The following is a 230,686-nucleotide window of genomic DNA, read 5'->3' as shown; positions in this document are numbered from 1 at the left end:
CGGTTGCCAGGTGGGTACGGCGCAAGGGATTACAGCCGGTAAACGCCTGTCGGCACTCGAAGGCCTGCGCATTGAGCCGCCAGATGCTGTGTTATGTGCCCTAATAGGCAGATTGAGGGGAAATCCCGTTTGGCCAGGGCCATTAAGCTTCCAGCTTCTTGGCATACAACAAGGTGCTTACCGCTCTAAAATGAGTCGGGTATTTGAAGCTATGCTCTCTGGTACAGATTAAGACTTTGGCAAACGCTAAGTACCAAAGTACTGTATTATTTAAACTTTAGAGTCAAAATCCTATCGTCTGCCAGGCGGGGGGTTACAATCTGGGTTTTGACACAGCCCATCTTCAACGAGGAAACCTCCATGACAGAGCTGTTTGCAGCCAATTTGCAAATCATCCAGTCCAGATGGCCACTGGCGGGGGCAATACTCAAACAACAAGCGCCCGGCAGCCTGGATGCGGCCTTGGTGACAGGGCAAAATCAGACCATCAGTGTCGATGGCATTCAGCTCAGCAGCCGTCACAACCGTTTGGCAGAAGCCAGACTGTATATTGATACCCTGCCAGCCGGCGCGACCGAGGTCAGCCTTTATGGCGTAGGAATGGGCGATGTACCCAGCGTATTGTTGGATAATCCGGCCATCTGCAAACTAACCGTGAACATTCTCAACCCGGCCATTTTCGCTCTGGTACTCAGCTACACAGAGCAATCCGAATGGTTGAGCCATCCGGCCGTCACCCTGGAGCTGCAGCCGGAACAACTTAAAGTGACCCAGCCTTATATCGCCCTGATAGCCGACCTTGAACTCTGCAGTGATGAAAATGCCAGGCTCAGGGATCTCTTGGTGCTCGAGCAAAATCTGCCTTATATCAACCGCCGCCATCAGGCGACCGACCCTGCGATAATCAAGCGTCTGCAGGACAATCGCCCTTTTCTGCTGCACGACCCCGATGTAATTGAGCTTAAGCGGCAGGTTCACAGCCATAAGGCCCTGGTCATAGGCGCCGGGCCTTCGCTGGAAGAACATTACGATTACCTGGCCAAGTTGCAAACGCAGCGGCAAAGGCCGCTGATTATCTGCGCCGACACCGCCATGAAGGGCTTGCTGCACCACAATATCCGCCCCGACATAGTGGTTTGCATCGACGGACTTATCGGCGAATACCACCTGCCTTTGGCTCTCAGCGAAGGCATTGCACTGGCTTATTATCCCAGGGTAGCTCCCGAAATCCTCAATGGTTGGAGAGGCCCCAGGTTTAACGCCTATGGCAATAGCGCGCTTTATGATGCGCTGGGCAAAGAGATACCCAAGACTCGCCTTTATACCAATGGCAGCGTGATCCACCCGGCGATAGATCTGGCAGTACTACTGGGCGGACGTGAAATTAGCCTGCTGGGCTGCGACTTTTGCTATTGCCACAACAAGAGCCACGCCTTTTGGGATGACTTTGCCAAGACTTCTCAGGATGAGATGACCCAAACCTGGGTAAAATGCACCACCCAAAAAGTGCAAAATGCCAGCCACTGGGTACTGGATGGCCATGGTCAAAGGGTGGCAACCGATCTCAACCTCAGGGCTTACTTGCGAAACCTGGAAACCTACATAGCCAAGCGGCCCCATGTCAGGTTTTATCAAACCAGCCTCTCAGGCGCCCGAATTAAAGGTTGCCAATACAAGGAGTTGAAACCATGATCCAAGATTCGTTGGCACAACAGCTGCTCGACACTGCCACCGCGTTCAGGCTCGGCAAAGAAGCAGAGGCCTCCGGGCGGCTGAAAGATTGCATAGAGCAGATGCAAGCACGACTGGAACAGCAACAGCTGCCAAGCGAAGCGTTGCAACTGGTCCCCGGCATGTTGGCCTCGCAACAACGCCATGACTGGCTGGGGCTGGCCGACACCCTGGAATATGAACTCGTGCCTTTATTGGCCTAAGCACTCAGGAATACTCTTTCAGTGCCGATAAAGCACTTGAATCACCCAAGCGGAAGAAACTGATGAAACATACGCTTTTTATTGCCGAAGTCTCCAGCAATCATCACAGGGATCTGGAACGCTGCTTTGATTTTATTGCATCTGCGGCGGCCATCGGCTGTGACGCCGTCAAGTTTCAGCTCTTTAAAATTGATCAGCTGTTCGCCCCCGAGATCCTCGAAAAGAGCGAAATGCACAGAAAACGCAAGGATTGGGAACTGCCGGTCAGTTTTCTGCCACAGTTGAAACGCTGCTGCGATAGCCACGGCATTGCGTTTTCCTGCACGCCTTTTTATCTCGATGCCGTCAAAGAGCTTGAACCCTATGTCGATTTCTACAAAATCGCCTCTTACGAACTGCTGTGGGATGAACTGCTGATAGCCTGTGCCAAGACAGGAAAACCCGTGGTCATTTCTGCCGGCATGGCCAACTTCGACGAAGTTGATCACGCTATCTCTGTGTTGAAAGACTCAGGTTGCCGCGATATCACCCTGCTGCACTGCGTATCTGCCTACCCGACGCCTAAATCCGATTGTAACCTGGCGGTAATTGGCGCTTTTCGCGAGCGCTATGGGGTTAAAGTGGGTTGGTCTGATCACAGCGTATCAGCGGCAGTGATTCGCCGCGCCGTTGGCCGCTGGCAGGCCGATTGCGTGGAATTTCATATCGACCTGGATGAACAGGGCGCCGAATACGCCGCAGGGCACTGCTGGCTACCCCAGCAGATGCAGCCCGTGATAGCCGAGTGCCGCGAGGCGGCCCTCATCGACGGCCAGAGCGACAAATTGCTGGCCCCCAGCGAAGCACCGGATCGCGACTGGCGCGCCGACCCCAGCGATGGTTTGCGGCCGCTGAAGCATATGCGGCAAAGCTATCAAGGCAATTGATAAAAAACGGGGGGCATAAGCCCCCTGTCTATTCATGTCCAAGTCGCGTTTCAGCATGCCGTAGTAAAACGGATCTGCTCATAAACCCAAGTGACCCTCTGTTCCAGCTCTTGCATATTATCGGCCACGACAATAAACACCCCGGCGCGATCGGCATGACTGGTAACAGGTTTAATCTGCTCTCCTGGCTTGACAAAAAACTCCAGCTTTTTGACAAACTCTTGTTTGCTAACTTCAGCAACACCTTCAATGGCCAACAATTTTCCAGGCTCAGGAAAGAAGTATCGATTGGCAACCATCTGGTTAACCCTGGGGGTTAACGCCTCGAAGTCAGGTTTCTGCCCCAAGGCGATTTCCAGTGCCGTTTTCACATAGTTGATCCCCAGCCCGAGTGGTACCAGACTCTCGGAAAAATCCCCCCCGCTGAGGCGGGTGGCCACTTCTATCACCTTGGGACCATTCTGGGTATAGACGATATCGCCTTTAATCACCCCGGATGTTACACCCAAGGCATCAGCAACCTGATCTATCAAAGTCTCAACTTTGGTCCTTTGGCTTTGCGACAATCGGCTGGGTTGCCAACCGCCATTTTCAATGATGTAGGGCGAGAACCTCTGCAGCATTTCGTAATTGCGGTCCACAAACCCGGGAGTAACGCTTTTTCCCTGATAAAACAAAGTTTCGGTGCTGATTTGTGGACCAGGCAAATACTCCTCAACCATGACTTGACCGCTAAAGGATTCATTGACCGAACGCTCATAGAGCATCTCGATATCCATTCCCTCTGTAAGAAGGAAAACCCCTCTCGCACCCGAGCGGTCAACCGGCTTAATGATCAGCGGAAGGCCACGTTCAGCAATCACTTCCAAGAGCTGTTTCAAGCTATCTACGGCGCTGAACCAGGGGATAGGCAATCCATGAGCAGCGAAACACTGCTTCATTTTCAATTTGTCTGTTGCTATCTCTGCCGCCTGCAAGGGAATACAGGGCAAAGACAGATGTTCAGCCAGGGCCGACACATATTGGGAAATATCACTGCCCATCACGGCGACACCGTGGACAGGATAGGTCAACCCATCCACAAATTGCTTTAACGCCGGCAAGTCTCTGGTACTGACAACCGCATATTCATCGGCCAACGCAAACCCGGGGGAGCTGGGATTGCCATCCACAACAACGACCTTGAGCCCCATGCTCTTTGCGGTTTTGATTGCATACAGCTGATCTGCACTGCCGCCGAGCAACAAGATAGTTTTGCGCTCAGTTATCAAGAATGGCTCCTCCACTCACCGCCAGGATCTGACCGGTCATATACTGTTGCTCGTCCGATGCGAGCATAATGCAAGCGCTGGCAATATCTTCAATCCGCCCGGCCTTCTTCAACAACGTCATATCCAACACCCGGGCGCCTGCCGGAGAGTCAATTTCATCTGCAGTTTGATCTGTTCTAACCAAACCTGGCGCTACGGCATTCACCAGGATATTGTGCTCGGCACCGTACCGGGCCAGGATTTTGGTCAGGCTATTCAGTCCGGCCTTGGATACCGCGTAATGCACGGTTTTAGGCCCGTGATACTGTCCAGCCACCGAAGAGATATTGATGATGCGGCCACCACCGTTTGCCTTCATCAGGGGAAAGATTTCCTGGCAACAGATAAAAGGCCCTTTGAGATTGGTTCCCAAAATAAGATCCCAGGCCTCATCTGTGACTTCTTCAAACCAGCCCCTTTGATTAATACCGGCATTGTTGACCAGGATATCTACCCGACCGAAAACCTTTTTGCTCTCTTCAAGCATCGCCTTGATATCATCACGCTGCGAAACATCGGCCTTGACCTTCAGTACCTTGCGGCCCATAGCCTGGATCTGTTCCGCAACAGAATTGGCGGCAGCATCATTGGCACGATAGTTAAGAATGATGTCGGCTCCTTCGCTGGCAAACGCCAGAGCTAGCCCGGATCCAATGCCTCTGGAGGCTCCGGTTATCAGAGCCACTTTTCCCGCCAATCTACCCATGAGTGGTCTCCAGATACTCAGGCCAGCGTTGCCCAATTTGCTCATGAATTTGTGCCACACTGATCCCGGCTTCCTGGCTGCATTCCTGTTTACTGCCAGGGCGAACAAAGGCATCATTGACCCCGGTGCGCAATATTCTGACTCGAATATCTGCATCGCTGAGCGTTTCCAGTACCGCGGTGCCCAATCCGCCCGCCAGAACACTCTCCTCCAATGTCACTATATCCATGCCCGGCAACAGCAGCTCTTTGAGCCTTGCCTCAGGGAAAGGCTTGATACTCTGAATGCAAATAATGCCGAAGTCTTTACCAGACTGTTGCAGCTTGGATTTCAACTCCCAGGCACTGGCCAGGGTGTTGCCTAAAGCTATCAAATAGCCATCCCGCCCTTCGGCGGCCACCGACAGACCACAAGGCTCCATCTGCCCGGTAGCGGGTTCGGTTGCCAAGATGGGTTCATAAGGATGCAGGATCACCATAGGCCCCTTGGGCGCCGTAAGCCTCTGCGCCAGTACCTGCTCCGCTTCAGCAGAGTTGGCCGGATAGATAATCTGCATATTGGGGAAAGAGCGCAGATAGGGAATATCATATAGACCATGGTGGGTTGAACCATCATAACCGGCGAACCCGGCCCTGACTCCCAGCACTGTGACCGGCAGGTCCATGTAACAGGCATCGTGCAACAATTGGTCAAATGCTCTTTGCATAAATGTGGTTTGCATGCACACAACCGGCTTTTTCCCTTCCAGGGCCAGGCCACAGGCCATACCCACGGCATGCTGCTCTGCCATCCCCACATCTATGACTCGGTCCGGATAGGTTAAAAATAATTTGTCCAAAGACGATGCATAGGGCGTTGCCGGTGTGATGACCTCAATATCACCATCTTTTTGCATCAAGCTCTCAAGCTTTTCAGCAAGCACTACGGCATACGTTTTGCCCGCAACGGTAGGCGCAGCCCCTTGCCCTGTGACAGGATCAAACGGCATGGAAAAGTGCAACTTGTATGGATGCCCGGCAGCACATGCCAGACCGCGGCCTTTTTCGGTTTTCAGATGAACGACACAAGGTCGAGCCAATTGCTTGGCGGCCTCAAGAGCTTTCACTACAGCTTCAACATCATGGCCGTCAGCCACAGCGATATACTGATAACCCAAGCCTTCAAAGAAATGCCGCGACTTTTGCTGCCAATCTTTTCCCGTGGTGACGTTTCTCACGCCACCGACCGATGGCGCTATCGCCATTTCATTATCATTCAGCACCAAAACCAGTTTGAGGTCTTGCGCGCTTCCCGCGAAGTTCAATGCTTCAAATGCCATCCCTTCCACAAGGGAGCCATCGCCAATAACCGCAACCGTGGAAGCCGTTTCATCCCGAGAGCGCAGCGCCGAGGCGATACCGCTTGATAATGAGATAGATGTACCGGCATGAGACGCATCTATGGTGTCGTGTTCACTCTCTTCTCTGGCAATAAATCGGCTCATGCCACGATAGGTATTCAAGGAGTCAAAAGCCGGCATTCGGCCGGTCACCAGCTTATGGGTATATCCTTGGTGGCCGGTATCGAATATGATTTTGTCTCTTGGTGAATCAAACACATAGTGAATAGCCAGCGTCATTTCCACCACAGAGAGGTTGGCGCCAATATGCCCACCAGTGGCAGATATTTTCTCGATAAGAAAATGGCGAATAGCGTCAGCCTGAGAGGCCAAGGCAGCTACAGGTAACGCCTTGAGTTCGGTTGGAGAGGTTGCAAACGGTTTGCAGGCATTATTTGCCATAGAAGTTAATCCTCAGCAATTATCGAATAGGATTGATACAGACCAACACAGTGTTTGTACCGTAAGGATCGGCATTATCGTAGATAATCCCGGCCTTGATCCCTATAACCTTGACGATATGAAAATATTCGCCGACCAGCTTCAGGAGATAGTCCAAGTCATATTCCACCAAATGACAGGCATTAACGGGAATATGTCCCAGACTATTTTGAGGCGTACTCAACACCAGCATGCCCCCGGGGCGAATAATACGCTTGAGCTCACTGAGACACTCACGTTCAGGTACATGTTCCAGTGTTTCAAAGCTGGTGACCGCATCATAGCTGTTATCCGCAAAAGACATGGCGGTGATATCTTCAACAAAGAAATCCACGTTCTTTTGTGGTGAGTGTGCTTTGGCAAAGGCAACACTTTCCGGATCCAAATCGGCTCCGTGCACTTGCGCCAGACTCTCGGACATCATCCTCACGCCATACCCATCGGCACAGGCGATATCCAATACTTTCATATTGGGTTTCAAATAACGGAGCGCCAGTTCGTAATGAAAGCCCAACCTGTCTCCCGAGGCTATCCGCTTACCATTGACCTCCTGGCGGGGGATCTCGTAAATAGCATTGGCCAGACGTCGACACTCAGACAGGTATTCATCCGAATAACTCGGGGTTGAAAGCAGGTACTCAAAACTGAATTCATGCCTGTTGAGGGCAAAATAACATTTGGGATGGACGTGAAACTTGGCATCTTCCGGAGCCTGCAATTGAGTGACAAGTTTTCTCAGCGCGCCGACTCTAAACACTTCGGAACTGAAATGGACCGGAAAATCATCGGGTAACTTAACGCAATCCAACTGACGGCTTTGAGCCAGCGCCAACATTTCCTTGCTGAGTTCCGTATCAAAACAGAAGTGGATGCCATCTGCCCTTAAAATGTAATCCTCATCATCGAGATCTTCTGCGGCCGCCAGCATTCGCTTTAGCGGGCTTTCATCATAGCCATAAAATGCAGTTAATCTGGGATCATTCAAGTCACTGACAATCTGATCCAAGGCGCCACTTCGATCAAATTCCGGCGCAGCAAGATGTACCTCATACTCAGGGAAAGCACTCAGGGCACGCTTAACGGTTCTGACAACGGCGATTTCGCCATCAACCAGTCCCATACATATATCGGTTCCCCCGGCCCAAGAGCGGGAGCTGGCCTGAATCAGTACTCTGACCTTATTCATTGTTATCTCCTTGTTTTGTCGCGTCTGACTAGACCTTTCTGGCAAATAAAACTACTTCTCTTCCCAAGCCGGCATTGGCCAAGGCTTGATAGAAGGCCCGTTTACTAGAGTTACGACCTGCTTTGTTCAATTGTGTATCGAATCTGATCCGTTTTTGATGACACGCCCGCCCCAACTGGCCGTCATCAACATAGTTGTCACCCATGAGTAAAAACATATCCATCGGAAATGTGGTTTCTTTCAGGAAGACGTCGAACCCCATCTTTTCAAGTAAGTTACCGAGTGAGTCAAAATCAAAGAAATTCAGATGATGGGGCGGAGCAACCCACCAGGGGCGATATCCCTCAATCTCTCTCAGTGTCTCTTGAAAGGGGTTATAGTCGTTGGGGACAACAACGCATAGCACTCCCCCGGAAACCAAAGCCTCCCTCATTAAGGCTAACATTTCGATGGGATTGGGAATGTGTTCCAGCACGGCGTTCGCGTGGATAGCGTTAAACTTACCCAGTTTGGCAGCGCTACTTTCGGTGAAGAAGTCCTCAACAACCTCTGTACCCAAGCTGCGGGCATGTTCACAAGCCCTAACAGAGGGTTCTATGCCGATGGCTGACCAACCGCGTTGCTGGCCGTGTTGGATGAAAAACCCCGGACCGGAACCCACATCCAGTATTCTGCGCTCATTCTCCGGCAAGCAATCTTCCAAAGTATCAAATCTATCAGAATACACTTGCTGCCACCATTGGCTATCTGCAGTACCTTCCTTGATAAACAATGGCTTATCACTGACATAGTATTCGTGCCGGTATACGGTTTCCAGCTCGGCTGCTGTGGGTAGCGGGTGCACATGTTTAAAACCACACACTTGGCAATCTATGACCTGAAACCCGTCGACCTCGTCGAGTAATGGGCCAGAGTGCTTATCACAACCAATTGATACCATGTGCTTTCCTCAATGCAATATGTGTCACTAATCCAACGCTGTCCGTATTGAATGCAAGTTATAAGCCAGGACTTATATATTCCTGGTTATCGGCCTCATTCACTCGGAATTGAATAATCTGTATCTAGTTTAGCGAGTTAAAGCGGGTAAAAGCGACTACTAACCTCGGATGGGCTTATCAAGTTGTTACTGGTCATCTCCATCGCATTTGTTATTATTCAAACATATACAGCTTTGACATCGACAAATGACCAGCCAAGCATCCATGCCAGCTTCAAACATACGGGTAGCCCTATACACGGTTTTTCACCTCAACCTGGCGTTTTCCTCCGTTGAAACAGAGCAGCACTCTGAGGTGGTAAAACGCTGCTACTGGCCATTGTTGCAATTGGCTGAGCGGGGCATACCCGTGGGACTGGAACTGACCGCTTATACACTCGAGTGTATCAACGCGGTAGACCCGGCCTGGGTAATTCGCTTTAAACAACTGTTGGAGCAACAAAAATGCGAGCTGGTTGCCAGCGGCGACAGTCAAATCATAGGGCCGCTGATCCCGGCCGAGGTCAATTGTGCCAACTTGAGGCTGGGTCAAGAGGCTTATCAGCGCCTGTTGGGCATAAGCCCCAGACTCGCCTATCTCAATGAACAAGCGGTTTCAGCCGGCTTGCTTGATATCTACATAGATGAAGGCTTCGAAGCCGTGGTGGTGGAGTGGGACAATCCCTTTTCCCATAACCCAGAGTGGCAACGAGAGCGGCTAATGCGGCCACAATCGTTAAAGAGCGCCAGCGGCCGACAGATCAAGGTCATCTGGAACCATGCCATCGCCTTTCAAAAATTCCAGCGCTATGTTCACGGCGAGCTAACTCTGGAAGATTATCTGCAATATCTGCGCAAGGTGTTGAAACCCGGCACTATGGCATTTCCGGTTTATGGCAGCGACGCCGAAGTGTTTGACTTCCGTCCCGGGCGCTACCATACCGAAGCCGAGCCAATAAGCGGCGAATGGCAGCGCATAGCGCAGTTGTTCATGGCCCTCAATGACCTGGACGGCTACCAGTGGAGCCTCCCCTCCAAGCTGCTGCAACATTGGCAAGGCTTAGAACCCCTGGCACTCACCAATGCCCAGCACCCGGTTTCGGTCAAGAAACAGGCCAAATACAACATTACCCGTTGGGGACTGAGCGGCCGCAATGATCTCCACCTCAATAGCCTTTGTTACCAAAGGCTGGCCGAGCTTAAGGCGCAGCCCAATACAGACGATACGAGTTGGCGGGACTTGTGCCGCCTCTGGGCCAGCGATCTCAGAACCCACCTGACCCAAGCGCGCTACGAGGCGCTGGCATTGACCCAGATGGCTTCGGCCGCGCCAACATTTAGGCCCTGGCAAACCCGTAAAGACATCCACATTCATTATGATGAGGCCAGACGCAGGCTGGAGGTGCAAACCCCGGACATCAGGCTGACACTCAACGGCAACCGCGGTCTGGCAATTGATACGCTGGCCTTTGCCAGCCATGACTTTGAAGCGGTTGTAGGTACCCTATCACACGGCTACTTCGACCATATTAGCTATGGCGTCGATTTTTACAGCAATCATCTCCTGCTGGAGCGTTTTCGCGACCGCGACAGAGTGGCCGATCTCAATCGGGTGGAATACCAGCTAGGGGAGCAAGACGGCTGCCTGGTCATCTATTGCCGCCAAGCACTCAAGAGCGGCGCGATATTAAAATGGTATCGGCTCGAAGGTGAGCGCCTCTTTAGCGGCTTTCATTTCGAAGAGAGCAGCCGCCCGGAAGCCTCGGTACGCTTGGGCTTTATGACCCTGCTCGATTGTGAGCAGCGAGCCTGGTATCAGACCCGTCTCGGTGGCCACAGGGATGAATATTTCCAGATAACCAGTGACATGGATCAGGGCGCGCCAATCTCCTCGATTGTCTCCTCATCCAGCGCTTTGGGGGCAACCTCAGGCTCCATCTGTTTTGGCACCCGGGCAAGAGGCATTCGCATTGACTGGAACCCCGCGCTTTGTGCCGCCTTGCCGATGATTTCCAGCAAAAAAATCGATGAACAGTATCTGAATCGGCTGTGGTTCTCGCTGGCTGAGGCCGATGAAACCCTCAAACCCGGCGGGCAACTGTTGAGCCTTGAGCTGTGCATCAGTCCAGATAACCAAACCTCTCACCCTTCGGCAACAGAAACACCCAAAACAGAGGAACAGCCGCTATGACCAAGACACTTGCCATTGTCGGGGCCAGGCTCAACTCCAGTCGCCTGGCGGGGAAGCACTTATTGCCACTGGCCGGCGAACCCATGATTAGCCATATTTGGCGCAGGCTGATGCAATGCCAAGAAGTAAATGACTGTGAACTGGCCACAACCGCAGATGACTTTAACCGCCCGCTGCTGGATTGGGCTGCTGAACATAGCGTCGAATGTCATCCCTATGAAGGCGATGTCAACGACCTGATGGCAAGGCTTGATAGCATAATCCAAAGGCAAGATCCGGATTATATTCTCTACGTCTGCGGTGATTGTCCGCTGATAGATCCCGGCTTTATCGACCATGGGCTGAAAGCGCTCAAGGCATCGGGGAAAGACAGCATTGAACTGAACCCAGGCGTTGTTTCAATACATGAAGGGATGGCCTTCTATAGCCGCCGAGGCTGGGACAAATTGATGTCGGTCAGTCAATGCGCCATGTCCAGAGAACACGTAGGCTATGGGGATAAGTTAACCCCGATACTCGAACGTTTGAGCATTCCCGACAGCGGTGACTATTCAAAAGTCCAGCAGCGAATCTCTGTCGATACCCAGGCCGATTACCGCTTCATGACTGAGGTCTACCGCCGCTGGTACGCCGAGCATCCGGCAGACTCCATCGTTAGCCTCGCCTGGGTTCAGGAGCAACTGCTCATCGACCCGGCCTTGAGCGCCATCAACGCCCATGTGCAGCAAAAAGCCGCCGATCGTCAATACGCCAAGGCCAGCATCTATTGTCACTTGGGAGCGGATATCGGCCTGGGACACTTCAAGCGCGCCGAGTTGATCGCCGATGCCTTGCAGGAGTATCTGGCCATAGGTGCCCAAGTTCATGCGCTCTACGAAGGCTCGACACCTAACCCACTCGCCCAGACATCATCGGCAAAAGTCACTTGGTATCAAACAGAAGCGGAATGGCTTACCGCGTTAAAGGCCGATGCCAACCCGCTGATCATACTGGATCTCCACCCGGATTTTATCGCTCTACCTGCCATCAAGCAGGCGCTGCAAAACTTAAGACACAAGGGACGCAAACTTGTCGGCATAGACAAACTGGCGCCGCTGTTATCTGAGTTGGATTGGCTGTTCATTCCCAGCTTCAATACCTCACTGCAACATCCCAAGGTATCTTCCGGCTGGCAAAACTACCTGTTCAGTCCCCTTCCCCAAAGGCCGAAGAAGCCTCAAATTTTGGTATTGACCGGCGGCAGCGATGCCCTGGGCTATGGCCAAGCGTTGCCAGGGTTACTGAGTCAACTGCATACCGATTGGCCGATAGTCTGGATCCAGGGGCCATTGGCACCTAGGCCACTATTGCCCGCCGGGTGCAATATCCGGGTGTTTAAAAATCCGGAAAATCTCAAGCAATGGATTGCCGAATCCGAAGTGGTGCTGAGCTGTTATGGCTTGTCGCTGTTTGAATCCATCTATGCGAGGGCGGCGACTTTGCTGCTGCCGCCAAGGCATCTGTGCGATGACGCCGAGCTGGCACTGCTGGAAAAAACGCAATCTTGCCTTATCAGCGACTCGCTCTCGGATGCCATTCACAAACTGGAACTGTTGCTCAGTGATGCCAAAGTGCGCGAAAATTTGCAAACAGAGGCCGCCAGGGTATTTGCCAACCATGGCGGCATCAAGCAGTTGATGGCTGAAATAAGCTCGCTACTAAAATAGTGACAAAGCTAGTTGTAAAGAGCGCGGCAAAGAGAGCGACAAAGCTAGTCGCAAAAAGAGTCGCAAAGGGTAAAGCAAACGGCAGCACGACAGTCTGCCAGTCCCAAGCTGACATTTTCGAGTTTACATTCAGGAGCTTAAGACGCCGCCCTGGTATTTAGGCTGGCGGTCAACTCATCAAGCACCTTTTGCTGGGCGGTTTCATCCAGAGCCGGATACAAAGGCAGAGTCAATATCTCATGATAAAACTGCTCTGCTGCCGGGAAATCGCCTTCTTTGAAGCCAAGAGAGAGGTAATAGGGTTGCAAGTGCACCGGGAAGTAATGCACGTGCACCTGAACGCCCCGCTCTCGCATGGTATCGAACACCTCCCGGCGCCGCCCGGCCTCCTTGAGGCGTATCATATAAAGATGACGAGCACTCACGCTACCTAGTAAAGGCTCCACGCTCACAACCGGCAACTTTGCCAGCGCTTGGCTGTAATAAGTAGCCAGTAGGTTGCGCTTGCAGACAAATTCATCCAAGCGCTTAAGTTGCGAAAGCCCCAGCGCCGCCTGCAGATCTGTCATACGGTAATTGAAGCCCAGGGTATGCTGCTCGTAGTACCAGTCGCCTTCGTCTGAACGCAGCATTTTGAGCGGTTCTTTAGTAATCCCATGGCTTCGATATAACCCAAGCCTAAACGCCAATTCGGGATCATTCGTCTGTGCGATGCCCCCCTCGGCACAAGTAATAATCTTGACCGGATGAAAGCTGAAAACCGTGATGTCCGAAAACTCACAGCTGCCAAGCTTCTGCCCCCGATAACTGCCACCGATACCATGGGAGGCGTCTTCGATGATCTTGAATCCATACGCTTTACCCAGTTCGGCGATAGCAGCCATATCACAGCAGTGACCACAGAGGTGAACCGGAATAACCACCTTGGGTAGAGTGCCTTCTCGTTTAGCCTGCTCCAGCTTGGCCTTTAACGCTTCAGGGCACATGTTCCCGGATTCGGGATTGACATCAACAAAGTCCACTTTCGCGCCACAGTACAAGGCACAATTGGCAGAAGCTACGAAGGTAATGGGGGATGTCCACACTCTGTCGCCTGGCCCGACATCGAGTGCCAGGCAAGCAATATGTAGAGCCGATGTGGCGCTGTTTACCGCAACGGCGAATTTGCCACCAGTATAGTCACACAACGCCTGTTCAAACGCCGGCACCTTGGGGCCTTGAGTCAGCCAGTCGGATTGCAAAACTTCAACGACAGCGTCAATATCGTCTTGGCTGATATTCTGTTTGCCATATGGGATCATACATCGGCATCCAGCTTGACTATTTCATCGCCGACCAGAAAATGAGGGTTGGTTCCCGAGTTATATTCAAATCCCATTGCTACCGGCTGCCCTGTCTCCCCAAGCGCATTGGTACAGAAATCGATTTCACGGCCAAAGAACCGGATGCTCGGCGTGATAACAAAGTGATCATCAAACTCCAGGGTATGGTGAGAGTCATCTGCAGGGCACATGATTTCGTGCATTTTCTCGCCGGGACGGATACCGATAACATCATGCTCCAGGTGCGGAGCATAAGCCTTGGCCAGATCGGTAATACGCACAGAAGGAATTTTTGGCACAAAGATCTCCCCGCCCTGCATCCGCGCAAAGTTCTTCAGCACAAAATCCACCCCTTGCTGCAGGGTGATCCAAAAGCGGGTCATCTCCGGATGGGTTATCGGTAAGGACTCGGCGCCATCGGCAACAAGCTTCTTGAAAAACGGCACCACAGAGCCCCGGGACCCCACCACATTGCCATAACGCACCGCCGCAAAACGTGTTTTGCTGCTGCCGACTATGTTATTGGCAGCAATAAACAGCTTATCGGAGGCCAGCTTGGTAGCACCATAAAGGTTGATCGGACTGGCCGCCTTATCGGTCGAGAGCGCGATCACTTTCTTCACTTTATTGCTGATCGCCGCCTTAATTACATTCTCGGCGCCATGGATATTGGTCTTGATACATTCCATCGGATTGTATTCAGCAGCCGGCACCTGTTTCATCGCCGCAGCGTGGATAACATAGTCCACATCCTGCATCGCCTGCATCAAGCGGTCACTATCGCGCACATCGCCTATAAAGTATCGCATGCAGGGATCATTAAACTGCTGCTGCATCTCGAACTGCTTGAGCTCATCACGGGAAAAGATAATTAAACGCTTGGGTTTGTAGCGAGCCAGCAGAGTTCTGGTGTATTTCTGTCCGAAGGAACCTGTCCCACCAGTAATGAGTATTGTTTGGTTGTTGAACATATATTATCCAGCCCTCTGCTTTTACGCTGACGATAAACCTGAATGGCTTTACGTCATCCTCTTATCCCGGTCAATATACAAAATCTGAGCCAAACCAGGCTATTAACCAACAACTTAAAGTATGCACAGTATAGGTTTCATTGTATAACAAAAACTTAGGAGACAAAGTCAAAAGCCGATTTTCAATACAGAGATCACTTCACCTCTTTGAAAACTGGCACATATCTTGAGATTATGGACTCAAGCACAGTAAAACGTCAGACAATTGGCGTCCAAGCCATCAGGGGCCCAGATGCAAAGCACTCCATCAGCCATGCTCAATACCTTTGCCGTTAGCCGTTTCAACGAAACCTATCTGCCTGCGATCAACCGGCAGATGTTTGAACAATTCGACTCGGCAAGCCAATATCGCAATAAATTCGCCAAGCAATTAACGGCTGAAGACACCCTTTATATCTTCACCGGCATGGATTCCGGCTTGTTGGCCAACTATATACTGTCTATGGAGCTTCCAGCCGGAAGCCGCTTTATCTTCGTCGAGCTTGCCGAAGTGTTGAGCCTACTCAATATTGACCTTCCAGATTCACTCAAGAGTAAGTTATGGATCACCACAGAAGCCGAATTGCCCGAGATACTCAAACAAGCCGGTAATGATATTTGTATCGCCAAAGGGCAATACCGCCATTACCACTCTATGGCCGCAGCAGCCGAGACGCTTCCCGAGTATATTTTGCTAAAAAGTGCTATTGCACAGGCATTGGATCACGAACGTTTCAATCAAGGTGTCAACTACAACCAGAAAGAGTTTGTACAGCGCCAACTGGAAAATGTCTGCGATAATCACTCTCCGGCAGAAATACTGCGAGGGCATTTTGAAGGGGAAACCGCCATTATAGTCGCCGGCGGCCCTTCAATGGACTTACAGCTCGATTGGCTCAAGGCCAATCAACAGAGAATGACCATATTCGCGGTTTCCCGCATTGCTGCCAAGCTCATCAATCACGGGATAAAACCTGACATAGTCGTGACAGTGGATCCACAGGCATTCAGCTTTGATGTCAGTAGAGAGATGATGCAATATCCCGAAGATTTTCTCCTGGTTCATTCTTACCACGCCCACCCTTGGATAGTGGGCCAATGGGCCGGGGAAAATCTCTATCTGGGTGACCGCTTCCCCTGGCAAACCCATCACAGCAATATCATCACCAAAGGCCCAACTGTTACCAACAGTTCATTATTGCTGGCAATAGAGATGGGCTTTAGCCAAATACTGTTTACCGGCATGGATCTGTGTTACTCAAGGCATGGCGTTTCCCACGCATCCGGCACTCAGGAAGCGAAATTGGGTCCCAGCCTTGGGCATATGTGTGAATGGGTGGAGACCTACAGCGGCTATCTGGCAGAGACCCCTCTTCAGTTACTCCATGCCAGGCAGGCGATTGAAGATGAAATCGCCGCCCATCCCCAGCATGAATATATAAACCTTTCCGAGGACGCCGCCAGAATAGCGGGCATTGGTTTTTGCTCTCACGAGAACATAAAACTACAACAGCGCAAAAAACCCTTGTCAGAGCGACTTTCAAGCTCAAACTTGGAACAAGTAAATAAGAAAGCCGATCTGCAACTGTGTTTTCAACAACTCGAACAGGCAAAGCAAAAGTTGACCCGAATTGAAAACCTTACCCATAAGGCATTCAAAGCCTGTCAGGCTGAAATCAATTCAAAAGCCCCTTCGAACAAACTGTTAAAGCAACTGCAGACCACAGAGGCCAAACTCAACAAAGACTTCAGTGACATGGCTCAACTGATCAAGTTTTATGGTTACCGGGAATTTTCAGCATTTCTAACCGCTCGCTGCAGCGACGAGTGGACTCAAACCCAAATGCAGCAAATGAACCTGGACTACTACCAGGCTTATTGTGTCATTGCCAAGCACTTGGGCGGGCTTGTTGACAGCGCCTTAACCCGAGTGAAATCCCGCCAAGAAGAACTCAGCCCGGATGCCAAACTCGAGTCACTGGCCAAGCAGTGGCAGCAGGATAACACCCCAGGCAGAGTGCATATTTGGCGGCAAAACCATCAAATACGGCCTCAGGAACAAACTCTGGCCGATGAACTCGATAAGAACTTCCACAGGATGTTGACTACTGCGCGCCAAGTTTATCGCGACGTCTTGGCCGACAGTAATACTCAGGACAGAATATTTGACAAGATAATGCTGTTTAAGAGTCAACGGCATCAACACGGTCTGCAGCAAATGGTGAATAACCTCGAATTCGTACTGCCGGAAAAACCCGAGCTCAAACGCCTCTATTGGCTGGCCAAGGCCAATTTGGAAGTACTTAAACAAGCCCCCGAACAAGCGCTGCATGCACTGCAACAGATAGATCAGCAACAAATAACCGAAACCGAGCTCAGAATGATTTCAGTGCTGGCGCTGCAGCTCAACCTGCTGCCTATGGCCGAAACCACTCTGGCGGAATTAAGCCACTTGAATGACAGTTTTCTGCCGCAATATGCCCACATTTTACGTCTCAGTGGTAAAGGGCAACAGGCACTGGAAACCTATCTGGATTATCTAGGTAAATATCCGCAGGATCTGCAGGTATGGCTGAAGTTAGCGCAGTTCATGCAGGCAGTGCAGCAGGATGAAGCCGCAGTCACGGCATTTCATAAAGTACTGGAGCTTGACCCGGATAATCTCAGCGCCAAGCAGGGATTAACCGAACTGCAAAACAGAAACTAAACGCCAAAGGCCGTTTCCTGCGGCCTTTCTTTTCCCCTTTAGCCACCGTTATAATGCCCCGGCAAATAAGCGCAGTTCCGGAGAACAAAACTTGAATCACAGCTATATTCCACTCGATCAGTATCGCCGCAAATGGATCTTCAACCATAAGGATCTGCCGGTCAGCGACCAGGACAAGGCGGCCATATTGCCACTGGATCAGAAGAGTGCCATGGAAGTGTGGAATCGCTGGATAAGCAATAAGAGCAGCTGCGCCGAGGATTTTACCAAGGGCGACTGGGCCAGCCGCAGTTCCACCTGGCATCAAACGGAATACTGGCAAAGCCATTGGGACAGCGAAGACAACAGCCTGCCGGAACCTCTGGCCGAATTCATCGACTGGCCGGCGGATGCCCCTGTATATTTCTGTTATGAAAAGTATCAGGTGATCCAAACACGTTGGGAAGTCTTCGCCCGGAACTGGAAATGCTTTCTGTTTTTCGACGATGGTCCCATACTGATAAGCCCCAAACACAAGCAAGCCGTCTGGTTCAGTCAGGATGGCAACTTCAAAATGGGCCTACGCGGATAGTTTTGACAAGCGTTCAATCAACAGTAAAACCTTGTCAGTTCATTAAGATACAAGCGACCAAGAGAGCAAGAGAACAAAATGAAAAAAATAGCCTTAACCGCCCTGCTGTTGGGATTGTCTCTATCCACCACAATCAATGCCCGCGAAATTGCCGGTGAAAATATCCCGGAAACCCTCAGCATTCAGGCAGCAACCCCGCTTAAGCTCAATGGTGCCGGGGTACGCAGCAAGTTCTTTATGGATCTCTACATAGGCGGTCTCTATCTGCCTGCCAAGGCGACTACCACAGCCGATGTATTGGAGCAGCCACAGGCAGCAGTCAGCTTAAAGATAGTCTCGGGTCTTATCACCGCAGATAAGATGCGCTCGGCGATTACTGAAGGCTTCGATGACGCAACAGGCGGTAAAACTGAGGCCATACAGGCCGATATCGACCGTTTCATGAGCCTGTTTCAGGAAGAGATCAAAGAAGGCGATACCTTTCTCCTGTATACCAGCCAGGAAAGTGGTGTCAGTGCCTATAAGAACGGTGAATTGCAGGACACCATCGCCGGAGAAAACTTTCGCCGCGCGCTACTGAACATTTGGCTCGGCGATGAACCGGCCCAGAGCAGCCTGAAAAAGGCGATGCTGGCCAACTGAGCCTCTGAATGAATTTCCCGGGCCAATAGCTTATCAATGACCCGGTTGAATCGATGAAACTTGCCCGCTCCTGCGGGCAAGTCAATCAAAAACGATAGCTGAGATGGACAGCGCCGGCCAGATAGTTATCCAGCTCCCGCTTGATCTCCGGCTCGCTCAACTCAAGCTCGGGGTTGATGAAGTAACCCACATAGGCGTTGAGATTGAACCCTTGTCCCAGCTGCCAGCCCAAACGGGCGAAGCTGCTGATTTCCGTCAGCTCCAGTGTCTGTTCGTTTTCCCCCACCAAAATCCGCTCAGTCCGATGAGATGACCCCAACCCCAATTCCATCTCAGGCGAAATCCGATAACTGAACTCTATCCCGGCCGGACCGGTAAAACCTGCCTGAAAGGGGTTGCCCACCCGCCATCTGTCACTGAGTTGCCAATCGATAAGCAAGTAAGGAACTGTTCTTACCTCACTGATATCATTGAGATAAGCAACCCCAAAACCCAACATGTTACCCGAATCAAACCTGTGAACAGCACCGACGATGACACCATAGCTTCGGGCATCAGAAGAGGAAACCTCATCACTGTAAGCATACTGCAACTGAGGCGCCAACATCAGACTCCAATGCCGGTTCAGGGTATATCTCAGGCTGACAGAAGCCGAGTAACGCTGGGCCGAGTCAAACTGACTGGCGGCAAAAGCCATATCACTGGCGCCATTGGTTGGCAAAGCAGAGAAATCCCAATCCAGTTTGTCATAGCCAAGGCTGACACCCAGCCCCCAACGCTCATCCAGTTGCCAATCTCCGCGCGCGCCCAGAAGATAGCTGCGGCGTCCCAGCTCTCCACCACCATCAATATCCGTATCGGCATTTTCAATGGCCGCCAGGCTCAGGGTATAGCGGGAGGCTGGAGCCTCTGCGGCCAATAAGCCGGTGCTGGCACTGATAGCGCCCAGTAAGATAAATGCGGCCGTTTTTTTCATTTCATGTCCTTTTGCCGTTCAAAGAAAAGCCAATTATAACAGTACGCTATTCCAACCTATGCGCTTTGAGAAACAATCCCGCCGTTTCAATGCAATAATCCCTGTGTTGCGCCTCGAGTTGCCCTGTATCCAGCCCCAACTCTTTTCTGAGCCGCAGCTCACCAAACAACATTAGGCTCAGCCTCACCGCGGCCTGACGCTTGTTGCCGAAGTGGTACCCGCCATGACGCTCAACCTGGGTAAAGAAATCCACCAACAGACCCAACATGTACTCGGGTCCGGCATCGAAATAAAGCTGCGCCGGTTCTGGATGAGTATCCACCTGGGAAACACAGGCGCGATAAACCGTAATGGCATCCTCACTGACGATCAGCTCGCCGAAATACTCAGCAAACACCGCCAGTGCCTGCTCCGGCCGGGCAGCGTCGGCCAACAGCACTTCCGCAATCTGACGAACCACGCACTTGGATTCAATAGCCGCCACAAACAGCTCATCCTTACAACCAAAATGAGCGTAAACCGTTTGCTTCGACACCCCGGCAGTTTTAGCCACTTCATCCATGCTGGTATTGGGAAACCCTTGAGCGCAGAAGAGCTCGATTGCGGCTTCCAGTATCTGAGCCCTCTTCTGTTCACTACGACTTAATTGCTGAGTATTCATATCGTTATAACTAGTACCTAATTCGGCAACGCCTTGGAATGCATTAGACCACAAAATAGACTAGACAGTCCAGTTCTACCAAACTAGACTAGTAAGTCCAGTTTAACCTATCAATAACAATTGTCAGTCAAAGCAGGGAGAGGACGTTGCAACAGACCATCAAGGACGCCGGAAAAACCAAGGTACCCCGGCCTGAAACCAAATACGTCAGCCACAGGAGCCTGGGCAGCGGTGCACTGGTTGTCACCCTCACTTTGTTATTATCCCTATCCGCCTGCCAACCACAGCCATCTGAGCACAGTGAAACCAAACCCCCAGTGGTCAACAGTGCCAATCTTGTGTTAAAGCCAGGTTACACCAAACTGCAGCAATTCAGTGGCAGCATACGAGCCGGCAATACCACAGGCATAGGTTTCGAACTCGCAGGCAAGTTGCAAAAACTCCTGGTCGATACAGGTGACAGAGTTAAACCAGGACAATTGTTGGCACAGTTGGATACCAGCTTGCTGGAAGCAGAGCAGACCGAATTACAGGCGGCACTGGATCAGAATCAGGCCGATATCTCGCTGGCCCGGGCAACGTTGAAACGCTCACTGGAGCTCAGTGCCAAGCAATATCTTTCCGAGCAGCAACTCGACGAGCTCAAAGGCAAGCTGGCCAGCCTGGAAGCCGGGCACGCCAGGCTGGAAGCCTCACTAAAGGCCAATGAGCTTAAGCGGCAGAAATCGCTTCTCATCGCCCCCTTTGCCGGTGTGATAGCCGCAAGAGAGCATAATCTCGGCGAAGTCATCGCCCTGGGCAGCCCGGTCTTTACCCTGGTGCAGAGCGACAATCTGCAGGCACTGATAGGTGTGCCGCTGAATATTGCCGAGCAGTTGCAACCGGGAGCCATTCTCAGTCTCAGAGTCGCCGAACACTACTATCAGGCCCAACTGCAAGGGATCAGCGGCCAAATCAATCCGGTCACCCGCACAGTGCAGCTCAGGTTCAGCATCACCCCCACATCGGAAACGACACCTATCAATGGCGAACTGGCTTATTTGCAATACCGCCGTGAAGTTCCCCGTGAAGGTTACTGGGTTCCGGTATCGGCGCTCACCGACGGTATTCGCGGTCTGTGGAATCTGTACGTGCTCAAGCAAGATGTCGAAGGGTTTAAACTGCAGCGCCGCGATGTGGAAATTCTCTATACCGAGGGCGACAACGCCTTTATTACCGGTGCCATCAGCCCGGGAGAGCAGTTTGTCACCACAGGCCTGCATAAACTGGTTGCCGGGCAAAGAGTCTCACCGGGAGCGGCATTGACCGCAAGAGGTGGACAATGAACGCTGTTATCAAGGCTTTTGTCGAGAATGGCCGCCTCGCCAGCCTGTTGATAGCCCTATTGCTGGTTGCCGGGCTCGGCGCCATTTCCAGCCTGCCACGCACCGAAGACCCCCATATCACCAACCGCTTTGCCTCTGTGATCACCAGCTATCCGGGCGCTTCCGCCGAGCGGGTCGAGGCACTGGTGACTGAAGTACTGGAAAATGAGCTTAGGCGACTTGAGGAACTCAAGCTTATCCAGTCCACCTCAAGACCCGGGGTCTCGGTGATTCAACTCGAGCTCAAAGATAACGTCATAGAAACCGAGCCGGTCTGGTCGAGAGCCAGAGATCTGCTGGCCGACAGCAGCGGCCGCCTGCCACAGAGTGTCAATCCGCCGGTACTGGACGATCAACTGGGTTACGCCTACACCGCCATCATAGGCCTGGGATGGAACGGCGGCGGAGAAGCGCGCCCCGACATTCTCAGCCGTTACGCCAAAGAGTTGCAAAGCAAACTGCGGCTCTTGAGCGGTACAGACTTTGTCAAACTCTATGGCGCGCCGACGGAGGAAATTCTGGTCACGCTGGATGGCGAGCGTATCAATCGTCTCGGACTGACACCGGGAGCCGTTGCCGGAATTCTCAATCAGGCCGATACCAAGGTGTCGGCCGGTGAAATCAACAACCAGAGCTTCCGGGCGTTGGTGGAAGTTTCCGGTGAACTGGACTCGCTGGAGCGTATCCGCCAGGTGCCGCTGAAGACCGACAGTTTCGGGCAACTGATCCGCCTTGGCGATATCGCCGTTATCAGCCGCCAGCCCAAGGATCCGCCGGATAATCTGGCGCGGCTGGACGGTGAGCCCGGCATCATGGTGGCCGCCCGCATGCTCAACAATACTCGGGTGGATATCTGGAGTGAACAAGTCCGCCAGGTTGCGGCCGAGCTGGAACAAGACTTCCCTGCCAATATCCGCATGCAATGGCTGTTTGAGCAAGAGGGGTATACCAATGAGCGTCTGCAGGAGTTGCTCGTCAACCTGCTGCAGGGGTTTGTGCTCATTCTCCTGGTGCTGCTGGTGACTGTCGGCATGCGCAATGCGCTTATCGTCGCCTTGTCACTGCCACTGACGGCACTATTTACCCTGGCCTGCATGAAGTTTACCGGCCTGCCCATTCATCAGATGTCAGTCACCGGCTTGGTGGTGGCACTGGGGATCATGGTGGATAACGCCATTGTGATTGTCGATGCCATTGCCCAGCGCCGCCGCGAGGGCATGAGTAAGCTGCAGGCGGTCAACACCACCATCAGGCACCTGTGGCTGCCGCTTGCCGGCTCCACCATCACCACCATGCTGGCATTCGCGCCGATAGTGCTGATGCCTGGCGCCGCCGGCGAGTTTGTCAGTGGTATCGCTATTTCAGTGATCTTTGCCCTGCTCGGCTCCTACCTCATCTCCCACACCCTGATAGCCGGTCTCGCCGGGCGTTTCAGCCGCGCCAAGGACGACAATCGCTGGTATCACCACGGGGTAAACCTGCCAAGGTTGGCCAGAGCCTATAGTCAGACTCTGCAACTGGCGCTCAACTACCCGAAAACTGCTGCGCTGCTGATCGGTATCTTGCCACTGACAGGCTTTGTGGCCTCCGGGCAGATGACAGAGCAGTTTTTCCCGCCATCGGACAGAAACATGTTCCAGCTGGAGCTCTATCTTTCGCCCCATGCCAGCCTGGCGAGGACAGAGCAGAGAGTCAAACAACTCGATAGAGAGCTGCGCAGCACTGACGGCATAGAAAGCGTCAATTGGGTCATAGGCGGGAACGTGCCATCCTTTTACTACAACCTGACTCAAAAACAGCAGGGCGCCAGCCAATACGCCCAGGCGATGATAACAACCCGCGACTTTCGCACCGCCAATCGCTTAATCCCCGAGTTGCAACAGCAACTGGATAGAGACTATCCGGATGCGCAGATCCTGGTGCGTAAACTGGAACAGGGCCCGCCCTTCAACGCCCCGGTGGAGCTGAGACTCTATGGCCCCAACCTCGACCGCCTGGCCGAGCTTGGAGATGAGGTGCGGCGACTACTGGCCGAGACCCGGGATGTGATCCACACCCGGGCGACCCTGAGCCCGGGGGCGCCCAAGGTGTGGCTGCAGCTCGATGAAGATGCCAGCCTGATGGCCGGCCTGAGTTTGAGTGAGATCGCCTCACAGATCCAGATGTCCACCACAGGCATCACAGGTGGCAGTTTGCTGGAGCAAACTGAATCGCTGCCGGTGAGAGTCAAGCTCGGCGCCGGTGTCGGCGAACAGCAATCCAAACTGTCGCAAATAAGCTTGCTGGCGCCCAATAGTGAGTCGATTCCGCTTTCGGCCGTGAGTCAAAGCCATGTCAATGCCAGCCGCGGCGCTATTCCTCACTACAACGGCCAGCGGGTTAATATACTCGAAGCCTATATCGCCTCAGGAGTGTTGCCGCAAAAAGTACTGGAGCGAGTCAAACCCAAACTGGCCGAGCTTAAACTGCCCGCCTCCTACCGAATAGAGATAGGCGGTGAGAGTGCCAAACGTGATGAAGCCGTGGGTAATCTGCTCTCCAATATCGTCTTGGTGATCGCCGCATTGCTGACAGTGCTGGTACTCTCTTTCAACTCCTTCAGGCTGACGGGAATCATTCTGCTCAGCGCCCTGCAATCGGCGGGGCTCGGGCTGCTGGCGGTCTGGGCTCTGGGTTATCCCTTTGGCTTTACCGTGATAATAGGTCTGCTGGGCTTGATGGGCCTGGCTATCAATGCCGCCATAGTGATCCTGGCCGAACTCGAGTCCGAGCCTATGGCACGTGCCGGCGACACCGACGTCATTCTCGCCGGGGTGATGAGTTGCAGTCGTCATATAGGTTCAACCACCATCACTACAGTAGGTGGCTTTCTGCCACTTATTCTGGGTGGCGGCGGTTTTTGGCCCCCCTTTGCCATAGCCATTGCCGGAGGCACGGCACTGACCACCCTTTTGTCTTTGGTTTGGGTACCTGTGGTCTACTCTCTATGGCTGAAACCTCGGCCCGAATGCTCCCGCGATTTGGCGATGGCGAACCAATATTGATCAAAAAAGGCACACCCAAACGGGTGTGCCTGAAGATCCAACGAGGATCAAGGGAGCGGCGTTAAAACGCCTGACGGAAGCCGGCCCAGTAGGTTCGACCGCGGATATCGTACAGGTTGGAGTTATAGCTGCCGTCGTAGGCCAGCACTGGGTCCTCATCGGTGAGGTTGGTTACCCCCAGCGACAAGCTGTTGTTCCAGGGTAAGGTATAGGTGTAACTGAGGTTGTGATACCAGATACTGTCGAGTTCATAGAGCTTGCTGTCATCAATAGTTTGCCCGACCGCCGGATCCCAACTGTCATCAAGAACATCCCAGCTGGTTTGACTACCGATAAAATTACTGAAATAGCTGACGGCATGGTCGCCATAGTTCCAGTCCAGTGTCAGATTCAATCTATCCTCCGGGGTGCCCTCTCGCCCGGCGACATCATCCCCCAGCACCTGTTCTCCGGCGCTGGCATAGGTATAGGTATACTTGAAGTAGTGTGACCAGCCGAGGCCCAGCTTCCAGTCACCAAATTCTGTTTCCAGGGTGCCACTGAAGCTGAGATCCAGCCCCTCACGCTCACTGCGGCCGAGATTGAGTTTCTGACTCTGCACATAATCGATACGGCCATTACCCAAACGAGAAATCGCAGTGCCAGGATAGATATCGCTGACATCGGGTTTGGGCTGCCCTTGGGCATCTGCCGCCTGCCAGAGTCTTGCCTGGGTGCGGACGATTTCACTGGCCGACAACTCTTCGATCATATTGGTGATCTCCAGCGACCAATAATCTACCGAGACATTGAAATTGTCATTGATATCCCATACCAGCCCCAGGTTGTAGGATTCAGACTCTTCGGCTTCGAGCTCCAGATTGCCGCCGGTCAGGGTCGGTGCATTGTCGGTGCGGCTGCAAGAGTCGATATCTTCCTGATTATCGTAACAACTCAGGTAGTTGGTAATATCGCCATAGCTTTCGCTGGTGCCCTGATAGAGATCCGACAGAGTCGGCGCTCTGAATCCTGTGCCCCAGGATGCCCTCAACATCAAGGACTCCAACGGCCGATAACGCAGCGACAACTGGGGGTTGAAGGTGCCGCCGAAATCCGAGTAGTCATCGTAGCGCCCGGCCAGATTCAACTCCAGCGAGTCAAACAGTGGCAGCATAAACTCGAAGTAGGTAGCCCAAACTTCACGCTCGCCCTCGCCGCCACTGCCACCGTTGCCGCCGGTTATCATGCCGGCCTCGGCCAAGGCATCCACCTTGGAATCCAGTGATTCTTCACGATAGGAAGCGCCGATATACAAGGCACTGAAGCCACCGGGCAACTCAAACAAATCCATGGAAGCGCCGCCATTGATATCCAGATAGGTGGCCGTCATGCGCTTATCATAGTTGGCGGTAGCGCCCCCGGGCATGGGGGAATTCGGGTCTCTGGGGTCCCAGCCGACAAAGTTGTTGCTGTTTGTGTCCCAATGGCCGATAAGATCTGAGCTGGCGCCCTTGAGTTGATAGCCAGTCCCCCAAGTGAAGTTGCTGTATTTATTGTAGTTGAATGCAAGATCCCAACTGATAAAGTCGGCAGTGCCGTTGAGCGCCAGCAGATAGTCAAAGATGTTGTCATGATGCTCGGCGACCCTGTCACCCGCGGTATCGAAGCGAAAGTTCATTCCGGCAGAAGGGTCGGCCATCAGCTCAACCAACTCGAGCCCCTCGGCCGTGGTATAGGCGGGTAAACCATTGGGAATGCTGATCCAGGCCGGGACCGGCGCCGAAATATCCCGGGTCTCATTGGCGGCCCAATAGGCTCTGGCAGTCAGTTGCAGCGAATCACTCAGCTCATAGGTATAGTGCAACAGGGTATTGTTGCGGCTCTGATCCACTGTAGTGGCTGCGGCCTTGGTATAGTCATAGGCGCACAGGGTATCGCCGGGATAATCGCTGTCGTTCAGCACACCGACAAACTTATCACCATAAACATCGGCGCAGTCTCTGTCACTGTTGGCAAAGGGAGCCGAATAAACCCAGTTTCCTGCCGCCCCTTGGGTCAGCACCCTGCCGGTGGGCGAAATATTGACCCAATCCTGATAGTCGGATGCATCGCCCCCCGGTACCACAAAGGGTTGGGTAAACCAGCGCTGCGACTGCATGATAGGTTTCTGCTCATAGTGTTCAAAGGTGAACACCAGGTGGCCCTTATCGGAATTGAGTCCACCGGTGAACGACAGATTGGAGGAATCACCGCCTTCATTGCTGGGCCTGTCCATACGACCGTCGAGCTGGATACCCTCGAAGTCCTTTTTGAGAATAATATTGACCACACCGGCAATGGCGTCTGTACCGTAAATCGCCGAGGCGCCGTCTGTCAGTATCTCAATCCGCTCGACCGCCGCCATCGGAATAGTATTGATGTTGGCGGCGCCGCCATCCAGCACAGGGGACTTGGCCATACGTTTGCCATCCAGCAGCGTCAACGTATTGAAGGCCGAAGCCCCTTTGAGTTGTACCGTAGCCTGGGAACCCCAACCATTGTTGGAACCACCGCCCCAGGAACCGAAGGCGTTGAGGTTGGAGGAACGCAAGGCATCGCCGACCGTGGCAAACCCGGACTTGGCCAGCTCATCGGCGGTAATAGTGGTGATCGGGGTCGCGCCTTCCATATCGACACGCTTAATCCTCGACCCTGTGACTTCAATCCGTTCCACCTGTTCTGCCGCGCTCTGTTCGGCCCAAGCCGATGCCGAAGCCCCCAACAGGCAGGAAATGGCGATAGCCAATGGCTGCATTCTCATACTCGTTCTCCCTTCCTCTAATATTAATCAATCAGTTAGCTCTATTTATCTTTCTACTCCCTGGCTTGCCCCACTTTTGTTTTAACCCGTAGCGGTAACAAAACCGCAACTTTTATATCACATATTTTATTTTGTATACAATATAAAGGGTTAAAAACTTGCCCAAACTGTACTGCTGTAATCAAGCTTCCTCTAAAATAAAGGGGCGAGCCCATAGTTAGATTCAGGTCAAAACTTGTTTAACGTGAATGAGATAAAGTTCAACAAACCGGTCATACAGGAATAACGATAATGAATTACCGCAACTGGCCTATCGCCAAACAGATCGGCACACTGGCTTTTGTGCTGACGATTTTGGTGTTTGGCATCCTGAGTAGCATCTCCTACCTGACAGCCTCATCGACCTTGAAAGAGAAAGCGATAACCGCCATGGAGCAACAGATCCATGGGGTCGATGATCTGCTGGCATTGCAATACGAGAGCCTGTTGTCCCTGGCCCGTCGCAATGCCGATGTATTCAGGGCCATGTATCCAGGCCAATTCCATAAACCGGAAAACAAAACTGTCAGAGTCCTGGGGATAGATACCCCGGCATTGATGCATGAAAAGGAACAGCTCAACTCCTCCCGCAGTAAAGTCGACAGATATGCCAACCTCACAGGCGGGAATGCCACTGTGTTCGTTCGTGACGGCGATGACTTTCTACGTATTGCCACCTCACTGAAAAAGGCCGATGGCAGCCGCGCTCTGGGGACTTATTTGGGAACAAAACACCCGGGCTATCAAAAACTTATTCAGGGCCAAGTCTATGAGGGTTATGCCAAGTTGTTCGGCCGCGACTATATGACGGTTTACCGTCCGGTCAAGGATGCTCAAGGGTCAGTGATAGGTATTCTCTATATAGGCTTCGACATCAGTGACTCTCTGGTGCAGTTGCAGCAGTCGGTCAAACAGCTGCGCCTGGAAGAAAGCGGCAACTACCTGCTGCTGCGCCGCGCCGACAAAGTGGTGGTGGCTCATCCCAGCCTGGTTCAGGGACAAACCGTGACAGAGGCAGAGCTCGATGGCTTGCCACTCGATGAGCTGATGAACAGTGAAGGGGTCAAGAGCTATCACAACAGCAAAGGCGTGGAGATGATTGCCTACAGCGCTACCATTCCCGGCTGGAACTGGGAGCTTATCGGTCAGGTCAAAGCCGCCGAGTTGAATGAGGAAAGCCAGACTCTTTTACTGATCAACGCCCTGGTTGCCGTGATTGGTATTCTGGTGATCACCGCCCTGCTCTCTGTCGTGCTGGTACGCACTGTCAGACCACTGCAAACCTTGCAGCGCCACATGGAAAACCTGGGCAAAGGCGACTTCAGCCAAGCACTGCCAAAACTCGACAGCCGCAGCGAAAACGAAGTGGTACGGATAAGCAACAGCGTCACCGAAATGACCCAGGGACTGAAACAGCTGATCCAGGCATTGCAGGGCTCAGTACAAACTCTGGAATACCAGGCCGAACAGGCCCAGGAAGTTGCCCGTCTCAACGGCGATGAAGCCCAAGCTCTAATGGCTCAAACCGATCAAATAGCGACCGCCATTGAGGAGATGTCCACTTCGATACGCGATGTGGCCAACCACGCCGGTGAAAGCGCCAACCAGAGCCAACAGGTAGACGAAGCCTCCCGCGCCGGACACCAGCAACTGACCCAGGTGGTGCAAGGGCTGGAAACCCTCAGCAGACAGTTGAGCGAGAGCCATACCGCCGTCGAAGGGGTAGCCAAAGAGAGTGAAGCCATCAACACCATCACTGAAGTTATCAATGGCATCGCCGAGCAAACCAACCTGCTGGCACTGAACGCCGCCATCGAAGCCGCCCGCGCCGGCGAACAAGGGCGCGGTTTTGCAGTAGTGGCCGATGAAGTGCGCACTCTGGCAAGCCGCACTCAGGCATCGATTTCGGAAATCGGCCAGACCATCACCTCACTGCAGGCCAAGGTCAAGGACACGGCTACACGCATGGATCAGAGTCATCAGTTGGGTAATCGCTCCGCCGAGCAGGGAGAGGAAGCCAACAATCAGTTGACCGCCATTGCCCAGCGAATTGCCGATCTGGCGGTATCTGTCAGCAGTATTGCCAGTGCCACAGAGCAGCAAAGCGCGGTGGCCGATGAAGTCACCCGTAATCTGCACCAGATAACAGATCTGGCCCGCGAAGGCGATATCCGCGCCACAGAAACCGTCAACTCCGCCAGAGAGTTGACCGAGCTGGCCGCCGCCTTGAAGAAACAGATAAGTATTTTCAGAGTGTAACAAGTAAAAAGGCGCCCAAGTGGCGCCTTTTCATATCCTGCTGCAACGCTTAACGCTGATCCAATTGCGGTAAAGGCACCGCCTTCATCAGCACTTCGGTGGTAAATTTGTCATTGTTGATCACAGGGTATCTGTCATAGGTCTGGAATATCACTCGCCCCTGATACTGGATCATGGCCACCACACCATAGTTGACATTGGACTCAACGGTTTCCGCCGGCAAAATGAATTTGAACGGCACCGGTGCCCTGGCAATATCAAAGCTCTTTTGTGCCACGATTACCCCGGGGGTATCCAAATCTATGATGGCAATTGTGATACTCGAACCTTGAGGCAAGGCCACTCTTTCCAGGTAGCCCGCCGCCCCGTTGACGATAACCGGTGCCTTGGGGTCAACCGTAACACAGGCAGCGAGAAAGACTATCCCGGCGGCAACGACCAGCCCTTTTACATATTTAATCATCTTTCATTCCCTTATTTGGCAGTCATACGTATCAGGCCTTCCTGAGTGGCCGAAGCCACCAGTTCTCCCTGTTGGTTGAAGAACTGCCCTCTCACATAACCCCGGCCACCACTGGCATTGGGGCTCTCTATGGCATACAGCAACCACTCGCCCATATTGACCGGACGATGGAACCAGAGTGAATGATCTATGGTGGCCATCCGCATCCCTGGGGTCAGAAATGACACCCCATGAGGCTGAGCTGCCGTCACCAAAAAGTTGAAATCCGAAGCGTACGCCAGCAGGTAATCGTGCATTTCATGCTCAGGCGGCAAGGCGCCATTGGCCCGCAGCCAAACATGGCGTACAGGTTCAGTCGCCGCAGGTGCCACAGGGTTGAGCGGATTGACCAGGCGCATCTCTATGGGGGCATCGGCCATGAACTTCTCCAGCATTCTGGCGGGCACCTTGTCCCTCATGGTCATCGCCAATTCCTGCTGATTGAGTATCCCTTCAGGGCCGGGAACCTCCGGCATTTCTGCCTGGTGGCTGAAACCCTCCTCCGGCTCCTGGAAGGAACAGGTCATGTAGAAAATCGGCCGCCCTTTCTGAATCGCCTTCACCTGACAGGCGCTGAAACTACCGCCGTCACGCATGTTTTCGACTTCGTAGACTATCGGCAACTTTTCATCGCCTGCCCGTAAAAAATAGGAATGCAGTGAATGCACCTGGCGCTCTTGCGGCACAGTGCGACGGGCAGCGCTGAGGGCCTGGCCCATGACCTGACCGCCAAACACATGACCAAAACCCAGATCCTGGCTCTGGCCCCGATAAAGTCCAATTTCTATCTGTTCAAGCGCGAGCAGTGACAAGAGATCATCTAAAACCTGGCTCATAAAATTCTGTTAACTGGCTGACATATACCGCAAAGATTAACCCAGAACCGCCCTTCGTGACCAGAAGCCTTTATTCTATCTCTATATCATGCTCGGCAGCGGCCTGCCTGGCCCATTTGACGATTTGTGCCTCTCCGCTGTCGCTGAATCCCAATGGAGTGGCCACACTCAGCTCCGGCCATGCTCTGGCCAAAAGCTCAGGCGTACAGGCGCCGGCATGGAAATAGCCCGGCTCGGTTTCAGCCATTCTCACTCGGCTGATACTGCCGGCCGCCGCCAAAAGATGCTGGCCATTAGGCGCCTGCTCACTGAGCAGAAACAACCCGGCCGCCAAAGGTGCATTCACCCCAAACAGGGGTTGCACCGGCAGTGCCAAATGTTTTTCCGTCATGGGAGTGGTGACCATGGGGCAGAGGCTGTTCACGCGGATATTGTGAATACTGCCTTCACGACTGAGACTATTGGTTAATCCAAGCAAAGCCATCTTGGCACTGGCCCAGGCACTTTCGAACAGATCGCCGAAAACACCGCTGACACCGCCGAGCAGCAGGATCCGGCCATACTCCTGTGCCTTCATTCGTGACCAGAGGCCGTGACAAAGGAAGAAACTGCCATCGAGATCCACCTGCAACTGCCGTCGCCACTGTTTGGCAGTCAACTTTTCAAATGAGCAGGGATGGTGGATCCCGGCGCAGGCCACCAGCAGCTCTATGGTGCCAAAGTGGTCGCAGGCTTCCTGCAACACCTTGGCGACCCGCTGTTCGTCGGCAACATCACATTGCCAGGCTTTGGCATCGGCCCCCAAAGCAGAAAGCGCATTCAAGGTATCTTTACAGCTGTCGATATCCAGCAGCGCCAGGCTGGCGCCCCTTTGTGCCAATCCTATGGCAAAAGCCCGCCCCAAGCCCGAGGCGGCACCGCTGATAAGGGCTGTCCTGCCCCCAAACCCCATCATATTAACCTCTGCATTAGCATTAAGCCCATGAAATACCGGGTATTCTTTAACAATAAGAACACATAAAACCCAAGGGTAATTTGATTATGGCTGCATTTTTTTAATCCGCACGGGTACAAATGTGCGCTGACTCAAACTCTGTTAAATGCATTTATCCGATTGTGCTAACTTTCAAGTGGAAAATTGGTATCCTTAGCTTGTTTTTCCGTCTTTAACTCTGAAGAAAGGACAAGATGAACCCCTGGATTTTAGCCTCACGGCCGCGCACCTTGCCTGCGGCGATAGGACCCTTGCTGATAGGCAACATACTGGCTCTGCAACTGGAGAGCTTCAGTTGGGCCATTGCAGTGGCGTCCATGGTCTGTGCCCTGTTGCTGCAGATTGCAGTTAATCTGGCCAATGACTACTTTGATTTTAAAAACGGTATAGATACCGAGGAGCGACTGGGGCCGATAAGGGTCACCCAGAGTGGCTTGCTCGATCCGCAGAAAGTACGCAACGCGATGATTTTTTGCCTCTTGCTGGCATTGGTAGTGGGGTCTTTCCTCATTTGGCACGGAGGCTGGCCGATTGCCATCCTGGCGGCGGCTTCCATTATGGGTGCCCTGGGTTACAGCGGCGGCCCATACCCGCTGGCCTCACACGGCCTTGGCGAAGTGGCGGCCTTTATCTTCTTTGGCTTGGTAGCCGTTGTCGGCAGTTACTACCTGCAGGCCGGTGATACCAGCACCGCAGCCTGGATTTTGGGTAGCGCTGTGGGCCTACTCAATGCCGCCATCTGCCTGGTTAACAACACTCGCGATATCTATACCGACGAGAAAGCCGGCAAGCGCACTTTGGCGGTACGCATAGGTGAGGCCCAGTCCAAGGTGCTGTACCAGGCGTTGGTTTACTTACCCTTCGGCCTGATTATCGCAGGTTTCCTACTGGGCTTGCTGCCTGGGCTGCCTGTGCTGCTGACAGGCCTCGCACTGCTGATGGCCCGCAGGCTGTCCAGCGATTTCACGCAAGTATCGGGCGCGGCGCTGAATCCCCTGCTGGGACGTACAGCCAAACTGACCATGATGTTCAGTGCCCTGTTCAGCTTAGGCTTGGTATTTACCATTTAACCCAGGGAAGCAATAACAAAGGGATAGTAATAACAAAGGCTTCCACTGCCATGCAGTTGGAAGCCTTTTTGTTGTTCGGCGATTATGTTCTGCCCGACTCGGCTTTCCCTCAATCCAGCTTAATCAGCGGCCGCTTGGGGTCACTCCAATCCAGGTGATAACGCTCGTTGGCAGCTTGGTCTATGCGCTCAAAACTATGCGCTCCGAAAAAGTCCCGTTGCCCCTGCAACAGATTGGCCGGCAGCGTCTCACTGCGATAACTGTCGTAGTAAGAAAGCGCCGATGAGATGCAAGGCACAGGCACACCTGCAAGCACCGCCTTGGCAACCGTTTGCCGCCATGCCTGCTGGCGCGCCGAAAGCGTTGAAGCAAAGCCATCGGCCAACAGCAAATTGGCTAATTCCGGCTCACTGTCGTAGGCTGCGGCTATGGATTGCAGGAATCTGGCGCGAATAATACAGCCGGCGCGCCAGATCCTGGCGATGGCGGCAAAATCCAGCCGCCATCCCTGCTCCTGAGCCTGCATCGCCATCAACTGGAACCCTTGGGCATAACAGCTCACCTTGGCGCAATAGAGTGCACTCTCCAGGCCATCAATAAAGCTTTGTTGCTCCTCCGAGGCCGCCGATTGAGTGTCTCGCGCTTCGGGACCGGCCAACTTGCTGGCCAAACTCTGGCGCAGAACCTTTTGAGTGCTGATGGCGCGGGCATAAACCGCTTCTGCGATAGTGGGCGCCGGGCAACCTATCTGCAGGCTGCTGACAGCCGTCCACAGGCCTGTGCCCTTCTGCCCCGCCTTATCGAGGATCATCTCAACCAGAGGCTTGCCGCTCAATGGGTCCTGTTGCCGCAAGACCTCGGCGCTGATTTCCATCAGATAACTGGAGAGCACACCTGTATTCCAGCGCTCGAATACCTGGGCAATGGCGTAGGCATCAAGGCCCAGCACTTGGCTTAGCAAATGATAAGCCTCGCAAATCAACTGCATGTCGGCATATTCAATGCCGTTGTGCACCATCTTCACATAGTGACCGCTACCGGCCGGGCCAATGTAAGCCGTGCAGGGCTCCCCTTGGGTAACCGGGTTGCCGGGCTCGAATCTCTCCAGCGGCAATCCGGTGTCACCATCCACCTTGGCAGCTATCGCCCGCCAAATGGGAGCAACCCGCTCCCAGGCCTTGATATCACCGCTTGGCATCAGCGAGGGCCCGAATCTGGCCCCCACCTCACCGCCGGATACGGCTGAGCTGAAGAAGATAAACTGATCGCGATAGCGCTGCTCCCGCGCTATGGTGTCTGTCCACAGGCTATTGCCCGTGTCTATGACTATATCCTCGTGCTCAATTCCGGCATCGAGCAGGGATTGGCATACGGCATCGACTGCCGTACCGGCCGGGATGGACAACAGCAGGATGCGCGGTGTTGCTAAATTTGCCATCAAATCAGTAAGATTATTACAGCCAAACAGCAATTGTTCCCTCTCGGTCACTTCCACCTTGGCCTGGTTTTCGGCAGCTGTCACTTTGCGACTGTCCAGATCGAACGCCGCGACCCGATAGCCGTTATCTATGATATTGAGAGCGAGATTCTTGCCCATAACACCCAGGCCTATGACCCCGATGTCAGAAAGATGCTTGTGGGTTTGCATTGTTATTAATTCCACGGGTAGCAGAGGAGCCGGCCATTTTGTGAGCACACAGCCGGCCTTGAGTGGATTAATTATACTGATTAACGAAAGTTAATTACCAGTCACCCTTGGCGATAACCTTGTTTGAAAAACACGATTAACAGGCAAACCTCCGGGTTCAGCTGGCCAGTTTCAGCCCCAAAACACCGATAAAAATCAACAGCAAACTGCCGATTTTCATCAGGCTGGCGCTCTCGCCGAATAGCCAGATACCCACCAATGCCGTGCCCATGGCACCTATGCCAACCCAAACACCGTAAGCCGTGCCTATGGGCAATGACTTGGTCGCCAGCCCAAGCAAACCGACACTGATGGCCATGGCGCCCAAGGTCAACAGACTCGGAGTTAACTTGGTAAAGCCCTGGGTATATTTAAGGCCTATGGCCCAACCGATTTCGAACAAACCTGCGAGGATTAAGAGTATCCAGTTCATGGAACCTTCCCTTTTTAAAAAGGGGTCGTCCCCGGTAATAGATAAGGCGCTTGCAGGGTCGTCCCTGCGGCCGGAATGATAAGGCTACATAGTGTAGCTTAAGTTACAAGCCTGAATGTAAAACTTGGATGCAACTACTTTGTATGTAACTACTTGTTGTTGCCCCGAACGGAGCAGCGGCATCTTAGCAAAGGCCGACTAAAAGGGCAAAGTGTAAAAGGCGCGCCTTTGCAACATGAAAAACAGCTAAAAAAACGCCTGCCGACGGCAGGCGCAAAAGGAGAAAGTCAGCCTCAGGCGTGCTCTTTCACCAGAGAATCGGCATAGCCCATGCGGGTCAGTGCGGTGCGTACCAGATCCAGAGTAGCGGGATCCTCTATGGTTGCCGGCGCCTTGAACTCCTGGTTGTCGGCAATTTTACGCATGGTGCCACGCAGTATCTTGCCTGAGCGGGTCTTGGGCAACTTGGGCACGGCGCTCACCAAACGGAATGCCGCCACCGGGCCTATTTCCTGGCGCACCAGAGCCACCAGCTCCTTGTGTAGCTGCTCTTCGCTCAGGGTATTGCCCATCTTGAGCACCACCAACCCCAGCGGCACCTGACCCTTGAGCTTATCTTCCACACCGATAACCGCTGCTTCAGCCACTGCCGGATGCTGACATAGCACCTCTTCAAAACGTCCGGTCGATAATCTGTGACCGGCCACATTAATGATGTCATCGATGCGACTCATGATGTAAAGATAGCCCTCTTCATCCATATAGCCGGCATCTCCTGTGAGATAGTAACCGGGATACATGGCCAGATAGCTGTCATGGTAGCGCTTATCGTTTTGCCACAGCGTGGTCAGGGTTCCGGGCGGCAGAGGCAGCTTGATCACCACATTGCCCGACTGCCCGGGAGCCACCTGCTCCCCCATTTCGTCCAATACTTCCACCTGATAACCGGGCACGGCTCTGGCCGGTGACCCGGCTTTGACCTGAATAGGGGCTACCCCCATCAAGTTGGCGGCAATCGCCCATCCTGTTTCGGTTTGCCACCAGTGATCTATCACTGGCTTGGCCAACTTCTCCGCCGCCCAGTTGAGAGTATCCGGGTCACAACGCTCGCCGGCCAGAAACACGTTTTTCAGGCAAGAGAGATCGCTTTGAGCCACATAGCTTGCCTCAGGGTCCTCACGCTTGATGGCGCGAATCGCAGTCGGTGCGGTAAAGAAACTCTTGACCTTGTACTTGGCTATGGTGCGCCAGAAAGTGCCGGGATCCGGGGTGCCCACAGGTTTACCTTCAAACAGCAAGGTGGTGGCGCCTACCAGCAGCGGTGCGTAGACAATATAGGAGTGACCCACCACCCACCCCACATCCGAGGCGGCCCAGAAGACATCGCCTGCGTCTATGTCGTAAATAGCCTTCATCGACCAGGCCAGTGCCACGGCGTGGCCGCCATTGTCGCGCACCACACCTTTTGGCTGCCCTGTGGTACCGGAGGTGTAGAGAATGTACAGGGGATGAGTGGCTTCGACCGCCACACAATCTGCCGGGCTCGCCTGACAGATGGCATTCTGCCAGTCATGATCCCGCCCGGGCTGCAACTCGGCCTGATACTGACTGCGGCCGAGAATAAGGCAGTTTTCCACCTTGTGCTCGGACAGTTCCAGCGCCTTGTCCAGCAAAGGCTTATAAGGCACAACGCCTGAGGGTTCTATACCGCAGGAGGCAGACAACACCAGTCTGGGTTTGGCATCGTTGATCCGGGTTGCCAGCTCATTGGCGGCAAAGCCGCCGAACACCACTGAATGTATGGCGCCTATGCGGGCACAGGCCAGCATGGCAAACACGGTTTCCGGCACCATGGGCATATAGATAACGACTCTATCGCCCTTATTGATACCGACAGATTGCATCCAGCCCGCCAGGCGGCTCACCTGCTGCTGCAATTCGTTATAGCTGATGCCGTACTCGGTATCGGTTACCGGGCTGACATATTGAATGGCGGTCTGTTCGCCGCGCCCTGCGGCCACATGCCTATCCACCGCGTTGTAGCAAGTGTTGAGCATGCCACCGCTAAACCAGCGGTAAAATGGCGCCTCACTCTCATCCAGCACCTGCTCCCAGGGCTGTTGCCAATCTATGGCACGGGCACACTCGCCCCAAAACTGTGTCTTGTCCTCGAGTGACGCCTTATACAGGGCTAAACCCGGATCTATCATTATCTGTCCTCCCAAAGGACGCCGTTCTGCGACGGCACTGCGTTCCCTTCCTTCCTGGGACAATTAATAGTCTTTTTTGGCCCTGTCCCCAATTAGACGTTAGCCTAAAACCCTGCTCGAACTGCGCCTTTTGGTTTCAGGGCATTTTGCTGTTCACCCGCTCCGGCCTTCAAAATGATTGGAATGCAAACATAGGCATAGCGAAGGGCAGCATGTATCGCTATCCGCTGCTGTGAGATAAATGAACAGCCAACTGAAACGAGTGTTTCAATACGGGCAAAGGCCGATGGCAGCGGGGATTGACACCTCACAGTTCGCAAAATGCCACAACAAACTTTACCTTTACGTAAACTTCATATATCTTGCCAAACAAGTTCCATTTTATGGTGTTATCGATGAGCGCAAACCACAATCCACAAACCACTTACTCCATCAGTGATCTGTCAAAAGAATTTGATATCACCACCCGCAGCATCCGCTTCTATGAAGATCAGGGGCTGCTCAAACCCAGGCGTCGTGGTCAGACTCGTATCTACAGTCTCAAGGACAGAGTCAGACTGAAACTGATCCTGCGCGGCAAGCGTCTGGGCTTTTCCCTGGCGGAAACCCGCCGACTGTTTGAACTCTACGATGCCGACAAGAGCAGCCATGCACAGCTCAATACCATGTTGGCCCTGATCGAAGAGAAAAAAACCTCACTGCAACAGCAGATGGACGATATCAAGGTGGTGTTGATGGAACTCAATTCTGCCGAACTTCAGTGCCGTCAGGCGCTGGATGACATGGAGCAGGAAAAAGCCTGAGCCATTGACCAAACACCATAATAATAAAATAAAAATATTAACTTACAGGACATCAAGCCAATGAACTCTCTCTACTCAAGCCTCAACTTTGGACTCGGTGAAGAAATCGATATGCTGCGGGATGCAGTCAACGGTTTCGCCGCCAATGAAATCGCCCCCATTGCCGCCAAGGTGGATCAGGACAACGCCTTCCCCAACGAGCTTTGGCCTCAGTTCGGCGACATGGGGCTGCTTGGGATAACAGTCCCCGAAGAGTTCGGCGGTGCCAACATGGGTTATCTGGCGCACGTCGTCGCCATGGAAGAGATCTCCCGCGCTTCGGCGTCCATAGGTTTGTCCTACGGCGCCCACTCCAACCTGTGCGTCAACCAGATCAACCGCAACGGCAATCAGGCCCAGAAGGAAAAATACCTGCCCAAACTGGTCAGCGGCGAGCATATAGGCGCACTGGCGATGAGTGAACCCAACGCAGGTTCAGACGTAGTTTCCATGAAGCTGCATGCCCGCAAGGAAGGCGACCGTTACATTCTCAACGGCAATAAAATGTGGATCACCAATGGCCCGGATGCCCACACCTATGTGATTTACGCCAAAACCGACTTGGACAAGGGTCCGCACGGGATTACCGCCTTTATCGTCGAGCGCGGCTTCAAAGGCTTCTCCCAGGCGCAGAAGCTCGACAAGCTGGGAATGCGCGGCTCCAACACCTGTGAACTGGTATTCGAAGACTGCGAAGTCCCGGAAGAAAATATTCTCGGCGGCCTCAACCAGGGTGTAAAGGTACTGATGAGCGGCCTCGACTACGAGCGGGTGGTGCTCAGCGGCGGCCCCCTTGGGATAATGACCGCCTGCATGGACATAGTGATGCCCTATATGCACGAGCGGGTGCAGTTCGGCAAATCCATCGGCGAATTCCAACTGGTGCAGGGCAAACTGGCCGACATGTATACAGGCATGAATGCCGCCAAATCCTATATCTATAACGTCGCCAAGTCCTGCGATCGCGGCGAAACCACACGTAAAGATGCCGCCGGTGCCATTCTCTACAGCGCCGAGCTCGCCACCAAGATGGCACTGGACGCCATTCAGTTGCTGGGCGGCAACGGCTATATCAACGAATACGCTACAGGTCGCCTGCTGCGCGATGCCAAGCTCTATGAAATCGGCGCCGGCACTTCGGAAATCCGCCGCATGCTCATCGGCCGCGAGCTGTTCAACGAAACCAAGTAATGGCGAATGCCGGGGCCGTTCAAGCGGTCCTTCACGCTCCCCCATTCAGTCGAAAAGGATGACAAGCCGTGCCTCAAATCAGCAGTAGAATCAACGCCCGCAGCGATGAATTCAGGGAAAAACAAGCCGCCATGTCCCACCTGGTGGCCGATGTCCAACAAAAGCTCAACAAGATAGTCGAAGGCGGTGGCCCTGTGGCCATGGAGCGCCATCTGTCCCGCGGTAAACTGGCGCCGCGCACCCGGGTAGAGAAACTTCTGGATCCCGGCTCGCCATTTCTGGAACTGAGCCAGTTTGCCGCCTTCGAAGTCTATGACGAAGAAGTGCCCGCCGCCGGCATCATAGCCGGGATCGGCCGGGTCAGCGGAGTCGAGTGCATGATTATCGCCAACGACGCCACGGTCAAAGGCGGCACTTACTACCCGTTGACGGTGAAAAAACACCTGCGGGCTCAGGAGATAGCCGATCGCTGTCACCTGCCCTGCATCTATCTGGTGGACTCGGGCGGTGCCAACCTGCCGCGCCAGGATGAAGTGTTTCCGGACAGGGATCACTTCGGCCGTATCTTCTTCAACCAAGCCCGCATGTCCTCCAAAGGGATCCCGCAAATCGCCGTGGTCATGGGCCTGTGCACCGCAGGTGGCGCCTATGTGCCGGCGATGGCCGATGAATCGATTATTGTCCGTGAACAGGGCACCATCTTTTTGGCCGGCCCGCCGCTGGTGAAAGCCGCCACAGGTGAAGAGGTCAGTGCCGAAGAGCTCGGCGGCGCCGAGGTACACACCAAGATAAGCGGTGTGGCCGATCATCTGGCGCAAAACGACGACCACGCGCTGGAGCTGGCCCGCAATGCCGTCTCCCGCCTCAATCACCAAAAGCAGATTGCCCAGACACTGAGCCAGGTAAAGCCGCCCAAGTACGATATTCATGAGCTCTACGGCATAGTCGGCACCGACTTGAAAAAGCCCTTCGATGTCAAAGAAGTGATTGCCCGCATCGTCGATGACTCAGACTTCGACGAGTTCAAGGCCGGTTATGGTGCCACTCTGGTATGCGGTTTTGCCCGTATTCATGGCTACCCGGTTGGCATAGTGGCCAACAACGGCATTCTGTTTTCCGAGTCGGCGCAAAAAGGCGCTCACTTCATCGAGCTGTGCTGCCAGCGCAAGATCCCGCTGCTGTTTTTGCAAAACATTACCGGCTTTATGGTCGGCAAGAAATATGAGCATGAAGGCATAGCTAAACACGGCGCCAAGATGGTGACCGCAGTATCCTGCGCCACTGTGCCCAAGTTTACCGTGATCATCGGCGGCTCCTACGGCGCCGGTAACTACGGTATGTGCGGCCGCGCCTTTGAACCCACCATGATGTGGATGTGGCCCAACGCCCGCATCTCAGTAATGGGAGGCGAACAGGCCGCCGGAGTGCTGGCCACAGTGCGTAAAGACGGCCTGGCCCGCAAGGGGCAGACCATGAGCGCCGAGGAAGAAGCCGCCTTCAAGGCCCCGGTGATAGCCCAGTACGATAAAGAGGGTCACCCCTACCATGCCAGCGCCCGTTTGTGGGACGATGGCATTATCGACCCGGCCCAGACCCGTGATGTGGTTGGCCTGGCATTGTCGGCGGCGCTGAATGCGCCCATAGAGGACACACGTTTCGGCGTGTTCCGCATGTAATGGAGGCCGGTATGGATTATCAATATCTGACAGTAACCACCGACTCCCGCGGCGTTTCATCCCTGGTGATGAATCGCCCGCAGCTGGCCAACGCCTTCGATGAGGTGATGATTGCCGAGCTCATTGATGCGCTGGAGTCCCTGGCCCGGGATCCTGCCTGCCGGGTGCTGCTGCTGAAAGCCAACGGCAAACATTTCAGCGCCGGCGCCGACCTGAACTGGATGCGCAAACAGGCGGCGATGGACTTTGATGACAACCTCAAAGACGCCGCCGAGCTGGCCCGGTTGATGGCCGCTCTGGATCAATTCCCCAAACCGTCATTGGCACTGGTGCAAGGCGCGGCCTTTGGCGGGGCGCTGGGGCTGGTGTGTTGCTGCGATATCGCCATAGCGACGCCCAAGGCCAGCTTTTGCCTGTCCGAGGTGAAGCTTGGCCTGATCCCGGCGGTTATCAGCCCCTATGTGCGCCGCGCCATGGGCGAGCGTCAGGCGAGACGCTATATGTTGACCGCAGAGCGTTTCGATGCCGAAGCCGCCAAGACTTTACAACTGGTGCATCAGGTAGCAGACGATCTCGAGGCCGCCGCGGCGCCCCTTATCGAGTCGCTGCTGGGCAACAGTCCGCAGGCGCTCAACTGGTGCAAACAGCTGATAAGCGATATCCGCCACGGACTGATAGATGAACAGACGCTGGCGCTCACCGGCGAGGCCATCGCCCGAATCCGGGTGTCTGCTGAAGGCCAGGAAGGGCTGAACGCCTTTTTCGAAAAACGCCCGCCGAACTGGCAAGGCACAAGTAACAATCCGGGCAGCAACTCCAGTTGCAATCCAGGCAATAGCTCGAACCCGCCAGAGCGCCGTGACTAAGGAAGGATGTAAGATGTTCAACAAGATTCTGATTGCCAACCGCGGCGAAATTGCCTGTCGCATCATACGTACCGCCAGGTCATTGGGTGTGCGCACTGTCGCACTGTTCTCGGATGCCGACCGCCATGCCGCCCACGTGGCTATGGCCGATGAAGCCTTTTATCTGGGGGGCTCGGCGCCGGCCGACTCCTACCTCAAGGGCGATGCCATTATCGATATCGCCAAGGCCTGTGGCGCCGAGGCGATCCACCCGGGTTATGGTTTTCTGTCGGAAAACGCCGGTTTTGCCGCTGCCTGTGAACGGGCCAATATCGCCTTTATCGGTCCCAAGGCCGATTCCATAGAAGCCATGGGCAGCAAGAGCGCCGCCAAACTCATCATGGGCCGCGCCGGAGTGCCGCTGGTGCCCGGCTATCACGGTGATGACCAGAGCGATGAAGTGCTGCTCAGTGAAGCCGAAAAAATCGGTTTCCCGCTGCTGATCAAGGCCGCCTTCGGTGGTGGCGGCAAGGGAATGCGGATTGTCCGCAGCCTGACGGAAGTCAAATCGGCCATCGACTCGGCCCGCCGTGAAGCCGCCTCCAGTTTTGGCAATGACAAGCTGTTGATGGAGCGTTACCTGGAGCAGCCGCGCCATGTGGAAGTGCAGGTATTTGCCGACACCCAGGGCAATGCCATTTATCTGTCAGACAGGGACTGCTCGATTCAGCGCCGCCACCAGAAAGTGGTGGAAGAAGCGCCGGCCCCCGGCCTCAGCGACGCCCTGCGCCGCCGCATGGGTGAAGCCGCCGTAGCGGCCGCCCGCGCCATCGACTATGTGGGCGCAGGCACGGTCGAGTTTTTGCTGGATACCCATGCCACAGAGGAAGACGGCAGCTTCTTCTTTATGGAGATGAATACCCGTTTACAGGTAGAGCATCCGGTTACCGAGCTGGTGACAGAGACAGATCTGGTGCACTGGCAGTTGCTGGTCGCCGCCGGAGAGCCTCTGCCCCTGACTCAGGAACAAGTTGCCATTAAGGGCCATGCCTTTGAAGTGCGAATTTATGCCGAAGATCCGGATAACGACTTCCTGCCCGCCAGCGGCAAGCTCAACTTCCTGCGCGAGCCCAAGCCATCGAGCCATGTGCGTATCGACTCGGGTGTCCGTGAAGGCGATGAAATCTCCAACTTCTACGACCCCATGATAGCCAAGCTGATTGTCTGGGATGAGTCACGCCCAAGAGCGCTGCAGCGCCTGCAAAGGGCTCTGGATGACTTCCAGCTCACCGGCCTGAAACACAATATCGGTTTCCTGGGTAAAATCGCCGCTCACCCGGCCTTTGCCGGCGCCGACTTCAGCACAGATTTTATTGAGCGCTATCAAGCACAGCTGCTGCCTCAAGCGAAAGACAGCGCCCTGCCCTTGCCGCTGCTGGCCAAAGCCGCACTGTATGAAATGCTGTGGCGCAAACGCGACTCCCGGGCCAAACAGGCAAACAGTCAGGACCCTTCCTCGCCCTGGGGCAGCGCCAGTGGCTTTAGACTCAACAGCGCCAAGCGCCACGATATTGCCCTGATGGACGATGAACACCATATTCATCACCTGCAGCTGACTGAGCTGGCCAAGGCCGATAGCTGGCAACTGACACTGGATGGTCAAACCCTGGTTATCGAAGGCGAGTTGAGCACAGATGAGGCCGGTGGTGACACGCTTCGCTGTGTGGTCGATGGGCATATCAGCAGCCAGCGAATCAGCCGCCAGGGCATGGACTTTACCCTGCTTGGCCGCTCCGGCGAGCTTAGCGCCTACCATTTCCGCGCCATTCAGAATGAGCTGGAAGAGGAGCAGGCCAACCACGCCGATCTGCTCAAGGCGCCGATGAACGGCACCATAGTCACCCATCTGGTGGCTGTAGGCGACAGTGTTAAGGCCGGCCAGGGGCTGATGGTGATGGAAGCGATGAAGATGGAATACACCATAGCCGCGCCTTTCGATGGCACTGTGAGTGAGTTTTTCTTCCAGCCCGGCGAACTGGTCAGCGATGGCGCCCAGTTGCTGGAGCTCAGCGAACAACTTAAGGAGGCTTAAAAATGCTGCCTCCCAAGGTAAGCCTGTTTGAAGTGGGCCCAAGAGACGGCCTGCAAAATGAAACCTCGGTCAGCACTCAGGCCAAGATAACCTTGATTGAAGCCTTGGCCGATGCCGGGGTGAAGCGCATCGAAGCCGCCAGCTTTGTGTCGCCCAAGTGGGTGCCGCAAATGGCAGACTCGGGCGAGGTGCTGCGCGGCATTTCACGCCGCGCCGGCGTCTGCTACAGCGCCCTGACTCCCAATCTCAAGGGCCTGGAGTTGGCGCTGGCTGCCGGCGCCGATGAAGTGGCGGTATTTGCCGCCGCCTCCGAAGGCTTCAGCCAGAAGAACATCAACTGCTCCATCGAAGAGTCCATCGCCCGCTTCGAGCCCCTGCTGAGCCGGGCCAAGGAGCAAGGCATTCGGGTTCGCGGCTATGTTTCCTGCGTATTGGGTTGCCCCTATGATGGTGAAATCGCCCCGGCAGAAGTGGCTCGGGTCGCCGACATTCTGCATCAATTGGGCTGCTATGAAATATCCCTCGGCGACACCATAGGCGTAGGTACACCGCTCAAGGCCCGCAAAATGGTGGAAACCGTGGCCGATCGCGTACCGGTAGAGCGCTTGGCGCTACACTTCCATGATACCTACGGTCAGGCGCTGGCCAACATTCTCGCCTGCCTGGAAACCGGCGTCAGTGTAATAGATACCTCGGTCGCCGGACTAGGTGGCTGCCCCTATGCCAAAGGCGCATCCGGTAATCTGGCCAGTGAAGATCTTGTCTATATGCTGCATGGTATGGGTATAGACACAGGCATAGATCTCAACAAACTGGCCCGGGCCGGACGACAGATAAGCCAGCAGCTTGGCCGGCAAACCGGTTCAAAAGTAGCCAGAGCCCTGGGAGCTTAAGGCCTCCAGGTGGCACAACAGATAAGCAGTATAACGACAGATAATAAACAGCAAGGACATCACTATGGCAGGACTCAATAAAGTCGTCGGCAGCTACGACGAAGCGCTCGCAGGTCTCACCAATGATATGACAGTCATGGTGGGCGGTTTTGGCCTTTGCGGCATTCCCGAAGGCCTTATCAATCAAATGGTCAAACTGGGTGTCAGCGGCCTGACCGCCATCTCCAACAACGCCGGGGTGGACGACTTCGGGCTGGGGCTGCTGCTGCAACATAAGCAGATAAGCACAATGATCGCCTCCTATGTGGGTGAAAACGCCACCTTTGAGCGGCAGATGCTCAGTGGCGAGCTCAATGTGATCCTCACTCCGCAAGGCACACTGGCGGAGAAGATCCGCGCCGGCGGCGCCGGGATCCCCGCCTTCTTTACCGCCACCGGCTACGGCACCCCGGTGGCCGATGGCAAAGAGACCCGCGAAATCAATGGCCGCCACTATGTGCTGGAAGAGGCACTGACCGCCGACTTCGCGCTGATCCGCGCCTGGAAGGCCGATACCATGGGTAACCTGGTATTTCGCAAGACAGCCGCCAACTTCAACCCCATGATGGCCACCGCCGGCAAGATAACAGTGGTGGAAGTGGAAGAGATAGTCGAGCCGGGTGAGCTGGACCCGGATCATATCCACACCCCGGGCATCTATGTGGATCGCGTCATCAAGGGTGTGTTCGAGAAGCGTATCGAACAGCGCACAGTCAAACAGGCATAAGGGCAGGAGAGCAAAATGGCACTTTCAAGAGAACAACTGGCCCAACGCGTCGCCAAGGAACTCAAAGACGGTTACTACGTCAACCTGGGGATAGGTATCCCGACTCTGGTGGCCAACTATATCCCCGAGGGCATGCAGGTGATGCTGCAATCGGAAAACGGCCTCTTGGGGATGGGTGAATTCCCCACCGAAGACACTATAGATCCGGATCTGATCAACGCCGGCAAGCAAACCGTTACCGCCGTCAAGGGCGCGTCTTTCTTCTCCAGCGCCGAGAGCTTCGCCATGATCCGTGGCGGGCATGTGGATCTCACGGTACTGGGCGCGTTCGAGGTGGATGTCGAAGGCTCTATCGCCTCATGGATGATCCCCGGCAAGCTGGTTAAAGGCATGGGCGGTGCCATGGACTTGGTGGCCGGCGCCGACAATATCATAGTTACCATGATGCACGCCGACAAACACGGCAACTCCAAACTACTGAGCAAATGCGAGTTGCCGCTCACGGGTTACGGCTGCATCAAGCGGGTACTGACAGACCTGGCCTTTATCGAAATCAAGGACGGCGCCTTCCACCTGCTGGAGCGGGCACCAGGTGTGAGTGTCGAAGAGATAGTTGCCAAAACCGCTGGCAAGCTTATCGTCCCCGAACATGTGCCAGAGATGGCACTGTAAATCAGACCGGTGGCTCCCACAGAGAAGTGATATCCCAAACACCCGCCGTTGCGGGTGTTTTTGTATTCAGTCAACAGGGACAATTCCCCCACCAACACTTGCAGGGCTTACAGCGGCGGATTTTCCTATTACCTGCCGCAAATTTTCGCACAGGCACATCTGTGACGCGGCGCGAGTTGCATAGCGAGTTGCGTAGCAAGGTGCTTTCGAGCGTGAACCAAGGAGGGGAAGCTGACTCATTATCACTCAAGGCTCTGCCTCGGCCATACACTTCCCCGGGTATGAGCCAGCTCGGCGTCCATGCCTCTCGTTCGTAGCCAACGCAATGCGTTACTAACCATGCTCCGGAAGGTCAAAGTTCCACCTGCGCTTAGAAAATAAATGCACTAACTGAGTCTTATAGGTTCACTGTTTTGTCCCACCAGCATCCACAGTTTCGATAGCCACTGTGTATCCCCTCTTGTATACACAGTGGCTATCTATTAACCTGAAACGGCATTGGCAATGGATGGCTTGATGCGAATCTGACGCCAGTCAAGAGCGGCTAACGCTTTCATGCTTTAGAGCTTGGATGCTCACGACTATGGCTCGATTTTATGCCTGCTATATCAGGCAGTTGCATGTGACAGGGAAAGTCGGGCTCTCTCCCCGCTTAGTGAAACCCCAAAATACTGCCCAGCCGATGTTGCAAAGCCCCTTAGTTCGATGTCGGTCGTATCCAACAAGGATATAGGGTAAAAAACAATCATAATTTGGAGACTCAATTTGGCCACCAAAGTACTGCTTCTTCTTGCCTGCCTGGCGGCATCGAGTATTGCCCAAGTTCATGCAACCGCCACAGAAGCTGCCGCTTTAAGCGCAGAGAGTACAAAGAGTGCACTGCAACAACTCAGTGTCAAGAGTAAGCTGCAAACCCAGGTGATGGTGCTTGGCAGCCTGCACCTGAGCAATATCAAACAGCAATTGGACAGCCGCTCTCTATCCTCGATCCTTGAGCCACTCTCCCGTTACCAGCCTACGGCCATAGCTGTAGAGTCACTGCGGCCACAGGATATCGCCACCATGATCAACGGCTCAGGCGAGTATCAAACTGTGTTGGATCATTTTGTGGGACAAAGATTTCTGGCGCTGGCGATAAAGGAGCAGCAGGAATTGCGGCTCTCGGCGCAAAAGGCGCTTGAGAGTCTGGAGCCCTTATTGGACGAGACCAGGCTTGAACCTGTGCAACGAGCAAGGCTCATCAAGTTGGCCGTTGCCGCCTATCACAAAGAGATAGCCCTGCTGCACTGGCATTATTTGGACAAAACCGCGGCGGGCCCAACGATTTCCACCGAGTTGCAGCACTATCTGGAGCAACTTGCCGCGAGCAATAACGAGAAAAACACCCTTGGCAATAACCTGGCCATGGCACTGAAGCTCAAGCGCATTTATCCGATAGATGATCATCTGGATAAAGATCTCTACCGCCCCATCGAAGCGCGGCTGCTTGAGTCTTACAATCAGTCGCCTCATGCCGCCGCTTTGGCCAAAAGCGACTATATCAACAAACCGCAAAGGCTAAAGACAGAGGCACTTGAGACAGGCAACTGGTTGCCGCTCTTTTCCTGGCTAAACAGCCAGGAGTACCAGAGGGCCGTCATTGACCAGGAGTGGAGCCTGTTTATCGATAAAGATTTAACCCAGGATGCGGCGCTCTCCCGGGTTGCCCTTTGGGAGATACGCAATCTCAACATGAGCTCCCACATCATGCGCGTGGTGGCAGCTAACCCTGGAGGCCGGGTGCTGGTGATAGTCGGTGCCAGTCACAAGGTGTTTCTGGAGCAGTATTTGGCCAATATGTTGGGGGTTAAACTGATCCAACCGCAGCAGTATTTTGCCGCCCCAAAGACATCAAAGGGGCAATCACCACAGCACTTGTTCTCATATAAAGAGCAAAGATAAAGAACAAAGATAGAGAGCATGAACTGTCCATAACACACGATCAATAAAGCATCGCCCATGAAACATAGCTCACGAAATAGAAACAGCGGCAAAGGGTCATCAACTGCGCACAGCAAGACCCAATCCGGTTGGCTTGTTGGCCTGCTCATGGGGCAACTGGCCGCTCTGGTGTTTGCCGTGCCGACCGCGGCGCTGCTTTGGTTGGCAACCAATAAACATCTGGCCCTGTGGAGCAACGGCCAAGCCTTTATCGGCAGCCAGGGTTGGTGGCTGACACTGGCAGTATTTGCCCTGACGGCGCTGTTACTGCCGCGACTCTTCCCGAGTCTGCTGAGGAAAGTCTGGCAGTTATTGATTTGGTTTTAGTTGTAAACAAGGAACCCCATGAAACAATTGCAAAGTGTCGCCTGGCTATATGAAAAAGACGGTAAAGTCTTGTGTGTCAAATCCAAGGGCAAAGATAAGTACTTTATTCCCGGCGGCAAACCTGAACCGGGTGAAACCCTTGAACAAGCCCTGACTCGGGAGTTGAAGGAAGAGCTCAGCATAAATCTGCAGCAAGACACCATTTGCCACAGGTTCAGCATTACGGATAAGGCCTTCGGCTTCGAGAACACTGAGCTGACCATGCATTGTTTCAGCGCGGGCTTTAGTGGCGACATCATTACCGCCGCCGAGATAGAAAGCCTGGACTGGATAGACATGGCAGGTATCATCAAGTGTGCACCGGCGGCGCAGCAGGCGATTGCAAGACTGCTTGACTGTGACCATTGAGTTGACGTTCGCTGGAGCAGCTTTGTCCATCTTGGTCTATCCTGCTGCCAGATAACACGGAGTCAGGCTCGCACTCGCAAGCGAGCCAGGGAGAACACAAATGGACAAAAAATTGCAGCAAACCTATGGTAGTGTTTCTATCGACCACAAGATTGCCGCCCTGGGCGGCTGGCGCGCCGAGATGCTTGGCCATATCCGCGAACTTATCAAGGCAGCTATTCCCGAGGTGGTTGAAGAGTGCAAATGGGTAAAGCCAACGAACCCGTCCGGCGTACCTGTATGGTCAAGCCAAGGCATACTCTGTACCGGCGAGTCATACAAAGCCAAATTGAAACTGACATTTGCCAATGGCGCTTCGCTGCCGGATCCCCACAAGCTGTTTAATGCAGGTCTTGAGGGCAAACAGCGTAGAGCCATAGATATTACCGAGGGCCAATCCTTGGATGAAACGGCTTTCAAGGCACTGATAAGCGCCGCTGCCGACTTCAACCACAACAAGGCCCTGAAACAATCAAAGCGGTAAGTGGGCTGCTAGAGCGGCAGCAAAGATGCACCAAGCTATAGCTATAGATATACAAATCTAAGGAAGGTCAATGAATAACCCGTTTATTCGCCGTTTGGCACTATTGTTTTTCCCCTTGTTTTCCCTCTGCCTGGCGCCTGCGGCATTTGCCGAAGTAGATGAGCTTTTTATGCAGTATCTGCAGGGCCATTATCAGCTGGTTGGCAAAGCCATTGACTCAGATGCCAGCTACACGGGCAAGATGAGCATTTATGAGCAGGACGGCGAACTTAAGGTGCGCCGGGAGATAGAAGGCTTAAGCATTCAAGGAACAGCAGCCATAGAGCCGGTGCTGAACGGCGATACCAAGGTGCTTAGGATCCGTTTTCAGCAACAAGAGCGGGATATTGAAGCCAGCTGCCTGTGGCGCGGCGATCTGGATAACTATGCCCGCATCAGCTGCTACCTGTATCATCCGGGGGAAGACACAGAAAACCCAGGTTTGGAGGCGCTGTTTCACTTGAGATAATTGCCAGGATTAACAACCCGGCTTGCCATTACGCGTTCAACACCTTTAACTCTCTTTAGCAATCAAACAGGGAAGTCACTATGAATCGGAAACTCATCACCTTAATCAGCAGCGCCTTCATGCTGGTTATCGGCACGACGGCGCAGGCCTGCACCCGCGCCGTCTATCACGGCGAAGAGCAGTTGGTGATCACCGCCCGCTCCATGGACTGGCGCGACGAAATCCCGGCGAGCCTGTGGCTGTTTCCCCGCGGCATGCAGCGCCATGGGGCGGTCGGCGACAACTCAGTCACCTGGACCTCACGCTACGGCAGCCTGGTCACCAGCGCCTTTGATATCTCCAGCACCGACGGCATGAACGAGAAGGGCCTGGTGGCCAATCTGTTATGGCTGGCAGAGTCGAGTTATCCCGAGTACCAGGGTAAACGAAAAGGCTTGTCGGTCGCTGCCTGGGTGCAATATGTGCTGGATAACTTTGCCACTGTCGCCGAAGCCGTCGATGCACTGAGAGCCGAGCCTTTTGTAGTGGTTTCCGCCAATATTCCCGGTACCCAACGCTTTGCCACCCTGCATCTGTCGATTTCCGATGCCGCCGGTGACAGTGCCATATTCGAGTACATAGACGGCAAGCTGGTGATCCATCACGACCAAAAGTACCGGGTCATGACCAACTCCCCCATCTTCGAGCAGCAACTGGCACTGAACCAGTATTGGCAACAGATTGGCGGCTTTACCATGTTGCCGGGAACCAACCGCGCCGCCGACCGGTTTGTCAGGGCCTCTTTCTATATGGATGCCATTCCCAAGACAGCCAATACCCGGGTGGCGGTTGCCGGCGCCTTCAGCGTCATTCGTAACGCCTCTGTGCCTTTCGGTATAGCTTCCGAGACTGAACCGAATATCTCTTCGACCCGTTGGCGCTCGGTCTCGGATCATAAAAATCGGGTGTATTACTTTGAAACCGCCTTAACCCCCAACACCTTCTGGGTCGATATGAAGGGCATCGACTTCAATAAACAGCAAGATGTGAAAAAGCTGACCATCAACAACAACAGCATTTACTCAGGTAACGCGCTGTCGGACTTTGTCACGGCCAAGCCCTTTACGTTCGCCGGGCTTTAATCTTTAAGGCAGGGAGCCAAGGCTCCCTGTCTATCTTTTTGACCTCACTGCCGAGCCTGCGTTCGCGCAAACCGTATCAAGGACTCAAAGCTGTTCAGCCCGGCTTAAGGCTGATGGCGGATACTGTGAACTCTGAGAATCTTTGCAGGAGTCCTGTGAATGAAGCTAGCCAACACCTTAGGCAAGTATTTCCCTAACCCCAAAACCGCTCTCTGGATGTTTTCGGCCCTGGCCCTTGGCACACTCTCCGGCTGCGGCTGGTTTGCCGCAGATGAAAAGGCGCAACTGGAGCAGCAGTGGCTCGCCAAAGATCAAGAGTTGCAACAAGCCATTGAGCAGATCCGCTCTCAAGGTCTGGAGGCCATCAATCGCAGCGCCGAGGTCAGCTCGGTAACCGCCTGCGTCGCTGAAAAGCTCAGCCGCGATCCGCTTGGTGAGCTGATCCAGGTCGATGGCGTATTGGCCGAGCCCGCCAGGGTCAGCGAGCTGCTCGGCCAAATTCAGCAATTACTTGAGCAGGGCTTTAGTTTTGAAAATGCAGCCGCACTGCTGAATAAGGGCGCAGATCTCGCCGCCTATGTCAGCACACTTATCGAATCCCAGGGAATAGACAAGGCTTTGGCAGATGTCGAACAGCTACTGAAAAACGGCACTGATATCAAGGATCAGCAGCTCGGTGGCCACTTGCAAACCCTGCTGAACCAATGCCGTCAATCCCCTCCTAAAGGAAATGGATAGCGGCCGAACATCATTCCTGCAAAAGACGGTGGCTGCAAACAACTTGCCGCCGCTCTCCCCTTGCCCGCCAAGGACTTGACCACTGGCGCCACAGACTCACCAGATAAAAGAAAAATCCCAGTTATTCAATTAGCCATTCAAACCAAAAGCCAGTTTTTATTGCCACCAACACAACAAAAACCAGACAGTTGCGCCATAGCTTTAAATCTTGGCTGTGATAGAGTCTCTTTGAACAAGGATCCGAGTCTGAATGTAATGGAGGCCATATGAGCACAGCAGTTCCACGTACCGTCACATCTCCCAAAAAGTTCATTATTGGCAAAGGGTTATTGTCGCAAATGCACGAATATGTGCATGACTTCGGCGACAATGCTTTTATTATTGCCGATGAGTTTATTCTCGGCAGGCTTGAGGATGAAGCCCTGACGGGTCTTGAGCAAAATGGCATCAGCAACCAACTGGAAAAATTCAACTACGAGTGCAGTGAAGCCGAGATCCAGCGGCTTGCCGCCCTGGCTGAGCAGGCTCATTCCAACGTAATAGTGGGTGTCGGCGGCGGTAAGACCCTGGATGCCGCCAAGGCCGTTGCCTTTCACCTTAAGCACCCCGTCGTTCTCTACCCCACCATAGCGTCAACCGATGCTCCCTGTACGGCTCTGTCAGTGATTTATACCGAAGCGGGTGAGTTTGAACGCTATCTATTCCTGCCACAGAATCCGGATGCCGTGATTGCCGACACCAGCATCATCGCCGCCGCACCGGCGCATTTCTTTGCCGCGGGTATAGGTGATGCCCTGGCCACCTACTTTGAAGCCAGGGCCTGTTATCAGGCCGATGGCGTTAACCTGGTGTTGAAAAAGCCCTCGCGTACCGGCCTTGGACTGGCGCAGCTGTGCTATCAACTACTGAGTGAAAACGTTGCCGCCGCCATGGATGCGGTAAACAACAAGATAGTCACCCCGGCGCTAGAGCAAACCATAGAGGCAACCATCTATTTAAGCGGTGTCGGCGCCGAAGCCGGTGGCCTGGCGGCAGCGCATGCGGTCAACAATGGTATGTCGGCGGTTGCCGAGCTGCATGGCGCCCAACATGGCGAGAAGGTGGTCTTTGGCCTCTTGACCCAACTGGTGCTGGAAAACGCTCCACAGAGTGAAATAGACAATGTTGTCCGCATCATTAAAACCGCTGGATTGCCGCTGACTCTGGCAGATATGGGGCTGAAGCACTTTTGCGAAGAAGAGTGGCGCAAGGTCGCCGAAATCGCCTGCGCCGAAGGCGATACCATGGGCAATATGCCGATGGCTATCAGCGTCGATGATGTCTATCAGGCGATGATAGCTGCCAACGCCATGGCCGAGCGCTATCGCCGCCAGGACTGACAACAGCCAGAGCTGCAAACCCTCTCCGCGAGTTGGTTTGCAGCCTTCTTTAAATAACAGCAAGGCCCAAGGTTACATTTTTGTTAGTCAAAGATGTTTTTAAGTTTTTTAAAAACAAAGACCTAACAAAAAAGGATTAAAAATCACCGGCCGGCAGAACCCCGGGGATTTGCGTGACACTCATCACACAACTATCGCCATTTAAGGAGTAGAAAGGTTTGAGCTTTATTTCCAGCCACTCGCCTCTGAGGGCCGGAATCCACGATAAATCCAAACATTTTCACCCGATGCCAGGAGTTGGCATCAATACCCTATTACTTGCAACGCTGGGAGGAACACATGGCATATGCAACGATCAATCCCTTCACGGGAGAGCTCATCAAAGAATTCCCCAACGCCACTGACGCCCAAGTCACCGAGGCGATTGAATCGGCCCACCAGGCCTTCTTGAGCTGGCGCAATACGCCCTTTGCCACCAAGGCTGAAATACTCAATCGGGCTGCAGCCCTGCTCAGAGATAGCAAGCGCCGCTATGCAGAGCTGCTGACTCTGGAGATGGGTAAAGTCATTGGAGAGGCGGAGGCCGAAGTAGAATTGTCGGCACAAATCCTCGAATACTATGCCCAGCATGCCGAGAGACTGCTGGCACCGCAGAAACTGCCGGTGGCCGATCCCGCCGAAGGGGAAGCCCTTTTAGTCAATGAACCTCTGGGGGTATTGTTGGCCATTGAGCCATGGAACTTCCCCTACTACCAGATTGCCAGGATCCTGGCACCACAGCTTTCAGCCGGTAATACCCTGTTGTTGAAACACGCCTCCAATGTGCCTCAGTGCGCCGCCGCTTTTGAGAGCCTGATGCGTGATGCCGGGCTGCCGCAGGGCGCCTTCCAAAACCTGTATGCCACCCGGGATCAAATCGAACAGATCATTAACTCACCCAAGGTGCATGGCGTGGCCCTGACCGGCTCTGAAGGTGCCGGCGCCGTTATCGCATCCCAGGCCGGCAAGGCGCTGAAAAAATCCACCCTGGAGCTGGGCGGCTCTGATGCCTTTATCGTGCTGGAAGATGCCGAACTCGAGAAAACCATAGATTGGGCGGTGTTCGGCCGTCACTGGAATGCGGGTCAGGTTTGTGTTTCATCCAAGCGAATGATCCTGGTGGAAGCCATCTATGACAAGTTTATGGAAGGCTATACCCAAGGTGTGGCCAAGCTTAAAGCCGGCGACCCCATGGATCCGAATACTACCCTGGCCCCACTGTCATCCCAGGGCGCAGCAGATGAAGTGAAGCAGAAAATTCGTGAAGCGGTTGAGCATGGTGCCACGGCTACCGAAGTCGGCCCCAAAGTGCCGGAGCAAGGCGCCTTTGTGCAGCCGACCATACTCACCAATGTCACCCCGGACAACCCGGCTTACTACTGGGAGTTCTTTGGCCCTGTCTCCATGATCCTCAAGGCCAAAGATGAACAGGAAGCGATTGCCATTGCCAACGACTCTCCCTTCGGCCTCGGTGGTTCGGTATTCACCGCCGACAAACAACGCGGTCTGGCGGTAGCCAAACAAGTCTCTACCGGGATGATGTTTGTCAACCACCCCACCATGGTCAAGGCCGATCTGCCCTTTGGCGGTATCCGCCGCTCCGGCTATGGCCGCGAATTGATCGACTTAGGACTGAAAGAGTTCGTCAACCACAAGCTGATCAATGTGGTGGATATCGACGCCCCCTTCTGATCTCACTTGAATCACGCAGCAATCAATGACAGACCCGGCCATTTGGCCGGGTCTTTTTGTGTAAGTCCATTAACTGACACAGATACTGACAAGCAAGGCTTACAGGCTGGACCAGATTGCTTAAATGGGCAGCATCGACTATAGATTTGTGACCCGGCATATCCCCGGCAACCGGCAGTACCACAAAGACAAGGAAGCCTAAGGTTATCGCCACTTCAGCAATGTCATGGAGGACATCCTATGAACTCACAAATAAGCCAAGGTTTTGAAATCGCTACCTGGTACGATACCTGGAATCCTGTTGGCCTGAATAATCTGGTCAACAACCTGGTCCCGTTGCACCTTGCCAGTCGCTACAGCCTGGCATTCGGCCAGTTGTCGGCTATTCACTCTGGTGGTTACTGTATTGAAATGAGTGGCAAATATGCCGATGCCATCAAAGATCAGCTGCTCTCTCAAGCGCCGGGTATCGAGCTTTATGCCGGAATTGGCAGTGAAGGCATACAGGCAAGCGTTGCCAGTAACAAGAGTGACAACAATCTCTCTACCCGCAATATTGTCTCCTGGCTCAAGGACAATCACTACACAGGGATAAACATAGACGCCGAAGAAAGAGAGGCGATGAAGCAAGTGGCCGAATTCGTCACTCAGTTGGGGCCTGAATTTCGTGCTGCCGGTCTCGGAATTGCCGTTTCAGTCCCCTGGCCCGGGGAAGGGCCGAGCTATCTCTACGGAGAGGGAGCTATCCAGGCCTTTAACGATAATGTCGATGCGGTGGAAATGCAGGACTACTCCTCCATCAATACCGCCCGCGATGCTGCGGTTTGGCTCGATGCCGGTTTAAAAGCCGAGATATTGATGGGCGGAGTCTGCAGTGAAAACTCCCGGGTACAAACCCCGCTCGAACAAGTTGAGCAGTGGACTGAGTTCGCCATTCACAATGGCTTGCGGGGCATGTTCAGTTGGCGTCTGGATAACGATCACGGCTCAGACGGCACCCGGGAAGACGTAGGCCCCAACTTTGCCTGCGCCAAGCACCTCTACGATACCCTGATGAAAAACAGATAGGCAGCACCTATCCCGGCTGGCTCACCAAGCCAATGCTTGCCAGCATTGTTGCCTGAACGGCTTCAGAGCCGCTGCCGGGAAATCTATGTCACGCGGCCCGGCCGCTGCTGGCACTCTGGCATGTAAATTTAGGCAAATCCCTTATCCTTGAGAGCTCCCTGACAGTTAAAGTGTTTATTCGCTGCGCTTTTGCAATGCTGTCCCGGTTCATATCCACGCCGCTGCCGCGCGGCGGCCTCTAGTCAATGGAGTCCTCAATGAAACAACACAAATACAGTATCAGTGTCGAACATCTCGAAGATCAAAACGGTATGCCATCAAACTATCAACAGGCACTCAAATTCGAAGTCGGCAATCACGACGATATCTTTGCCATAGTGGACAAAATCAAACAGCGACAGGACTTCGATGAAGATCAGGCTGCCGCCTTTGCCGTTGGCCTTAAACTCTTCAGTGAGGTGATGCTGGAGCAACGTAAAAATCCACTCTTCGATGAGTTTCAGCCTCACTTTATGCAGTTTATGAAACAGCTCAAGCAAGGAAACCGCAGCGCCTAAATAGCTTCATGGCAAGGAATGCAGTGTTATCACCCTGGCAAGAGCCCCAGGCGTTAACAACTTGTATTTAGTGCTTGTATTCACAGCTTGGGCCGTGTCATCTTAAGCGGCACCTGATACTCACAGCTGCATCATTCATGTCTGGATTGGAAAAGAAACTGCCGCCCCTGGCTCTCTTGTTGCTGTTTGCTCTTTTGCTGCAACTGACGTCCTATTGGCTGCCCTCTTCCGGCCTGCCTTCCAGCCTGAGCCTCGCTTTTTCTCTGTTGGCGGCCGGGCTGATTATCCCATTGGCAGGAGTGCTCAGCTTCAAACGCCATGGGACGACACCGGATCCCAGGGTGCCGGAGCAAAGTTCAACGCTGGTAACCTCGGGGATTTATCGCTGCTCACGCAATCCCATGTATCTGGGATTTGTGTTCTTGCTGCTGGCGCAGACATTTTTCCTCAACTCACTCTGGCTGCTGCTCTTGGTCGCCCTGTTTATTGCCTATTTACAGCGCTTTCAGATCCTTCCCGAAGAGCGGGCGATGCAGCAACTCTTTGGTGATCCCTACCGCACCTATTGTCAGAGAGTCAGACGCTGGATTTAACCCGGGCCTCCTCTTGTAAACCTGCCCCAGGCAAAAAACCACATTCGAATGATGCCACAAGGGGACAAGCTGTGATCCAGCGCATAAAGGCCTTGCCTTCAGGCAATTGTGGCTCCCAGTTTGCACCTTTCCCGGCCACCGCCGACTCCATCGCGATTCATCTCTGTCATAATTGCCCTTGACGGTCAACCCATACGCTTTTTGAGACACTGCCATGCCCCTGTTTGCCAGAGCCTCCGCCTTCGCCGATTTCATCTATCGCCATTCCCGCGCCGTACACACGGTAAAACTGGCCTTGGCACTGTTTATTGCCGCCGCCATCAACGCCATCTGGTCTTTGCCTCACTTTGTCTGGAGCATGGTCACCATAGTGATCATCATGATGGGCCTGCCACAAGTGGGCGGCGCTATCGAAAAATCGCTGCAGCGGGCCATAGGCACCTGCTTGGGCTCGGCTTATGGGGTCTTGTTGGTGATCACCATGGGCGGCTATTGGGACTTGATGGGCTTACTGATCCTCGGGGTCAGCATAGTCTGCTATATCAATGCCGGCCGCTACAGCTATGCCTACCTGGTGGCTGGGTTCACCATGATCATAGTGATAGGTGACGCCAACCACGACACCTCGGAAGCCTTATGGCGCACCGCCAATATTCTCATCGGCTGCGTGATTGCCGTGCTGGTATCCCTGTTTGTGCTGCCAATCAAGGCCAAACAGGACTGGCGGGCCCAGCTGGCAAGCTCACTGAAAATCATGACCCAAGTGCTGGAGCAGCATCTCAATGCCGGCCAGGAAGAGCCGGAAAATGCCCGTAAGTCGCTGGAAACGGCGATGAAGGCTGTGCTGGCGCAGAAAAAACTGCTGTTTTCGCTGGAATGGGAAAGCCAAACCTTGAAGAAAGAGGCCGCTACTCTGACCGAGCTGGCCAACAAACAGATAAGGGTGATCACGCTTTTGGAGCTACTGCTGCTCACCCGCTGGAAGGCCGAAGAGGATGAGGCCTATGCCAGAGTCAAACAGGTAGCCAGCGGGCTACAGCGAGAGTTTGCCTATCTGGCGGACTATGTGGCCGGCAACACACCCGACTGCCCCAAACTCCCCCTGGGACTCGGCTATCAATTGCAGCAACAGCTACTTAAGCAACTGCCATCTGAGCCGAGCGACGACTCGCCGGAATCGGCCCATCAAGGTTTCGCACTCAGCGGTTACAGTTGGCTTATCTATCAACTGGCCCAGGCGCTGTTGGCCATTCATGGCGAGCTGGCCAGCCTGGATCTGGCTTATAAGCGCAAAGCATCTTCCCAGCGCCAGTTGGATATTCCCGAGTAACTGGCCGCCGGCGTTACAGCCGCAACAGGTCCTGCTGATGAAAGTGGATCACCACTTCAGGGTCAAGCTCGAGTGCCAGATCCAGTATATGGCTGATGCTGATGGGCGCCTCGCCAATCTGGCTTAAGCTGTTGTAATAGCCCAGTAAGGGTAAGGCCCAGTCCCGGCGCCTTTCAATCAGCTGCTGGTACAACAGGGCGGCCTCTTGGTATTGTTTCTGCTCATAGCTCAGCATGGCTTTGAGATAGACAAGCTGAAAATACGCACGGCCCTGACGCTTTAATCCCTTATCGAGCTGCGCCATAGCCTCATCGGATCGTCCCAACGCCCGCAAGCTGACGGCCTGATAAAACTGCAGCTTATCCAGATAGTCATACTGTCTCGCGGCTCGTTGATAACTCTTGAGCGCTGCCTCATGCTGGCCCATTTGTGCCAGGATATTGCCTTTGAGCATCTGGCCATCGGCCCAAAGCTGAGGCTTGTTATTGAGATAGCGGTTTATCTGCTCCAGCGCGGCCGGATAGTCCCGGGTTTCATAGAGTGTCCTGGCAATATCCAACCTGAGATCACGCTCCGATCCCAAAGCCTCGGCTTTGCGGTAATCGGCCAGTGCGCCGGCATAGTCCGGACGCAGGCGCTGGGAATAAGCGGACAGCACCTGAGCCTTGGCCGCGGCGCGGAAAAAATACAGCTCAGAGTCCTTGGACAGCATGGGCTCAGCCTTGTCATAGGCCGCCACCGCCTTGGGGTAATTGGGGATACTGCTGAAGTAATAAAGCTGCCCAAGCAAAAATGCCAGCCGCCCGGAGTCCGGGTAATTTGCCATGGCCGCATCCAGTCTAGGCGCCGCCTCTGCCATCTTCCTTTCAAAAATAAGCTTTTGAATCACTTTAATTTCTGAGGCGGGAACGGCTTTATCTGCGACGGCCTGCAATGGCAAAACTGAGCCCAGCAGCAACAGCAACAAACCCGGTAACCGCTTCCTGGATATACGGCTTCCAGCAGGGGAAATAGACGACATAAGCTTCCTTTCTTTATCTCTTTATTTATATCTTTGGCTGTTCGCCTGGGCTTTACTATTGAACTTGTCGCTTTGGGCTTGCAACCGCGACGCCTCGCATCAGTCCCAAATCAATTCGCGGTAGTGCTTACGACAGACAGACTCATAACTCTCATTGCCGCCTATCGCCACCTGCTCACCCTCGCGCACCGGGTTACCCGCCCCATCACGACGGATCACCATATTGGCCTTGCGACCACAGTGACAGATGGTTTTCAGTTCTACCAGCTTGTCGGCCCAGGCCAACAGGTACTGACTGCCAACAAACAGCTCGCCCTGGAAGTCGGTACGCAAACCGTAACAAAGTACAGGAATATCCAGGATGTCGACCACATAGGCCAGCTGTTTGACCTGCTCTTTACTGAGAAACTGGGATTCATCAAACAGCACACAATTCAGGTGCTGACGCTCATGTTCGGCGCGGATCATCTCGAGCAGATTGTCATCATGGGCAAAAATACGTGCATCACATTCAATACCGATCCTGGAGGCGACCTTTCCCACTCCAAAACGGTCATCTATCGCCGGGGTCATCACCAGGGTGTGCATGCCGCGCTCGCGATAGTTATAGGATGACTGCAGTAAAGAGGTGGATTTCCCGGCATTCATCGCCGAATAGTAGAAATAAAGTTGCGCCAAAACGGCTCTCCCCTGAGAAAAATTCCGGCCGCAATTTTACACTTTTTACCACATAAATACAGGATGCATGCCCCATGCAGCCAAACTTGAGCATTGATTCAGCATTCGCTGAATCTGCCCATTAAAATCAATTTGTTACACTTCTTTATTAATAAGCTGCTGGCCTGCAAACATCGCGATTATGTAGGCTATAAACATTAAATTCAGCCACTTTTAAGCAACAAGTGCTAAGTTGCGCTAAAAAACTCATAACTAAAGATGGAAGTCATAACAATGCGAAAATCTCTTCTGGCGCTGGCCGTTGGCGCCACACTGGCTATTTCAGGCTGCAGCACCCACAATCCTCAGGACACAAATCTGGCAAGTGCGGAAGCCACTCAAAGCAATCCACTTTTTGCCAAGAGTACCTTGCAATATCAGGCCCCGGATTTTCGCCTGATCAAAGATGAACACTTCAAGCCTGCACTCGAAGCCGGTATTGCCGAGCACTACCAGGAAGTACTGGCCATTGCCAACAACCCAGAGAAACCCACTTTTGCCAACACCATAGTCGCCCTGGAAAAATCCGGTGAACTGCTAAGCCGCGCCTCAAGCGTTTTCTATAATCTGACCGGCTCCAACTCCAACCCTGAACTGCGTAAAATTCAGGGTGAAATGGCGCCCAAGATGGCGGCCCACTCAGACAACGTCAATCTCAACCCGGAGCTGTTTGCCCGCATCGACAGCCTCTACTCTCAGCGCCACCAACTGGGCCTGAGCAGCGAGGAAGTACGCCTTATTGAGGTGTATCACCAGCGCTTTGTGCTCGCCGGCGCCAAGCTGACCGAGAACGAAAAAGCCCAGATCCGCGCCTTGAACGAAGAGCAGTCCAAGCTGGTGAACGAATTCCAGCAACGACTGATGCGGATGAACAAAGAAATCGCCGTAACTGTGGCTGACGTTGCTCAATTGGAGGGTCTGTCCGACTCGGCCATTCGCAATGCCGCGGCCGATGCCAAGGCCGCCGGTCTCGATGGCCAATACCTGATCAGCATCACCAACACCACTCGCCAGCCTGTGCTGGCTCAGCTGAAAAACCGAGAGCTGAGAAAACAGATTTGGGAAGCCTCAGCCTATCGCGGCCTTGAAGGTGAAAACGAAACTGCCTCTCTGGTAGCCCGCCTGGCGCAACTGCGCGCCGAACGCGCCGCTCTGCTGGGATTTGATAACTGGGCCAGTTACCGCCTGAGCCCACAGATGGCCAAGACACCCGAGGCCGTCTATGAGATGTTCGGCTCCATGGTGCCGGCCGTTGTCGCCAACACCCAGAAAGAAGCCGCCGATATCCAGGTGATGATCGACAAGACTGGTGGCAAGTTCCAGCTCAAGCCTTGGGACTGGGCCTTCTATGCCGAGCTGGTGCGCCAGGAGAAATATGATCTGGATGAAGCTAGCCTCAAGCCTTACTTCGAATTCAATCGAGTGTTGGAAGACGGCGTCTTCTTTACCCTCAACCAACTCTATGGGGTAACCTTTAAGCCACGGCCGGATCTGCCGGTTTATCACCCTGATGTCAAAGCCTGGGAAATGTTTGATGCCGACGGCAGCAGCATGGCCATCTTCTACGGCGACTATTTCGCCCGTGAAGGCAAGCGCGGCGGTGCCTGGATGAGCTCTTTCGTCAACCAGAACCTGCTCAAGGGCGACAAGCCTGTGGTGGTCAATGTGATGAACATCAAGAAGGCACCGGAAGGCGAAGCCACCTTCGTCAGCTATGACGAAGTAACCACCATGTTCCACGAGTTGGGCCACGGCACGCATGGCATGTTCTCCAAAGTAACCTACCCCAGCCTGTCCGGTACTGCAGTATCCCGTGACTTTGTCGAGTTTCCATCCACCTTCGAAGAGGACTGGGCCGGTCATCCACAAGTGTTGGCCAACTATGCCAAGCACTACCAAACCGGCGAGCCTTTACCCAAGGCGATGCTGGACAAGTTGCTGAAGTCCCGCAGCTTCAACCAGGGCTTCGACACCCTGGAGTATATGGCTGCTGCATTGGTCGACATGGAATGGCATTCGCTGGACAAAAACGCACCGCTGCAGAATGTCGCCGAGTTTGAAGCCAAGGCGCTTGAAAAGCACGGCCTGAACATTGAAGCCGTGCCACCACGTTACAAGTCGACCTACTTTGCCCATGCCTTCCCGGGTGGCTACAGTGCCAGCTACTACGCCTATATGTGGAGCGAAATCCTCGCGGCCGATGCCTTTGCCTATGTACAGACCCAAGGCGGCCTGAAACGGGATATCGGCATGAAGTATCGCAAGACTATCCGCGAAGTGGGTAACAGCGTGCCACCTATGGAAGCTTACAAAAACTTCCGTGGCCAAGAGCCGACAACCGATGCCCTGCTCAAGCGTCGTGGTCTGCTCTGATAAGTGAGCGCTGACAACAGTTTAAGTCCGAGGGGCGAGATTACACCTCGGACTTAAGCAGAAAAACACCTGAGTCTTCCGGCTCAGGTGTTTTTTTATGACAAGCCATTCGACTTCCAGCACCGGCACTCATTCTCCCCGTAATCAGGGCCGGGTCTATTTTGCAACCCCTTGAAAATGGACACGTGATACCTAAGGAAGGTGCGAATAAGTCCTCGTGGCGTTCTCTTTTGTAGAGAGTGGCTTGCACAGCAACTTGCCGTTCAAGGCATCTGACTGAAGGCATGCCGGGGCCTGTCGAAGTCGGATTGAATCGTTAATGTTTCTTTAAAGAATTTTTAGTGGCTTATTCCTGTGAGTGGAGAAAATGTTGAAATACGCACTATCCACTATTTAAGGCTTGCCAGGTTCCAAGAGATAGGTTTATAAGGGATCCACGCAGGGAGGAGCCTCCTCCCGTATTTTCTGTCAGCCTGGATTTTGTATGTCATTGGTCACTTCCACAAGTTGTTTGCAGCCTAGTCGCCAACAAGTGACCGTCGCCAATCTCCTCCTGCTCTCTCTGGAACTCAACCGGGGCTGACAGGCTATTATCTTTTATTTTCTGTCAGTGAGAGTCGCTGGCAGAGTCATCAAAACGCTCACTTGCTGGTTACTTCAAAGCTGACATATTTGAGGAAGACTATGTTAAGTGCACGCAATATAGCCGCTTTGGGGTTTATGACCTTTGCCTTGTATTTAGGCGCCGGCAACCTTATTTTCCCATCATTTTTGGGTTATCAGGCAGGCGAAAACCTGTTTCAGGGCATGGCGGGCTTTCTACTGGCCGGTGTGGGCTTACCCGCCTTTGCTTTGGTCATTGTGGCCCTGGTGGGGGGCTCCGATAACCTGACTTCAGTACTTCCCCGCCCTCTGGCTACCACGTTCTGGATTATGGTATTTATCGTGATTGGCCCGGCATTTGTCATTCCTCGCGCCATCACAGTCGCTTACCAATTCGGTTTTAGCCCGTTTTTCGGTGACAACGCTCTGGGTCCTTTTTCAATTATCTTCTGCATTATCGCTGTGCTGTTTTCCCTGTATCCGGGCAAACTGGTCGACAACCTGGGGAAGTGGTTGACGCCGGCGCTAATGGCTATCCTACTGGCAATGGCTATCGCCGCACTGTTGTTTCCGAGTCAAGGCATTTCCCAGGCGACCGGCGCCTATGTAACCAGCGCATTTGCCGAAGGTGTGACTCAAGGATATATGACCATGGACGCCTTGGGCTCTATCGGTTTTGGATGGGTTATCTTCCGCGCGATTAAAAGTATGGGTGTCACTCAGCCAAAGGCGATTACCAGGTATACCCTGATTGCCGCCTTGATGTACGCTGTGGCTATGGCACTGGTATACATCTCCCTGGCTTATATCGGCGCCAGCAGCGTCGGTGAATACAGTAACGGCGGGGATATTCTGACCACCTTTACCACAACACATTTTGGTATTTTAGGTACCTTGCTGTTGGGGGCAGTGATGATATTGGCTTGCCTGACGACGATAATCGGCGTGACGACTGCCGGCAGTGAGTTTTATAGCCGCACATTCAGTAACGTGTCTTACCGTAACAGTGTGCTGGTCACCATGATAATTGGAGCATTGGTTGCCAATATTGGTCTGGAGCAACTTTTACAGATCACCCAACCCGTCGTGGTAGCCCTGCATCCGATTGCGATTGCCTTGTTGTTGATTGCGCCGCTACGGCGCCTTGTGTCCATGTCTGGCGTACTTGCAACCTTAGCGGCAGCGTTGATCTTTGGCGCTCTGGACGCCTTGCATATTCTCGGCAGTATGCCTGCCAACCTGGATGCAATTTTGAACCAATATCTACCCTTATACGCTTGCTATGCAGCTTGGATTGTCCCGACGGTTATTGTTCTGGCCATAGCGACGAGTTTGACTCTGTTTGCCCGCTCGGCATCGGCTCGCGTCATCACGGAAAACTCAATAGAGCTGCCACAAAAATAATTGGCGAGGCCAGTTTGAATCAATAGGTATTTAGCCTGAATATCCAAGACGAGAGTACGCCTCCAACTCCAATGGCCCTGAAATATAGGTAACAAAAAACGCTGCCGAGGCAGCGTTTTTTAATTGGCCGGTTAGGCAGCACTGTTTTTGGGCTGCTGCCACTTGAGCCACACCAGCCCCAGCATAAACAGCACACAACTGCTGGCAAGCCCAAGCCATACCGACTCGGTAAAGCCGAGTACTATATAGCCGCCGAGGGAAATAACTGCTACCAAGACCGCATAGGGCAACTGAGTCAGCACATGGTCGATATGATGGCAGCTGGCACCTGTGGATGACAGAATCGTGGTGTCCGATATCGGCGAGCAGTGATCGCCAAACACAGCCCCGGAAAGCACGGCGGCCAGCATAGGCAACATCATGCCACTGTGGCTGCCCATGGCCATATCGGCGGCAATCGGCAACATGATACCAAAGGTGCCCCAGCTGGTGCCGGTAGAAAAGGCGGTAAGCCCAGCCAAAATAAACAGCACGGCCGGCAACAAGGCAAAGGGAATATTGCCACTGGCGAGGCTGGCCATAAACTTGCCGGTTTCCAGTGAGCCTATGATCCCGGCTATGGTCCAGGCAAACATCAGAATATAGATGGCCGGCAACATGGAACGGGCACCCGAGGTGAGTGCCTTGAGGATCATCTTGGCTTCAATCTTCTGGATAAAGGCCAGCAGCAGCGTCACCACCAGACCGATGGAAGCACCAAAGAACAGAGATGAGCCCACATCGGTTTTCTCGAAGGCACCTATGATACTGAAAGGCAGGCTTTCTGCCGCCAGGGCATCGGCACCACTGGAAACCATAAAATAGAAGGTCGCCACCACCAAGACACCTATGGGCAGGAACAGGCCGTGCACCTGGCCGGTTTCCGCCTCGGGCAGATCGGCATTGGCGCCGGGTGGCAGCCCCTTGGACTCATCATAGAGATTGCCCTTGCGGGCGTTGAGCTCGTGTTTGCGCATGGCGCCGATATCCAGCTCCATAAAGGTGACGCACAGCAAGAGCGCCAGGGCAAACAGGGCATAGAAGTTCATCGGGATCATCTGCACGAAAGCGCTCAGATGTCCGGTCTCGGTAAACCCGTGGGCGGTGAGAATGCCGCCGATAAGGGCGATAATATAGGCGCCCCAACTGGACACCGGCGAGATAACGCACACGGGCGCCGCGGTAGAATCCAAAAGATACGCCAGTTTGGAGCGGGAGATATAATATCTGTCGGTCAGAGGCCTAGCGATACTGCCCACCACCAGGCTGTTGAAGTAGTCATCGATAAACACCGCACAGCCGAGAAACATGGTCAGCAGCTTGGCATCACGGCGATTACGGATATGCTGTCTGGCCCAGTTGGCAAAGGCTCTGGCCGAGCCACTGACGGTGATCAGCGCAGTGATCATCCCCAGCAGCACCAGGAACCCCAGAATATACAGGTTCCAGGCATTGAAAGCGCCATCGTCCCATACCAGGGAAAGCACCCTTTGCCCCAGATAAACCCCGGTGTCCAATACCGACCATTGATTGAGCAACAGGGCTCCAATCAATATCCCCAGTCCCAGCGATAACAGCACCCGACGGGTGAGGATCGCCAATAAAATTGCCACAACCGGCGGCAACAAAGAGAGTGCCGAATCGGCATAACTTGTTAGTGTCATTGAGTCTTGTTCTTCGTTAAATACGAATGGAGGGCAACTGAACTGGTGGGAAAAGGCAATGGCATACCGAGTAGCACCTGTCCTTTCAGTAGCGCTCCATAGTAACGTCAATCTGTCATCCCGACAGAATATACTATGGCAGTGCTGCCCCTATTTGGTAACAGCCCCAGCGGTGGACCTTGATAAGTCGCAACCACTTCGGCACCAAATCCTTTCGCGATACATAAACGGAATCACCCTGCTTACCGCTACTGATATTTAGTGCGCCTCTACTTCTCAGGACGCCTGATGTCAGGCGTGAGGCACATAAAAACATAGGCGGCTTTGAGGATGCTACCCCAAAGCCGCCTATCGTGACCTAGATCACAGATTAAATCAACTCGTTCAATTTAGGCACAACATCAAACAGGTCAGCTTCCAAGCCATAATCGGCAACCTGGAAGATAGGCGCTTCAGGATCTTTATTGATGGCCACAATGACTTTTGAGTCCTTCATACCGGCCAGATGTTGAATCGCCCCGGAGATACCCACAGCGATATAAAGCTCTGGCGCCACGATTTTACCCGTCTGGCCAACCTGCAGGTCGTTGGGAACAAAGCCGGCATCCACTGCTGCCCGCGATGCACCTACGGCGGCGCCAAGCTTATCGGCCAATGCTTCCAGCATGGCAAAGTTTTCGCCACTACCCATACCGCGACCACCGGAAACAATGACTCTGGCGCTGCCAAGCTCCGGACGAGCCGACTCGGTCAGGCTCTGGGATACAAAGCTGCTCTTGGCGTCGAAGACACTATCGAGCTGATTGATTTCAGCTGAACCTGTCTCGGCAACGGCGTCGAAGGCGCTGGCGCGCACTGTGGCCACTTTCTTATCGTCCAGACTCTTAACGGTTGCCATGGCGTTACCGGCATAAACGGGACGGACGAAAGTATCGGCATCAATCACCTTGGTGATCTCAGAAAGTTGAGCCACATCCAGCAAAGCCGCCACTCTTGGCAGTATGTCCTTACCCTGGCTTGAAGCTGCAGCCAGAATGTGGCTGTAGTCGCCACTCAGAGACAAGATGAGTTCACCAATATTGTCGGCAAGATGAGCACCATAGGCAGGGTTATCGGCCAGCAGTACTTTACTGACGCCTTCAAGCTTGGCGGCAGCATCGGCGGCGGCCTTACAATCCTGACCGGCAACCAAGAGGTGAATATCTCCCCCTATGGCTTTGGCTGCGACGACAACTTTGGCTGTGTCCTGTTTCAGGCTGGCATTATCGTGTTCTGCTATTACTAATACGGCCATTTAGATTACCTTCGCTTCGTTTTTCAACTTGTCCACCAGCTCCTCAACGGAAGCCACCATCACACCCGCCTGACGGCTGGCCGGTGCAGCTACCTCCAACACCTGTACGTGCTGCTTGAGCGCCACTCCCAGGTCATCAATGCTCATGGTCTCCAGCGGCTTGCGCTTGGCTTTCATGATATTGGGCAAAGAAGCATAGCGAGGCTCATTCAGACGCAGATCTGCGGTGACCACGGCAGGCAGAGGCATGGACAGAGTCTGTAAGCCGCCATCCACTTCACGGGTGACCAGCAGAGTTTCGCCTTCCAGCTTCACTTCAGATGCAAAGGTTGCCTGAGGCATACCAGCGAGCGCCGCCAGCATCTGTCCTGTCTGATTGTTATCGCCGTCGATGGACTGCTTACCGAGCAGAATAAGTTGCGCCTGTTCTTTGTCCTGCACCGCCTTGAGAAGTTTGGCAATAGAAAGGGGCACCAGCTCTTCATCGGTTTCGATGTGAATGGCACGGTCGGCACCCAGAGCCAGTGCGGTACGCAGCTGTTCCTGTGCCGCCTTGGGACCTATGCTGACAACGACGACTTCAGAAGCACTGCCGGCTTCTTTCAGACGCACGGCTTCTTCTACCGCAATCTCACAAAATGGATTCAACGCCATTTTCAGGTTGGCTGTTTCAACGCCTGTGTTGTCGGCCTTGACCCTGACCTTCACATTGGCATCGACCACACGTTTTACTGGCACCAATACTTTCATAGGGTTTCCTTCCTACACCTTGTATCTAATGTGGGTTGCGTACCGATGATACCAGGGCCATCAGTACAGGATGGCTCAACTTTACGTGCTGTTGACGTTAACGTCAACAGCAACTTAAACGCTCGTTTGTCACTTCTGTCACACTTTAAGGCCAGTTTTTTGAACACTTGGCAACTTTAATGGTCATAGAATTGAGTTAAATAAAGAAATTAATGTCAATTGGCGTAAAAATATTTGATCCAGACTCTTATAGTTTCTATTATTTATAGCGATGTTCACCATAACCCAATTTATAAATTAGCGTGGGACCAAAATACTTATGAGCGATTTTCTTGATATATTGACTCACGGTCGTCGTTTTAAGGCCGCAGTAAAAGAGTTGAGCGTTGCAGATCTGCGCGATCTGGCTGCCAAATTGGATAAGATCATTATTGATCGTGAAGAGGAAGCCAAGGAAGAAGAAAAGGCACAAGCTGAACGTCTTTCTAAAATAGAAGATATCCGTAAGCAGATGGAAGCCGTTGGCCTGTCTGTTGAAGATCTGGGTAATGTTGCTGCCGCCAAGGCTGCTCCCAAGAAGCGTGCTCCTCGCCCACCAAAATACAAAATCGTTGTAGATGGTGAAACTATTACTTGGACCGGCCAAGGCCGTATGCCAACTGTATTCAAGAACGAAGTAGACAAAGGTCGTTCAATGGATGATTTCCTGATCTAATCAAGCATCTATTTACTTAAGCCTCGACAGTGTCGGGGCTTTTTTATGTCTGATAGACGTCTGGCATCTGTTAAAAAGCCTTACAATTAGGCCTTGGCATTTACATTTTGACTGGGTTAACTTTTATGGATATCAGCACACAGCCATGTATCCCGTCGGCCTCAGATACCTTTTTGTATTATGGATATCTGTAACTCTTTGGTAAAAAAGTAGTGAATATATACTGATATTCATATCTTTTTACTGATAGCTGTGACTTTTCCCCAAAAGAATAATGACAAGGTAGCCACAACAGATGAAACCCTCTTTCCCCGCCGCAAAACTGCTGTTTATCAGCCTTGTGGCCTGTAGCGCCTACGCCGATGAAACGCAACTGACAGACAATACTCCGAGATTGACCGCCTTAACCCACGCCAAACTCATGCTCTCCCCGGGTAAGCAATTGGATAACGCTACCCTGCTTATTGAAAATAACCGGATAAAGCAAGTTATTTCCAATAATGAAATTCCACAAAATGCTTATAAGATAGATCTCAATGGTTACACCATCTATCCGGGGTTTATCGATCCCTTTGCCGAATATGGCTTGGAGTATTCAGAATCGCCAGCAACTATTGAAGGCCCTGTCTATCGGATAACCCCCAAAGGGGCTGTGGCTGCAAATGGGGCTATTCACGCAGAGAAAGAATGGTTTTCCTATGTATTGGCAGATAAAGAAGCCGCGTCAAATTGGATAAGCAATGGCTTTACCAGCGTTCAGAGTGCTCATCTTAACGGAATATTCAGGGGAATTGGTGTTTCACTGTCTTTGGCGGACAAGAATAGCAATCAACTGATATATAGTCCCAAAAGTCGACATTTTATGGCTTTTGATAAAGGCAATTCACCACAGGACTACCCCAACTCCCTGATGGGAAGCATAGCGTTAATAAGACAGACTCTCAGTGATGCCAACTGGTATAACCAGAATAAAATGAAAGCAGCCGGCCGCGAGGATTTATTGTCACCGGAATTTAATATCGCCCTTGAGCGCTTGCACGATATAAAAACTCGTGGTGCGATATTTGACACCCGAAACCTCAATAACCAGTTGCGTGCAGCCAAGCTCTTGAGCCAAGAAGATATCCAGCCAATCTTACTGGGAAATGGTCAGGAGTATGCAAGAGTGAGAGAACTGCAGGAATATCGACCCGTGTTGATATTGCCGTTGAACTTCCCCGCTGCCCCTCAGGTCAGTGATGAAGACAATGCCAGGGAAGTACCACTCAGAACCTTGAGACACTGGGAGCGAGCACCGAGCAATCCTGCTGTGATGGCCGCCAACAATATCCCCTTCTCCTTCACCCAATACGGCATGGACGGTAAAGCTTTTTGGCCCAGGTTGAGAATGGCGCTGCAAGCCGGTCTCGACGAAGAAACCGCATTGGCAGCGCTGACCACAGAAGCCGCTGCAGCCGCCGGCATAGATAATTTGGTCGGTAAACTGGCGCCCGGCTATATGGCCGATCTGGTGATAGCCAAAGGCAATCTGTTTCAGGATGGCGAAATAGTCAGCGTTTGGCTACAAGGTGAAGAGCAAAAACAGCTGGCTCCGGAATTCCAGTGGCAAGGCAGTTATCGCCTACATTGGGCTGAACTGGAATTGGATCTTGAGCTGCAACTGACCCAGCAAACGCCCCGAAAACTCAGGGGCAACCTCAGCAGTGGCGATCAACAGATAGCGCTTGCTCACCTGAAAGCCGACAGCAAACGCCTGAGTTTCAGCGTCAATTTGCAGGGTGCTGGCATAAATGGCATCAGTAGATTGACTCTATGGCAAGATGATGAAGGATTGAGAGGAAGACTCTTGAGTGCCGATGGCGCCGTGACTCAACTGGCCGGCTCAAGATTACCGCAAGCGCTTTTAATGCAAGAGACAGAAGAGGATACGCGGACAAATACTCAGGCAACAAGCCCCAAAACTGTGTCAAAGACCGGGCCAAAGACTGAACCCGAGTATCTCAGTCGTTTGACGAGCCCACTGCAAGCCTATGGCCGCAGTGAGCTGCCAGGTACGGAAAAACTGCATATCCGCAATGTCACCCTCTGGACCTCAAGTGAGGCCGGCATTATTGGCAACAGCGACCTGCTTATGGCCAACGGCAAGATTGAAAAGATTGGCACAGATCTCAGCACTCCGGTAGGTTATCAGGTCATAGAGGGAGCTGGCATGCACCTGACTGCCGGGATCATAGATGAGCATTCCCACATTGCCGTCAACGGCGGCCTCAATGAGATGTCCGATGCCATCACCTCAGAAGTACAAATAGCCGATGTGCTTAACCCGGATGATATTGCCATCTATCGCTCCTTGGCCGGTGGCGTCACCACCGCCAATCTGCTACACGGCAGCGCCAACCCCATAGGTGGCCAGTCGCAGGTCATTCAACTGCGCTGGGGTGAGTCGGCCGAGGGACTCAAATTCACCCAGGCCCATCAGGGGATTAAGTTTGCTTTGGGGGAAAACGTCAAACAGAGCAATTGGGGCGAGCGTTATACCCGCAGATTCCCGCAAAGCCGCATGGGGGTGAAAGCCCTGATGAGCGATGCTTTCAATGCCGCCAGAGACTATAAAGACGCCCAGGCCCAATATGCCGAGCTGCGCTCACGGGAGAAACGTAAGCAGCTCTCCCCTCGCCCCGATTATCGTTTACAGGCGATTGCCCAAGTGCTGAACGGCGAGCGCGATGTGCATATTCACTCCTATGTCCAGTCTGAAATCCTGATGTTCTTGCGCCTCGCCGAGGCCTACGATTTCAAGGTCACCGCCTTCACCCATGTACTGGAAGGCTACAAGCTGGCCCCCGAGTTGGCGGCTCATGGAGCCGGTGCTTCCACCTTTGCCGACTGGTGGGCCTATAAATTTGAGGTCTATGATGCCATTCCGCAAAACGCCTGTTTGATGATGAATGCCGGCGTGCTCACCTCGATTAACTCAGATGACTTTGAGATGCAGCGGCGCCTGAATCAGGAAGCCGCCAAGTCGGTGAAATACTGCGACATGTCCCAGGAAGATGCCTGGAAGATGGTAACCATCAATCCCGCCAAGCAGCTCGGGATAGACGCCATAACAGGTTCAGTTGAAGAGGGGAAACAAGCAGATTTGGTGCTCTGGGATGCCAACCCCCTATCGGTTTATGCCAAGAGCCAGGCAGTGTGGATTGGCGGCAAACGCTACTTCGACCGCGCTGAGGATAAGCAAATGACCCAGGCTATTGCCGGCGAGCGCCAAGCGCTGATCCAGAAAATTCTTGGCAGTGACCCGGCGCGGCTTCAAGGCGACACAACGTCTGAAATCATAGAGCCCTTGTGGCAATGCGATACCCAATTCAACGCCTGGGGCCAGAATAAGGAGAGCCGCCTGTGACCAAGTTTCCTCTATTGCTACGCATTGCATCTATGCTGGTATATCTGCTGCTGGGTGGTTCGCTATTGATGTTCGCACCGGCAAAGGCCCATAACCTGATCCCGGCCGAGCGCCAGCAGCAAGCCATATTATTGAAAAACGCCACGGTTCACACCGTCAGCCAAGGCACACTCGAAAATACCGATGTGCTGCTCGAGCAAGGTGTTATCAGCGCCGTAGGCCCAGGATTAACGGCTGAAAATGCCCGGGAATTTGATCTCAGTGGCAAACACCTTTATCCCGGCCTCATAGCACTGGATACCACCCTGGGCTTAGTAGAGATAGCCATGGCCAGGCCAACAGTCGACAGCCGCGATGTGGGCAGTGCCAATCCGCAGCTTGAAGCCGCCAGCGCCTTCAACCCGGATTCGGAATTGTTGCCCAGTGTGCGGGCCAACGGTATCACCCACGCGCAAATAGTGCCGAGAGGCTCGGGCATTGCCGGGCAATCGGTACTGGTCTCACTGGATGCCTGGACCATAGAAGATGCCCAGGTCCCATCTAGACCACAGTTCCACCTCTATTGGCCAACTGCGCCGCAAAAACAAGGTACCAGCGAGGCAGATAAGCAGGCGCAAATGGCCTATCACAGCGCTCTGTCACAGATACACAAACACTTTGAAGCGGGTAAACGCTACGCCTTGAGTCAGCAAGGCAGTGAAGGCGCCCTTGAAGACAGCCGCTGGCAAGCGCTCTTGCCTCTGTATCGCCAGGAGGCGCGGCTATTTGTTCATGCCGACAGGCAGCAGCAGATAGAGGCTGCCATTGCCCTGGCCCGTCAGTATGGGTTCAAGTTAACCCTGGTCGGTGGCTATGATGCCTGGCGCCTGGGCGCAGCGCTCAATGAAATAGAGGCAAGTGTCATCTATACCCATACGCTTGACTTGCCGCTACGAGAAGATGAGCCCATAGGTCAGGCATTTAGAGTACCGGCATTGCTCAAGCGCGCCGGTATTCCCTTCGCCCTCGGCTTCAGCTCCGATTGGGACAGCCGTAACCTGCCGCTGGCCGCGGGCCAAACCGTGGCTTGGGGGCTCAGTAAAGAGCAGGCGCTCAAGGCCATTACACAAGATGCCGCCAAGATACTGGGCGTAGACAACCTGGGGGCGGTAGCGCCCGGGTTTCAGGCCAATATTGTGGTCAGCAGCGGCGATATTCTCGACCCCATGAGCAGCCGGATAGAGCTGATGTTTATCGACGGCAGACAGGTGGATCTCAACAATCGTCATCGGCAGCTTTATCAAAAGTATTTGAAGCGATAGAATTTCCCATACAGCTCCCGGGATGGCCGGGAGCATGGACGAATAACTATAAGGCCGGGCCATGAAACCGATTTTTCTCTCCACTCTGGTACTGCTGCTTGGCGGCTGCGCCGGGGAATACAGCTTCAATTCCAACTTGGACAGCCAGGCTATCCAGGAGTATTTCAAACCCTCGGAAGTACAGCTGTTCGATGGCAGCCGGCCAACAGGCCAATATGAAGTGCTGGGATTGGTTGAAGGCAATGCCTGTCAGTCTGAGCTCGATGGTGTACCGGCTTCCATGGCCGATGCCCGCACCGAGGCGCGCCGGGCGGCCGCCGATATGAAGGCCAATGGTCTTATCATTAAAAACTGTGTCGAAACCCAGGAAGCCGCAGCCGGTTGCTACACCAGCGCCATGTGTGTCGGCCAGGCTATTCGCCTGGCAACCCCGAAGGAGTAAGCCTGACGTTATGGGGTTTTCGACTCAGATAGAAGCGGTTGCCTATTGCCGGACACCATATAAACAGAAGTTTGGTATTCCTCGTCAGCCGGGCTTGGTGGATTTTGTTCGCGGTTTTGTCGAACTGACAGCGCCCTACAATCATATTGATGCGGTGCGTGGGCTGGAGCAGTATTCCCACCTCTGGTTACTGTTCTGCTTTCATGAAAATCTGGCCCAGGGCTGGAAAACCACGGTGCGCCCTCCCCGGCTCGGCGGCAATGAAAAGCTTGGGGTGTTTGCCACCCGCTCCACCTTCAGGCCCAATGGCATTGGCCAATCTGTGGTGAAGCTGCATCAGATCCACCAAGGCAAAGGCAAGGTGGTCCTGGAGATCTCCGGCATGGACCTGCTCGATGGCACTCCGATAATCGACATCAAGCCCTATATCCCCTTCTCGGACGCGATACCGGAAGCGATAGGCGGCATAGCGCAGCAAGCTCCCGAACAGGTTGAGGTCAGCTTCAGCAATCTCGCAGTAGAACAACTGAACCGACTCGAGAAACGCTATCCCGAGCTGGATAAGCTTATTCAGGCGGTGCTGGCCCAAGACCCGAGACCCGCCTACAAGAAAGGCAAGCCGGACCCCAAACGCTATCAGGTGGCTCTGTATGATCTGGATATCTTCTGGCATGCCCAAGAGCAAGGCATTGAAGTCGAAACCATACAACCCTTTTGTGCCAAAGCGCCCGGCGCCGGTAAATGAGTGATTTTAACCCTTCTGCGGATGACTATCAGGCGCAACACAAGAGGCGCCTCTCCTGGATGCCCTGGCTCTGGTATCGCCTCAAACCCAAACATCTCGAGTGGGCCCTTCCCTGGCAACAGGCGATTCAGGCCAGGCTCCAAGCCCTTGAAACCATCAGCATAGGGCAAAACTGCTTTATCGCCCCCGAGGCAGAGCTGTTTGCCGAACCCGGCAGGCCGATAACCCTGGGCGATGAGTGCATGATAGCCGCCAACTGCTTTCTGCATGGGCCGATACAGATAGGCAGGGAGGTCAGCATCAACCACGGCTGTTCGCTGGATGGCGGCAGTCGCGGCATAGTGATAGGTGACAAGACCCGTATTGCCAACAATGTCACCATCTACGCCTTCAATCATGGCATGGCGCCGGATATGCCCATCTATCGTCAGAGCAGCCAATCCAAGGGGATTGTGATTGGCGAGGATGTCTGGATTGGCGCCCAGGCCGGTATCGTCGATGGTGTTACCATAGGCGACTGCGCCGTCATTGCCATGGGCGCCATTGTCACAAAGTCGGTACCCGCGTTTGCCATAATGGCGGGAAATCCTGCTAGAGTAGTGGGAGATAGACGCGATAAGCCACTGACGGGCAGTGAAAAAAATCAATAAGAGGAAGTTGAGCGCCATGGATTGCCAAACCCGCCAAACCCGCCAAAACCCAAAACCGCCAAGAAGCATGTCACTTGGCTTGCCGGGGATCCGCAGCCGGTTACTGCTGAGTTTTTTTCTGCTTGCCGGGCTGATAGTGTTTTTTGGCGGAGCCAGCCTCTGGGTGATGGAGCGTACAAGCAAGGCCCATATCGCCGAGCTCCAGGATCAGAAACTGCTGCTGCAAACCATCAAAGCCAACCAGATGCAGCATCTGGCACTGCTGAAACTCAAAAACAACTGGCCTACCTATCCCTCCAACGAGCGGGAGGCGATCCTCGACGAAACCAGGCAGAGACAACAACAGATAATAACCACCCTGAGTCAGTTTACCCTGGCGGCCAAAGAATATGACGAAGCCCTGGCTCTTGGACAACAGCTGTCAGTGATGAGTGGTCAGCCTTTGAGAGCACCACATATGACCGGCATGATAAGTGCGATAGATAATCTTTCTCTGCGCCTGTCCGGCATAGGGCTGACCCACCTGGATGCCCAGGCACAAAAGAACAGCAAATCGCTGATGCAAACCCTGCTATGGCTGGTGCTCGGGTCACTGGCGCTGATAGTTCTGAGTCAAACTGTGGCCTGGACTGTACTTGGCCGCCACCTGCTCAAACCCTTGTTGCAGACCAGCCACAAGCTCAGCGAATTGGCGGAACAAAACTTCGGTGGCAACTCCCCAAATGCCGTGAATCGGGAAACACTCAAGATAAACCATGCGCTGTTGTCCCTTGAGGCCCAAATGAGTGCCTTGACCAGCGAGCAACAACAGGACGAACTCACAGGGCTCTATAACCGCCGCAGCTTCAACCAACTGTTGAAGCAGGCCTGGCACAAAGCGGTAGTGAAACAGCACAGGATAGGCCTGTTGCTCATTCAGAGCGATCAGGCCATTGCCAGCGAAACCCTGTTGCATTTGGCCCAAAGGCTGCTGGACTTTGAAATTAGCGGTGAACATTTTCTGGCGCGATTACAACAATCTCAATTGGCACTGTTACTGCCAGACCGGGATCCGGAAGCCTGTATCCGCATTGCCCAGAGCCTCAATCAATTTGTGCTGGCGGCCAATCTGAGAGCCAAGGCCCAAAGCCCAAGACTGACAGTCTCTATCGGTGTGGCCAACATCCAACCGGCCAGGCAACTCGGTTGGGACACCCTGGTATTTCAGGCTGAAGAAGCCCTGCTCAGCGCCCAAAACCGCGGCGGCAATTGCAGCGCCGGCGCCAATCAGTAGCCGACAGGCTAAATTCGAGCAAGGAAAGGGGAATTTATCCGCCCTGGCCGCGTGACATCATCAAAGCAAGTGATAAAATGGCGGCCATTCAATTCATTTCGGACCCAAGGTAATGCGAGTCAGTCAATACCTGTTATCAACACAGAAAGAAAACCCTGCCAATGCAGAGATAGTCAGTCATCAGCTTATGCTGCGCGCCGGTATGATACGTCGCAACGCCTCAGGCCTCTATAGCTGGCTGCCGTCCGGCCTGCGCGTACTGCGCAAGGTCGAAGCCATTGTGCGTGAAGAGATGAACAAGGCCGGTGCCATCGAAATTCTGATGCCCATGGTACAGCCGGGGGATCTCTGGGTGGAAACAGGTCGCTGGGACAAGTTTGGCCCGGAACTGCTGCGCTTTGTAGACCGTCACAATCGTGACTTCGTTCTGGGCCCGACCCATGAAGAAGTGATTACCGATCTGGTGCGCAAAGAAGTTAGCTCCTACAAGCAACTGCCGCTGACCCTGTATCAAATCCAGACCAAATTCCGTGATGAAGTCCGCCCACGCTTCGGTGTCATGCGCTCACGTGAGTTCCTGATGAAAGATGCCTACTCTTTCCATCTGGATCAGCAAACCATGGATGATACCTATCAGGCCATGTACACGGCTTACAGCAACATCTTGTCGCGCATGGGCCTGGCCTTCCGCCCTGTACTGGCAGATACCGGCTCTATCGGTGGCAGCATGTCACACGAGTTCCATGTTCTGGCCAACAGCGGTGAAGATCTGATTGCCTACTCCAATGGCAGCGACTATGCCGCCAATATCGAGAAAGCCGAAGCGCCGCTGCCAACCACAGAGCGCGCCGCGCCTACTCAAGAAATGACCTTGGTAGACACACCCAATGCCAAGACCATAGACGAACTGGTTGAGCAGTTTGACCTGGATATCACCAAGACGGTTAAGACACTGATAGTCAAAGGCGCCACCGAAGAAGCCCCGCTGGTAGCCCTGATTGTCCGTGGCGACCATGAGCTGAACGAAGTCAAAGCCGACAAACTGGAACTGGTTGCCGCGCCGCTGGAATTTGCCTCTGAAGCGGAAATTCGTGACGCGCTGGGAGCCGGCCCAGGCTCTCTCGGTCCAGTCGGTCTGACTATTCCTGTGGTCATAGATCACAGTGTTGCCGTGATGAGCGACTTTGCCGCCGGCGCCAACCTAGACGACAAACATTATTTCGGTATCAACTGGGAGCGGGATCTGCCGCTGGCCAGCGCCGCCGATATCCGTAACGTAGTGGAAGGCGAAACCACCCCTGACGGCAAAGGCACTTACGCCTTCGCCCGCGGTATTGAAGTTGGCCATATCTTCCAGCTGGGCACCAACTACTCTGCCGCCATGAACGCCACTGTGCTGGACGAGAATGGCAAGTCTCAGACCCTGCTGATGGGCTGTTATGGTGTCGGCGTCAGCCGCATCGTTGCTGCCGCCATCGAGCAGAATCACGATGACCGCGGTATCATCTGGCCGGAAGCGATTGCCCCATTCACAGTGGGTATTCTGCCGATGAACATGCACAAGTCACACAGAGTGACTGATACTGCCGAGCAGCTTTACAAAGAGCTGACCGATGCAGGTATCGAAGTGCTGTTTGACGACCGTAAAGAGCGCCCTGGCGTGATGTTTGCCGATATGGAGCTCCTGGGTCTGCCTCACACCATAGTGATTGGCGATCGCAATCTGGATGCCGGTGTTTATGAATATAAGAACCGCCGCACCGGAGAAAAGCAGGAAGTGCCTATGGCGGAGATAGTGGACTTTATCAAAAAGGCCGCTGGCCAGAAGTAAGCTCCTGAATTCAAGAGCCCCCAGGCTCCAGAAAACCCAGGAACAAGAAAGCCGAGCTTAGCTCGGCTTTTTCATGGCTGGAAACCTGCTTGCAAATAAAAAACCGCAGATAAGTCTGCGGTTTTTTAGTCTCGCCGCTATGGGCGTTTTAGTGCGCTATCAGGCTTGGGTATCGACACCTTCACCACCCTTGGACACCATTACCATGGCAGGACGCAGCAGACGCTCATTGAGCTGATAGCCCTTTTGCATCACCAGCATTACAGTATTGGCCGGGAACTCGGCGCTTGGCTGCATGCCAATGGCTTGATGCTGCTCAGGGTTAAAGGCTTCACCCATAGGATCTATCTGCTTGACCCCGAACTTCTCCACCGCGGACAGGAAGCTTTTCAGTGTCAGCTCAACCCCTTCAAACAAAGGCTTGGTGGCTTCATCGGCCTTATCGGCACCCACCAGAGCACGCTCCATGTTATCGATCACAGGCAGCAGCTCATTGCTGAACTTTTCCAGGGCAAACTTATGCGCCTTCTCCACATCCTGCGCCGCCCGGCGACGGATGTTGTCAACTTCAGCTGCGGCACGGATGACAGAATCTTTCTGCTCCTCAACTGTCGCCTGTGCGTCAGATAAAGCCTGCTCCAGCTCCTCAATACGGAAGTTCGCCTGAGTCAGCTCGTCGATAATGCCGCCTTCCTCAGCTATGCCCTCGGTGGTTTCAACCTGGTCAACCACTTCTTCGACCTGTTCCTGCTCTGCTTTAAATGACTCTTTGTTCATTTCTACTCCAGCTAAAAATGCTTTGTTTCTGCATACTCTGGGCATATTATGGGGATCAAATTGACCGTTTCAACCCCCAGAGTTCCCAAAATCTATGTCCACTGAGTTTCATACTATAGGCCTGATAGGAAAACCCCACCATCAGGGGACCAACCTGACCCTCAAGCGCCTGCATCATTGGCTGAAAATGCAGGGCTATGATGTGCTGGTGGAAGAGAGAGTCGCGGCCGAACTCGGGAAAGATGTGCGCGCGGTAGACCTACTGGATATCGGCGAACACTGTGATCTGGCGATAGTCGTCGGGGGGGATGGCAATATGCTGGGCGCGGCCCGGGTTCTGGCACGCTTCGATCTCGGCGTTATCGGTGTCAACCGCGGCAATCTGGGGTTTTTAACCGATCTGCCGCCGGATGCCTTTGAGGAATCTCTGGCCAAGGTGCTGGATGGTGAATATGCCACAGAACACAGATTCCTGCTGGAAGCCGAGGTTTATCGCCACGGTGAAGTCAAAGCCAGCAATACCGCCGTCAATGAGGCCGTACTGCATCCGGGCAAGATAGCCCACATGATCGAGTTTGAGGTCTATATCGACAACCAGTTCATGTACAGCCAACGGGCCGATGGCATGATAGTGTCTACACCGACCGGCTCAACCGCCTATTCGCTGTCGGCCGGCGGCGCAATATTGACCCCCAATCTCGAGGCGCTGATCCTGGTGCCCATGTTTCCCCATACCCTCTCCTGCCGCCCTATAGTGGTCGACGCTTCCAGCACCATCAAACTGGTGGTGTCACCGGAAAACGGCGAAAACCTGGAAGTGAGCTGTGACGGCCATGTCACCTTATCTGTAATGCCGGGCGATGAAATTATTCTGAGGCGCAGCAAGGAGCGGCTCAAACTCATCCACCCAAAGGGGCACAACTACTTTCACGTCTTGCGCAACAAATTGGGCTGGGGCAGTAAACTCTTTTGAAGCCGGCGCTTGGGCGATGTCAGCTTGCCACTCAATCCAACTTAGTTAAAGCACCTGAGAATAAAGGTGCTTTTTTGTTATTTATTTTCAAAAAATGTAAAACACCATTCACGTGACCAAGATCACAATTTACTACGCTCGATAAAACAGTGATCTGCATCACTCATAAACAAAAGTCAGAACAATCACAACCTGTTGATTATTAACAATATAAGCAACACCACATAAAACCCAACTTCACCAAACACTCAATTAGTGTGACATGAATCACATTCAAATTTTACGATATAAGCCTGCGTTTCCATCATAAATGAAATAACAGGATCACTTTATTACCGTTTTGAGCAAAACAAAGCCATAATTCCAAGGGTTTTGGGTCATTTCCAAGATTTCTATTCCCCAAAGTTATATAAGAGCCCAACAAAAGGCGATCTTGATCACATTTAGCCATTTTGTGGCGGAGATACTGCTCCCATAACCAAAAACTTAAGCCACATACGAAAGGCAAGATGATCCAGATCATTTTGGTTCCGGGTAAATTAACCATGATAAGCACGCACAACAACAAAAGGGAAAGGCGATAGCACTTTCTCAACACCACAATAAGCACAAGCAACATATGAAATGATGAGGCAACCATGACATTTCTACAGTTACTCGCAAGCCTGACACCCGTGATCAGCGTCATGCTGTTCCTGGTGTTGCTCCGGATGCCCGCATCCAGAGCTATGCCAATCTCCATGGTGATCACCGCCCTGGCCGCCGTTTTTATCTGGCAGATGGACACTACCCTGCTGGCCGCCTCCGTGGTTGAAGGCCTGCTGTCGGCGATTACTCCTTTGACCATCATCTTCGGTGCGGTCTTCCTGCTCAACACCCTGAAATATTCAGGCGCCATGGATACCATTCGTGCCGGTTTTACCAATATCAGCGCAGATGCCAGGGTCCAGGTGATCATCATCTGTTGGCTGTTCGGCTCCTTTATTGAAGGCTCTGCCGGTTTTGGTACCCCTGCCGCTATCGGCGCACCTCTGTTGGTACTCTTGGGTATCCCACCGGTTGCGGCCGCCGTGGTTGCCTTGATTGCCGACTCAACTTCAGTGTCTTTCGGCGCTATCGGTCTACCGGTGCTCTTTGGTATGGAGCAGGGTCTGCTCGAAGGCGGTACCAGCATGGCTGCGGCACAAATTGCCGAACATGGCGGTCACTTCAGCGATTATGCCCAGTTCATTGCCATGCATATGATCACCATAGATCTGATAACAGGTACGCTGATCCCCTTGGTAATGGTGTCTGTGCTGACAGGCTTCTTTGGTCGCAATAAGTCCTTCAAGGAAGGCTTTGCCATCTGGAAATTCGCCCTGTTCGCCGGTTTGGCCTTTACCATTCCTGCCTGGCTGATCAACTTCTTCGCCGGCCCAGAGTTCCCTTCAGTGATTGGTGCCCTGGTCGGTATGTCACTGGTTATCCCGGTTGCCCGCAAAGGCTGGTTACTGCCGAAAACCCCTTGGAATGACTTTGCCGAAAACGACAAGGAAGCAGAAACAGCTAAAGTGGAAACCAAGGCACGCTTCTCTCAGTTGGCCGCCTGGACTCCGTACCTGATCATGGCCGCTCTCTTGGTGCTTTCACGTGTGGTACAGCCACTGAAAGCCTGGCTGAACGGTTTCAACATCAGTTGGACCGGCCTGTTGGGCACTGAGCTCAAGGCCAGCTTCGCCACCTTCTTTGCACCGGGCGCCTTCTTTGTTGCCGTGTGTATTCTGGGCTTCTTCCTGTTCAGAATGAACTCCAAGGCCATTAAAGAATCGGTCACGGTTTCCTGCAAGTCCATGGTGCCAACCATTATCTCTCTCGGTGCCTCTGTGCCCATGGTGAAAATCTTCCTTAACTCAGGCACTAACAGTGCCGGTCTGCAGTCAATGCCGGTAGCACTGGCGGATATGCTGGCCGGAAGCCTCGGCAGTGTCTGGGCCTGGATTTCACCTATAGTCGGTATTTTCGGTGCCTTCCTATCGGGTTCGGCTACCTTCTCCAACATGATGTTCTCCGGCCTGCAATACAGCGTGGCCGATAATATAGGAGCCAACCACGCGCTGATCCTGGCACTGCAGGGTATTGGCGCCAACGCCGGTAACATGATGTGCGTGATGAACGTGGTCGCGGCAGCAACTGTGGTCGGTATGGCCGGTCGCGAATCTGAAATCATCCGCAAGACTATGCCCGTGGCGCTTGGCTATGCTTTACTGGCCGGTACCCTGGCGGTGATCTGGGGCGGATTCTAAAAACGATAATAATCCTTCGATAAGGCAGCCGCCTTTAGCGCTGCCTTTATTATCAAATTTAATGTGTAGAGAAATGTCTTATGTCTATCAACTATGAAGCCGTGATCCGCGACCTGCGTAAACAGTTGGGAGAAGCCGCCGTCAGTGATGATCCTGTGCGCCGCTTTGCCTGGTCAACCGATGCCAGCTATTTCCGAATAGTGCCCGAGGTGGTGGTACATGCCGAAGAGCTGGAGCAGGTAAAACGTACTCTGGCGGTGGCCAGAAGCTACGGCGCTCCGGTAACTTTCCGCGCCGCAGGTACCAGTCTGTCGGGTCAGGCCATAGGTGAAGGCATCTTGCTTATCCTGGGATTCGATGGTTTCCGCACTCTGGATATCAGTAAAGACAGCAACAAGGTCACCCTGGGTGCGGCTGTTATTGGCGCCGATGCCAACGCCGCCCTCAAACCTTTGAATAAGAAAATCGGCCCGGATCCGGCAACTCTGGCTTCGGCCATGGTAGGCGGTATCGTCTCCAACAACGCTTCCGGTATGTGCTGCGGCACGGCCCAAAACAGCTACCAAACCATCTCCTCAGTAAAACTGCTGCTGGCCGATGGCACAGAGCTGGATACCGGCAGCGAAGAATCCAAAGAAGCCTTCCGTCAGTCACACCCCGAACTGCTCAAGGCACTGGCAGATTTGGGTGCCATGGCTCGCGGTAATGAGACCCTGGCAGCGCGAATTCGTAAAAAGTTCGCCATTAAAAACACTACAGGTTACAGCCTCAACGCCCTGGTGGATTTTGAAGATCCCTTCGATATCATCAACCACATCATAGTCGGCGCCGAAGGCACTCTGGCGTTTGTTAACGAAGTCACCTATCACACAGTGGACGAAGCTAAATTCAAGGCCTCGGCCATGGCGGTATTCTTCAATATGGAAGATGCAGCCCGGGCAATCCCCCCTATTCAGGGCGAAAGCGTGGCTGCGGCCGAGCTGCTGGACTGGGCCTCCATCAAGGCGGTAACAGGCAAAAAGGGTATGCCGGATTGGCTGGCCGAACTGCCGGAAGGCGCTGCGATTTTGCTGATAGAATCCCGCGCCAATGATGATGAGACTCTGGAACGTTATACCCAGGACGTTATCGCCAAGCTGGCGCATATTGAAACCGAGCGCCCCATCAGCTTCAGCCGTGACCCGGCCGTTTACGGTAAATATTGGGCCATGCGCTCCGGCCTATTCCCCATTATCGGTGGTGAGCGTCCCAAGGGCACTTCGGTAATCATCGAAGACGTGGCCTTCCGGGTTGAAAACCTGGCCAGTGCCGCTCACGATCTGACCGAGCTGTTCCATAAGCACGGCTATCCTGAAGGGGTGATCTACGGCCACGCGCTGGCCGGTAACTTCCACTTTATCATTACCCCTAAATTCGGCTCCCAGGCCGATATCGAACAGTTCCATCAATTTATGGAAGCGGTCGCCGATATGGTGATCAACAAGTACGACGGTTCGATGAAGGCCGAGCACGGCACAGGCCGCGCCGTGGCACCTTTTGTAGAAATGGAATGGGGTAGTGACGCCTACACCCTGATGAAAAACATCAAGCAGATCTTCGATCCCGAAGGACTGCTGAACCCTGGGGTGATCCTCAACGACGACAAGCAGGTGCACATCAAGAATATCAAGCCCTGTCCCGAAGTGGACGACCTGGTAGATAAGTGTATCGAGTGCGGTTTCTGTGAAAAGACCTGCCCCACCTCGGCGCTGAACCTGTCACCCAGACAGCGGATAGCCACCTTGCGTGAAATCGAGCGTCTGGAACAGAGCGGCGACAAGGAAGCAGCCGAGAAGATGCGTGCCGCCGCCAAGTATGATGTGGTGGATACCTGCGCCGCCTGTCAGCTGTGTACCATTGCCTGCCCGGTAGACAACAGCATGGGCCAACTGGTCCGCAAGCTGCGTACTCCCTACATAACCACCACAGAGCAGAAGGTTCTGGACTTCCAGGCCAAGCACTGGGGCGCCGTCAACCAGGTGCTAAGCACAGGCTTTGATGCCCTGGGCACAATACACAAACTCACGGGCACGGGTATCACCTCAGGGCTGATGAACATGGGCCGGGCGATTTCCAAAGAAGTGCCTTACTGGAACCCTGACTTCCCCAAAGGCGGTAAGCTGCCCAAGCCTTCGGCTCCCAAAGCCAACCAGGAAACCGTGGTCTACTTCGCTGCTTGCGGCGGCCGCACCTTCGGCCCAACGCCGCTGGATCCCGATGACCGCACCCTACCTGAAGTGGTAGTGACCTTGCTGGAGCGTGCCGGCTATAACGTGATTACGCCGGCCAAGACCCGCAATCTGTGCTGCGGCCAGATGTGGGAATCCAAAGGGGATTTCAAAAATGCCGACATGAAGCGTGATGAGCTTATCGATACACTTAGTGCCATGACAGAAGGCGGCAAGCTGCCCGTGGTCGTCGATGCCCTCTCCTGTACCTACCGTGCCCTTTCCGGTAATCCCAAGGTTGAACTATTGGATCTGGTCGAATTCCTGCACGACAAGGTATTGCCGAAACTCACCCTCACCAAGAAGGTCAATGTGGCACTGCACCTGGGGTGCTCGGCGCGCAAAATGAAGCTGGAACCCAAGATGCAAGCCATTGCCGATGCCTGCTCCGACAAGGTACTGCGCCCTGCCGGCGTCGATTGTTGTGGTTATGCCGGTGAGAAAGGTCTCTACAAACCTGAGATCAACGCTTCGGCACTGCGGAACATCAAGAAACTCATCCCCACAGACTTCAAGGAAGGCTACTATGCCAACCGTATGTGTGAGGTGGGCCTGAGCCACCACAGTGGCATCTCATACCGCCACCTGGCCTATCTGCTGGAAGAATGCAGCCGCTGATAACCGAGAGAGGGAGCACTAAGCTCCCTCTTTTTTCATCTGTGTCAAATAATGGATTTCCGTTCGGATTACGAAACAAAAACCAAGACATTTAATCAATAATAATCAGCTAGTTACAATATTCTCATTTTTGCAAAAAAGATTTTACTCATTTACTGAATTAGCACTATTTATTGTGTGGTTATAGGCTTATATTCAAGCATATTTACCCTGTGTCAGGTGATGTTCAAATACAGAGTCAGAAAGCATCTGGCCACACCGGACATAGATGATGTCGGTTAACGCAAGCAACATCCAATTAGGAAACACCAAATGAAGATAGCCTTGTTTATTCCCTGTCTGGTCAACCAGATGCTGCCGGATGTGGCCATCGCCACCTTGGAACTGCTGGAGAAACTGGGGCACCAGGTGATCCTGCCTGAAGGCCAAACCTGTTGTGGTCAGCCCATGACCAACTCGGGTTGTTTTAACGAAGCCCGCAACACCACTATGAAGCTGCTCAACGCCTTCAAGGGAGTCGAATGCGACGCTATCGTCTGTCCTGCCGCCTCTTGCCTGGTGGCAGCCAAGGAAAACTTCCATGAGTTTGACGACAGCCCGGAAGCCGCAGCCGTTATCGCCAAGCTGTACGAACTGACCGAGTTCCTGCACGATGTCGCCCCGGTAGAGAGCTTCCCCAAGGCCTTCCCTCACAAGGTGAGCCTGCAGTTGAGCTGTCACGGTATCCGTATGCTGGATCTCGCCAGCCCCAGCGAATATATGGGCCCACGTTACAACAAGATGGAAGCCCTGCTGGAACGCATTCCCGGCATAGAGATCACCTATCCGGATCGCCGCGACGAATGCTGTGGCTTCGGCGGTACCTTTGCGGTGGATGAAGGTGCAGTGTCGGCCAAGATGGGTAAAGACAAGGCTCAGGCCCATGCGGCTACGGGAGCAGACTTTGCCGTCGGTTTCGACCCATCCTGTCTGATGCATCTGGATGGCATGATCCGCCGCCAGAAGCTGCCGATTGAAACCCGCCATCTGGCGCAGATCCTCAACGCTGCCATTTAGGGAGATAGCCATGTCACAGACACAAGGGGCCAACGCCCACGCCAGCCAGGCAGAGATCTTCTGCCGTGATGAGTCCAGAGTCGATTGGCATTCCAAAGCCCTGTGGGTGCTGCGGGAAAAACGCGACCGCGCCGCCGGCAGCCTGCCCGAGTGGGAACAGCTAAGGGATCTGGGTTCGGCTATCAAGCTGCATACCCTGACCAATCTGGCCAAGTATCTGGAAGAGTTCGAAGCCAACTGTATCCAGAACGGTATTCAAGTGCATTGGGCCAAAGACGGCGCCGAGCATAACCGTATAGTGCATGAGATTCTGGCCAACCATCAGGTGAAGAAACTGGTGAAGTCCAAGTCCATGCTCACCGAAGAGTGTCACCTCAATCCCTTCCTCGAGAGCAAGGGCATAGAGGTTATAGACACTGACCTGGGTGAACGTATCATTCAGCTAAAAAAGCAGCCACCATCACATATTGTGGTTCCCGCCATTCACCTCAAGAAAGAGGAAGTGGGCGAGTTGTTCCATGAAAAACTGGGCACAGAGGCCGGCGCCAGCGACCCAACTTACCTGACCCGCGCCGCCCGAGCCCATCTGCGTGAGCAATTCCTCAGTGCAGATGCCGCCATGACAGGGGTGAACATGGCTATCGCCGACAAAGGTGCGGTAGTGGTCTGCACCAACGAAGGCAACGCAGATATGGGCTGTAACCTGCCCAAGCTGCAACTCCACTCCATGGGGATAGACAAGCTGGTACCTTCAGTGGAAAGTGCCTCGGTTTATCTGCGCACCTTGGCCCGTAACGCCACGGGGCAACCGGTAACCACCTACTCCAGCTTCTACCGCGGCCCACAGGCCGGTGGCGAGATGCATGTCATCATAGTGGATAACGGCCGCACCGAGATGCTCAAGGACAAGATCCTGGCCGAATCTCTCAAGTGTATTCGCTGTGGTGGCTGTCTGAACACCTGCCCTGTATATCGTCGCAGTGGTGGCTACAGCTACAACTACACCATCCCGGGCCCGATTGGCATCGCCGTCGGCGCCCAGCACGATGACACCAACTCCATCGCCTGGGCCTGTACCCTGTGCGGCTCTTGCTCCTATGTGTGCCCCACCAAGGTGCCATTGGACAAGATCATCTTCCGTCAGCGTCGCCTCAAGGCCGAGTCGGGTCAACTGCCATATGGCAAAGGCAGTTATATGCCTTTGGTCGGTAAGTTTATGGCCAGCACCACTATGCTGAACTGCTCCATGAGTATGGCAAGACTGGGCTTGAGAATACTGCCCGGCAGCCTGCTCAAGCCGTTCTCCGGCGCCTGGGGTAAATATCGTGAACTGCCCAAGGCACCCGCCTCCAGTTTCGAGGCCTGGTTCAAGAAAAACAGGAGCTAACCAGATGTCCAGCAAATCTTTTATTTTGGATGCCCTCAAGTCCTGTGCACTTGAAGGACACAATATGCCGACCATAGATGTAGCCCCCCGACTGGATGACCTGATTGGTCAGTTTGAAACCAATCTGGGAACCGTTGCCGGCAAGCTGCATAAGCGTGGTGGTTTTACCGAGCTGCAGCAGCAGGTCGATGCCTTGATTGCCGAAGGCAAGCAAGTGATTTCTCAGGTGGAAGGGGTAACAGGTAACCGTGAAGTGCCCGCTGACAGTCATGATCTGCGTGATATCGATTATGCCGTGATCAAGGGTCAAGTGGGTGTTGCCGAAAATGGTGCCATCTGGGTCAGTCAGAAATCTCTGTCCCACAGGATCACGCCCTTTATCTGTGAGAACCTGTTTCTGGTACTGGAAGCCGATGCCATTGTCGCCAACATGCATGAAGCGGCCGACAAGATAATCCTGGACTCGGGTGAGTTTGGGGTGTTTATTGCCGGCCCATCCAAGACGGCTGACATTGAGCAGGCCCTGGTGGTTGGTGCCCACGGCGCCTGTAGCCTGAATGTCTTCCTTATCTAACTCAGGATGAGGATGACAAAAACGCCGGCAACTGCCGGCGTTTTTATTGGGCCACAATCAGCTCTGCAGCCTTAAAGCGTGAAGGAAATCTTTGACCACGTCTTGGCGCTAACGGGCTTACCATCGACAAACTTGGGTGCATAGCGCCACTTTGACACGGCTTTGACGGTTTCAGTTTCAAACTGCTTGCCCCCTTTGGAATCCAGCACTTCCACATGGCTGACAAAGCCCTGTTCGTTTACAGTCACTTCCACGTTGACCCAACCTTCTCGACTCATCCTGGCATACTGAATTGGATAACCGGGCACGGCACGAAACAAGGGCCGCTGCTCCTGATCCACACTCCAGGGGCGCATATTGCCTATCGCCTGACAGTGTTGAGTCGCTTTGTCTTCTTCTCCATTGCGGGAATAGAGTTCGACCAGATAGGCATGAGCCGACAGCGCGACAGGCGCATCAAAGGGTAATACCTTGAGCTGCTCTATCACTTCCAGCAACAGAGGTTCGGCCTTGGCGTACTTTTGCTCCGCCAGATAGATGGCGGCTACAGCTGTATCGGCATTGACCCTCTGCAATGAATCCTTTGGTGCAAGTTCGTGGTAAATCTTCTGGGCATCGAGGGCATAGGCCCGAGCCTCACGGTCATAAACCTCAGTCACAACGAGATCGTTAAAAGCTTCGAGACGCACTGCGGCGGACAGCAGCCGGTCATTTTTGCCATCAGCCAAGGCTATGGCCTGCTGGTAAAGCTTAGCCGCCTCTTTGGGATTGCTGCTGTGCGCAAGCCCCATCATAGGGTCGAGCACTTCCAAGGCCTGTTCGCCATACAGCGCTTGATAGCTTTGCAACGCTTGCTGATATAAGACTTTGCTCCTTTGCTGATTGGCAATTCCCTGCTCATCCAACATCAGATTACGCGGCTGTTGCAGCGCCTTGGCCAGATTCATCGACAACGCCAAAGTCGTCCTATCGGTTGCACCCAATTTGGCTTTACCGTCGGCATAGGCCTGCTCGGCAGCACTAATTATCTGAGCCTTGTCACCCTTTTCCAACGCTTGTTGATAGGCCTGATAACTTTCATCCAACCCGGCTTGGGCAGTACCAAATATAAGAGGCAGGAGCAACAGCGACAGTTTGGATACTGAAACAGGGATAGATTTAGTAGATTGCGAGAAGTTGAACATGGCGCGTCTTCCTTAACACTGAGTATCTAGCACTTTTATGGATAATCGGCGCTTGGTGACTTCAAGTCACTGACTCGGCGGGCCTACTGCCGAGCAAATCACAAACGCCAATAACTGCTCAAAGTAACAATATATAAACCTATTGTAAATAGCTGGTATTTTAAACAGCTCTCGGGCTAGTTTTTTGATTTTTCGGTTAAATCTTTAAATGCACCATTTAATTTGCTCAGTAACTCAAGCGGCAGCGGAAACAGGATAGTCGAATTGTTTTCTGCCGCCACTTCCGTCAGGGTATGCAGATAGCGCAGCATGATGGCATTGGGTTCTTTCCCCAGCGTCTGCGCCGCTTCCACCAGTTTTTCCGAGGCTTCCATCTCCCCCAGAGCATGGATCACCTTGGCCCGCCGCTCACGCTCCGCCTCGGCCTGACGGGCAATAGCGCGGATCATACTTTCATTGAGATCCACGTGCTTGATTTCCACATTGGCCACCTTGATGCCCCAGGCATCTGTGTGGGAGTCGAGGATCCTTTGAATGTCGGCATTGAGCATCTCCCTGTTGGCCAACATCTCGTCCAGCTCATGCTGACCGAGCACAGATCTCAGGGTGGTCTGTGCCAGTTGACTGGTGGCTGCGAGGAAGTTCTCCACATTGATAATCGCCTTTTGCGGGTCGACTACCCGAAAATAGAGCACGGCATTGACCCGCACCGAGACATTATCACGGCTGATCACATCCTGAGAGGGCACATCCATCACTATGGTTCGAAGATCCACCCGCACCATCTGCTGCACCACAGGGATCAGTATGATAAGCCCAGGCCCCTTGACCCGGTAAAAACGCCCGAGAAAGAAAATCACCCCACGTTCATACTCCCTGAGGATGCGGAACATGCTGATAAGCAAGGCCGCAAACAGCACCAATAACACCCCAAAGGAAATATTCAAACTACTGCTGATAGCTTCGCCCATGTCAGTCTCCTCTGCGTTGATTTTCAGTCGGCTCGATATCACCGCTTTTCACCTCAGCCAGCTTGAGTACCAGCCCCTTAAGGCCCAAAACCCGCACCCGTTGCCCTGGGTTCAAGGCCTGTTCGCTGTCACCTTGCCAGTTTTCCCCCATAAAATGCACCCGGCCGCGCCCGGGAAAGCCGTCTATCACCCTGGCATATTCTCCTACCATCCCCTCGGCGCCGGCCACTCCGGACAATTTGCGGGTCTTGAACACAAAGCTGATCAGTAGCAGGAAAAACAGCAGGCTCACGACACTGACCAGAGCTATCACAGGCCAGGCGATACGAAAGGCTTCCACTTCACTGTCCACCAAAAATACCGACCCCAGCACAAAGGCTACCAGGCCGCCGAAACCTAAAATCCCAAAGCTCGGCAACATGGCCTCGGCGAGCAGCAAAGTAATTCCCAAGAGCAATAAACCACCACCGGCATAGCTGATGGGGAGCAGCTGGAAGGCATACAAGGCCAACAGCAGACAGATCCCCCCTACTACGCCGGGCAACATGGCGCCAGGACTGTAAAACTCCAGCAGCAAACCGTAGATCCCCAATAACATCAGTATGTAAGCGATATTGGGGTTGGTGAGCAGATTGATGAAACGGGCACGCCAATCCGGGCTGCGATCCAGCACTATGGCGTTTTCGGTTTTGAGTATCCGAGCACCACCTTGCATGGCTACCGACTTGCCATCAAGTATGGCCAGGAGTTGCTGCGGCGTATCGGCGATATAGTCGATAACATTGGCCTCCAGCGCTTCCGAGGCCGTCAGGGTTGCCGCATCACGTACCGCCTTCTCGGCCCACTCGACATTACGCTGACGCAGCTCCGCCAGTGCCCGAATATAAGCAATGGCATCATTGAGCTGCTTGCGCTCAAGTTTTTGACTGTTGCTGTCACCCACAGGTTTTTCGGCTTCATTATCGGACGGCTTGGGCTCCGGTGGTTCATTTCCCATGGGACCCAGTTGCACAGGGGTTGCCGCCCCAAGACTGGTGGCACTCGCCATGGCGGCGATATGACAGGCATATAAGATGTAAGTCCCGGCGCTGGCTGCGCGGGCACCGGATGGATAGACCAGACAGGCAACCGGCACCCTGGAACCGAGAATCGCTTGATTGATATCCCGTAGGCTGGATACCAGGCCTCCGGGGGTATCCAGAGTGATCAACACCAACTGACTGTCTGGGGTTGCAGCACTCTCTATCCCCCGGATCAGATAGTCGCTGACACCGGGCCCTATGGCTCCTTTGACACTGAGCAGGGTAATAGTCGGCGCTGCGGCCGGGGAGTAAGGCTTTGGCCGGACGTGGTCTGCACCTAAGCCAGGCAAGATCCACAACAGAGCCAAGAGTCCTACACAGCCGCAGCGCCGGAACAAAGTATTGGCCGGCCAGCCTTTCATAACGCCCCCGGGTGGGTTTCCCCATACATTAAGGATAGTCGGCTTTGGGGATTAGGCATAAAGCGCCCAAGTAACGGCCTTAAACCGAGCCGGTAGATATGAGCAGAAGGAGAGACCAATGAAAAAGGCGCCGAATCGATGGCGCCTGGTATTCAATGAGGGTTAGCGGACTATGCTGAGTCAACGGCAGGAATCAAGAGATTGAAACCCGCCACAAGGCTTATACATTTCAGCTCAAGGCTTATATATTTCAGCTCAGGGCTTATACGTTTCAGCTCAAGGCTGTTTCAGCCTACCGCCCAAACAATCGCCTGCAGTGATAGCATTGAGAAGATGCCGGCCAGAATATCATCGGCCATGATGCCAAGGCCGCCATGCACCTTGGCATCCAGCACCCGAATGGGCCAGGGCTTGAAGATATCGAAAATGCGGAACAACACAAAGCCCAGCAGCAACCAGAGTACACCGGCGGGCGCGGCAATCATGGTGATCAGTAACCCTGCGACTTCATCCCAAACTATGGCGCCGTGATCGTGCACCCCCATATCTTTGGAAGTCTTGCCGCACAGATAGATGCCACCGATACAGGCCAGCAGCGTCACGGCAATATACACCCCCAAACTGAACTGGGACAGCAACAGATATACAGGCACGGCTGCCAAGGTTCCAAAGGTCCCCGGCGCCTTGACCGCGAGGCCGGAGCCAAAACCGAGTGCCAGAAAATGCACCGGGTTCTTGAGGCTTACCCTTGCGAGCGCCTCGTCATGAGCAAACCACTTCATTTAAAAATGCTCAAATCCTGTCTGTTTCGGCTCGAATACCTCGCCATGATATTGCAGCCTGAGTTGATTACCGGCGAGGATCTGGCCGACTTGATAGAACTTGACTCCGGCATGGCCCAAGGCGGTTTCCAGTGCGCCGCGCTGCGCTTCCGGCACAGTGAACAGCAGCTCATAGTCTTCGCCTCCACAAAGGGCATAGTCGAGTGCCGCATCCGCTGTGACAGTATCTTTCATCGCCTGGGACAGCGGCAACTTATCCACTTCGATAACCGCACCGACGGCCGATGCCTTGAGGATATGCTTGATATCCGACAGCAAGCCATCTGAGAGATCTATGGCGCTCGATGCCAAGCCTCTGAGGGATTGACCGGCCAGAACTCTGGGGGAGGGATGATAATGGCGGTTAACCAGATATTCCTTGTGCTCTGCCCTCGCCTTCAATTCACCGCGGATAATATCCAGCCCAAGGGCAGAATCCCCCAGAGAACCTGTGACATAAATCCAATCACCGGCGCGGGCACCGCTACGGGTGAGCGCCTTACCTTCCGGCACTTGGCCATGAACCGTGATATTGATGGCTCTCGGGCCGCGGGTGGTATCGCCTCCGACCAGAGAAATACCATAGTAATCAGCCGCTTCAAATAAACCTGCACTGAATTGCTCCAGCCAGGTTTCATCGACACTGGGCATGGTCAGCGCCAGGGTCATCCATGCGGGCTCGGCCCCCATGGCAGCAAGATCGGATAGGTTGACCGCCAACGCCTTGTAGCCCAATGCCTGGGCCGGCATGTCCGGCAAGAAGTGGACATTTTCCACCAAGGTATCGCAGGAGATGGCAATGGATTTGTGTTCGGCGGGGTGCACCAGGGCACAATCGTCACCTATGCCGAGGCGGACATCTTTGCGCGCTTGGCCACGACCATGAAAATAGCGCTCGATAAGTTGAAATTCTTTCACTGTTGACTTGGCCACAGGTTCGCAGCCTCCCGGTTTTCCAATGAAAAAACGGTATCTTACGATACCGTTTGTCTAATTTCTTTCTGGTTCAGCGACGAGCTACCAGCTTGTCCAATATGCCATTGACAAACTTGTGGCTGTCCTCGGCGCCGAACGCCTTGGCCAACTCGATAGCCTCGTTGATCACCACTTTGTAAGGCGTATCCTTGCGGAAAGTCAGCTCGTAAGCCGCCAAACGCAAAATGGCCTTCTCCACAGGATCGACCTCCTCCATGGGACGCTGATCCAGATGGGGGGCAATTAACTCGTCCAGTTGAGCCTTTTGGGTTGCCGCTCCGGTGAACAGTTCACGGAAGTAGGCGACATCCACGCCGTCTATGTTTTGCTCGGTCAGAAACTCGTGCTCCACATCGGCAATATTGTTCCCGCTCAGTTGCCATGAATAGATGGCTTGAACCGCTAAACGGCGGGCTCTGCGGCGCTCTGAAGGCTTCATGCTTTTTCCTGTATTACAGCTGTTGCTCAAGTTGTTGCAGCACGTTCACCATTTCCAGCAGACCCAGGGCAGCTTCGCCGCCTTTGTTGCCAGCCTTGGTGCCGGAACGCTCAATGGCCTGTTCGATAGTGTCTGTAGTTAATACCCCGAAAGATACCGGGATGTCGAATTCCAGACCCACTTGAGCCAGACCCTTGTTGCATTCACCTGCAACGAAATCAAAGTGTGGTGTACCACCACGGATCACAGCCCCCAGGGCGATGATACCGTCGAACTTGCCACTGGCGGCAACACGACGGGCGGCCAAAGGCAGCTCGAAAGCACCTGGTACGCGTACCACAGTGATGTTGTCTTCACTTACCTGACCGAAACGCTTAAGAGTGTCTACGGCACCCTCCAGCAGACTTTCAACCACAAAGCTGTTGAAACGGGATACAACGATCGCGACTTTGGCGTTTTTTGCTTCGATATTACCTTGAACTATGTTCATTATCTTACCTAACTTAGCTAAAGCACCCGGCCGGGGGCAAAAAGTGGCGCTATGATAGCACGCAATTTACCCCTCCGCCCTATGCAATTATTCGGAAATGGTTAATTAATTCTGTTGGCTCATTCGCCGGGAATATACTCAGTGACTTCCAGGCCAAAGCCCCCCAAAGAGTGATAACGCTTGGGCGAGCTGAGCAGGCGCATTTTGTTGACACCAAGCGTCGCCAGAATCTGTGAGCCTACGCCAACCCTTTGGGAGGTTCCCTGCCATTTGGCGGTCACCGGCACTTCGCCCTTGTCTTCGGCTTCGAAAGCCTTGACCTTGGCGATAATGCTCTCGTTAGGCTCCTGGTTACCCAGCAGCAACAGCACGCCACCATCGGCAGCAATCCTCGCCATGGCTTGCTCAAGCGGCCAGCTGCGCACTTCATCGCGCTCAGAGAACAGCAGGTCATTAATGGTGTTTTGCAGGTGCACCCGCACCAGAATATTGTCGACAATCTCGCCCTTGACCATGGCAAAGTGCAGTTGATTATCTATGGTGTCGCGGAAGGTATGCAGCTCAAACTCACCGAAACGGGTAGGCAGTTTGCACTTGGCCTCACGCACCACTGTGGTTTCTGTGTTATTGCGGTAGTTGATCAGATCGGCAATGGTGCCCATCTTAACGCCGTGCTCCTTGGCGAACACTTCCAGATCCGGACGGCGCGCCATGGTGCCATCCTCGTTGAGGATCTCCACTATCACAGCCGAAGGTTCCAAACCGGCCAAACGCGCCAGATCGCAACCGGCTTCGGTATGACCGGCGCGCACCAGCACCCCGCCATCCTGTGCCATCAAAGGGAAAATATGCCCCGGCTGAACTATGTCGGACGGCTTGGCATTTTTAGCCACAGCCGCCTGCACTGTCACGGCGCGGTCATGGGCACTAATACCTGTGGTCACCCCTTCAGCGGCCTCGATGGAGACGGTGAAGTTGGTCGAAAACTGGGCGTTGTTATTGCTGACCATCAGCGGCAGATTCAGCTGCTGGCAGCGAGCCTTGGTCATGGTTTGGCAGATAAGACCACGGCCGAAGCGAGCCATGAAGTTGATCGCTTCCGGGGTGACTTTCTCCGCCGCCATGATGAGGTCGCCCTCATTTTCTCTGTCCTCATCGTCCATCAGGATAACCATTTTGCCCTGACGAATATCCTCGATGATCTCTTCGATACTGTGTAGCGCCATTGTAAGACCTTTATCTCTTGTTCTGTGTAATCAATGAATTCTAACCTGTTAGCGCGCGATAACCAGTGGGCTGGCGCACATCTAGCGCATGAAGCCGGCCTTGGCGAGCATAGCCAGGGTGACACCTTCGCTCGGCTGCGCTTCCTCTTTGTGCTGCATCAGACGCTCAAGATAGCGGGCTATCTGATCCACCTCCAGGTTGACCTTATCGCCGGGGCGCAGCTCAAGCAGAGTGGTTTCACTGGCGGTATGCGGCACTATGGTGAGACGGAAATTGCGGCCATCCACTTCGTTAACCGTGAGGCTGACGCCATCGACGGTAATGGAGCCTTTATGGGCGATGTAACGGGCCAGCTCAACGGGCGCCTCGAGCCAAAACTCCAGCGCCTTGCCCCTTGGGGTCACGCTGATGACCCGCGCCATACCATCCACATGGCCACTGACCAAGTGCCCGCCCAAGCGGGTGTTTGGCGTGACCGCCTTTTCCAGGTTGACTTTGGTGCCGACACTGTAGCGGTCAAAGCCGGTGAGGCTGACAGTTTCGGCCGAAACATCGGCCACATAACCATCCGCCAGGCGTTCAACCACGGTCAGACACACACCGTTGGTGGCAATGCTATCGCCCAGACGCACATCACTGAGATCCAACTTGCCGCTGGCCACAGTCAGACGAATATCATCACCACGGCGCTCCAGTGCCCGTATTGTACCGACAGCTTCAATTATTCCGGTAAACATTCAATCACCTATCTTGAGAGTAAGCCGGGTATCATTGCCAAGCTTACGTTGATCTGTTACCCGTATCGCCGGGGTATCGGCTATCTGCTGATAGTTTGGCAAGGCCAGCAGGTTTCGGCCAGCGGCGCCAAGCAGTTTCGGGGCTTGATAAAGCAGCAGTTCATCGGCCAACCCGGCACTAATAAAGGCGCCGCAAAGCGTTGCCCCGGCCTCGACCAACACCGCATTGCAGCCCTGGTTCAGGTGTTGCAGCAGCGCCGCGATATCGACTCTGTTGTCTTCACCGGCCAGCACCAATGTGGTGACATAAGGCGGCAAAGCGGCTAGGAATTCATCCTCATAGGGACGGCAGCTGACCAAGAGCACTGGGCTCACAATCTTCAATAACCTGGCATCGAGCGGCATACGGCAGTTGCTGTCGAGTATCACCCGCAGCGGTTGAATAAGCTGTTGCTCGCTGAGGGTTTCACCCAGGCTGCCAAGCTCAGAGTGCCGGACATTCAGGGAGGGGTCATCGGCCAATACGGTTTCAATGCCGGTGAGCAAAGCGCAGCTGCGGGCCCTGAGCCTTTGCACGTCGCGGCGCGCCTCGGGGCCGGTTATCCACTTGGACTCGCCGTTGGCCAGTGCCGTCTTACCATCGAGACTCGCCGCCAGCTTGAGCGTGACCCAAGGGCGATTTCGCTCCATCCGCGATAAAAAGCCCGGATTCAACTCTCTGGCCTGCTCGGCCAAGAGACCGCTCTGCACCTGAACCCCGGCCTCCTGCAGCATGCCGATACCTCGGCCGGCCACCTGAGGGTTGGGATCTGTCATTGCCACCACCACCCGCTTGAGGCCATGTTTAATTAAGGCTTCGGCACAGGGCGGCGTGCGACCATAGTGACTGCAGGGTTCGAGGGTGACATAGGCAGTAGCGCCGCGGGCCTTATCAGCGGCCATTTTCAGGGCATGTACTTCGGCATGGGGCTCGCCGGCACGCTGATGCCAGCCTTCGCCGACAATCTTGCCATCGGCATCTATGATGACGCAGCCGACATTGGGGTTGGGGCGGGTTGTATAACGGCCACGGCGAGCCAGCATTATGGCGCGGCTCATCATGGTGATATCAGTATTGGACCACATGGGGGTTTCCGTTACTTAACAGTTGGCTGTGACTGACAGCCTATTTTTTCTCCAGCTTGGCAATCGCTTCACCAAACTCTGACACATCTTCAAAGGCACGATACACAGAGGCAAAGCGAATATAGGCCACCTTATCCAGCTCAATAAGATGATCCATCATCAGATTGCCGATCATTTCCGAGGTCACTTCCCGCTCGCCTGTGGCTCTGAGGGTGGACTTGATCTTGCTGATCGCCTCTTCAATCTTATCCATGGAAACCGGACGTTTCTCGGCGGCGCGCAGCATACCGCCGCGCAGCTTGTCCTCATCGAACGGTTGCCTGCTGCCATCGCGCTTGATCACTCTGGGCATGACAAGCTCGGCACCTTCAAAGGTGGTAAAGCGTTCATGACACAGAGTACATTCCCGGCGACGGCGCACCTGATGACCGTCAGCCACCAGCCTGGAATCTATCACCTTGGTATCCGTCGCACTGCAAAATGGACAATGCATTATGCCTCCTGGTGCTCAGTTGCCAGCAGCGGCTGCTGCTAAATGGCAGAAACAAAAATGGCCGCTGAATTCAGCGGCCATCGAAGTTTATCCTATTCCCTTGAAAAGGTTAACCGTAAACAGGGAAGCGAGCGCACAGTTCCAGCACCTGGCCCTTCACGCGCTCGATAACGGCGTCATCGTGAGCATTGTCGAGCACATCACAGATCCAGCCGGTCAGTTCACGTGCTTCGGCTTCCTTGAAACCGCGGCGAGTGATGGCCGGTGTACCGATACGCACCCCGGAGGTCACAAAGGGTGAGCGGGGATCGTTAGGCACAGAGTTCTTGTTGACTGTGATATTGGCACGGCCCAGAGCGGCGTCGGCTTCTTTACCGGTCAGCTCACGGCCAATCAGGTCCACCAGCATCAGATGGTTGCTGGTACCGCCGGAAACTATCTTGTAACCGCGTTCGAGGAACACCTCAACCATGGCCTTGGCGTTATTGACCACCTGCTGCTGATAGGTTTTGAATTCCGGCTCCAGTGCTTCTTTGAAGGCCACGGCTTTACCGGCGATAACGTGCATCAGAGGACCACCCTGACCGCCCGGGAATACCGCGGAATTCAGCTTCTTGTACAGATCTTCATCGTCGGCAGCCGACAGAATCACACCACCGCGGGGACCGGCCAGTGTCTTGTGAGTGGTCGAAGTCACCACGTGGGCGTGCGGCACAGGGTTAGGATAAACACCGGCAGCGATAAGACCGGCCACGTGTGCCATATCGACAAACAGGTAAGCACCAATCTTGTCGGCGATTTCGCGCAGCTTGGCCCAGTCAACTATGCCTGAGTAGGCCGAGAAGCCGCCGATGATCATCTTGGGCTTGTGTTCCAGCGCCAGCGTTTCGAGTTCGCTGTAGTCAATCTTGCCGGACTCATCGATACCGTAAGGAATGATGTTGTACAGCTTGCCGGAAAAGTTAACCGGAGAGCCGTGGGTCAGGTGACCACCGTGAGCCAGGTTCATCCCCAGTACGGTATCGCCGGGTTGCAGCAACGCCATATAAACCGCGCTGTTGGCCTGTGAACCAGAGTGTGGCTGAACGTTGGCGTAAGTAGCGCCAAACAGCTGCTTGGCACGCTCAATTGCCAGAGTCTCCACCACATCGACATACTCACAACCACCGTAGTAACGCTTGCCTGGATAACCTTCGGCATACTTGTTGGTCAGTTGTGAGCCCTGGGCTTCCATGACTCTGGGGCTGGTGTAGTTTTCGGAGGCGATCAGCTCAATGTGCTCTTCCTGACGACGGGTTTCATCCTCAATCGCCTTGAACAGCTCAGGATCATAGTCGGCAATGTTCATACTTTTCTTCAGCATCTGTCACTCCAGCTGGCAAATCTTATTGGTAGGGTTGCGCGGTATTCTACTCTGAGTGTGACAAATATCCCAGTCGCCGGATGATGAAAATCCTTGTGTCAGCAGATGACTATGTTTCATTTGCTGAACAATGGTGCCGCTATCCGGCCGCATCTGGCAGGAGACCTGGCAAATTGGTAAACTGCCGCCAGTTTAGGAAAACTCAGTTCAGGACAACAGAGAAACAATATGGCTCAGTTTGTATACAGCATGCTGAGGGTCGGCAAAATAGTGCCGCCCAAAAAGCAGATCCTCAAAGATATTTCATTGAGTTTCTTCCCCGGCGCCAAAATTGGTGTTCTGGGTCTCAACGGCTCGGGTAAATCCACCCTGTTGAAAATCATGGCAGGTCTGGACACTGAAATTGAAGGTGAAGCCCGTCCCATGCCGGGACTCAAGATAGGTTACCTGCCCCAGGAGCCCCAGCTTGATCCCAACAAGACAGTACGGGAAACCATAGAAGAAGCCGTCAGCGAAGCCAAAAACGCCCTCAAGCGTCTGGATGAAGTCTATGCGGCCTATGCCGAGCCGGATGCCGACTTCGACGCCCTGGCCAAGGAGCAAGGCGAGCTGGAAGCCATCATTCAAGCCCAGGATGCCCACAATCTGGACAACATTCTCGAGCGCGCCGCCAACGCCCTGCGTCTGCCGGAATGGGACGCCAAGGTGGAGGTGCTCTCCGGGGGTGAACGTCGCCGGGTGGCCATCTGTCGTCTGCTGCTGGAAAAGCCGGAGATGCTGCTGCTGGACGAACCGACCAACCACCTGGATGCCGAATCCGTTGCCTGGCTGGAGCATTTCCTGCAGGAATACTCAGGCACTGTAGTCGCCATTACCCACGACCGTTACTTCCTCGACAATGCCGCCGGCTGGATCCTGGAACTGGACCGGGGTGAAGGTATCCCATGGCAGGGCAACTACTCCTCCTGGCTGGAACAGAAAGATGCCCGTCTGAAGCAGGAAGCCGCCAGCGAAAGCGCCCGTCAGAAGACGATTGCCAAGGAATTGGAGTGGGTGCGTCAGGGAGCCAAGGGACGTCAGTCCAAGGGCAAGGCCCGTATGGCCCGCTTCGAAGAGCTGAACAGCTCAGATTATCAGCGCCGCAACGAGACCAATGAGCTGTTTATTCCGCCCGGTCCTCGCCTGGGTGACAAGGTGATTGAGGTGCGTAATCTCACCAAGAGCTATGGTGACCGCGTTCTGATAGACAACTTAAGCTTCAGCGTTCCCAAGGGCGCCATAGTCGGTATTATCGGTGCCAACGGTGCCGGTAAGTCGACCCTGTTCAGAATGCTCAGCGGCGCCGAGCAGCCGGACAGCGGTGAAATCGAGATCGGTGATACGGTACAAATCGCCTCTGTGGAACAGTTCCGTGACTCGATGAACGACAAGAACACAGTTTGGGAAGAGATTTCCGGCGGTCAGGACATAATGCGGATCAACAATCTGGAGATCCCGAGCCGCGCCTATGTCGGTCGCTTCAACTTCCGTGGTGGCGATCAGCAGAAGATCATCGGCTCACTTTCCGGCGGTGAACGTAACCGGGTGCATCTGGCCAAGCTGCTGCAGGCCGGTGGCAACGTGTTGCTGCTCGACGAACCGACCAACGATCTGGACGTGGAAACTCTGCGGGCACTGGAAGAAGCGCTGTTGGAATTCCCTGGCTGCGCCATGGTGATCTCGCACGACCGTTGGTTCCTCGACCGTATCTGTACTCACATCCTCGACTACCGTGACGAAGGTCAGGTTAACTTCTACGAAGGTAACTACACAGAATACTCGGCCTGGCTGAAAAACCAATTCGGTGCCGACGTGATTGAGCCGCACAGACTCAAGTACAAGCGGATGACCAAGTAATAGAAAACCGTACAAAAAACGGAGGCAAACGCCTCCGTTTTTTATTTCCTTTAACCCAGGCCGGCTTCAGAATCGTCCAACTGCCTGCCACTGTCCGAGCGAAACGCCTGCTCTCTGGGCACACACTCAAATACTTCACGCACATAATGGCGTTTGCCGCGGTTACCTATCCGCTCCAGCTTCATTCCCGGCATCTGCCGCTGGTAGAGCTCGGCCTTGGCCGGATCCCAGGAGACCCGAATAATCTCCTGTGCCGCTCTTGTAGTTTCCACCAGGCACTTGTAGTCCTGACGTTGCCCCTTGGGCTGTGCGGCAGCCAGGGGCAGACTCAAGAGTATGGCCAAAGACAGTATCAGCTTGTTCATCATCCGCTCCTCAGTTGGCCTGATAGTAATAGATCTTGTTGGTAGACGGTCCGCCGCCGACACACTTGTGATCGCCGGGTGGGCAGCCTGGATCCGACTTCACCTTCTCCATATCTTCGCCGGCATTGCCAATGCCTATCAAATACATATAGCTATCGGCCACAGTGCCATCACTCCTGATATTGGGCGGCACAACCAACTGCGGTGTATCCGGGACACTCTCTCCCATCTCCAGATAGGTTTTTGTGTAACTGCGGGTGCCCTTGTGCAGATCAAAGCCATAGAGGTAGCCCTGCCCGGCAACCAAACACTGGTTGGTGGAGGTCTGCGAGCCGGGCACATAGGAGGTAAAGAAAACCCGCCCTTTGATGATACTGGCATCGGAAAGGCTTTTTTCACCATTGCGGGTAAAGTCGTAATACCAACCACGCTTACGGCCAAAAGCAATATGTTCTTTCTCTGAAGTCGGCGCCTTGGCAGTCACATCGTAAAGATCCGCCAACGTCAGTGCCTGAGGCACTGCCTTGCCCTTGAAACTCTGACTGAGGGTATTTCTGTCCTGCAGAACAAAGAACATGTCCGAGCGACTGGTATTCGATGGAGATGGCCTGAGTCCGGAGCCGACCACCACGGCATCGTAAGGGATCTGCTGCGCCGAAATCACCGTCTTTGACTGGCCGTTGACCGTGACACGGTTCTCGCTCAGATTGCCAAACATGGTTTGCGCCACCACAGGGGCGGCAAAGAAGCGCCTATCGGTATTCTCTGTGCTGCCGCCAAGAGAAGCAAACTTGAAGGCACTCCATTGTTTGGTGTCGGCACCAGCCATATCCAGCCGCCAAACATTGGCCCCGGTATCTGTGGCATAGATACGGTCAGTAACGCCATCACCATTGCTGTCAAGAATCGCGACCGAATTAGGAATGCTGTCCCTCAGCCCCGGCATTGGAGTATCACCGCCGGGGCCAAATCTGTGCAGTAACTTGCCGGTTTCGGCATCCAGAATGAACACCCCGCGGCCCTGGCTATCGGCGCCACCGACCTCCAGAGTATCCTTGGCCGGAGAGTACCCTGCCCCAAAGATGAGTACCGGCTTATCACCCTGACCTGGAATGGTGGTCACCACAGGCTTGGCCCAGCTTTGCCCCAACTCACTCATGCCGGCCGAGTCTGCGCTGATATGCCACATCAGGCTAGGCTTATCCGGATTGGTCACATTCATGGCGTAGTAACCACGGCCACCACGCCGCAGCCCCATAAATACCCAGGCCTTCTCCATCTTGTTGCCGCTGCGCTTGATATAAGCCACGGGTGAACCATCAAAACCATAAACCGAATGCACACCAGAAGGTACATTGGCCCTGAGCGTTGCCAGATTGGGCAAAAATTCCCAAGGCATAAAGGCCCAGCTCTCATTGACCGAGTCCCCTTTGTCCTGAAACATATGCAGCATGCCGTGGTTACTGCCCACCAGAATACGGATATCCGGGTTCTTTGCGGACGAACCGAAATCTATGGCCAAAGGTTTGGAATGCAAGGGGTCGCCCAGAAGGTCATGGCGCTTATCGCTGCGGCTGTTGTTTTGGTTGTCATCGTCAATATCCTTGCCGATAACCCAGTCGAACAGATCCTGCAGTTGGCTTTTGTCTACTCCCATATGCTGCGCCAGCTTGGCCTCGCCACCGGCGTAACTGCTGGCCGCGGCCTTGGTCAGGGGCGACAAACCGCCTTTGGAAGCAAAATTGCCGTAGAAAGTGCGCTGCTTTTGGTTATAGAGGGCCTCGGCCACCCCACCTTTGGTGACATCGTCGCCATCACCACCGGCGTTGCAAGCCGCCTGAGAGCTCCAGAAGGAGCAGGCCGAGGTATTGATATTGCCATTGTCGGCAATGGCCGGATTGCCGTTTTTGTCTACCACATCCCCTGTGCCTGTCACCCTGAATTTCTTGATATTGCCACGCCAACGGGGGCCCTTGTTGGGCAGAAACATGGAGTAGTACACAGAGTCAAAGGTCTGCACCTTGTTAAAGTTGTTGCTGGCCACTGAGGGCGAGGTGAAACTGGCATTCTTCTCCAGAATTTGATTGACCACCAACTGGATTGCCGACTGCAGCTTGCTGGCATTTTGGGCATCAAAGTAACGGCCGCCGCCTTTTTCAGCAGTCTTTCTCAGCAAGGCTTCCGCCCTGGCCGCCCCCTCACTGAAACCTATGGTAAAAGTATTGACCGTCTGTTTGCCGGCCATATTGGGGTTGACATCATTGCTGGCCATCCAGCTGCTCAGGGCACTGAGATAACTGTTGCCATTACGGCTCACATAGGCATCCTTGCCCCCGGTCATCCCCTGCACCAAGCCGTCAGCGGCGCTATCCAGCGTCGGCTCACCGTCTGTGATATAGATTATATAGGCTTGGTTCTGACATTTTTTAAACGGTGAATCATAGATGCCATTCTTGATAATGCTCGGATCCGCTTGCGGCGTATTTTCCGTAAGGTAGGTGCGGGTGACTATGGGACGGCCCCAACGATCAGTGACAACCCGCCCCCAATAGTCCCTCTTGTAGAAAGTGTAATCGCTGTCATCGTCTCCAAAATACACCCCTTGGCCACTAAAGTAACGATAGGCCTCGTAGAGGGTTTCACACAAGGGTGTATTCTGGGCGTAAGCGATTTCCTTGACACTCTCGATAAGCGCTATCTTACTGGCAGCACTCTGCTGTTTTATCCCGGAGATGATCCGCCCGCCGTCACGCACTCCTTCCCTGTCATGGTTGAGGTTGAATATGGCCAGCCCCAAATCCACCCCGGGAGTCGTCACAATCACGTTCTGAATCGCTTCCTGGGCGAGTTGCAGGCGAGTCTTGGTGACCTTTTTCTTGTCGCTGTGGTACCAGCGTAGATAATCTTCTGTGTAGAGGGTCACCACACGACCTGTGCCAAAACCTGTGCGCTCGGCCGCGTCCTTAGCCGCCTTCTTCTGCGCCTCGGTCGAGCCATTGCTGACCTGGGTGTAGCTGATCACTTGATTGCGGTTACCGGCACTATCCAGCGGCAAACCATCGGGTATCCCTGCGGCATTGCCATAACGCTCATCCTGAATATCCTCGAAACAATCTACCAGGGTAACATTGGCACCATTGTTTTCGGGCAACTCTTTCCAGGTGCCATTTTGTCCGGAGAAACTGTATTCACGGACAAAGCCGGTATAAATCCCATACTTGTTCAGATATTCCCAGGACGTTTGGCAGCCGTTATTGCTGCGCAAAAAACGCCAGGTCTTATCCTGCTTGCCCGGAACCGGCATATTGTCTGAATCAGGAGCACCTTTGGTGAAGTAAATAAATTCTTTCTTTGGCTCAAGAGCGCCACCACCTGCGCCGGGAGAATAACTCTCATCCACATCGTATACATAATTACCCATACTGGCTGAGTTATCGAAAATGATCAGCATTTGCGGCCGGGCACCGCTGCGCGATGAGGACTCATAAACATAGAGTTCAGTGTCATCGGCCAATAATGGGCTGGCCAATATAAAACTGCCAATACAGGAGAGCAACAAGGCCAGGAATCGCCTGCTGATTTGCCGCCAACAAGGGCCGATACATCCGTGATTTGTCATGGTAGTTACGTCGTGTTTTACCGGTGTTTATTCCACTGTTTTGATAGAGATAAACAAAACACCGGACTGTAAAATAAGGCTTTTATCTCTTCGAGCCTCTATTTACCACGACAGGAACACCCAAACAACAAATTAATCAAATTATTTACATTAATATCAAAATGTGTCGATTTGGCCTCAGGTTAATCAAACAGATTTGACCTTAGCCAAATATCTGACTCGACTTCAACATTTAACCGAACACCCGCACAATATCAACCAGTTCATTTTAGAAGATCCGGTATTCACTACTATTATGGTGTTTTTAAAATGACCTTTATTCAAAACAGGAGTGGCACACCTCTTGGCTGCGCCGAATTAAATGTAAAACATTTGTATAGAAATGTTTGGTGATGGTTTACGCGACATTTGCTGATATCCTAAAAATTCGGAATAAGGCACCGGAGTGGAAAGTTATCAATAGGAGAGACTTGGCCACGAAAGAAACCTCTTGTTCGGGCATTTACCTATTTGATGCAAACAGAGCGATGAAGCCAACCCTGGGTTTCTCAGTGCAGATTTTTGCCGGCCCGGTCGATTTTTCTTCCTGTGGCAGAGTAAAATTCCTCATTCCTTGATACGCACTCAAACACTTCGCGTATGTAATGGCGCTGCCCACGATTGCCAATCCGCTCCAGCACCATTCCCGGCATCTGTCGCTGATAGAGTTCCGCCTTGGACGGATCCCAGGAGACCCGGATGATCTCATGCGACGCTCTTGTTGTTTCCACCAGGCACTTATAATCCTGTCGCGTTTGCCCCTCACTCGCCATCAGGGGGAAACATACGCTCAAAGACAAGCTAAGGATCACCTTGTTCACTGGACACCTCTGCGCTTCAATCGGCCTGGAAGTAATAGAGTTTGTGAGTCGCCGGGCCTTCACCGACACACTGATCGTCCCCCGCAGGGCACCCCATATCATCAACCAGCTTGTCCATGAGTGCTGCGGCATTCCCAATACCAATCAGATAGAGATAGCTGTCCCCGGCGGTTCCGTCGGCATTGGTGCCTGGCTGCACCACCAACTGCGGGGTGTCGGGGAGACTTTCCCCCGTCTCCAGATAAGTCTGGGTATAGCTGCGCGCCCCCTTATGCAGATCAAAGCCGTAGAGGTACCCCTTGCCCGAGACCAAACATTGCTCCGCAGAGGCTTTACTGCCCGGGACATAGGAAGTGAAAAACACCCGCCCTTTGATAATACTGGCATCGGACAGACTCTTCTCACCACTGCGGGTAAAGTCATAATACCAGCCGAGTTTGCGGCCAAAATCGATATGTTCCTGGGCGGAATTCGGCGCCTTGGCCGTCACATCGTAGAGTTCGGCCAGGGTCAGTGGTTGTGGGGGATCTATTTCATTGAAATTTTGGCTGGCAGTGTTTCTGTCCTGCAGCACAAAAAACATATCCGAACGACTGGTATCCGAAGGCGATGGCCTGAGTCCAGAGCCAACCACTACGGCATCATAGGGGATCTCCATGGATGAATTGACTGTCTTTGACTCGCCGTTGGTCGTGACCCGGTTCTCGGTCTGATTACTTAACATGGTTTGCGCCACTACAGGCGCGGCAAAGAAGCGCCTGTCCGTACTCTCAGTGCTGCCGCCAAGAGAAGCAAACTTGAAGGCGCTCCAATTATTGCGGTCGGCATCGGGCAGGTCCAGACGCCAGATATTGGCCCCTGTGTCTGTAGCATAGATGCGGTCGCTGACACCATCACTATTGTCATCAAGCACGGCCACCGTATTGGGGATACTGTCTCTGAGTTCAGGCATTTCGGTATCACCGCCGGGGCCGAACCTGTGCAGCAACTTACCGGTTTCAGCATCCAGGATAAATACCCCGCGCCCCTGGCTGTCGGCGCTGCCCACCCTCAGAGTATCCTTGGCCGGAGAGTACCCTGCCCCAAAGATGAGTACCGGCTTATCCCCATAACCAGGAATACTGGTCACCACAGGTTTGGCCCAGCTTTGCCCCAACTCGCTCATCCCGGCCGTATCGGCATTAACATGCCACATCAGCTTGGGATTATCCGGGTTGGTGACATCCAGAGCATAGTAACCACGGCCGCCGCGCCGCAGCCCCATAAACACCCAGGCTTTCTCAAGCCTGTTGCCCACACGTTTGGTAAAGGCCACAGGTGAACCATCGAAACCATAAACCGAATGCACACCCGACGGTGCATTGGCCTTAAGTTCAGCCAGATTGGGCAGAAATGCCCAGGGCATAAAGGCCCAACTCTCACTGACCGAAGCTCCCTTGTCCTGAAACATATGCAGCATGCCATGATTGCTGCCCACCAGGATACGGATATCCGGGTCGGTTGCCGACGAACCAAAATCTATAGCCAGAGGCTTGGAATGCAGGGGGTCACCCAAAAGATCGCGGCGATTGCTGTTGCGGTTGTCGTCATCGACATCCTCACCGCGTGCCCAATCAAACAGCTCCTGCAACTGGCTGCTGTCTACCCCCATATGCTGCGCCAGCTTGGCTTCACCACCGGCATAACCGCTGGCGGCATCTAAGGTCAGCGGTGACAAGTCGCCCCCGGCGGCAAAATTGCCATACAAAGTGCGCTGCTTTTGGTTATAGAGGGCTTCGGCCACCCCACCCTTGGTCACATCATCGCCGTCGCCTCCTTGACTGCAAGCCCCGCTGGAACTCCAGAAAGAACAGCTCTTGGCACTGATATTACCATTCTCGGCAATGGCCGGCTCACCTTTGCTGTCGACCACTTTGCCTTTATCCGTCACTTGGAACTTCTTGATATTGCCACGCCAGCGAGGCCCCTTGTTGGGCAAAAACATCGAGTAATACACTGAATCCAAGGTTTGTAGCTTGTTGAAGTTGTTACTGGCCACCGAAGGTGAAGTGAAGCTGGCACTCTTTTCCAGAATTTGGTTGACCACAGACTGAATTGCCGACTGCAGTTTAGTGGCATCTTTGGCATCAAAGTAGCGACCACCGCCCTTTTCAGCAGTCTTTTTCAGCAAAGCTTCTGCTCTGGCGGCCCCCTCACTGAAGCCTATAGTAAAAATACTGACCGTCTGTTTGCCGGCCAAGTTTGGATTGACATCATTACGGGTCATCCAGCTACTCAGAGCACTGAGGTAACTATTATCATAGGCGTCCTCACCACCAGTCATGTTTTGGATCAACTGATCGGCCGCACTGTCACGCGTAGGTGCACCATCGGTAATATAGACAATATAAGCTTGGTTCTGACACTTTTTGAATGGAGGAATATAGCCGCTATTAGCGTTGATGATCGACATATCTCTCTGCGGGGTTTCTCGTACCCTGTATTGACGGTTCACCTTTCCCGAGTCGTCATAGAATGTGTAGTCACTATCATCATCACCGAAATACACTCCTTGACCGCCAAAGTAACGGTAAGCTTCGTAGAGGGTTTCACATAAGGGAGTATTCAGGGCATATGAGATACTATTGACACTATCGATGAGCTCAATCTTACTATCAGCGCTCATCTGTTTGATCCCCGAGATGATCCGCCCACCATCCCGCTCCCCTTCTCCCTTAAAGTTCAAATTGAATATCGCCAAACCCAAATCTACTCCAGGAGTGGTCACTATCACATTCTGAATCGCGTCCTTGGCAAGCTGCAACCGGGTCTTGGTTACTTTCTTTTTGTCGCTGTGATACCAGCGCAGATAATCTTCCGTGTAGAAAGTAACCGGCCGCCCCGTGCCGAAACCGGTTCGCTCTGCGGCTTCCTTGGCGGTTTTTTTCAGCTCAGCGCTGGAGCCGTCATTCACCTCTGTGTAACCAACCACTTCTTTGCGATTGCCGGCGCCATCGAGCGGCAAGCCATCTACAATTCCTGAGGCGTTACCATAGCGTTCATCCTGAATATCTTCGAAACAATCGACCAGGGTAATATTGGCACCATTGTTTTCCGGCAGCTCTTTCCAAGTGCCGTTTTGTCCGGAAAAGCTATATTCACGAACAAACCCGGTATAGACACCATATTTATTCAAATACTCTCTGGATGTTTGGCAACCATTATTACTACGCAGAAACCGCAAGGTCTTATCCGATTTACCAGGAACCGGCATATTGTCTGAATCCGGCGCACCTTTGGTGAAATAAAGAAACTCTTCATTGGAGTCTTGAGCGTTTCTATTTGCACTACCTGGGTAACTCTCATCCACATCGTAGACATACTCCTCCATACTGGTGGAGTTATCAAAAATGATCAGCAATTGCGGCCGGGCGCCGGTTCGCGATGAGGATTCATAAACATAAAGTTCAGTATCATCGGCTGGTACCGGCCGCGCCATCATAAAAAAAATGACCAGCAGAATTAAATTACGAGCTTGCTTTCCGCCATAACAATAACGTGAAAGCTTTATACCCCTGTAAATATTCATTGTGTTTCACCATATTTATACAGGCACCAATACAGTATTCCATGAATAAACAGAACACCAAACCAAATAACAACACCAATATAAATAACTCAGTTAGCACATATAAAAACAGGCGCACAAGCGCCGAAGGAAATAATTTAATATGACTTATGAATATGATGACCAAGTCTCATTAAAACCAAAGTAAAATGACTCCTGACAAATATCTGACTCGGCAAGAATTTACAACTTCACATCTTACAACTCATTTTATTAAAAACTGTTGCAGGTGAGGAACAGTTTGAGAGAACAGATTCAGACATTCGCCATTGGTCACATTTTCACACTGGAATTTGCGCTTTTTTACACTGATTTACCAGTTTTATGCTCGAGGCTCCCGTAAAATAGGCGGCAATCAGATCCTAGCGGATCTCTACCGGCATCAGATGGGACACAATGAAAAAACCTTATATCGGACTCCTGGTCCTTGGCCTTTGTGTGGCCACCTATCTCCTATTAACTCCAACGGCAGAAAATACCGTCAAAAAGCCCGGCTCAGGCATGGGGATGGGCAAAGCCGCCGTTCCCGTAATTACCGCCACAGTCACAGAGCAATCCCTGGCGCAATCCCTGACTCTGATCGGCAAGCTGGAAGCTGAACGCTCGGTCACCATAGCGCCTCAAGTCGCCGGCAAGATAGACGCTATCGCGGTGCGCTCCAATCAAGAGGTGAAGGCGGGTGATCTCTTGCTGGTTTTGGAAGAATCCAAGGCCAAAGCGGCGGTGATGGAAGCCGAATCTTATCTGGCCGATGAGCGGCGTAAGTTGGGCGAATATGAAAAACTGATCGGCCGCAACGCCATTACCCAGACAGAAATTGATGCCCAACGCGCCAGCGTCAGCATCGCCGAAGCCAGACTGGCCTCGGCCAGGGCCGAACTTTCCTACCATCATCTGCGGGCTCCCTTTTCCGGTACAGTGGGCCTGGTGGATTTCAGTAAGGGCAAGCTGGTGAGCCAGGGAACCGAACTCTTGAGTCTCGATGATCTGAGCTTGTTGCGGCTCGATCTGCAGGTACCAGAGTCTTATCTGTCGCAACTGAGTGTCGGCATGCAGGTTCAAGGCAGCAGCAGTGCCTGGAACGGCCAACTGTTTCAGGGCAAGGTGATTGCCATAGATCCCAGAGTCAACCCGGATACCCTCAATGTCAGGGTGCGGGTAGAATTCAACAACCCAAACAAACGCTTGAGACCTGGCATGATGCTGTCGGCCACCCTGACCTTCCCACCACTGCACCAGGCGGTAGTGCCGGTGCAGGCGTTGGAGTATTCCGGCACCAAGCGCTATGTCTATCGCATAGATGAAAACAACATAGCCCACCGCACCGAAGTGCATCTGGGCGCCCGGGTCGAACATCTGGTGCTTATCACAGATGGCGTCAGCCTGGGAGATCGCATTGTGGTGCAGGGGCTGGTGAATATTCGTGATGGCGCCAGCGTCAAACCCTTGACCGCCGAAGCAGTACAGCAGACCGGGGAGCTTCACTGATGTTGTTATCCGATGTCTCGGTCAAACGGCCGATCAGTGCCATAGTGCTGAGCCTGCTTTTGTGTGTCTTTGGTCTGGTGTCTTTCAGCAAGCTGTCGGTGCGGGAAATGCCGGATGTGGAGAGCCCGGTCGTCACTGTGATGACCACCTATGAAGGGGCCAGCGCCTCTATCATGGAGAGTCAGGTCACCAAAAACCTTGAGGATGAGCTGACAGGCATCAGCGGTATCGATGAAATCACCTCGGTGAGCCGCAACGGCATGTCGCGGATCACAGTGACCTTCAAATTGGGCTGGAACCTCACCGAAGGGGTGAGCGATGTCCGTGATGCGGTGGCCAGGGCGCAGCGCCGGCTGCCGGAAGAGGCCAACGACCCGATAGTCTCCAAAGACAACGGCTCGGGCGAGCCCTCCATCTATGTCAACTTGAGCTCCAGCGAGATGGATCGTACCCAGCTCACTGACTATTCCCGCCGGGTACTGGAAGATAAGTTCAACCTGATCACAGGGGTCAGCTCGGTGGATATCTCAGGTGGCCTCTACAAGGTGATGTATGTGCGCCTCAAGCCTGAGCAGATGGCCGGTCGCAATGTCACTGTGCAGGATATCCTTGCAGCCCTGAAGGCGGAGAATATGGAATCCCCCGGCGGCGAGCTGCGTAACGACACCACAGTGATGACGGTGCGCACCGCCCGCCTCTATCTAAGTCCTGAACAATTCAACTATCTGCAGGTCAGCAGCGCAAACGGCTCGCCGGTTTATCTCAAGGATGTGGCCGAAGTGTTTGTCGGCGCCGAAAATGAGAACTCCACCTTCAAGAGCAACGGCATAGTCAACCTCAGCCTGGGGATAGTGCCGCAATCGGATGCCAACCCGCTGGATGTCGCCAAAGATGTTTACAAGCAGGTGGACGCACTGCAAAAGTTTCTGCCGGCCGGTACCGAGCTGTATGTGGACTACGACTCGACCGTGTTTATCGATCAGGCCATAGACGAGGTGTATTACACCCTCTATATCACGGCGGCGCTGGTACTGCTGGTGCTGTATATTTTTATCGGCCAGCTGCGGGCAACGCTTATTCCTGCAGTGACTGTGCCGGTATCGCTGATCTCGGCCTTTATGGCCGCCTACTTCATGGGCTTTTCCATCAACCTGCTGACCCTGATGGCACTGATCCTGGCCATAGGCCTGGTGGTGGATGACGCCATTGTGGTGGTAGAAAATATCTTTCACCACATAGAGCGCGGGGAAGATCCGCTGCTGGCCGCCTACAAGGGCACCCGCGAAGTGGGCTTTGCCGTTATTGCCACCACGGCGGTATTGGTGATGGTATTTCTGCCCATCTCCTTTATGGAAGGCATGGTCGGCTTACTGTTCACCGAGTTTTCCGTGCTACTGGCGGTATCAGTACTGTTCTCATCCCTGGTCGCGCTGACACTGACACCTGTACTCAGCAGCCAGTTGCTCAAGGCCAATGTCAAACCCAACGCCTTCAACCGCGCCTTGAATCGCTTCTTTGCGGCGCTCGAGCTTAAGTATCGCGCCATGGTGGCCATTGCCATACGTCACAAGGTTGCGGCGCCCTTGGTGATCCTCGCCTGTATCGGCGGCAGTGCCTTGCTGGTAAACCATATTCCAGCTCAGTTGGCACCACAGGAAGACCGCGGGGTGATCTTCGCCTTTATCAAGGGCGCCGAAGGCACCAGCTATAACCGCATGACAGCCAACATGGATATAGTACAGGACAGGCTGATGCCGCTGCTGGGCCAGGGCGTGCTCAAGTCCTTCAGTGTGCAGGCGCCGGCCTTTGGTGGCCGCGCCGGTGATCAGACAGGTTTTGTGATCATGCAGCTCGAGGATTGGAAAGACAGGGATATCAACGCCGAGCAGGCGCTGGTGATGATAGCCCAGGTATTGAAAGATATTCCCGATGTGATGGTGCGTCCCATGTTACCCGGCTTCCGTGGCCGCTCCAGTGAGCCGGTGCAGTTTGTGATCGGCGGATCCGACTATAAAGAGCTGTTCAAATGGGCACAACTGCTGCAACAGGAGGCCAACAGCAGCGGCCTGATGCGCGGCGCCGATCTCGATTATGCCGAAACCACCCCTGAGCTTCTGGTCACGGTTGACAGACAAAGGGCGGCAGAGCTTGGTGTCAGTGTTGCCGATGTTTCGGAAACCCTGGAGGTGATGCTCGGCGGCCGCAAACAAACCACTTATGTGGACAGAGGTGAAGAGTATGATGTCTACGTACGCGGAGATGAAAAACAGTTCAGCAACATGAGCGACCTCAGTCAGATCTATATGCGTACCAGCAAGGGCGAGCTGGTTACCCTCGACAGCCTGGCGCATATCGAAGAAGTCGCCTCGCCGCAGCGACTGAGCCATACCAATAAACAAAAATCCATCACCATCAAGGCTAACCTCATGGATGGCGCCACTCTGGGGGAAGCACTGGATTTCCTCGACGCCAAGGCGATTGAATCCCTCCCCGGTGATATCAGTATCAGCTACACAGGTGAGTCGAAAGACTTCAAGGAAAACCAGAGCAGCATGCTGCTGGTATTCGGTTTGGCCCTCTTGGTGGTTTATCTGGTACTGGCGGCTCAGTTCGAAAGCTTTATCAACCCACTGGTGGTGATGTTGACCGTCCCCATGGGGGTATTCGGCGGCTTCCTTGGTCTGTGGCTGACACAACAAGGGCTCAACCTCTATAGCCAGATAGGGATGATCATGTTGATAGGCATGGTAACCAAGAACGGTATTCTGATAGTCGAATTTGCCAACCAACTGCGAGACAAGGGGCTGGCCTTCGAACAGGCGGTTATCGATGCCTCGGCGCGGCGTTTGCGGCCTATCCTGATGACCTCCTTCACCGCGATTGTCGGCGCGATTCCGCTGATCTTCTCCACCGGTGCCGGCTCTGAGAGCCGTATTGCCGTGGGAACCGTGGTGTTCTTCGGTATGGCGTTTGCGACCTTTGTCACCCTGTTGGTGATCCCGGCCATGTATCGACTCTTGTCCTATAACACCAAGTCGCCCGGCCATGTCAAAGACAGGCTCAATGCCGCTATCGCCCGGCAGCAGGCGCAGATAAACATAGGCTCAGGTTCAGATTGATTCTGCCTGGCTCATATAGAAAGCGTCAATAAAACACGGGATGCCAAGCGGCATCCCGTGTTTTATTGAGGAGTCAAAGAAAGGTTACTCCTTGAGCAGCATCTCAAAGCCACCCCAGATCATCCTCTTGCCATCGAACGGCATATCGCCGAGAGTCTCGGGAACAGAAGGATCTGTCATGATAAACTGCATACCTTTATCGCGCGTGGCCTTGTCCGGCCAAACGATCCAGGAAACCACCACAGTCTCGTCGTCCTGGCGCTTTATCGCCATAGGCATGGAAGTAAGCTTACCTTCCGGGACATCATCCCCCCAGCATTCTACCAGCTCCAAAGCCCCCTGAGACTTGAACAGACCCGCCGCCCGGCGTGCATGCTCAAGATACTGCTGTTTCTTGGCGCTGGGAACCGGAGCGACCATCACATCGATATAACTCATTCTCGCCTCCTTTGCTATGTTATCCCTGAACTTGCATCTTCCCTTGCAAGTGTAGGAGGCGAAACGGCATTTTGCCGTCTGATTCAATGGTTATCTGTCCGCCTGTCAATATTCACAGCAGCAGTCCTGGTTCAGCGCTTTACTTTATTTAGCCCAGGTTTAGCAAGGACTGACAGCGCTCAAGCCAAGAGCATTTGAAGCTTCAGGCATCAGATACTTTGATGCTCTACTCTGGAGGCGCTCAACAGGTTGTCATGCACGGGACAACGATGGCAGACAGTATCGAGAAACTGCTGCTTTTGTTCTGCAGTCATGTCGGCGTCAATATCGGCATCCAGGGTAATACGGCGAAACCCGACAGGATCCTCGCTGACTTTCCCCAGCAAACCGTCGGAATTCATCTCACCACGCACCTTGATATTCATCCCCCGGAGATCGATTTTCTGCTCTCTGGCTACCATTCTGGCAATGGCAGAAATACAGCCCCCCAGAGAAAACAGGAAGGTCTCAAGCGGATTGGCTCCTTCGTTACCGGCCGTCGGTTGGTCAATGACCAAGGTATGCTCACGCACCTGCGCTGTCATTTTCCAGCCTTTACCCATTTTGGTTTCAAGTTCAATAATCTTTTCTGGCATGGTACACCCCTATCCATTAGAAAAATTTCATTGAGAATAATCTAATGATACATAGAATGCAAACCACCACAATAATAAACGCCAACTGGTTCACAATCGAAAACCCGGGCTTTGCGGCACTCGCTATGAGGGGATGCAATTTAAGCAAAACACACACCCTTTGCGAAAGGTGTGGCCCGGGTATTTGCTGATTTCAGTGGCCTGTGATTCGACTCAGGGCACAGATGGGACTTGCTCGCATCTTCCCTAAGACTCAGGTACTATTTTTAACCTTTCCAAACCAGGCGACTCAATCAAAGGATGAGAATGAGATCTGGAATAATAGCTGTATTAACTTGTTTTATTTACATGTTTTCTTCAACACTGGCTTGGGCCGAAGCAGAGACAAAAGTCTTACTCGCCGCCGAAGACAGCTGGCCACCTTTTGCCGACAGAACCGGGCAAGGCTTATCCCACCAACTGATAACCGCCGCTTTCTCTATTGAGCATATTCAAGTGGAAAGCTTGGTAGTGCCCTATTCCAGAGCCTTGATGATGGCCCGTAAGGGACAGGTGCAAGGGGTGTTCAATGTGACCCGTGAGCGCAGTACCGAGCCGGATTTTCTGTTTGGTGAAGAGCCGCTGTTTGTTGCCAATGCCTCCTTCTACTACAACAGAAATCGGCCACTGAATGCCCAAAACAAATGGCAGCTACCCAAGGACAGCGTCGTTGGGATAATCAAGGGTTACGAATACGGCGATGAATTTGCCAAACTGAGCCAACAGTTACACTTGGTACCGGTAGCCAGCCAGGAGCAATTACTCAACCTCTTACTGCTCAACCGCATAGATGCAGCCATTATGTTCGACAAGGTGGCCGAAGGTTTTATCAAACGTATGGGGGTTGAAGAGGAGATCCTACCGGCATTTTCCAACCACCAGAGCCGAATATTTCTGGCGTTTTCGCTGCAAAATGCCTCTTCTCCAAAGCTGGCCAAGGCACTGGATGAAGGACTGAGACAGATGAAACAAAGCGGTCAATACCAACAGATCATCAGCAGCAGCCGCCTCTGAGCTGACCTTTGCCGACGCGAGTGCTAAACTGCCGGGCGCGACTCAATTACAGGTATTTGCATGCAACTCAGCTTCAGCCCTTGGTTTCATTTTCAATTGCAGATCTACTACGAAGATACGGACTTTTCCGGTGTGGTGTATCACCCCAATTTTCTGAAGTACTTCGAGCGCGCCCGTGAACAGGTTATAGGGGCCAACGAACTGAAACGCCTGTGGCATTCAGATGGAATAGGTTTTGCTGTCTATCGCTCCGAACTCACCTGTCAGGAAGGGGTCGAGTTTGCCGATATCCTGGATGTCCGTACCCGCTTTGCTTTCGAAAGCAAATACCGCACAGTGTGGGAACAGGAGATCTGGCGCGAAAACGCCGCCAGGGCGGCAGTCAGTGGCCGGGTTGAAATGGTGTGCATGAATAATCAGCGCCAGCTTTGCCCTATGCCGGCGACACTACTCGAACAGTTGGGGACACAGTTAAGGGCATAGCAGCAACAAGATTGGACCTATAGCCAATAGTTCAGCTCACCGTCTTGGTTTGCATGCTGTGCTTGGCGTACCAGTATTCAAGCTCAGGTGCCGTCTTGGGTTTGGCGACAATATCACCCTGCAGCTGATCGGCCCCCAGGGAGATCAGCATCTGTTTCAGCGCCATAGATTCGACCCCCTCGACAGTAACCTCAAAACCCAGAGACTTGGCCATCTGGATGCTGGCACGCATAATGTGCTTGGCATTGCTGTTGCTGAGCAACTCTTCATTGAACGCCTTATCGATTTTGACTTCATCTACCGGCAGATTTTTCAAATAGGCCAACGACGAGTGCCCGGTACCAAAATCATCTATCGCCAGACGAATGTCCAGTTGCCGCAGCCGCTCCAGGATTTTTATCGCCTGCTCAAGATCGGCCATCAGGCTGCTCTCGGTGATCTCTATCGCCAGTACCTCACCCGGCAACTGATACTCCTGCAGTTGGCGTTCAATCTCCTGCAGCATGCAGCCGTTGTTGAGATCCTGCGCCGAAAGGTTAAGCGCTATCCGCACCTTGAAACCACCGCTGCGCCACTTGCGCTGCTGCACCATCACCTGCTCCAGCGCCCACTGACTCACCAAGCCTATCATGCCGGAATACTCGGCCAGTGGAATAAACTCGGCCGGAGAAATGGTGCCGAATTTGGGATGTTCCCAACGGATGAGCGCTTCAACCTGGCGACAAAGGCCGCTGCTCACTTCTTCTTTGGCCTGATAAACCAGATACAACTGACCTGTCTTCAACGCCTTGGGCAGGCTGTTGATGATCTCCAGCTCGCGCATTTGGATACTGTCTTCACCCGTCTGATAACCGGCCAGCAGATCACGACTATTGCGGGCTTTTTTCAGCGCCAGATCCAGGCGGCGCAACATCAGGCTGAGATCGGTATGATGGGCATGCAAATCCAGATAGCCCATCTGAATGCGGATACTCACAGGCGTACCTTCAATATCAAAAGGCACCTGTAACCTGCCCCGCAGCCGATGCAGATCTTCTTCTGTCTGTTGCTGCTCAAAGTACAACAGAAACTCATCTTCATTCATCCGCGCCAGTAACCTGGGCGCCTGCTGCAATCCCAGCAGACGGTCTGCCATCTGCTTGAGCAGCTGATCGCCAAAGGCAAAGCCAAACAGGTCATTGACGTAACGGAAACGGTAGATGTCCAGCAGCACCATGGTGCCCTGTTGCAGCGGCATCAAGGCGGTAACGCTGCGCTTGAGCCCTACCCTATTGGCAAGACCTGTGAGTTTATCTTTCCCCACAGGTGGCGGAAGGGCCTGCAGCAATTTCTCCAGGCTATTGACCAGCTCATAGAAGGCGTCCGGCACCCAAGGCAATTCAAGTGGTGCGCGCGCTTTTATCTGATTGTCGAGTTGTTTGCCGAGCAGCTTGATAAAGCGCCGCTCTTTTTGACGTTGGCGGCGCCACAAAAGGAGAATAAACACTGTGATTAACGCGATAGAAAGCAACCATGGGCCTATCATCAAAGCGGTATTCTCCCGTGAACGACAAAGATGGGTTAATTCAATACTTACTCATAGCTTTGCTTGATTGAATGGTACTTGTCCAGAAACTCATCACTGCCTAGCAGTTCGGCACTGACGGGCAAGCCCCTGTCGACAAAGACTTCCAGACGCTGTTCAAGCTCGGCGCCGGCTCGTAACTCCCCGGCATAGAAGGCCGCCGAGCGAATGAAGTCCAGGTAAGTCACATGATCCGGCAGATAGGGCAAATCAGCCCAGCGCTCGACCACTTCCATCACATCCGGGGCAAAGTCCCAGCTCTTGAGTACCGCCCGCCCTATGGGCCCTTGCATCTTGCGCACCAAGGCTCTTAGCTGATCTATGCTGCCAAAGAGCTCCGGGTGAGCCTCGGCCTCGGTCAGTACCGGCAAGGCACCGATATTATGCACCAGCCCCGCCAGGGTCAAAGTATCATAATTCAGGCCGCTACCCGGATGGGTCTTGTTATAGATAAGCAACATGGCGCCGGCCGCGGCGGTTACATCTATGGAAGTGCGCCACACCTCATCCATGACTTCCCACACCATCTCGTTGGTGGAGATGAACAACTGCTCCATGGCGATGGAGGTGGCGATGGATTTGATCTGCGCCAAGCCTATACGGGTTACGGCACTGTTGATGTTTTCCGCAGGAATACCCCGGCTGTAGAAAGCACTGTTGGCTACCTTGATCAAACGCGCCGATATGGCGGCATCCTGACCTATGATATCGGCAACTTCCCTAAGGCTTGAGTCGGGACGACTGACCACCTCCTGCACCCGCATGGCCACTTCCGGCAAGGTTGGCAGCACCAGGGTATCGTTCTTGAGTTTCCGCAACAAACCAACCAAGAGTTGATGTTCGGTAGACATGCACTCTCCAATGTAAAAAAACTGTTCAGATACTGTGACTCAGTATATCAGCAACCCCGGCAGCCGTGAGCGTAAAAAAACGCCAAGTGATATCAAGTTGCCGTAGTTGGCTACTGAAATCGACTGCCGGTCACTGTTTAATCGCCACCTTGTCCCAAATGGTACCAGAAGTCGCACCTTCCTTTGATAAGGCAAGGTTTCTTGTTGTTATGCCCGTTGTGATTGACAGCCAATGTTTGGGATATTTGCATACCCCTACTTTAATTAAGTAAAATGCCGCCCCTGCTGCCAAGTCGTGCAACCGCCGGACTGCCGTTAATTGAGAGTAAATTATGTTTAAACCAGAGCTTCTGTCTCCCGCCGGGACCCTGAAAAATATGCGTTATGCCTTTGCCTATGGTGCAGATGCCGTATATGCGGGCCAACCCAGATACAGCTTAAGGGTACGTAACAACGACTTTAAGATGGAAAACCTGGCTACGGGTATTCAGGAAGCCCATGCTCTGGGCAAGAAACTCTATGTGGTCAGCAATATCGCTCCCCACAATGCCAAGCTCAAGACCTATATCAAGGACATGGAGCCTGTGGTCGCCATGCAGCCGGATGCCCTTATCATGTCAGATCCCGGTCTCATCATGATGGTTCGTGAAGCCTTTCCCGAGCAGGTAGTGCACCTGTCGGTACAGGCCAACGCCATCAACTGGGCCTCGGTTAAATTCTGGCAGTCCCAGGGGATCAAGCGCGTGATCCTCTCCCGCGAGCTGTCACTGGATGAAATCGAAGAGATCCGCCAGCGTTGTTCGGACATAGAGCTGGAAGTGTTTGTTCACGGCGCACTTTGCATGGCCTATTCCGGCCGTTGCCTGTTGTCCGGCTATATCAATAAACGCGATCCCAACCAAGGCACCTGCACCAATGCCTGCCGCTGGAAGTATGATGCTCACGAGGCCAAGGAAAATGAAACCGGCGACATAGTCGCAGTCAATCCGGTGCAGATAGAGCAGCCGACTTTGGGCCAGGGCCCAAGCAGCGATCAGATTTTCCTGCTGCAGGAAGCCAACCGTCCCGGCGAATATATGCCGGCCTTCGAAGACGAGCACGGCACCTACATAATGAATTCCAAAGATCTGCGCGCCATTCAGCACGTAGAGCGCCTGAGCCGTATCGGCGTGGATTCATTGAAGATTGAAGGCCGCACCAAGTCATTCTACTACGTGGCGCGCACAGCGCAGCTTTACCGTCAGGCCATAGATGATGCCGCAGCCGGAAAAGACTTCGACCGTAGCCTGATGAACCGCCTGGAAGGCTTGGCCCACAGAGGTTACACCGAAGGCTTCCTGCGCCGTCATGTTCACGATGAGTACCAGAACTATGAATACGGCCACTCTATCAGTGACAACCAGCAGTTTGTCGGTGAGTTTACCGGTCAGCGTAACGCCGAAGGTCTGGCCGAAATCGAAGTGAAGAACAAGTTTTTGCTGGGCGACAGCCTGGAGATGATGACGCCACAAGGCAACATCAACCTGACATTGGAAAGCCTGCAAAACCGTAAGGGTGAAGCCATTGAGGCAGGTTTAGGTTCGGGCCATACCGTCTATATGCCGGTACCGGCCGATTTGGAACTGGACTCAGCCATCTTGCTGCGTAACTTGCCGGAGGGGACGGACACCCGTAATCCCCACGCCGAAACAAAAGCCGTAACAAAATAAACCAGGCTTGATTGAAAACAGAGAAAGGCTGCCTTAGCAGCCTTTTTTGTATGTTTTTCGCAAGCATTCACATTACCGAATACCACTGTGTTCTATATCGAATAGTCTCCAGCTACGGGGCGAAGCTTATCAGGAGATCTCGGCAGCCGGTATACGGGCATTTTCACGGCGATTGGTCGCTGTGATAAACAGCAGGCCAATCACGGGAACCAGAATGGCAGCGAATGGGATCATATCGGCACCCACTTGGCTATCGAGCACCATGCCGCCGAGAAATCCGCCGAAGGCATTGGCCAAATTAAATGCCGAGATATTGGCGGTCGCTGCTAGCTCCTGACCATCGCCACCGTGATTCATGACCCTTAGCTGCATGGCGGGCACGTTGGCAAAAGAGGCTATACCGAAGATGAAAGCCGTCACGATAAACATCAGTTTGCTCTCGACCGTCAGGCCAACCAGCAGCAGAGAAACTATCATCGCCAAGGTCCAGAACACAGATGCCTTCTGCAGATCCTTGTCAGAGGAGCGCCCACCCAAGGTATTGCCCACAATCAAGCCGACACCCACCACAACCAGGATCCAGGTCACCGCGCTTTCACCAAAACCGGTAACATGCATGGCAATGGGAGCCAGATAGCCGTAGAGGGTCATGAATCCGGACCAGGCAAAGACGGTTATCGCCAGGCTGAGCAGCAGCATGGGATTTTTAAAAGCCGCCAGTTGCGCCCTGACATCTTTGGCCTGACTGCTACCTGTGGACTGGATCACTGTCAGGATGGAAAACAAGGCAACCAGACCCAATGCGGCAACGGTCAGGAAAGTGGTATGCCAACCAAATTGTAAACCAATCCATGTTCCTCCTGGGACGCCAAGCACATTGGCCAGAGTCAGGCCGGCGAACATCTGCCCCACGGCTCGGCCGGCCATTTTTTCGGACACCAGATTAGTGGCCACCACAGCCCCTATGCCGTAAAAAGGACCTTGCACCAGGCCGCTAACAATGCGGCTTATCATCAAGACTTGATAGTCAGGGGCAAACGCCGACAACAGGTTGCCGGCAATGAACAACACCATCAAACCGGCCAGAACTTTCTTTTTGTTGAAACGTGCCAGGTAGATGGTGAGTATCGGCCCACCAAATACTATGGCCAGGGCATAAGCACTGATGAGATAGCCCGCCTGCCCTTCGGTAATTGACAATGAAGCGGCCACTTGGGGAAGTATACCGGCAATAACAAACTCGGCTGTGCCTATGGCAAATGCTGCAAGTGTCAAGATCCAGACCTGCAGCGGCATTTTTTGCTTGTTCATAATGAAATTTCCTGAGCTTTGAACGATGTCGGCTTGGCGCAGACACCGCACTATTGTTGTTGGGAATCGCTTTGGTAAAAGACGCTTAGTTGAGCAGCGCCCCGCCGTCGACATCGATAACCACGCCCGTCATATAGGGGTTTTGCAGCAATAACAGGTAGGCCAGGGCGATATCAGCAGTCTGGCCAATCCTCCTTACCGGCATGGCCGCTTCGGCGCGCTGATACATGGTGTTTCTGGCTTCGTCTGACATGCCATGGTGCGCTTGTGTGTCAGTTAACCCGGGACTGACGGCATTGACACGAATCGGAGCCAACTCCTTGGCAAGCACCCGGGTTACGGCTTCTAAAGCGGCATTGATTGCCGTTTTCACATAAGTCGCGGCAACCACTTTGCGCGCCAACATTCCGGAAGTCAGAGTGATGGAACCACCGTGTTTGATGTAACGTGCAGCCTGTTTGGCAGCATTTATTGCGCCCCAAAACTTGGTATCGAAGGCAGCTTTGGCCTGAGCCAGTTCAACATCAACCACCCTGCCTGCCGGAGCGAAGGAACCTGCGGTAATGATCAGGTGATCGAAGGCACCTACTGATTCAAAGAAGTGATAAACAGATTGCTCATCGCTGATATCCAGCCCGGTTCTACGACTCGCAACATGAACCTGTGCTCCTTCGGCCTTCAATAGCCCTGCGAGTTCGGCGCCTATGCCAGATGTTCCGCCTATAACCACATAAATTTGGTTGTCTGTTTGCATTGTGTCTGTCTCCAATTACTAAGATGGAGCCAGTATATTTGTTGGATAAATTTTGATAATTGGTTAGCATTTGAATTGATTATTCAGCTCAACCAAATAATAAGCGGGGCAAGTGGACAAATTTGCAGACATGACCTTGTTTGTCAGTATCGTCAAGAATCAGGGCCTGGCCGCCGCCGGTCGGGAATTGGGCCTGTCGCCGGCGACAGTCACCGCCAGATTGCAATCCCTTGAGGAGCGCTATGGTGTCAAGCTGCTGAATCGCAGCACTCGTCATATCTCCCTCACAGATGCCGGCGCCCTCTATCACCAGGCCAGCCTTGAAATAATCAACAGTGTCAAAGAGACGGAAAACCTGTTGCAAACCGGTACCAAAGAAGTACGGGGGCCATTGAAAATCTCGGCGCCGCGGGACATAGGCAAACAATATGTGTCGCCGATACTGACGGCCTTTACTGAGCTTTACCCGGATGTCATCCCCTACCTCTATCTGAACGACAATCTCACCAACCTGGCCGAATCCGGATTGGATATAGTGATACGTTATGGTGAACTGGCCGACAGCAATCTGATTTCCCGCAAACTGGCTTCCAGCAGAAGGGTTTTGTGCGCCTCGCCCGACTATCTGGCCAAAAAAGGCACACCCATTACGCCGCAGGATTTGGTCGGCCATGATTGCCTGGCCATGATCCGCAGTAATGAAGAGCTGAAAACCTGGCATTTTCAGGATGATGAAGGCTACAAGGCCATCACGGTTGTGCCCAAACGTTTCTCGGACGATGGTGAAGTGATCCGCCAGTGGGCGCTGCAAGGTGCCGGCATTGCCCTGAAATCAATTCTCGATGTACAGCAAGATATCAAGCAGCAACGTCTGGTTCCTGTGCTGAATGGCTATATGAAAAACTTCAGTGCTTCCTCCTCGGCAACTGGGGCTGATTTGAATGTTATTTACTTGAGTCGACAATACCAACCCAAGCGTATTCGCCTGTTTGTGAGTTTTTTGATTGAAAGATTTCGCGCCCAAACCCAAGGAAGTTCGCTGTCGAATTGAGACTTCAGGCAGGCAAAGCCTAACACCAATCTTTGCTGTGCCGCCCGGCTCACACTAATAGTGTTGCTCACAGGCACAGGCCCTGTGATAAAATCTGTGCTATGACTTAGTTTGGGCAGCACCTGCTACTGTTTTGTGCACCAAGCGTTGACCGAAAACCTGCTCGGCAGGATAAGTAATTCCGAGGTAATACAAGGCAATGGCCTTAATCATTGATGACAGCTGCATTAACTGCGACATGTGTGAGCCAGAGTGCCCCAATCAAGCCATCACTATGGGTGAAGAGATCTATGAGATAGATCCTGCGCGCTGCACCGAATGTGTTGGCCACTACGACAACCCAACCTGTGTTTCTGTCTGCCCTATAGACTGTATCGACAAGGATCCCGAACATCAGGAAACCCAAGACGAATTGCTGGTTAAATACGCTCAACTGACCGGCAAGCTATAAGGATAAAATGATGAAAACATTACTGCTTCTTGCTGCATTACTCAGTCTTGGCGCCTGTGCCGAGCTCAAGGAAACCGGCCGTACCATAGGCCATACCACCAGAGACGTGACCAAGGAGATAGGCCACACCACCCGGGATGTGACCCGTGAAATCGGCCACGCCTCCCGTGATGCCGCCAAATCGGTCAAGGAAGAATTGAAAGACTGAGCGCGCCAGCCAACCGGGCAAAGCTCAGCCTGGTCGGCAAGCGCATTCAAACATCAGAGTTATCAGGCGGCATTGGCCCGCATACCGTGAGGCACGGGCAAGCCGGCTTCATTCACATTGACGAAGACCATCTTGTCAATGCTGACAATAGGCGCCAAATTCAGTTTATTGCGCACTTCGCAGCGAATGGTGATGGAAGTATGCCCCAGGCTGATAAGCTCAAGGCCAAATTCAATCACATCCCCAAGCTTGGCCGGGGTCATAAAGTTGATTTCCGAGATAAGCTTGGTCACATGGCTGACACTCTTCATCTGGCATGCGGCGAAGATGGCCGCTTCCTCATCGATCCAGCTCATCAACTGTCCACCGAACAAGGCTCCCGCCGGGTTGAGATGTTCGTGTTTAACCAAACGCCGACTGTAGTATTTCATGTTTGCGTCCTCGCATTCGCCTGTGATTGGAATTCTCACTTGAACTAAAGCAAATTGGACGCCAAACATTCAATCAATATAATTCAATAAGTTACACCACACTTGTGTTCATAAATGCCATTGCGATGCACCAGGATCACTCCTGCTGCACCGTAATGGACCGTGTTCAAACCTGGCTGAGCACCCGCTTGAAAGCCTGCAAAGTCTTATCGATATCGGCAGCGCTGATATCTTTGTGAGTCACCAGGCGTAGTTGCCGAGCGCCGCTGATACGAACTCCTTCCTGCAACAAGCCTTTGACCAGAGCTTCAATATCCACTGCATCGGCCAAAGTGGCAAACACCATATTGGTTTGTACCTGGCTCATATCCAGTGCCAGCTCATCCAACTGACTCAAACCTTCGGCTAAAGCCTTGGCATTAGCGTGATCTTCCGCCAAACGCGCCACCTGCTCAGTCAAGGCCAGCTCAGCTGCAGCAGCCAGGATCCCGGCCTGGCGCATCCCGCCACCCAACATCTTCCGCCAGCGACGCGCCTTATGAATAAGCCGCTCATCCCCGAGTAATAAAGAGCCAACCGGCGCCGCCAACCCCTTGGAGAGACAGATGGATACCGAGTCGAAATATTGGGTTATATCGGCTATCTCCAGTCCTTGCGCCACGGCGGCATTGGCCACCCTGGCACCATCGAGATGGATTTTCAAACCGTGATTGAAGGCCAGCTGCTGCGCCCTGGCCAGATATTCCTGTGGCAATACCTTTCCGCCTATGGTGTTTTCCAGGCTTAATAGACGAGTGCGGGCAAAGTGAAAATCATCGGGTTTGATGGCAGCACGAATATCTTCGAGCGCTATGCTGCCGTCGGCCTGATTATTCAGTGGTTGAGGCTGAACACTGCCTAACACGGCCGCGCCACCGCCTTCAAACTTGTAATTGTGGGCGTGTTGGCCACACAGGTATTCATCACCCCGCTCGCAATGGGACATGAGTGCCAACAGGTTGGCCTGAGTGCCCGAGCTGGTAAACAAGGCACTGTCAAAGCCGAACATCTCGGCGGCCATGGCTTCCAGGCGGTTAACCGTCGGGTCATCGCCGTAGACGTCATCGCCCACCTGCGCGGCCGCCATGGCCTGGCGCATTGCGGCAGTAGGTTGGGTCACGGTATCGCTTCTGAAATCTATCATCTCTCCCCCATATCACATCCAGTTGCCCCGCATTAAGATACATGGGGCCAAAACACTCTAGCGCCGCTCGGCTTGACTGTACAGCACCAAGAGGGCAAAGCTAAATAACTGGACTTTTTACCAAACTGACACATCCAAACAGCCCAAACAAAACGAGAGAAAGACAAGCACACATATCAATCAGTAATCCTCATGCCAGATAAATAACAAAACCATTTAAAATCATAAAAATACACAAGTAATGCACAAAAAACACCAATCAACCATAAATATAACTAATCCAAAAATTTAAATAAAATCACTATTAAACTGCGGTATTTTCCGGCAGAATTCTGATCCTTTGTTATTTTGATGCGAATATTATGCAAGAAGCTCAGTTTATCGCCATACTTTGGCTGATTGGTGTACTGGCCGAAGCAATGACCGGCGCATTGGCGGCGGGTAAAAAACAGATGGATCTCTTTGGCGTGGTAATTGTGGGGTGCGCCACCGCCATAGGCGGCGGCACGCTCAGAGACATGCTATTGGGTAACTACCCGCTGATCTGGGTAGAAAACTGGCATTATCTGGTGGCTATCGGCTTTGCTTCTCTGCTGACTGTGATAATTGCCCCTGTAATGCGTTACCTGTCAAAGCTGTTTCTGGCAATCGATGCCCTTGGCCTGGCTGTGTTTTCCATTGTCGGAGCCCAAAAGACCCTGCTGCTGGGTTTCAGTCCCGTAGTGGCTGTGGTAATGGGGGTGGTTACCGGGGTTTTCGGCGGTATTATTCGCGACATTCTCTGTAATCAGATGCCGCTGATCTTTCGCAAGGAGCTGTACGCAGTGATCTCCATCATCACTGCCGGGCTCTATGTATTTTTGTCACAGTGGCAACTGGCCGAATGGATCAATCTCAGCCTGTGTCTCACTCTGGGTTTCAGTTTGCGGATGCTGGCCATCAAGTATCACTGGGCCATGCCAACCTTCGACTACCAAACCGGCTCAGATCCACATCTGGACTAAGTGAGCAGAGTCACCCTCTAAAACTGAAAACGCCGGCACACAAGCAGGCGTTTTCACATTCAGCCCTTGCTGATTTCGCTCAAGGCCTTGAGCGCCGCGTCGTAATCAGGATGGTGAGACACATCTGCCACCAGCTCACGGTACTTGAGCTGGCCATTGGCATCTATAATAAATATCGCTCTGGCCAGCAAGCCTCGGTTAGGGATCAACAAACCATATTTATTACCAAAATCACGCCAGACTGAGTCTGATAATACCTTGATTTTATCGACATTCTCCACCTTGCAGAAACGTTTCTGGGCAAAGGGTAAGTCCTCACTGACGGTCAACATGATCACTGAATCATCAAACTTGCTGAACTCCTTATTGAATCTCTTGGTCTGCAGGGCACAGACGCCGGTATCCAGACTGGGAACCGCGCTGATAAGTACAGTCTTACCCTTGAAGTCACTTAAAGTCACTGGGGCAAACTTGTCATCCACCACCTTAAACCCTGGTGCAAGCTGGTTAAGCTCGGGCAACCTACCCATCAAGGTGACACTCTGGCCGCCCATTTTGACTTCGGCTGCCACTTTCCCTTCTGTCGCCATAGCCGAGGCGCTCGCCAAGGCCAATACACACACGGCGCTCCACTTTGTCAGTTTCAACATAGTTTTCTCCATCAATTCTGGTTCAAATTCATCCTGGCTAATATAACCCATTGTCAGAATACAGGTAAAAAAAGACCGGCATCTGCCGGTCTTTGTCCAAAGCTGAACTTACTTGGAAGGCAGCTCTTTGACATGCAGATCCATCTGAGGATATGGAATGCCAATGCCGTTTTCGTCCAGAGACTGTTTAATCTGCTCCATCAGTTCGAAGTAGACCCCCCAGTAATCAGCGGACTTCACCCAAGGGCGAACCACATAGTTAACCGAAGAGTCAGCCAAGGTGTGCAGACCGACTGTATAACCAGGCTCTTTCAGTACTTTTTCATGGTTATCGAGAATGCTAGTCAGTATCTGCTTGGTATGACGGATATCTGCATCGTAAGAAACCCCGATCACCAGATCGATGCGGCGCTTGTCCATAGCCGAGTAGTTGGTGATGCTACCGTTCATGATAGTGGAGTTGGGCACTATGATGACCTTGTTATCCGGGGTTTTCAGACGAGTTGAAAAGATAGTGATTTCATCGACAGTACCGGCAACACCAGCAGCTTCAATATAATCTCCCACGCGGCAAGGGCGGAACAGAACCATCAAGACCCCGGCGGCAAAGTTAGATAGTGAGCCTTGCAGCGCTAAACCCACGGCCAAACCAGCGGCACCGAGAACCGCAACCAGAGACGCGGTCTGAATTCCAATCTGCCCCAAAGTAGCGATAACCGTGAACACAAACACCACTGCCCAAGCCATATTGGCCACAAAAGAAACCACGGTTTGGTCTATCTTGCGTTTGCTCAATACTTTAGCCGTAACCTTCTTGGCCACATTAGACAGATATTTACCGACAAAGAAAATAACAATGGCAAGCAATATCTTGATGCCGTAGGCTGCTATTAACTCAGGCGCCTGTTGCAATAGCCCTTCGAGATTTTCCATCATAAAACTCCCTTTAACACCTTGTTTAAATTACTTAGGTAAATCGACCACAAACTCAACCCTGCGGTTAAGGCTGCGGCCTGAGACATTGGTATTATCAGCGGCAGGCTGCTTACTGCCATATCCACGAGTACTGAATCGCGCCGCCGGAAAACCATAATCCTTAATCAATATTGCTTTAGCACTTTCGGCCCGGGCTGCAGATAAAGGTTGATTTATGGCATCCGAACCGCTGATATCGGCATGCCCTTCAATACTCAGGTTTACATTGTATTGCTCTAGAAAAACTTTCATTTTGGCCAGTTGCGGCCACTGCGCCAGAGGTATCTGCGCCGAGCCCAAGTCGAAATATAGCCTGACAGGTTCAGCGATGCCGCAACCTGCAGGATAGGCACCGGCAGCAGTTGTTGGCAGACAGATATCCGTCAGAGAAAAGGCCTTGTCCAAGACACAACCATTGGCACTCACTGGTATCAGTGTCTGAGTTCCGGGACAGGCATCTTTGTTATCAGGGACGCCATCACCGTCTGAGTCACCCCAGGCAAACACGCCCCAACTCAACAACAATAATGCCAAGCCTAAAGTCACTCGCCAACCACTTATCACTCGGCTCTCCCCGCTCATTTAAGCCATAGTATCGACTGTGTCACTGCAGAGAATAATCCACAATCAACATTGAAGCTTTGATGACTCAAGTCACAGTTTTTCAGAGACACATTGTATAGATATCCGTATTTTTAACCAAGACAAACCATTATTGGTTGATGACAATTAGTGAATGAATTAACGGAACAGCATTTTATTGTTTAACACCTTGCTGATATGGGCCGACATACTTGAGCCACAAACTGTCATAGAACCAGTTAAACAAGGGGTTGTAGCAAAAGAAGAACACCAGAATACCGGCTTCGATAAAGAAAGCGTTGAGCAAGCTGGTTTCCAGCGCCCAGGCAATAGCGGGAACCGTCACCAGAATGAGTCCACCTTCAAATCCCAGGGTATGCAATAACCTGAGCCCAATACCACGGGCATCACGGTTATTGCCATAAAGCCGGTCAAACCCCAGGTTGTACAAGTAGTTCCACACAATGGCACACAAACTTAAGAAAACACTCACGCCTGCCATGGTGCCCACTGCGCTGCCTGTGGCCCAGGAGGCAACCGGGATTAATAGAATAAGGGCTATGGCTTCGAATAGCAGTGCCTGAAAAATACGTTCTTGAGTAGTCATGCTTATTTCCATTCTGATTAACAGGCCGCGGATTATCATCTATCATCAAGATACTTAAAAGTTAGATACCATCACCAATAGTGATATGTTAACCACAGAACAATTGGAAGCTTTTGTCGCCAGTGTCGAGACGGGCTCCTTTTCAGCCGCCGCCAGACAACTGGGTAAAGTGCAATCCGGTATTAGCCAGCAGATAATGAATCTGGAGCTGGATACCGGGCTGCAACTCTTTGACCGCAGCGGTCGTTATCCCCAATTGACCGCGGCTGGGCATCACCTGTTGCCCTACGCCAAAGCCGTGTTGGCGCAGCACCGCAGATTGGCTCAACAGGTATCCGGTTTGGGCAGTGACACATCAATGGAAGTGATTTTGGCGGTTGATGAAGGGATCCCCTACAACCGCCTCGGCGATCTGCTCAGGCAACTGGAACAGGAGTTTCCGCAAATTTGCCTGAGTTTGCTGTGCGCCTCTAGCAAAGATGTGATTGCTCTGGTCAAGGAAGGCAAAGCCACTGTGGGCCTGCTGTTTAGTGAACCGGTTTACCCCGAAACCCTGGACTTTGAAACCATAGGCACTGTGACTTTTGAGTTACTGGTCAGCCCCAAACACCCCTTGGCCGAGATACGTGCCATGCATACGGATATTCTCAAACTGCACAGACAACTGGTCATAGGCAGCAAATACTCGAGTAATTTCTGGTTCGATCAGGTGCACTCGCCGGATGTTTGGTTTGCCGACAACTATTACGTCCTGTTGGAGCTGGCCAAACAAGGGTTTGGTTGGGCACTGCTGCCAAGGCCTTTGGCTCAGGAAGCAATGAGTAAGGGGGAATTACAGGCCGTAAAGCTGGATTTTGAAGTAGGCGGCTGGCAGGCCAATGTGGATGTACTCCAGTCATCGGCCAGTCAGGTGTCCAGAGTCAATGTCAGAATGCGGCAACTACTGCGTGAACTGCTTAAAAAACAATAAAGCGGCTTTATGCCGCTTTATTCCAATGTTGAATTCCCACAATGTGCCCGCGTGGATCAGAGGTTATTTTTCCACCTTGGGCGGGAAGTTGCTCATTACACTGGCTACCGCCTCGTTAACCTTGGCAATACGCTTTTGCGGAGTATCGCTATCGCGAATAGTGTCAGCCACTGAGCCACGCCAGATGAGCTTGCCGGACTTGGCGTCGACCAGATCCACAATCAAGGTACCGACTTCATATTCGCGTACTGTGGTTTGGGTCTGCATATTGCCACCCCAGCCCCAACCCGGCCCCCAATATGGGTTGTAACCATAGTTGGTGTTGAAAGTGTCGACATTGATTTTCTTGTCTACCTTGGTCAGATAGTTAACCAGGATATCGGCGTTTTCCTTGGTAGCAATCTGCAGGCCCTTTTGTGCCAACTGCCGATCCAAGGCATCACGTACTCGCTGATCCATCAAACCATCCAGATGATAGCTGGTGTCTTCGGATTGCTTTTCCACCCAGGCATAACTCTTGTACTGGCTGAAGTTCACACCCGGGTCATAATCCCAGCCAGTATTCAGTGTACTGCAAGCACTTAGCATCAGTGCCATTGCGGCTGTTATCAGATACTTCATCGAAATTTCCTCGTTTACCCAGGCCAGGAAACGGCCATAAAAACCCATGAAATCAGCTTACATTTCAATCTTCTGCTCTACAACCGAATTTAACAAAATTTAGTTTACCGATTCAGCTTGACTTCAGTATAGCACCAAATGATAATGATTATCATATAGATTAAATGGTGAATGACTCATGCTTTGGTATCTCGCATTCTTTATTATTGCCAGTGGCGTTTTGCTGACTCGAAATTCTCTGCTGCAACAGGCGCAGGAACTGGCCGGAATAGGCAGCATCAATCAAGCCAGGCGTTTGCTTATCCTGCCGCTGCTCATTCTCGGTTGGCTCGGTGCCAGATTGGTCGAGCAACAGATTTCACCTTTTGATCTGGCCGCTTTCGGCTTCGTCCTGACGACACTGACACTACTGTTGCCCAAGCTAAGAATACTGATGCTGCCCTGCGCCTTTTTATCTGTGGTGGCAGTGCTTGGCGGAATACTGCTTTCCTGACATCTTCTTGTGATTGCCGGCGTCCAAGCCGGTGGCTGATATTGTTCCCTGCACAATTTCAGTTTTTTACCAGCCACCTTAATGGTGGCTTTTTTTTGATTTCAGCGGCTTGGAGCAAGCCATTGGGCGCTTAGGCTAAATCTGCTAGACTGCGCCCATAAGCCATAGATCAGCATCAACAATGAAAACAGATCCCAATGTCAGTTTGGTATACAGTACCGACAAAGGCCGTATTAGCCAGCCCAAGGAACAAGCTACAGTCCCGACATCCGATGGTATCGTCCGGATCCACAAGGACAGCAAGGGCCGCAAAGGCAAAGGTGTTTCAGTAATCAAGGGGCTGGGACTGGACGCCAAGGCGCTGAAAGATCTGGCGCAAAAACTCAAGAAGCAGTGCGGTTGCGGCGGCACGGTAAAAGCGTTCGACATCGAGATTCAGACCGACAATCGTGAGCAACTCCAGGGCCTGCTGGAGAAGCTGGGCTACAAGGTGAAGCTGGCCGGCGGCTGACAGGCAACAAGTACCAGGAGCAGTATGATGGACAGTTTGCAAAATCATTTTCTTATCGCCATGCCTTCGCTCGATGATACTTTCTTCGAGCGTTCGCTCATCTATGTGTGCGAGCACGACAGCCAGGGCGCCATGGGACTCATGGTCAATCGTCCCATAGGCATTGAGGTCGATGAGTTACTGCTGCAGATGGAGCTGGCAGAAGAGGTATCTCTCAAGCCTTCAATAGACAACAGCGTTCTGGTAGGCGGTCCGGTCAACCCGGAGCGGGGCTTTGTGCTGCACAGCAGTCAACCCTATTGGGCCAACAGCACTGCCATAAATGACGAGATAATGTTGACCAGCTCACGGGATATTCTCACCTCTCTTGGCACCTCAAAGGCGCCGGAGCATTTTCTGGTGGCGCTGGGATACGCTGGTTGGAGCCGCCACCAGCTGGAGCAGGAACTGGCGGAAAACAGCTGGCTGACCATTCCCGCCACACCCGAGATACTGTTCAATACTCCCCATGAGCATCGTTGGCTCAAGGCCACCCAATCACTGGGATTCGATATCTGGCAAATGTCCAGCCAGATGGGACACGCTTGATTACAGAGGCAAAATGACAGCAAAAACCGTACTGGGCTTCGATTTCGGCACCAAGAGCATAGGCATAGCCATAGGTCAGCAGTTGACCGGCAGTGCCAGCCCACTGACATCCATCAAGGCAATGGATGGTATTCCCGATTGGCAGCAGATAGCGGCTTTAATCGAAGAATGGCAACCGGATCTCGTGGTGGTGGGACTGCCACTCAATATGGATGGCACAGAGCAAGAGATGACCCAGAGAGCCCGTAAGTTTGCCAACCGTATTGCCGGGCGTTTCGGTGTCAAGGTAGCCACCCAGGATGAACGCCTGACCACGGCCGATGCCAAGGCCAGATTATTTGAACTCGGTGGCTTCAAGGCGCTGACCAAGGGCCAGATCGATGCCGTCTCTGCTGTGCTGATCATCGAAAGCTATTTCGAGAACCAGTACTGAAACCTCTGCGGCTTAAAGACCCCCGGGGAGTTTAAGCCGCAGCTGGTCCAATCTTATTTCGGCTTCCTCAGGAATGAGTCTCATCTGAATCGGCCCTAGATCCTGCCCCCAAGCTATCAGGGCCTTTTGCCGGCCAACTGTCTGAGCCCCTGCAGTAAAACCTCCATATCCTCACCATCGGTATAGATATGCGGCGAAAAGCGAAAGCCAAATCTTGGGCGCAAGTCTGTCTTGATCCCCAGTCTGTTGAACACTTGCTGCGCCGCCTGCCTATCGGCGAAATCGACTACCACAGTGCCACTGCGCTCGCCGCTGATATTGGGCGTTACCACCTTGAGTTCATGACTCAGGGCACAATCCAGGATCCCCTGCCCCAGACGCTGGTTGTGTTGATAAATTTGACTATCGCCGAAAGCGCGGAGCTGCTGTAGTGACGCCGCTGCCAGCATGTAAGGCAATATGGAAGGTGTGCCCCCCCAAAACCTTTTTGCTCCCTTGGCATAGCGAAAATCATGGATATCGAACTCAAACGGCGCCTCATGGGAGAACCATCCCAGATCCACAGGCTCCAGCGTCTGGGCCAACTTATCGCTGAGCCATAAAAAGGCCGCCCCCGGGCCAGCACAACACCATTTAACGCAGGAACCCAAGACAGCATCAGCCTGCCACTGCCCCAAATCTATCGGTATAACTCCGAGAGACTGGGCAATGTCCACCACAGTCATTACTCCTAAGCTTCGGGCCAGAGCGCAAATTTCACTCACAGACTGTAACTGACCGGTTTCAGAAATGGCATGGGTGATAAAGGCCAGCGCCACATCCTCTCCCAAGGCCTGTTGCCACTGACTCAAAGACACCAGCCCGGCTTGCGGCTCAAGCAGCTGCAGGCGGTAGCCCTTCTTCTCGGCCTGTTGCAGTACAAACCCCATGGAGGGGAAATCCAGTTCGGTGGCCAAGATCCGCTGACCGGGCTTGGCATTCGGCAGGGCGCCGACCAGCTTGGATAAAGCCGAAGAGAGATTCAGCTGCGGGCAAAAGCCACTGGCGGGAACTCGGGTCAAAGCCGCAAGTTGCTGCAAAAACAGCTCAACCCCCTCGAGCCACACAGGCCAGGCGTCACCGCCTTGATGTTTCCAGGCGCCGAGAAACTCGCTGACCGCAACTTCGCAGCCCTTTGGCATGGCGCCCACAGAGTGGGACAAAAAATAGTGCCCTTCGGGCAGATGAAAACGCGATTTCAACGACATTCCAGGCTCCTCAGTCGGCAATCGAGTCGCGTTTGACACCGTAAACACCGCCCCAGATATCTGTCATCTGACCGCGAATTTGCCATAGTTTAGGGAAAAACTGCATCTTCATACCTGAGTTGAGGATTTCAGTGCTGCGCCCCTTCAGTGACATGCTGTCTATGCCTATGCTTCTGTGGATGAGTTTGATGTGATGGTAACGGAAGTGCTGAAACAGCTGGTCGTACTCTATCATGGCCTCGGCCACCATATAGCTTTCATCGTGACTGTATTCACTGTTGTATATCTGCTCGACCGTCAGCCCCTTTTGCTCAAGGTAGACTCGCTCAAAGGTGAGCCACAGCGGCTTATAAAGCTGCAACAGGGTTTTGAATCCCGGTGATTCCTGACCGCTGCCGTTGCCCAGTTGCAGCCGAATGGCCTGATAATCCTTGATAGACATAGTGTCGAGAATACTCAGTTGCTCGATAAGAAACCCCATCGCCTTATGTACCCTGGAAAACAGGGTCAACACCTTGAAGGTCTCCCCTGCGGCCATACGCTCATCAATCTCCAGCAGGGTGTAACAGATGAGCTTCATCCACAACTCCTCCGACTGATGCACTATTTGAAACTGCAACTCATCGGCGTTACACAGTTGCTCATAGGGCTTCTGGCAGCTGAGCAATTTGGGAGTATTGAGGTACTTTTCATAATCCAGTCGACCCTCTCCGGCCATGCTGGCATATATCTGCTCGCGATCCATGATGCCTTATCCTTATTCTTGTATTGTTAACCATAAATTAACATTCAACTTGCCAAGCTAAGGCATAGCGTGGCAGGCAACAAGGGCAGCGAAGCGATCCGCAAACAGCGGCAGTGTCAAATATTGTTGGCAGGGCTGCCGGACTGCAGCCCTGGATAGGGGGACGAGCGCTTACAGATAGGGACGAACCAACTCCGCCATCATCTCTATATGGCGCGGTCTGTCGTTGAGCGCCGCTATATAGCGGAATGACTTACCACCGGCCTGTTCGAAAAACTCACGGTTCTGCCCGGCAATCTCCTCCAGAGTTTCCAGGCAGTCGGCGCTGAATGCAGGACAGGCAACGGCTACATCTGTGATCCCCTGCTTTGGCAGAGCCATCATGGTTTCATCCGTGTAAGGGCCCAGCCATTTGGCCTTGCCGAAACGGGACTGGAAGCTACTGATCACATCATCCTCTGCCAGCCCAAGACGCTCGACCAACAATCTTGAGGTCTTGATACAGAAGCAGTAGTAAGGGTCGCCCAGCTTGAGATTCCGCTCCGGCATACCATGGTACGACAGCACCAATTTCTGCGGTTTGCCGTGTTGGGCAAAGTCTACTTCGATGGACTCGGCCAGCGCCTCGATAAACAGCGGATTATCGTGGTAGGTATGGATAAAGTGCAGCGACGGCAGGTAACGCCATTGAGTCAACTCTTTGGCTATGGCATCAAATGCAGAGCCCGTGGTAGGGCCGGCATATTGAGGATAGAGCGGCAGCACAACCAGTTTATCGACCCCTTGATTGTGCAGGCGTTTGAGCACATCGCCCACCGCCGGGTTGCCGTAACGCATCGCCAAGGCAACTTCGGCTTCAACGCCTTCGGCCTTGAGTTTTTCTGCCAAGGCCTGGGTCTGGCGCTCACTGATATCCATCAGTGGCGAGCCCTTATCAGTCCACACCTCACGGTAAAGGGCCGCCGATTTGGCCGGCCTGACCCTGAGAATAATGCCATGGAGAATAAGCTTCCACAGCGCCTTGGGGATCTCCACCACCCTGGGATCGGAGAGAAATTCGGCCAGATAACGCCGCACCGCCGCGGGTGTCGGTGCGTCCGGCGTCCCCAGATTCAACAGCAATATCCCGGTTTTACCACGCCCGGCGTGGCCCTTGTCTTTATCAAGACCGATAAACTTAGCCAAAATCACCTCAGATAGAAAACGAATAAGTCAGATATTAAAGCACAGATTCAATCGCTTTGATCAATTCATCACTATCGGGTTTGACTCTGGAGTTAAAGCTCTGCACCTGTTTACCGTCGCCACTGACCAGGTACTTGTAGAAGTTCCACTTGGGCGCGCCGGCCTGCTGCCCCAGATAGGCAAATACCGGGTTCACATCACTGCCACGAACCGCAGAGGTAGCCACCATGGTAAAGGTCACGCCATAGTTGATGTAGCACACCTTGGCGGTATCTTTCTCTTCGTTTTCTTCCTGGAAGAAGTCATCGGATGGGAAACCTATCACCACCAGCCCGCGCTCGCGGTAGTCCTTATGCAGGGCTTCAAGCGCTTTGAATTGAGGCGTAAAACCACAATTGCTGGCGGTATTGACCAGAAGCACAGGTTTACCTTGGGTGAGTTCACATAGGTCGACAGACTCCTGGGAATGGAGCTTTCTCAACTTGATATTGAGGTAATCGGGGCACTGACCGGCAACAGCCGCCGTGGGCGCTAAAGCCAATGCTGTAAAAGCCAGCCTCTTCAATGCAGGCCCGGTTAAATTCAATCTTGCCAAGGGCTTGAACACCTTCACCATAACACCTCCATTTGTTTTTATTCTTACCAGCTTCAGCCGTTAAAAGTAGAAGCCAACATTGATATTCAGCCTTGAATGCCAGCTGCTGTCGCCTTCGGCAATACCTATGCCGGGGCCGTTGACAAACCACATGTTTTTACCGGCGATCCAGTCCACGTAGGAGTAAAACTTACCGGCGCTGATGGCGCATCCTGTGACATTCTGCACCGAATCATCCAACCCGGTACCCGAGGCAAATACCTGGCTGTAGTCGTTATAACAGTTGAGCTGAGTGATAGGGCCCCAATCAACATCTATGGTGCGCGAAAGGTTAAATGTGAGCACATCGGCCTCGGTCGCTATCTCAAACGGGTAGGCAAAGGCCGACAGTGCCAAACGCTCGCCTGGCATGTCATAGTCATAATGCAGATACTGCACCTGAGTCTGCCAGGCGTGCCAATCCATTTGCCAATGGGCTGCTACCGCCAAGCCATCTGTGTCTTCACCGGCAACGGCGCCGGCCATTGGCTTGTAGTCCAAACGGCTATATTGCACAGAAGCGCCCAGTTTATGGGCAAACTCACCGGACTTCAGGCTGCGCTCGACTCTGGCGTTAAACTGCCCTGCCTCTTCATAGGGGGCGTTTTCTGTGGTGGCGACATCGAAGGAATAGCGCTTGAAGCGGCTACCGTCGCCATATTCATCATTGGCAAACCAGGCGAGATCGTAGCGCCAGCCGTCCTTGTTGTACTGCCAGTGAATACCAGCATCATAGTCGTCTTCAAAGCCGAGATAATAAGTCGCGCCGAACCAGAAGGAATGAGCCGCATAGGGCAGCAAACCGAAAGGCACCTGGGTGACCCCGAGGCGAATGTCCGAGTTTTCTGAAAAGCGATAGCCAAAGAAGGCATGCTGGATCACATCCTGATCCTGATACCAGCGGTACTGAGCCGACGCGAACAGTTCTCCGTTATCGTATTTGACATCGGCGCGAAACAGCTCGAACTCCAACTTGGCATCGTCATCATAGTCTTTCCAGCCATAGTTGACTCGTACCGCCCCGCCGATATCCAGCTCGTCGGAAACCGGCACGGCCGCGGCCGGCAGAGTGAAACAACCGGCCAGAGCCAGACCCAAAGCTGAAAATAAAGTGGTTTGCTGCAATTGCATTCCCCTTCCATCCTTTTCACAAAACAGGCGCAACACAATAACAAAAAGATAGCTCTTTTTCGAACAATCCACTCAATACAAACAAAAAAGGCGTCATTCCGACGCCTTTTGCAGTGCTTTCCCACTAATCCATATCCAGGGTAACTCCCTCCATGAAACCTGAGTTGCCGGTGTCATTGCTGTGGAGTTTAATCATGAGTCGCAGGTCGTTTGGCGAGTCGGCATGATGCAGTGCATCGGCGTAGCTGATCTCCCCTTCACAGTAGAGCTTGAACAACGCCTGGTCGAAGGTTTGCATCCCCTGCTCGTTGGACTTGGCCATGGTATCCTTGAGCACGTGCAGTTCGTTCTTTTGAATAAGACTGGCCACCCTGGGGGTGTTGATCAGCACTTCGATGGCGGCGCGCCGGCCGCTGCCGTCCACCTTGGGCACCAACTGCTGGGCCACAATACCGCGCAAGTTAAGCGACAGGTCAAATAGCAGTTGTTGGTGCTTACTCTCTGGCACCAGGTGCATGATGCGATCCAGCGCCTGGTTGGCGTTGTTGGCGTGCAGGGTTGCCATACACAAGTGGCCGGTTTCGGCGAACGACAGGGCAAACTCCATGGTTTCCTGGGTACGGATCTCACCGATAAGGATAACGTCCGGCGCCTGGCGCAATGAGCTCTTGAGCGCCGCATCAAACGACTCGGTATCTATACCCACTTCCCGCTGGGTGATAATGCTCTTGCCGTGTTGGTGAACAAATTCCACCGGATCTTCGATGGTGAGTATGTGTCCCCTAGCATTAGCATTACGGTAACCGATAAGTGCCGCCAGCGAGGTGGACTTACCCGTACCGGTTCCCCCGACCATGATCACCAATCCGCGCTTGCTCATTACCAAGTCTTTGAGAATGGGCGGCAGGTACAGCTGCTCCACAGTAGGGATCTTGGTTTCGATACGCCGCATCACGCAGCCCGCCGACTCCCGTTGCCAGAAGGCACTGACCCGGAAACGCCCCAGCTCTTTGGCGCCCACGGCAAAGTTACATTCGCGGGTCTCGTGAAACTCCTTTTTCTGCTCCGGCGTCATCAAAGACTCAACAAACTCCAGCGACTGCGCCGGGGTAAAGGCGTTTTCCGCCAAGGGCCTGAGTTCACCGTCCACCTTGGCACTGGGAGGAAAGGCAGCGGTAATAAAGAGATCCGAGGCCTTGCGATCCACCATAGCCTTGAGAAAAGGTCTGACTTCCATGGGAACTCCTTAGAAATTTGCTTGTTTGTTGGAGCTCTTGGCCATGGCATCTTCCCGACTGATCAAGCCGCGATTCACCAGGTTCTGCAGGCTCTGCTCCAAGGTTTGCATGCCATGGGCCATACCGGTTTGGATAGCAGAATACATCTGTGCCACCTTGTCCTCACGGATAAGGTTTCGGATAGCCGGGGTTCCCATCATGATCTCATGGGCCGCCACCCGGCCGCCGCCAACTTTCTTGATCAGGGTCTGGGAGATAACCGCCTGCAACGACTCAGACAACATGGTACGCACCATGTCCTTCTCGCCTGCGGGGAATACGTCAACCACACGGTCAATGGTCTTGGCCGCCGAGGTGGTGTGCAAGGTACCGAACACCAGGTGGCCGGTTTCTGCCGCGGTCATCGCCAGGCGTATGGTTTCCAAATCCCGCATCTCACCGACCAGGATGACATCGGGGTCTTCACGCAGGGCGCTTCTGAGGGCAGCGTTAAAGCTGTGGGTATGGCGGTGCACTTCCCGCTGGTTGATAAGGCATTGCTTGTTTTGGTGCACGAATTCGATAGGGTCTTCAATGGTGAGAATATGATCGTGGCGGTTCTCATTGACGTAATCTATCATCGCCGCCAGGGTGGTACTCTTACCCGAACCTGTGGGGCCGGTTACCAGCACCAGGCCGCGAGGATATGAAGCGATTTTCTTGAAGATTTCCGGCGCGCCCAGTTGTTCCAAAGTCAAAATGTCGCTGGGAATAGTACGAAAAACCGCGGCGGCGCCGCGGGACTGATTGAAGGCATTGACACGAAAACGCGCCAGATTGGGAACTTCAAAGGAAAAGTCGATTTCCAGAAACTCTTCATAATCCTTACGCTGCTTGTCATTCATTATGTCGTAGACAAGTCTGTGAACCCCTTGGTGATCAAGCGCAGGGACATTAATCTTTCTGACCTCGCCGTCGACGCGTATCATGGGAGGCACACCGGCCGACAGGTGCAGATCCGAAGCGTTATGCTTTACACTAAAGGCCAATAATTCAGTGATTTCCATAGTTTGGGATATCCGTTCAACCAAAAAGTTTACATCATGACAACAATAGCAGACAGACTGGCGCTAGCCCAGCGCAGGATAGCTCAAGCGGCGCAAATTTCGTCCCGAAATGCAAGCGAGATCAAGCTGCTGGCTGTCAGCAAGACCAAGCCGATCGCCGACATTGAACAAGCTTATGCCGCCGGGCAACGTTGCTTTGGCGAAAACTATGTCCAGGAGGGACAACAGAAAGCCATGGAACTGGCGCAGCGCTGCCCCGATATAGAATGGCACTTTATCGGCCCGCTGCAATCCAATAAATCAAGAATTGTCGCCGAGCACTTCCATTGGATGCACACCCTGGAGCGGGAAAAAATTGCCCGCCGCCTGTCGGAGCAGCGCCCAGAAGGCATGCCACCACTGGAAATCTGCATCCAAATCAATGTTTCGGGTGAAAATTCCAAAGCAGGAATAGCAACACAGAGCGAGATGTTTCAGTTGGCAAGCCTGGTGGACTCATTGCCCAACCTCAGACTCAGGGGACTGATGACAATTCCCAGTGCCGGTGAAGGCCCAAGGCTTGAGGCGGAGCTGTCGCACATGCAGCAACTATTTGCCGAACTGAAGCTCAAGTTTCCACAGGTGGATACCCTGTCCATGGGTATGAGTCAGGATCTTGAGCTCGCCATCGCCAAAGGCTCTACCATGGTCAGAGTCGGTAGCGCTATTTTCGGCGAGCGGAACTACGGCTGATAAACCAGTCAATAAGATCTGAGATTGGCCGCTGAGACCTTGTTTTTGATAGTATTGGCCCAAATACTAATATCTCCCGCACGGTCAAACCCGATGCGGGATACACTCCAATCACAAGTGACAGGGGACAGCATGGCTCAAAAGAAAATCTGTTTTATCGGCGCCGGCAATATGAGCCGCAGTATCATCAGCGGGCTGGTGGGCAGCGGTTATCCGGCTGAATTGATCCAGGCCAGCAACCCAAGCACAGGTAAACTCGATGCCCTCAAGCGCGATTTCGGCATCCTCACCACCACAGACAACCAAGCCGCCTGTGACTGGGCCGATATCATAGTGCTGTCGGTCAAACCGCAACTGATGCAGCAGGTGTGTGAGCAACTGGCAACACTGCCGCTGGCCGACAAGCTGTTTATTACCATAGCGGCAGGGATCCTGGCCACCAGATACAATGACTACTTCGGCCAGCAGATTAAGCTTATCCGCACCATGCCCAACACCCCAACCCAACTTGGCTATGGCATGACAGGCCTTTATGCCGCAAGTGGGGTTGAGCAGGCGGATAAAGATCTTTGTCAGCAGATTATGGCCAGTGGCGGCGAGACCCTGTGGGTAGACAAAGAAGCAGATCTCAATTTGGTGATCGCCTTGGCAGGCAGCTCTCCGGCCTATTTTTTCCTGTTTATGGAAGGCATGATGGATGCGGCCAAAGAGCTGGGGCTGGATGAATCCAAGGCCAGGTTACTGGTGCAGCAGGCGGCTCTTGGGGCCTCACAGATGGTGATTCAAAATCCTCTGCTGAGCGCCGGCCAACTGCGGCAGAATGTCACCTCCAAGGGCGGTACCACCCATGAAGCGGTGGAAACCTTCCAACGGGGTGATCTCAAGGGACTGATCAAGCAAGCAATGAATAACTGCATTGCCAGGGCTGAAGCCATGGCCAAAGAATTCTAAACGACCCAAGGGCGAAACTTTTCATGAATGAAGCATTGATTTACCTGATTACAGTCGTATTCGACCTCTATTTTATGGTAGTCATACTGAGGATCTGGCTGCAGCTGGTGCGGGCAGATTTTTATAACCCCTTCAGCCAGTTTATCGTCAAGGCCACCCACCCTATTGTGGCGCCCATGCGGCGGATACTGCCCTCCATAGGCAGTCTGGATACGGCCTCTGTGGTGCTGGCGCTGCTGGTAGTGGTAGTCAAAATACTCTTGCTGACCCTGATGGCGGGCCAGGCGTTCAACCTGGTTGCAACCTTGATGTTTGCCCTGGTGTCCTTGTTCAAAAAGGCCGGGGTATTGCTGTTTTGGATCCTGATCATTCGCGCTATCCTCAGTTGGGTCAGCCAGGGGCGCAACCCGATTGAATATGTGATGATGCAGTTGACCGAGCCACTGCTGGCGCCCATTCGCCGCTTCCTGCCGCCCATGGGCGGGCTGGACTTGTCGCTGCTGGTGCTGATGGTATTGATGAATTTCGTCAACATACTGTTGGCCAAGACGATTCCTTTCTGGGCCATCGCTTGATGAAAGCTGTTAGCTGGGAGCAGCAGGATCTGCTGCTCAATCTCTATATCCAGCCCAAGGCCAGCCGGGATCAACTGGTTGGCCTACATGGTGAAGAGTTCAAGGTGGCCATTACTGCGCCACCTGTGGACGGCAAGGCCAACGCCCACCTGACCAAATATCTGTCCAAGGCCTTCAAGGTGCCCAAGGGGCAGATAGCCATAGTCAAGGGAGAACTGGGCCGCCACAAGCAGGTGCGTATTGAAGCGCCCAAGATACTGCCCGCTGAAATCGAGGCCTTGCTCTGATGCCATGGCAGCAGACAAGGGACTATAATCAATTCAACACACTTAACCTCAGGTAAAGCATTATGTTGCGCAAATTTTTGACCCTGCTTTTGTGTCTCGGCTCTCTGGCCGGTGTCGCCCAAGCCGAACAGAAGCAGACCGTCGGCCAGTTCGATATTCACTATATGGCGCTGGGCAGCACCTTTTTGACGCCATCCATCGCCAAGAGCTACGGCATAGAACGCAGCCGTTACACGGGTATCATCAATATCGCCGTATTGGATACCAGTGAAGAGGGCAATCCGGCAGTACCGGTCGAGATATCCGGCCTGGCCAACAATCTTATCGATGCCAGAATGCAGTTGAAATTCCGCGAAATTCGCGAGGGTGATGCCATCTACTATATTGCCGAGGTGCCCTATCGCGACGATCAGGAGATTAACTTTCAAATCCTGATAAAACACGGCAACGAGCTCAACACCACTCTGGCGTTCAAACAGAAATTCTACGTCGATTGAGCAGCACATTCCGTCAATAGAGCGCCGCCGAATGAGCGGCGTTTTTTATGGCCGCCCCGAGTGGGTATTGACCGCCGACTTAGAGAAACGACAGCAGCCATTAGGGCTCAAACAAGATTGACGTAGTCCAGACCCCGATAAACCTTCCACTGCTCTACTTGCTTCCGCACCTTTTCATTGTCGCTGAGTGAGTAAACTCTTTTGCAAAATGGTACTATTGCCGGCATTGCGAAATAAGGAGAATCCAAGATGAAACAGATAGTGCTTGCCAGTGGCAACAAGGGAAAACTCAAAGAATTCGCCGAGATGTTCAGCGCCTTCAATATTGAGGTGTTGCCACAAAACCAATTCGACGTGCCTGAAGTGGCGGAAACCGGCACCACTTTTGTTGAAAATGCCATTATCAAGGCGCGCCATGCCGCCGAAATCACCGGCCTGCCAGCTATTGCCGATGACTCAGGCCTCGAAGTTGATGCTCTGGACGGCGCTCCCGGCATCTACTCCGCCCGTTACAGTGGCGCCAACGCCACGGCCGAAGGCAACTACAACAAGTTGCTTGGCGCCATAGAGGCAACGCCGGCCCCCCGTACCGCCCGTTTCCAGTGTGTACTTGTGTATATGCGTCATGCCAAGGATCCGACTCCCATCATCTGCCAGGCCGCTTGGGAAGGGGAAATAGGTTTTGAACCCAAGGGCGACAATGGCCATGGTTATGATCCCGTATTCATTCCCTGTGGTTACCAGCAAACTGCCGCCGAGCTCAGCAGTGATGAAAAGAACCATCTCAGCCACAGAGGCAAGGCGCTGAAATTGCTGCTTGAAGCCTTCAAACAACAGGGGATCCTCGGCTGATGCTGACGCTGCCACCGCTGAGTCTCTATATTCATATTCCCTGGTGTGTGCAGAAATGCCCTTACTGTGATTTCAACTCTCACGGAAAACAGGGTGAGCTGCCACAGCAGGAGTATGTCGATGCCCTGCTTGGCGATCTCGACGCCGACCTGCACTATGTTCAAGGCCGGCAACTGCACAGCATCTTTATCGGTGGTGGCACCCCCTCCCTGTTCGATGCTGCCCAGATAGGCAGGCTGCTGCATTGCGTGAACCGGCGCATTCCCTTTGCCGATGACATAGAGATCACCATGGAGGCCAACCCAGGCACCCTGGAACATGATGACTTCAGCGCTTACCGCGCCGCAGGTGTCACTCGCCTCTCCATCGGTGTGCAGAGCTTTGCCAAAGACAAGCTCAACCTGCTGGGGCGAATTCACGGCAAGGATGAAGCAGTCAACGCCGCCAAAGGCGTTGCTGCAGCCGGATACCAGAGCTTTAACCTGGATCTGATGCACGGTCTGCCGAACCAGAGCTTTGAAGAGGCCATGGCCGATATCGACACGGCGGCGGCGCTCAATCCTCCGCACCTGTCCTGGTATCAGCTCACCATAGAGCCCAATACCCTGTTTCATTCACGCCCGCCGCAACTGCCGGACGATGAAGCGCTTTGGCACATCTATGAACAGGGCCAGCAAAGACTTGCAGCCCTTGGCTACCAGCAGTATGAAATATCCGCCTACGCCAAACCCGGTTTTCAGTGCCGCCATAACCTCAACTATTGGGAGTTCGGTGATTATCTGGGAATTGGTTGCGGCGCCCACGGCAAGCTGACGCTACCGGAGCAGGACCGCATAGTACGCACGGTAAAGATAAAACATCCAAAGGGATACTTAGCCACAGAGGATTATCTGTTTGAGGAGAGCTATGTACTGCCAGAAGACAGGGCGCTGGAGTACCTGATGAACAGGCTGCGACTGATGAGCCCCATCCCCTGGAGCGAATTTGAAGCGCGCACCGGCGTTGCGGCCAACACCCTGGATAAAGGCATGCAGCAGGCCGCCGAGCGCGGGCTGGTGGAGATCACTCCCGGTTACTGGAAGCTCACCAACAAGGGGCATATGTTCGTCAACGATCTGCTGTCGCAGTTTTGTTAACTCCATCTCTTATTAGCCTCCTCTTGCTACTGCCAAAGCGAAAGCAGCAAGAGGAAATATTTTCTAACATTTACGCCAATACTTAATTACCGTATTTCATTAGGATTAACTTCTTTAGACGCAAATGAGCCATAGCAGTCGCGGTTTCTGTGCGTCTTTCCTGACTCGGGCCATCGTCATCCGGCCTGCCATTGCCAAGCAAAAAGGAAGTTGTCCATGCCGATAACCATAAGAAAAAGTCTGTTGACGCTGGCCCTTGGCGCCGTTTTAAGCAGCAGTTATCCCCTTCTCGCCCAAGCCTCCGTCTCCGGGCAGAGTAACCAAGCATCAAACCTGGCTCCTGAGGTCATCAAGGCCGAATCCGCCAAAGCCAACGCCCTGTTTGAAGCCATCTTCAACGAAGATGTCGCCGCCAGCCCGGTGCGGCAGACCTTTCTTGGTATCAAGACAGATTACGGCAAATGGGACTCACTGGGAGATGCGGCCGATGATGCCGCGCTTGCTCGCGCCAAGCAGCAGCTTGAGCGCCTGTCACTACTGGATCCGACAAAGTTGGACTCACAGAGCAAGTTGAGCCTGGAGCTGTTGACCGCCAAGCTGCAACGCCAGATCCGCGATGATAAGTTCCGCCACTACAACTACCCGGTCAACCAGATGTACGGCATTCACTCGCTGGTGCCTTCATTGTTGATAAACCAACACTCGATAGCCGACGAAGCCGATGCCCGCGCCTATATCAGCCGTATAGCCGGGGTTCCTGAGCTGTTCGAGCAGCTGATTACCGCCCTTGAGGTTCGCGCCGAGGAAGGCATAATCGCCCCCAAATTCGTATTCCCCCACGTACTTTCAGACAGTCGCAATATTATTCATGGCGCGCCGTTTGATGGTGAGCCGGACAGCGCCATCTGGGCCGACTTCAAGAGCAAGTTGGCAAAACTCAAGCTGGATGAAGACACCCAAGATAAACTGCTGGATCAAGCCACCATCGCCCTCAAAGAACAATTGAGGCCAGCTTACCAAAAGCTGATTGCCTATCTCGAAACCCTGGAAAAACGGGCCGACAGTAGAGATGGAGTCTGGAAATTCCCGAGCGGCAGCGCCTTCTATAACAATGCCCTGGCCAATACCACCACCACAGAGATGAGCGCCGATACCATTCATCAATTAGGACTGGACGAGGTCGCCAGGATCCACGGCGAAATGCGCGCCATCATGGACAAAGTTGGCTTCAAGGGCGATCTCAAAGCCTTCTTCAAGTTTATGCGCCAGAATGAGGGCTTCTACTTCCCGGACAATGACGCCGGCCGCCGGGCCTACCTGAGAGAGGCCACCGCCCTTATCGATAACATGAACTCGCGCCTGGATGAAGTATTCAAGGTAAAGCCCAAAGCGCCTTTGATAGTCAAACAGGTGGAAGCCTTCAGGGAGAAGTCTGCCGGCAAGGCTTTCTACAACCAGCCCTCGGCCGATGGCAGTCGCCCGGGAACTTACTATGCCAACCTCTATGACATAATGGCTATGCCCAAATACCAGATGGAGGCACTGGCCTACCATGAAGGGATCCCCGGGCATCACATGCAGATAGCCATAGCCCAGGAACTGGAAGGACTTCCCAGCTTCCGTCGCTTCGGCTCTTACACGGCTTATATCGAGGGCTGGGGCCTTTACAGTGAGTACTTCCCCAAGGAGATGGGGCTTTACAGCGATCCTTACTCAGATTTTGGCAGATTGGCGATGGAGCTATGGCGCTCCTGCCGTTTGGTGGTAGATACCGGGATCCATGCCAAGAAATGGACTCGAGAGCAAGCCATAGCCTATTACATGGACAACACTCCCAATGCCGAATCTGACGCAGTAAAAATGGTTGAGCGGCACATAGTTATGCCCTCGCAGGCAACCGCTTACAAGGTGGGGATGAACAAGATACTTGCGCTTAGAGCCTACGCCAAGGAGGCGCTGGGTGAGCGTTTCGACATTCGCGCCTTCCACACCCTGGTATTGCAAAACGGCCCCTTGCCGCTGGATGTACTTGAGCAGGAAGTAAAAGACTGGGTGGCCGCGCAAAGCCAGGCTTGAAATTGAATCAACTGCCGCTCCCGTGAGCGGCTTTTTTATGCGCTTGATTCCGTCCTGAAAACAGGCATAAAAATACCCCGGCCACCTGGGCCGGGGTAAACCAAAATCAGGATGATGGTTTTAAGGCCGACATTGTTTTAGTTCGAAAACCTGGGTCGGCATTGATAAGGGCTTAACACTCTGTGTTGAACCAAGCAGTCTACAGCAGGAGGGGTCAGTCCCGCGGCACACCCGTATGTTGGTTCCACCCGAATCAACTGCAACCATTGTATTGATTTCAGAACAGACTGCAACAAGATTATTAAAAACCTTTAGGATTCACTAAACAATAAAGCGATAAAAAAACCAACAAAATCTCAATATCTATATGATATAAAAACAAAAAACACCCAAGCAGAACTTGAGTGTTTTTCATTGTTCTATTATAAGAACGATATTTCTTTATTTTTCCTGGCGCAGGGCAAACAGATCTGCGTATTTTTTGTCCCAATAGGGTGGTGTACCTATGTGATCCTTAATGAACTCGATAAAGGCACTCACCTTGGGAGCCAAGTGTTTACGTCTTGGATAAACCGCCTGCAGCGGCAGATGATGGGTCAGTTGCCAATCGGGAAGTAGAGGAACCAGAGTGCCTTTTTCTATTTCATCTTCCAGCAGATAACTGGCGAGATAAACCACCCCAAGCCCACTGACAGCGGCAGACTTGAGCGCCGGCGCATTGTCGACTCTGAAATTCCCCGAAACCCCTATCTCACAGTAGTCATCGCCCTTCTTGAATTGCCAGACGCTGTGCTCATGCCATTCACCGTGGTAAACCAAACAGTTGTGCTCCACCAGCTGCTCCGGACGGGCCGGCATACCGTGGGCCGCAACATACCCGGGGGAAGCCACCAGCAGGAACTGACACTTCATCAACGGGCGGGCCACCATACCCAGAGGCAGTTGCTCTGACATGGTCAGCAGCAGATCCAGGCCTTCACTGACCACATCAACCTTATGGTCCAACAGGCTCACCTGCAGCTCGAGATCCGGGTGACGGGTCATAAACTCGGGCAGTGCCGGAATAATATGCATGGTGCCGAACGACTGGGAGATCCCTACCTTGAGCACGCCTCGGGTGGCATCATTGAGGTTGTGCACACTGGCCACCGCCTGATCCGCATCCCGGAGCAGTTCTTCCCCCTGCACATACAGCAGATTACCGGCTTCGGTGAGGCTTAAGCTACGGGTTGTTCGCTGGATCAACTGGATCCCGAGTTTATGTTCAAGATCGGCAACCTGGGTACTGACCTTGGATTTGGATATTCCAAGCCTGCGCGCCGCGGCACTGAAGCTGCCGGCACGGGCGACATGAGTGAAAATAGCGATAGGTTCTAACAGTTCTAACATGAAAGTCGCCTTAAGCCGTTTACAACACTGGTAAAAGCTTTCCTGGAAAAGCGACGGGCCTCACCGTCAAGACCCCAAAATGGGGTGTGGGCTGCCGGGTTTTGGAAAGCGCACTGGGTAGAGTCACTGAGTCCTGACTTGGGTGTCAGTTTTATTATTTTTGCGAAGTATACCAATTCTTTCTTATTGACTCTAACCCAAGGATAGCCTTGAGCCAAAAAAACCGCCGCAGTGATGGCATAATCAACAGACAACCAATAAAAAACCCCTGTATCAAGGGAGGGGAAGATACAGGGGGAATCACCAGCTTAAATCTTATTGCTGCAGTTCAACCTTGCCGGACAGTACCTGGAATTCGCCCAGCTCAGGGATCTGTTTGCGTAACTTGTCTTCCAGCACCACCAAACGTTGGAAGTTGTCGCAAAGCGCGTCGGCTCTCTGCTCCATCTCCTGGGCGCGGGACTCCATTTGTACTTCAATATCCTTGCCCATCTTTTCCATTTTCTGGCTGAAGGCATTGATCTTCTCATCAAAGGTTTCGCCCTCACCTGACATCATGGCGCTGCCCATGGCCATCATCAAACTGCCTAGCGACTGCTGTACCAGTTGCTCTATTTCTTTGGAAAACTCATCACCAAAGGCGTTTTCCAGCGACGCTTCAGTGGCCCCGAGGAAGTACTGGTCACCATTGCGATGAGCCACTTCATAGACTCGCTGTTGCAGACTGCCCATGGTTTCATCCAACTTGGCACCGGCGGCATCACCCAAGAGTGGTGTCAGGGCCATGCTCACGGCCTCGCTCGCCATGGTAACGGCATCTTCCACCAAAGAGATGACTTCGGGTAACTGCTGAGCCATGGCATCCGAGTACTCGTTGACAAGCTTGCTCTGCTCGGCATTCAAGGCCACTTCTTCACCTTCCACGTAGAGACGGCCCGGCTCAATTCGATAGTGTTCTTTCCCTTGATTACTGACACTCAGCTTCTTGGGTTCCAGTGAGATGTCGTAGTTTAGCGACATCTCGCATTGCTCATCTCTTGGCTCAAAGTTGATCGCCATAGCAGGCGCCGCCGCAAACAGTGCACACACCAAAGATATTCCACCAATCGCTTGTTTCATTCTGTCTTCCCTCTCGTTTTAATCTGCCGAGTAAACTTGGTTACCGCTTATAGCTCAGAATAAAGCAGACTTTGTGCCAAAGTTATAATTAACTGATACTAAAAGAGTTAATATCAAGTAAGGCAGCAGAATATGAAAATCGACCATCTAGGAGTGGCAAATTTTACCAACTTGTAGCCGTTATGATGAATAAGACACAAGAGACCAAAGAAAGGTTTAACTGGGAATACTCTGGATGGCCAAGACTGTTCCTTTTCTTCACTGCATTCGGGATTAAAAGCCATAATAGCCGCTGTGCCAGCGGCCTAAAGTCGTGGTGTTCCACACCACACCGGGCAAGAGGCTTTGCTTGTCCAAAGCCCCTTGCATCCCCAAGGACACCCCGACGTAGCCGAAATCCCCGCTGGCTTATGAAACAAATTGGCTACACTCAGGACTCGCATCCGTGCTCGACCTTCGAGCCTCTACATCCCTGTCTCGGCTACGCCAATTTGCAACAACGCCAGCGGCGGCTCCGAAGGGGAGTCGGTGCAATTCTGTAAGAGCTAACTTGTTTGAAGCGACCTATATGCCCGCAGACATACACCTCATTTTCAGGCACAGGCGGAACTGTGACCTTCCGAGCCAGGGATGGCGAGGCAGAGCTTACAGGGACGTACTTGCAGCGAGTCACAGGATCGCCTGTGCATAAGCCTGCGGCAGGCAATGAGAAACATCCGTCGCCGGAAACCCGGCAAGCGCCTAATGTGCAACTTTAGGCTGAAAGCTATGGTATGGCGTAAAAAACAAAGGCAGCGGAGTGCTGCCTTTGGGATCAGAAGATTGAGCGGCCAACGGCCAGCCTGAGTTGCTCCAGCGCTGCCGTACCGGCGAGTGAGTTGCCGCTGCGGTCAAGCTCCGGCGACCAGACACAGATGGACATGTCACCGGGGATCACGGCGATTATACCACCACCGACACCACTCTTGCCCGGCATGCCGACCCGATAGGCAAACTCACCGGCGCCGTCATAAAGCCCGGATGTAGCCAGGAGCGCATTGAGTCTGCGGCTCTGCAGCGGTGATATCAGCTCTTTGCCATCCAATGCCTTACCGCCTTGGACCAGATACATCATGGCCCGGGAAAGATCGGCGCAGCTCATTTTCAAGGCGCAGTAATGGAAATAGCTTCGCAGCACAGTATCCACATCATTGTTGAAGTTACCGAAGGACTTCATCAGATAGGCAATCGCGGCATTGCGGGCACTATGCTGATACTCGGAATCGGCCACCACCTTGTCGTAGCAGATATGCGGATTACCCGCCAAACGCCGAACCACTTCCAGCATTCTGTGCTTGGGCGCTCCGAGGCGGCTCTGCAGCAAGTCGGCTATGACCAGTGCCCCGGCATTGATAAAGGGATTACGGGGAATGCCGCGCTCCAACTCCACCTGCACCAGAGAATTAAATGAGTGACCCGACGGCTCTTTGCCTACCCGGCTCCAGATTTCGCTTTCTTCATAGAGTGTCAGCGCCAGTGTCAGGCTGAACACTTTGGAAATACTTTGAATGGAAAAAGGCTCTAAATAATCCCCTGCCCCCACTGTGGTGCCGTCGGCCATGGTGACGGCAATCCCCAGCTTGTTGGCATTGACCCGGGCAAGGGCCGGAATATAATCCGCCACCTTACCCTGGCCAATCAGAGGGCGAACCCTGTCGAGCACCTGCTCAAGCAAGGCCTCGTCCGGGATTAGCTCCACCAAATGTCGTACAGCTCAGTAACTTCCAACTCGCTGATTGGCTGAGCTTCCCAGAATGCCTTGACTGCGCTTCTGTCATCTTCGGTGCACTTGCCAATTCTTTGGGTGGCAATAATGCCTTCCCACTCTCTGTGGCCACCACCGTGGAAGCCCAAGCCTCTAGGTTCTATGACTTCATCAATAAAACGGTCAACCAGGGGATCTATCTGTTCCTCCGACACTGAGTCGGCAAAACGCCAACTTACGTCAAATCCCAACTCCTGGAATTCATCAACACGCAACTTCTTGCGCAAACGACGACTGCGAATAGCCATACTGCTTCTCCCTCAGGTGTAATTACTCTGTACGTTCGAACATCAGATCCCAAACACCGTGACCCAGGCGCTGGCCACGGGCCTCGAATTTGGTCAACGGACGATAATCCGGGCGTGGCACTACAGTGCCATCGCTGGAAAGGTTACGATAGCCGGAGGCGGCATTCATCACTTCCAGCATATGCTCGCTGTAGTTTTCCCAATCGGTAGCCATGTGGAACACACCGCCAATTTTCAGTTTACGGCGCACCAACTCGGCAAAGGCCGGCTGCACTATGCGGCGCTTGTGGTGGCGTTTCTTGTGCCATGGATCGGGGAAAAACAGCTGCAGCCGCGCCAGAGAGTTATCGGCAATGGCGTGCTCCAGCACTTCCATGGCATCGTGATGGAATACTCTCAGGTTGGTGACTCCGGCTTCGCCGGCATCGGCAAGACAGGCGCCCACACCGGGCTTGTGCACTTCAATACCGATAAAGTTAAGCTCGGGGGCTTCCTTGGCCATGGTCACCAGTGAGGCACCCATACCGAAACCTATCTCCAGCACTGTGTCTGCCTCACGGGCAAAAACGGCGTTCAAATCCAGAGGCTCTGGGGAGTAATCCAGCCCCATGCTGCCCCAATGCGCTTCTATGGCCTGGGCCTGGCCCTTGGTGAGGCGACCCTCACGCAGCACAAAACTTCTTACTTTGCGCAGATACTTGCCTTCTTCGTTAAACTCGGCCGTTGTGACTTCGCTCATTTTTGCCCCTAGAGAGGTGTGAAAAAAGAAGGGCATTATCCAAAGTTCACCATACAGTGCAAGCCCTGATGCTGAAAAAGTATACCAACAATCCACAAGAACGAAATAAGTCAATCATTTGGGGGGATCAATCTCCTTGTTTCGCCCCTTGGCTGCGGCTACACTGCGCCGATGAACAAAACAGCCTCTTTCGCAGAACGTATCATAAAATGGTACGACTTGAATGGTCGCAAGACTCTGCCATGGCAACAGCAAAAGACCCCACACAAAGTATGGATTTCTGAGATTATGTTGCAGCAGACCCAGGTCGCGACTGTTATCCCCTACTTCCAAAAATTCATTGCCCGTTTCCCCGATGTCGTCAGCCTGGCCAATGCCGACACGGACGAAGTGCTGCATCTGTGGACAGGTCTGGGCTATTACGCCCGCGCCCGTAACCTGCACAAGGCCGCCATCAAGGTGCGTGATGAGTTCCAAGGCGAGTTTCCAACCGACTTTGACTCGGTACTGGCACTGCCGGGCATTGGTCGCTCAACCGCAGGTGCGGTGCTGTCGCTGTCTTTGGGGCAACATCACCCCATATTGGATGGCAACGTCAAACGGGTACTCGCCCGCCACGGCGCCATAAAAGGTTGGCCCGGGCAAAAGGATGTGGAAAACCAACTCTGGCAGCTGACTGAAGCACTCACGCCCAAGGCCGAAATCCAAAAATACAACCAGGCGATGATGGATATAGGTGCCACCATATGCACCCGCTCCCGCCCCGCCTGTGACCAGTGCCCGGTCGCCCGCGACTGCAAGGCGCAGCTAATGGGGCGCCAGGGCGAATTCCCCGGTAAGAAGCCGAAGAAGGCGATTCCGGCCAAAGAAGCCTGGCTACTGGTGCTGGAACACAAGGGCGAGATCTTGCTGCAGCAAAGGCCACCCGCCGGGATCTGGGGCGGCCTCTGGTGTTTCCCCGAGTTCAGCAACAGACAAAACCTGCTGCAAGCCGCCAAAGCCTTAGGGCTTGCAGAGCACAGCATCACTGAGCTACCCGGTTTTCGTCACACCTTCAGCCACTTTCACCTGGACGCCCAGCCTATGCTGCTGCGGCTAAAGAGCAAAGTAGCCACAGACACGCTGCTGGACCAAGGTCACAGCGCCCAGAGTAAAGACAGGGTAATGGAACCCAAACCCTGTCTCTGGTATAACTTAAACCAACCTTCCCGGGTGGGACTGGCCGCTGCAACAGAGCGGGTATTGGCCAGCCTGGAACCGAGTCTGACCAAGGAGTAAACATGGCACGCACAGTTAACTGCGTCTATCTCAAGAAAGAAGCCGATGGCCTGGATTTCCAACTGTATCCCGGCGAACTCGGCAAGCGCATTTTCGACAGCATCAGCAAAGAGGCCTGGGGCCTGTGGCAGAAAAAACAGACCATGCTGATCAACGAAAAGAAACTTAACATGATGAATGTCGATGATCGCAAACTGCTGGAAGACCAGATGGTCGCCTTCCTGTTCGAAGGTCAGGAAGTACAGATTGAAGGCTATGTGCCACCGGCAGAAGATGAATAAGCCGCTGTAGCTGTAGCAAGCGAAATGAGAAAAGGCCCTTATGGGCCTTTATCTTTACTGTTAACCAGTTTTAAGAATCAATTCTCGTTGTTCACTAATCCAGCCAACCAAAATGCAAAGTTAGGTTTTATTGACCACTAATATTTCTCAGAGCTAAAAGAACAGACTCAAGACGAGCCGATAAGTTACTCCTGCCAACAAAATTATCAACGTACTTACGCTAAGTACTTACACTAATAGTCTTACCAGCATAGCCGCACAATATGCAGCCAATAGAATGGTACTTTGCTACGTTATAGTCTTTCCCCCAACAGACCTTATATATCGTCCGTAAAGTCCCATTGCTGTACCAGTGTGTTTAACAAGCTATCTGAGACTTCCTCAAGTCACTCCAACACACTGTAATCAGAAAAACTTATCCAAATGAGTACTCAATCAAACTATCGTCCCCCAAAAAACTATCAAACATTTATTAACAAACATATAATTTCAGACACAAATGCCACGTGCTATAGCAGATCGTCAAGAGAGTTACCCTATGTCCCAAGCAGAGTCCTCCTCCAGAAAGTTGAGTTTTTTCATCATTGGCCTCGTCTTTTTCATTTGGCTCTATAGCTTGTGGGCTGATCGTGTAACCCCAATGACAGGGATGGCCAGAATCCACTCTTATCTGGTTAGAGTCGCTCCCGAAGTTTCAGGCAACATTACCGAGGTCAAGGTCAGAAATAACCAGGTGGTGGAACCCGGCCAGACTTTATTTGAAATTGATTCCAGAAATTATCAAATCAACTTGCGCACGGCTCAAGCCAACCTGGCTATTGCTGGGCAAAATATCGGTGCCAGTACTGCAGCCGTTGAAGTCGCGCAAGCCAAAGTGATTGAGTCATTGGCGGCGCGCGATAATACCAGAGAGCAAGCGGCCCGAATCACTGAATTGGCAGCAAAAGGCGTATTGAGTAAAGCTGAGCTGGATAATGCGATTGAAGCCAGGGATCGAGCCCAAGCCGCCTTAAATGCAGCAGAAGCCTCTCTGGTACAAGCAAAACAAAACCTTGGTCCTGAAGGACAAGACAACCCGCAGATCCTCGCCGCAATAGCCAGCCTGGAAAAAGCAGAGTTAGACTTACAACGCACTAAAGTTATTGCCCCTTCCAAAGGTATTGTGACCAACCTACAACTCACTGTTGGGCAAAAAGCCAGTGTAGGCTCTCCGCTACTTACTTTTATCGACCCAAGAGGTGTCTGGATATCGGCGCTGGTAAGAGAAAATTCTCTGGAGCATATCCGTGTCAATCAAAAAGTAAAAATTGTCATGGACGCTTTACCGGGTCGAGTGCTCGAAGGAAGAGTCGAAAGCATAGGCTGGGGCACGGGAGGGAGTAATGAAACGGATCAGGCTACCGGTTTTTTAGTCGCAAACAATAACTCCCTAAACGCGCAACGGTATCCGGTTAACATTATCTTTGAGAACGGTAATGTGCCCGGTAATGTTCGTTATGGTTCTAAAGCAACGGTTGCATTCTTAACCGAGCAAAGTAGCTTTGGTGATTGGTTGGCGTCCATCTGGATGAACATTCTGAGCGTTTTGACTTATGTTTCATAGTACAGCAAATTCAATCATCAGGCTGGTTTTCACACCAGCGCTGCTCCTGTTCTATCTCATATATTCAGGCGCCGCCATACCTGTTATCGCCCCTGTATTTGTAGTGATATTGTTTACCCTGATGCCATCCAGGCCACAGCTTAAGGTGCTATTAAAGCTACTGGTAGTACTCCTGTTTATCAGTTTTGGCATAGTAACACTGGGAAATCTGTTGATAGGTACGCCCACTGGATTTTTACTGTTTACTTGGTCACTGATGTTTCTGAGCTATTACCGTGGCCATCAAGATCCCAAAGATATTATTGCCAATTTAACTTTAGTTATCGTCATTTTCATGGTGGTAATGAAGCAACAGATGTCCATACCATTAAGCGTCTTACCATGGACATTGTTCGAAAGCTTTATCATTGCGGTGTTGGCAACCTACCTTGGTTTTTGGTTATTTCCTGGTGACGAGACAAATATCCCGCCCGATGAAACCAGCATTGAAGGTGCTGATAAAAACATGGGGAAAATCGTCTTTAAAGCAACCGCTACAAGCATTGTGCTTTATGCATTAATCTGGGCTGGCAGCTCACAAGCCTTGTTGATAGCCATAACTTTTGGCAGCATGATAAAATCGCCTATTACCAAAGACAGCCACACGTTTGGCTACCATAGACTTATCACAACTTCTGTCGGGATACTATTTACCATACCATGCATGCTGTTAACCTCTGTGAATGCACCGACTTTCGTGATCATAGGGGTAACTATTTTTTCAGGATTACAATTAGCCTGTTTCGCAATACGCCGTAAAACCCACCTGACTATCTACCAGTTACTGTTTACCAACTTTATCGTATTGACTTATCAAATTGTCAATAATCCAAGTGTATTATCGCTCTCTTCTCAAATGGTTAGACTGGCATCCATTGTTGCCGCAATCTCAATTGGGGTTCTGACCATAAACTTACTCAAGAGTGAGCCGAAAAACACCCATTAACCACAATAGCCTCCTCAAAGACCCTATCAGCAGCGAAGGCCACACCTGAATAAGCTCAAGTGTGGCCTGCAAGCTTATAAGAAGCTATTTACTCTGCCGCCTGCCCAGCAGGATAAAGCCCGCAGCCAACAGGGAAGAGATAAAGATATACACGGCTATGGTGGCCGAGGTTCCGGGCGGGATCAGCTTTATCAGCACACTGACCATCAGGCTTAAGTACAGGCTTTCCAGCGCATAATAAAGCGCCGTTGCCAAACCCGCCGAAGCGGAGAAGGCGTGCAGCGCGCCGTTGGCCGAGACGGCACAAGTCAAGGCAATATTGACTCCAATCAGGTACATGGGAAGCATAAAGCCCAGCAGGGTAACGCCAAAGAGCCACTCGCACAGATAGAGGATAAGCCCACTGACAAATAGCCCCGCCAGCCCTCGAAACACTGTGCCGCTGATTCCCCAACGCCTAACCAAAGGCTTGACGAACCTGGTGGTCAGTATCATCACAATCGCCACCGAGCCGAACCAGAGGCTGAACTCGACTTTACTCAGGCTCAAGGTATCCATCAGCACCGAGGGCGAGGTGGAAAAGTAGGCGAAGAAGGTTCCCATTGCCGTTGCATAAGCCAAGGTATAACCGATAAAAGTCTTGGATCCCAGGATGGTGAACAAGCTATTGAAACGAAACGGCTGGGTTTTGGCCGGCCGGGTTTCTGGCCATTTAAACACTGTGTGCACGGCAACCACGGCAGCAAATATTCCCAGGAAGTAAAATATGCCCTGCCAATGCCACTGCTTTTCTATCAAGGCGCCCAGAAACGGAGCCACTGCCGGTACACAAGCCAACACTGAACCCATGATGGCATAAACGACTACGCCTTCTTCCCTTTCGGCAAATACATCTCTGACCGTGGCAAACGCCGCAACCAATAGTGCAGACGCGCTCAGCGACTGTAACAATCTCAGTCCCAGGAAGTAATCGAAGTTCGGACTTAAGGGAATAGCCAGGCTGGACAATGAGTACAAGACAGCGCCAATAACGACTATCGGCCTTCTGCCAAACTTGTCCGAGAGGGGGCCAAACAGCAATTGCCCAAGGCCTAGAAGCGCCATATACATGGTCAGCGTCAGCTGAACCTGCTCCCTTCCTACCTTGAAACTTGTGCCGATGTCATTCACTGCCGGAAGGTATAAGTCCATCCCCAGTGAAGCAAGCAGATCGAAAGGTACCAGAAGTACCAAAGAGTATAAGAATGAGTAATTCCAGATATTGTTTCTATTCATTTTTGCGTCCAATTATTGCTAAGAATCTATTCAAGCGATAATTGGACTGCCTTCACTGCTCTCTTCATAATCTAACCTCTATTTTGCGGCGCCTTCGCGCCCGCATGACTATAGCGCCATGTTTGAACTCTGCCAAAGAGCAGCAAACAGGCTGGCGCATATTGGCACAAATAATCTTGGTCCGCCACAGCCAAATAGCGAACGCCATGTCAGCTGTTTTCAGGCCGGGCGTACCTCTATCGATAGCGCTTCCTCGGCCGTTGGCGCCTCAAAATAGGCACTAACCTGCCGAAAGACGGTTTCATTGTCGAAGGCTGCCCGCTCCGGGCATTGAACTCTTCTGAGTGCCAGACGCTCGAGACACAACTCATCATCTGCCTCTAAATAGACCAGCAGATGCTGCGCTCCGGCCGCCTCGGCCAGGGCCTTGAACCCATGACGCTGCACTGCGGTATTGGCCGGGAAGTCCAGCACCACATCGACACCGCAACCGAGTAAGGCCTGAATATGTGCGCTCATAACAAGTTTGAGCCGGGCCGAAAACTTGAGATAGTCGCCAAAGTTTTGGATCTCTTGCGGGAAAAGAGCGGCAAGCCACTGATCTTCACTGATACAGACGGCGCGCCGCTCTGAAGCCAACTCTTGCGATAGAGTCGACTTGCCCGCGCCCATCTTGCCGCAGAAAAAGATTAAGGTACCCACTTGATTCATGCCTGTGTCTCCCTTTGAAACTGATAACGATTCTTTACCAATTGCCCCAACAGCAACTGTGATGACACCAGCTTCAAGTTCACAGAACCAGGCAAGGTATCAAATAGCCGAATCCCGCCCCCGAGCAACACAGGCACTGTAGTAATGGTCAGCTCATCGACCAGAGCGGCGGCAATAAAGGAGCGAATAAGAGCGCCGCCATCAAGATAGATGTTGTAGTATCCCTTTGCATGCAAGGCGCTGAGCATTTCAGTTGCCGAGCCGCAAATTAACTCGGCTTTGCCGGCAAAACCCTCCGGTAATTGCTTGAGACTATTGCTGGCAACAAATACAGGTTTATCGTAGGGCCAGGCATCGAAGGCGGCCACCACTTCAAAAGTGTTGCGCCCCATGAGCAGAGCATCGACCGAAGCCATAAACTCGGCAAATCCCAGATCGCTGCCCTCCGGGTTATCTATTGCCGCCAACCAATCAAGCTCACCATTAGGTCCGGCAATAAAACCATCCAGACTCTGGGCCATATACACCCTATTTTTCATCTAACTACTCCTTTAGCTCCGAACTCAATAACAGAAAGCCCTGTCGATTATTTTCCCTAAGACTCAAAACTGAGCCGATAGGGCCTGTCGATTGCCTCTCGCAGATCCGCCAGAGAAAATACCCGCTGCAACTCGGCAAACTTTTCGCCGTCAAAATAGACCTGCACCACGGGCAGACTGAAGATACTCATCTGGGCGGATAGCTGCTGGCCAGCGCCCTGACAATCGATATAGGCCGCCTGCAATAGTGGATACTCGTCGGCCAACATGGCGCTTATTCTGGGCTTCAACGCCTGGCACACGCCGCAATGCTCGCCGCCGAACAGCAGTAATACCGCGGGTTGGCTTTCGAGCAGTTGTTTAAGCTGCTCAAGGGTTTCGATATTCAACATGGTTTCAGCTCACAACGATGCGGCGGCCCCAGGTACCCGGGCTCTATTGTTTGTATTGGCGCTCATTGTGCCATATCGGCGCTAACTTTCGGTGACTTTCGCTGCCCGTTTGTGGGCCAAAGAAAAAGGCGCCGACGGCGCCTTCTGTAAAAACTATTGTGGGTTACTGCTTGACCCCTTCAACCACCAGGTCGAGTTTGACGTGAGTGGAAGCCGGGCCCAGATCGGTAGTAATCTTGTAATCCTTGAGGGCAAACTCGGTAGAGCCGACAAATCCGGCGCGATAACCCCCCCAAGGGTCCTGCCCTTCACCGATAGCCTTGGCATCTATGGTCAGCGGCTTAGTCACCCCATTGAGGGTAAAGTCACCGGTAATCGCCAATTCGCCATTCCCTTTGTCCTCCACCTTGGTGGACTTGAAGCTGGCCTTGGGATACTTGCCGGCATTGATGAAGTCAGCCGAACGCAGGTGCTTGTCCCGCTCGGCATGGTTTGAATCCAGGCTTTGGGTGTTGATGGTCACATTCACCTTGGCATCTGCCGGATTGGCCTTGTCAAAGCTGAAGCTGCCTTCAAATTCGTTAAAACGCCCGACCACAAAGCTGTAGCCAAGATGGTTGACTCTAAAGTTGATAGAGGCATGGGCGCCCTGGGTATCAATCACATAGTCGGCGGCATTCACGGCGCAAGGCAATAACAGGGCGCTGCCAAGCAAACCGGCAAACAGGGTCTTTTTCATTTTGCTATCCTCTCTTGAGTTTAATCATCCTGACGAGTGTCTGATCTTTATCGATAAAATGGTGTTTCAGCGCCGCCAAGGCATGCAGCACCACCAGGGTTATCAAGCTATAGGCGGCGTATTTATGTATCGCCCCGGCGATATCGGCCTGATTGTTAAACAGCTCACCGACACCCGGCAGCTCAAACCAGTCAAATACCGTGATACCCCGACCATCGGCGGTGGAGATCAATATGCCGCTCAACATAATTAGCAGCAGCAACAGGTAGAGTCCCCAATGCGTCAAACGGGCCGCCTTCTGCAGTAAAGGCTTGTCCGGTATCGCCTGTGGCGACTGGCTCAGCAGTTTCCACAACAATCTGACCAAAGTAAGCGCCAACATCAAAATGCCGATACTCTTGTGCAGATGCGGCCCCTTCTGATACCAAGCACTGTAATAGGTCAAATCAACCATCCAGTAGCCGAGCCCAAACAGGCCTATCACGGCAATGGCCGATAACCAGTGGCTCAAAATGCTGACAAGGCCGTAGCCCTGACGAGTGTTGGCAAGCATTTTCTATCCTTAAGCTATGTCTTAAGCTCATCATATGGAGGCTAAATGAAAACTAAAATCATTAAATATTGGCCATTTCTTTCGAAATTTTAGAAAGTAGGACAAAAGGTGGGCTTAAAGGGCCACAGTGATGCGGGTAACACGGCAGATTGCGGCGAAGATAGTTTGATGCAATAGGCGGCCTGCTGGCTTTTCAAGCGATATCAGTTTGATTTCAGCTCAAAAAGCCCAATTCTGAGCATTAACTGAGCGAACACAGGATTTATGCCGAAAAAGCACTTGCAGGAAAAAATTCAGAACTATATTATACGCGCACTCCGAACGACACGGGCCTCAACTCCCGGTTCGAAGTAGATGACTGACACTCAGTTCAGTTGCCCGAATAGCTCAGTTGGTAGAGCAGCGGATTGAAAATCCGCGTGTCCCTGGTTCGATTCCGGGTTCGGGCACCACAATTTAGCCGGCATAGCTCAGTTGGTAGAGCAACTGACTTGTAATCAGTAGGTCCCGAGTTCGACTCTTGGTGCCGGCACCATGAAACAGCAAAAACGCCACTCACTGAGTGGCGTTTTTGTTTATATCATTCCCGCTGACTTCAGCCATGGTTTGACCCGATTTCTGCGGCAGACCGCCCTTTCCCTCTCCCTTTGCGCTAACTCATGGCTTAACCCAAAGCCGCTTTGCTTAAGCATAAAAAGCCAGCTAACCTTAAGGATAAACACTCGAAAAGGTCATTTTAATGCTTGAAGGAACAGCAAGTTATGAAATTCACTCCTGCAGTAACTGCCTAAACAAAAAGGAGTTGGGGTTTGATTTCTCAATGGCTTTTCAACCCATAATAAACATCAAAAATAACAGCGTGTTTGGCTATGAAGCACTGGTTAGGGGATTAAACAATGAGGCGGCAGGCCAGATATTTTCCAAGGTCAATGACCACAACCGCTATATCTTTGATCAGATGTGCCGGATAAAAGCCATCTCGCTGGCCTCGCGGCTTGGCATAGACTCCATGTTGAGTATCAACTTTCTCCCCAATGCCGTATATAAACCCGAGCGCTGCATTCGAACCACTCTGGAAGCGGCCAAAAAGTACAACTTCCCTACCGAGAGGATCATGTTTGAATTCACTGAAGTGGAGAAGATTGAAGACAGCAATCACGTTAAACGTATTGTGGAATGCTATCGAGCCCTGGGCTTCATAACCGCCATAGATGACTTTGGTTCCGGGTATTCAGGGCTGGATCTACTGGCAAATTTCCAGACCAATATCATAAAGCTTGATATGGCGTTAATCCGGAATATAGATACAGACAAAGTTCGCCAATCGATAGTGACACATTGCCTGAGCATGTTTCAGGATTTGGGCATCATCCCTTTGGCCGAGGGAATAGAAACCCAAGGAGAATGTTTTTGGCTCAAAACAGCAGGAATCGAACTGATGCAGGGCTACCTTTTTGCCCACCCGGGTTTTGAGAGCTTGCCCCGGGTCGATTTCTCCAATCTCTAAGCCACAGGTTTGTAGTGCCCTCTGTTCGTGCCTTCTATTAGAGCCCTGCGAGTGCACTCCCTATTTATGGGGACTTGTGCCTCTATCAAAAACCAAACACAAACTACATCTATACACGCCTTTCAGCCTGAGTGATTTTTGCTACCGTAAATTTCAATTTAAAGATCATTGCCTTATGATTCTTGCCAATTTTTCAGGGCGAAGACAATGGGTAGCGTAATAACACTTGATGGTTATGCTCAAAGATTTAAGCGGGTAAATGCCATAGCTCACTTCCTGGATGATGGGTTTAACAAACCAGCGTATCGCCAGTACCTCAAGCTGTAACCGGGTTAACTCCAATCCCCCTTCACGAACTCGATATTGATAGTGGTCAACGCCTTTCGACTACGATGAAAAAGCCATTCGGGCTTGAGCCAGCCGTCATTGACTTCTTTATGACACAAGAGTGTTTGGGTTCGTGACTGAGATATCAGGTATGACGAGATCCCCGAGTCAAAAGGCTCGGGGAATTGAAGCAAACGGCTATTACCGACCATGAGCAGTTAAGTCACCAAGGAGGGCTAAACTCTCGCTGTTACCAACTGCGCATCTTATGGCCTTTCAGCGCATAGAAGAGGATAAACAGATAACAGGGCAAGCCTATCCAGTAACCCAACTGCACATTGTCGCTGAAGTGGGCAATCTTGCCGAATATCAGCGGCAGTATGGCGCCACCTGAAATACCCATGATCAGCAGCGCCGAGCCCTGGGCCGTGTACTTGCCCAGCCCTTCCAGCGCCAGCGGCCACACAGAGGGCCAAACCAGAGCGTGAGCCAGGCCCATCATGGCGACGAAGGTGACTGTATCCGGAATAGTTGGAATACCGCTCCACCCCCACAGCAGCGACGAGATAGCATGGCTCTCGGCCGATGAGAAGATGATGCCAAAGATGCAAGCAATACCCGCCAAGGCCGAGGCGAGCAAAGCCTTTTCCTGGCTGATAAAACGTGGAATACAGCTAACCCCCAAGAGGTAGCCGATAACCATAAACACCATGGTGTAGGAGGTCAGGGATGCGAAATTGTTGACGTCTAGGCTGGCACCATAGAGACCTATGGTATCGCCGGCAATCACTTCAACCCCCACATAGGCAAAGATGGCTATTGCGCCAAGGATCACCTGAGGGAAATGCACTATACCGCTCTTGTCGGCGTGCTCTCCCTCTTCTCCCTCGAAGGCGATTTCAGGCAAAGCAGAAAACTTCACCAGTGCAATCAACACCACAAGCGCCAGCGTCATATAGATATAGGGCATCACCAGACGCGCAGACAGTTCGCTTATTTGGGCTTCTCGCTCGGCCGGGGCCATGGCAGCCAGATGCCCGGCGGTGAACCCTTCCAGATCAGCCAATACCAAAGCGGTAAACAGAATAGGCACTATCACCCCGGCGCCCTTGTTAATCAGCCCCATGATGGAGATCCGCATGGCGGCGCTCTCCTTAGGACCAATATGCACCACATAGGGGTTGGACGCCGTCTGCAAAATGGTCAGGCCGGTTCCCAGTACAAAAAGCGCCAACAGAAACATTAAAAAGTTGGCGCTGAAGGCGGCTGGAATAAACAGCACAGAGCCGACTGCCATGATCCCCAGCCCCACCGCCATGCCATTGCGATAGCCGGTGCGACGCAGGATCGACGACATGGGCAGCGCCATCACGGTATAGGCGATGTAGAAGGCAAAGGTGACAAACAGTGCCTGAAACTCATTGAGCTCACAGATGATTTGCAGAAAAGGGATCAATGAACCATTCAACCAGGTCACAAATCCAAAGATAAAAAACAGCGCACCTACGATAGTCATAGGCAGAAAACTGCTTCTTGAGGCTGCATCAGCCGGGGTAGCAACTGTCATGTTCATAAACCTGCTTCTTATAGTAATTTATTGTTTGGCAACCAAATTTATCGGCGCCCCATCCATCTTGAGTGGTGTTTAACGCTTGAAACCTTGATGCCGCGGCAGCTTTATACACGGCTTTGTTTCAATAAAGTTACGTCATAATAACAAAAAAGACAACGCTGTCATTAATTTTAAACCAGGCAGATGTCGCTTGTTCGCCTCACTTAGGCAAGCTAAGGAAGGTGCGAATAAGTCCTCGTGGCACTCTGGCTTGCACAGCAATTGGCGTTCAAGGCATCTGACTGAAGGCATGCCGGGGCCTGTCAAAGTCGGATAACGCAGAGAGCCGGTTGCTGTGAAAGCCCCAAAGGGCGTGGCTTACAGACCTGTCTGCTGTGTTGTGCTTCTTGTAAAGGACTAAGCCATTTGCGGCGAACCACGCCTTGCATCCAGGCCTGTAAGCCGACGCAGAGCACACATGGGGCTTGTTCGAACCTTCCCTAAGCCTCAAACCCGAATAAACAACTGCCTGCGATACATCCACCAGAGCAGCAACCATTGCACCCCGAGCATGGCCAATACACCAAGCAGTGGCTGCCAGTTCTCGGGGGCGCTATTGATAAAACCGCCAAGCAGACTTTCGCTGCTATAGCGCCACTGAACCAGACTGGAAGCGAGATAGATGATGATGGCGTTGCAACCAATCACCACAAAGGGGAAACCCAACCAACGCAGCCCAAGCACATCGATAACGGCGTAGAACAGCGCCAGCAGCAACAGACTCCAGCCGCTGCTCACCAGCACAAAACTGCTGGTCCAGAGATCCTTATTAACCGGGATCAGAGGATTAAGCAGCCAGCCAAGCCCCAAACAAACAAGCCCGGCCAAACACAGCAAACCTACCCTGCCCCAGGCTGAAAGACTTTGCTGCTGCAAAAAGCGGCCCACAAACACACCGGCCAAAGCATTGACCACTGCGGGAAGGGTCGATAACAGGCCTTCCGGATCATAAGGCTTATGTTGGTAGCTGATCCCGGGCAGGAAATGACTGTCTACCCAGGCGTTGATGGAACCGGCGGCGCTAAAGTCCCCGGCACTGCCGCCCGGGACCGGTAGCCACAGCTGCACCATGGCGTATCCCAGCAGGATAGCGACAGCAGCATAGATCTGGGTTCTGAGCCCTGTGTGCCACACCAGCATGGCGGCAAAAAACCAGGCGAAGGCGATACGTCCCAAGACGCTGGCATAGCGTATCTCATCCAGGGCAGCCGGCATGCCCGTCCCCCAGCCGTGATTGTAGAGCACGCCAAAAAACAGCAGTAAAGCCAAACGCTTAACTGCGTGCTTATATTTTGGAAGTCGCTCGGCCAACGCCAACTTGTCCAGACGCTTGGGAGACAAACCCAGGGCAACGCCGGAGAGGAAGATAAACAGCGGGAAGATAAGATCGTAGAAGGTAAAACCATGCCAACTGCTGTGGTGCATCTGGCCATCGAACCAACGCCAGCCACTCCAAGTAGTCAGCAGCAAGAGGGCGGCAAACAGCGCTTCACCGCCGAGGATCCAGAACATGTCAAAGCCCCGTAGCGCATCGAGCGACATCAGCCTGGGCTTGTTGGCGGTCTCAGTTGCCGCCGCTATCTTTTCAGTCATAGGGCTTCCCTGTTGTTATTATCTTTATCCGGGTAAAAGCTGCACTGCTTATGTGAAGAGGGTTAATCGCGTTCTTGGCGCAACGGCTTATTTCAGCGCACTCTTTCCTCGGCGGCGTAAACCAATTGACCGCCGATATAGGTGCTTTGCACCTTGAGTTCATTATCGAGCACCAGAAAATCGGCACGTTTGCCCGCAGCCAAGTGGCCTTGCTGCTCGAGTCCAAGAAATGCCGCCGGATACTCGCTCGCCATCCGTATGGATTCTTCAACACTGAGCCCCAGTAGAGAGACAGCGTTTCGCACCGCGGTATTCATATCCAGCACACATCCGGCCAACTCTCCTGTGATGGCGTTGAGTCTGTCGCCCTGGCGCAGCACCTGCTGGCCAAAGAGCTCAAAACTGGCATCTTGATCCAACCCCACAGGTGGCATGGCGTCCGTCACCAAGAGCATCTTGCCTTTGGCCTTGGCGCGGATGGCCACCTTGGCTGCGGCAGGATGCACATGGTGACCATCGACGATAAGGCCACACCAACTGGCCTCGTCCTCTATGGCGGCACCCACCATACCCGGTGCTCTGGAGCCCAAGGGCGACATGGCGTTATAGAGGTGAGTAAAACCGCTGGCACCGGCCGCCAGGGCCAAACGCACGGTATCATAGTCGGCATTGGAGTGACCAAGACAAACACGGACACCTGCCTCGACCAAGGCACTGATAACCTCTGGCGCCACATTTTCCGGCGCCAGGGTCACCAAACGAACACCCAAGTCCTGACGGCTGAACAATGCCAGCTCGGCATCGGAAATTCGGCGGATATACTGCTGTGGATGCACGCCTTTCTTCGGCACAGACAAGTGCGGCCCCTCAAAATGTATCCCCAAAACCCCTGTGCTTTGCCTGGCTATCGCCTCGGCCACCGCATCGGCTGCGCGGTTCATCACTTCGATTCTGTCGCTGATCAGGGTCGGCAAAAAGCCTGTGGTGCCGAACCTGGCGTGGGCCCGGCCTATGGTTGCGATACACTCGAGTGTAGGCTCGCCGTTAAACAGCGCGCCGCCACCGCCATTGACCTGCACATCGATAAACCCGGGTACGACCAGGCCTTGCAGGCGAATAGCATCTGAACCTGCCGCAGAGCCCAAGGCCTGCAGATTGCCGTTCTCCACGGCAAAGCTCAGATTGTGATGATATTGCCTGCCATCGAACAAGCGCTCGGCGATAAAGGTTTGCGTCATTCTCTGCTCTCCACTGCGTTGTCCCGTTTAGGCACGTCGGCCACTTTAATCAAAGGGTTTGGGTGACTTTCTTAAGCCCGGCCGGTTGATCCGGATCTATGCCTCTGGCTATGGCCACAGCGGCCACATCGATATAAAAACGCTGCAGCAATGCCAGAGGCGCGACTCTGGGATGAACCTCATTGGCGGTTTGCTTGAGGTGAACCAACTCAGCGCCGCGGCGCCCGACTTCGGCTATCTGCTCAAGATGGCTGGCATAGGATTCATCGGCCACACAGACATCGACTATTTTGAGGTGGTTCTCCACCAGGGTCACAGGGCCGTGAAGAAATTCGGCGCTGGAGAAGGCCTCGGCATGGATAGCACAGACCTCCTTGAGTTTGAGCGCTATCTCTTTACTGATGGCATAACCCAGTCCTCGTCCCAGCACTACCAGATTGTTGCTGTGCTGCAAAGATTCGGCAGTCAGTTGAGGTTCTGCATCCACAGCCGCCTGCAGCGCCTGGGGCAATTCATCTATGGCGCGGGCCAACCCAGGGCTCTGGGTCCAGGCTGCGGCCAGTTGCAGCAGCGCCGACAGGGTAGCCAAATAGCTCTTGGTGGCGGCCACCGCCTGCTCCTCTCCGGCGCGAAGCGGCAATACAAGATCGACTATGTCCTTGATAGGTGCAGTTTCATCATTGACCAGCGCCACGCAAAAGGCACCGGCTTCGCGGGCCATCTTGGCCTGGGCCAGAATATCCGGGCTGCGTCCCGACTGAGAGATGACTATCACCAGACCACCGGCCAACTGCAAGCGCTTGCCATAGACACTGGCCACCGAAGGCGCGGCGGCAAAAGTAGGCACACCGGCCTCTATTTCAAACAGATACTTGGCAAATACCCCGGCGTGATCAGAAGAGCCGCGCCCCACAATCATCACAAACTTGGGAGCAAACTCGCGCAGCCGCTGCCCCAGTTCTAGGGCTAACCGGTCATTGGCCTGCAACTGGTTGGCAATCTTCTCGGGAGCACTGCGAGCCTCGCGCTCCATTATGGTATGGGTCATGGTTTCACCTTTGCTAAGTCGTATGCGCCGGCATCGGCCGGACAGGCTGAAAATTGCGAGTGTTGGTGCATGGCAAAGTGCACGGCACCGATTTCCGGTGGCGCCAACACGGGGGCGATTCGTTCGACCACATCGTCGGCCAGCCAGGGCCTGAGCGGCTCGGCCAGGCCGCCTATCATGGCAAATCGCGGCGGATTGAGTTCAAACAGGCGCCGTGCCAACCGGCTGATATAGTCGGCACCTTCGCTGACAATAGCGGTGGCGGTATCATCGCCCTCGGCCGCACAGGACAGCACTATTCTCGCCAGGGCGGCATAACAACTGGAGGAGCGTCCGGCAAGGTTTTCCACTATCCCCAGGGCATCGGTCACCCCGAAATGGGCCAGCAGTTTGGCGCCAAGGGCTGTTTGCGGCGCAAAACCATCGAGCGACAACAACACCTGCTCCGCGGCTTTCAAGCCCATCCAGGCGCCGCTGCCCTTATCGCCCAGAGCAAAGCCATGACCACCGAGAGACAATTGCCGCTCACCCACATGGGCATAACCACAGGAGCCAGTACCTGTGATGATGACGGCACCATCGTCCCCTTGGTGGGCGCCAATGCAGGCAGTATGCAGATCTGTGGTCAGGTACATGGCGGCAAAGGGATGCCTCCAATCGAGGATCTCCTGATAAAGCCTGGGAATATTGACACCGGCAAGCCCGAGACCGGCCACCATATTGGCGCAATCGGCTTGCCGCAGACCGGCATCGGCCAGGGCCAAACCTGTAGCACTTATGATGGAGTCGAAAGTTTGGCTCAGACCGTGCAAAGGATTGGCCCGACCGGCAACTCCGGTTCCCAGCACACCCTTTTGCCGGCAGTAGACGGTTGCCCGGCACTTACTGCCGCCGCCGTCTATCCCTATATACACTTGTGTATCCGGTGTCGGGTTTTCCCCCATGGCAGACCTCTTTCTGTTTCTTTTATGGTCACGGCGCAATCTGGCGCGGCGGAACACTGACAAATCGCTGCAGTAAGGCGCCTTTCAGGATTTACCCGGTGACATTCCACTGAGCGGACTCAAGTTAAAGCTATCGTTAACCATGTGGTTAAACTAATGTTACATCACAAATGACAGCGCTGTCATTTATTTTTAATCAGCAGAAATAAATCGACTCACGGCTGGGACTCAGGCTTCCTTAACCACTCTCAAACGCCACTCAAGCATTAAAAATAAGGCATTAAAAATAAGTCAGGCAGTAAGCTAAGACGTGGCTGGCGTTATCTGTTAACGTCAGCCCACATCCGTACCTGCTTAAAGACTAATTCAGTGGCTGAACCCGGCTATAGCGGCGGCCATCGGGCGAGACACTGCGAAGCTCAAGCGGCGCTGCAATTGCCACAGGGCCGCGATACTCCTGCCATTCAGCCCCTGGTAGGCGATATTGGATCTTGAGCCCGGGAAAGATGATATTGGCCTCAAGCTTGCCATCCTTGATTCTGCCGCCCGGCAGCGGCAAACGGTAATGCACCCCGGCCTTATCCAGCTTGGCCAGCTCCTTATGCCCCAGGATGTTGGCCAGTCGATGCCAATCCTCTGCCTGCGCCTGTCGCTCCTCGGCACCGAAGTGGCCGGAATCCTGGCTGTAACTTGCCCCCTGGTGCCGGTAAGCCAGTTCCCAGTCCGGCTTATGCCAGGTCTTTTCCGCCAAAACCAAGAGGCGAGGGAAAATCATATAAGCTGCGGTCGTGTCGCTGCGAATCGTCTCGCTCCAGAGTTGTCCCTGTAGGCCTATAAAGCCCCTGCCCGGCGCCATTGGGCCACTGAGACGCTTTCCTTGTGGGCTGAGTTGCTCTGTGTCATCAGCGACAAAAGGCCTGGCCTCAATATCGCCCCACTGCTCGGCATTGGCCGGCAGGTTATCCGGCATAAAGCTGTGTAACTTGCGACTGTTGCTGCTGCGACTGGCCCAGTAATAGCCGGGCTCTTTCGGATCGGCTGCCGGCGGCATATCGAAATAGAGTACTTCCGGGTTGGACAGCACAGTATCCCAGCCGAGATTGGCCTGGGCATGCGCCCGTTTGAAGCCGCCGTGGGCGACTATGTCCCAGATATTACTTTGCACCGGGCTCGGCATATTGGCCGGGTTGACGTGACTCATGCCATCGCTCCAACCGGCCGCCTCTATGCCGCGCTCAGCCAGCATCTGCGATACCCGCTCAATAAAGTAGGCGCCGAGGGCAGATTTGTCGGCCACCCGCTGCGAATTGGCCGCAATAAAGCGTTCACAGGCCGGCGAGTCGAGCCAGGCACCGGCGGTCTCATCGGCACCTATGTGGTAGCGCTTAAGCGGTACTCCGGCGGCCTGATGCAGCTTGGCAATTTCATCTATCACCTTGGCGACAAAGGTGTAACTGGACTCCATACAGACATTGAGCGTGTTGTCGTTGTAGTACTGAATGGAGCTGTAAACAGTGGTATCCTCGGGATCCGCCAGCAGATATTGGCTGGCGGCCTGACTGTCGCCCTGAGCCAATAGCTTGCGGCTACGGGCCTGCATCGATTTAATAGCGGCGCGGGAGTGCCCCGGCATATCCATCGACGGGATCACCTGGATCTGTCTTGCGGCGGCAAACTTGAGAATATCTATATAGTCCTGGGTCGTGTAGTACCCGTTGACCTGAGTCTCAGGATTGGGGCCACTGCCCAGTTGCGGCAGCAAACAGCGGTTTTCATCGAGATCGTGGCAGCGTTTGCTGCCAATCTCGGTCAGCTCCGGCAGACCGGGGATCTGCAGGCGCCAGCCTTCATCGTCGGCCATGTGCAAATGCAATACGTTGAGCTTATAGGCCGCCATCTGCTCCAGCAGGCTCAGCACAAACGCCTTGGAATGGAAGTTGCGGCCAACATCCAGATGCATACCACGAAACGGGTATCTGGGGCCATCTTGAATCCGCAGCTGTGGCAGTGCTATTGATTGGGTCTCATCGGCAGGCAACTGCAGCAAGGCTGCAAGACTCGCCAAGCCATAGGAGTAACCCGCGGCGTCTGCGGCGGCCAGGTTAATTCCGCCGGCCTCAATCTCGAGTCGATAGTGCTCGCTTTGCCCTCCCTCAAGTGGCAGCAAGTTAAGCGCCAATCCTTGTTCGCTCTGGCTGACACCCAACCTTTGTAGGCGCAAGAGCGCCGCCTCAAGTGATTGCAGCTCGACTCCGTTAGCTATGTGGCTCGGGTTAAGCTTAATCCCGGCATTGAGGGTGACAGGTGTTTGTTCAAGCCAAGTCACTGAATCCGGCTTAGGAATAAGGCTTGCCACCGCAAGGCCGGCATCATCGGGAGTATCGGCATTTTGGCCGAAGACAACATTGGCGGTATCCCAGGGCAGCTTATCCTGTGAGCTGCGGCGATATTGTTTCTCGGCATCCGTGTAAGGCTGCACATAGGGAAGCAACTCAAGCCCGGTATCCGGGTCTTGCTTAACTTCAGTGCTGGCGATGACCTCCGGCTTGAACCCCTCAACCACCATGTAATAGTTGGGCATGGCATCAATTTCCGACAGCTGCCACAGCTCACCGCGAAAATTGATGATTTCGCTGACACCCTTTTTGAAACCGCCGAAGGTGGCGGTTGGCGTCAGACGATGCAGATCGCCCTGAATATGCTCTATATGAAACTCAGGCGAGGCAACCGAGAGTACCGGACGCATCTGGCTAAAATAGATGGCCCAGTCAGAAGCGCTGAGATCTTCGCTCGGAGTCAGGCGAATTTGCGCCTGGAAACAGCGGCCTTCGGCACGGCTCGGGTCGCAGTTGTCATCCGGCACATTGGACAGCACGGCATATTTCAATTGCAAACTCTGGGCAAAGCTATGCAGCTTATTCTGAGTCAGATCTTCGTTCGAGGCTTTTGACGAAGAACCGGCTTGGCTCTGCCCAGGTTCAGTCCCGGTTGCCGGCGGCTTGTCAGAACAAGCCGTCAGCCCCAAGCTCAAGGCAATGGCTAACGCCGCGATAGTTAACTTCATTCCGTTACTCTCCTGTCCTTATTATTGTTTTCACCATGATGCCATATTCCCTGTCGACTCAAGCAGTGGCTGCCACCTCGACAAACTATGTTGAGTGACAACCGGGATAAAAAAATGGCCAGGTACTGAAATCAGCACCCAGCCCACTCTAGTTTCCGGGGAGAGACTACAGTATTGAAAACACAGTTGCGCAGCCGCCCGACAGATACTCAACTGTGGAAGGCATGTAAAGGAGACCTCATCCTCGACATGCAGACCTTACAAGACAACATGGCCATAGACACAATAGTCACACAAGCAATGACAACGCTGTCATCAATAAACATACACAAGTACAAACCTTATTTCTACATTTTTTTGACAATTTTTATTTTCCCAATCCCTCTTGAAAACAGCGCTTGCGAACATATTTTTAACAATGACATCCAGTTTGACCACTGTTAACATCCGCAGCATGCTTGGGGTCACAAGCCAATAAGTCTCAAGCTGAACTTTTTACTGGTTTGCGGTACTAATACAACCGAAGAAGCGGTTCTGGCCCCGATATTTCAGTGACGATTTATTTTCCGGTGCGTCAGTTGATTGGCTGACGGAACCTCAAATAACAACAAGGATAAAAAGACAATGACAGCACAATACGTCCCGCTCAACAACGGCGCACACAAGGCTCTGAAAGTCACTCCAGGCATAGATTTCAGCGAATTTGAGAAGCACCATATGTTGCCTTTGCTGGTGCAGGAATTTTTGCCTGCCGCCACCAGTTTCCCGATCATTTTCGCCAAGAACAGCCAAAGTGGAGAATTCCAGCCGGTTGCCATCACCTCTCTGAAGCCTGAGAGCAACTGCTTTATCAAGGACAACACCTGGACCCGACGTTACCTGCCAATGCAGTGCCGGATGCAACCTTTTGCCGCCGGAGACTCCAGCCAGGAAAATGTACTTATCGGTATCGATGTCAACAGCAAGCATGTCAGCGAAGACAAGGGCGAATCCCTGTTTACCGAAACCGGTGAGCAGACCGAATTCCTGAAAAACCGCATCGAATTTATCGGCAACCTGATTGAGTACCGTGAAATCACCAAGCAGTTCGTCAAGACCCTGACCAGCCATGAATTACTGCAACCCAAGACTCTGACAGTAACCAACAAACAGGGTGAAAAGAGCAATATAGATGGCCTCTATATCGTCGATGAGCAAAAGCTCAATGCCCTGAGCGATGAGGTTAAACTGGAATTTGCCAAGCGCGGCGTCTACTCACCGGTTTATGCTCACCTGTGTTCACTGAACCAAATCGACTTGCTGCTGGATTAATCCCAATACAGAGATCAGAAGGCTGCCTTGGCAGCCTTTTTATTGGCTCACTGTCTTACCTGTGCAAGGGGCCGCACTAGAAAGGGGAGTAGGTACAATTCTTCCCAAACAGAGTCATTGGAAGCTACAGATATACACATATATTTCTGGCACAGACGGAACTGTGACAGTCGAAAACAGGGCCGAATTTTGTTCCAGACAAATTCGGCATACACTCCATCCATGGAGATAAGGGACGTATTCACGCCGAGTCACAGGATCGCCTGTGCGAGAGGCCGTTCTCAGGCGCCCTGTCCTTCACGGCATTTGGGCTTCCTGCCCATCCGCACCGCAGGTGATTGGCAGCTGCTTAGCCAGAAGCTAAGACCTAGTTTATTGGTGAGTTTTGGCTTAAAGCCATGATAGCCGCTGTGCCAGCGGCCTAAAGTCGTGGTGTTCCACACCACACCGGCCAAGGGGCTTTGCTTGTCCAAAGCCCCTTGCATCCCCAAGGACACCCCGACGTAGCCGAAATCCCCGCGGGCTTATGAAACAAATTGACTACACTCAGGACTCGCATCCTTGCTCGACCTTCGAGCCTCGACATCCCTGTCTCGGCTACGCCAATTTGCAACAACGCCAGCGGCGGCTCCGAAGGGGGGAATTGGTGCAATTCTGTGAGAACTAACTTGTTTGAAGCTACCTATATGCCCACAGACATACGCCTATTTTCCAGGCACAGGCGGAACTGTGACCGTCGAAAACAGGGACGTTTTCGTCGAGGCTACAGGGACGTATTCACGCCGTGTCACAGTATCGCCTGTGCATAAGCCTGCGGCAGGCAATGAGAAACATCCATCGCCGGAGACCCAACCAATGCTATTTGGCTATTTTGAGCTGAAAGCTATGCTAGCCGCTGTACCAGCGGCCTAACATCGTGGTGCTGATGCAAAAAGCCGACCCTGGGGTCGGCTTTGGTATTGAAGATAAAGACCTGTACTTAGAAGCGCAGGGCTACACCTACTTTATATCTGGCTTCGCCTTCAAAGCTCCACACTGGGTAATCGGCCTTGAACTCGCTGATCACATCCTCTGCACTAATTGGGGAAACACCCGTCTGTATGCTGTCTTCTTCAGTGATGTTGACCGCTTCAAAGGTGATATCCAAATAGTCGGTTACCGAGTAGCTGGCACTGAGGTCCAAGGTCCCGTAAGACTCGTGCTGACGGTTACCGTAGAAGCCAGGCAGCTCGCGCATCATATACTCGGAGCGCCAGTTATAGGCCAGACGAGCGCTAAAGTCGTCCATCTCATAGTAACCTACCAGGTTGACGGTATGCTTGGATGAGTCAGAGAACACGCCCACACGATCAGGATAGTTTTCTGCCGGAGAGGATGCATCGGCAAAGGTGTAGTTCACTGAGTAACCCAAACCATTGTCGAAGGAGTCCTGCAGTTGCAGCTCGATACCATCTATGCTGCCGCCGTCGGCATTGTACTTCTCGCTCACAGTCCAGCAGTCATAGATACCTACGCCACAAGAACTTTCACCTTCGGTTACCAGGTTGGGATCTTCAATACCTATCTGCTGATTCAGCTTCTGTTTGGTGGTGATAAAAGAGCTGACATCCTTGATAAAGTAAGTGGCGGCAAACAGGCCCGAATCACTGAAGTACCACTCCAGACTCAAGTCGGCCTGGGTCGCCTTGAATGGTTCCAGCGCCACGCTGCCACGCACCAGCTTTTCATTAAAAGGTGTACCGTCGTTGTAACCCGGCAGGGTCGAGGTAGCAAACAGCTCGGCGTAGTTGGGGCGGGAGATCACCTGAGCGGCTGAGGCGCGCAGTATCACATCCTCGCTCAAGTCGAAGGCGATGTTAACACTCGGCAGTACATCGTTATAGCTGGACTTGTCTGTGCTCAGATCATCGGCGAACTGGCCCTGATCGTTCAGCGCGTAATAGTCAGACTCAATGTCGGTAGAGATATAACGGAAACCGAAGTTACCGCGGAATCCTTCCCCGGCAAAAGTAGCCATGGCGTACAGAGCCAGGTTCTCTTCCTGGATAGTGCCGTAACCAGACTTGTCGACGGTAAAGCCATCGATGGCCGCATAGGCATCGGCAATCATGGCATCAAATATCGGCTCAGGCAGAGTGAAACCGGCGCCGGATGACATGGTGCCATTGTAGTAGGCAGAAGCGTCCTTGGTCAGTACCTTGGCGTCATTGACTATCGCCGCATCTGTCATCTGGGTGACTTCATGATCGGCATAGCTCACACCTGTCTTGATGGCACTGATAGCGCCCCAGGCTACCGGGAAGTTGAAGTCCAACTGAGCGAAGGTTTCTTCATCCGTGTTGGGCTGCTTCTTCAGCGCCCAGCCGGCAGTGGCCAATGGGTCGTTAAAGTCACCGGCCTCAAAATACTTGTTGGCGATGTCGATGTTGATCTTGTCGCCGGTGGCGTCATAGATACCGGCAAAGTCAGCCGGGACACCGATTGAGTTGCCATAGTTGGCAGTCAAGTCGGTACCGCCCTCTGCTTCGGTGCGGCCTATGCGGCCTTCAACGGTGAAGTTATCCGCTTCATAGTTGAAGTTGAAATCCACTGTATCCGAGCTCATGCTCGCCTTACGGGCCCAGGTTTGTGCCCAGGCAAAACCGCCCTGATCGCTGTGATTTATCTTGGTACAAACGCCGGCGGCATTGACCTGTTCACAGGTGTAGTCACCTCGCTGAGTGGGAAACAGGAAGATGGAGGTGTTGGCGTTGTTGGCGTCCAGCTCCAGATTCATGTAGTTGAGCCCCAATTCCAGTCTGTCGGTGGGACGATACTGCAACACCAGGTTGATTGCGGTGCGCTCACGATCCTGTTGGAAGGTGGTTGGCACTATCTCACCCCAGCCAAGCAGGGTTTCAATGCCATTGCGCTGATAGTCCGTCTGGCTCCAGGAACCGGCCAGCAACACACCGAAGTTTTCATCTTCGTTTTTCCAGCTGTAGAGACCGGAGGCTTCAGGATCTATCTCTTCCGAGACGCTACCATAGTCCCCTTTGGCGCTCAGGAAAACCGAATTGGCATCCAAATCCAGCGGTTTGCGGGTGTTGATTATGACAGTGCCGCCTATGCCCCCTTCGGCAATATCGGCCTGGGAAGATTTGTAGACTTCAATCGAGCCCACCATCTCTGGCGGCAGCAAGGTGTAGTTGAAACTGCGGTCGATGGCCTGCTGATCGAACCAACCGGTAGAAGCTACCGAGTGGCCATTAAGCTGGGTACTGGTCAGCTGCGCCGAGGCGCCGCGGATAGAAACCTGTTGCCCCTGACCGAACTGGCGGTTAACGGCGACACCAGGAATACGTCCCAGAGACTCCCCCACATCACTGTCGGGGAATTTACCTATATCTTCTGAAGTTACCGCATCGACCACGGCATCTGAAAAACGCTTGGTATTGACCGAAGCCTTCATCGAGGCACGCATACCACGGACTTCAATTTTTTCAATATTGGCAGTTTCGTTGCTGTTGTTATCTGCTGCCTCGGCAGCCAGCGCGCCAACAGATACCACTCCCCCAAGGAGGATCGCGATATTTGCAGCGAGGGCAGTTTTCTTAAAGGTAGATGTTCGCATCTCGTTTCCCTTCCATCACTTTATTATCTTTTTTGTTGCCATAACCATTCCCTTCAAGAGAATGACAACGCTGTCATGTCTAAGGATAAACATTACACAATAATTAACAGTCTTGCCACAACAAAATAACGCCAGAGTGAATAAAAACTGTCATATTGCTGTGTTAATGGGAGAAAACAGATTTTTATTCTGGTCAAAAACTGTCCAGGCAGAAGTTTGTGTAACCAAGGGCGTTAACAATAGCGGGAAACGAATTTATATAATGGCCTAATCACTAAGGAAGTCGGATAACGCCGAAAGCTAATTGCTGTGCAAGCCACTCTCTGCAAAAGAGAAGGCCATGAGGACTTATTCGCACCTTCCCTAAATTCTGCGTTGCCAAACTGGCTAAAAGTCAGCAGTATAAGATGCTCGACAAGCGGCCATGCCGCTTCCGGCCCCCGCTGGCTGTGAGTATTCGCCTGACATCTCGGACTAAGTTGAATGAAAGTAACCATCAATGACGTGGCTAAATATGCCGGCGTTTCCATCAAGACAGTATCCCGGGTCACCAATAATGAGCCTTCGGTTAAACAGGCTACTATCGACAAGGTCAATGCTGCAATCAAGGCGTTGAATTACCAGCCGAATTTAGCTGCCCGCAACCTGGCTGCCACCAGTTCTTATGTCATAGGCTTCGTCTATGACAACCCCAATGCCTACTACATTATCGATATGCAGAACGGTATTCTTTCCGCCTGTCGGGACAAGGGCTATGAGCTGCTGATCCACCCCTGTGATGCCAAGGCCGATGGTATTTGTGAACAACTGACCACTATGGTGAAACATGCCCGCCTGGCCGGACTGGTACTAACGCCGCCGCTGTCGGAAGATCCCAAGGTACTCTCCGCCCTGGATGCCATAGGTGCCAACTATGTTCGCATCATGGCCGGTGACAGAGTAAAGGCCGATACCGGGCTGGCGGTATTGGTTAACGACAGATCCGGCGCCGTGGCCATTACCCAACATCTTATCGATCTCGGGCATCGGCAAATCGCCTTTCTCAGCGGCGACTATCATCACCAATCCACCAAGGAGCGTCTCGAAGGTTATCGTCAGGCCTTGAGGGATAACGGCCTGGACGAGTCTCCCGAGCTGATTGTCGAGGGGGAATATTCGTTTGAATCCGGAGTTGAAGGTGCCAAGAAGCTACTCAAAGGGGCTAACCGGCCCAGCGCCATAGTGGCCTGTAACGACGAAATCGCCGCCGGAGCCCTGTTTGCCGCCAGGCTTGAAGGGGTGGATATTCCCACCGAGCTCTCGATTGTCGGCTTTGAGGACAGCCCCTTCTCACGCCAAACCTGGCCCAAGTTGACCACGGTGCATCAGCCCAACGGCAAGATTGCCCAGATAGCTACCGAGCTGTTGATCGCCAATCGCCGTGAGCAGAGCGCTCGCAGCGAGATCTTCACCCCAGAGCCGGTTATCAGAGACTCGAGCGCCAGAGTGCAAGCAAGCTGAAATTCCAGCCACTAAAAAGGCGCTCTACTGAGCGCCTTTGCGATAAGGTTCAAAATCACTTTATCAATGCAGCTTGAGTTTGGGCCTGTGCCACTTCAGCAGCCGCTGCGCCAGACGATACACCAACGCCGAAAACCAACCGTACAAACTCGCCAGATGGCGTTGATACAGGGACATGTACATCATCCGCGCCACGTAACCCTCAATAAACAGGGAGCCGGATCTCAGGTTGCCCATCAGATTGCCCACCGCCGAGAAACGGCTCAGTGACACCAATGAACCATAGTCGCGGTAGACAAAAGGATTTTCTGCCTTGCCCTTCAAGCGGTTGAGAATATTCTTATACAGGGTTTCCGCCATCTGCGATGCGGCTTGTGCCCGGGGAGGCACAGGCTTGCCGTTGTCCTGCACCAAAAAGGCGCAGTCGCCCAAGGCGTAGATATCCTTATGGCCCTTGACCCGCATACAGGCATCGACCTCGATAAGGTTACGGTTATTGACCGGCAACTTATCAAACTGCTGCAGTACATCCGGCCCCTTGACGCCGGCGGCCCACACCTTAAGCCCGGCAGGGATCAGCACATCTTCCTGGGTAATAAAGCCCTGCTTGGTCACCTCTTTGACCTGCACCCCTATGTGCAAGCGAACTCCGATATGATCCAGTACAGACTGGGCTCTGGAGCTCACCTTGTCCGGCAGAGCTGGCAATATCTTGGGCGCTGCCTCAATCAGGTGAATTTCCAGATGATGCTTATCGACATTGAGGTAACCGTATTCTTTGACCGAGTCCAGCACATGATGCAACTCGGCGGCCAGCTCAACCCCGGTCGCGCCGGCACCCACTATGCCGATACTGAGCTTTTCGCTGGTTTCATCCAGCAGTAACAGGTTGTCCAGCAACTTGTGGTGAAATTGATTGGCGCTGTCGAGGCTGTCGAGGAAGATACAGTGCTCTTTGGCACCCGGGGTGTTAAAGCTGTTGGCCACCCCGCCGATGGCGACCACCAGATAGTCATAGGGCAACTCACGCTCGGCGATAATCTGCTCGCCATCATCATTGCTGACTCCGGCCAGGGTGATGGTCTTGGCCTCGGGATCGCATTGCAGCATTTCACCGCGCAGGAAGCGATAGCCATTTTTCAGGCCATGGTCGCGATACAGCAAGCCTTCTACCGATTGATCTATCACCCCAACGGCCACTTCGTGCAGTTTGGGCTTCCAGATATGTACCGGACTCTTGTCTATCAGGGTTATTTCAGCCTCTTCCTTCAGGCCCAATTTGCGTCCCAGCTTGGAAGCCAGCGCCAATCCTCCGGCGCCGCCGCCCACAATTAAAATCCGCTTACCGGTCACAAATTCCCCCAAGAGTATGAACTAATGCAAGATAGTCTTTTATAACATGATCCTGCTCAAAAATAACCTGAGTTCTAAATTAATATTTCTTTATATATCACTGATGCAGGTGAATATTTGCCATCATTTCCTGTCGCTCAAGGCTGGTGTAATGCCACCTTGGTGCGCTTTAAACTGTAGAACATCCACAGGCACAATAGGCTGCTGCAGGATGCCAAGGAGATCCACACGCCCGGCACGCCAAAGGCCCAGGCAAACACCCAGAGGAACAGGCCTATCAGCAGCAACTTACTGCCCGTGAGTATCGAGGCCTCTGCCGGACGATTGATGGCCTGAAAGAAGCTGGCTCCTACCAAAATCAAGCCTTCCATCGGCAAGCCCCAGAAATAGAGATACATGCCCTCAATGGCAACCGGGGCCAGAGTCGGGTTGTCACCGACAAACAGATACACCATCCATTCCGGACGGCTATAGATAAGCACCAAGCCCAGCAAGGCGCAGATTAAGGTGACGGAAAACGCCATTTTGGCGGTCTGCTTGACCCTGTCATATCGACCGGCACCGGCATTGAAGCTGAGAATGGGTTGGGTGCCGAGGGCTATGCCTTCAAACACAAAGTAAAACAGGGCTTCGGTATAACTCACCACGCCATAGGCGGCCACATGCAGCGAAGTGCCGGTCCAGAGCAGCGCCATGTTATGCATGGTCAATACAATCGACAGATAGAGATTCATCAGGAAACTGGGCATCCCCAGCTTGACGATTTCCCAAACCAGCTCCTGGCTCAGTTTCATCTGCTGCCAGTCGATATTGAGCCGGGTGCGCTTGCCAAAGAAATGTTGCAGACACAGGCCGCCGGTGACCGCCTGGGACAACATGGTAGCAATGGCGGCACCGGTCAGTCCAAAGGGAAAGACCACAATAAACAGCCAATCCAGCAGGGTGTTGAGCACGCCTCCAAACACCAGGATCCAGGTGACGAAACTGGGGCGACCGTCGTTACGCAAAAGCGCCGAGAAGGCCATGGAGATGATGGGGAAAATGCCCAAGGCAAAGTACCAGAACAGGTATTGGTAGGCGCCTTCATAGACCTCACCTTCGGCTTTCAGCCAGCGCAGAATGTCGTCGGTCAGCATGGTACCGGCAAGCGACACCACCAATGCACTCAACAGACAAAGACTGAAGGTATTGCCGAGAATTTTTCTGGCCCTGGTGACATCACCGCGGCCAAGATTGATGGAGATAAGCGCGGCGCCGCCCATGCCCAAAAGCGCACCGAGCGCATAGAGAATGGCGCCCACAGGGTAAGCCAGCATAATACCCGCCAGACCCGTTTCCCCCAGGTAGTGGCCGATGAACATCCCGTCTATGGTGACGTAAATTCCGGTCACCAACATGGACATCACAGTGGGGACTGTGTAACGCCAAAAGAGTTTACTGACAGGTTGCTGCAGTAAGGCGAGATCCTGCTCAGTCTGGGGGACGCTGTTTGGGGTCATGACGCTTTCTCAACATCAAAGGTGTTAAACCATAAGTTCGATATCAGAGGCCATATTAGGAGGCGCCAGCTCGGCCTTCATTCAAATTGGCACTCCGAAATCAATCACCTCGGAAAAAGTGGATGGCGGATTGTACCCGAGTTATCAGCCTGGATGCCACAGCCTTGAATAGGGCGTTATTCGGCGACTTTCATGGCGAGCAGTTGCTGCTCCAAAGATTCAGGCTGCAAAGGGGCGCGACTGATGATCTCCAGCCTGGAGTCCATGGCATCATCGAGCTCTTCAACGCTCAATTCACCGTCGAGCATATTGAGCGCCGCTATGCCGTCTTTGGTGATCATCACAGCTTTTAGTCGCACCACATCGAGTGCCTTGGCCCAGCGATAGAGGCGCTCGAGATCGAACAGCCAATCCGGAGTAAAGATCCAGCCATAGCTGTAACAGCCCTCGCCTTTATTACTTTTGAACACTATGCCGCGAGCGTCCCACTCGGGTGCTTCCGGGCTCTGCGGCTCGACGCCGAGTGGCTTGATGGCAAACACACCGGCATTTTGCCGCAACAGCCCGGCGCCTAAGGGAGTGGCTTTAGTGTTCAAATTGGCCTTTGCCGGCCGAGCCAGCGCCCGCAACAATTCATCATTGAGCTTCTGCTCTTTGGACCAGTAAAACAGCTCCCCTTCCAGTTGCTGAGCGGCAATAAAGGTGGCTATTTGTTCCCTCAAGTGTGCAGCTAGCTGCCCACTCTCCTGATCACTTTCCGGCTCATCCCCTTTTGCACTTAGCGGCTCATCCCCAGGCAGAACCATTGACTCTTGGTGTTGCCAGAGGTCCTGCTTGCCGGCCAGCAGGATATCGGCTATCTGCAGCTGGGAGAGAAAATTCTCATGTTCGGTATAACGCTTGTCACTGAGTTTGCGCGGGTCAAACAGACAGATACTGGCCTTGAGGCTGAGCACTTCGGCAAACGGTTTCGAGCTTAGGGTTTTCAAAATCTCTTTGGGATGGCCAAGGCCTGTTGGCTCTATCAGCAATCTGTCGGGTTTGGCCCGGGCCAGCAGCTGAGTCACCGCCACTTGAGTCGGCACCCCGGCGGCGCAGCACAAACAGCCGCCGGGCACTTCTCGTATGACAACGCCAGAGTCACTCGGCCCCATCAGGCCGGCATCTATTCCTATTTCACCGAACTCATTGACCAATACCGCCCAGGTCTCGCCAGCGGGCTTATTGGCCAGCAGTGCTTTGATAAAGGTGGTTTTGCCTGAGCCGAGAAAGCCGGTGATCAGATTGGTGGCGACGGGTTTGAGGATCATCTGTGACTCCATTCCTTACAGCATTGAGGCAGCAGAGTGTAACCCAAGCAGGGAAAGAGTTAGCTCGAAATTGTAAACAGATGCAAAATGGGCGCGTATAGCGCCCATTTCTGTATACCTTCCCTAAGGCTTGAGTTCGTGATCCACTATCGGTGTCAGCCCCTTGGCACGATTTTTCATGGCATCGTCCAAGTCAAAGCCGCTGGCACGCCAGCCTTTGGCCTCAGCCGCAGAGAAGCTCTGCAAGTGCCACTCTTTGGCATCTTGGAGTTTAAAGCCTGCATCCTGCCAGGCGCCTGCGCTTGAGGCATCGAAACCGGCAACATGCCACTGCTGGGCGCTTCGGGAGTCAAAACCTGCCTCTTTCCAGGAGGCTATCTCGGTTGAACTCATACCGGACCAGTCTTTGGGAATGGAACTGCAAGCCACAAGCATACTCAACCACAGCAAGATCACTAATTTTCGCAACATACTCATCTCCTGATACCTTTACTATTCCTTAAGCTAAGGGGGCTGCGCTGCCGACGGCTTATTGAGGCAACGCATTGAGTATAGCAGGGCAGATTGCATTATCTGCGTCTTGGGCCTTTGGGAGCCTGGCCCTTGCGACCGGGTTTATGGCCCCTGTGAGTCTTGGCATGTCGGGGCTTCTCTATTGGCTGTAAATAACGCTCCGGCAGCGGCGCGCCCTTCTCGTAACCCGGCAGTACTTCTCTTGGCAGCTTGTAACCGAGCAGGGCTTCTATTTCAGCCAGTTTTTGCTCTTCGGCCGGGCTCACCAAAGAAATGGCTTCTCCGCTGCGCCCTGCTCTGCCGGTACGGCCAATGCGATGAATATAGTCATCAGCCTGGGATGGCAGCTCGAGATTGATAACCCTTGGCAAAGCCGGAATATCCAGGCCTCGGGCCGCGACATCGGTTGCTACCAATACCCTAACTTCTCCATCAATGAACTGCGCCAGAGCGCGGCTGCGGGCGCCCTGAGTCTTGTCACCGTGAAAACAGGCGCTCTTGATGCCGTCGAGTTTTAGCTCTTGCTGCAACTGCTCGGCACTCTCCTTGGTACTGACAAAGGCCAACACCTGTTGCCAGTTGTTGCGACCAATAAGCTCGGCAAGCAACTCGGCTTTACGGCGATAGTCCACCGGATACACCTTTTGCTGGATCTGCTCCTGAGTGCGGCTCTCTTTATCTACTTCAAACCATTCTGGCTTATCGAGCAGCTTGTGCCCGAGGCGCTTGACCGCCTCGGGGAAGGTCGCCGAAAACAGCATGGTCTGATGCCCATCTGGCAGATAGCGCCCCAGACGCTCAATATCCGGCAAGAATCCCAGGTCCAACATGCGGTCGGCCTCATCCAGCACCAGGGCCCTAACCTTATCCAGCCTGAGATGATCTTGGCTCAGGTGATCGAACAGCCGCCCCGGCGTCGCCACCAGCACCTCAATACCGGCCGCTATCGCCTTGCGTTGAGGGTTGAAGTTGGCGCCGCCAAAAATGGCCAAAATGCGAAATGGCGTATGGGCGGCGTATTTACCCAACTGAGTCGCCACTTGCTGCGCCAGCTCGCGGGTTGGTGTCAGGATAAGCACTCTGGGAGCGGCGCCATACTCAGGCTCAGCGAGCCCCTGTTGCTGCCACTCATTAATCAAGGCGGCCAACAGCGGCAAGCCAAAGGCCGCGGTTTTGCCTGTGCCTGTCTGGGCCGAAGCCATAATATCCCGTCCGGCCAGCGCCGCCGGCAGTACCTGCTGCTGCACCGCCGTCAACTCACGATAGCCGCACTGGGCAACGGCTTCGAGCAGCGCTCCCGGCAGCTGGGTTTCAGAAAACTGCATCTTCAACACCTGAAACATAAAAAGGCCGGCGAGTATACCGCAAACACAAGTTATCAGCTGGCATTTCCACCACCTATGACCTGATGCTTGCCAAGATATTTTTGCTCAAAGCCTTCGATATCCAACGCCTGGGAGTAGAGGTAACCCTGGGCATAGTCGCAGCCTATGCGGGTCAAGATCTCGGCCTGACCGGCTGTCTCTACCCCTTCGGCTATCACCTTCATCCCCAACTTGTGCGCCATGACTATGATGGCTTCACAGAGGGTCAGGTCACTCTCATCCGTTTCCAAATTACGGGTAAAAGATTGATCTATCTTGAGATAGTCGATATCAAACCGCTTCAGATAAGCCAGGGAGGAATAGCCGGTGCCAAAGTCATCCAGAGACACCTGAATGCCAGCATCCCTATAGGCCAACAGCTTTTCGGTCACTCCCATATTGGCATCCAGCAACAGGCCTTCAGTTATCTCTATACAGATCCCCGAGCCAGAGACACCCAGACTTGTCAGCAGCTCAAGCCACTCAGCAAAGCGGTTGCCTTCGTCGCGAAATTGGATTGGCGATTTGTTGATACTGATCTGCACCTCGCTCCCATAAGCCTCGCGCCAGGCGGCACTCTGACGCGCCGCCTGCTCAAACACCCAGTTACCGATTTCAAAGATAAGCCCTGTGTCTTCTGCCACCGGAATAAACTCAGCCGGCGAGACGCTGCCGCGCTCACTATGATTCCAGCGCAGCAAGGCTTCGGCCTTGAATACCTTACCGCTGCCCAGCTCGACTATGGGTTGGAACCTGAGTTCGAATTCGCGCCGCTCCAATGCCTGACGCAAATCCTGAATAAGCCGCATCCTGTATCTGGCGTATTCCTGCATAGAAGCAGTGAAATAGTTGAAACGGTTGCGGCCCTGATCTTTGGCGGCATACATGGCCTGATCCGCATGTTTAAGCAACAACTCCACTGTCTGACCATCATCGGGATACAGGGTAATGCCGATACTGGCGCTGATAAAGGCGGTTTCATCGCCCAACTTGAAGGGCTCCGCCAGACTGCTGAGAATATGGTTGGCAACCCGCTCGACCCCGTTATGATCCTGCACATCCGAGAGCAGCAAGGTGAACTCATCGCCGCCGAGTCTGGCCACCACGTCGGACTCACGCACACAGGCCTGCAGCCGCTCCGAGGTTTCCACCAGCAGTAAATCCCCCATGTCATGACCCAGGGTATCATTAACCTCTTTGAAGAAATCCAGATCCAGAAACAGCAGCGCAAAACCATGGCCATGGCGCTTGGCCTTACGGATTTCATTGCCAAGATGCTCGGTGAACATGCGCCGGTTCGGCAAACCTGTCAGGGCATCATAGTTGGCCTGACGCCAGATAAGACGTTCATTCTGCTTCTTGTCGGTGATATCGGAAAACAGCGCCACCCTTCTCAGAGGGGTATCATCCGTGCTGTGAATGGTATTGATGCTGAGCCAAATCATTATCTTGCGGCCATCACTGCAGCGCAGCCACATCTCTCCCTGCCAGCGCCCCTTGTGGCTGAGATCATGATTCAGCTCACGGTAAAACCTCTCATCGTGGTCGTCGCACTTGAGCATATCTATGTTACTGCCCAGCACATCTTGTGGCTGATACCCTGTGATGGCGCTGAACGCCGAATTGACCGTCATTATGGTGCCGACATCATCCAGCACACTCATCGCCTCGCTGGAATTTTCATAGACGGAAGCCGCCAGCTTGAGTGAGGCTTCCAGCTGTTTTTGCTCGGTAATATCCACATGCACGCCGCAAACCCTGAGAGGCCTGCCCTTCTCGTCACGACTGACCACCTTGCCGGTATCCTGCACCCAGCGCAGTTCGCCGTCCGGACGGATCAGCCGGTACTGCACCTTGTGTTGCTCGGTTTTGCACGCCAGGTGCTCATCCAAAGAGCGCAGTACCCAGGCCCTGTCCTTGGGATGAATACCATCTAACCACAGGCGTTTGTTGTCGTTGAGATTGTTAAGGGAGCAGCCGAGAATTTCGGCACTGCGTTTGTTGCGCACTACGGTATCCTTGACTGGGTCCCAGTCCCAGAAGCCGAGTTGACCGCTTTGCAGCACCAGCTCCAACTGATCGCGACTGGCGGCAATCGCCTGCTCGGCCAACTTGGCCGAGGTAATATCGATATAGCCGGCTATCACCAACTGTACCTGCTGATGATGGCGCTGACAGGCCACAGTCATATGGGTATAGACATACTGCCCCTGCTTGGAGACGAAGCGTTTTTCCATCTCATATTCGTCGATTTCACCATCCAGCATCCGCCTGAATTGCGCCATGTCGGCGGGCAGATCATCCGGGTGGGTCAGCTCAGACCAGGTCAGTTGCGACAACTCCTGCTCTGTGTAACCCAACATCCGGCACATGTGGGGGTTTATCTTGAGCCAGCGTTGATCCGGCGAGGTGATGGAAATCCCTATGTTGCCAACATGGAACTGGGAGCGAAACAGAAAGTCATCCTGCAGCCGAATGCGGTTGTCGCGCTCAAATTCAAGCCGCCGCGACAGCAAGCGCCCCAGCAACACATTGGTGAGTGGGAACAAGGTCAGCACTGGCAAACTGATACTGGCAAGCACCCCTTTGGCGGTTTCCCAGGGCAGCAGTAACATCCAGGCCAGCATCACCAGATGCACCAATAGGGAAAAGCCGGCCAGCTCCGGGTAGCCTATATCGGCGAGGGATTGCTTGCGCCGTTTGCGCCACAACAGGCCTATCAAGCCGCTGGAGAAGATCACTCCAACACCAACCCAAACAGCACCGCCACCGAGGTAGATGCGAAAAGCGGCGGTAATCACGCAGGCGATTATGGTCGGCAGGCCGCCGAAAAACAGGCCTGAGATACTTAAAAGTACGGAGCGACTATCGAAGAAGATCCCCGGCTCATAGCTCCAGGGGGTAAGCATCACCGCAATACAGATGCCACCGATAATGACGCCAATCAACAAACGCCACAGCAGGAAGTATTCCCGCTGCTGCTGTCTGGGAATAGCATCATAAATAAACACCAATGCCAGCAAAAATGCGGCATTTTGTGCCAAAGGAAGGAAAATGCTCTGCTCCATCTGCCCCCAAGCCTGTGAATAACAAAGAAGAAATCTACAGGTCTAGTGTAGCAGAGCACCTTCGGAAACCTGACTAATTTATGGCGCTTTCCACTGGGCGCCGCTCATCCTTGCTGGAATTTTCCACCTGGTAGAGTTGCGTCAGATAAAGCCTTGCGCTGTCTTGCCATGAAAAGCGGCTGGCGGAAGCCCTTTTTCTAAGGGCGTTCCAGTTGGCAGTGGAATAGAGCTCAAAGGCCCGGGACAGGGCGTCGAGCAGCGCCTTGGCCTGTTCATCCAGCCCCGTCCCCGAGAATACCAAGCCATTGTCACCGTCGCTGATGGTATCGGCCAGTCCGCCTGTGGCATGCACCAAGCAGGGTTGGCCTGCTCTCAAAGCCAGCATCTGGCTGATACCGCAAGGCTCGAAGGAGCTTGGCATCACAAACAGATCGCCGCATTGATAGAGGGCATCGGCCAGCTCCTGATGATAACCATTGATAAAGCGAAAATTGCTGTTGCTCGCGGCGATGCGGCCAAAGAGTGCCGCTATCTGCTCATCGCCGCTGCCGAGCAGCCAAAAACAGGCGCTGTCGCTAAACTGCGCCAGCCTTAGCAGCAGCTCTTCCAGCACTGTCTTGCCCTGCCAGGGATGACACAGCAAGAGTAACTTCTGTTCAGTGAGCCTGCCAACCGAGGTCAGCAGCATTCCCGGTGAGTCCGATATCTGGCCCAAGCGGATTTGAGCAATCATATCTGCCGGCGTCACTGCATCGCTGCGCCCGAGTTTACTCAACAATGCCTCTGTGGCTATCTTGGGCAGTTGCAACTTGAGTTGCCGCCGCTTGCCGGCAGCGAGCGGTAATCCTTTTTGATAGTCACAGCCGTTGAGAATACCGAACACCTGGCCAAGCTTGGCTTTGGCCTGCAGGTCAACCTCCAATCCTTCGCCGCCAAAGAAACCTAGCTCTGGCTGTGACGGACGCAGCACTTCCTTGGCATAAGTCGCCGAGACCAGATGGATAACATCACTGAACTGAATCGCCGCTCGCAGCGGATTGATGCACCCGGGGTAGCGGGTATCCTGCGCCAGTTGCAGCTTGGGGTTTCCCCCTTCGGCCAACAGCCAGGGATACCAGGCCGCCAGGGAAGATGCCTCGCCGGCAAGCGGCCGCACACCCTGCATCGCCAGGTTGTGAATACTGAGGACACAGGGCACTTTTGATAGGCCGTGATAGGCAGGATCCAGTGCTCTTAACATGGCAAAACCGCCGCAGTGCCAGTCGTGCAGGTGAAACCTGTCCGGCAGCGGCAGTAATCCCTGTTTCAGCGCCGCCGCCACTGCAGCGCCGAAGAGGGCAAACTTGCCTGCATCTGTGGCAAAGGGGCGCTCAGGGCCATCAAGGCTGTAGACTTCACGCTTAACGCCGCAAAAACCTTCATGAGCCAGAAGATAGATCCACAACCCCTGGGAGCCTGGCTGAACCGCCGGATTGGCGATACGATACAGCCGCGCCCGGGTGGTGCCTGCGCCGAAAGCAAATTCAAACTCGCACAGAAAATCGGCCCCCTGCTCCTTGGCCAAAAAGCCATAGTCCGGCATTATGATATGCGCCGCTACGCCTTGGCCTTGCAGCGCCGGAGCCAACTCGGCCAGCACATCGGCCATACCGCCGACTTTGGCGCCGGCCAGGGCAGCGTTTTCCGCTGCCAACATCAACACCTGCAGTTTTGCTTTCGCCGCCATTATTCGTACCCCACAGGCAGTCCCAACATGTCGCGGGTCACCAGCACCACACCGTTTTCCGAGACCCGAAAACCCTTGGCCCTGTCGTGGTCATGGTTGAAGCCTATCTCCATCCCCTCGGGGATAATGCAGCCCCGATCTATGATAGCCTTGCGAATGCGGCAATGACGCAACACCACCACATCGGGCAGGATCACTGAGTCTTCCACCTCTGAGTAAGAACAAACCCTGACCTCATTGAAGAGGACGCAGTGGCGCACAGTGGCACCTGAGATAATGCAGCCGCTGGAAACCACAGAGTCCAGTGCCATGCCGCGCCTGTCATCATCGTCAAATACAAACTTGGCCGGCGGCAGTTGTTCCTGATAGGTCCAGATGGGCCATTTGGCATCATAGAGATTGAGCGCCGGCGTCGGCGACAGCAGTTCCATATTGGCTTGCCAGAAAGAATCCAGAGTTCCCACATCGCGCCAGTAGGCCTGCTCATTGGGAAAAGCGCTGCGAAACGGATAGGCATAGACCCGGTGCTTTTCTATGATGGCCGGAATAATGTCCTTGCCGAAATCCCGGTTGGAATCGGCGTTCTGGGCATCTTTTTTCAGCTGTTCAAACAAAAACTCTGTGTTGAACACATAGTTGCCCATGGATGCCAGGCAGGATTCGGGGTTATCCGGCAAGGGCCTGGGTTGGGCCGGTTTCTCTTCAAACCCCAGAATACGGTTGCTGCTGTCCACCTCCATCACCCCGAAGGCGTTGGCCGCTTCGGCCACCGGCACCTCCATACAGGAAACCGTCATATCGGCGCCGGACTCGGCATGAGCGGCCAGCAGCCCGGCGTAATCCATGCGGTAGATATGATCGCCCGAAAGCACCATCACATAGCGCGGCAGCTCGTGACGTATGATGTCTATGTTCTGAAACACTGCATCGGCCGTGCCCTGATACCAGTTGTCCGAATAACGTTGGGACGCCGGCAATATCTCCACCGACTCCCCCAACTCCTTTTTGAAATGCCCCCAGCCGCGGGTCACGTGGCGGATAAGCGAATGGGACTTATACTGGGTCACCACCCCTACCCGGCGGATCCCCGAGTTGATGCAGTTGGACAGCGGAAAGTCGATGATCCTGAACTTGCCGCCGAAATAAAGCGCCGGCTTGGCCCGCCAATCGGTCAGCTCATGGAGGCGGGAACCCCGGCCTCCGGCCAGGATCAGGGCATAGGTTTCACGGGTAAGGTTACTGATATAACGCGGACTCGGATTCGGCATAAAAGCGTGCTCCCAATTAACAGAAAAAGGCGCTCACTGCGCGCCCCAGATATGGTCGCGATAACCGGCTATGGTGACATCGCTGGAGAAGCGGCCACTGACCGCGGTGTTGCGAATACTCATGGCGGTCCAGCGCTGAGGGTCCTGATAAGCCTTGGCGGCTTGCAGCTGGGCCAGACGGTAGGTTTCAAAGTCGGCCGCCAGCATCCAGGGATCTTGGGGCGACTCAATGGCGGCTATGATAGGGTCGAATATCCCCGGTTCCTGCAGATTAAAGTGACCACTTTTGAGCAGCGCCATTACGCCGCCGAGCGCCGCCGAGGACGCTATATATTGCGCCGGGCAGTAGTGCGCCTTGAGCTCCTCCACCGCTAGGGCATTGAGGCCAAACAGAAAGAAGTTGTCTTCACCTACCTCTTCGAGCATCTCGATATTGGCACCATCCAGAGTGCCTATGGTCAGGGCGCCATTCATCATGAACTTCATATTGCCTGTGCCCGAGGCTTCCTTGCCGGCGGTGGATATCTGCTCTGACAAATCCGTACCCGGGCAGATCACCTCCATGGCGCTGACGTTATAGTCGGGCAAAAAGGCAAACCTTAACCAGGGACTGACTCTGGGATCCTCATTGACCATATGAGCCACGTTGTTGGCCAGTTTGATCACCAGTTTCGCCATGGCATAACCGGGTGCCGCCTTGCCGCCAATCAAGACGCAGCGTGGCTGCATCCCCTGGGTATCGCCACTGACAATCCGCTGATAGAGATGGATCACATGCATGATATTCAGCAGTTGCCGCTTATATTCGTGGATCCTCTTAACCTGCACATCAAACATCATGGAGGGGTCGAAGTTCACCTGGCAGCGCTGCGCCACCAGCTCGGCCAGCGCCTGTTTATTGGCCTGCTTCACCTCGCGCCAGGCGGTAATAAATGGCTTGTCCGAGGTAAAGGCGTTGAGGGCCGTCAGGCATCTTAGGTCGCTCAGCCAATCCTGCCCCAGGCGGCTGCTGATGAGCGCGGCCAAACGGGGGTTACAGTGAGCCAGCCAGCGCCTGGGCGTCACACCATTGGTACGGTTGTTGAACTTATGCGGCCAGAGCTCGTAAAAGTCCCGAAACAGCCCTGTGGTCAACAGCCTTGAGTGCAGCGCCGCCACACCATTGACCGAAAAGCTGGCCACTATCGCCAGATAGGCCATACGGATATGGGGCTCATCCCCCTCTTCTATGATGGACATCTGCCGCAGACGTGACACATCGCCGGGCCAGTGATGCGCCACCAACTCCAGGTATCTGGCGTTGATTTCATAGATGATCTCCAGAATACGTGGCAGCATCTGGGCGAACATGCGCACCGGCCAGCGCTCCAGCGCCTCCGGCAACAAGGTGTGGTTGGTGTAGGCCATGCAGTGGCTGACTATGTCCCAGGCGGCTTGCCACTCCAGCTGATATTCGTCGATAAGCAGGCGCATCAACTCGGGAACCGCAATCGCCGGATGGGTATCATTGAGCTGCAGCACATGAAACTTGGCAAACTCACTGAAGTCCCGGCCTTTGTTGGCAACCCAGGTCGTCAACAGATCCTGCAAACTGGCAGAGGACAGGAAATACTGCTGCCGCAGCCGCAACTCTTTGCCGTTTTCACTGCTGTCATTGGGGTACAACACCATGGTGATCTGCTCGGCCAGATTCTTGGCCGCCACGGCTTCGGTGTAATCACCCTGGTTGAACTCGGCAAGGTCAAACTCATCCGTGGCCTCGGCCTTCCAAAGCCTCAGGGTGTTGACCCGGCCGTTGCGATAACCCGGCACCGGCATATCATAGGCAACCGCCAGTACATCCTGGGTATCCATCCAGGCCCTGTGCCGGCGGCCATCGCGGTCGACATGGCTCTGCACATGACCAAAGAAAGGCACGGTCACATTGTGCTGTGAGGCCCGCACTTCCCAGGGGTTGCCATCCCTGAGCCAGCGGTCCGGCTGCTCCTGCTGGTAACCATCGACTATCTGCTGAGCAAACATGCCGTACTCATAACGAATACCATAGCCAGTGACCGCCAGGCCGAGACTGGCGCAGCTGTCCATAAAGCAAGCCGCCAGCCGCCCGAGACCGCCGTTTCCCAGACCGGCGTCATGCTCTTGCTGTTGCAGGGTTTCAAGCGCTACCGCATAGCCTTGCAGCATCTCCCGACACTCGTCGGTCAGCTCCAGATTGAGCAAGGCGTTGCCCAGGCTTCGGCCCATCAAAAACTCCAGCGACAAATAAGCCACCTGTTTGCGCTGGTACAAAGCATCCTGGCTGCGACTGGCGCACCAATCGTCCAACAGCTGCTCTTTGACACTCAGGGCCAACGCCTGATAAAGCTCCTGTGGCCTGCGCTCATTGCGGTTAAGATCGTATCTCAGCTGTCTGGCAAAGGCCGCTGGCAGTGAATCACAGGGCTCGCAGTCTTGGTGCGCCAGATGGCCTGGGGCTTGTTGACTAGCGGGCGCGATTGGCGATGCGGCTTTTGATGCTGTTGTCGATTGGCTCTTACTGCGGCTCTTGACTCTATTCCTTGAAGTATCAGTCATGGCTGGCTCCTTTGGCTGAGGACGACAGATAACGGCCACCTGCGGCCAGCAGCTGAAAACTGCAGGCGGCAACGGCGAAAGATGAAGCTGTGGGATAGCAGGATTGCAGTTCATCCCGTCCGGCTTCGCTGGAAAGCAGCAGCTGCCACTGCTCACCGGCTCCCGGCGGCGGAGATGGCAGACAAAAATGGCTGTTGCTGTCACCGGCATGCAGCAGGATCAGCAGGGCTTCGGTCTGAAGTTTGTTTTCTCCTTGAGGGCTCATATTGGGCTGACGGCTCTCTGCCCGCTGAGGGCTCTTATTGAGCTGACGGCTCTGCATCAACTGCAAGCTACGGCACTGGACTTCGCCCCAATGGCCGGGTGTCATGGCCTCGCCGGAGGCAGCAAACCAAGCCAGGGCTCTGGGAGCCTGGAGGGCATCGGTGTGAACATAGTCATCGCTGTCATAAAAACCGCAATCCCGGCGGATATGGATAAGCCGGCGAACAAAGGCGCCAAGCGCAGTATCTTCCCTGTGCCAATCGAGCCAACCCAATGGGTTGTCCTGACAATAGGCGTTGTTGTTGCCGCTCTGGGAGTTGCCGAACTCATCGCCGGCCAGCAACATGGGCGTGCCCTGGGAGAGCAGTAAACTCGCCAGCAGATTACGGCTTTGGCGCGCCCTCAGGGCCAATATGGCGGCATCTTTGCTCTCGCCTTCCACGCCATGGTTGGCACTGAAGTTTTCGTGGTGTCCATCGCGGTTGTTTTCACCGTTGGCCTGATTGTGCCGCTCGCGATAACTCACCAAATCTCTCAGGGTGAATCCATCATGGCTGCAGATAAAGTTGATTGAACTTTGTGGGCCGCGCCCCGAGTGTTCAAACAGATCGCCGGAGCCGGAAAGGCGCCTGGCAAGCTCGGGCAAGAGCCCGGCATCACCGCGCCAGAAACGCCGCAGGGTATCGCGATATCTGTCGTTCCATTCGCCAAAGCGATTGGGGAACTGCCCCAACTGATAACCGCCCGGGCCTATGTCCCAGGGCTCGGCTATCAGCACACATTGCTGCAGTTCAGGGTCTTGCAGCAAGGCATCGAACAATCCGGCGCGATTGCTGAACCCCTGCGTCTCACGGCCAAGGCTGGTGGCCAGATCGAAACGAAAGCCATCCACCCCCATGATATCGACCCAGTAACGCAGCGAGTCCATCAGCAGCTGTACGACTCTTGGATGGCTGATATCCAGGCAGTTGCCACAGCCAGAGTCATTGATATAAAAACGCTTATCTGCCGGATGCAAACGGTAGTAGCTGAGATTGTCCAAGCCGCGAAAACTGACGGTCGGCCCCTGACGATTACCCTCGGCGCTGTGGTTAAAGACCACATCCAGCACGAGTTTGATACCGGCATCATGCAGGGCAGAGACCATCTGCTTGAATTCGCCAATGGCATCGTCAGAGGCCGAATATGCCCCATGGGGAGCGAAGAAACCTATGCTGTTATAACCCCAGTAATTGCTGAGCCCGCTATCCAGCAGAAAAGGCTCGGACAGAAAGGCGTGCACCGGCAGCAGTTCGACACAGGTGATCCCGAGCGACTTGAGATAAGCTATCGCCACCGGGTGCGCCAAACCGGCAAAGGTGCCGCGAAGCTCAGGGGGGATCCCGGCCATGGCGGCGGTGAAGCCCTTGAGGTGCATCTCGTAGATCACTTCATTACGCCATTGGCCGCCCGGTAAGCGCTTGCCGGTAAAGCGGGTATCGGCTACCACTTGGCATTTGGGCATGGCCCAGGCGTTGTCACAGGGTTCGGCCCATAAGTCATCACCTATTCCGGCACTGCCGGACTCCCGCTCCGGGGACCCTGGTACTGGGGATTCAGCATCCCCCGGATGGCAAACAGCGGCCAATGGCCGGCCCTGCTCATCGACTCTGGCATAGCCAAGTTGCCAGGGCCCATACTGCCAGCGACCACAAAAGGCTCTGGCGTAAGGGTCCAGCAGCAGCTTGGCCGGATTGAATCTGTGCCCTTCCTGAGGCTGATAAGGGCCATGCACCCGATAGCCATAGCAGAGTCCTTCACCGGCCCCCTGCAGCAAACCATGGAACACCTGTTGCGAGGACGGCATAAGCTCGAAACGGCCCGACTCTCGCCATTGGCCATTTTTGAATTCAAACAGGCACAGCTCTACCCGGGTTGCATGAGCCGAAAACAGCGCAAAATTCACCCCTTCCGGCTCGCCATTGGCTGCATGCACCAGAGTCGAGCCCAGAGGCCAGGGTTTGCCTGCAAGCATCTGCATCAGCCACGCTCCAAGGCGAAATAGACGCTCGCCAGTGGCGGCACCCGGATCAGCGCGCTATATGGCATGCCCTGCCAGGGGATCTCCTCGGCTTCTATGCCTCCGGCGTTGCCTTGATTACTGCCGCCGTAGAATGCGCTGTCGCTGTTGAGCAGCTCGCGGTAACGTCCGGGCTCTGGCAATCCCAGTCGATAGCCTTCCCTGACACAAGGGGTAAAGTTACAGATAACCAGCACCATGTTGCCGTCGGAATCGATACGCGTAAACGCCAGCAGGCTGTGCTGACTGTCGTTGCAGTCGAGCCAGCGAAACCCTTGCGGCTCGCCGTCACACTGCCACAATGACGGCTGCCGGCGGTAACAGAGGTTAAGATCCCGCACCCAATCGCTGAGCCCCTGATGAGACGGATACTGCAGCAGGTGCCAGTCGAGGCTGAAGTCATGTTGCCATTCGCGCCGCTGGCCAAACTCGCCGCCCATAAACAGCAGCTTTTTCCCCGGATGAGCCCACATAAAACCGTAAAAAGCCCGCAGTGTGGCAAACTTCTGCCAGTCATCGCCGGGGATCTTCTCCAACAAGGCGCGCTTGCCATGCACCACTTCATCGTGACTCAGCGACAAAATAAACTGCTCGGTATAGGCATAGATGAGGGAAAAAGTCAGTTGCCCATGGTGATAGCTGCGATGTACCGGCTCCTTGGTGAGATAATCCAAGGTGTCGTGCATCCAGCCCATATTCCATTTGAAGCCGAATCCCAAGCCGCCGGCAGCGACATCCCGGCTGACGCCATCCCAGGCGGTGGACTCTTCGGCAATCATGATGATCCCCGGGTACTCATGGTAGAGACGCGTATTGAGCTGCTGCAAAAAGGCTATCGCTTCCAAATTCTCACGGCCGCCATATTCGTTGGCCTGCCACTGGCCCTCTTCGCGGCTGTAATCCAGATAGAGCATGGAAGACACTGCATCGAGACGCAGGCCATCGAAGTGAAACTCCTCCAGCCAATAACAGGCATTGCTGAGCAGAAAACTCTGCACCTCTTTGCGGCCATAGTTGTAGATCAAGGTGTCCCAGTCGGGATGACGGCCACGGCGGGGATCTTCATGTTCGTACAAGCAAGTGCCATCAAAATGCGCCAGGCCGTGGGGGTCGGAAGGAAAGTGCGCCGCCACCCAGTCGAGCAGCACACCAATACCCGCCCTGTGGCAGGCATCCACCAGCAGTTTAAGCCCCTCGGGATCACCAAACCTATGACTGGGAGCATACAGCCCCACGGGTTGATAGCCCCAGGAACCGTCGAAGGGGTATTCACTCAGCGGCATAAATTCCACATGGGTAAAGCCGTGAGATTGCAGGTAAGGCACCAAGAGTTCGGCCACCTCTGCGTAGCTGAGAAAACCGCCTTCGCCGTTACGCCGCCAGGACCCCAGATGCAGCTCATAGATACTGACCGCCTGTCGGTGCCAGGTGCTTTGCGCCCTGGCGGCCATCCAATCACTGTCCTGCCATTGCCAATCACTGTCCGCCATCGGCACTATCGAGGCGTTGTGGGGCGCACCTTGCATCTGTCTGGCGCAGGGGTCGGCCTTTTCCAGCCAGCTGCCATCCTGGGTTTGCAGCAAAAATTTATAGTGCTCACCGCCCTGGACTTGCGGCAAAAACAGCTCCCAAAGACCTGAGGCCGGGTGGCGGCGCATACTGTGGCGACGTCTGTCCCAATGATTAAAATCCCCCAGCAAAGACACACTTTTGGCATTGGGAGCCCAAACACAAAAACGCACACCTTTTACGCCCTGGCACTCGAGCCAATTGGCACCGAGCAACTGCCAGCCCTTCAGCAGACTGCCTTCATTGAAGAGAAAACATGCCTGTTCATCGAGCGAAGCATCAAAGCGGTAAGGGTCGTCCAGCACCAGCTCCGCCTGGGGATAGCTGATGCGGAGCCTATAGTCGAAGGGTTTGACCCTGCGCCCCATAAAGCCACAGAACAGGGGCTCGGCGCCAACGACAGGGGTAAGCTCGGCCACCTTACGGCCGGTTTTCGCATCCAGCACCTCGACGGCGGCGGCGCCGGGCAGCACGGCGCGCAGTAGCAAGCGGCTGCGGCCATTTTGCTCGACCAGATGCATTCCGAGCCAGGCGAAGGGATCGCCATGGCGCCCTTCGGCCAAAGCGCAGGCAGCGGCAAAGTCCAGTTCAGGGACCAGGCTTTCCTGCATTGGCTCACTAAAGTGCGGCGCGGGTTCATTGGCGACGATTTGCTGTTTCATCTGCATCTCCTGTTGATTGAGCTCGAAGCCGCTCCGGCTCAGCGCTGCCACTTTGCTCGCGCACCCGGCGGATATCCCTGAGCAGGTTTTGCAGCAGCTCGGAATCATTGAGCCTTTCCACGGCCAACGAATAACGTCGGCGCCAGTTGGGATACTCAGTGCTGGTGCCCGGGATATTGACCGCCACCTTATCGCCGAGCAGATCTGTCAGCGGCAGGCTGAAAAGCGCACTGCACCCCGAGGCGACTGTGACGGCGAGGTTATGGATCAAGTTTTGGGTATAGGTGACAGAGTCCGGCGCAAGTGCAGCTTTTATCTTGTTATCAAAGGGATAAAATTGCGACAGCCAAACTTCAAGAGCCTGAATATCCCTGCGGCGGTCATCGCTTTCCCTTGCGTATTGTTCAGCACCCAGCAGGCCAAGTTCCCGCCTGAGCCTGAGATCTTCATCTTCCAGCCAGGCTTTTAGTGGCGGTACATCATGGTTGCTCAGCATCATGATGGCGTTTGGCTTGTAGTCATTTGGCGGCCGAAATCCACCAAAGTCAGGGAAATCCTGCTGCTCACGGCAAAAATAGAACAGCTCATTGGAGTACAGCCCGCCAAGCTTAAGCGGCGCTACGATTTGCGGCGGCACCAGCCCAAGGTCTTCGCCAATCACCAGGCAGCGGGCACGCTGGCTCTCCAGCAATAAAATCGCCAGCAGGGTATCGAAGGGGTAATAGACATAGGCGCCTTCAGGCTCGCCAGACTCAGTTTCGACTGCAGTTTCAATCTGGTTTTCGGCCTCGGCCGGCCACCACCAGAGACGAAACAGCGACATCACGTGATCTATCCGAATGGCACCACAGTGACGCATGTTGGTGCGCAGCAACTCAATAAAGTGGCTAAAATCCGCCTGCTTGAGACCGACGGGGTCCAGAGGCGTCAGCCCCCAGTTCTGCCCCTGGGGCGCAAAGGCATCCGGCGGCGCCCCTATGCTGGCACCTTGGCAAAACTGACTCTGATGCTGACTCACCTCAGTGCCGCAGCCAACTGTGCCGACAGCCAGATCCCGGATAAGGCCGATACTCATGCCGGCTTCTATGGCGCGGGATTGACACAAGGCCAACTGCTCTTCGGCAACAAACTGCAGATAGAGATAAAAGCCGGCATCTGCGGGCCAGTCTCCGGTGGCGAAACTTGCCTGCTCCCGGGCATAGTGCTGCAGCGCCAGTCCCTCCCGGCGCACAAAGCCTTGGTAGCCCTGGCGCCTGGGAGCATCCTTGGGCAAAGCGTTGAAACGCTGCCACATTGCTTTGAGGCGGGCACACTTATCACGGCTGACAGCGGCATAGTCCAGCCAGGGGCTGAAGGCCGTTTGCTCGGCAAAAGATTCAGCATCACAGTTTTTTGCCATCCCTTCGGCGCAGAGCGGCGGCGAGATATACAATGGGTGCAGGCGGCGTCTGTCTATTGGGCTGTAGGGACTTGGGGAGGCATCCTCAGTGAGCGCCAGCGCATGCAGGGGGTTGAGCAGGATAAAGTCCAGCCCCTTGGGGGCCAGTTGGGTTATCAGCTTCAGCAGGGCTCCAAAGTCGCCCATTGCCTCAGGGCCGGGAGTATCCTCCTGCCAGAGCGAAAACAGCTGCACGCTGACGCCCCAGGGCCTGCGATGAGGCTCGTTTTGCCGCGCCGTATTTTTTTGCAGTACGCCTTGGAAGGCCTGCCTTGGCGTCACCATCAAGGTGCCCGCAGCAAGCAGCCTCTCATCGCCCTCACGCTCAATGATAGATAAAGACACCCTGTGGTAGCCAAGTCCGGGGGCGATGCCACAGTTGCCGGAAACCTCGTCCAGTTTAAGCTCGTGCTCAAGATAGCAGCGCTCACCGATACGATAATCGCCGCGCACCGGGCAGTCTGCCGCTGAAAAGCTGACAACAAACTCCTCACCCAGTTCACTCGTCAGCGTCAGCTGCAGCGCCTTGGATGGCAAAGACTGCGCCTCGAGTCTGAACCTCAGACCGAGACTGTCGAGATAGCACCACTGAAATGAAGGCAACAGCTGCTGCCAGGGTTCGGCATCGAGCTGATAGACCCGCCGCTCAATCCAAAGCTCGCTCGCCTCTTCGGGTATAGGGCCACACATGGCGCTGAGGATCTGTTTGCGTGTGCCGGCCGATGTAGGGCAAAAACGCCCATAGCTGTCGCTGAAGCCGTCCCCTATCCCTTGCAGATACAGCAACTTCTCCAGTCCCATCTCAGCACTCCACGCCAATCACCTTAAGTTCCCTGTGAGCAGATAGCATGCCAGGGCAAAATAACAGCAATAAGACAGAGGTGTGTCAGCCAAGTGACAAGTATTTAATATTTTAATTCAGTAGCTTGTGAAAGTTCACCCTGATGCTGGGCGAGCGTCTCTCAAAAGGCATCAAAAGTAAATGAGTTGCACCAATGACTCAAGACTGTGCAATATTTCACCAATTGAGTGCAAGACATCGCCGACAAAAGCCGGGATTGGCAACAAGGGGAAACTGGGTTCAGACAGAAATCAATCTTGGGGTCGCTGATGGCGACCCGCTTGAAAGAGGAAAACTCAGCTCTTGGTTTGCTTTGGGGTCACAGCTTCCGGCTCATCGCTCGGCTGAATTTGTCCCACCAACAGCATGGGGGCGGCATCCAGCTCTTCGGCATCCATCATGGTGGCAATCCGCTCCACGGCCGACAAGAGCTGGCTCTGCTCCCAGGCCTCCAACGCCTGATAGCGCTTGATAAAGTGCTCCTGCAGCGGTTTGGGCGCCTGTGCCAGCAAGGCAGCACCGGACTCACTCAGCAACAGGTGTACCTTGCGCTTATCGGTTTGGCTGCGCTGGCGTATAACCAAGCCCTTGGCTTCCAGACGGTCGATGATAGTGGTGACTGTGGCAGGACTCAGATTGATCTCGGTCGCCACCTGTTTGGCGAGCGGCGATCCCATGGAAGCGATTTTCTGCATCACCATAAGCTGCGGTCCGGTGAGGCCCGAGTGCTTACTGAGCTGCCTGGAATGCAGGTCGATGGCGCGGATCACTTTGCGCAGCGAGATTAATAACTGCTCATACTTTTCCATGAATACTTCCCACTCACACTGGTTCGAAAAGGGCCACTGAAATCACCAATAGCCGAAAGGCGCCAGCTTATCAGAAAAGCTCTGCAAACTCATAGCCCATCGACTCAATAGCTGAGTTTTCAAAAATACCACCGCCGACAAATGCAACTTCAGATCAACAAATTGCTCATCTTTTGTTGATACAAAAACCTCATAGTGCAATCATTAGATAGCTAACGATTAGAGCTCAAATTAATTATTGAGTATTAATTATCAGAAAAGGACTATCCCCATGTCGGCCACCAGCCTGAAGTACAAGAGCGAAGAAAATCCTATTCCACTGAAAGTCATCACGGAGAAGCGGCCATTTTCCAGCCATCAGGCGCTGATGCAGTTTGATGTTGCCAATCACTCTTGGCGGGAAACCCTGTCACTGAGCTTTAAGAATGACAAACAACTGTCCCAGGTATTCAATAATATTCGCGCGGTCGATGACCAAGTTTATGAAGTGATTGCCGCCAGGATCACCCCCTATATAGCCCAGCTGATGGACAAAGATGATCCCAACTGCCCGATTCGGTTGCAGTATGTTCCTGAGCAGGATGAGTTGGAGGTCGCCCCCCATGAAATGGGCGATCAATTGGCGGAAGATGACATGATGCCAGAAGGCACCTCGATAGTGCACAGGTATCCCAATCGGGTGTTGTTCCTGGTACACAACATCTGCGGCTCCTATTGCCGCCACTGCACCCGCAAACGCATGGTGTCCGATCCGCTCAACGTGATCTCCATGGACAGGATCCGTCGCTCGGTGGAGTATCTGCGCCAATATACAGAAGTGCAGGACGTGCTCCTGTCGGGCGGCGATCCTTTGCTGCTCACAGATGACAAGCTGGATGAAATTCTGTCGATGATCCGAGAGGCCAGACCGGATCTGAAAATACTGCGTATCGGCAGCCGTTTATTGGCGCAGCTTCCCACCCGGGTCACGCCCGAGCTGTGCCGGGTACTGAAGCGTAACCGAGTCACACTGATCAACACCCAAGTGAACCACCCCAGAGAAATCACCCCCTTATTCAGCAAACATATCGCCATGCTCAGGGAAACCGGCATCATGCTCGGTAACCAGAGCGTACTGATCAAAGGCGTCAACGACAGCATAGACACTATGCAGGAACTGGTGATGGAGTTGGTATCTATAGGCATACGTCCCTATTACGTCTATGCCATGGATCCGGCGCCGGGCAACAGCAAGTTTCAGGTCAGTTATCAGCGAATGCTGAAAATCTATCATGGCATCCGCGGCTGGGTATCCGGCCCGGCAATTCCCACCTTTATCGTCGATGGCGTCGGCGGTCTGGGTAAAATGCCGGTGCAGCCGGAATATGTCAGCAGGCAAACAGGCCCGGAAGGCGAGCGCCTGATAGCCACCAACTTTGAGGGGCGCAGTGCCGACGTATCATTCCTGCTACAGGAGTGATCCATGCACCCTTTGGATTATGGGATTTTCCTGGCGTACCTCGTAGGTTTACTGGGGTTTGGTTACTTCCACTTCAAACGCCACAGTGACGGCGATGACTACTATCTCGGTGGCCGCAATATCAAAGCCAGGCACGTAGGCTTTTCCATTGCCGCCACGGATGTGGGCGGCGGATTTTCCATAGGTCTTGCCGGTCTCGGCTTCAGTATGGGACTGGCGGGCAGTTGGCTGCTGTTTACCGGTTTGCTGGGGGCCTGGTTATCTGCTGTGTTTGTTATTCCCAGGGTCAAACGTCTGGAGCAGGGCGAGCGCTTTTATACCTATCCGGATCTGCTCAAGCACAGATTCGGGGCCAGAGTCGCCATGTTGGCCGCCTTGATCTCCTGTATCGGTTATCTGGGGTTTACCGGCGCGCAGATCCTCGCCGGTGCCAAACTGGCGGCCGCCACTCTGCTGCCCAAGGGCTTCGATGCCTTGCCGCCGCTGCAGTTGGCGCTCTGGGTCATAGGCGGAACCACCATACTTTACACTGTATTTGGGGGTCTCAAAGCGGTTATCTATACCGACAGCGTCCAGTGGCTCATTTTATTGCTGGGCTTGATTGGCTTTACCCTGCCCTACGCCCTGGTCGAGGTCGGTGGCTGGCAGGGGTTGAGCCGCAATCTGCCGCCGTCCCATATGTCACTGACCGCTATAGATCCCATCACGGCCATCAATTGGCTACTCACCATCACACCCGTGTGGCTGATTGCCATGACTCTCTATCAGCGAATGTTTGCCTGTAAAGATAGCGCCACCGCCAAGCGCGCCTGGTATCTGGCCGGGGTGCTTGAATATCCCCTGATGGCGATATCCGGCGTTTTACTGGGGATGTGCGCCAGAGTCATGTTGCCACATATGGACAGTGAAATGGCGGTGCCGGCGATGATCCGCGATCTCTTGCCAATGGGCTTTACCGGGCTGATTATCGCGGCATATTTTTCCGCGATCATGTCCACCGCAGACAGTTGCCTGATGGCAGCATCCGGCAACCTGACCCAAGATCTGCTCGGGCTGGATCCCAGAGGGAACAACACCCTGAGACTGTCGATGATTGCCACTCTATTGCTGGGGCTGGTAGCCATCTATCTCGCCAGTCAGGCCAGGCAGGTATTGGATGCCATTCTCTATGCTTATGCCTTTATGGTTTCCGGGCTGTTTGTCCCGACTCTGGCGGCGCTGTTTTGGCCCAGAGTCAGCTCCACGGCGGCACTTTGCGCCATGCTGGGAGGTGGCCTCACGGCGCTGGCGCTACTGACAGAGCTGCTCAAGCTGCCGAATGGCTTGGCTAAACTCGGTCTGGATCCCAGTATCTATGGCATTTTGGTCTCCGCCGGTCTATTGGTGCTGGTCAACATCATTCACCAACCAGATCCCAAGCCCCGGCTCACCTCGCATCAGGACAGTTCACACTCATGACCCAAGCTCAATTTGATCAACAACTCAACTTACTCGGCGCCCACATTCAGCATGGCCCGGCCAATGATCGCATCTATCTGATCTCCCTTGGTAATGCCGAACCCGGGCCTTTACTGGATGCACTGAGAGCCCTGGCGCTGCAACATGGCTACGGCAAAATCATCGCCAAGCTACCTGAGCATAAGGCCGGTCTGTTTTTGGCATATGGTTTCAGCGAAGAAGCCAGGATCCCCAATTTTTATCAAGGCCAGGACGCCGTATTTCTCGCCCGCTACCAAGACAAAACCAGGCAGTTTCGCACCATGCCGGAGTTGGATACCCTGCTGGAGCGCGCCAGGGCGGATATCAAGCCTGAATTCCATTCAGCGGCCGAGGTCAGTCGCTGCCGCGAAGAGGACCTGCCACAGATGGCCAGGCTCTATAGCGAAGTGTTTCCCAGCTACCCCTTCCCCATTGAAGATCCGGAATTTTTGCGGCAAAACATGGCCAGTGACGTCGACTACTTTGGGATCCGCCAACAAGGGCGACTGATAGCCCTGGCTTCTGCCGAAAAGGATCCCAAGAGTCTCAGTGCAGAGATGACAGACTTCGCCACTCTGCCACAGGCCCGCGGACAAGGCTGCGCCAGAACCTTGCTGGCACATATGGAACAAGCAATATTCCACCAGGGCTACCGAACCGCCTATACCATAGCCAGAGCCGTTTCCGTTGGTATGAACCGCACCTTTGCCGCGGCAGATTACCGCTATGGCGGCCGTCTGCATCTCAATACCCAAATAGGCGGTCAGATAGAGAGCATGAACCTCTGGCATAAATCAATCGCTTAAATTTCGTTCAACCCAAAATGTAAACCTGACTTCCCAATATCCCGATATTACTGGCAAGCATAAGGTGCAATTCCCCGCCCCATCCGCGAGAATTCCATGCTTTCGGCTAATGGCCCTACAAGTATTAAGGGGTAATATGGTGGCCGTGGGAGCCGCTGCCATCATGGAAAGAAAGGCGTTATCTGCATCTGTGTCATAAAAACAGCTTTTATGTCACTTAGTTTCAACTTTCTCTTAATTTTCCTTCTTTTCGGCGCAGTTCTTGGCGCTGTCTCACACTTTTTGGTCGGATGAGTTGGTAATTTGACATCAAGAGAGAGATACAGATTTCATTTTCAACAGCATATATAGGTGAACTTATGGCTGCTAAATTCTTTATCCCTTCAGTAAACGTCCTGGGTCAGGGCGCTGTAGACGATGCTATCGGTGATATCCAAACTCTGGGATTCAAACGGGCATTGATAGTGACAGACAAACCTCTGGTCAGCATAGGTCTGGTGGGACAGATCGCCGAAAAGCTAGGTCAGGCAGGCATTACCGCCACTGTATTCGATGGCGTTCAACCCAACCCAACCGTTGGTAACGTGGAAGCGGGCCTTGAGTTACTGCGCGCCAACGACTGTGACTTCGTGATCTCCCTGGGCGGCGGTTCACCACACGATTGCGCCAAGGGTATTGCCCTGGTTGCAGCCAATGGTGGCTCCATCAAAGATTACGAAGGCCTGGATCAGTCCACCAAGCCCCAATTGCCGCTGGTGGCTATCAACACAACCGCCGGTACCGCCAGTGAAATGACCCGCTTCTGCATCATCACAGATGAAAGCCGTCATATAAAGATGGCCATTGTCGACAAGCACACAACCCCCATCATCTCGGTCAACGACCCTGAGCTGATGCTGAAAAAACCTGCCAGCCTGACAGCGGCAACCGGTATGGATGCCCTGACTCACGCGGTAGAAGCCTATGTTTCCATCGCCGCCAATCCAATTACTGATGCCTGCGCCATCAAGGCTATTGAGCTTATTCATGCCAACCTGATCAATGCGGTAGAGCATGGTGACAATATCCAGGCCCGTGAACAGATGGCATACGCCCAGTTCCTCGCCGGTATGGCATTCAACAACGCCAGCCTGGGTTACGTACATGCCATGGCGCACCAGTTGGGTGGTTTCTACGATCTGCCCCATGGCGTTTGTAACGCACTCTTGCTGCCTTATGTGCAGGAATACAATGCTCAGGTCGCGGCTCCAAGACTGAAAGATGTTGCCAAAGCCATGGGTGTTGATGTCAGTGCCATGAGCGATGAACAGGGTGCTGCGGCAGCCATCAAGGCGATTAAAGAATTGGCTACGGCAGTAAAAATCCCTGAAAACCTGACAAAAATTGGAGTAAAAGCCGAAGATATTCCTGTGCTTGCAGAGAATGCTCTGAAAGACGCCTGCGGCTTTACCAACCCCAAACAGGCGACTCACGAGGAAATTTGCCAAATTTTCACTAACGCACTTTGATACATGTGTAATATAATTTCACAGTCTGCTTTTTCCCTGCAATGAGAAAGCTGTACAAGAGGCCCGCTCACCGAGCGGGCCTCTTCTCTTTCAGTTACCACTCGCTTCAAGCTTCCAAGCCCATCAGCTCAGCATTTCAACGGTTATTCGGCAACAGCTAAATTTTGAGATCTGTCCCCGGTTTATTTCTGTCGAATACAGGCTAAATGAGATTAAGAGCAACAAGCAATAAGGAGTACACCCCGCGTTTGTAACCCTTGTCACAGTGGCCGATTGTTAGTTCAGCCCCTATGATAAATTCAGGAATCAACCAGGCAGGATACCTTATGACAGCCATTACCCAGATAATCAATTACACAGTTCGTTGCCCCCATTATCAGGATCAGAGCGCCGAAGCGACATGGCGCAATCACATCGAAATCAATCACTCGGCAGAAATCGCCCTCGACAGACTCAGTAAGTGGCATGCTCACTCTGGTAACAGGGTATTTTGTTTTCAGAACATAGTAGTGCGTAAGGCTGAAAAGGAGGAGGCTTACTTCGCCATGATCAGCGAGAGATTAAAACCCAGCGGCCATGCCCTGGTCACGCTCAAAGTTTTTATGGACAAGTGCACCAAAGACACCTCTGTCGAAGAGATAGTGGAGCACATATATCAAGACTGTCAGGCTCGCCTGGAAAGCCTTGGTTGAACCGCCCTGGAGCTGATTCCCCCTGAGTCAATCAAGCTTCCATAGGCAATGCTCTCAATTGGCCGTATCCTTGTCATCTACTGGTAAAGATACGGCCAAACAAGCGCCAGTTCACAGATTTACTACGGACAACGGCGATAGATCACAGTTATTCAATTCATTCCGGCACAAATCCGATAGATAATATCATTTCTGAGAAAATCATTTCCTTATTTTTCAAAAGCTAATAAAATAAAACTCAAACTTACCCCAGATATAAACCATTTTTAGGCCAATTGTTGGCAAACCCTGCCACTGCTAGACTTTCCACCGCGGGCCAAAGTCTAAAGATCTCAATCATTCAGGCCTTGCGGGGTTGATGCAAATCAGGGCGACCGAGTTCGCCTGCCGGAATAACAGAATTTGTTTTTAAATCTGCAACAGGAAAGCCATTAAATGCACGAGTTAGCCAATATCGTCATCGTCGGCGGCGGCGCCGGTGGTATGGAGATCGCCACCAAACTGGGCCATAAACTGGGCCGCAAAGCCAAGGCCAGAGTCACGCTTATCGATGTCGCCGACAGTCATGTCTGGAAACCCCTGCTCCATGAGGTCGCCACAGGCGCATTGGATGTCGGGGTTGATGCCATCAGTTACCGCAGTCACGCAGCCGCTCACGGCTATCACTTTCAGCAAGGCGCCATGACGGACATAGACCGCAAAGCCAAGCAAGTGATACTGGCTCCCATTTGTGATGACAAAGGTGAAGAACTGTTGCCATCACGGCGCATCGACTATGACTATCTGGTGGTTGCCATCGGCAGTATCGCCAACGACTTCAATATTCCCGGGGTGCGGGAACACTGCGTCTTCCTCGACAACACAGAGCAGGCCATGGCCATCCGCCAGCGCTTGTTGAACAAGTTTATGCGTTATGCCAGCCATCAACAGTTGGATGAGAAGATCAAAATCGCCGTCGTCGGCGCCGGTGCCACCGGGGTGGAGATGTCGGCCGAAATGCATCACGCAGTGGATCAGCTCAAGGGCTTTGGCTACAAGATAGATACCAGCCTGTTGGAAGTCACCCTGATTGAGGCCGACAAACGAATACTGCCCAAGGTGGAAAAGGAAGAGATCTCGGCCGCAGTCGCCAGAGAGCTGAGCACTCTGGGAGTCCGGGTGATGACCAATACCCGTATTACCCAGGTGACGGCCAAGGCGCTGACTACCAGTGAAGGCGAAGAGATCCCGAGCGATATGGTGATCTGGTCCACCGGGGTCAAGGCGCCTGAGTTTCTCCACGGCATTGGCGGACTGGAAAGCAATCATATCCATCAGCTGCTGGTCAAACCCAATGCCCAAACCACGCTGGATGAGCATATCTTTGCCATTGGAGACTGTGCCGCTTGTCCGCAGCCGGACGGCAGCTGGGTGCCGCCAAGGGGCCAGGCCGCCAGGCAGATGGCCTTGATGACAGCGGATAACATCATAGCCATGCTCAGCGGCAAGACTCCCTCGAAAGAGTACCTTTACAAGGATCTCGGTTCACTGGTGAACCTGTCACGCTTCCACACAGTCGGCAACCTGATGTCTTTCATTGGCGGAGGCGTCATGGTCGAAGGCAAGATAGCCAGATTTGTTTATACCTCTCTCTATCGCCGCCATTTGATAGAGCTGCACGGTGTGGTCAAGGGCACCCTGCTGATGTTTGCCAAGGGGATAACCCGGATAATCCATCCCCATCTCAAGCTGCATTGATAAAGGGGGCGCCAGGCGCCCCTCTTTTATTTGCCACGCCGGCAAGGCTATAATCGCTGCAGACTTATTTACCCGTAACAGACGAATTCAGATACTGCCTATGACAGCTCAATCCGCCGACTTTTCCAATATCAACCAAAGCAGCGCCCAGTCCTTCAAGGCGCAGAAGAATCTGATCAAACAACTGCTGGCCGGTAAAAAAGTGCCCTGCCCTAAATGCCAACAAGCCTTGAGTGCCACCCTGCCACCGGCAAAATCCACCTCAGAGCTTGCCAGCATCCGCTGCCCCAAGGGCTGCACTGATATTGAGCTGGAAACCGAACTGCCGGGCAAGTGAGTAAGCCCAATAAAAAAGGACCGCAACAGACGGTGGAAATCATCTGCTGCGGCTGCAAGGCAAAACTGTTCAAATATCGAAAGGGCGGCAAAGGCGCCTTGGTTAAATGTTTTGTCGAACGGATCCTGACAGATCATACGCAAACGCCCTGTACCTGCCCCGGCTGCGGCCAGGTCTTCGCCCGTCAGGCACTGATCCGCGGCGTGCCTGCATTCAAGATTATCGGTGGCAAGGCGCGCATGAATTAGCCCCCTTGTACGGGCGCCGAGCCTTTGCGGCGCAGATAGAAACGGTAGTATCCCAACAGATTGCTGCCGATAAACACAGACTCCATCAATACCGCCATCGGCGAACCCAACAGGATGTTATTCAGCAGCCAGCAACCGCTGCCGATGAACATCAGCTCCCTTAATCGTTTGTCATCACGGCAAAAGGCCGCCCTGGTCTGCAACAAACTGCCGGCCAGACTCAAAAGATCGAGCCATTGATTGAAACTCAGGGCCACGGCCGTGACCGAAGCGGCCATAAACAGCCACATCAGACGTCTGTCGACGGTGAAGATACTGACAAAGAATCTGACACTGGCAACCAACATTAAAATGGCCGGGCTCCAGTGGTTGAGCAAGATAAAATGCGCCGAGATCAACAGGCCCGACACCACCAGACAAGCGAGCACGGCGCGCCTGTGCCTGCACTGGAATGACAAAAGATCGCTGAACAGCGCCAGAGTGACCAACAGCTGTGAAATAACAAAAATGGACAACACAGTATCCCGGAAGATTGAAACCGACCGCTATTGTGCTGTGCCATTGAGGCGATGGCATTAACTTAGGTTAAGACGCCGGCGAATACGGCTGAGGCTCTCTGGGGTGATGCCGATATAGTTGGCCAACTGCACCTGGCTCAGGGCGCTTATCCAGTGTGGCCAATGATTTTTTAACCACAGGTAGCGCTGCTCTGGCGACTTGAGTAATAGAAAAGCTTCTTTCTGCTCCTTGTAGCGTAGCTGGGCACGCAGCAATGAAAGCTCGGCGCGCTGAAACCCGCCAAGCTCAAACAGGCTCAGGGGCACGACCACCAGAGTGCTGTTTTCCAGTGCCTCAAGTTGATAACGGGCAGGCTCAGCACTGAGAAAACTGCTGTAAAGCAGACAAAATTCGCCAGGGAAATAGAACTCTTTGCAGCGCTGCTGCCCATCACTCAGATAGTGGCAGGCCCGCAGCAGCCCATTGAGCAATAAAAAGCCCGACTGCTGTTTGCCACCTTGTGCCAGCAGCACCTCACCTGCCTGACAACTTTTCAGCTGAGCCTTATCCAAGAGTGGCGCCAAAGCACTGGGTTCAAGCCCCAACTCAAGGAAAAAGTCTGTCAGCACCCGGAAAGCGGCCTGATGAGACATAGATTCATGGCTCATTCAGTCGGGCGCCTATTGGGAAGAAGACGGCAGAATCGAGTTAAGGGTCACAAAGAAAGTGCGTTCCACATACTCGCCCGGCGCTTCGGCCATGGATTGCTCCTGGGTGCGGGTCTTCAGCGCCAGAGTCACGCTGTAAGGCGGGTCGAACGGTTCTTTGGGGGTTATGGCTTCTATCTCAATTCGGTCGCCGAGAAACTGGCTGGCCAGATGCGCAATGGCGCCGGTTTGATAGTCGAATCTGAACATACCCAGGTACCAGAACACTCCAGAGCCCTGGGTTGTCACTGCGAAGGGAACAACAAACTGCATGGATTCGGCATTGCCGGGCAAGTTTAAGGGGGTCAACTTACGGTAATCGAGCAACACCTCCCCACGAACCACTTCATCCTGATATTCGCCAAACGCCAGATGCTGCTCTTCCTTAAAGCCGGTAAGAGTGACTGACTTGTTGCTGTCCGGCAAACGGATCCTGAACTGTTCTCGGGTGTCCAGACTGAACAGCCGCTTCATCACCCCTTTGGCCCCGCCATCGAATTCAGCCAGTGGACGCACCATATCGTTTTCCCTGACATAGAGGTCATCCTCGGTGAAGTTGAACCTGTAGATCCCAAGAGCGATCACCGCCAGAAACACCAGCCCCAACACTACAGCCACACGAATAAACAGCTTCATAATCCATCCCGTTAACACACACAAACCAGGCCATATCGGCACACAGACTTACCTTAACCCCAAAGCCTAATGGCCGCAGCCGGGATCTGAATTCCTGTCAGCCCGGGTTCAGTCAAAACCGCTTTTTTCAAAAAATTTTTGAAACTAAAGCCAACGGCTGCCCGCTTATCCCAAGAAAGCTTTTCTCTATGATAACGCCAATCAACCAAATTCACGTTAATTTAAAGGATATTACACTATGAAATACGGTATCGGATACCTTTTGGGGCTTGGTGCTCTGGCATTACAACCCTTGGTCCATGGCGCAGATTTACAACTGAAAAGCTCATTAACGGCCAATCAAGTCATACCGGCAGACTACTACTGGAACCAATTCGGTTGCAGCGGTACCAACCTGGCGCCCAGACTGGACTGGCAAAATGCGCCGGCAGGAACCAAGAGTTTTGCCATCACCTTTTACGATCAGGATGCTCCCACAGGTTCAGGCTTCTGGCACAGGGTGGTATATGACATTCCCGCCAATGTCCACAGCCTGCCAGGCGGCAAAGATGGCGGCCCCTTACCGGAAGGCGCCATTGAGTCAAACACAGATCTGGGAAAACCCGGTTTCTTCGGCCCTTGCCCACCCGAGGGGCGTCAGCACAGATACAAGTGGACAGTCCATGCGCTGGATGTGGCCAAACTGCCGGTAAAACCCGACTATTCGGCGGCGCTGACCGGCTTCTTCCTCTGGCAACACACTCTGGCCAAGAGTGAACTCGTGCTGCTGGCCGGCCCAAGAAAGGAGTCAACCCAATGAAACTCCTGACTCTGTCTACCCTGCTGGCCGGCGCACTGGTCTCCTTTGGTATCTCAGCCGCCGAGGCATCCGCTTCGCAATTCTCTGAGAGCCAAGTTCAGGTTTACCGCACTACAGAGCAGGCTGTCGGTGGTATAAGCTTCACGCCTAGCGGGCGTATGTTGGTGAGTTTTCACCCCTTTTACGAGCCTGAAACCAAGGTGGCGGAAATCCTCGCCGATGGCAGCAGCAAACCATTTCCAAACCGCGACTGGCAAGGCTGTGTCCGCGCCGACGGCAGCCAGAAAGATCCCGATACCTGCCTCAACTGGGTTCTTGGTCTGCGTACCGATGCCAACGGCATTGTCTGGTTGCTGGACTCGGGCCAGGCCAGCCCCAGAGTCACCCCGAAACTGGTGGCCTGGAACAGCAATACCGACAAGCTGGAGCGGATTATCCACTTGCCTTCGCCGGTATCCCTGCCGGAGTCGCAGCATAATGATTTATTGATATCCCCCAAGCATCAGTTGATTGTTATCGCCGATGAAGGCATTGCCACCGGGCCTTTGGGCGACAAGGCTGCTCTGGTGGTGGTAGATCTCAAAACAGGCCAGAGCCGCCGGGTACTGCAGGGCCACCCGAGCGTGATGCCTGACACCAAGCGCCCGATAGTGATAGATGCCGGAACAGCCGGGCAGAAATCGATTCCCGTTTATGTGGGCGTCGATGGTATTGCCATGGATAAAGATGAAGAGTGGCTCTACTTTGCCCCGCTCAACAAGGGGGAACTATACCGGATCCCCATGTTGGCGTTGGCCAATCCTTCCCTGCCGGCAAGCGTGCTGGCCAATCAGGTGCAGTTTTGGGCCCGCAAACCCAATAACGGCGGCCTGAGCATAGATGTCGACGGCAATCTCTACCTCACCGAAGTCGGCGAGCGCCGTATCGGCATTATTCCGGCAAGCAGTCGTGAGTATCGCCCCTTTGCCGCAGATCCGAGAATGATCTGGCCAGACGGTGTCAGCCTGGGTGCCGATGGCTTCCTCTACAGCGCCGCCGCACAGCTGCCGCTGTCTGCGCCACTGAACGATGGCAAGGCCGAAAACCAACCCCCTTACTACATCTTCCGCTTCAAACCTTTGAGCACCGGTGTAGCAGGAAACTGAAACCAAGGAGTCCATCATGAATATTCAGGGATTGGATCACTACACACTGCGCAGCAATAAGCTGCAGCAGACCCGAGATTTCTACTGCCGGGTTGTCGGCTTGAGCGAGGGCTACCGCCCTGCGTTCGCCTTTCCGGGCCATTGGTTGTATGCCGCAGACAAACCTGTGCTGCATCTGGTGGCCGCCGAGCAAAACCCGGCACTCGAGGCCTACCTGGGACAAAGGCGCAGCACCAATGGCTCAGGCGTCGTGGATCATCTGGCTTTTCGCGGCGCAGACCTAAGTGCCATGCAGCACAAACTGCTTGAACTTGAACTGCATTTTCGCGAGCGGCAGGTCCCTGAAATTCTTGAACATCAACTGTTTCTGGAAGACCCCAACGGCATTACCGTCGAGATGATTTTTCCCTTCTCACCGGACAATAAGGTCCTGGGAGAAGCCATGCCCAAGCTGAGATTTCGCTGATCCTAACGGCCATACCATTGACAGGAGAAACCCCATGCCAAACCTGATACCAAACCAAGCAGTCACTTCAGCATCACAGGAAACGCCGCTGCGGCTAGGAGTCACCAATCTCAGCTTTCACCGGGCCACTGCCGCCATTGTTGTCCATGTGCTGGATATCATGGGTAAATCGGTGCAATTGAGTTTTGCCGATCATCAGGCCAACTTCGACGCCCTGGGCCGGGGCGAGCTTGATCTGCTCTGCTCCGCCTGGTTACCCCACAGCCACGGTATCTATCTGGATAAGGTCAGGCAAAATCTAGAGGTGCGGGAACTGGGGCTGCATTATGAACCCTATGCCCTCTGGGGCGTGCCAGAATATGTGCCGCAAGAGCAAGTGGATTCGGTGACGGATCTACTGCGCCCAGACGTGTTGGAGAAAATGCGCCGCCACATTCAAGGCATTGGCCCGGGTGCCGGCATCAGCCGTTTCTCAAAACAGATGATGCAGGACTATGGTCTGCAACAGGCCGGCTATGAGTTCCATACCGGCACTGAGCAGCAATGTTTCGACGCCTTTGAGGATGCACTGCAACACAAGGCCTGGGCCGTGGTGCCCCTGTGGCAACCCCAGTTTTTGCATCATAAATACAAGATACGGGAACTCAAGGATCCCAAAGGCCTGCTGGGTGGCAAAGATCGCGCCGTACTCTTGCTGGCAGAAAATGCCGCCGGTCACTTTACTCAGGCTCAGCTGCGGGTGCTGGATAATATTCGGATGCTCAATAGGGACATTGCCGAGCTGGACTATGCCATCAACCGCGAAGGCCTTAGCGCAGAAGAAGCTGCCGGACGTTGGCTGAGTGCTCATCCGGTTATCCTGTCCCAATGGCTGTCTCCCCTTTGGCGTCGTCAAACCTGTGAGGAATCGAATCATGATGCATGACACACCTGAGCAGCGGCTCAACGCCCTGGGAATGAGTCTGCCCCGGGTCGCTTCGGCGCTCGGCAACTACGAGCCTGTAGTGATCAGCGGCCATCAACTACTGACCTCAGGCCAGTTTCCCTTTGAAGATGGCAAGATAAAGTATCAGGGTCGGCTAGGGGTAGATCTGGAATTGTCGGATGGCTATGCCGCCTGTCAGTTGGCGGCGCTCAACGCCATAGCCCAATTGCAACAGGCGTTGGGAAACCTCTCACGGATAAAACAGATTATCCGCCTCGAGGGAGTGCTCAATGTCGCCGACGGCTTTTTCGACCACCCCAGAGCCTTGGATGGCGCCTCGGATCTGCTGCTGGCGGTATTCGGTGAAGCCGGACGCCACACCCGGATGATCTGGAGTAACCCAGTAATGCCACTGAACAGCTTGTGTTTGGTCTATCTGGTGGCGGATCTGCACCCTCTGGAGGATTGAAGTCACTTAAAGGCCAGCTTGCTTTTAATCCCCGGCTTGCCGGGGCGGATCATCGCGGTCGTCGGTGTCAGAAGCTCATCAGGCTCAGGACTCAAGTTCACCCAGCCAGCCCTTGAGCAGCGCAGCCAGTTTCTGCCTGTCTTTGACCGAGATCCCTTTAAGCAACTGCTGCTGAGCCGCCATATGGGCCGGCAATGCGGCCTCTACCTTGGCCTTGCCTTCGGCAGTAAGCTGTACATTCACCGCCCGACGGTCTTCGGTGCAGTGGCTGCGGCAGATGAGCCCTTTCTGCTCCAGCTTATCCAAACGGCTGGTCATGGCGCCTGAGGTCAGCATCATGCTCTGGTGCAATTGCCCTGGGGTCAGAGTGTAAGGCTCACCGCTGCGACGCAAGGTTGCCAGTACATCAAACTCCCCCTGACGCAGACCGAACTCGCCATGGCAGCGAAGGATTTCGGTTTCTATATGCTTATGTATTCTGGCCAGGCGACCAAAGACTTCCATCGGTTGCAGATCATCGGTAACACCGGCGGCCAGCCACTGACTGACTATGGTGTCTACGCCATCCTTGATATCTTTGGCTTGTGGCTTGTGGGTTTGTATTTTTAGCTCTTCCTGCGACATAATTATCTCGATAGCAAGATTCTTAACAAGGAATCATATTCCAGCGTGCGACAAATCCCAAGCCCTGAAATGAAAAACGCCGCAGAAATCGATTTCTGCGGCGTTTTTTAACTGCATTAATCAGCGAAGAGGCGAACAGCTCCGCTTAAGATTTCTTCACATAGCAGCTCAGGATAACGATGCGGGTACCATTGACCCGGCCTTCGATATGCTCAGGGTTGTTGGTCAGAGCTATGTTACGCACGGCGGTGCCGCGCTTGGCCACAAAGCTGGTGCCCTTCACGTTGAGATCTTTAATAATCACTACGGTATCACCGGCGGCCAACTGAGTGCCATTGCTGTCCAGTGTCGGCGCCGAATCATCGCTGTCGGCCGCCAGAGACTCGGCATCGCCCCAGGCTTTAAGATCCTCTTCCAGATAAAGCATATCCAGCAGATCCTGAGCCCAACCTTCGCCACTGAGGCGCTTGAGCATGCGGTAAGCCATGACCTGTACGGCAGGAACCTGACTCCACATACTGTCGTTCAGGCAACGCCAGTGGTTAACATCCATGGTGTCAGGAGCGGCAATCTGACCTTCACAGGTAGCGCAGATCATGATGTCACCGTCGGTGCGATCACCCGAGTGAGGCAGATCATAGACAGACAGAGCGCCTTCGGCTCCACAGAGTTCACATTTCCCGCCACAGCGGCTTTGCAGTTCAGTTTCTGAAGTCATTACTAATATTCTTCGGTCAGGCAAAACGCACATTATGCCGCAAAATCAGAGCTTGATCAGGTTTGCAGCTCACAAAAGCACAAAATAACTGGGGTTTTATCAGAACTGGTACGCCAGACTGAGGCGAATATCCCGTCCCTGAGCCGCAATGCCATCGGCCAGATGCGGACTGTAATACTGATTGGTCAAGTTACGCAGCGCCAGCCTCAGCTCAAGCCCCTGCAACATATCTTCCGGCTGGAAGGCAAGATACAAGTCTTGCAGAAAATAGGCCTGGCTGGGTCTATCGCTGACAAACAGGCCCTCATCCGGCACCTTCTGCTGCGCATCATACCAACTGCCACGCCAGGAGAGCGACAGCTCGGGAGTCAGGTAATACCCCAGGTGCAGACGCATATTGAGCGGAGGAATGTCTGCCAGGTTTTCATCCCTGCCACTGCTGTCACGCAGGCTGCCGCTGTGCTTGCCGCGGGTATAGGAAGCCGTATAGTCGGCAAACCAATCGTGCCAACGGTATTGAGCCTCGAAGTCGCCACCGTAGATATGGTAGCCGTCGAGATTCACATAGCCGCTCTCAAATGGCTGACTCTTGTCGACCCAGAGCCCTTTGCGCTGAGCGATATCCTGTTTTCCCTGATTCCAATACAGAGTCAGTTGGGTCGAGAGCCTGTCATCGCCGGCGAAGACCCCATCAAAGGCGCTGCTCAGCCCAAGCTTGTAGGCGTGCAGTCGCTCGACATCTATCCCGCGACTGGTCGCCTGAGCACTACTGGCCTTGGCATATTGCACCGCATAAATCTCATCTACCACAGGTGCCTGCAGGCTGTAGGCATAGTCCAGGGTCAGGAAACTGACATCACCGAGACGGTATTCCAGCCCAACTCTTGGCGACCAACCGCTGTGGCGGGTAGAGGAAAAATCATGGCCGACACTGGGGTCGTTGTAATCCGGCGCCAGATTGCCATGGCCTATGCTGTAAATACTGTCGAAACGCAGCGATGGTTTTAGAATGAGGTTATCCGTCAGGGCAATGCTGTCGCTGATATAAAAGGCGTAGGTATCCTGGCGACCTCCAGGCTGGTAGTAAGGCGTGTACAGGCCGAAGTTTTTCTCCGCCTTGTTCTGATAACTCTTGTTGAATACCAGTGAGCGGCGATCGAGCGAGCGGTACTGCAGCCCCACAGTCAGCAAGTGGTCACCCAACTGGCTGGTGTTGTTGATATCGATAAAGTCCCTGTCGTATTCGAGCCAAGACTCGTGGCCAAAGTTACCCACAGAAACAAACATCTTATCGAAGGCTATCTGGGGCCTTACCCAGTGCCTGTCGTTACTGCTGCTGGACAGCGCCAATTGCAGATCCCACAGCGGACTGGCCGGTGTATAACGGTAGTTGAGTGAAACTGTGCTGTCTTTGTAACTGTTGAGGGCGGTATTGGCGTATTCTGCCGCCTCAAAAGAGCCGTACTTTTTGATATTGAACTCAGATACAGTGGGCATTTCGCCGCGGCGGTTGGCCCAGGGTTTACGGCCTTCATCATCGTAGGAGGTATAGCTCAAAGACAACTTGTGCGCCCCCAGCTCATAATCCAGCTTGGCCAGGAGGTTGTTTTGCCGATAGCCTGAGAAACGAAACACCTGGCCGTTGCCCAGCTCAAGATCGCCGGCATCTTTATAGCTGTAGTTAACAAGTGCCGACAGCCCTGAGTTCAAGCGGCCATAAAGCGTACCTGTGTAAGTCTCCAAGCCGTTGTTATCGGCATAGCTGGCCTTGACTCTGGCGCCCAAGTTTTTGCCGTAATCCAGAAAATCATCGGCACTCTTGGTCACCACATACATGGAGCCACCAAAACCACCATTGCCGGAGCGGGGATCGTGGGCGCCCTTGATCACCTCAATTCGCTTGACCATATCCGGGTCGATAAAGAAAGAGCCGTAGCGATACTGTTCAAACCCGACCGGGGCGTTGTCGACATAGACATTGAGATCTTCTGTCTCACCAAAGCCCCAAACATTAATTTTCTCACCGCCGCTGCGGGGGCCGCCATCAAGAGTGATGCCGGGCACAGTGTCCAGCACTTCGGCAAAGTTTCCCGCCTGTTGCTCCTCTATGTCCTCCAATGTCACCAAGGCTTCGCCCGGACGGGTCAGCGTCAGTTCCCGACGAAAAGGCTGGCCACGCACCTCTATGATCTCTATCGCTTCCACCTTAGGTTCACCCAGCACACTGGTACCACTCTTGGGCGGCAGAGAAGTGGCGGCCAGCAAGGGCCAGGGCGCCAGAGCACACAGCAGTAATGGCAGCTTGCCACTCGGCGCCATTCGCCGGGATTGTTCGCTTGTCATCTATCATCTCCCCTTAAAAATAAGGCGGCATTATAAGAATCAAGCTGATAAATGAGAATTATTCTCACCGACATTTACACAGGATCCAATTTGGTTACCTTTGTTTTAAAAATGTAAAACCACTTGACTCACAACAGGCTTTCACCTGAGATATCGCCGTGAAGAAAATGGAGAACAAAAATGAGCTTCAGCGAACAAGGTTTTGCCTTTCTGACCCGGCTGGAAAACAACAACGACAGGGCCTGGTTCAAGCAACATCAGGATGAGTATGAAACCCTGCTCAGGGGGCCGGCACTGACATTTATTGAACAGATGCAGCAGCCTATTCAGGCCTTGTCTCCCAGGTTGACGGCGGTCGCCAAGAAGGTCGGAGGCAGTTTGATGCGGCCACAGCGGGACACTCGCTTTGGTCACGACAAGTCGCCCTACAAGCTCAATGTCGGGATCCAGTTTCGCCATTTTCAGGGTAAGGATGTTCACGCTCCCGGGTTGTATCTGCATCTGGCCAACGATGGCTGCTTTATCGCTGCCGGGATCTGGCGCCCCGAATCCAAGGTGCTCGGCGCCATCAGGCAATGTATCGACGACAACCCACGCGCCTACAGCAAGGCGTTGGAGGAATTACAGCGCCAGGGGTTTACGATGGACGGTGACAGCCTGGTGCGGCCCCCCAAGGGGTTCGATAAAAGCCACCCATTGATAAACGAGTTGAAACGCAAAGACTTTGTGGCGCTTAAGATGCTGACAAAAGAGCAGGTTTGTCGCAGCGATTTTGTCGACTTCTGTGCCAGTGAGTTCCAACACACCCAGGCGTTGATGCGCTATCTGTGCTTTGCCCTGGACTTGGATTATTGATGTCTGTCCCTGGATTATTGATTGCCGTACCCGGATTTAAACCGCCCAGGTACAATCTGGCTCAACGTCCAAGCTGAGCGCGCATCACGCTCAGCGCCTGCTGCAACTCCTGATGCAAACCGGCCTTGCCGAGCACCCGAATTCCCTGCAGTTGCAGCAGTAACCAGGCCGCGAGCGCCTCGGTATTGTCGCTGTTAAGCTCGCCGCACTCTCTGGCGTGGGTCAACGCCTTGGCAAACGCCTCCTTGATGGAGTCAAACAAGTGCCGACTCTCTTGCTGTACGACAGCATCCTCCAGGCTCATCTCCAGCAGCGCATTTTGCAGGAAACAGCCGTATTTTTGCTCTCGCTGCAGGGCCACAAACTGCTCAAGATAATCAATTACCTGTTGTAACCCTGCGCCTTCGGCGCGCAGGCTGTTGAGCGCTGGCAAAGAGTTTTGCTGCAGATACAGACGCAGCGCCTCCCGGTACAGGTTCAGCTTGTCGCCATAGGTGTTATAGAGACTGAATCTGTTGATCCCCAGATGCTCGACCAGATCCGCCACTGAGGTGGCGGCATAGCCCTTTTGCCAAAAGAGTTCCATTGCCAATTTCAGCTTATCTTCCCGGTCAAAATTGCAACTTCTTGCCATACTGCTCCCAAGCGTTTCCAGCGAATGACGTGCTGTATACTTAGTCAAATTAATTCTTGACTGATCGTTCTGATATCCCCTAAAGTCTAACCTAAACGATCGTTCCGAAAAAGATTTGAATACATTTTCCTGACAGCCAAGCCAGGAAAAATAACTAAGGAAGGAGCGAACAAGTCCCATGCGTGCTCTGCGTCGGCTTACAGGCCTGGATGCAAGGCGTGGTTCGCAGCAAATGGCCTTAGTCCTTTGCAAGAAGCACAACACAGCAGGCAGGCTTGTAAGCCACGCCCTTCGGGGCTTGCACAGCAATCAGCTCTCTGCGTTATCCGACTTCGACAGGCCCCGGCATGCCTTCAGTCAGATTCCTTGAATGCCAATTGCTGTGTAAGCCAGAGTGCCGCGAGGACTTATTCGCACCTTCCCTAAGGGGCAAAACGGCCCAAGACAGATGGAGAAAGATAGATGAAGCTGTATGAACTCGGACCTACCCCAAGTGCCCGCAGAGTCAGTATTTTCATGGCGGAGAAAGGCATAGATATCGAGCGGGTAAACGTCGATCTTCGCGGCGGAGAAAATCTCTCGGCCGAATTCAAGGCCAAGAGTCTCAATGGCCGCATTCCGCTGCTGGAGCTGGATGATGGCAGTTATCTGTGCGAGTCTGTAGCCATCTGTCGTTATCTCGACGAGCTGTTCCCTACCGAGCTCAAGCTCTTTGGTAGCACGCCGCTGGAGCGAGCAAAGGTGGAGATGTGGCAGCGCATCGTTGAACTGCAGGGGTTGTTACCTGCCTTTCAGGCATTTCGCAATATCAGCGGCATCTACAGCGACCGGGAAACCTGCATTCAAGCCTGGGGCGAAGAATCCCGCAAGCGTCTGGAATCTTTCCTGCCTCTGCTGGAGCAGCGCCTGAGTGAATCCCCTTATCTGGCCGGTGAAAACTACTCCATTGCCGATATCACCGCCTATATCTTATTGGGATTCATCAAAAATCTGCAGATTTCACTGCAGCCTTTCCCTGTGCTGCAGAGCTGGTATGAGCAAACCGGACAACGCCCGGCAATGAGCCAGCCAAAACAAGGATAAAAGCAAGGTTAAAATCAAGGAGACACGCATGATTGAACTCTATACCGCCGCCACCCCCAACGGCTTTAAAATCAGTATTGCCCTGGAAGAGATGGGCTTGCCCTACCGGGTACACCATCTGGATCTCAGTGCCAATGAACAGAAACAACCCGAGTTTTTAGCCATCAATCCCAACGGCCGGATCCCGGCCATCATAGACAGGGATAACGATGATTTCGTGGTGTTTGAATCCGGTGCCATCCTGCTTTACTTGGCTGAAAAAACAGGGAAATTCTTACCTGTTGATGCCAAGAAGCGCTCCAAGGTCATCCAATGGCTGATGTTCCAGATGGGCGGCGTAGGCCCCATGATGGGACAAGCCAATGTGTTCTACCGCTATTTTCCGGAAAAGATCCCGGCCGCGATAGAGCGTTATCAAAAAGAGGGCCGGCGCCTGTTTGAGGTGATGGATAATCAGTTGGCCAAACATGCCTATCTGGCCGGTGATGAGTACAGCATAGCCGATATGGCCACCTGGCCCTGGGTGCGGATCTACGACTGGAGCGGCATAGATATTCAAGGTCTGCCTCATCTGCAACGTTGGCTGGATGCGCTGGCCCAGCGCCCGGCCTGTCAAAAAGGCATAGTCACCCCAGAGTCCAGAGACCAGTTGAGTGATGAAGACAGGGCCAAACAGATAGCGCAAATGGTTACCCGCTAAGTCTGAGCAGTGTGGTAAGCATTAGTAAACAGTAGTAAACATTAGCAAAACAAGGTGCCGGGGACAGGCCGCGGCACTTCTGTTAATATTGGCGCCATTGCTATCCCTACTTGATGCAGAGAAACCTTTGACCGCGCCAAGCCCTTCACTGACTCCGGCCCAAAAACGTGCCGCCAGTTATGCCAACACCATCAACACACTGTTTACTGAGATCCTCGACAGTCGCCAGAGTGCCGATCGGGTGCTGGCGAACTATTTCCGCAGCAACAAGAAACACGGCTCCAAAGACAGAAAGGTCATTCGGGAAACCCTGTTTGCCCTGTTTCGTTGGTGGGGTTGGTTACAACAACTTGAGAATGGCGATGAGCAAAGCCTGTGGTTCCAGCGCCTGGCATTGGCGGCGGCAATAGAAGCTCACCCTTGGACGGACATTATCAGTGCCTGGCAGCAACAGGCGGGCAAGTCATTCGCCCTGCCTGAGCAGGCTCTGGCCCCCAAAGCCGCCGCCGCGTTGGTCTCCCAGGTCTCTGGCCGACATGTCTTGGCAAGAGACCTGGCGCCGGACTGGTTCTGGCAGGCCGTGGCGCCGCTGCCAGAGGCCCGGGAAGAGCTGCTGATAGACGCGCTTTGCAGCCGCCCCCCTATCTGGGCCAGGGTGCAAAATATGCCGCTGTCCAAGGCCCTTGCCGAACTCAGAAGCGCCGGAGTCGATGCCAGCGCCGCGCCCGTCTTCAATGACGCCATCAGCCTTGGCAGCAAGAGTATCAACCTCAATGAAATCAAACTCTATAAAGAAGGGTTCATTGAGGTGCAGGATCTGGCCTCCCAGGTCATAGGCCAGGTTTGCGCGCCAAGGGCCGACGAAAACTGGTGGGACGCCTGCTCCGGCGCCGGTGGCAAGAGCCTGCAACTCAGCTCGCTGATGCAGCAAGATAACGCCGCCAAAGGCGTTTTTGGCACTATTACCGCCTCGGATATCCGCCCGGCTGCACTCAATGAACTGGAAAAACGTGGCAAACGCGCCGGTTTCAACATTAAGGTCGCGCCTTGGCGCAGCGATGCCCTGCCGGTTGCCAGAGAAGCCTTCGACGGCGTGTTGGTAGATGCCCCCTGCAGCTGCACCGGCACCTGGCGCCGAAATCCGGACATGCGCTGGCTGGATGACAGCCAGGCCATCAGCGATAAACCCGCGCTGCAGCTCGACATACTCAGCCGCGCCTGCGATGCGGTCAAGCCAGGTGGCACTTTGGTTTACGCCACCTGCTCACTGGCGGACAGCGAAAACCGCCAAGTAGTCGATGCCTTCCTGGCCAAGCGGCCCGAGTTTACTCTGGAAACGCTCAGCCACCCATTCAGCGGTGAACAGACGCAGTATTTGACGATTTGGCCCTTTGAAGCCAATGCCGATGGGATGTTTGTTGTTCGTTTTCGTAAACAAGCCTAGCAAGAGTCAGGTTAATTCCCGAAGGGAATCGGGGACAGACATGCAATAATTTTTACCTTGAGACGCTAAATTTCTCACTTTAGCTTGACCGGCGCTTTAGGTAAAAAGGAGCGGTGCAACCTATATGCACTGTGTTATTGGAAATGGACCATGTCAAACCACTATGATTTCGACGACAACGATGCTCCATGGGGAGATCATGTCAGAGGTAAGCAAAAGAACAAACGGGTAAAACAGCGCCGCCGGGACAGCAAGAGACGTTATCCGGACGAATATATGGAGCCTGAGTTCCTCAGAGATAAATGGAAATAATCTTGGCTTAATCTCAAGAAAACCAATCAAAAACAAAGGGGCTGAAGGTGCGAATAAGGAAAGTGCGATAAGCCCCATTTGTGCTCTGCGTCGATTCACCTGTCTAGGCTACGCCAATTTGCAACAACGCCAGCGCGGCTCCGAAGGGGGTATTGGTGCAATTCTGTTAGCACTGGGTAACTTGAAACATCTGAAGTTTCCGCAGACATACACCTCATTTCCAGGCACAGGCGAAACTGTGACCTTCCGAGCCAGGGATGGCGAGGCAGAGCTTACAGGGACGTACTCGCAGCGAGTCACAGGATCGCCTGTGCGAAAGGCGCACCGCAGGTGATTGGCTACAACTTAGCTAACCGCTAGGATCAAGTTCATTGGTGAGTTTTGGCTTGAAGCCATGATAGCCGCTGTGCCAGCGGCTTTCGGCGACACCGAGGGGGAATTGGTGCAATTCATTAACCCTGAGTAGCTTGAACTATTTGAAAGATCTGCAGGCATACACCTCATTTTCAGGCACAGGCGAAACTGTGACCGTCGAAAACGGGGAATAATGCAAACACCCAGCATTAGCTGGGGAAAGTCGCTTTGGGTTTCAAACCCAGTCAATTCTGCTTCAAAAACAAACTAAATCAGGGTTTTGTGGCCTTTGTCAAAAACTTGACCTTTGGCTAATTGTTTTCACATTCAATGCTAGCTATTGTATAACCAATTCAAGCGCTTAGCTTTAGCGCTTGCTTAGGCCGAAAGCAGCACTTTTCCGTTTTCAGCGGAATGCAGGGGCAAACAGAGTTTGGACCCGTGCGGTAGCCATGGCTTTAATTAACGTTTTTTGTAGGGCTTGGGTTGTAGGGCCCGAGTTGTAGCGTTTGCGGCGCTCATGAAAAGCACCTCAGAACTGATTTTTTATACAGTATTATTGACGTTCTCGACAAAATGCCGGGAATTTGCAGCTAAGCTTGCGTGTTATTTCCGTAACATTTCAGAAAATACCATTAAATTCATAATGTTAAAAAATACAGCGAGTAGATAATAGGTTTGGAAACCGCGCGTGCGCACTATACAGCTGTTAGCTGTACTACATACGGAGATTTATGGATTCTCAACAAGCACTAACTTTACTCAAAGGAATTCAAGCTGAAATCGAGTTTTCGCCAGGAATTGCGCGAACTGATGATTTTGGCGGGCTCCGAGTAGTAGATGCAAAAGTAAAAGAAACCAGAATGATTCTAAGTGGTGTCAATGGTCTGCCTGAATCATTTGTAAAGGACATGGACTCAGATGCTAACTTTGAAGCTAACAGCCGTAGGGTTCGTCTTGAAACGCTGGCGGAATATATAAGAAGCGCAGTAAAGTTCTTGGAGGCTGGTGGAGTCACAAAGCCCAAGAAGCAAATTATAGCCCCGCCCGATTACAGTAAAATTGCTCAGATAATGCCGGGGCTTCAAGAGGTAATAGATAGCCGCTGGCGAGAAGCGCAAAGATGCCAGCACGTTAAAGCATATACCGGGGCAATAATTCTTATGGGCAGTGTGTTAGAGGCTCTTCTTTTGTGCAGGGCTAACACATCACCGGATCAAGCCTATCAATCTTCTAAGGCACCTAAAAATAAGCAGGGTAAAACACCAGCAATCCAAGATTGGAATTTAAATGCACTTATTGAAGTGGCTGTCGATTGCGGCTGGCTAAAAACCGACCGAGGCAAATTTAGTCACGCGCTCCGTGAATCAAGAAATGTTGTACACCCTTGGGTTCATGTTACAACTCGTGCGAACTTTGACGAAGCCACATGTGCTACGTCATGGGAGGTCTTAAAGGCTTCCGTACAAGATATGGTCGAGTCAGTTTGACCACAGCTAACAAAGCCAGCCAGAGGGATCAAAAAACCGCCGCTTCGCTCTGGTTTTTCGGCCCCTGCTGGCGGAGTTAGCCAATAAACAACCAACAAGATAGGTACTTACTCTTGTATAAGATTGAAAAAATTGAAATTGAAGGATTCTGGCATCGATTTGATGCAGTAGGTCAGTTCTCACCCGATGTCAACATAATTATCGGTAAAAACGGTACCGGAAAAACGACGTTCATGAATATCATGCACGCAATCCTATCGGCGGACGCTACCGCCCTCGCTGAAAACGAATTCGATTCCGCTAGGGTTACTTTGATTAAAGGTAATCGGCGTAGAACGATAAAAGTCACGAAAGTTGAGGATGGGCACTATCCTTTCCCTTGGGTGGAATATCAGATATCGCAACGAAAGTACCGACTTCGTCTGATCGATTTTGAAGAGCGCAGATATCCATCCAGCGTAAGACATCGAATTCAAGAAGAGTCATCGATCATTCGTAATGAACTAGAGAAGCTAGTTTCTGTAACTTCTCTATCGGTTTACCGTTTGCGTCACGATGATGATTACGAAGTAAGGGATGTGCGCGGAACAAGAATTGTATCTCCTGTTGATTACAGGCTTGGGCAGGCTTTACGAGGGCTTACACAGTACCAGTTAGAGCTGTCACAAAAGGCGCGTGAAATATCATCAACGCTCCAATCAGATGTTTTGGCATCGATTTTATACGGAGAGGAAGATGCAAAAGATATAGGCTACGAGTTGAATTTTGACAAGTTTGAAGAACAGGCTCGCCTCACATCTGCTTATGCACAACTCAACTCTATAAATGCTGAGATAAGAAAGAAAATTCGTTTTCATGTCAATTCTATTGATGAGACCATTAACAATATCACCAAAGATAATAAATCAAAGCAGACGAGGAAAGGAATAGACATTAAATCGCTTGAGGCTTTAAGAAAAACCAGGAGAATAATTGACCTTTCATTAAAAGCTAAAAATAAAACTCAAGAAATATACTCTCAAATAGAAATTTTTATCAGAATAATTAAAAAATTCATATCCGATAAAGATTTTGATTTTGATGGCGGAAGGTTGGTAATCAAAACATCCGACGGACCCATAAGCCATGAACGCTTATCTTCTGGGGAAAAGCAGCTTATCATCTTGATGATTGAAGCTCTATTGCAGGGTCGGCAACCGCATATATTTCTGGCAGATGAACCTGAGTTGTCTCTTCATATTGCTTGGCAGCGAATGGTTATACCTGCAGTAATGGAAATAAACCCTAATGCTCAGATAATTGCAGCCACTCACTCTCCTGAGGTTGCTTCTAAATACCCCAACGCAATTTTCGACATGGAAAGTTTGGTCAATGGCTGAGTTAGAGTACTCAATAGATGCACGAAACATTCTCAATCAGTTTTATGGTGTCGAGAATATTGTATACGTAGAAGGTGAGGATGACATTGCCTTCTGGGAATATCTTTTTGAAAAGTTATCTGACATTAAAATTAAAGCTGAAGAGGTTGGCGGTAAAGACAAGCTGCAAGCGCGAATTGAAGAGATTAAAGAGGGTTCTGCGAGTTTCTTAGTTGCAATGGACAGTGATTTTGATTGGCTACTGGAAGTGGAATCGCATCCCCAGATTTTTTCAACTTTTGGCTATTCGATGGAAAACACCATGATTTCTGATTCGAGCCTACAGCGATTTATAAGTCGCGTAGCAAAAGTTTCAAAGCACCAAGTGGAAAAGGGAAAATGCCAAGAATGGTTGTCTGACATAGAAGTCGGGGTTCTTTCCCTAGTATTAGCAGACGCAGTTAATAGACAAGAGGGATTAGGTCTTGCCGTAGTGTCGAATAATTGTGACCGTTTCCTAGTCTCAAAAAACTCATGCAATTTATCTTCACAAAAGATAACGTCACACTTAGAAACCCTAGGCATCAATGTTGAGGATGAATTTAGAGGCTATTTTAGAGAGAGAATGGATGCGCGAGGATTGAGCGTGATTGATGTTTTAAGAGGGCACTTTTTAATTTCAGCAGTATTTCGTTTTGTAAAAGATTACGTGACTGAATTGAAAACAGCTATATCGATATCGCGTGAGATGCTATTTGGCGGTTTGATGCTTGCTTTTGAGGCTAGCTTCGACGAAAACCATCAGCATTACGAATATTATCGGTCGATATTATCTCCGAATTAAAATTGGCTAACAAACGAGTCTGGAGGATCCCCTCATAATTCGGGCCTCCCAGAGGTGTTAACCAGTTTAAGCAGACAACAAAGACACCCATTATTAGCTGAGTGAAGACTCTAGTTGCCTGGATCACAGAAACACTGATATTTTCACTGGCAGCAAATCATCTTTCAAGCCTTTTGAGGGGCGTTCGGTTGTTGAAATGAGCGAAAAGTCGCATTTCAGACACGATGGAGGTCGAACAAAGTTCGATTGGAGAGAAATATCTTGGAGCCTCGGGGATTCAGCTAAACAGCTTCTGACAATTCTCGGCCCCCTGTCTTCGTCGTCGTTGTAGGTGAGTACAGTAGTCGGTAAGAGACTCCAGTGTACCCACCGGCCCTTTGAATAGACGGCTAAAATCAGTCGTCAACTTGAGCCAGTTGTCGATGGGGATGTTTAAACGATTCAAAATGGTCGTAGTGCCGGCAGTAATCTGGCCGCGCTTGTCGTGGCGGATAATGCGCCCGGTATCATCGACCAGTTGCAGATAATCCTTGGCATCAAAGTGTAATCCTTGTGACATGTTCAGCCGTTCATTGCCGACAAAGGGTAACAGCTCAGGTGTGTTTTCGCCCTGCATCGCGGCCTGTATCCGCCGTTGAATACTGGTATAGTTTGAGTTTTCTGGGGTTTTGGCTATTCCCGCGCGGATAGGGTTCAAGTCAACATAAGCCATGCAGGCCAATACGGCTGCATCATCCAATAGCGCCTGGGATTTGAAGCGGCCTTCCCAGAAGCGACCGCTGCATCCGTCTTCCCGGTTGGCTTGTCTGGCAATAGGTTCATTGAGCGCGCGCATAAACCAACTGATATCCATCAAACGTTGGCGATAGACTTCAGCGGTTTGTTGCAGGGTGAGATATTCAATATCA

General features: G+C 53.3%; 197 protein-coding genes, 2 tRNA genes and 1 riboswitch. Of the genes, 102 read left to right on the top strand and 97 right to left on the bottom strand.

Going from position 1 to position 230,686, the window contains the following annotated elements; genetic code table 11:
- Positions 1–360: 360 nt before the first annotated feature.
- The 3 genes from N512_RS0101015 to N512_RS0101005 all read left to right on the top strand — a co-directional run bounded on the left by N512_RS0101015 (position 361) and on the right by N512_RS0101005 (position 2,860).
- Positions 361–1,692: a motility associated factor glycosyltransferase family protein gene (locus N512_RS0101015; RefSeq protein ID WP_028779110.1), complete on the top strand. Its 1,332-nt coding sequence runs from the start codon at positions 361–363 to the stop codon at positions 1,690–1,692.
- Entirely contained in the window at positions 1,689–1,934 is a 246-nt protein-coding gene (locus N512_RS0101010; protein WP_025009376.1) for a hypothetical protein, read from the top strand. The genes N512_RS0101015 and N512_RS0101010 overlap by 4 nt, the downstream gene beginning before the upstream one ends.
- Before the next feature lie 62 nt (positions 1,935–1,996).
- Positions 1,997–2,860 carry an N-acetylneuraminate synthase family protein gene (locus N512_RS0101005; RefSeq protein WP_028779109.1) on the top strand — a complete coding sequence of 288 codons (864 nt, stop codon included), beginning with the start codon at positions 1,997–1,999 and terminating at the stop codon, positions 2,858–2,860.
- Positions 2,861–2,910: 50 nt separating this feature from the next.
- Here N512_RS0101005 and N512_RS0101000 read toward each other — a convergent pair whose 3' ends face one another.
- Genes N512_RS0101000 through N512_RS0100980 form a run of 5 tightly spaced genes read right to left on the bottom strand, consistent with a single transcriptional unit; the run spans position 2,911 to position 8,821 of the window.
- On the bottom strand, positions 2,911–4,131 hold the full coding sequence (locus tag N512_RS0101000; protein WP_051472581.1) for an ATP-grasp domain-containing protein: 1,221 nt from the start codon (positions 4,129–4,131) through the stop codon (positions 2,911–2,913).
- A complete protein-coding gene (locus tag N512_RS0100995; protein WP_028779107.1) occupies positions 4,121–4,876 on the bottom strand; it encodes an SDR family NAD(P)-dependent oxidoreductase in 756 nt (251 codons plus the stop codon). The genes N512_RS0101000 and N512_RS0100995 overlap by 11 nt, the downstream gene beginning before the upstream one ends.
- Entirely contained in the window at positions 4,869–6,656 is a 1,788-nt protein-coding gene (locus N512_RS0100990; RefSeq protein ID WP_028779106.1) for a 1-deoxy-D-xylulose-5-phosphate synthase, read from the bottom strand. The genes N512_RS0100995 and N512_RS0100990 overlap by 8 nt, the downstream gene beginning before the upstream one ends.
- A gap of 19 nt (positions 6,657–6,675) precedes the next feature.
- The gene (locus N512_RS0100985) at positions 6,676–7,881 is read right to left on the bottom strand and encodes a class I SAM-dependent methyltransferase (RefSeq protein WP_028779105.1); all 1,206 of its coding nucleotides are present in this window, start codon (positions 7,879–7,881) and stop codon (positions 6,676–6,678) included.
- 28 nt (positions 7,882–7,909) lie between these two features.
- The gene (locus N512_RS0100980) at positions 7,910–8,821 is read right to left on the bottom strand and encodes a class I SAM-dependent methyltransferase (RefSeq protein ID WP_028779104.1); all 912 of its coding nucleotides are present in this window, start codon (positions 8,819–8,821) and stop codon (positions 7,910–7,912) included.
- Between the two features lie 265 nt (positions 8,822–9,086).
- Between N512_RS0100980 and N512_RS21910 the strand changes: the two genes are divergently transcribed.
- Positions 9,087–11,051 (top strand): glycoside hydrolase, encoded by a 1,965-nt coding sequence (locus N512_RS21910; protein ID WP_051472580.1) that lies wholly within the window; start codon positions 9,087–9,089, stop codon positions 11,049–11,051.
- Entirely contained in the window at positions 11,048–12,757 is a 1,710-nt protein-coding gene (locus N512_RS0100970) for a cytidylyltransferase domain-containing protein (protein WP_028779103.1), read from the top strand. Before N512_RS21910 ends, N512_RS0100970 begins: the two co-directional genes overlap by 4 nt.
- A 137-nt stretch (positions 12,758–12,894) precedes the next feature.
- On the opposite strand, the gene pseC is transcribed toward N512_RS0100970, so the two are convergent.
- Positions 12,895–14,058: a UDP-4-amino-4,6-dideoxy-N-acetyl-beta-L-altrosamine transaminase gene (gene pseC / locus N512_RS0100965; protein WP_028779102.1), complete on the bottom strand. Its 1,164-nt coding sequence runs from the start codon at positions 14,056–14,058 to the stop codon at positions 12,895–12,897.
- Positions 14,055–15,050 carry a UDP-N-acetylglucosamine 4,6-dehydratase (inverting) gene (gene pseB / locus N512_RS0100960; RefSeq protein ID WP_028779101.1) on the bottom strand — a complete coding sequence of 332 codons (996 nt, stop codon included), beginning with the start codon at positions 15,048–15,050 and terminating at the stop codon, positions 14,055–14,057. The genes pseC and pseB overlap by 4 nt, the downstream gene beginning before the upstream one ends.
- 292 nt (positions 15,051–15,342) lie before the next feature.
- On the opposite strand from pseB, the gene N512_RS0100955 reads away from it, so the two are divergent.
- The 3 genes from N512_RS0100955 to N512_RS0100945 all read left to right on the top strand — a co-directional run bounded on the left by N512_RS0100955 (position 15,343) and on the right by N512_RS0100945 (position 19,009).
- Positions 15,343–17,796, top strand: a complete 2,454-nt coding sequence (locus tag N512_RS0100955) for a 6-hydroxymethylpterin diphosphokinase MptE-like protein (RefSeq protein ID WP_028779100.1) — start codon at positions 15,343–15,345, stop codon at positions 17,794–17,796.
- Between the two features lie 91 nt (positions 17,797–17,887).
- Entirely contained in the window at positions 17,888–18,367 is a 480-nt protein-coding gene (locus N512_RS0100950) for a DUF2947 domain-containing protein (protein WP_028779099.1), read from the top strand.
- Positions 18,368–18,445: 78 nt separating this feature from the next.
- Positions 18,446–19,009 (top strand): chalcone isomerase family protein, encoded by a 564-nt coding sequence (locus N512_RS0100945; protein ID WP_025889854.1) that lies wholly within the window; start codon positions 18,446–18,448, stop codon positions 19,007–19,009.
- A gap of 85 nt (positions 19,010–19,094) precedes the next feature.
- Here the strand turns inward: N512_RS0100945 and N512_RS0100940 are convergent, their stop codons facing one another.
- Together N512_RS0100940 and N512_RS0100935 are read right to left on the bottom strand one after the other, a co-directional pair.
- Positions 19,095–19,985 carry a DUF6268 family outer membrane beta-barrel protein gene (locus N512_RS0100940; RefSeq protein WP_028779098.1) on the bottom strand — a complete coding sequence of 297 codons (891 nt, stop codon included), beginning with the start codon at positions 19,983–19,985 and terminating at the stop codon, positions 19,095–19,097.
- A gap of 46 nt (positions 19,986–20,031) precedes the next feature.
- Complete coding sequence (locus N512_RS0100935; protein WP_025009386.1) at positions 20,032–20,646, bottom strand: TetR/AcrR family transcriptional regulator; 615 nt, start codon at positions 20,644–20,646, stop codon at positions 20,032–20,034.
- Between the two features lie 221 nt (positions 20,647–20,867).
- Here N512_RS0100935 and N512_RS0100930 point away from each other — a divergent pair, with 221 nt between their 5' ends.
- Both N512_RS0100930 and N512_RS0100925 read left to right on the top strand, forming a co-directional pair.
- Positions 20,868–21,971: an efflux RND transporter periplasmic adaptor subunit gene (locus N512_RS0100930; protein ID WP_028779097.1), complete on the top strand. Its 1,104-nt coding sequence runs from the start codon at positions 20,868–20,870 to the stop codon at positions 21,969–21,971.
- Positions 21,968–25,054, top strand: coding sequence for an efflux RND transporter permease subunit (locus N512_RS0100925; RefSeq protein WP_037473783.1), 3,087 nt, complete (start codon positions 21,968–21,970; stop codon positions 25,052–25,054). The genes N512_RS0100930 and N512_RS0100925 overlap by 4 nt, the downstream gene beginning before the upstream one ends.
- Positions 25,055–25,115: 61 nt before the next feature.
- Here the strand turns inward: N512_RS0100925 and N512_RS0100920 are convergent, their stop codons facing one another.
- The gene (locus N512_RS0100920) at positions 25,116–27,833 is read right to left on the bottom strand and encodes a TonB-dependent receptor domain-containing protein (RefSeq protein ID WP_028779095.1); all 2,718 of its coding nucleotides are present in this window, start codon (positions 27,831–27,833) and stop codon (positions 25,116–25,118) included.
- Positions 27,834–28,124: 291 nt separating this feature from the next.
- Between N512_RS0100920 and N512_RS0100915 the strand changes: the two genes are divergently transcribed.
- Complete coding sequence (locus tag N512_RS0100915; protein WP_028779094.1) at positions 28,125–30,131, top strand: methyl-accepting chemotaxis protein; 2,007 nt, start codon at positions 28,125–28,127, stop codon at positions 30,129–30,131.
- A 49-nt stretch (positions 30,132–30,180) separates the two neighbouring features.
- On the opposite strand, the gene N512_RS0100910 is transcribed toward N512_RS0100915, so the two are convergent.
- The 3 genes from N512_RS0100910 to N512_RS0100900 all read right to left on the bottom strand — a co-directional run bounded on the left by N512_RS0100910 (position 30,181) and on the right by N512_RS0100900 (position 32,424).
- The gene (locus N512_RS0100910; RefSeq protein WP_028779093.1) at positions 30,181–30,594 is read right to left on the bottom strand and encodes a YbaY family lipoprotein; all 414 of its coding nucleotides are present in this window, start codon (positions 30,592–30,594) and stop codon (positions 30,181–30,183) included.
- Positions 30,595–30,605: 11 nt separating this feature from the next.
- Positions 30,606–31,469, bottom strand: coding sequence for an acyl-CoA thioesterase II (gene tesB, locus N512_RS0100905; protein ID WP_028779092.1), 864 nt, complete (start codon positions 31,467–31,469; stop codon positions 30,606–30,608).
- A gap of 70 nt (positions 31,470–31,539) precedes the next feature.
- Positions 31,540–32,424 carry an SDR family NAD(P)-dependent oxidoreductase gene (locus N512_RS0100900; RefSeq protein WP_051472579.1) on the bottom strand — a complete coding sequence of 295 codons (885 nt, stop codon included), beginning with the start codon at positions 32,422–32,424 and terminating at the stop codon, positions 31,540–31,542.
- A gap of 233 nt (positions 32,425–32,657) precedes the next feature.
- Here N512_RS0100900 and N512_RS0100895 point away from each other — a divergent pair, with 233 nt between their 5' ends.
- On the top strand, positions 32,658–33,533 hold the full coding sequence (locus tag N512_RS0100895; protein ID WP_025009392.1) for a 1,4-dihydroxy-2-naphthoate polyprenyltransferase: 876 nt from the start codon (positions 32,658–32,660) through the stop codon (positions 33,531–33,533).
- 109 nt (positions 33,534–33,642) lie between these two features.
- Here the strand turns inward: N512_RS0100895 and gndA are convergent, their stop codons facing one another.
- The 3 genes from gndA to N512_RS0100880 form a co-directional block, all read right to left on the bottom strand.
- Positions 33,643–35,181, bottom strand: a complete 1,539-nt coding sequence (gene gndA, locus N512_RS0100890; RefSeq protein ID WP_028779091.1) for an NADP-dependent phosphogluconate dehydrogenase — start codon at positions 35,179–35,181, stop codon at positions 33,643–33,645.
- Between the two features lie 157 nt (positions 35,182–35,338).
- A complete protein-coding gene (sugE, locus tag N512_RS0100885; RefSeq protein ID WP_025889847.1) occupies positions 35,339–35,653 on the bottom strand; it encodes a quaternary ammonium compound efflux SMR transporter SugE in 315 nt (104 codons plus the stop codon).
- Between the two features lie 293 nt (positions 35,654–35,946).
- The gene (locus tag N512_RS0100880; RefSeq protein ID WP_028779090.1) at positions 35,947–37,863 is read right to left on the bottom strand and encodes a propionyl-CoA synthetase; all 1,917 of its coding nucleotides are present in this window, start codon (positions 37,861–37,863) and stop codon (positions 35,947–35,949) included.
- A gap of 395 nt (positions 37,864–38,258) precedes the next feature.
- On the opposite strand from N512_RS0100880, the gene N512_RS0100875 reads away from it, so the two are divergent.
- The 21 genes from N512_RS0100875 (at position 38,259) to N512_RS0100775 (ending at position 59,103) form a co-directional block, all read left to right on the top strand.
- The gene (locus N512_RS0100875; protein WP_025009395.1) at positions 38,259–38,666 is read left to right on the top strand and encodes a MerR family transcriptional regulator; all 408 of its coding nucleotides are present in this window, start codon (positions 38,259–38,261) and stop codon (positions 38,664–38,666) included.
- Between the two features lie 60 nt (positions 38,667–38,726).
- Complete coding sequence (locus N512_RS0100870; protein WP_025889846.1) at positions 38,727–39,896, top strand: isovaleryl-CoA dehydrogenase; 1,170 nt, start codon at positions 38,727–38,729, stop codon at positions 39,894–39,896.
- Between the two features lie 68 nt (positions 39,897–39,964).
- Positions 39,965–41,572 carry a carboxyl transferase domain-containing protein gene (locus N512_RS0100865; RefSeq protein ID WP_028779089.1) on the top strand — a complete coding sequence of 536 codons (1,608 nt, stop codon included), beginning with the start codon at positions 39,965–39,967 and terminating at the stop codon, positions 41,570–41,572.
- Between the two features lie 11 nt (positions 41,573–41,583).
- On the top strand, positions 41,584–42,438 hold the full coding sequence (locus N512_RS21905) for an enoyl-CoA hydratase-related protein (RefSeq protein WP_231473467.1): 855 nt from the start codon (positions 41,584–41,586) through the stop codon (positions 42,436–42,438).
- A gap of 13 nt (positions 42,439–42,451) precedes the next feature.
- Positions 42,452–44,509 carry an acetyl/propionyl/methylcrotonyl-CoA carboxylase subunit alpha gene (locus N512_RS0100855; RefSeq protein WP_028779088.1) on the top strand — a complete coding sequence of 686 codons (2,058 nt, stop codon included), beginning with the start codon at positions 42,452–42,454 and terminating at the stop codon, positions 44,507–44,509.
- A 2-nt stretch (positions 44,510–44,511) separates the two neighbouring features.
- Complete coding sequence (locus N512_RS0100850) at positions 44,512–45,402, top strand: hydroxymethylglutaryl-CoA lyase (protein WP_028779087.1); 891 nt, start codon at positions 44,512–44,514, stop codon at positions 45,400–45,402.
- Positions 45,403–45,466: 64 nt separating this feature from the next.
- Complete coding sequence (locus tag N512_RS0100845) at positions 45,467–46,168, top strand: CoA transferase subunit A (RefSeq protein ID WP_028779086.1); 702 nt, start codon at positions 45,467–45,469, stop codon at positions 46,166–46,168.
- Between the two features lie 15 nt (positions 46,169–46,183).
- Positions 46,184–46,840: a CoA transferase subunit B gene (locus N512_RS0100840; protein WP_025009400.1), complete on the top strand. Its 657-nt coding sequence runs from the start codon at positions 46,184–46,186 to the stop codon at positions 46,838–46,840.
- 765 nt (positions 46,841–47,605) lie between these two features.
- Positions 47,606–48,781, top strand: a complete 1,176-nt coding sequence (locus N512_RS21900; protein WP_051472577.1) for a DUF5694 domain-containing protein — start codon at positions 47,606–47,608, stop codon at positions 48,779–48,781.
- Positions 48,782–48,838: 57 nt separating this feature from the next.
- Positions 48,839–49,147, top strand: a complete 309-nt coding sequence (locus N512_RS21895) for a hypothetical protein (protein WP_051472576.1) — start codon at positions 48,839–48,841, stop codon at positions 49,145–49,147.
- Positions 49,148–49,165: 18 nt separating this feature from the next.
- Positions 49,166–49,555: an NUDIX hydrolase gene (locus N512_RS0100825; protein WP_028779085.1), complete on the top strand. Its 390-nt coding sequence runs from the start codon at positions 49,166–49,168 to the stop codon at positions 49,553–49,555.
- Positions 49,556–49,655: 100 nt separating this feature from the next.
- Positions 49,656–50,078: a DUF1801 domain-containing protein gene (locus N512_RS0100820; RefSeq protein ID WP_051472575.1), complete on the top strand. Its 423-nt coding sequence runs from the start codon at positions 49,656–49,658 to the stop codon at positions 50,076–50,078.
- A gap of 70 nt (positions 50,079–50,148) precedes the next feature.
- Positions 50,149–50,586, top strand: a complete 438-nt coding sequence (locus tag N512_RS0100815) for a hypothetical protein (RefSeq protein ID WP_028779083.1) — start codon at positions 50,149–50,151, stop codon at positions 50,584–50,586.
- Between the two features lie 80 nt (positions 50,587–50,666).
- Positions 50,667–51,707, top strand: coding sequence for a linear amide C-N hydrolase (locus N512_RS0100810; RefSeq protein WP_028779082.1), 1,041 nt, complete (start codon positions 50,667–50,669; stop codon positions 51,705–51,707).
- Positions 51,708–51,866: 159 nt separating this feature from the next.
- Entirely contained in the window at positions 51,867–52,445 is a 579-nt protein-coding gene (locus N512_RS0100805; RefSeq protein ID WP_306822439.1) for a hypothetical protein, read from the top strand.
- 266 nt (positions 52,446–52,711) lie between these two features.
- Positions 52,712–53,824, top strand: a complete 1,113-nt coding sequence (locus tag N512_RS0100800) for a glycerol dehydrogenase (protein WP_028779080.1) — start codon at positions 52,712–52,714, stop codon at positions 53,822–53,824.
- 339 nt (positions 53,825–54,163) lie between these two features.
- Complete coding sequence (locus N512_RS0100795; RefSeq protein WP_028779079.1) at positions 54,164–55,555, top strand: NAD-dependent succinate-semialdehyde dehydrogenase; 1,392 nt, start codon at positions 54,164–54,166, stop codon at positions 55,553–55,555.
- Positions 55,556–55,795: 240 nt separating this feature from the next.
- Entirely contained in the window at positions 55,796–56,623 is an 828-nt protein-coding gene (locus N512_RS0100790) for a hypothetical protein (protein WP_025009407.1), read from the top strand.
- Positions 56,624–56,880: 257 nt separating this feature from the next.
- Positions 56,881–57,180, top strand: a complete 300-nt coding sequence (locus tag N512_RS0100785) for a DUF3861 domain-containing protein (protein ID WP_028779078.1) — start codon at positions 56,881–56,883, stop codon at positions 57,178–57,180.
- A 137-nt stretch (positions 57,181–57,317) separates the two neighbouring features.
- On the top strand, positions 57,318–57,773 hold the full coding sequence (locus tag N512_RS0100780; protein ID WP_028779077.1) for a methyltransferase family protein: 456 nt from the start codon (positions 57,318–57,320) through the stop codon (positions 57,771–57,773).
- Positions 57,774–57,987: 214 nt separating this feature from the next.
- Positions 57,988–59,103, top strand: coding sequence for an FUSC family protein (locus N512_RS0100775; protein ID WP_028779076.1), 1,116 nt, complete (start codon positions 57,988–57,990; stop codon positions 59,101–59,103).
- 13 nt (positions 59,104–59,116) lie between these two features.
- Here N512_RS0100775 and N512_RS0100770 read toward each other — a convergent pair whose 3' ends face one another.
- Both N512_RS0100770 and N512_RS0100765 read right to left on the bottom strand, forming a co-directional pair.
- A complete protein-coding gene (locus tag N512_RS0100770) occupies positions 59,117–59,962 on the bottom strand; it encodes a tetratricopeptide repeat protein (protein ID WP_269319533.1) in 846 nt (281 codons plus the stop codon).
- Between the two features lie 261 nt (positions 59,963–60,223).
- Positions 60,224–60,802 carry a thymidine kinase gene (locus N512_RS0100765; RefSeq protein ID WP_025009412.1) on the bottom strand — a complete coding sequence of 193 codons (579 nt, stop codon included), beginning with the start codon at positions 60,800–60,802 and terminating at the stop codon, positions 60,224–60,226.
- A 273-nt stretch (positions 60,803–61,075) separates the two neighbouring features.
- Between N512_RS0100765 and N512_RS0100755 the strand changes: the two genes are divergently transcribed.
- Together N512_RS0100755 and brnQ are read left to right on the top strand one after the other, a co-directional pair.
- Positions 61,076–63,214: a M3 family metallopeptidase gene (locus N512_RS0100755; protein ID WP_028779074.1), complete on the top strand. Its 2,139-nt coding sequence runs from the start codon at positions 61,076–61,078 to the stop codon at positions 63,212–63,214.
- Positions 63,215–63,898: 684 nt separating this feature from the next.
- The gene (gene brnQ, locus N512_RS0100750; protein ID WP_028779073.1) at positions 63,899–65,221 is read left to right on the top strand and encodes a branched-chain amino acid transport system II carrier protein; all 1,323 of its coding nucleotides are present in this window, start codon (positions 63,899–63,901) and stop codon (positions 65,219–65,221) included.
- A 131-nt stretch (positions 65,222–65,352) separates the two neighbouring features.
- Here brnQ and N512_RS0100745 read toward each other — a convergent pair whose 3' ends face one another.
- From N512_RS0100745 to N512_RS0100735, 3 genes are all read right to left on the bottom strand, one after another.
- Positions 65,353–66,924, bottom strand: coding sequence for a Na+/H+ antiporter NhaC family protein (locus N512_RS0100745; RefSeq protein WP_028779072.1), 1,572 nt, complete (start codon positions 66,922–66,924; stop codon positions 65,353–65,355).
- Positions 66,925–67,005: 81 nt separating this feature from the next.
- A riboswitch (Lysine riboswitch) is annotated at positions 67,006–67,204 on the bottom strand.
- A gap of 90 nt (positions 67,205–67,294) precedes the next feature.
- Positions 67,295–68,218 (bottom strand): electron transfer flavoprotein subunit alpha/FixB family protein, encoded by a 924-nt coding sequence (locus N512_RS0100740; protein ID WP_028779071.1) that lies wholly within the window; start codon positions 68,216–68,218, stop codon positions 67,295–67,297.
- Positions 68,219–68,968, bottom strand: coding sequence for an electron transfer flavoprotein subunit beta/FixA family protein (locus N512_RS0100735; RefSeq protein ID WP_028779070.1), 750 nt, complete (start codon positions 68,966–68,968; stop codon positions 68,219–68,221). It abuts the gene before it with no gap.
- Between the two features lie 319 nt (positions 68,969–69,287).
- Here N512_RS0100735 and N512_RS0100730 point away from each other — a divergent pair, with 319 nt between their 5' ends.
- The 8 genes from N512_RS0100730 to N512_RS0100695 all read left to right on the top strand — a co-directional run bounded on the left by N512_RS0100730 (position 69,288) and on the right by N512_RS0100695 (position 79,331).
- Positions 69,288–69,683 (top strand): H-NS histone family protein, encoded by a 396-nt coding sequence (locus N512_RS0100730; RefSeq protein ID WP_025009415.1) that lies wholly within the window; start codon positions 69,288–69,290, stop codon positions 69,681–69,683.
- A gap of 295 nt (positions 69,684–69,978) precedes the next feature.
- Entirely contained in the window at positions 69,979–73,089 is a 3,111-nt protein-coding gene (locus tag N512_RS0100725) for an amidohydrolase family protein (RefSeq protein ID WP_051472574.1), read from the top strand.
- Positions 73,090–73,121: 32 nt separating this feature from the next.
- The gene (locus N512_RS0100720) at positions 73,122–74,390 is read left to right on the top strand and encodes an amidohydrolase family protein (protein ID WP_037473853.1); all 1,269 of its coding nucleotides are present in this window, start codon (positions 73,122–73,124) and stop codon (positions 74,388–74,390) included.
- A 61-nt stretch (positions 74,391–74,451) separates the two neighbouring features.
- Complete coding sequence (gene rcsF, locus N512_RS0100715; RefSeq protein ID WP_028779067.1) at positions 74,452–74,832, top strand: Rcs stress response system protein RcsF; 381 nt, start codon at positions 74,452–74,454, stop codon at positions 74,830–74,832.
- Between the two features lie 10 nt (positions 74,833–74,842).
- The gene (gene tsaA / locus N512_RS0100710) at positions 74,843–75,577 is read left to right on the top strand and encodes a tRNA (N6-threonylcarbamoyladenosine(37)-N6)-methyltransferase TrmO (protein ID WP_037473775.1); all 735 of its coding nucleotides are present in this window, start codon (positions 74,843–74,845) and stop codon (positions 75,575–75,577) included.
- Entirely contained in the window at positions 75,574–76,227 is a 654-nt protein-coding gene (locus N512_RS0100705; protein ID WP_028779065.1) for an acyltransferase, read from the top strand. Before tsaA ends, N512_RS0100705 begins: the two co-directional genes overlap by 4 nt.
- Before the next feature lie 16 nt (positions 76,228–76,243).
- A complete protein-coding gene (locus tag N512_RS0100700; RefSeq protein WP_081737049.1) occupies positions 76,244–77,500 on the top strand; it encodes a diguanylate cyclase domain-containing protein in 1,257 nt (418 codons plus the stop codon).
- 112 nt (positions 77,501–77,612) lie between these two features.
- Positions 77,613–79,331, top strand: coding sequence for a proline--tRNA ligase (locus N512_RS0100695; RefSeq protein ID WP_028779063.1), 1,719 nt, complete (start codon positions 77,613–77,615; stop codon positions 79,329–79,331).
- A gap of 159 nt (positions 79,332–79,490) precedes the next feature.
- Here N512_RS0100695 and grpE read toward each other — a convergent pair whose 3' ends face one another.
- A complete protein-coding gene (grpE, locus tag N512_RS0100690) occupies positions 79,491–80,108 on the bottom strand; it encodes a nucleotide exchange factor GrpE (protein WP_025009423.1) in 618 nt (205 codons plus the stop codon).
- 94 nt (positions 80,109–80,202) lie between these two features.
- On the opposite strand from grpE, the gene nadK reads away from it, so the two are divergent.
- The 6 genes from nadK to N512_RS0100655 all read left to right on the top strand — a co-directional run bounded on the left by nadK (position 80,203) and on the right by N512_RS0100655 (position 89,268).
- Positions 80,203–81,081 carry an NAD(+) kinase gene (gene nadK / locus N512_RS0100685; RefSeq protein ID WP_025887624.1) on the top strand — a complete coding sequence of 293 codons (879 nt, stop codon included), beginning with the start codon at positions 80,203–80,205 and terminating at the stop codon, positions 81,079–81,081.
- Between the two features lie 638 nt (positions 81,082–81,719).
- On the top strand, positions 81,720–83,366 hold the full coding sequence (locus tag N512_RS21890) for an L-lactate permease (protein WP_037473773.1): 1,647 nt from the start codon (positions 81,720–81,722) through the stop codon (positions 83,364–83,366).
- Between the two features lie 80 nt (positions 83,367–83,446).
- Positions 83,447–86,251, top strand: a complete 2,805-nt coding sequence (locus N512_RS0100670; protein WP_028779062.1) for an FAD-binding and (Fe-S)-binding domain-containing protein — start codon at positions 83,447–83,449, stop codon at positions 86,249–86,251.
- Positions 86,252–86,563: 312 nt separating this feature from the next.
- Positions 86,564–87,307, top strand: a complete 744-nt coding sequence (locus N512_RS0100665) for a (Fe-S)-binding protein (protein WP_025887618.1) — start codon at positions 86,564–86,566, stop codon at positions 87,305–87,307.
- 10 nt (positions 87,308–87,317) lie between these two features.
- Complete coding sequence (locus N512_RS0100660) at positions 87,318–88,694, top strand: lactate utilization protein B (protein WP_028779061.1); 1,377 nt, start codon at positions 87,318–87,320, stop codon at positions 88,692–88,694.
- Positions 88,695–88,698: 4 nt separating this feature from the next.
- On the top strand, positions 88,699–89,268 hold the full coding sequence (locus N512_RS0100655) for a LutC/YkgG family protein (RefSeq protein WP_028779060.1): 570 nt from the start codon (positions 88,699–88,701) through the stop codon (positions 89,266–89,268).
- A 71-nt stretch (positions 89,269–89,339) separates the two neighbouring features.
- Here the strand turns inward: N512_RS0100655 and N512_RS0100650 are convergent, their stop codons facing one another.
- The 12 genes from N512_RS0100650 to glyA all read right to left on the bottom strand — a co-directional run bounded on the left by N512_RS0100650 (position 89,340) and on the right by glyA (position 100,537).
- Complete coding sequence (locus N512_RS0100650; RefSeq protein WP_051472571.1) at positions 89,340–90,452, bottom strand: energy transducer TonB; 1,113 nt, start codon at positions 90,450–90,452, stop codon at positions 89,340–89,342.
- A 176-nt stretch (positions 90,453–90,628) separates the two neighbouring features.
- Positions 90,629–91,423, bottom strand: a complete 795-nt coding sequence (locus tag N512_RS0100645; protein ID WP_028779058.1) for a slipin family protein — start codon at positions 91,421–91,423, stop codon at positions 90,629–90,631.
- 1 nt (position 91,424) lies between these two features.
- Entirely contained in the window at positions 91,425–92,867 is a 1,443-nt protein-coding gene (locus tag N512_RS21885; RefSeq protein ID WP_081737048.1) for an NfeD family protein, read from the bottom strand.
- 287 nt (positions 92,868–93,154) lie between these two features.
- A complete protein-coding gene (locus tag N512_RS0100635) occupies positions 93,155–93,649 on the bottom strand; it encodes a phosphatidylglycerophosphatase A family protein (RefSeq protein ID WP_028779057.1) in 495 nt (164 codons plus the stop codon).
- Positions 93,650–94,606 (bottom strand): thiamine-phosphate kinase, encoded by a 957-nt coding sequence (gene thiL, locus N512_RS0100630; RefSeq protein ID WP_028779056.1) that lies wholly within the window; start codon positions 94,604–94,606, stop codon positions 93,650–93,652.
- A gap of 88 nt (positions 94,607–94,694) precedes the next feature.
- Positions 94,695–95,102 carry a transcription antitermination factor NusB gene (gene nusB, locus N512_RS0100625; protein ID WP_028779055.1) on the bottom strand — a complete coding sequence of 136 codons (408 nt, stop codon included), beginning with the start codon at positions 95,100–95,102 and terminating at the stop codon, positions 94,695–94,697.
- 13 nt (positions 95,103–95,115) lie between these two features.
- Entirely contained in the window at positions 95,116–95,592 is a 477-nt protein-coding gene (gene ribH / locus N512_RS0100620) for a 6,7-dimethyl-8-ribityllumazine synthase (protein ID WP_025009431.1), read from the bottom strand.
- Positions 95,593–95,711: 119 nt separating this feature from the next.
- Complete coding sequence (gene ribBA, locus N512_RS0100615; RefSeq protein ID WP_028779054.1) at positions 95,712–96,818, bottom strand: bifunctional 3,4-dihydroxy-2-butanone-4-phosphate synthase/GTP cyclohydrolase II; 1,107 nt, start codon at positions 96,816–96,818, stop codon at positions 95,712–95,714.
- Positions 96,819–96,899: 81 nt separating this feature from the next.
- Positions 96,900–97,556: a riboflavin synthase gene (locus tag N512_RS0100610; protein WP_028779053.1), complete on the bottom strand. Its 657-nt coding sequence runs from the start codon at positions 97,554–97,556 to the stop codon at positions 96,900–96,902.
- The gene (ribD, locus tag N512_RS0100605; RefSeq protein ID WP_028779052.1) at positions 97,557–98,681 is read right to left on the bottom strand and encodes a bifunctional diaminohydroxyphosphoribosylaminopyrimidine deaminase/5-amino-6-(5-phosphoribosylamino)uracil reductase RibD; all 1,125 of its coding nucleotides are present in this window, start codon (positions 98,679–98,681) and stop codon (positions 97,557–97,559) included.
- Between the two features lie 40 nt (positions 98,682–98,721).
- Positions 98,722–99,174 (bottom strand): transcriptional regulator NrdR, encoded by a 453-nt coding sequence (nrdR, locus tag N512_RS0100600; RefSeq protein WP_025009434.1) that lies wholly within the window; start codon positions 99,172–99,174, stop codon positions 98,722–98,724.
- Positions 99,175–99,283: 109 nt separating this feature from the next.
- Positions 99,284–100,537: a serine hydroxymethyltransferase gene (gene glyA, locus N512_RS0100595; RefSeq protein ID WP_025009435.1), complete on the bottom strand. Its 1,254-nt coding sequence runs from the start codon at positions 100,535–100,537 to the stop codon at positions 99,284–99,286.
- Positions 100,538–100,765: 228 nt separating this feature from the next.
- Between glyA and ettA the strand changes: the two genes are divergently transcribed.
- Positions 100,766–102,433: an energy-dependent translational throttle protein EttA gene (gene ettA / locus N512_RS0100590; RefSeq protein ID WP_028779051.1), complete on the top strand. Its 1,668-nt coding sequence runs from the start codon at positions 100,766–100,768 to the stop codon at positions 102,431–102,433.
- Positions 102,434–102,483: 50 nt separating this feature from the next.
- Here the strand turns inward: ettA and N512_RS0100585 are convergent, their stop codons facing one another.
- The 4 genes from N512_RS0100585 to N512_RS0100570 all read right to left on the bottom strand — a co-directional run bounded on the left by N512_RS0100585 (position 102,484) and on the right by N512_RS0100570 (position 110,758).
- On the bottom strand, positions 102,484–102,798 hold the full coding sequence (locus N512_RS0100585) for a TapY2 family type IVa secretion system protein (RefSeq protein ID WP_028779050.1): 315 nt from the start codon (positions 102,796–102,798) through the stop codon (positions 102,484–102,486).
- A gap of 10 nt (positions 102,799–102,808) precedes the next feature.
- Positions 102,809–106,417 carry a PilC/PilY family type IV pilus protein gene (locus N512_RS21880; RefSeq protein ID WP_081737047.1) on the bottom strand — a complete coding sequence of 1,203 codons (3,609 nt, stop codon included), beginning with the start codon at positions 106,415–106,417 and terminating at the stop codon, positions 102,809–102,811.
- 548 nt (positions 106,418–106,965) lie between these two features.
- Positions 106,966–107,277: a TapY2 family type IVa secretion system protein gene (locus N512_RS24285; protein WP_028779049.1), complete on the bottom strand. Its 312-nt coding sequence runs from the start codon at positions 107,275–107,277 to the stop codon at positions 106,966–106,968.
- A 16-nt stretch (positions 107,278–107,293) separates the two neighbouring features.
- Positions 107,294–110,758: a pilus assembly protein gene (locus tag N512_RS0100570; RefSeq protein ID WP_037473845.1), complete on the bottom strand. Its 3,465-nt coding sequence runs from the start codon at positions 110,756–110,758 to the stop codon at positions 107,294–107,296.
- Positions 110,759–111,280: 522 nt separating this feature from the next.
- On the opposite strand from N512_RS0100570, the gene N512_RS0100565 reads away from it, so the two are divergent.
- Both N512_RS0100565 and N512_RS0100560 read left to right on the top strand, forming a co-directional pair.
- Positions 111,281–112,372 carry an efflux RND transporter periplasmic adaptor subunit gene (locus N512_RS0100565; RefSeq protein WP_028779047.1) on the top strand — a complete coding sequence of 364 codons (1,092 nt, stop codon included), beginning with the start codon at positions 111,281–111,283 and terminating at the stop codon, positions 112,370–112,372.
- The gene (locus tag N512_RS0100560; RefSeq protein WP_028779046.1) at positions 112,372–115,491 is read left to right on the top strand and encodes a multidrug efflux RND transporter permease subunit; all 3,120 of its coding nucleotides are present in this window, start codon (positions 112,372–112,374) and stop codon (positions 115,489–115,491) included. The genes N512_RS0100565 and N512_RS0100560 overlap by 1 nt, the downstream gene beginning before the upstream one ends.
- Positions 115,492–115,575: 84 nt before the next feature.
- Here N512_RS0100560 and N512_RS0100555 read toward each other — a convergent pair whose 3' ends face one another.
- Together N512_RS0100555 and N512_RS0100550 are read right to left on the bottom strand one after the other, a co-directional pair.
- On the bottom strand, positions 115,576–115,929 hold the full coding sequence (locus N512_RS0100555; RefSeq protein WP_025887599.1) for a DUF1428 domain-containing protein: 354 nt from the start codon (positions 115,927–115,929) through the stop codon (positions 115,576–115,578).
- Between the two features lie 209 nt (positions 115,930–116,138).
- Positions 116,139–116,564: an OsmC family protein gene (locus N512_RS0100550; RefSeq protein ID WP_028779045.1), complete on the bottom strand. Its 426-nt coding sequence runs from the start codon at positions 116,562–116,564 to the stop codon at positions 116,139–116,141.
- Between the two features lie 300 nt (positions 116,565–116,864).
- On the opposite strand from N512_RS0100550, the gene N512_RS0100545 reads away from it, so the two are divergent.
- Both N512_RS0100545 and N512_RS0100540 read left to right on the top strand, forming a co-directional pair.
- Complete coding sequence (locus N512_RS0100545; protein WP_037473767.1) at positions 116,865–117,617, top strand: transporter substrate-binding domain-containing protein; 753 nt, start codon at positions 116,865–116,867, stop codon at positions 117,615–117,617.
- Between the two features lie 60 nt (positions 117,618–117,677).
- A complete protein-coding gene (locus tag N512_RS0100540) occupies positions 117,678–118,100 on the top strand; it encodes a thioesterase family protein (protein WP_028779043.1) in 423 nt (140 codons plus the stop codon).
- A gap of 31 nt (positions 118,101–118,131) precedes the next feature.
- Here the strand turns inward: N512_RS0100540 and N512_RS0100535 are convergent, their stop codons facing one another.
- Together N512_RS0100535 and N512_RS0100530 are read right to left on the bottom strand one after the other, a co-directional pair.
- Positions 118,132–119,625: a putative bifunctional diguanylate cyclase/phosphodiesterase gene (locus N512_RS0100535; RefSeq protein ID WP_028779042.1), complete on the bottom strand. Its 1,494-nt coding sequence runs from the start codon at positions 119,623–119,625 to the stop codon at positions 118,132–118,134.
- Between the two features lie 47 nt (positions 119,626–119,672).
- Positions 119,673–120,515, bottom strand: coding sequence for an HDOD domain-containing protein (locus N512_RS0100530; RefSeq protein WP_025887591.1), 843 nt, complete (start codon positions 120,513–120,515; stop codon positions 119,673–119,675).
- A gap of 332 nt (positions 120,516–120,847) precedes the next feature.
- Between N512_RS0100530 and trhP the strand changes: the two genes are divergently transcribed.
- The gene (gene trhP / locus N512_RS0100525; protein ID WP_028779041.1) at positions 120,848–122,224 is read left to right on the top strand and encodes a prephenate-dependent tRNA uridine(34) hydroxylase TrhP; all 1,377 of its coding nucleotides are present in this window, start codon (positions 120,848–120,850) and stop codon (positions 122,222–122,224) included.
- A gap of 129 nt (positions 122,225–122,353) precedes the next feature.
- Here the strand turns inward: trhP and N512_RS0100520 are convergent, their stop codons facing one another.
- Entirely contained in the window at positions 122,354–123,535 is a 1,182-nt protein-coding gene (locus N512_RS0100520; protein ID WP_028779040.1) for an MFS transporter, read from the bottom strand.
- Positions 123,536–123,620: 85 nt separating this feature from the next.
- A complete protein-coding gene (locus N512_RS0100515; protein ID WP_028779039.1) occupies positions 123,621–124,289 on the bottom strand; it encodes an SDR family oxidoreductase in 669 nt (222 codons plus the stop codon).
- Positions 124,290–124,401: 112 nt separating this feature from the next.
- Here N512_RS0100515 and N512_RS0100510 point away from each other — a divergent pair, with 112 nt between their 5' ends.
- The 3 genes from N512_RS0100510 to N512_RS0100500 all read left to right on the top strand — a co-directional run bounded on the left by N512_RS0100510 (position 124,402) and on the right by N512_RS0100500 (position 125,999).
- Positions 124,402–125,340, top strand: coding sequence for a LysR family transcriptional regulator (locus N512_RS0100510; RefSeq protein ID WP_028779038.1), 939 nt, complete (start codon positions 124,402–124,404; stop codon positions 125,338–125,340).
- A 199-nt stretch (positions 125,341–125,539) separates the two neighbouring features.
- Positions 125,540–125,791 carry a YfhL family 4Fe-4S dicluster ferredoxin gene (locus N512_RS0100505; RefSeq protein ID WP_028779037.1) on the top strand — a complete coding sequence of 84 codons (252 nt, stop codon included), beginning with the start codon at positions 125,540–125,542 and terminating at the stop codon, positions 125,789–125,791.
- Between the two features lie 7 nt (positions 125,792–125,798).
- Entirely contained in the window at positions 125,799–125,999 is a 201-nt protein-coding gene (locus N512_RS0100500; protein WP_025009447.1) for a hypothetical protein, read from the top strand.
- A gap of 62 nt (positions 126,000–126,061) precedes the next feature.
- Here N512_RS0100500 and N512_RS0100495 read toward each other — a convergent pair whose 3' ends face one another.
- Together N512_RS0100495 and ltaE are read right to left on the bottom strand one after the other, a co-directional pair.
- Complete coding sequence (locus tag N512_RS0100495; protein WP_025009448.1) at positions 126,062–126,430, bottom strand: acyl-CoA thioesterase; 369 nt, start codon at positions 126,428–126,430, stop codon at positions 126,062–126,064.
- 166 nt (positions 126,431–126,596) lie between these two features.
- Positions 126,597–127,613: a low-specificity L-threonine aldolase gene (ltaE, locus tag N512_RS0100490; protein ID WP_028779036.1), complete on the bottom strand. Its 1,017-nt coding sequence runs from the start codon at positions 127,611–127,613 to the stop codon at positions 126,597–126,599.
- 362 nt (positions 127,614–127,975) lie between these two features.
- Between ltaE and N512_RS0100485 the strand changes: the two genes are divergently transcribed.
- Positions 127,976–128,617, top strand: a complete 642-nt coding sequence (locus tag N512_RS0100485) for a trimeric intracellular cation channel family protein (protein WP_025887582.1) — start codon at positions 127,976–127,978, stop codon at positions 128,615–128,617.
- 59 nt (positions 128,618–128,676) lie between these two features.
- Here the strand turns inward: N512_RS0100485 and tpx are convergent, their stop codons facing one another.
- The 4 genes from tpx to N512_RS0100465 all read right to left on the bottom strand — a co-directional run bounded on the left by tpx (position 128,677) and on the right by N512_RS0100465 (position 131,431).
- Entirely contained in the window at positions 128,677–129,267 is a 591-nt protein-coding gene (gene tpx / locus N512_RS0100480; protein WP_028779035.1) for a thiol peroxidase, read from the bottom strand.
- A 108-nt stretch (positions 129,268–129,375) separates the two neighbouring features.
- On the bottom strand, positions 129,376–130,200 hold the full coding sequence (locus N512_RS0100475) for a mechanosensitive ion channel family protein (protein ID WP_028779034.1): 825 nt from the start codon (positions 130,198–130,200) through the stop codon (positions 129,376–129,378).
- A 30-nt stretch (positions 130,201–130,230) separates the two neighbouring features.
- Positions 130,231–130,806 (bottom strand): OmpA family protein, encoded by a 576-nt coding sequence (locus tag N512_RS0100470; RefSeq protein ID WP_037473763.1) that lies wholly within the window; start codon positions 130,804–130,806, stop codon positions 130,231–130,233.
- A gap of 193 nt (positions 130,807–130,999) precedes the next feature.
- Positions 131,000–131,431 carry a PACE efflux transporter gene (locus N512_RS0100465; RefSeq protein WP_028779032.1) on the bottom strand — a complete coding sequence of 144 codons (432 nt, stop codon included), beginning with the start codon at positions 131,429–131,431 and terminating at the stop codon, positions 131,000–131,002.
- A gap of 85 nt (positions 131,432–131,516) precedes the next feature.
- On the opposite strand from N512_RS0100465, the gene N512_RS0100460 reads away from it, so the two are divergent.
- On the top strand, positions 131,517–132,401 hold the full coding sequence (locus N512_RS0100460) for a LysR family transcriptional regulator (RefSeq protein WP_028779031.1): 885 nt from the start codon (positions 131,517–131,519) through the stop codon (positions 132,399–132,401).
- Between the two features lie 63 nt (positions 132,402–132,464).
- Here N512_RS0100460 and N512_RS0100455 read toward each other — a convergent pair whose 3' ends face one another.
- On the bottom strand, positions 132,465–133,022 hold the full coding sequence (locus tag N512_RS0100455) for a DUF4136 domain-containing protein (protein ID WP_025009455.1): 558 nt from the start codon (positions 133,020–133,022) through the stop codon (positions 132,465–132,467).
- 178 nt (positions 133,023–133,200) lie between these two features.
- On the opposite strand from N512_RS0100455, the gene N512_RS21870 reads away from it, so the two are divergent.
- The 4 genes from N512_RS21870 to ruvX all read left to right on the top strand — a co-directional run bounded on the left by N512_RS21870 (position 133,201) and on the right by ruvX (position 135,047).
- On the top strand, positions 133,201–133,515 hold the full coding sequence (locus N512_RS21870) for a hypothetical protein (RefSeq protein WP_037473761.1): 315 nt from the start codon (positions 133,201–133,203) through the stop codon (positions 133,513–133,515).
- 181 nt (positions 133,516–133,696) lie between these two features.
- Positions 133,697–134,026, top strand: a complete 330-nt coding sequence (yciH, locus tag N512_RS0100445; RefSeq protein ID WP_025887568.1) for a stress response translation initiation inhibitor YciH — start codon at positions 133,697–133,699, stop codon at positions 134,024–134,026.
- Positions 134,027–134,053: 27 nt separating this feature from the next.
- Positions 134,054–134,614, top strand: a complete 561-nt coding sequence (locus N512_RS0100440) for a YqgE/AlgH family protein (RefSeq protein ID WP_028779030.1) — start codon at positions 134,054–134,056, stop codon at positions 134,612–134,614.
- 13 nt (positions 134,615–134,627) lie between these two features.
- Complete coding sequence (gene ruvX, locus N512_RS0100435) at positions 134,628–135,047, top strand: Holliday junction resolvase RuvX (protein WP_028779029.1); 420 nt, start codon at positions 134,628–134,630, stop codon at positions 135,045–135,047.
- 116 nt (positions 135,048–135,163) lie between these two features.
- On the opposite strand, the gene N512_RS0100430 is transcribed toward ruvX, so the two are convergent.
- The 7 genes from N512_RS0100430 to N512_RS0100400 all read right to left on the bottom strand — a co-directional run bounded on the left by N512_RS0100430 (position 135,164) and on the right by N512_RS0100400 (position 142,273).
- Positions 135,164–136,294 carry an aminotransferase class V-fold PLP-dependent enzyme gene (locus N512_RS0100430; protein WP_028779028.1) on the bottom strand — a complete coding sequence of 377 codons (1,131 nt, stop codon included), beginning with the start codon at positions 136,292–136,294 and terminating at the stop codon, positions 135,164–135,166.
- A 10-nt stretch (positions 136,295–136,304) separates the two neighbouring features.
- Positions 136,305–137,039 (bottom strand): tryptophan 2,3-dioxygenase family protein, encoded by a 735-nt coding sequence (locus tag N512_RS0100425; RefSeq protein ID WP_028779027.1) that lies wholly within the window; start codon positions 137,037–137,039, stop codon positions 136,305–136,307.
- A 171-nt stretch (positions 137,040–137,210) separates the two neighbouring features.
- Positions 137,211–138,224 carry a ferrochelatase gene (hemH, locus tag N512_RS0100420; protein WP_025009459.1) on the bottom strand — a complete coding sequence of 338 codons (1,014 nt, stop codon included), beginning with the start codon at positions 138,222–138,224 and terminating at the stop codon, positions 137,211–137,213.
- A gap of 34 nt (positions 138,225–138,258) precedes the next feature.
- Positions 138,259–138,840 carry a glutathione peroxidase gene (locus tag N512_RS0100415; protein ID WP_081737044.1) on the bottom strand — a complete coding sequence of 194 codons (582 nt, stop codon included), beginning with the start codon at positions 138,838–138,840 and terminating at the stop codon, positions 138,259–138,261.
- 39 nt (positions 138,841–138,879) lie between these two features.
- Entirely contained in the window at positions 138,880–139,989 is a 1,110-nt protein-coding gene (locus tag N512_RS0100410; RefSeq protein WP_028779025.1) for a hypothetical protein, read from the bottom strand.
- Positions 139,990–140,113: 124 nt separating this feature from the next.
- Positions 140,114–141,226 (bottom strand): PilT/PilU family type 4a pilus ATPase, encoded by a 1,113-nt coding sequence (locus N512_RS0100405; protein WP_025887558.1) that lies wholly within the window; start codon positions 141,224–141,226, stop codon positions 140,114–140,116.
- A gap of 9 nt (positions 141,227–141,235) precedes the next feature.
- Positions 141,236–142,273 carry a type IV pilus twitching motility protein PilT gene (locus tag N512_RS0100400; RefSeq protein ID WP_025009461.1) on the bottom strand — a complete coding sequence of 346 codons (1,038 nt, stop codon included), beginning with the start codon at positions 142,271–142,273 and terminating at the stop codon, positions 141,236–141,238.
- A 36-nt stretch (positions 142,274–142,309) separates the two neighbouring features.
- Here N512_RS0100400 and N512_RS0100395 point away from each other — a divergent pair, with 36 nt between their 5' ends.
- The 8 genes from N512_RS0100395 (at position 142,310) to N512_RS0100360 (ending at position 149,379) form a co-directional block, all read left to right on the top strand.
- The gene (locus tag N512_RS0100395; RefSeq protein ID WP_028779024.1) at positions 142,310–143,005 is read left to right on the top strand and encodes a YggS family pyridoxal phosphate-dependent enzyme; all 696 of its coding nucleotides are present in this window, start codon (positions 142,310–142,312) and stop codon (positions 143,003–143,005) included.
- Between the two features lie 132 nt (positions 143,006–143,137).
- Positions 143,138–143,956 carry a pyrroline-5-carboxylate reductase gene (gene proC / locus N512_RS0100390; RefSeq protein WP_028779023.1) on the top strand — a complete coding sequence of 273 codons (819 nt, stop codon included), beginning with the start codon at positions 143,138–143,140 and terminating at the stop codon, positions 143,954–143,956.
- Positions 143,957–143,979: 23 nt separating this feature from the next.
- The gene (locus tag N512_RS0100385; RefSeq protein ID WP_025887553.1) at positions 143,980–144,531 is read left to right on the top strand and encodes a YggT family protein; all 552 of its coding nucleotides are present in this window, start codon (positions 143,980–143,982) and stop codon (positions 144,529–144,531) included.
- Positions 144,531–144,818, top strand: coding sequence for a DUF167 family protein YggU (yggU, locus tag N512_RS0100380; RefSeq protein ID WP_037467122.1), 288 nt, complete (start codon positions 144,531–144,533; stop codon positions 144,816–144,818). The genes N512_RS0100385 and yggU overlap by 1 nt, the downstream gene beginning before the upstream one ends.
- Positions 144,819–144,880: 62 nt before the next feature.
- A complete protein-coding gene (locus N512_RS0100375) occupies positions 144,881–145,315 on the top strand; it encodes a DUF4426 domain-containing protein (protein WP_025887551.1) in 435 nt (144 codons plus the stop codon).
- A 249-nt stretch (positions 145,316–145,564) separates the two neighbouring features.
- On the top strand, positions 145,565–146,167 hold the full coding sequence (gene rdgB / locus N512_RS0100370; RefSeq protein ID WP_028779022.1) for an RdgB/HAM1 family non-canonical purine NTP pyrophosphatase: 603 nt from the start codon (positions 145,565–145,567) through the stop codon (positions 146,165–146,167).
- Complete coding sequence (gene hemW, locus N512_RS0100365) at positions 146,167–147,303, top strand: radical SAM family heme chaperone HemW (protein WP_028779021.1); 1,137 nt, start codon at positions 146,167–146,169, stop codon at positions 147,301–147,303. Before rdgB ends, hemW begins: the two co-directional genes overlap by 1 nt.
- Positions 147,304–147,519: 216 nt before the next feature.
- The gene (locus tag N512_RS0100360) at positions 147,520–149,379 is read left to right on the top strand and encodes a DUF885 domain-containing protein (protein WP_028779020.1); all 1,860 of its coding nucleotides are present in this window, start codon (positions 147,520–147,522) and stop codon (positions 149,377–149,379) included.
- A 441-nt stretch (positions 149,380–149,820) separates the two neighbouring features.
- Here N512_RS0100360 and N512_RS0100355 read toward each other — a convergent pair whose 3' ends face one another.
- The 5 genes from N512_RS0100355 to trmB form a co-directional block, all read right to left on the bottom strand.
- Positions 149,821–150,768, bottom strand: coding sequence for a LysR family transcriptional regulator (locus tag N512_RS0100355; RefSeq protein ID WP_025009469.1), 948 nt, complete (start codon positions 150,766–150,768; stop codon positions 149,821–149,823).
- Positions 150,769–151,083: 315 nt separating this feature from the next.
- Entirely contained in the window at positions 151,084–151,887 is an 804-nt protein-coding gene (locus N512_RS0100350) for a YggN family protein (protein ID WP_028779019.1), read from the bottom strand.
- 814 nt (positions 151,888–152,701) lie between these two features.
- Complete coding sequence (glsB, locus tag N512_RS0100345; RefSeq protein ID WP_025009471.1) at positions 152,702–153,616, bottom strand: glutaminase B; 915 nt, start codon at positions 153,614–153,616, stop codon at positions 152,702–152,704.
- Entirely contained in the window at positions 153,616–153,939 is a 324-nt protein-coding gene (locus N512_RS0100340; RefSeq protein ID WP_025009472.1) for a YggL family protein, read from the bottom strand. The genes glsB and N512_RS0100340 overlap by 1 nt, the downstream gene beginning before the upstream one ends.
- Before the next feature lie 22 nt (positions 153,940–153,961).
- The gene (gene trmB / locus N512_RS0100335; protein ID WP_028779018.1) at positions 153,962–154,678 is read right to left on the bottom strand and encodes a tRNA (guanosine(46)-N7)-methyltransferase TrmB; all 717 of its coding nucleotides are present in this window, start codon (positions 154,676–154,678) and stop codon (positions 153,962–153,964) included.
- Positions 154,679–154,849: 171 nt separating this feature from the next.
- On the opposite strand from trmB, the gene mutY reads away from it, so the two are divergent.
- From mutY to N512_RS0100315, 4 genes are all read left to right on the top strand, one after another.
- A complete protein-coding gene (gene mutY / locus N512_RS0100330; protein WP_028779017.1) occupies positions 154,850–155,956 on the top strand; it encodes an A/G-specific adenine glycosylase in 1,107 nt (368 codons plus the stop codon).
- A gap of 2 nt (positions 155,957–155,958) precedes the next feature.
- Positions 155,959–156,237, top strand: a complete 279-nt coding sequence (locus N512_RS0100325) for an oxidative damage protection protein (protein ID WP_028779016.1) — start codon at positions 155,959–155,961, stop codon at positions 156,235–156,237.
- Between the two features lie 538 nt (positions 156,238–156,775).
- Positions 156,776–157,840: an HlyD family secretion protein gene (locus tag N512_RS0100320; RefSeq protein ID WP_028779015.1), complete on the top strand. Its 1,065-nt coding sequence runs from the start codon at positions 156,776–156,778 to the stop codon at positions 157,838–157,840.
- Positions 157,830–158,825 carry a DUF2955 domain-containing protein gene (locus tag N512_RS0100315; RefSeq protein ID WP_028779014.1) on the top strand — a complete coding sequence of 332 codons (996 nt, stop codon included), beginning with the start codon at positions 157,830–157,832 and terminating at the stop codon, positions 158,823–158,825. The genes N512_RS0100320 and N512_RS0100315 overlap by 11 nt, the downstream gene beginning before the upstream one ends.
- A gap of 84 nt (positions 158,826–158,909) precedes the next feature.
- Here the strand turns inward: N512_RS0100315 and N512_RS0100310 are convergent, their stop codons facing one another.
- The 6 genes from N512_RS0100310 to N512_RS0100285 form a co-directional block, all read right to left on the bottom strand.
- Positions 158,910–160,100, bottom strand: a complete 1,191-nt coding sequence (locus tag N512_RS0100310; RefSeq protein ID WP_025009477.1) for a multidrug effflux MFS transporter — start codon at positions 160,098–160,100, stop codon at positions 158,910–158,912.
- A 219-nt stretch (positions 160,101–160,319) separates the two neighbouring features.
- Positions 160,320–160,811 (bottom strand): AAA family ATPase, encoded by a 492-nt coding sequence (locus N512_RS0100305; protein WP_025009478.1) that lies wholly within the window; start codon positions 160,809–160,811, stop codon positions 160,320–160,322.
- Positions 160,808–161,350, bottom strand: coding sequence for a dihydrofolate reductase family protein (locus N512_RS0100300; protein ID WP_028779013.1), 543 nt, complete (start codon positions 161,348–161,350; stop codon positions 160,808–160,810). Before N512_RS0100300 ends, N512_RS0100305 begins: the two co-directional genes overlap by 4 nt.
- 56 nt (positions 161,351–161,406) lie before the next feature.
- Positions 161,407–161,742 carry a thioredoxin family protein gene (locus N512_RS0100295; protein ID WP_025887540.1) on the bottom strand — a complete coding sequence of 112 codons (336 nt, stop codon included), beginning with the start codon at positions 161,740–161,742 and terminating at the stop codon, positions 161,407–161,409.
- A 163-nt stretch (positions 161,743–161,905) separates the two neighbouring features.
- The gene (locus tag N512_RS0100290; protein WP_028779012.1) at positions 161,906–162,481 is read right to left on the bottom strand and encodes a YceI family protein; all 576 of its coding nucleotides are present in this window, start codon (positions 162,479–162,481) and stop codon (positions 161,906–161,908) included.
- A 4-nt stretch (positions 162,482–162,485) separates the two neighbouring features.
- Positions 162,486–163,034 (bottom strand): cytochrome b, encoded by a 549-nt coding sequence (locus N512_RS0100285; protein WP_028779011.1) that lies wholly within the window; start codon positions 163,032–163,034, stop codon positions 162,486–162,488.
- Between the two features lie 376 nt (positions 163,035–163,410).
- Between N512_RS0100285 and N512_RS0100280 the strand changes: the two genes are divergently transcribed.
- From N512_RS0100280 to N512_RS0100270, 3 genes are all read left to right on the top strand, one after another.
- Positions 163,411–163,486 (top strand) — tRNA-Phe (locus N512_RS0100280).
- 7 nt (positions 163,487–163,493) lie between these two features.
- A tRNA-Thr gene (locus N512_RS0100275) sits at positions 163,494–163,569 on the top strand.
- Between the two features lie 204 nt (positions 163,570–163,773).
- Positions 163,774–164,541, top strand: coding sequence for an EAL domain-containing protein (locus N512_RS0100270; RefSeq protein WP_028779010.1), 768 nt, complete (start codon positions 163,774–163,776; stop codon positions 164,539–164,541).
- 577 nt (positions 164,542–165,118) lie between these two features.
- Here the strand turns inward: N512_RS0100270 and N512_RS0100265 are convergent.
- From N512_RS0100265 to N512_RS0100240, 6 genes are all read right to left on the bottom strand, one after another.
- The gene (locus tag N512_RS0100265; protein WP_028779009.1) at positions 165,119–166,435 is read right to left on the bottom strand and encodes a sugar MFS transporter; all 1,317 of its coding nucleotides are present in this window, start codon (positions 166,433–166,435) and stop codon (positions 165,119–165,121) included.
- A 492-nt stretch (positions 166,436–166,927) separates the two neighbouring features.
- Positions 166,928–168,073, bottom strand: coding sequence for a transmembrane glucosamine N-acetyltransferase NagX (gene nagX, locus N512_RS0100260; protein ID WP_051472570.1), 1,146 nt, complete (start codon positions 168,071–168,073; stop codon positions 166,928–166,930).
- Between the two features lie 92 nt (positions 168,074–168,165).
- On the bottom strand, positions 168,166–169,311 hold the full coding sequence (gene nagA, locus N512_RS0100255; protein WP_028779007.1) for an N-acetylglucosamine-6-phosphate deacetylase: 1,146 nt from the start codon (positions 169,309–169,311) through the stop codon (positions 168,166–168,168).
- A 49-nt stretch (positions 169,312–169,360) separates the two neighbouring features.
- A complete protein-coding gene (gene nagB-II / locus N512_RS0100250; RefSeq protein WP_028779006.1) occupies positions 169,361–170,359 on the bottom strand; it encodes a glucosamine-6-phosphate deaminase NagB-II in 999 nt (332 codons plus the stop codon).
- The gene (gene nagK / locus N512_RS21865) at positions 170,356–171,303 is read right to left on the bottom strand and encodes an N-acetylglucosamine kinase (RefSeq protein ID WP_051472569.1); all 948 of its coding nucleotides are present in this window, start codon (positions 171,301–171,303) and stop codon (positions 170,356–170,358) included. Before nagK ends, nagB-II begins: the two co-directional genes overlap by 4 nt.
- 361 nt (positions 171,304–171,664) lie before the next feature.
- Positions 171,665–174,367, bottom strand: coding sequence for a family 20 glycosylhydrolase (locus N512_RS0100240; protein WP_028779005.1), 2,703 nt, complete (start codon positions 174,365–174,367; stop codon positions 171,665–171,667).
- Positions 174,368–174,991: 624 nt separating this feature from the next.
- Here N512_RS0100240 and N512_RS0100230 point away from each other — a divergent pair.
- The gene (locus N512_RS0100230; protein ID WP_028779003.1) at positions 174,992–175,678 is read left to right on the top strand and encodes a SapC family protein; all 687 of its coding nucleotides are present in this window, start codon (positions 174,992–174,994) and stop codon (positions 175,676–175,678) included.
- Between the two features lie 979 nt (positions 175,679–176,657).
- On the opposite strand, the gene N512_RS0100225 is transcribed toward N512_RS0100230, so the two are convergent.
- Positions 176,658–179,291, bottom strand: coding sequence for a TonB-dependent receptor (locus N512_RS0100225; protein ID WP_028779002.1), 2,634 nt, complete (start codon positions 179,289–179,291; stop codon positions 176,658–176,660).
- Positions 179,292–179,774: 483 nt separating this feature from the next.
- Here N512_RS0100225 and N512_RS0100220 point away from each other — a divergent pair, with 483 nt between their 5' ends.
- Entirely contained in the window at positions 179,775–180,791 is a 1,017-nt protein-coding gene (locus tag N512_RS0100220) for a LacI family DNA-binding transcriptional regulator (RefSeq protein ID WP_028779001.1), read from the top strand.
- A gap of 63 nt (positions 180,792–180,854) precedes the next feature.
- On the opposite strand, the gene N512_RS0100215 is transcribed toward N512_RS0100220, so the two are convergent.
- The 13 genes from N512_RS0100215 to N512_RS0100155 form a co-directional block, all read right to left on the bottom strand.
- Positions 180,855–182,144, bottom strand: coding sequence for an NAD(P)/FAD-dependent oxidoreductase (locus N512_RS0100215; protein WP_028779000.1), 1,290 nt, complete (start codon positions 182,142–182,144; stop codon positions 180,855–180,857).
- Between the two features lie 137 nt (positions 182,145–182,281).
- Complete coding sequence (locus N512_RS0100210) at positions 182,282–183,643, bottom strand: MATE family efflux transporter (protein ID WP_028778999.1); 1,362 nt, start codon at positions 183,641–183,643, stop codon at positions 182,282–182,284.
- Between the two features lie 176 nt (positions 183,644–183,819).
- On the bottom strand, positions 183,820–184,953 hold the full coding sequence (locus N512_RS0100205; protein ID WP_028778998.1) for a CobW family GTP-binding protein: 1,134 nt from the start codon (positions 184,951–184,953) through the stop codon (positions 183,820–183,822).
- A 123-nt stretch (positions 184,954–185,076) separates the two neighbouring features.
- A complete protein-coding gene (locus tag N512_RS0100200) occupies positions 185,077–185,424 on the bottom strand; it encodes a hypothetical protein (RefSeq protein WP_051472568.1) in 348 nt (115 codons plus the stop codon).
- Positions 185,425–185,522: 98 nt separating this feature from the next.
- Positions 185,523–186,791 (bottom strand): DEAD/DEAH box helicase, encoded by a 1,269-nt coding sequence (locus tag N512_RS21860; protein WP_051472567.1) that lies wholly within the window; start codon positions 186,789–186,791, stop codon positions 185,523–185,525.
- A gap of 53 nt (positions 186,792–186,844) precedes the next feature.
- A complete protein-coding gene (locus N512_RS0100190; RefSeq protein ID WP_028778996.1) occupies positions 186,845–189,898 on the bottom strand; it encodes an EAL domain-containing protein in 3,054 nt (1,017 codons plus the stop codon).
- Positions 189,899–189,971: 73 nt separating this feature from the next.
- Positions 189,972–191,624, bottom strand: a complete 1,653-nt coding sequence (locus N512_RS21855; protein WP_231473463.1) for a glycogen synthase — start codon at positions 191,622–191,624, stop codon at positions 189,972–189,974.
- Positions 191,624–192,892 (bottom strand): glucose-1-phosphate adenylyltransferase, encoded by a 1,269-nt coding sequence (glgC, locus tag N512_RS0100180; protein ID WP_025889422.1) that lies wholly within the window; start codon positions 192,890–192,892, stop codon positions 191,624–191,626. The genes N512_RS21855 and glgC overlap by 1 nt, the downstream gene beginning before the upstream one ends.
- A 33-nt stretch (positions 192,893–192,925) precedes the next feature.
- On the bottom strand, positions 192,926–195,466 hold the full coding sequence (locus N512_RS0100175) for a glycogen/starch/alpha-glucan phosphorylase (protein ID WP_028778995.1): 2,541 nt from the start codon (positions 195,464–195,466) through the stop codon (positions 192,926–192,928).
- Positions 195,459–197,750, bottom strand: a complete 2,292-nt coding sequence (gene glgX, locus N512_RS21850) for a glycogen debranching protein GlgX (protein ID WP_051472566.1) — start codon at positions 197,748–197,750, stop codon at positions 195,459–195,461. Before glgX ends, N512_RS0100175 begins: the two co-directional genes overlap by 8 nt.
- Positions 197,750–199,969 (bottom strand): 1,4-alpha-glucan branching protein GlgB, encoded by a 2,220-nt coding sequence (glgB, locus tag N512_RS0100165; protein ID WP_051472595.1) that lies wholly within the window; start codon positions 199,967–199,969, stop codon positions 197,750–197,752. Before glgB ends, glgX begins: the two co-directional genes overlap by 1 nt.
- Before the next feature lie 25 nt (positions 199,970–199,994).
- A complete protein-coding gene (gene malQ / locus N512_RS21845) occupies positions 199,995–202,259 on the bottom strand; it encodes a 4-alpha-glucanotransferase (protein ID WP_051472565.1) in 2,265 nt (754 codons plus the stop codon).
- A gap of 336 nt (positions 202,260–202,595) precedes the next feature.
- On the bottom strand, positions 202,596–203,108 hold the full coding sequence (locus tag N512_RS0100155; protein WP_025011422.1) for a MarR family winged helix-turn-helix transcriptional regulator: 513 nt from the start codon (positions 203,106–203,108) through the stop codon (positions 202,596–202,598).
- Between the two features lie 271 nt (positions 203,109–203,379).
- Here N512_RS0100155 and N512_RS0100150 point away from each other — a divergent pair, with 271 nt between their 5' ends.
- The 8 genes from N512_RS0100150 to N512_RS0100115 all read left to right on the top strand — a co-directional run bounded on the left by N512_RS0100150 (position 203,380) and on the right by N512_RS0100115 (position 211,374).
- Complete coding sequence (locus tag N512_RS0100150; RefSeq protein WP_051472564.1) at positions 203,380–204,567, top strand: KamA family radical SAM protein; 1,188 nt, start codon at positions 203,380–203,382, stop codon at positions 204,565–204,567.
- A gap of 3 nt (positions 204,568–204,570) precedes the next feature.
- Entirely contained in the window at positions 204,571–206,025 is a 1,455-nt protein-coding gene (locus tag N512_RS0100145; protein ID WP_028778992.1) for a sodium:solute symporter family protein, read from the top strand.
- Complete coding sequence (ablB, locus tag N512_RS0100140; protein WP_028778991.1) at positions 206,022–206,852, top strand: putative beta-lysine N-acetyltransferase; 831 nt, start codon at positions 206,022–206,024, stop codon at positions 206,850–206,852. Before N512_RS0100145 ends, ablB begins: the two co-directional genes overlap by 4 nt.
- A gap of 359 nt (positions 206,853–207,211) precedes the next feature.
- Positions 207,212–208,360, top strand: coding sequence for an L-threonine dehydrogenase (gene yiaY, locus N512_RS0100135; protein ID WP_028778990.1), 1,149 nt, complete (start codon positions 207,212–207,214; stop codon positions 208,358–208,360).
- 326 nt (positions 208,361–208,686) lie between these two features.
- Complete coding sequence (locus N512_RS0100130; protein WP_025011417.1) at positions 208,687–209,052, top strand: hypothetical protein; 366 nt, start codon at positions 208,687–208,689, stop codon at positions 209,050–209,052.
- Between the two features lie 435 nt (positions 209,053–209,487).
- Positions 209,488–210,789 carry an NAD(P)/FAD-dependent oxidoreductase gene (locus tag N512_RS0100125; protein WP_025889419.1) on the top strand — a complete coding sequence of 434 codons (1,302 nt, stop codon included), beginning with the start codon at positions 209,488–209,490 and terminating at the stop codon, positions 210,787–210,789.
- 100 nt (positions 210,790–210,889) lie between these two features.
- Positions 210,890–211,126, top strand: a complete 237-nt coding sequence (locus tag N512_RS0100120) for a hypothetical protein (protein WP_025011415.1) — start codon at positions 210,890–210,892, stop codon at positions 211,124–211,126.
- On the top strand, positions 211,123–211,374 hold the full coding sequence (locus N512_RS0100115; RefSeq protein WP_028778989.1) for a hypothetical protein: 252 nt from the start codon (positions 211,123–211,125) through the stop codon (positions 211,372–211,374). The genes N512_RS0100120 and N512_RS0100115 overlap by 4 nt, the downstream gene beginning before the upstream one ends.
- Here the strand turns inward: N512_RS0100115 and N512_RS0100110 are convergent.
- The 3 genes from N512_RS0100110 to N512_RS0100100 are packed head-to-tail and all read right to left on the bottom strand — an operon-like array spanning position 211,371 to position 213,215.
- Positions 211,371–211,889 carry a YgjV family protein gene (locus tag N512_RS0100110; RefSeq protein WP_028778988.1) on the bottom strand — a complete coding sequence of 173 codons (519 nt, stop codon included), beginning with the start codon at positions 211,887–211,889 and terminating at the stop codon, positions 211,371–211,373. The two genes, N512_RS0100115 and N512_RS0100110, sit on opposite strands and share 4 nt — an antisense overlap.
- A 60-nt stretch (positions 211,890–211,949) precedes the next feature.
- Positions 211,950–212,540: a Crp/Fnr family transcriptional regulator gene (locus tag N512_RS0100105; RefSeq protein ID WP_101059042.1), complete on the bottom strand. Its 591-nt coding sequence runs from the start codon at positions 212,538–212,540 to the stop codon at positions 211,950–211,952.
- 12 nt (positions 212,541–212,552) lie between these two features.
- The gene (locus N512_RS0100100; RefSeq protein ID WP_037473755.1) at positions 212,553–213,215 is read right to left on the bottom strand and encodes a hypothetical protein; all 663 of its coding nucleotides are present in this window, start codon (positions 213,213–213,215) and stop codon (positions 212,553–212,555) included.
- A gap of 238 nt (positions 213,216–213,453) precedes the next feature.
- Here N512_RS0100100 and N512_RS0100095 point away from each other — a divergent pair, with 238 nt between their 5' ends.
- The 5 genes from N512_RS0100095 to N512_RS0100075 are packed head-to-tail and all read left to right on the top strand — an operon-like array spanning position 213,454 to position 217,019.
- Complete coding sequence (locus tag N512_RS0100095; RefSeq protein WP_028778985.1) at positions 213,454–214,014, top strand: YbhB/YbcL family Raf kinase inhibitor-like protein; 561 nt, start codon at positions 213,454–213,456, stop codon at positions 214,012–214,014.
- Positions 214,011–215,159, top strand: coding sequence for an L-dopachrome tautomerase-related protein (locus tag N512_RS0100090; protein WP_081737042.1), 1,149 nt, complete (start codon positions 214,011–214,013; stop codon positions 215,157–215,159). Before N512_RS0100095 ends, N512_RS0100090 begins: the two co-directional genes overlap by 4 nt.
- 16 nt (positions 215,160–215,175) lie before the next feature.
- Entirely contained in the window at positions 215,176–215,625 is a 450-nt protein-coding gene (locus tag N512_RS0100085; RefSeq protein ID WP_028778983.1) for a VOC family protein, read from the top strand.
- A gap of 34 nt (positions 215,626–215,659) precedes the next feature.
- Positions 215,660–216,550: a glycine betaine ABC transporter substrate-binding protein gene (locus tag N512_RS21840; protein ID WP_081737041.1), complete on the top strand. Its 891-nt coding sequence runs from the start codon at positions 215,660–215,662 to the stop codon at positions 216,548–216,550.
- A complete protein-coding gene (locus tag N512_RS0100075; RefSeq protein ID WP_051472563.1) occupies positions 216,540–217,019 on the top strand; it encodes an Atu1372/SO_1960 family protein in 480 nt (159 codons plus the stop codon). Before N512_RS21840 ends, N512_RS0100075 begins: the two co-directional genes overlap by 11 nt.
- Before the next feature lie 84 nt (positions 217,020–217,103).
- On the opposite strand, the gene N512_RS21835 is transcribed toward N512_RS0100075, so the two are convergent.
- The 3 genes from N512_RS21835 to N512_RS0100060 all read right to left on the bottom strand — a co-directional run bounded on the left by N512_RS21835 (position 217,104) and on the right by N512_RS0100060 (position 220,704).
- Positions 217,104–217,643 carry a MarR family winged helix-turn-helix transcriptional regulator gene (locus N512_RS21835; protein ID WP_051472562.1) on the bottom strand — a complete coding sequence of 180 codons (540 nt, stop codon included), beginning with the start codon at positions 217,641–217,643 and terminating at the stop codon, positions 217,104–217,106.
- A 145-nt stretch (positions 217,644–217,788) separates the two neighbouring features.
- On the bottom strand, positions 217,789–218,361 hold the full coding sequence (locus N512_RS0100065) for a PhnA domain-containing protein (RefSeq protein ID WP_025890059.1): 573 nt from the start codon (positions 218,359–218,361) through the stop codon (positions 217,789–217,791).
- 99 nt (positions 218,362–218,460) lie between these two features.
- Positions 218,461–220,704: a TonB-dependent receptor domain-containing protein gene (locus tag N512_RS0100060; protein WP_231473462.1), complete on the bottom strand. Its 2,244-nt coding sequence runs from the start codon at positions 220,702–220,704 to the stop codon at positions 218,461–218,463.
- Positions 220,705–220,884: 180 nt separating this feature from the next.
- Between N512_RS0100060 and N512_RS0100055 the strand changes: the two genes are divergently transcribed.
- Entirely contained in the window at positions 220,885–221,559 is a 675-nt protein-coding gene (locus N512_RS0100055; RefSeq protein ID WP_028778980.1) for a DUF2461 domain-containing protein, read from the top strand.
- Positions 221,560–221,620: 61 nt separating this feature from the next.
- On the opposite strand, the gene N512_RS0100050 is transcribed toward N512_RS0100055, so the two are convergent.
- Entirely contained in the window at positions 221,621–222,193 is a 573-nt protein-coding gene (locus N512_RS0100050) for a TetR/AcrR family transcriptional regulator (protein WP_028778979.1), read from the bottom strand.
- Positions 222,194–222,655: 462 nt separating this feature from the next.
- On the opposite strand from N512_RS0100050, the gene N512_RS0100045 reads away from it, so the two are divergent.
- From N512_RS0100045 to N512_RS0100010, 7 genes are all read left to right on the top strand, one after another.
- Positions 222,656–223,276 carry a glutathione S-transferase family protein gene (locus N512_RS0100045; RefSeq protein WP_028778978.1) on the top strand — a complete coding sequence of 207 codons (621 nt, stop codon included), beginning with the start codon at positions 222,656–222,658 and terminating at the stop codon, positions 223,274–223,276.
- Between the two features lie 28 nt (positions 223,277–223,304).
- Positions 223,305–223,976, top strand: a complete 672-nt coding sequence (locus N512_RS0100040) for a glutathione S-transferase family protein (protein ID WP_028778977.1) — start codon at positions 223,305–223,307, stop codon at positions 223,974–223,976.
- A 127-nt stretch (positions 223,977–224,103) separates the two neighbouring features.
- On the top strand, positions 224,104–225,420 hold the full coding sequence (locus tag N512_RS21830; RefSeq protein WP_037473752.1) for an RsmB/NOP family class I SAM-dependent RNA methyltransferase: 1,317 nt from the start codon (positions 224,104–224,106) through the stop codon (positions 225,418–225,420).
- Positions 225,421–225,570: 150 nt separating this feature from the next.
- Positions 225,571–225,732 (top strand): hypothetical protein, encoded by a 162-nt coding sequence (locus N512_RS23900; RefSeq protein WP_037437387.1) that lies wholly within the window; start codon positions 225,571–225,573, stop codon positions 225,730–225,732.
- 1,088 nt (positions 225,733–226,820) lie between these two features.
- Positions 226,821–227,576, top strand: coding sequence for a hypothetical protein (locus tag N512_RS23650; protein ID WP_028778975.1), 756 nt, complete (start codon positions 226,821–226,823; stop codon positions 227,574–227,576).
- Positions 227,577–227,689: 113 nt separating this feature from the next.
- The gene (locus N512_RS0100015; protein WP_028778974.1) at positions 227,690–228,955 is read left to right on the top strand and encodes an AAA family ATPase; all 1,266 of its coding nucleotides are present in this window, start codon (positions 227,690–227,692) and stop codon (positions 228,953–228,955) included.
- Positions 228,948–229,778, top strand: a complete 831-nt coding sequence (locus N512_RS0100010; RefSeq protein WP_028778973.1) for a DUF4435 domain-containing protein — start codon at positions 228,948–228,950, stop codon at positions 229,776–229,778. Before N512_RS0100015 ends, N512_RS0100010 begins: the two co-directional genes overlap by 8 nt.
- Positions 229,779–230,055: 277 nt before the next feature.
- Here the strand turns inward: N512_RS0100010 and N512_RS24485 are convergent.
- The coding region (locus N512_RS24485; protein WP_028778972.1) for a hypothetical protein at positions 230,056–230,686 on the bottom strand (631 nt) is incomplete at its 5' end.

The sequence above is a fragment of the Shewanella sp. 38A_GOM-205m genome (assembly GCF_000518445.1).
In the GTDB taxonomy this organism is placed as follows: Bacteria; Pseudomonadota; Gammaproteobacteria; order Enterobacterales; family Shewanellaceae; genus Shewanella; species Shewanella algae.
Note: the sequence above shows the minus strand (reverse complement) of the source record. Positions and strands in the feature narration are given on the sequence as shown.

Excerpts from the sequence above, each read along its gene's own strand:
- N512_RS0100315 (WP_028779014.1), top strand. The coding sequence starts at position 157,830 with ATGTTTCATAGTACAGCAAATTCAATCATCAGGCTGGTTTTCACACCA.
- N512_RS0100925 (WP_037473783.1), top strand. The coding sequence starts at position 21,968 with ATGAACGCTGTTATCAAGGCTTTTGTCGAGAATGGCCGCCTCGCCAGC.
- N512_RS0100880 (WP_028779090.1), bottom strand. The coding sequence starts at position 37,863 with ATGATAGATCCGGGTTTAGCCCTGTATAAGGCGTCACTCGAGGACAAG.
- N512_RS0100545 (WP_037473767.1), top strand. The coding sequence starts at position 116,865 with ATGAGAATGAGATCTGGAATAATAGCTGTATTAACTTGTTTTATTTAC.
- nrdR (WP_025009434.1), bottom strand. The coding sequence starts at position 99,174 with ATGCATTGTCCATTTTGCAGTGCGACGGATACCAAGGTGATAGATTCC.
- N512_RS0100795 (WP_028779079.1), top strand. The coding sequence starts at position 54,164 with ATGGCATATGCAACGATCAATCCCTTCACGGGAGAGCTCATCAAAGAA.
- N512_RS0100870 (WP_025889846.1), top strand. The coding sequence starts at position 38,727 with ATGAACTCTCTCTACTCAAGCCTCAACTTTGGACTCGGTGAAGAAATC.
- N512_RS0100515 (WP_028779039.1), bottom strand. The coding sequence starts at position 124,289 with ATGCAAACAGACAACCAAATTTATGTGGTTATAGGCGGAACATCTGGC.
- N512_RS0100295 (WP_025887540.1), bottom strand. The coding sequence starts at position 161,742 with ATGTTGAATATCGAAACCCTTGAGCAGCTTAAACAACTGCTCGAAAGC.
- N512_RS0100610 (WP_028779053.1), bottom strand. The coding sequence starts at position 97,556 with ATGTTTACCGGAATAATTGAAGCTGTCGGTACAATACGGGCACTGGAG.
- pseB (WP_028779101.1), bottom strand. The coding sequence starts at position 15,050 with ATGTTCAACAACCAAACAATACTCATTACTGGTGGGACAGGTTCCTTC.
- N512_RS0101015 (WP_028779110.1), top strand. The coding sequence starts at position 361 with ATGACAGAGCTGTTTGCAGCCAATTTGCAAATCATCCAGTCCAGATGG.
- N512_RS21885 (WP_081737048.1), bottom strand. The coding sequence starts at position 92,867 with ATGAAAGGCTGGCCGGCCAATACTTTGTTCCGGCGCTGCGGCTGTGTA.
- N512_RS0100970 (WP_028779103.1), top strand. The coding sequence starts at position 11,048 with ATGACCAAGACACTTGCCATTGTCGGGGCCAGGCTCAACTCCAGTCGC.
- N512_RS0100060 (WP_231473462.1), bottom strand. The coding sequence starts at position 220,704 with ATGACAAGCGAACAATCCCGGCGAATGGCGCCGAGTGGCAAGCTGCCA.
- N512_RS0100075 (WP_051472563.1), top strand. The coding sequence starts at position 216,540 with ATGATGCATGACACACCTGAGCAGCGGCTCAACGCCCTGGGAATGAGT.
- N512_RS0100505 (WP_028779037.1), top strand. The coding sequence starts at position 125,540 with ATGGCCTTAATCATTGATGACAGCTGCATTAACTGCGACATGTGTGAG.
- N512_RS0100155 (WP_025011422.1), bottom strand. The coding sequence starts at position 203,108 with ATGGAAAAGTATGAGCAGTTATTAATCTCGCTGCGCAAAGTGATCCGC.
- N512_RS21840 (WP_081737041.1), top strand. The coding sequence starts at position 215,660 with ATGCCAAACCTGATACCAAACCAAGCAGTCACTTCAGCATCACAGGAA.
- N512_RS0100050 (WP_028778979.1), bottom strand. The coding sequence starts at position 222,193 with ATGGCAAGAAGTTGCAATTTTGACCGGGAAGATAAGCTGAAATTGGCA.
- N512_RS21855 (WP_231473463.1), bottom strand. The coding sequence starts at position 191,624 with ATGGCGGCGAAAGCAAAACTGCAGGTGTTGATGTTGGCAGCGGAAAAC.
- nagK (WP_051472569.1), bottom strand. The coding sequence starts at position 171,303 with ATGGGGGAAAACCCGACACCGGATACACAAGTGTATATAGGGATAGAC.
- N512_RS0100585 (WP_028779050.1), bottom strand. The coding sequence starts at position 102,798 with ATGAACAAGCTGATACTGTCTTTGGCCATACTCTTGAGTCTGCCCCTG.
- N512_RS0100200 (WP_051472568.1), bottom strand. The coding sequence starts at position 185,424 with ATGTTGCGAAAATTAGTGATCTTGCTGTGGTTGAGTATGCTTGTGGCT.
- N512_RS0100230 (WP_028779003.1), top strand. The coding sequence starts at position 174,992 with ATGACAGCACAATACGTCCCGCTCAACAACGGCGCACACAAGGCTCTG.
- N512_RS0100920 (WP_028779095.1), bottom strand. The coding sequence starts at position 27,833 with ATGAGAATGCAGCCATTGGCTATCGCCATTTCCTGCCTGTTGGGGGCT.
- N512_RS0100465 (WP_028779032.1), bottom strand. The coding sequence starts at position 131,431 with ATGACTACTCAAGAACGTATTTTTCAGGCACTGCTATTCGAAGCCATA.
- N512_RS0100400 (WP_025009461.1), bottom strand. The coding sequence starts at position 142,273 with ATGGAAATCACTGAATTATTGGCCTTTAGTGTAAAGCATAACGCTTCG.
- N512_RS0101010 (WP_025009376.1), top strand. The coding sequence starts at position 1,689 with ATGATCCAAGATTCGTTGGCACAACAGCTGCTCGACACTGCCACCGCG.
- N512_RS0100320 (WP_028779015.1), top strand. The coding sequence starts at position 156,776 with ATGTCCCAAGCAGAGTCCTCCTCCAGAAAGTTGAGTTTTTTCATCATT.
- N512_RS0100770 (WP_269319533.1), bottom strand. The coding sequence starts at position 59,962 with ATGGCAGAGGCGGCGCCTAGACTGGATGCGGCCATGGCAAATTACCCG.
- N512_RS0100360 (WP_028779020.1), top strand. The coding sequence starts at position 147,520 with ATGCCGATAACCATAAGAAAAAGTCTGTTGACGCTGGCCCTTGGCGCC.
- trhP (WP_028779041.1), top strand. The coding sequence starts at position 120,848 with ATGTTTAAACCAGAGCTTCTGTCTCCCGCCGGGACCCTGAAAAATATG.
- nagX (WP_051472570.1), bottom strand. The coding sequence starts at position 168,073 with ATGACTGAAAAGATAGCGGCGGCAACTGAGACCGCCAACAAGCCCAGG.
- N512_RS0100850 (WP_028779087.1), top strand. The coding sequence starts at position 44,512 with ATGCTGCCTCCCAAGGTAAGCCTGTTTGAAGTGGGCCCAAGAGACGGC.
- N512_RS0100645 (WP_028779058.1), bottom strand. The coding sequence starts at position 91,423 with ATGGGCGAAGCTATCAGCAGTAGTTTGAATATTTCCTTTGGGGTGTTA.
- N512_RS0100755 (WP_028779074.1), top strand. The coding sequence starts at position 61,076 with ATGCGAAAATCTCTTCTGGCGCTGGCCGTTGGCGCCACACTGGCTATT.
- N512_RS0100910 (WP_028779093.1), bottom strand. The coding sequence starts at position 30,594 with ATGATTAAATATGTAAAAGGGCTGGTCGTTGCCGCCGGGATAGTCTTT.
- trmB (WP_028779018.1), bottom strand. The coding sequence starts at position 154,678 with ATGAGCGAAGTCACAACGGCCGAGTTTAACGAAGAAGGCAAGTATCTG.
- N512_RS0100665 (WP_025887618.1), top strand. The coding sequence starts at position 86,564 with ATGAAGATAGCCTTGTTTATTCCCTGTCTGGTCAACCAGATGCTGCCG.
- N512_RS0100270 (WP_028779010.1), top strand. The coding sequence starts at position 163,774 with ATGCTTGAAGGAACAGCAAGTTATGAAATTCACTCCTGCAGTAACTGC.
- ablB (WP_028778991.1), top strand. The coding sequence starts at position 206,022 with ATGACCCAAGCTCAATTTGATCAACAACTCAACTTACTCGGCGCCCAC.
- glyA (WP_025009435.1), bottom strand. The coding sequence starts at position 100,537 with ATGCTGAAGAAAAGTATGAACATTGCCGACTATGATCCTGAGCTGTTC.
- gndA (WP_028779091.1), bottom strand. The coding sequence starts at position 35,181 with ATGCAAACCCACAAGCATCTTTCTGACATCGGGGTCATAGGCCTGGGT.
- N512_RS0100475 (WP_028779034.1), bottom strand. The coding sequence starts at position 130,200 with ATGGAAAATCTCGAAGGGCTATTGCAACAGGCGCCTGAGTTAATAGCA.
- N512_RS0100350 (WP_028779019.1), bottom strand. The coding sequence starts at position 151,887 with ATGAAACAAGCGATTGGTGGAATATCTTTGGTGTGTGCACTGTTTGCG.
- N512_RS0100660 (WP_028779061.1), top strand. The coding sequence starts at position 87,318 with ATGTCACAGACACAAGGGGCCAACGCCCACGCCAGCCAGGCAGAGATC.
- malQ (WP_051472565.1), bottom strand. The coding sequence starts at position 202,259 with ATGGGACTGGAGAAGTTGCTGTATCTGCAAGGGATAGGGGACGGCTTC.
- N512_RS0100305 (WP_025009478.1), bottom strand. The coding sequence starts at position 160,811 with ATGAATCAAGTGGGTACCTTAATCTTTTTCTGCGGCAAGATGGGCGCG.
- N512_RS0100810 (WP_028779082.1), top strand. The coding sequence starts at position 50,667 with ATGAATCGGAAACTCATCACCTTAATCAGCAGCGCCTTCATGCTGGTT.
- N512_RS0100570 (WP_037473845.1), bottom strand. The coding sequence starts at position 110,758 with ATGATGGCGCGGCCGGTACCAGCCGATGATACTGAACTTTATGTTTAT.
- N512_RS0100055 (WP_028778980.1), top strand. The coding sequence starts at position 220,885 with ATGAGCTTCAGCGAACAAGGTTTTGCCTTTCTGACCCGGCTGGAAAAC.
- N512_RS21910 (WP_051472580.1), top strand. The coding sequence starts at position 9,087 with ATGCCAGCTTCAAACATACGGGTAGCCCTATACACGGTTTTTCACCTC.
- ltaE (WP_028779036.1), bottom strand. The coding sequence starts at position 127,613 with ATGATAGATTTCAGAAGCGATACCGTGACCCAACCTACTGCCGCAATG.
- N512_RS0100405 (WP_025887558.1), bottom strand. The coding sequence starts at position 141,226 with ATGGAAGTCAGACCTTTTCTCAAGGCTATGGTGGATCGCAAGGCCTCG.
- N512_RS0100900 (WP_051472579.1), bottom strand. The coding sequence starts at position 32,424 with ATGATGGGGTTTGGGGGCAGGACAGCCCTTATCAGCGGTGCCGCCTCG.
- N512_RS0100745 (WP_028779072.1), bottom strand. The coding sequence starts at position 66,924 with ATGACACTAACAAGTTATGCCGATTCGGCACTCTCTTTGTTGCCGCCG.
- N512_RS0100440 (WP_028779030.1), top strand. The coding sequence starts at position 134,054 with ATGGACAGTTTGCAAAATCATTTTCTTATCGCCATGCCTTCGCTCGAT.
- N512_RS0100530 (WP_025887591.1), bottom strand. The coding sequence starts at position 120,515 with ATGTCTACCGAACATCAACTCTTGGTTGGTTTGTTGCGGAAACTCAAG.
- N512_RS0100310 (WP_025009477.1), bottom strand. The coding sequence starts at position 160,100 with ATGAATAGAAACAATATCTGGAATTACTCATTCTTATACTCTTTGGTA.
- N512_RS0100820 (WP_051472575.1), top strand. The coding sequence starts at position 49,656 with ATGGACAAAAAATTGCAGCAAACCTATGGTAGTGTTTCTATCGACCAC.
- N512_RS0100425 (WP_028779027.1), bottom strand. The coding sequence starts at position 137,039 with ATGGATCGCGAGCAGATATATGCCAGCATGGCCGGAGAGGGTCGACTG.
- N512_RS0100560 (WP_028779046.1), top strand. The coding sequence starts at position 112,372 with ATGTTGTTATCCGATGTCTCGGTCAAACGGCCGATCAGTGCCATAGTG.
- N512_RS0100290 (WP_028779012.1), bottom strand. The coding sequence starts at position 162,481 with ATGAAAAAGACCCTGTTTGCCGGTTTGCTTGGCAGCGCCCTGTTATTG.
- ribBA (WP_028779054.1), bottom strand. The coding sequence starts at position 96,818 with ATGGCGCTACACAGTATCGAAGAGATCATCGAGGATATTCGTCAGGGC.
- N512_RS0100550 (WP_028779045.1), bottom strand. The coding sequence starts at position 116,564 with ATGCCAGAAAAGATTATTGAACTTGAAACCAAAATGGGTAAAGGCTGG.
- N512_RS0100130 (WP_025011417.1), top strand. The coding sequence starts at position 208,687 with ATGACAGCCATTACCCAGATAATCAATTACACAGTTCGTTGCCCCCAT.
- N512_RS0100045 (WP_028778978.1), top strand. The coding sequence starts at position 222,656 with ATGAAGCTGTATGAACTCGGACCTACCCCAAGTGCCCGCAGAGTCAGT.
- N512_RS0100395 (WP_028779024.1), top strand. The coding sequence starts at position 142,310 with ATGACAACAATAGCAGACAGACTGGCGCTAGCCCAGCGCAGGATAGCT.
- N512_RS0100700 (WP_081737049.1), top strand. The coding sequence starts at position 76,244 with ATGGATTGCCAAACCCGCCAAACCCGCCAAAACCCAAAACCGCCAAGA.
- N512_RS0100670 (WP_028779062.1), top strand. The coding sequence starts at position 83,447 with ATGTCTATCAACTATGAAGCCGTGATCCGCGACCTGCGTAAACAGTTG.
- N512_RS0100780 (WP_028779077.1), top strand. The coding sequence starts at position 57,318 with ATGTCTGGATTGGAAAAGAAACTGCCGCCCCTGGCTCTCTTGTTGCTG.
- N512_RS0100735 (WP_028779070.1), bottom strand. The coding sequence starts at position 68,968 with ATGAAAGTATTGGTGCCAGTAAAACGTGTGGTCGATGCCAATGTGAAG.
- N512_RS0100855 (WP_028779088.1), top strand. The coding sequence starts at position 42,452 with ATGTTCAACAAGATTCTGATTGCCAACCGCGGCGAAATTGCCTGTCGC.
- tesB (WP_028779092.1), bottom strand. The coding sequence starts at position 31,469 with ATGAGCCAGGTTTTAGATGATCTCTTGTCACTGCTCGCGCTTGAACAG.
- N512_RS0100540 (WP_028779043.1), top strand. The coding sequence starts at position 117,678 with ATGCAACTCAGCTTCAGCCCTTGGTTTCATTTTCAATTGCAGATCTAC.
- yggU (WP_037467122.1), top strand. The coding sequence starts at position 144,531 with ATGAAAGCTGTTAGCTGGGAGCAGCAGGATCTGCTGCTCAATCTCTAT.
- N512_RS0100955 (WP_028779100.1), top strand. The coding sequence starts at position 15,343 with ATGCAAAGCACTCCATCAGCCATGCTCAATACCTTTGCCGTTAGCCGT.
- N512_RS0100985 (WP_028779105.1), bottom strand. The coding sequence starts at position 7,881 with ATGAATAAGGTCAGAGTACTGATTCAGGCCAGCTCCCGCTCTTGGGCC.
- N512_RS21835 (WP_051472562.1), bottom strand. The coding sequence starts at position 217,643 with ATGTCGCAGGAAGAGCTAAAAATACAAACCCACAAGCCACAAGCCAAA.
- N512_RS0100150 (WP_051472564.1), top strand. The coding sequence starts at position 203,380 with ATGTCGGCCACCAGCCTGAAGTACAAGAGCGAAGAAAATCCTATTCCA.
- N512_RS0100650 (WP_051472571.1), bottom strand. The coding sequence starts at position 90,452 with ATGTTCAACTTCTCGCAATCTACTAAATCTATCCCTGTTTCAGTATCC.
- yciH (WP_025887568.1), top strand. The coding sequence starts at position 133,697 with ATGAAAACAGATCCCAATGTCAGTTTGGTATACAGTACCGACAAAGGC.
- N512_RS0100300 (WP_028779013.1), bottom strand. The coding sequence starts at position 161,350 with ATGAAAAATAGGGTGTATATGGCCCAGAGTCTGGATGGTTTTATTGCC.
- N512_RS0100205 (WP_028778998.1), bottom strand. The coding sequence starts at position 184,953 with ATGATCCTCAAACCCGTCGCCACCAATCTGATCACCGGCTTTCTCGGC.
- N512_RS0100565 (WP_028779047.1), top strand. The coding sequence starts at position 111,281 with ATGAAAAAACCTTATATCGGACTCCTGGTCCTTGGCCTTTGTGTGGCC.
- N512_RS0100935 (WP_025009386.1), bottom strand. The coding sequence starts at position 20,646 with ATGAATACTCAGCAATTAAGTCGTAGTGAACAGAAGAGGGCTCAGATA.
- N512_RS0100285 (WP_028779011.1), bottom strand. The coding sequence starts at position 163,034 with ATGCTTGCCAACACTCGTCAGGGCTACGGCCTTGTCAGCATTTTGAGC.
- N512_RS21860 (WP_051472567.1), bottom strand. The coding sequence starts at position 186,791 with ATGCAGTTTTCTGAAACCCAGCTGCCGGGAGCGCTGCTCGAAGCCGTT.
- N512_RS0100825 (WP_028779085.1), top strand. The coding sequence starts at position 49,166 with ATGAAACAATTGCAAAGTGTCGCCTGGCTATATGAAAAAGACGGTAAA.
- nagA (WP_028779007.1), bottom strand. The coding sequence starts at position 169,311 with ATGACGCAAACCTTTATCGCCGAGCGCTTGTTCGATGGCAGGCAATAT.
- N512_RS0100355 (WP_025009469.1), bottom strand. The coding sequence starts at position 150,768 with ATGTTAGAACTGTTAGAACCTATCGCTATTTTCACTCATGTCGCCCGT.
- N512_RS0100105 (WP_101059042.1), bottom strand. The coding sequence starts at position 212,540 with ATGAGCCATGAATCTATGTCTCATCAGGCCGCTTTCCGGGTGCTGACA.
- N512_RS0100730 (WP_025009415.1), top strand. The coding sequence starts at position 69,288 with ATGAGCGATTTTCTTGATATATTGACTCACGGTCGTCGTTTTAAGGCC.
- N512_RS0100385 (WP_025887553.1), top strand. The coding sequence starts at position 143,980 with ATGAATGAAGCATTGATTTACCTGATTACAGTCGTATTCGACCTCTAT.
- N512_RS0100695 (WP_028779063.1), top strand. The coding sequence starts at position 77,613 with ATGCGAGTCAGTCAATACCTGTTATCAACACAGAAAGAAAACCCTGCC.
- N512_RS0100265 (WP_028779009.1), bottom strand. The coding sequence starts at position 166,435 with ATGACAGTTGCTACCCCGGCTGATGCAGCCTCAAGAAGCAGTTTTCTG.
- proC (WP_028779023.1), top strand. The coding sequence starts at position 143,138 with ATGGCTCAAAAGAAAATCTGTTTTATCGGCGCCGGCAATATGAGCCGC.
- N512_RS0100040 (WP_028778977.1), top strand. The coding sequence starts at position 223,305 with ATGATTGAACTCTATACCGCCGCCACCCCCAACGGCTTTAAAATCAGT.
- hemW (WP_028779021.1), top strand. The coding sequence starts at position 146,167 with ATGCTGACGCTGCCACCGCTGAGTCTCTATATTCATATTCCCTGGTGT.
- N512_RS0100120 (WP_025011415.1), top strand. The coding sequence starts at position 210,890 with ATGACAGCTCAATCCGCCGACTTTTCCAATATCAACCAAAGCAGCGCC.
- N512_RS0100485 (WP_025887582.1), top strand. The coding sequence starts at position 127,976 with ATGCAAGAAGCTCAGTTTATCGCCATACTTTGGCTGATTGGTGTACTG.
- N512_RS0100980 (WP_028779104.1), bottom strand. The coding sequence starts at position 8,821 with ATGGTATCAATTGGTTGTGATAAGCACTCTGGCCCATTACTCGACGAG.
- glgB (WP_051472595.1), bottom strand. The coding sequence starts at position 199,969 with ATGCAGGAAAGCCTGGTCCCTGAACTGGACTTTGCCGCTGCCTGCGCT.
- N512_RS0100145 (WP_028778992.1), top strand. The coding sequence starts at position 204,571 with ATGCACCCTTTGGATTATGGGATTTTCCTGGCGTACCTCGTAGGTTTA.
- N512_RS0100800 (WP_028779080.1), top strand. The coding sequence starts at position 52,712 with ATGAGCACAGCAGTTCCACGTACCGTCACATCTCCCAAAAAGTTCATT.
- N512_RS21880 (WP_081737047.1), bottom strand. The coding sequence starts at position 106,417 with ATGACAAATCACGGATGTATCGGCCCTTGTTGGCGGCAAATCAGCAGG.
- N512_RS23900 (WP_037437387.1), top strand. The coding sequence starts at position 225,571 with ATGTCAAACCACTATGATTTCGACGACAACGATGCTCCATGGGGAGAT.
- N512_RS0100785 (WP_028779078.1), top strand. The coding sequence starts at position 56,881 with ATGAAACAACACAAATACAGTATCAGTGTCGAACATCTCGAAGATCAA.
- N512_RS0100740 (WP_028779071.1), bottom strand. The coding sequence starts at position 68,218 with ATGGCCGTATTAGTAATAGCAGAACACGATAATGCCAGCCTGAAACAG.
- N512_RS0100555 (WP_025887599.1), bottom strand. The coding sequence starts at position 115,929 with ATGAGTTATATCGATGTGATGGTCGCTCCGGTTCCCAGCGCCAAGAAA.
- nagB-II (WP_028779006.1), bottom strand. The coding sequence starts at position 170,359 with ATGACCCATACCATAATGGAGCGCGAGGCTCGCAGTGCTCCCGAGAAG.
- N512_RS21870 (WP_037473761.1), top strand. The coding sequence starts at position 133,201 with ATGCTTTGGTATCTCGCATTCTTTATTATTGCCAGTGGCGTTTTGCTG.
- N512_RS0100520 (WP_028779040.1), bottom strand. The coding sequence starts at position 123,535 with ATGAACAAGCAAAAAATGCCGCTGCAGGTCTGGATCTTGACACTTGCA.
- N512_RS0100455 (WP_025009455.1), bottom strand. The coding sequence starts at position 133,022 with ATGAAGTATCTGATAACAGCCGCAATGGCACTGATGCTAAGTGCTTGC.
- sugE (WP_025889847.1), bottom strand. The coding sequence starts at position 35,653 with ATGAACTGGATACTCTTAATCCTCGCAGGTTTGTTCGAAATCGGTTGG.
- N512_RS0100225 (WP_028779002.1), bottom strand. The coding sequence starts at position 179,291 with ATGCGAACATCTACCTTTAAGAAAACTGCCCTCGCTGCAAATATCGCG.
- N512_RS0100100 (WP_037473755.1), bottom strand. The coding sequence starts at position 213,215 with ATGAAGCTGTTTATTCGTGTGGCTGTAGTGTTGGGGCTGGTGTTTCTG.
- N512_RS21890 (WP_037473773.1), top strand. The coding sequence starts at position 81,720 with ATGACATTTCTACAGTTACTCGCAAGCCTGACACCCGTGATCAGCGTC.
- N512_RS0100840 (WP_025009400.1), top strand. The coding sequence starts at position 46,184 with ATGGCACTTTCAAGAGAACAACTGGCCCAACGCGTCGCCAAGGAACTC.
- N512_RS0100410 (WP_028779025.1), bottom strand. The coding sequence starts at position 139,989 with ATGCAATTGCAGCAAACCACTTTATTTTCAGCTTTGGGTCTGGCTCTG.
- N512_RS23650 (WP_028778975.1), top strand. The coding sequence starts at position 226,821 with ATGGATTCTCAACAAGCACTAACTTTACTCAAAGGAATTCAAGCTGAA.
- N512_RS0100815 (WP_028779083.1), top strand. The coding sequence starts at position 50,149 with ATGAATAACCCGTTTATTCGCCGTTTGGCACTATTGTTTTTCCCCTTG.
- brnQ (WP_028779073.1), top strand. The coding sequence starts at position 63,899 with ATGTTAAGTGCACGCAATATAGCCGCTTTGGGGTTTATGACCTTTGCC.
- N512_RS0100430 (WP_028779028.1), bottom strand. The coding sequence starts at position 136,294 with ATGTCGTTGAAATCGCGTTTTCATCTGCCCGAAGGGCACTATTTTTTG.
- N512_RS0100655 (WP_028779060.1), top strand. The coding sequence starts at position 88,699 with ATGTCCAGCAAATCTTTTATTTTGGATGCCCTCAAGTCCTGTGCACTT.
- N512_RS0100725 (WP_051472574.1), top strand. The coding sequence starts at position 69,979 with ATGAAACCCTCTTTCCCCGCCGCAAAACTGCTGTTTATCAGCCTTGTG.
- N512_RS0100995 (WP_028779107.1), bottom strand. The coding sequence starts at position 4,876 with ATGGGTAGATTGGCGGGAAAAGTGGCTCTGATAACCGGAGCCTCCAGA.
- mutY (WP_028779017.1), top strand. The coding sequence starts at position 154,850 with ATGAACAAAACAGCCTCTTTCGCAGAACGTATCATAAAATGGTACGAC.
- yiaY (WP_028778990.1), top strand. The coding sequence starts at position 207,212 with ATGGCTGCTAAATTCTTTATCCCTTCAGTAAACGTCCTGGGTCAGGGC.
- N512_RS0100705 (WP_028779065.1), top strand. The coding sequence starts at position 75,574 with ATGAGTGATTTTAACCCTTCTGCGGATGACTATCAGGCGCAACACAAG.
- ribD (WP_028779052.1), bottom strand. The coding sequence starts at position 98,681 with ATGTGGTCCAATACTGATATCACCATGATGAGCCGCGCCATAATGCTG.
- nadK (WP_025887624.1), top strand. The coding sequence starts at position 80,203 with ATGTCCACTGAGTTTCATACTATAGGCCTGATAGGAAAACCCCACCAT.
- N512_RS0101005 (WP_028779109.1), top strand. The coding sequence starts at position 1,997 with ATGAAACATACGCTTTTTATTGCCGAAGTCTCCAGCAATCATCACAGG.
- N512_RS0100175 (WP_028778995.1), bottom strand. The coding sequence starts at position 195,466 with ATGACTGATACTTCAAGGAATAGAGTCAAGAGCCGCAGTAAGAGCCAA.
- N512_RS0100875 (WP_025009395.1), top strand. The coding sequence starts at position 38,259 with ATGAGCGCAAACCACAATCCACAAACCACTTACTCCATCAGTGATCTG.
- N512_RS0100845 (WP_028779086.1), top strand. The coding sequence starts at position 45,467 with ATGGCAGGACTCAATAAAGTCGTCGGCAGCTACGACGAAGCGCTCGCA.
- N512_RS0100210 (WP_028778999.1), bottom strand. The coding sequence starts at position 183,643 with ATGACCCCAAACAGCGTCCCCCAGACTGAGCAGGATCTCGCCTTACTG.
- N512_RS21895 (WP_051472576.1), top strand. The coding sequence starts at position 48,839 with ATGAAACATAGCTCACGAAATAGAAACAGCGGCAAAGGGTCATCAACT.
- N512_RS0100915 (WP_028779094.1), top strand. The coding sequence starts at position 28,125 with ATGAATTACCGCAACTGGCCTATCGCCAAACAGATCGGCACACTGGCT.
- N512_RS0100240 (WP_028779005.1), bottom strand. The coding sequence starts at position 174,367 with ATGAAGTTAACTATCGCGGCGTTAGCCATTGCCTTGAGCTTGGGGCTG.
- N512_RS0100720 (WP_037473853.1), top strand. The coding sequence starts at position 73,122 with ATGCTGGTATATCTGCTGCTGGGTGGTTCGCTATTGATGTTCGCACCG.
- N512_RS0100895 (WP_025009392.1), top strand. The coding sequence starts at position 32,658 with ATGAACCCCTGGATTTTAGCCTCACGGCCGCGCACCTTGCCTGCGGCG.
- N512_RS0100945 (WP_025889854.1), top strand. The coding sequence starts at position 18,446 with ATGAAAAAAATAGCCTTAACCGCCCTGCTGTTGGGATTGTCTCTATCC.
- N512_RS0100535 (WP_028779042.1), bottom strand. The coding sequence starts at position 119,625 with ATGATAGGCCCATGGTTGCTTTCTATCGCGTTAATCACAGTGTTTATT.
- grpE (WP_025009423.1), bottom strand. The coding sequence starts at position 80,108 with ATGAACAAAGAGTCATTTAAAGCAGAGCAGGAACAGGTCGAAGAAGTG.
- N512_RS0100090 (WP_081737042.1), top strand. The coding sequence starts at position 214,011 with ATGAAACTCCTGACTCTGTCTACCCTGCTGGCCGGCGCACTGGTCTCC.
- N512_RS21905 (WP_231473467.1), top strand. The coding sequence starts at position 41,584 with ATGGATTATCAATATCTGACAGTAACCACCGACTCCCGCGGCGTTTCA.
- glgX (WP_051472566.1), bottom strand. The coding sequence starts at position 197,750 with ATGCAGATGCTTGCAGGCAAACCCTGGCCTCTGGGCTCGACTCTGGTG.
- N512_RS0100805 (WP_306822439.1), top strand. The coding sequence starts at position 51,867 with ATGAAGCTAGCCAACACCTTAGGCAAGTATTTCCCTAACCCCAAAACC.
- N512_RS0100790 (WP_025009407.1), top strand. The coding sequence starts at position 55,796 with ATGAACTCACAAATAAGCCAAGGTTTTGAAATCGCTACCTGGTACGAT.
- N512_RS0100990 (WP_028779106.1), bottom strand. The coding sequence starts at position 6,656 with ATGGCAAATAATGCCTGCAAACCGTTTGCAACCTCTCCAACCGAACTC.
- N512_RS0100500 (WP_025009447.1), top strand. The coding sequence starts at position 125,799 with ATGATGAAAACATTACTGCTTCTTGCTGCATTACTCAGTCTTGGCGCC.
- N512_RS0100940 (WP_028779098.1), bottom strand. The coding sequence starts at position 19,985 with ATGAAAAAAACGGCCGCATTTATCTTACTGGGCGCTATCAGTGCCAGC.
- N512_RS0100095 (WP_028778985.1), top strand. The coding sequence starts at position 213,454 with ATGAAATACGGTATCGGATACCTTTTGGGGCTTGGTGCTCTGGCATTA.
- N512_RS0100190 (WP_028778996.1), bottom strand. The coding sequence starts at position 189,898 with ATGGAGCAGAGCATTTTCCTTCCTTTGGCACAAAATGCCGCATTTTTG.
- N512_RS0100635 (WP_028779057.1), bottom strand. The coding sequence starts at position 93,649 with ATGAAGTGGTTTGCTCATGACGAGGCGCTCGCAAGGGTAAGCCTCAAG.
- N512_RS0100775 (WP_028779076.1), top strand. The coding sequence starts at position 57,988 with ATGCCCCTGTTTGCCAGAGCCTCCGCCTTCGCCGATTTCATCTATCGC.
- ruvX (WP_028779029.1), top strand. The coding sequence starts at position 134,628 with ATGACAGCAAAAACCGTACTGGGCTTCGATTTCGGCACCAAGAGCATA.
- N512_RS0100375 (WP_025887551.1), top strand. The coding sequence starts at position 144,881 with ATGTTGCGCAAATTTTTGACCCTGCTTTTGTGTCTCGGCTCTCTGGCC.
- N512_RS0100415 (WP_081737044.1), bottom strand. The coding sequence starts at position 138,840 with ATGGTGAAGGTGTTCAAGCCCTTGGCAAGATTGAATTTAACCGGGCCT.
- N512_RS0100010 (WP_028778973.1), top strand. The coding sequence starts at position 228,948 with ATGGCTGAGTTAGAGTACTCAATAGATGCACGAAACATTCTCAATCAG.
- N512_RS0100325 (WP_028779016.1), top strand. The coding sequence starts at position 155,959 with ATGGCACGCACAGTTAACTGCGTCTATCTCAAGAAAGAAGCCGATGGC.
- tpx (WP_028779035.1), bottom strand. The coding sequence starts at position 129,267 with ATGTTGAAACTGACAAAGTGGAGCGCCGTGTGTGTATTGGCCTTGGCG.
- N512_RS0100085 (WP_028778983.1), top strand. The coding sequence starts at position 215,176 with ATGAATATTCAGGGATTGGATCACTACACACTGCGCAGCAATAAGCTG.
- rdgB (WP_028779022.1), top strand. The coding sequence starts at position 145,565 with ATGAAACAGATAGTGCTTGCCAGTGGCAACAAGGGAAAACTCAAAGAA.
- N512_RS0100220 (WP_028779001.1), top strand. The coding sequence starts at position 179,775 with ATGAAAGTAACCATCAATGACGTGGCTAAATATGCCGGCGTTTCCATC.
- pseC (WP_028779102.1), bottom strand. The coding sequence starts at position 14,058 with ATGATCCCATATGGCAAACAGAATATCAGCCAAGACGATATTGACGCT.
- nusB (WP_028779055.1), bottom strand. The coding sequence starts at position 95,102 with ATGAAGCCTTCAGAGCGCCGCAGAGCCCGCCGTTTAGCGGTTCAAGCC.
- N512_RS0100065 (WP_025890059.1), bottom strand. The coding sequence starts at position 218,361 with ATGACTTCAGAAACTGAACTGCAAAGCCGCTGTGGCGGGAAATGTGAA.
- ribH (WP_025009431.1), bottom strand. The coding sequence starts at position 95,592 with ATGAACATAGTTCAAGGTAATATCGAAGCAAAAAACGCCAAAGTCGCG.
- N512_RS0100460 (WP_028779031.1), top strand. The coding sequence starts at position 131,517 with ATGTTAACCACAGAACAATTGGAAGCTTTTGTCGCCAGTGTCGAGACG.
- tsaA (WP_037473775.1), top strand. The coding sequence starts at position 74,843 with ATGGGGTTTTCGACTCAGATAGAAGCGGTTGCCTATTGCCGGACACCA.
- ettA (WP_028779051.1), top strand. The coding sequence starts at position 100,766 with ATGGCTCAGTTTGTATACAGCATGCTGAGGGTCGGCAAAATAGTGCCG.
- N512_RS0100125 (WP_025889419.1), top strand. The coding sequence starts at position 209,488 with ATGCACGAGTTAGCCAATATCGTCATCGTCGGCGGCGGCGCCGGTGGT.
- rcsF (WP_028779067.1), top strand. The coding sequence starts at position 74,452 with ATGAAACCGATTTTTCTCTCCACTCTGGTACTGCTGCTTGGCGGCTGC.
- N512_RS0100340 (WP_025009472.1), bottom strand. The coding sequence starts at position 153,939 with ATGGCTATTCGCAGTCGTCGTTTGCGCAAGAAGTTGCGTGTTGATGAA.
- N512_RS0100495 (WP_025009448.1), bottom strand. The coding sequence starts at position 126,430 with ATGAAATACTACAGTCGGCGTTTGGTTAAACACGAACATCTCAACCCG.
- glgC (WP_025889422.1), bottom strand. The coding sequence starts at position 192,892 with ATGCCGAATCCGAGTCCGCGTTATATCAGTAACCTTACCCGTGAAACC.